Source organism: Streptomyces xylophagus (assembly GCF_000716435.1).
In the GTDB taxonomy this organism is placed as follows: domain Bacteria; phylum Actinomycetota; class Actinomycetes; order Streptomycetales; family Streptomycetaceae; genus Streptomyces; species Streptomyces xylophagus.
Map to the genome: position 1 here is coordinate 226,703 of NZ_JNWO01000004.1, position 188,490 is coordinate 415,192.

Genomic DNA, 188,490 nt, shown 5'->3' on the forward strand with positions numbered 1-188,490 from the left:
GCACCCCCCACCGGCACCATCGACAGCGCACATCCGGCCAGCTCCCGCTGCCGGTGCAACAGGGACACCGCACGCATCAGGGCCCGGTCGTCGCCCACCAGCACCGGCCGGCGCGAACCCCGCCGGGCCAGTACCCGGGCGAATTCCTCGGGCCCCTCCGGAAGGCACACCTTCGTCGCCGCACCCGCGCTGAGCACGTCTTTCGCGATGCGGACGGACTCCGCGTCGGCGCGCCGGGCGACCGGATCGATGACGACCAGCAGCTGATCGGAAGTCGCGAAAGTCGCCACCTCGGCCATGCCTCGCTTCCTCGGGTAGCATCTTTGTGCAAGAGCCCCTTGCGCTATTGCGCCAGGGGCTTCGTCTATTCCGGGGCATCCGGTCCGACGGGTCGCGACCGACGAGGGTCGCAGGTGTACGAGGCACACGCTGTGCCGCGTACGTCTCTGACCTTGGACATGCCCCGCCCGGAAGGGGTGTACGCGCGTGCCCGCACTTGTGCTGCTCGGTGCTCAGTGGGGTGACGAAGGCAAGGGAAAGGCGACGGACCTGCTAGGTGGGTCCGTCGACTATGTGGTGCGCTACCAGGGCGGCAACAACGCCGGCCACACGGTAGTCGTGGGCGATCAGAAGTACGCCCTTCACCTGCTCCCTTCCGGGATCCTCACACCGGAGTGCACTCCGGTCATCGGCAACGGTGTCGTCGTCGACCCGTCGGTCCTGTTCTCCGAGCTGAACGGGCTGAACGAGCGCGGCGTCGACACGTCCAAGCTCCTGATCAGCGGTAACGCTCACATCATCACGCCGTACAACGTGACGGTGGACAAGGTGACGGAACGCTTCCTCGGGAAGCGGAAGATCGGGACGACCGGCCGCGGCATCGGCCCGACCTACGCGGACAAGATCAACCGCGTCGGCATCCGGGTCCAGGACCTCTACGACGAGTCGATCCTGACCCAGAAGGTCGAGGCGGCCCTCGACGTCAAGAACCAGATGCTCACCAAGCTCTACAACCGCCGCGCGATCGCGATCGAGCAGGTCGTCGAGGAGCTGCTGTCCTACGCGGACCGCCTCAAGCCGTACGTCGCCGACACCGTCCTCCTCCTCAACAAGGCGCTGGACGAGGACAAGGTGGTCCTCTTCGAGGGCGGCCAGGGCACGCTCCTGGACATCGACCACGGCACGTATCCCTTCGTGACGTCGTCGAACCCGACCGCCGGCGGCGCCTGCACCGGCTCCGGTGTCGGCCCGACGAAGATCAGCCGGGTCATCGGCATCCTGAAGGCCTACACGACCCGTGTCGGCTCGGGCCCGTTCCCGACGGAGCTGTTCGACGCGGACGGCGAGGCGCTGCGCCGCATCGGCGGCGAACGGGGTGTCACCACCGGCCGTGACCGGCGCTGCGGCTGGTTCGACGCGGTCATCGCCCGCTATGCGACCCGCGTGAACGGCCTGACCGACTTCTTCCTCACCAAGCTCGACGTCCTCACCGGCTGGGAAGAGATCCCGGTCTGTGTGGCCTACGAGATCGACGGCAAGCGCGTCGAGGAACTCCCGTACTCGCAGACCGACTTCCACCACGCGAAGCCGATCTACGAGAACCTGCCCGGCTGGAGCGAGGACATCACGAAGGCCAAGACCTTCGCGGACCTCCCCAAGAACGCGCAGGCGTACGTGAAGGCGCTGGAGGAGATGTCGGGCGCCCCGATCTCGGCGATCGGTGTAGGCCCGGGTCGTACGGAGACGATCGAGATCAACTCGTTCATCTAGTACGTGCAGCAACAGCATCTAGTACGTGCAGCAACAGGAGGGGCGCCCGTCCGGGCGCCCCTCCCGCTGTATTGCTCTGCTGCTCAGCTGGTGAAGACGAAGTACTTCCACGCCCCGTGCGTCGTCGTGTTCACGTTGTCGCCGGACGCCCCGTCGACGTACGACGAGCGGATGCGGAAGCGGTAGCCGACGTCGTGGGCGCCGCCCAGCTCCACGCGGGAGACGCCGGACGCGTCCAGCGGGAAGTACGTGGAGCCGCCGTCGTACCAGGTGCCCTGGTAGTAGACCTGGATCTGGATCTGCTGCTCACGGCCCGGGTACGCGGTCATCGTCGTCGTGAACAGCGGGTTCGTGTTCTTGTGGAAGTAGGCGTACGTCTGGCCGTACACCTTCTTGTTCTTGTACTGGCGGCCGATCGACGTCGACACCTTGACCTGGGTGTAGACCGTGCTGGCGACCGTCTTGGGCGCGTAGCGCGCGTCGCCGGTGAAGCGGGCCGTCAGGCGGGTGTCGCGGGTGGGCTTGTATGTGACCGCGAAGTCGCCGTTCCTGTTCACCGTGCCGGACTTGACCAGCTTGTTCGGCTTGTCGGAGCCGTACGGGTCGGCCCAGATCTCGACCTTGCGGTTCTTGTAGGTGGCGCCGAGGTGGGCGGTGAACTTGACGCTCTGCCCGTAGCCGTAGGTCTTCTTGTTGTTGTTCAGCCGGAGCGTGGCCGCCGCGCGCGAGACGTCGACCGAGGCCGAACCGCTGCCCGCCGCGTGGTCCGCGTCGCCCGCGTACGACAGCGTGTACGTCACCTTGCCGCCGACGGGCGGGCTGTTGGTGAAGGAGAACGTGCCGTTCGCCGCGAGCGTCGCCGTGCCGATGTTCCGGCCCTTGGGGTTCTCCAGGTCCGTGCGGAGGATGGCGAGCTTGGTGCCGGCGGGCAGCGGCAGCTTGGAGGTGACCTTGCCCTTGACCGTGAGCTTCTTCGCCCGCGGGGCCTTGGAAGGGGCGGTGACGGAGACGGTGGTGACCGCCTTCGTCGGGTTGTTCAGGATGCGCAGCTCGTAGGTGCTGCCCGCGCGGAGGGCCGTCACCGCGAACAGGCGGGACCGGTCCGGCGCCCAGCCGAGGCCGGCCGGGGCGAGGGTGCCGGTGCTGTCCGCGTTGATGAGGTCGTAGTCCCGGACCGAGGTCGCGGCGCCCTGCTTGTAGACCGACAGGCCCTGGCCGTAGTTCGAGTCGTTGCCCGCCGCGACCGTGCCGTCGGGGGCGATGGCCACCGCGTTCGCGTAACCCGCCCCGGAACCGGGGTACTTGCCGTCCACCGTGAGGTCGGAGGTCTTGTACACCACGTGGTAGTACGGCGACCCGGCGGCGACGACGATGTGCGTGCCGTCCGGTGTGACCGCGAGGTCCTTCAGGTGGGCACCCGTGATCGTCGTGCGCGCGGTGGCGGTCGCGGTGCCCGACGAGACGTCGTACACGCCCAGTTCGGCCGTGTCGCGGTCCGGCAGGCCGGCGACCAGGGTGCCGGAGCCGGGCGCGGCGTCCAGCACGGGCGCGGCGGTCCACGGCGCGGCCGGGTCCGCGTCCAGGGTGACCTTGTGCTCGGGGCCGGCCAGGTCGACCGAGCCGATGTTGCCCGTGGAGCCGCCCGGGGCCCCGTATCCGAACCACAGCTTGCCGCCCGCGAGGGCCGGGTACTGCGGGTCCACGTCCCCCGTGGCGTACCGCGCCGACTCGGTCGCCGTGGCGGTGTCGATGGCGACGATCGCGTCGCCAGTGCCGTCCGAACCGCCGGGAACGGCCGCGTACACGGTCCCCGAGTCGGCCGACAGCTCGAGTCCCCGTACGCCGGGCAGGCCGGTCAACTGCCGGACGCCGTTGCCCTGGAAGTCCGTGACGGCGATCTTGCCGGTGTCCGGGTCGCTGACGAAGACCCGCTGATGGACACCGTCCACGACGATGTCACCGACCGAGAAGACGCCCAGGTCCCGCTGGTCGTCCGCCATGGCCGTACCCGCCACGCCGGTCGTGAGCGCGACGGAGCCGAAAGTGAGCGCGACCGCGAGCGCGGTCGACAGAGTGCGTCTGTGCACGGTGATTTCGAACCCCCCGGTACGAAATGGCCCCGGAACAGGGCCAGTTGACCCCTGAGTGGAGCCTGTGAAGGGAATCGTAGGTGGTGCCACTGACAGGAGGTACACAGGAGGTGAACGGGGCCGCAGGTACGGACGCCTTTCCCTTGAATTGACCGGAACTTGGCCTGTCATGGTCTGTTCTTGGTTCCTGGCTGGCCTGTTGTGCCGCCACGATCTACGCGTGTAGTCCCCGCACGGCCCACGTACCTGCTCGCGACACCGCAGCCACCCAGGAGCCCTGAATGCCCGTCAATCCCCTGAACCGCCGGGAGTTCGTGAAGAAGTCGGCCGTCACCGGTGCGGCCGTCGCCGTCGCGGGGACGGCCGCGACGACCCCGGCCCGGGCGGCCGACCAGCACAAGAAGCCCGCGCCCAAGCCGAAGACCTGGTCGTTCTCCATCCTGGGCACGACCGACCTGCACAGCCACGTCTTCAACTGGGACTACTACTCGGACAAGGCCTACTCCGACAGCAAGGGCAACACGTACGGCATCGCGCGCATCGCCACCCTCGTCAAGAACCTGCGCGCGGAGAAGGGCGAGGACCGGGTACTGCTCGTCGACGCGGGCGACATCATCCAGGGCACGTCCCTGGCGTCGTACTACGCGAGCGTCGACCCGATCACCGGCAAGAACGGCAAGCGCGGCCCCAAGCACCCCATGGCGATCGCCATGAACGAGATGCGCTACGACGCGGCGGCCCTCGGCAACCACGAGTTCAACTACGGCATCGAGGTCGTCCGCACCTTCGAGAAGCAGTGCCACTTCCCGCTGCTGGGCGCCAACGCCCTGGACGCGAAGACCCTGAAGCCGGCCTTCCAGCCCTACACGGTCAAGCGCATCAAGGTCCCCGGGGCGCCGGACATCAAGGTCGGCATCCTCGGCCTCACCAACCCGGGCATCGCCCTGTGGGACAAGGACAACGTCTCCGGGAAGATGACCTTCACCGGCCTGGTCGAGCAGGCGAAGAAGTACGTGCCGCGCCTGCGCGCGCTGGGCTGCGACGTCGTCTTCCTCACCGACCACTCGGGTCTCGACGGCTCGACGTCGTGGGGCGACGAACTCCCGTACGTGGAGAACGCGTCGAACCTGGTCGCCGAGCAGGTCCCCGGCATCGACGCGATCCTCGTCGGCCACACCCACACCGAGGTCTCCACGTACACGGTGAAGAACGAGGAGACCGGCAAGGACGTCGTCCTCTCCGAGCCCTACTGCTACGGCTACCGCCTCTCGGTCTTCGACTTCGAGCTGGAACTGGAGCACGGCTGCTGGAAGGTCACCAGCACCACGTCGACCACGCTGAACAGCAACACGGTCGCAGAGGACGCGCGGATCACCGAACTCCTCACCGCCGACCACGACTTGGTGGTCAAGTACGTCAACACCGCGATCGGCACGTGTACGGCGGCGATGTCGACGGCGGAGGCCTGCTGGAAGGACGTCCCCGCCATCGACTTCATCCACCAGGTCCAGATGGACGCGGTGAAGTCGGGCCTGTCGACGGCGGACGCCGCGCTCCCGCTGATCTCGGTGGCGGCGTGCTTCAGCCGCACGGCCGTCATCCCGGCCGGCGACGTGACGATCCGCGATGTCGCGGGCCTCTACATCTACGAGAACACCCTGTACGGCAAGAAGCTCACGGGCGCCCAACTCAAGGACTACCTGGAGTTCGCGGCGAAGTACTACCACCAGGTGCCGACCGGCACGACGGTCGACACCGCGACGCTCACGAACGCCAACAGCTTCTGGGACTACATGTACGACACGGCGGCCGGCGTCGACTACGAGATCGACATCGCGGCGGCTGAAGGCTCCCGCATCAAGAACCTCACCTACAACGGCACCGCGGTCGCCGACGACCAGGTCTTCGTCGTCGCGGTCAACAACTACCGCGCCAACGGCGGCAGCGGCTACCCGCACATCGCCGCCGCGGAGACGGCGTACAGCTCCACCAACCAGGTCCGCGACCTGATGATCGCCTACGCCACGGCGAAGGGCACGATCGACCCGACGGCATTCGCGGCGACGAACTGGAAGCTGACGCAGGGCGGGACGGCGGTCTTCTAGACTCCGGACACCTTTCGCGCCGCTTCCCGGGGACAGAGAGGTTCCCGGGAAGCGGCGTATCGAGCGAGCGTGAGGAGCGCGGATGACCACGCAACTCCTGGAGCCGGGCGAGGCCCGCGCCGCCCTCGTCCTGGAGTCCGTACTCAGCACGGTGGCCGTGGTGTGGTGGTCGTCCCTGCTGTGGGCGCACCGCGACGCTCTGTACGCCGTGCCCGACGCCGTGGCGCTGATCGGCACGGTCGTGCTGTCATTGCTGGTGACGTGGACCTTGTGGCTTCGGGCAGGCCGACTGCAGATTGCGAACCTGGCATTGATCGCGGTACGCGGCATCGCGGTGCTGGCGTTGTCCCTGTCGTTCTTCCAGGACCTGTAGGTCAGTCGGGGCAGGCGAGCGGTAGGCCGAGGCAGGCGTGAACAGCTTGGCTCAACCGCCGGTCTACAGCAGCACGTTCATCGCCGGTATCGGTCGACTCCGCCGATGGGATCAGCGCGTACGGGAGTGCTGTGGTGAGCACGGCGAGCGTGGCTGTGTCCTGCTCGGTGCCGCTGGGCAGATGCGCGGTCACATGCTTGCTCAGCCAGTGCCAGGCCGTGTTGTGCCACACGGTGTCCGGACGGAGAACGGCGGCGTACGTCAACGCCGGTTCGGTCCGTGCCATGGCCGCGACGACCGGATGCTCTCGCAGCAGCCGGGCGGCCCGCACCACCATGCATACCCCAAGACACTGCGGTGGCGGCAACGGGCTCGGTACTTCCCGGGCCTGATCCAGTAGACGTTTCAGTTCCTGCAACGTCGCATCGCGAAGCAGCACGCTGGGACTGGCCCAATTGCGGTAGAAGAATGGGCGGTTGGCTCCGGCCAACTGTGCGATGTGGGTGATGCCCACGCGCCGGGGCCCACGCACGGCCAGCGCGAGCAGAGTCGCGCGGTACACGGTGGCCATTCCGGGCGGCGCCTGGACATGCTGCGGGCTGCTCATGTGAGCAGCTTGGCGCGGGGGGAGGCAGGTGTCTCAGAAAAGTGTGTCAGTTTCCCCGAAAGTGTCACACTTTTTCGGGGAAGGGGGTGGGGGTGGCGAGGAAGGCGCTCCAGGCCACATCGGAGACAGTGACGACCGCACCGCCCGGGTTCTTGGAGTCGCGGATGTGGATGGTGTGGGGGCAGGTGGCGATCTCGACGCACTCGCCGCCGCTGTCGTTGCTGTAGCTCGACTTGAACCACTGCAGGGTGCTGGTCATGCGCGATCTTCTCCTGCCAACTTCCGGATGAGGCTCAGGGAGTCGTCCGGGCTCAGAGCCTGCGTACGGATCTTCGCATAGCGGTGCGAGAGTTGGGACACCTTCGAGGGATCGCTGATCAGGACGCTCTCGTCCTCGATCTCCAGGTAGACGACATGACGGTGCTCCTTCGTCACCACCAGGACCATGTCACCCCGCGTTCCCGCGTGCCCGCCGTGCAACCCCCGTTCCAGCGGGACCACTTGGACACTGACATTGTCCCGCTCGGCATCCTCCGCGAGCGAGCGCAGTTGCCCGCAGTGGATGTCCCAACTCGCGAACGGCCGCCTCAACACAGCCTCGTCAAGGATCACTTCGATCATGGCCGTCGGATCCCGGTCGAAGAGTTTCCGGCGGGCCACGCGCGCCTCGACCAACTCCTCCACCTTGGCGTCGGGCAGTTTGGGGAAACCGCCGCCGATCAGGGCGCGGGCATATTCCTTGGTCTGGAAGAGGCCGCCGACCACGTACGTCTGATACGACGACAGCGTCACCGCCTCCGCTTCCATCAGCGCGAAGTTCTTGAACTGGGGCGGGTACTTGTCGAGCAGGACATACGTGCGGGCCTCCTCGAAGACCCGCATCCCGCCCCCGATCGTCTCCTCCAGCTTGACGAGCATGTCGTCGCTCGCGGGCTGCGCGCAGGTCTCCATCGCACTGATGGCGGACCCGGTGTAGCCGGTCATCTTGCCCAACTCCACTTGCGTGAGTCCCTGTTGCTCGCGCAATGCCTTCGCGAGGAGGGCGACAAGACGCGCCACTCCACTCGCCTCCGCCTTGTTCTCCGCCCGCGCCATCGCGGTCACCCCCGAACTCAACCGAACTCAACCGGTCACCAGCACCCCGCACTCATATCCAACCGTTGCCGATGGTCGACGCAGAGTTATGGAAGACGGTAGCTGTGGCTGCCGAGACTGTCCGCATGGATACGCAAAGTGACCTGAAATGGATCCCCGCAACCGGCATCCAACTCCGCAAGGCGGGGGTCCAGTTCGATGCGGTACGGGTGGACGGCGACGAGGGCAGAGACCTCGCGGACAGGCTCGCCCGCATGACAGGAGGGGCGCCGGGCCCGGTCGTAGAGGAAGCGACGGGCAACCGCCCGGTCTACTTCCTGGTCCCGGCCGGCAGCGCGTCCCACCGCCCCTGGCCACCCGGAGTAACCCGCCTCACCGCCGGCCCGAACCACATCTCGTACATCCCGGTCCCGGCCCTCAACGGCCAGACCTGGCCCCTGACTTGGCGCTACCGCCCGACGTCACCGGACCACTTCGTCCACGCGCTGCTTCTGCGAACAGCCCTTCACCCTCAAGAGTGAAGAACGCGAACTCCCGCCCAGGAAAACCCAGTTCCGGCTTGCGTTCGTCTCTTTACGTGCACATAGAGTCACGCCGACAGAAACGCCCCCGCGGTGCTGGAACACCCGGGGGCTCGACACCAGGAGACGGACCTCCCAATGCCTTTGCACCGTACCGTGCCTGCGGACACGCTCACCACTTTCGCCACCGACCTACTCCACGACCGGGACATCTCCTGGTGCGCGGCGGGCATGTTGGCGTACCTTCTCAGCTTCCCGGACGGGGTCGACGTCACGGTCGCCACGCTGACCGTGCAGCGCAAAGAAGGACGCGCCGAAGTCGCGGCAGCCCTGCGTGAACTTGAGGTGGCCGGGTACCTGCGTCGAGTGCCGGGTGAGGGTGATGCGGTGTATGAGGTGTCTGACTTGCGACCCGATGCGTAGCGCACAGCACTCGCCGCGAAGCTGCTTGGCTCACTCCGCCGAACCGAACTCCGGCTCACTCTCGGTGCCGCCGAGGCGCTGAAACTCGCGCCGCTGGTCGAGGAGTGGTGGGACCGGGGCGCGACGAGCGTTCAGGTGCGCGCGGCTCTGATGGACGGTCTGCCGCGACGGATGTACTCGGCCGCCGCCATCGTCGAGAACCGCCTGCGCCGAAAGTGCCCGGCAGCCCCCGCCGCCATGCCGGTCACCACCGTCCACGTCGAACCCCGCAAGCCCGGTGCCTCCGGCTACCGCGAGGCCGCGCAGCGCGGAGGCGCACTCGCCCGCGCCTTGCTGCAGGGGCGCCCCGCGCTCGCGTAAGCGCCTCACAGACTCCCGGCCGCACGCCCGTGCAGAGCCGGGTCCTTCGAAAGAAACGGAGTGTCGATGACCGTCACACTCGTACGCCCGGAGACGGTATACCACCGGTATACTGTGCTCATGGCTGACACCACGATCAAGGTCGACCCCGCTGTCCGTGACCGTCTTCAGGAGCTTGCCCGGGAGCGTGGGATCACCATGCGGGACCTCGTCGCGGAGCTGGCCGGGGCCACGCCCACCAAGGAAGAGCTGCGGAAGCGGTACGAGGAGACCAGGGCGTATGTCGAGGAGCACTTCCTCGGGCGGCCTTACACGGAAGAGGACGAGAAGGCCGGCGAGAAGCTGTGGGCCGACCTCGAAGCCGGGCGTATCGGGGAGGTCCAGTGACGGGGGATGAGCGGTACCCGCTGCCGCGTGCCGTCATCTTCGACGACACCGCCGCACTGGCCCTCGGCGCGGGCAACATCATGGCCTCCCGACTCGTCGTCGAGGCCGAGAAGGACCCCGCGCTGCGCGTCTACATCCCGGCACTCAGCCTCGCCGCCGCCGAGCGCGAGCGGGCCGGGGTCGCCGAACACGTCGGCGCGTTGCCGTCCGTGGCCATCGAGGGGCTCGACTTCGCGGCGGCGACCGCCGTCGGCAAGCGACTGCGAGGCGTCGGTCGCACCGACGTCGAGGGTGAAGGCGACAAGGGCGAGGTCGACTGGAGCGGCGCCCATGTGCTGCACCTCGCCCTGCCCACCGTCGAGTGGCCGCGCGGTCGGCCCGTCCTGACCAGGACGCCGACTCGGTATCGCGGTACCGGCATCCGCACGATCCGGATCGTCGAGCAGAACTGATCGCAAAGGGGGACGCCCTCGTGGGGGCACCCCCCTTTGTCCGGGCATATCCTGAAGTAGTCCAACCCGCGCACGCCGATCAGAAGAAGGTGACTGCGATGCGCATGATGCTGAAAGCGTCCATGGACACCGAGAAGGGGAACGAGGCCATCCGCAACGGGACTCTTGGGAAGTTGATGGAGGAGTCCCTGGAGCAGATCAAGCCCGAGGCGGCCTACTTCACCGCCGACGGCGGCAAGCGGACCGCGTTCCTGTTCTTCGACCTGAAGGACCCCTCCGACATCCCGTCGATCAGTGAGCCGTTCTTCCTCAACCTGGGTGCCGAGCTGACCTATACCCCGGTGATGAACGCGGAGGACGTCCAGACGGGTCTCGGCAAGATCCGCTAGCTGAACACGATCATCGAACCCTGCGCCAGGCTGCGCGTCGCCGCCGCGTGCAGCCCGAGCCAGACGTGGCGTTCCCGGGCGAAGGGACTGGGGTCGTACGGTGCGGCGACGGCTGGTTCCTCCAACTCCGTTGGCGCGGCGGGGGGTTCCGGGGTCGCCGGTGGGTTCGCCGGGTCGATGCCGATCGTCGGGGCCACGAACTCCAGCTCGCGCAGGAGGGTTTGGGACGAGCCCAACGGGCCGCCGCCGGCGAGGAGTTCGTCGTTCGCGAGGGGGTGCGGGAAGTCGACCGGGACGTAGGCGCCCGCGTGGTCGTAGTGCCAGACCAGGTGGGACTGCTGTGCTGTGGTCTCGAACATCTCCAGGAGTTGTTCGTAGTCGCCGCCCAGTTCGTCGACCGGCGTCACCGGGAGACCGCAGACCTGGAGGAGGTAGGCCCGGCGCAGGAAGTGCAGCGCGTCGTAGTCGAAGCCCGCCACCGGGGCGACCTCCCCGGACAGTCCCGGCATGTACTGGTACACCGGCACCGGAGGGAGTCCGGCCTCGGCCAGCAACGCGTTGTAGAGCGCGAGTTCCTCGGCGAACGGATTGTCGGGGGTGTGGCACAACACGTCGACGAGCGGGACCAGCCACAGGTCACAGGCCAAAAGAGGGCTCCTCGGTTACTCGCTGCGCAGCGTGGATCTCGCATGGTGGTCAGGCAAGAGTAGGGGGAAGAGTAGTCGGTACGGCCCGGGTCAGCTCCCCTCGTGCAGGTCCCATACCCACACGCCGTCCACCCACTTACCGGGTTTGCCCACCAGCTTTTCCACAGCGGTGCGGAGCTTGTCGTCGTTGGGTTGTGGAGCGACCACCAACGCCCCCGCGTGCCAGAACGCGAAGTCGGCCTTCGCCTGCGCCTGCCAGTTCTTGCCGATGGTGGGGATGACGCCGGTGTAGCGCACGTCCCGCAGCATGTTCGAGGTGTAGCGGGGGGAGGCGCCGTAGATGCCGATGCGGTCCTCGCCGTAGGGGCCGTTGAAATAGCCGCCCGGCATCTTGAAGCCGAGGCCGGCCGCTGTCTGCCAGTGCATGGGCTCCGCCGCGCCGGGGTCGGCGAGCGGGATCGGGACCAGGGATTCGCCGTCGCGGACGTACGACTTGTAGGTGCCGTCCATGAAGAAGGCCGGTACCGCCGCCCGGTCCACAGCCTTGAGGGGTGCGGGGATGATCGGGATCAGGGCCATGCACACGGCCAGCAGGCCCACGTACTGCGTGCCGAGTTGGCGCGTCGCCGCCAGCTTCTCCACCGCGATCGCCAGCAGCATGCCGAGCGCCGGTGCGCAGATCATCGCCACCCGGCCCTCGATCACCGACTCGAAGAGCGGCTTGTGGGCGAGCAGGGCCCAGGGGCCGGGATAGATCGTGTCCGTGAGCGGGATGCGGATCTTGGGGCCCATCGACAGGATCGCCGCCGCGATCGCCGTGAACGCCAGCGCCTTGACGAGCGCGTGCTCCCACAGGCGTACGACGATCGCGAACGCGAGGGCGACGAGCGGCCAGCCGTAGAAGGCGTTCTGTTCGGTGGGGTTGAGGGAGAGGGAGTTGGCCCGGATCTCGTTGCCCGCGATCAGGGAGCGTTCGGCGAAGGAGAGCAGGGCGAGCGGGCTGTTGCCGGCGTTGTCGCCGTGCAGGACGCTCTTGTAGCTCTGCGGGCCCGCGAACTGGTAGTAGAGCGGGATCAGGATGATCGGCGCGCAGACCGCCGCCGCGATGCCGAGGCCCTTGAGCAGGGGGCGCCAAGAGGCCCTGACGACCTCCCTGTTGAGGACTCCGTAGGACGCGGCGAACAGGACCATGCCGATCGACGCGAGGAGTAACGGCTCCTCGCCGAGGAAGATCTGGTAGGCCGCCATCACGCCGAGCACGATGCCGTCGCGGACCACCCGCGTGCCCGCGCACAGGCGCAGGGCGCGGTCGATGATCAGCGGGATCATGAAGAGGATGACGAAGTTCGGGTGCGCGTTGGCGTGGCTGACCATCGGCGGGGCGAAGGCCGCGAGCGAGGCGCCGACGAAGGCCGCGGCCCGTTGCCGTACGACCCGCTTCACGATCAGCCAGTACCAGGCGGCGGCCGTGGCCGCGAGGCCCAGCGCCATGCAGACGCTGAGGGAGACCGCGGGGCCTGCCAGCAGGGTCAGGGGCGCGAAGGGGACCGACAGGCCCAGCATGACCGTGTTGGCCATGAGGTTCACGCCGTCGGGGAAGCCCTGGAGGTTCGAGAAGAACGGGTTGTGGAGATGGGCGACGTTGTCGGCCGTGACCGCGAAGAACCACTCCCACTGGTTCTGGTCCTGGAGGGAGTCCTCCAGGTAACGGTGGTTCGGGTCGAAGAAACGGCCCGAGTAGAGGGCCACCGACATGAGGAGGAAGAGAACGGTGACAAGGATGTCGGCCGGGCGCAGGGCGCGGGCGCGGAGGCGGGCGAGTTCGGTGAGGACCCGGGCGTAGTCCAGGGGCCGTACCTTCGAACCGGTCTGGTGGGCCCAGCGCACCGGTACCTCGGCGACCTCCCAGTCGGCGCGGCGGAAGTGCTGGAGGACTTCTACGTCGATGCCCCAGCCGTTGATGCGGGAGGCGGCGAAGGCCTCGCGGGCGCGGTCGCCCTCGAAGAGCTTGAAGCCGCACTGGGTGTCGCGTATGCCGGGCACCGCGGCCTGGCGTATGAGGAAGTTGCCCGCGCGGCCCAGGAGTTCACGGACCGGATGCTGGTGGCTCTCGATCGTCGCGCCCGGCACGGCCCGGGAGCCTATGGCCGCCGCGCGGCCCTCGCCCAGCTCCTTGTCGAGTTTCTCCAACTCCTCGATGGGCGCGGCCAGATCGGCGTCGGTGACCAGGACCCGGCGCCCGCGCGAGGCCGCGACGCCGAGGCGCAGGGCGTGGCCCTTGCCGCGGTTGCGCGGGCTGGTGACCAACCGCACACGGGGATTGTCGAGGGAGCGGGAGGTGACGAGCTCCCTCGTCCCGTCGTCGGAGCCGTCGTCGGCGACGAGGATCTCCCAGTCGCCGAAACGGCTCTCGTTGTCCCGCAGATACGTGGTGATCGCGTCGAGCGTCGGCCCGAGCCGCCGTTCCTCGTTGTAGGCGGGCACGACGACGCTGAGATCCACGACGACACTGTCCACGGCCGGAGCGGCCCTTTCCGGTCCGGTCACCGGGCGGCCAGCCGCTCGATGAGGTCGAGGGAGTGTTTGTTGTACGCGAGGACGATCGCGCGCGCGGCCGGGGTGTCGCGGCGCGCCAGGGCGTCGACCAGTTCGGTGTGTTCGGACCACAACTGCCCGCGCAGATCGGTCAGTCGGCGCAGATGCTGCACCGTGCACACCCAGGACTGGACGCGCAGCCGGTGCAGGAAGTCGCCGAGGTAGGGATTGCCGAACATGGTGCTCAACTCGCGCCAGTAGCGCAGGTCGTAGCCGATCAGGATGGTGAGGTCACCGGCGTCGGCGGCGCGCTGCGCCTCCTCGCCACGGCGGCGGACCCCGGCGAGCGCGGCGACCGTACGGGGGTCCTCGGTGCGGTCGAAGACGGGGTGGCCCTCGGCGAGGGCCAGGAACATGCCCTCGGTGACCAGGGCGCGGGCCTCGATCATGCCGCGGTGGTCGGCCACCGAGTACTCGTGGACGCGGAAGCCGCGGTGCTGGTCGGCTTCCAGGAGCCCCTGCGCGGAGAGATCGACGAGGGCTTCCCGGACCGGGGTCGCGGAGACGCCGTACTGCTCGGCGATCTCCTTCACCGTGAATTCCTGGCCCGGTTGGAGCCGGCCGGCCAGGACCTCGTCGCGAAGCGCGTCGGCGATCTGCTGCCGCAGGGTGCTGCGGGTCACGGCGCCGTTGCCGCTGCTTCCGGGCATCGTCGGAGCGTCTCCCTCATCGCGTTCGATGGCGTACTCGTATATGTCTACGAGCACGCCACCTTACGCGTTCGGGTTCCCGCCCTGCCCGAATGCGGGCACCAGTTGAACGGACCCGCCCATTCCGGGCGTTAAGAGGTGTATTCGGCGGCGTATTACGAGGTGAATTCGTCCGCCACCGAGAGCGCCGTGTCCAGGGCGGCGAGGCCCTCCTTCAGTTCGGCCTCGGTCACATTGAGCGGCGGGACGACGTGGGTGCGGTTCATGTTGATGAAGGGCCACAGCCCCTGCTGCTTCGCGGCGGCCCCGAACGCGGCCATCGCCGCGTTCGCCTCACCGGCCGCGTTGTACGGCACCAGCGGCTCGCGCGTCTCCCGGTCCTTCACCAGCTCCAGCGCCCAGAACATCCCGACACCCCGCACCTCGCCGACACTCGGGTGCCGCTCGGCCAGCGCGCGCAGGGCGGGCTCGACGACGGTCGGACCGAGGTGCTTCGCGTTCTCTACGACGCCCTCCTCGGCCATGACATTGATCGTCGCCACGGCGGCGGCACAGGCCAGCGGGTGGCCCGAGTACGTCAGTCCGCCCGGGTAGGGCCGCTTGCCGAAGGTCTCCGCGATCGCGCCGGAGATGGCGACCCCGCCGAGCGGCACGTATCCGCTGTTCACGCCCTTGGCGAAGGTCATCAGGTCCGGTACGACGTCGAACAGGTCGGCCGCGAACCACTCACCGGTCCGCCCGAACCCGGCCATCACCTCGTCGAGGATGAAGACGATCCCGTACTTGTCGCAGATCTCACGCACACCGGCGAGATAACCGGGCGGCGGCACCATGATCCCGGCGGTGCCCGGCACGGTCTCCAGGACGATCGCGGCGACCGTGGCCGGCCCCTCGAAGGTGATCGTCGTCTCCAGGTGTTCCAGCGCCCGCGCGCACTCCTGCTCCTCGGTCTCCGCGTAGAAGCGGGACCGGTAGAGGAAGGGCGCCCAGAAGTGCACGACCCCGGCCGAGGCGCTGTCGCTGGCCCAACGGCGGGGATCGCCGGTGAGGTTGATCGCCTGCTGCGTACCGCCGTGGTACGAGCGGTAGGCGGAGAGCACCTTGGCCCGCCCGGTGTGCAGCCGGGCCATGCGCGTCGCGTGCTCGATGGCGTCCGCGCCACCGTTGGTGAAGAAGATCTTGTCCAGGTCCCCGGGCGTCCGCTCGGCGATCAGCCGGGCCGCCTCGGACCGGGCCTCGATCGCGAACGCGGGCGCGAAGGTCGTCATCGTCGCGGCCTGCTCCTGGATCGCGGCGACGACCTTCGGGTGCTGGTAGCCGATGTTCGTGTAGACGAGCCCGCTGGTGAAGTCCAGGTAGCGCCTGCCGTCGTAGTCCCAGAAGTACGACCCCTCCGCGCCGGCCACGGCGAGCGGGTCGATGAGCTCCTGCGCGGACCAGGAGTGGAACACGTGCGCACGGTCCGCGGCCTTCACGGCGGCGCCGGCCTGGGGGTTGGGCTGAGGGGTCATGCGGGTGAGCGTAAATGTCCGCGATGCGGAAGCGATATCGGCGTCCTGTCTGTGGTCGGGGGGTTTCCGCGACAGGTTGTCCATCGAGTCGGCCCCATGGGACCGCCGTCGGATTGCCCGTCGAACAGAACGACAGTATGCTGTCATAAAAGCAGTATCCTGTCATAGTGGCTGGAGGAGTCATGAGCAGCAGCGACACCCGCAAGCCCGTGCACCTCGCCGTGTACGACACCCTCGCCGACTGGGAGACGGGTCACACGACCGCCCATCTCGCCCGCGCCGGGTACGAGATCCGGACGGTCGGCCCGTCCCGTGAGCCGGTGGTGAGCATCGGCGGGCTCCGTATCGCACCGGACCTGGCCCTGGACGACGTACGACCGGAGGACAGTTCGCTGCTGATCCTGCCGGGCGCCGACCTGTGGGACACGGGGGACGATCTCGCCCCCTTCGCCCGTACGGCACGGGAGTTCCTCGACGCCGGTGTCCCCGTCGCCGCGATCTGCGGGGCGACGGCCGGGCTCGCGCGCGAGGGGCTGCTCGACGACCGGGACCACACCGGCGCGGTCTCCTTCTATCTGGCGGCCACCGGGTACGGCGGCGGGGAGCGGTACGTCGACGCGGACGCCGTGACCGACGGGAAGCTGGTCACCGCCGGGCCCACCGAGCCCGTCGCCTTCGCCCGGGAGGTCTTCGGGCTGCTCGGGGTGTACGAGGGCGAGGTGCTCGACGCCTGGTACCGGCTGTTCCACGACTCGGACGCGGAGGCGTACGCCGTACTGCAGAAGGCCGACGCGCTGTGAGCCGTGAGCGTCAGGAGCTGCTCAGCCGCAGCGCCCTCGGGGTCTTCCGGCTGAACGGCCAATTCCTCGCCGTGGCGGAGGAGTTGGCGCGGCCCGCCGGGCTCACCGCCGCCTGGTGGCAGGTGCTCGGCGCGGTCCTGGGGGAGCCGTTGCCGGTCTCCGGGATCGCCCGGGCCATGGGCATCACCCGGCAGAGCGTGCAGCGGATCGCCGATCTGCTGGTGGAGCGGGGGCTGGCGGAGTACCGGGCCAACCCCGCGCACCGACGGGCCAAGCTGCTGGCACCGACGGGGGAGGGGCGGGCGGCCGTCGCGCGCATCGGTCCGGGGCACATGGCCTACGCGGACCGGCTGGCGGAGGCGTTCGGCCAGGCGCGGCTCGCGGAGGCGGTGGAGGTGCTGGAGCGGCTGTCGGCGGTGCTCGACGAACTCGGGCCGCCTGATCGTGACGCCCTCGGGGTGCGTGGTGACGAGCGGTGACGAGACCGGGGCGGCTTCGCCGTGCGGGGGCGGCGCGGTTCTGTGGTGTTCGGTGAACTCGGCCGGCCTGATCCCGAGGGTCTCCGCCCTCCGCCCGCCTGATCCGGATGCCCTCGGCCCTCCCGGTGACGGGCGATGACGAGGGGTGTGACGGGCACGGCTTGGCCGTTACGGAACCGTAGACACCTCTCCATCCGTCCCGTCGATTCCCCGCACTATTCTCGGGCTGTTCCCGTTCTGTCGCGGAGCACAGGGGTGCGACAGGGGTGTGACCGGGGCGTGACCGGGGATTTCAGGGGAGGCGGCGCGGTCGTGGAGAAACTGGGGGCGGCCGATCCGCAGCGGATCGGGGCGTACCGGCTGTTGGCCCGGCTGGGGGCCGGCGGCATGGGGCACGTGTATCTGGCCCGGTCGGACCGGGGGCGCACGGTCGCCGTGAAGCTGGTGCGGGAGGAACTGGCCGCGCAGGAGGAGTTCCGGGCGCGGTTCCGGCAGGAGGTGACGGCCGCGCGCCGGGTCGGCGGACACTGGACGGCGCCCGTGCTGGACGCGGACACCGAGGCCGAGGTGCCGTGGGTGGCCACGGGGTATGTCGCCGGACCCAGCCTGCAACAGGTCGTCGGGCGCGATCACGGGGCACTGCCCGAGCGGTCGGTACGGATTCTCGCGGCCGGTCTCGCGCACGCGCTCCAGGACATCCACGCCGCCGGCATCGTCCACCGCGACCTCAAGCCGTCCAACGTGCTGATCACCATCGACGGCCCCCGTGTCATCGACTTCGGCATAGCGCGGGCCCTGGAGACCCTGGCCGGCGACGGGCTCACCCGCACCGGTTCGCTGGTCGGCTCGCCCGGTTTCATGGCGCCGGAACAGGTGCGGGGGGATCGCATCACCCCGGCGTGCGACGTCTTCTGCCTCGGTTCCGTCCTCGCCTACGCGGCGACCGGCACCCTGCCCTTCGGCGCCGCCAACAGCGGTGTCCACGCCCTGATGTTCCGCATCGCCCAGGAGGAACCCGACCTCTCGGGCGTCCCCGAGGGCATCGCCGACCTCGTCCGCGACTGCCTGCGCAAGGACCCGGCCGCCCGCCCGACACTCCACAACATCCTCGACCGCACGGGCGCGGAGGACACCGTCTCCGGCGGCCGCTCCCGCGACCCGTGGCTCCCGGGCACCCTGGTCGCCCAACTCGGGCGCCACGCGGTGCGGTTGCTGGACACGGAGGATCCGGAGACCAGGGAGTTGGAACGGGTCGAGCCGGAGCGGGGTGGGTCGGGGCGGGCCGGAGTGGGTCGGGGTGCGCCGGAGTTGCGCGGGTCGGAGCGGGGCGAGCGGGAGATGCGCGGCTCGGAGACGCCTGGCCCGGTGACGCGCGGCCCGGAGGTGCCCGGCTTGGAGAGGGGCGGCCCGGAGACGCGCGGTCCAGATGTGCGCGGCCCAGAGGCACCCGGCCTGCAGAGAGGCGGCTCGGAGATGCCCGGCTCGGAGCGGGTCGGACCGGAGACGCGCGGGCCTGAGAAGCGCGAGTTGGAGAGGGCCGACCCGGAGAGGGTCGACCTGGCGAAGGCCGCTCCGGAGCCGGGGGCCCCGGCGGCGCCGAGCGCGGTGGCCGCTGCGGAGGCGGCGGGCCCGGAGGCTGCGGGCCCGGAGGCAGTCCCGGGTGCCGCTCCGCCTCCGGGCTTCGCTCCCGTCGCCGGGCAGACGCCCGCTGTCGCCGCAGGGCAGACGCCCGGCGCCGTTCCCGCGGTCGCCGCCGCGCAGACCCCCGGCGCCGTTCCCGCGAACCCACCCGTCGCCACCCCCGCGGAGCCACCCGTCCCCATAGAACATCCCACCGCCCCCGTCACCCCCGTCTCCGAAGCCTCCCCCGAGCACGCCCCTGCCTCCGACGACTCCTCTCCGATGCCGCCGCCGCCCGCGACGGCGGACGGCGGGGCACGGGTCACCCACCCCCCGACGGTGGTCGCGGACCCGGCCGGAGCCGCCCGGACACCGGCACCGCCCGCCCCGCACCCGGCCTACGGCTACCCGCAGCAGCACCCCCAGCCCGCCGCCGGGTACGGCTACCCGCAGCAGTCCGTCCTGCAGCCCGCTGCCGACTATCCGCAACCGCCGGCCCGGCAGCCCGTCGGCTGGGGCGGGCAGGTGCCGTACAACCCCTACCCGCACAACCCCGGCCTCGGCTCCACCCCGCCCTACGGCCCGGGGCCGTACCCGCAGCCCCAGGAGCCGCGCCGCAGCGGGCGGTCGACCGCGTTGCTGGTCGTGGTCGCGCTGGTCGTGGCGCTGGGCGCGGGCGGTTCGGTGTACGCGCTGATGAAGGGCGGTGGCAACGGCGGCCGTACGGCGGCCGGTTCGGGTGGCAAGGCCACCAGTGCCGCGCCTACAACCCCGGGCCCGACCGCGACCAGCGGGAAACCGTCGGCGTCCGCCTCGCCCTCCGCCACACCGACCGGCGCGGGCGCGGTACCGAGCGGTTATCTCGGCACCTGGAACGCGTCCATCGACAACGACACGGGGCACAACACCCGCCAACTCACCATCCGTCAGGGGAAGGTGGGGGACCCCGTCCTGACCCTGATCGCGGACGGGCCGAACTACCACTGCGAGTTCAGCGCCGACCTGGCCCAACAGCCGGGCGGCGAGAGCCCGTTGGTGATCGGCGCCTCCACTGTCACCTCCGGGAAGCCGCTGTCGTCCTGCAACCCGGGTTCCGCGACCGAGATCACCCTGCTGTCGGCCACCACGCTCCAGCGCGTCAACACCAGCAGCGGGGAGAAGCTGACGTACACGAAGGCGGGCTGAACTCCCTTTACCTCAGGGCCAGTTGAACGTCACGCGAACTTCCGCCAGAACCCCCTGTGTGTTTTCCGGTGCCGCTCGTACCGTGACCCCACGATCCGACTGGGGAGCGGGGGCCCGCAGTGGAGTGGCTGAGCGCGGAGAACGTCGTCGCCGTGGGTACCGCGCTGCTCGGTATCGTCGCGTCCGGCGTGATGGTCTGGTACGAACGCCGGGTGCCGCGCCGCAAGCGGATCGGGTACCGCGTCCAGATGGACAACCCCATTGGCGACGACGTGCGTTCGGGCCGCGCGAACAGACGCCTCGGCCTCTTCGACGAGGCCCCCGGCATGACCGACGCCACCCTCGTCCTGCTGCGCATCGAGAACGACGGTTCGCAGAGCATCGCCGACAACGACTACACCGGGCGCGAACTCCACGGCCTCACCGCGGTGTTCACCGACCGCACGATCCGCGGTGTCTCGGTCACCCAGCCCGACGGCACCGACCATCTGATGGACCACTTCACGCGAGCGGCCGGTCTCGGCTACGACGGCAACACCCTGCGCATCCCACGCGTCCCGCTCAACCGCGGCGACCACTTCAAACTGCTGGTGCTGCTCTCCGGCGGCGATGTCGGCTGCCCGATACGGCTCATCGGCGGCATCCGCGACGGCGAGGTCCACCCCAACCGCAGCGCCACCCCGGACGAGACGCTGCCCCTGTTCAGCCGCGCCTCCCGGCTGATCACCATCATGCTCACCGTGTGCGTGGTGACCCTGGCGACGATCGTCGTGGCCCGCGACGACACCCCGCCGCCGCTCGGCTGCGAGAAGGGCGTGCTGAAGATCACCGGCTCCACGGCCTTCGCGCCCGTGACCCAGGAGCTGGCCAAGCAGTACGAGAAGGACTGCGAGGGCTCCCGGATCACGGTGGACGCGCGGGGCAGCGCGGCCGGAGCTGCCGAACTCGCCGCGCTGGGCGCGCAGTCGGCGAAGAGCGCCCGGTCGGTGATCGCCTTCTCCGACGGCGCCGCGACCGACGTGGGCGGCGAACTCTTCGGGACCCGGGTCGCGTTGTCCGTGTTCACCCTCGTCGTCAACGACGACATCCGTCTCCCGCACGGCCTCTCCCTGGCCCAGGTACGCCGTGTCTACCGCGGCCAGGTCACCCGGTGGAAGCAGCTCGACGCCACCCTTCCCGACCTGCCCATCGTGCTGGTCAGCCGCAACGCCGACTCCGGTACGCGGCAGATCTTCCAGCAGCGGGTGCTGGGCAGTTGGGAACGGGTGCCGAGCACCTCACTGGACTGCGTCCGCAAGGACGACGCCTCCGCCCCTGTCACGCGCTGCGAACTCGACTCCACGGACAAGGTGTTGGACAAGGTCGCCGAACTCCCCGGCGCCCTCGGCTACAGCGAGGTCACCCTCGCGAAAGGACACAAGGGCCTGCGCCCGGTCCCCCTCGACGGCGCACCGGCCTCCGTCTCGGACATCGAGTACGGCAAGAGCGAGTACCCGTACCGGGGCGTCGAGTACGCCTACACCTACGGCCGCCCGTCGGCCGGCTCCCTCGCCGAGAGCTTCCTCGCCTACGTCTCCCAGGGCACCGGCGAGAACGTCATCCGCGCCCACGGCCACCTGCCGTGCTCGGCCACCCAGTCGACGGGGCTGTGCGAGGACGACTGAGACGCGGAGCCCGTCCGCGTCGCGAAAGACGTGCTCCCCTCCCCTCCCCTCCCCTCACCTCACCTCACCTCGGCTCCGGCGGCCGCTGCCGCGGCATGTTCGGCCGGCTGCCGCCCCCGCCCGACCCCGGCGGCTGCGGGAACCTGCCCTGGACGACCGCCCCCTCCGGCCGGACCCCGGACGCCCCCGCCGACTGGATGCCCAGCGGCGCCGACCCGGTCCGGAACTCCACCATCCAGTCGGACGTCTCCATCCGCACCAGCTCCGTCACGTCCTCCGAGAACCGTCGCAGCACCGCCAGACACCGGTCCGCGGCCTCGCTCGCCGTGCCCTCCGCCGGTCCCAGGAACTCCCGGACGCCCTCCGACGCCCAGTCGAACTGGAGCACCTGAAGACGCCGCTGCACGGCCTGCGCCGTAGCCACGTCCCTTATCCACCCGGACGTCATCCCGAAGAACCGGTCCCCGGCCACGCACGCGGCCCCCAGCAGCAGCGCCAGATAGCCCCAGGCGGCCAGCCCCGCCACCGCCCCGGTCAGGTCCAGCAGCGGCAGCGCGGCCCCCGCCACCCCGCCCAGCGCAGCGCCCGCGCGCAGCGCCCGCGCCCCGCGCCGCTTCCACACCCGGTCGGCGAGATACCAGGCCGCCGTCTCCAGCGCCCCGCGCTCCACCCACCGGTAGAGCTCGTCCAGCCGGGCCGCGGGCTCGCCCCAGTCCCCGAGCGGAAACGTCCGCCCGGCCAGATCGCCACCCTCGGGCTGAATCTCCGGCTGACCCACCCGGCACTCCCTTACGTCGTGTGACACCTGATGCTGATGTGCCGGACCCTTCCTACCGCCCAATGGGTGGCGAAGAAGCAGGATTCACCACTTTTCCGCCCGGAAGTGGGTCTTGATCAGGTATAGGACACGGTGACGACTCACTCGAAAGAGTGCTGAAGCGATGACTGCCCGGACCACGTAGGCTCGTGCCGAGCGGGGGAAACCGCGCCCATACAGCCGTATCGACGAAGCCGTATCCATGACTGACAGCCCGTACGAAACCAGGAGCTGATCGTGATTCCCGGTGGTGGCCAGCCCAATATGCAGCAGCTGCTCCAGCAGGCCCAGAAGATGCAGCAGGACCTGGCGAACGCGCAGGAGGAGCTGGCGCGGACCGAGGTCGACGGACAGGCGGGCGGCGGCCTGGTGAAGGCCACCGTCACCGGCGCCGGCGAGCTGCGCGCGCTGAAGATCGACCCGAAGGCGGTCGACCCGGACGACACCGAGACGCTCGCGGATCTGATCGTCGCGGCCGTCCAGGCGGCCAACGAGAACGCGCAGACCCTCCAGCAGCAGAAGCTCGGCCCGCTGGCCCAGGGACTGGGCGGCGGCAGCGGTATCCCCGGTCTGCCTTTCTAAGACGGCCCGCGGCCAACTACGGTACGTACGTACCTCCCGCACTTACTCCGAGGAAGGGCAGGCAGTCCGTTGTACGAAGGCGTGGTCCAGGACCTCATCGACGAGCTGGGGCGACTCCCCGGCGTCGGTCCCAAGAGCGCGCAGCGGATCGCCTTCCACATCCTGCAGGCGGAGCCGACGGACGTCCGCCGGCTCGCGCAGTGCCTGATGGAGGTCAAGGCGAAGGTCCGCTTCTGCGCGACCTGCGGAAATGTTGCGCAGGAAGAGCTGTGCGGTATCTGCCGCGACCCGCGCCGCGACCTCTCGGTCATCTGCGTGGTCGAGGAGCCGAAGGACGTCGTGGCCGTCGAGCGCACCCGCGAGTTCCGGGGCAAGTACCACGTCCTGGGCGGCGCGATCAGCCCGATCGAAGGTGTCGGACCCGACGACCTGCGTATACGAGAACTTCTCGCGCGGTTGGCCGACGGTACGGTCACGGAACTGATCCTTGCCACGGACCCGAATCTGGAAGGCGAGGCCACGGCCACGTACCTCGCCCGCATGATCAAGCCCATGGGCCTCAAGGTCACCCGCCTGGCCAGCGGCCTCCCGGTGGGCGGCGACCTGGAATACGCGGACGAGGTGACCCTCGGCCGCGCCTTCGAGGGGAGACGACTCCTAGATGTCTGACGCCACGCTGCATGCCACCGCACAGGACCCGGACGACTTCGCGGTCCAGATCGCGGACCAGGTCGAGAGCTTCCTGGTGGCCGTGTCGGAGGTAGCGAAGGGCGAGGACCCCGACTCGGCGGTCCCCTTCCTCCTCCTGGAGGTGTCCCAACTCCTCCTGGCGGGCGGCCGTTTGGGCGCGCACGAGGACATCGTCCCGGACGAGCGCTACGAGCCCGACCTGGGCCCGGAGCCGGACGTGGACGAGCTCCGCGAGCGCTTCGCGGTGATGCTGGAGCCGATCGACGTGTACTCGGAGGTCTTCGACCCCTACGAGCCGCGCAAGGCCCCGGTACCGGCGCGCATCTCCGACGACCTCGCCGACCTCATCACCGACCTCCGCCACGGCATGGCCCACTACCGCGCGGGCCGCACCACGGAGGCCCTGTGGTGGTGGCAGTTCTCCTACTTCTCCAACTGGGGCTCCACGGCGTCCGCCACCCTGCGCGCCCTCCAGTCGGTGGTCGCGCATGTGCGGCTGAACCAGCCCCTCGCCGAACTCGACGGCCTGGACACGGACCAGAGCGTCATGGGCGACGAGACCCTCGAGTTCGAGGCCGGCAAGGTGATGGTGGAGGAGATCGCGGGGCCGCTGGGGATCAGGCCGGTGAAGTAGGCCGGTCGTCGGCCCGGTCAGGTCGGCCTGCCTGTTGAACGGCTCGGCCCGCTGCGACGTACCAGTTGCTGCGGGCCGTATCGGGCCGTCAGGACGTGTCGCCGGTGCGCGGTATATCGGTGACCAGAGGGGGGCCGGACAATTTCAGTGGATGCGAGCCGTCCGGCCGGCAGTGCTCTCGACCTGGCCACTCCGCCCGGCCGCGAGGGGACGGAAAGCGGAGCGCCTGTCCGTCGGCAAGTGCTGGGCCTGGACGGTCTGCGCGGCCTGGCGGCGCTCTATGTAGTCCTGTTCCACTGCTGGTTGTACACCTTCCCTGGTTACCCGAACAGTTCGGCGCCTCCATGGCTGGACGGCTTGATGTTCGGGCGTCTTGCCGTCGTCTTCTTTCTGGTGCTGTCCGGGTTCTCCCTGGCGATCTCCCCGGCGCGGCACGGTTGGCGGTCGGGCGGTGTCGGCCAGTTCCTGCGGCGGCGCGCTTGGCGCATCCTGCCCCCGTATTGGGCGGCGCTTATCCTGAGCCTGCTCATTTCATGGTTCTTGGTGCCTGCTTCGCATTTCGGGCCACCGACCGGCATGACGGTACTGGTCTATGGCCTCGTCACCCAGGACATGATTACCGCTCCGACACCGAACGGTGCGTTCTGGTCGATCGGGGTGGAGTCCGAGCTCTATCTGCTCTTTCCCCTTTTTCTGTTTGTCCGCCGACGGTGGGGTGCCGCGGTACTGGCCCTGTGCGTGACGCTTCCGGTGGTCGCTCTTGGGCTGATGGCGGCCGGTGCGTCACCCGTGGAGGGCGACAACTGGCTCGCCCCGCATCTCGCCCCGGTGTTCGCCGCCGGTGTGATAGGCGCAGGGGTCATCAGTGCGTCGGACCGGGTCCGGCGGCTGCCCTGGGGCTGGCTCGCCGTCCTCGCCGCCCTGCCCGTCCTGGTTCTCGGTGTTGTCCAGGGCTCCGTCTGGACGGTGAACCACTATTTCTGGGTAGATCTCGCCATCGCGCCGGCCATGACGATGGTGCTGGCCGCGGTCGCCACGGGTAAACCCGCCTTCCTCGTACGGCTGTTGACCACGGGCCCTGTTCGGGGCCTCGGCAATTTCTCCTACAGCCTCTACCTGATTCATCTGCCGATCGTCCTGGTGGTCATTCGCCGAATAGCCCCGCACTTTGTGTCACCCGGGCTGCCCGCATTCGCGTTCACGCTCGCCCTGGGTCTTCCGGTTTCGCTGTGCGGGGCCTGGCTGTTTTCCAAGATCTTTGAGCTGCCGTTCAAAAAGCACAGGTCCTGGAAGTCTTTGATGGCGCGGGGAACCGACATCACCGTGTGATCAGGTGGTGGGTGCGGCCGTCGCGGTGGATTTCTGTCCGGCGGGAGTGACGGCGTACCACTCCTTGTCCTTCCCCTGGCCGTTCGCCTGTCCGGCCTCTGTGTCGCCGACGTACCGATAGAGCGGCCAGCCGGCAAGGGTCAGCTGCGTCTCGCCGTTCCGGTGGACCGTACCGAGGAGGCTCTGCTCAACTCCCGAAGTCTGCACGGATTCCGGGACGATGACAGGTATCCACGTCTTCGTGCACGCACCGGAGCACGTCCACTTCGAGGGATTCGGCTCGTCCTTGTCGTAGCGGTAGAGGACGAGACCCTTGTCGTCGGTGACCACGATGCCCATGCCGTTCACCGCCCTGGCCGTCACGGATGTGGTCGTGGCGGACTGTCCCGTCCCGGAGCTGCCGGTGTCTGCAGCGGCCGACGCGGAAGGCGCGGAAGGCGCGGGAGCCGACGAGGTCGGCGCCGGCGGGGCCGCGCTCGTGGCGCTCGTGCCGGTCGAGGAGCCGCATGCCCCCAGCAGGAACGCGGAAGCGAGCCCTAGGACCAGGTTCGGGACGATGCGTCGCGGCATCAAGAAATCGCCCTTCGTCGGGAGTCGCAGCTGCTTGCTCCTGCTAGTACGGCGGCAGACTCCCGCCCTCTCAGCCGCCGGTGTCCCATGACGCAGTCTTGACCATCGTCGTACCCGCTCCACCTCGGCACTCCGGCAACTCGCACGAACATCCACGGGAGTTGGGATCACAGCCCCCACACCCCTTTCCCCACCGCCGTCACCCCACCGGCCAACGCCAGCGACAACACCAGCACCCGGGCCCGCCGTTCGGGTATCCGCCCCGCGAGCCCCCGCCCGATCACCCCGCCCACACCCATCGCGGCGACGACCGCGACCCATCGCGCCCCGCTCAACGACGGCACCCCGTTCGCCGCGATCGAGAACGCGTTGACGACGACGCCGTAGAACTGCGCGTTGGGCACGAACTCCCGTACCGTCCAACCCGCGTTGACCGCGTAGAGGGAGATGGGCGGGCCGCCGACCCCCGCCGCCGCGTTCATGAAACCGCCCGCCGCTCCCGCCGCCACCGCGCCCCTCGTGCCGCGCAGGGCCGGGACGCGGGCGCCGCGCATCACCAGCAGGACGGCGACCGTCACCAAGCCGCCCATGACCAACAGGAGGACGGGTGGGGGGAGTTGGCGGGTCATCCACGCCCCCGCCGGTACTGTGCAGACCGCCGCCGCGCACAGGGGCACCATCGCGCGTGCCCGTACCTGCCGCCAGCCGCCTGCCAGGCCCACGACGCTGATCGCACCGGCGGCGCAGTTGGCGAGGACGACGCCCTCCGTCGGGCCCAGCAGCAGCACGAGGGCCGGTACGGCGACCAGGGCGAAGCCCATGCCCGTGAGCCACTGGACGGAGGAGCCCAGCAGGACGATTCCGCCGAGCAGCAGGTCGGTGGTCATGGGCCGACATCATTCAGTGGCCATGGTGTAGTCCGCTACACCCTCGCTTCGGGACCGTGCTCCCTCGTCGCGGACCTGCGGAAACGGGATCGTTGAACTCGTCAGCCGGTGAACGAGCCACCGGCCCCGATCCCGAAGGTGCCCGTCATGAAGAACTTCCTCTCCTCCAAGCCCGTCCTCTGGTTCCTCTTCCTGTTCAACCTGGCCGTCGCCGCGGTCGCACCCTTCGTGGTCGACGGAACGCAGGGCGTGATGACCGCCGTGGGGATGGGTGTCGTGTCGCTGGGAGCCGGGGTCAGTCTCGTCCGGGACCGTGGTCAGGCGGCCACAGCGCGTTAATTGGAGCCGTCCTTGCCGACCCCTGTACGTCCGCTGCACGGGCCCTAACCAGCGAAAAGCGAGTCTTGAGTCATCCCAAAGAGCACCAGTACAACTGGAGTTGAGATGACCCGCCGGTCCATGAGCAAGCGTGCAGCCGTCGTCACCGTCACCACCGTCCTGGCCCTCGGCACCCTCGGCACCGTCGCCGCGACCGCCGGGCCCCAGAAGGACGCCAAGCCCAGCAAGAAGCAGATAGCCGCCCTCTTCGACGGCTGGAACGCAGCGCTGCAGACCGGTGACCCGAAGAAGGTCGCGAACCGGTACGCGCCGGACGCCGTGCTGCTGCCCACCGTGTCCAACGAGATCCGCACCGACCGTGCCGAGATCGTCGACTACTTCGAGCACTTCCTGCCGAACAAGCCGGTCGCGAAGAAGGTCGAGACGTACATCAACGTCCTCGACAGCAACTCGGCCATCGACGCGGGTGCCTACGACATCACGCTCACCGACCCGAAGACCGGCAAGAAGCGTGTGGTGGAGGCCCGTTACACCTACGAGTACGAGAAGCGCGACGGCAAGTGGCTGATCGTCAACCACCACTCCTCGGTGATGCCCGAAGGGTGATGACCACCGACAGCCCGCTTCCGGGCGCGTCCCGCAGGGTCACCGTTCCGCCGTCGTCCGTCACCAACTGGCGTACGACGGCGAGGCCCAGGCCCGAACCGGAGCGCCCGGTGAGGCCCTGACCGCGCCAGAAGCGGTCGAAGGCGCGGGACTTCTCCGCGTCGGACATGCCGGGCCCCTCGTCCGCCACCGTCAACTCGACCTCGTCGCCCCGTGATTCCGACCGCACGGTGATCGTCGCGCCGTCCGGTGACACCTCCAGGGCGTTCGACAGCACGTTGTCCAGGACCTGTTCGAGATGACCGGGACTGGCCAGCACGAGCGGCCGGCCGTCGACAACACTCCCCCTGAGCGCGATGTGGACTCCGCGCTCGTCGGCGGCCGGTCTCCACACCGACAGGCGCTCGGCCACGATCTCCTTCAGCGCCAGCGGTTCCGCCGCCGTCACCTTCGCCTCGGCCCGCGCCAGCACCAGCAGGCCGTTGACGAGGCGGCTCATCCGGACCACCTCGGCCGTCGCCTGTTCCACGTCCTCGCGCACGAACTCGTCGTCCGTGCCGTCCGCGATGTTGTCCAGCGAGAGCCTCAACGCCGTGAGCGGGGTGCGGAGTTGGTGGGAGGCGTCGGCGACGAAGATGCGCTGCGAGGCGATCAGGGTGTCGAGGCGTTCGGCGCCCTGGTTCAGCGTGCGGGCGAGTGTCTGCGTCTCGTGCGGGCCGGTCACGGGGGAGCGGGCCGTGAGATCGCCGTCGCTGAACTTGCTCGCCATGTCGTTGAGTTGGCGCAGCGGACGGGTCAGGCGCCGGGCCACGAGCGCGCCCAGGCCGGCCGCCACCGCCAGGACCGCGAGGGCGAGGATCGCGCGGAAACCCCAGATCTGCACCAGGCGCCGGGTCAGGTCGGAGGTCGGGTACGAGATGCGTACGGCGCCGACGGTGCGGCCGTCGCGTTTCGCCGGCTCCGTCACCTCCAGGGCCCCGTCGCCCCAGTGCGTCGCGGTCTTCGCCTGCGCGGCGGGCAGTACCTCGGCGGTGCCGGGGGTCTCCTGCGCGTACGCCACCACCATGCGGTCCAGCGCGGCCCGCGAGGCGGCGTCGCCGCTCAGCAGCAGGGCCATCGTCCTGGCCTCGCGCTGCACGGACTGCTCGGTGTCGCCCCGGAGTTGGGCGGTCAGCGTGAAGGCGACGGGCACGGTGAACGCCGTCAGCGCCACGGCCACGAGCAGGACGTAGCTGACGATCAGTTGCCGGATCATGAGGGAGACGCGCCGTCCGTGATCTCCAGGCGGAAACCGACTCCCCGTACCGCCTCGATCGTGATCGCGCCCGCCAACTTCCGCCGCAGCGCCGCCACATGGACGTCGAGCGTCTTCGTCGGGCCGAACCAGTTCGCGTCCCAGACCGCTTCCATGATCTGCTCGCGCGACATCAGCGCGCCCGGCTCCTCGGTGAGGAACGACAGCAGGTCGTACTCCTTCGGAGCGAGCGGGACCTCCTCGCCGTCGAGGCGGACGCGGGCGGCCTTGCGGTCGATGGTGAGGCGGGTGCCGTAGGCGTCGGGGCCGGCCGCTTCCGAGACCCCGCGAGGCTGTGCGCGGCGCATCACCGCCCTTATGCGGGCGATGACCTCCCGTACCCCGAACGGTTTTGAGACGTAGTCGTCCGCGCCCAGCTCCAGGCCGACCACCCGGTCCGTCTCGTCGCTGCGCGCGCTGATCACGATGATCGGCACGTCGCCGCGGGCGCGCAGCGCCTTGCACACGTCGAGGCCGTCGGTGTCGGGCAGGCCGAGGTCGAGGAGGACGACGTCGTAGGGGTCCTTGTGGCTCAGCGCCGCGCCGCCCGTGGTGACCCAGTCGACCTCGAAGCCGTAGCGCAGCAGGCCGCGTCGTAGCGACTCGGCCACGGGTTCATCGTCTTCCACCAGGAGTACGCGCACACCGCGCACCTTAATGCTTGAAACTTAATTCACAGGCGTGACTTGTGACGCTCGGCACTTTTCCCGCACCCCGTAAGTGGGCATGCGCTGACCTGGGCGTCCGAAGCTTCCGAATCTCACGATGCGATACCGCGGAAGCGAATTTCGGGTGCTCGTTAAACTGAGCCGACACACCAGGACTGAGCGAGGAGCGCACGTGGGCCTTGTCGTGCAGAAGTACGGAGGCTCCTCCGTAGCCGATGCCGAGGGCATCAAGCGCGTCGCCAAGCGAATCGTCGAAGCGAAGAAGAACGGCCATCAAGTGGTCGTCGTCGTTTCCGCGATGGGCGACACGACGGACGAGTTGATCGATCTCGCCGAGCAGGTATCTCCGATGCCCGCCGGGCGTGAGTTCGACATGCTGCTGACCGCCGGAGAGCGGATCTCCATGGCACTGCTGGCCATGGCGATCAAAAACCTGGGCCACGAGGCCCAGTCGTTCACCGGCAGCCAGGCAGGCGTCATCACCGACTCTGTCCACAACAAAGCGCGGATCATCGACGTCACGCCGGGTCGGATCCGTACGGCGTTGGACGAGGGCAACATCGCCATCGTCGCCGGGTTCCAGGGTGTGAGCCAGGACAAGAAGGACATCACGACGCTGGGGCGGGGTGGCAGTGACACCACCGCCGTGGCGCTGGCCGCCGCGCTCGACGCCGAGGTGTGCGAGATCTACACCGACGTCGACGGGGTGTTCACCGCCGACCCGCGTGTGGTGCCGAAGGCGCGGAAGATCGACTGGATCGCCTTCGAGGACATGCTGGAGCTCGCCGCCTCCGGCTCCAAGGTGCTGCTCCACCGCTGTGTGGAGTACGCCCGCCGATACAACATCCCGATCCATGTGCGGTCCAGCTTCAGCGGACTTCAGGGCACGTGGGTCAGCAGTGAGCCGATTGGGGACCAGAAGGTGGAGCAGGCCATCATCTCCGGTGTCGCGCACGACACCTCCGAGGCCAAGATCACGGTCGTCGGTGTGCCCGACAAGCCGGGCGAGGCCGCGGTGATCTTCCGGACGATCTCCGACGCCCAGGTCAACATCGACATGATCGTGCAGAACGTGTCGGCGGCCTCGACGGGTCTCACGGACATCTCCTTCACCCTCCCCAAGGCGGAGGGCCGCAAGGCCATCGACGCCCTGGAGAAGAACAAGGGCGGCATCGGCTTCGAGTCGCTGCGCTACGACGACCAGATCGGGAAGATCTCGCTGGTGGGCGCCGGGATGAAGACGAACCCGGGCGTCACCGCCGACTTCTTCACCGCGCTGTCCGACGCGGGCGTCAACATCGAGCTGATCTCGACCTCCGAGATCCGCATCTCGGTGGTCACCCGCGCCGACGACGTCAACGAGGCCGTCCGCGCCGTGCACACGGCGTTCGGCCTGGACTCCGACAGCGACGAAGCCGTCGTCTACGGAGGCACCGGCCGCTGATGGCCACGACCGGAGCGACCGTGCGTCCGACGCTCGCCGTGGTGGGGGCGACCGGAGCCGTCGGCACGGTCATGCTCCAGATCCTGTCCCAGCATGCGGACATCTGGGGCGAGATCCGTCTGATCGCCTCTCCGCGCTCGGCCGGCCGCAAGCTGGCCCTGCGCGGGGAGCAGGTCGAGGTGGTGGCCCTTTCGGAGGAGGCCTTCGACGGGGTCGACGTCGCCATGTTCGACGTCCCCGACGAGGTCTCCGCCCAGTGGGCGCCGATCGCCGCCGCCAAGGGCGTGGTGGTCGTCGACAACTCGGGCGCCTTCCGGATGGACCCCGAGGTGCCCCTGGTGGTCCCCGAGGTCAACCCGCACAAGGTGCGCTGGCGTCCGCGCGGGATCATCGCCAACCCGAACTGCACGACCCTGTCGATGATCGTCGCCGTCGGCGCGCTGCACGCCGAGTTCGGGCTGCGCGAGCTGGTGGTGTCGTCGTACCAGGCGGTGAGCGGGGCGGGCCGGGCCGGGGTCGACACCCTGCGCCAGCAGCTCGCCCTCGTGGCCGGCACGGACCTGGGCACCAAGCCCGGTGACGTACGGCGGGCCGTCGGGGACAACACCGGGCCGTTCCCGGAGCCGGTCGCCCTGAACGTCGTACCGTGGGCCGGGTCCCTGCGCGAGGACGGCTGGTCCTCGGAGGAGATGAAGGTGCGGGACGAGTCCCGCAAGATCCTCGGGCTGCCCGCGCTGCCGGTCGCCGTGACCTGCGTCCGCGTCCCGGTGATCACCACGCACTCCCTCACCGTCCACGCCCGCTTCCAGGGCGAGGTCACCGTCGACGGGGCGCGCGAGATCCTCGCCACGGCCCCGGGGGTCGTCCTGTTCGACAATCCTGCCGCCGGAGAGTTCCCGACGCCCGCCGACGTGGTGGGCACCGACCCGACCTGGGTGGGGCGGCTGCGCCGGGCGCTGGACGATCCGACCGCGCTCGAACTCTTCGTCTGCGGCGACAATCTGCGCAAGGGAGCGGCCCTCAATACCGCGCAGATCGCCGAGCTGGTGGCGCGGGAGCTGGCGTGAGTGCAGGCCGCACGTATCCTGCCCGGCCGTAAATCCGCTGGCCAGTGGCGCCCAGGTTTGTAGGATCACTGTGCGCGATGTGGCCGGATTAATGGTTGGGATCACTTGAATCCGGCCACCTCCGCATCCGAAGATTTCACTCCCCGCTTCCCGCAACCGCGCGGCGAGCGGGGAGCGTCTTTGCGAACGCCCTTCAGGTGGGCGTGGGGATGCGGTGAGGGGCGTGGGGACGCCCCGGACATTCGTGACACAGGGGAAGAGCGGGTAGGCATGAGGGTGTTCGACGCACTGCCGGTTGTGCTGCCTGACACCAGACGGGTGGGTGATGACACCGGACGGGTGGGCGGTGACAGCAGACAGGTGGGTGGACTGTCTGTTTCGTCTGACGTAAATGTGACGGCCGACGCGTACAACCCCCAAGGGGGGAAGCGTGTCCAACTGGCGTGGCTCAGGTACTCGACTTCACTGCGGCACGCGGCACGGCCCTACGGCCTCCGCGTGGATCCCGTGCGCCCGGCGGCATGCCGGTGATCGCGCCGATGCCCGCAGCGCGGCCCGCCCGCATCCCGAACCAGCGCGACGGTGTCGACGACGCCGTCGCGGCCGGAACGACGGTCGACCACCTCACCGAGACCTATCGGGCGCACTACCGCTCGCTGCTCGGACTCGCGGCGCTCCTCCTCGACGACACGGCCTCCTGCGAGGACGTCGTCCAGGAGGCGTTCATCCGGGTCCACTCGGCGCGCAAACGTGTCCGTGACCCCGAGAAGACCCTGGCGTATCTGCGCCAGACCGTCGTCAACCTCTCCCGCTCGGCCCTGCGCCGCCGCATCCTCGGCCTCAAGCTCCTCTCGAAGCCGATGCCGGACATGGCCAGCGCGGAGGAGGGCGCCTACGACCTGCTGGAGCGCGACTCCCTCATCAAGGCGATGAAGGGTCTGCAGCGCCGCCAGCGCGAGGTCCTGGTCCTGCGCTACTTCGCGGACATGACCGAGGCGCAGGTCGCCGAGTCGCTCGGCATATCGCTGGGCTCGGTGAAGGCGTACGGCTCGCGCGGTATCGCCGCCCTCCGCATCGCGATGGAGGCGTCGGCATGAGCGACAACGTCGAGGGGCACGGCTCGGGTGAACGGCACGAGCCGGAGGTCCGGCGCGGGCCGACCTGGGCCCGCAAGGAACAGCCGAACGAATCGCACGCTGGGAACGGAACTGTGAACCACGGCCCCGACGAACCGAGCCCCACCGGGCCGAGCCTCGACGGGCAGCACCCCGAGAACGCGGAGGGGCAGGCACCCGAGGGGCGTACCCCCGACGGGGACAACCCCGAAGGGTTCGACCCGGACGAGCTGGCCCTGCGCCGGCTGCTCCACCAGGCCGTCCAGGAGGTCGAGCCGCGCGACGGCACACTCGACCACCTGCGCAAGGCGGTACCGGCCCGCCGGGCCCGCAAGCGCCAGGCCGTCGTCGGCATGGCCGCCGCCGCCCTCTTCTTCGGCACCGCCATCCCGGCCCTCGTCCACGTCTCGAACTCCACCGGCTCGAACGCGGACCCGTCCATCATGGGCAACAGCTCACAGGCCCAGGGCGGCACCAGCTCGGGCAAGAACCCGGACGGCGGCTCCAGCACCTCCGGCGGCTCCTCGGGCCAGGCCTCGCAGAACCCGGGCGGCCACAAGAACGACGGCTCGGGCAAGACCCCCGGCGCGGGCACAGTCAGCGCCAACCCCTCGGCCAGCACCGGGACGGCCGCGCCCCTCTGCACGGCCGAGCAGTTCGGCGCGTCCAACTCGACGGTGGACGCCCCCGACTCGGCCGGTATCGTCTACGGCACGTTCACCGTCACCAACACGTCCAGCACGAGCTGTACCGTCGGCGGCCCCGGCACCGTGGGGACCGCCGCGCAGGGGGCCGCCGACTCCACCAAGATCAGCGTGGCGCAGCACAGCTCCGGGGATGTGGCGTCGGGGCTGCCCGACCCGTCGACGGAGGCCTCCCAGCTCGTGCTGCTGCCGGGCTCCGCCTACCGGATCAAGTTCGCCTGGGTGCCCTCCGAGACCTGCCCCACCAGCAGCACGAGCACCGGCGGCACGAGCACCGGCGGTACGACGGCCAGCCCGTCGCCCAGCGAGGACACCAGCACCAGCACCGGGTCCACGACCGGCGACACCGGCACGTCCACCCAGCTGCTCGAGGACGGCACGCTCGACGGCAGTGTCGTGGTCTCCCACACGGCGGAGGGGGGCTCGCCGACGGTCTCGGCGACGGTGTCCAACGCGTGCGCGGGGACGGTCTACCGGACGGGTGTGCTGGCGGGATCGTAAGCCGGTCGTTCGCCGTCAGAGGGTCGTTGTCGGTCGTTCGTCGTCGGTCACGGGGGACCGGCACCGGTGTCAGACCACGGTGACGCGTACCGCTTCCTCCGTGTCCTCCTCGGACACCAGGCCCAGTTCCGCGTCGCGCGCGAACTCCACCTCGCGGCGCAGCAGCCGGAACCACATGAAGACGACGAAGCCCGCGAAGACGAACCACTCGCCGGTGTAGCCGAGGTTCTGGAACGCCTTCAGGTCGAGACCGGTGTTCGCGGGCGCGGTCGCCGGTACGGCCGTCATCCCGGAGTCGCCCTTGTCGAGCGTGATCCACGCGTCGTACAGCTGGTAGGGCACGAGGTTCACCAGCGAGGCCGCGCTGATCGCGGCGGTCTGGCCGGACGGCAGCCCGCCCTGGGCGCTGACGCCGTTGTCGCCCGGGGTCTCGGACGCCTGGAGCGAGCCGGTGACGGTGACCTCGCCGGTCGGCGCGGCCGGTGCCTTCGCGGCGTCGGGCTTTCCGGGCAGCCAGCCGCGGACGACGGGCAGGGCCTTGCCGCCGTCGGTGCGCAGCAGGGTCAGGACGTAGTAGCCGTTCTTCCCGTCCAACTGGCGGTCGGGGACGAGGAGTTGCTTGCCGTACCGGCCGGTCGCCGTGGTCTGTCGGCCCGAGGTGCTCTGGTCGACCGGCAGCAGTGAGGCGAGGGGGCGCGCGGCTTCCGTGCGGTCGGTCTCGACCTGCTTGGTGGCCTGGTGGCTGCTGTCCACGCGCGCCTGGAACCGGCTCAGCTGCCACGACCCCATGAAGACGCAGAAGGGGATGGCGAGCAGTACGAAGACGTTGATGCCCCACCAGCGCGATGTCAGCAGAAACCGGTACACGACTCCCACGGTACGGGGCTCCCGTAAGGCTCTCGGCCCGGGGGTCCGCCCGAAGGTTCACCCGGCGTCGGCAATGCTCCGGCCGGGTCTTGGTCGAAGTTATCCACAGGCTGAGGATCCGACCAGTGCAATGTCTGTGTGGGCGGGCAGTATGGGGCCATGACTGAGAGCAACGGGTCCGAGTACACACCGGACTGGGAGAAGCGCTTCCGGGCGCCCCGAGTGTCCCTGCCCGACTGGGCGGAGGACGCACCCGACCGTTCCCTGTTCGTGTCGAACGCGACAGGGACGTATGAGCTGTACGCCTGGGACCGGGCGACGGGCGAGCAACGCCAGGTCACGGACCGGCCGAACGGCACGACGGACGGTGTGCTCTCCCCGGACGGGGAGTGGATCTGGTGGTTCGACGACAAGGACGGCGACGAGTTCGGCGTCTGGCGCCGCCAGCCCTTCAAGGGAGGACCGGACGAACCGGCGGTCCCCGGCCTCGAACCGTCCTACCCGGCCGGGGTCGCCCTGGCCCGGGACGGCAGAACCGCCGTGGTCGGCCGCTCGACGGACGAGGACGGTACGACGATCCACCTCGCCCGCACCGGCGAGGAGACCACGCTGCTCTACCGGCACCGCGAGTCGGCGGGTGTCGGCGACCTCTCGCACGACGGTTCGCTGATCGCGATCGAGCACACGGAGCACGGCGACGCGATGCACTCGGCGCTGCGCGTCCTGCGCCCGGACGGCACGGCGGTCGCCGACCTGGACGACACCAAGGGCGGCACCGAGGAACTGGGCCTTGAGGTGCTGGGCTTCGCACCCGTCGAGGGCGACACCCGCCTGCTCATCGGCCATCAGCGGCGCGGCCGTTGGGAGCCCCTGGTGTGGGACGTCGTCAAGGGCGGCGAGACCGACCTGGCCCTGGACCTGCCCGGCGACGTGAGCGCCGAGTGGTACCCGGACGGCTCGGCCCTCCTCATCGCGCACAGCTTCGAGGCCCGCAGCGAGGTGTTCCGCTACGACCTCGCGTCGGGCGACCTGGAGAAGGTGCGGACGCCGCCCGGTTCGGTCTCGGGCGCGACGGCCCGCCCCGACGGCAGCGTCGAATACCTGTGGTCGTCGGCCGCCGAACCGTCCGCCGTGCGCTCGACCACGGGCGAGGTCGTCCTGGACCCGCCCGGCCTGAAGTCACCGGGATCGGTACCGGTGGAGGACGTGTGGGTGGAGGGCCCGGGAGGCCGCATCCACGCTCTGGTCCAGAAGCCGGCCGGCGCGACGGGCCCCCTCCCCACGGTCTTCGACATCCACGGCGGCCCGACCTGGCACGACAGCGACTCCTTCGCGGCCGGTCCGGCGGCCTGGGTCGACCACGGATACGCGGTGATCCGGGTCAACTACCGCGGCTCCACCGGCTACGGGCGCGCGTGGACCGACGCGTTGAAGGTCCGGGTCGGTCTCATCGAGCTGGAGGACATCGCGGCGGTGAGGGAGTGGGCGATCACCTCGGGCCTCGCCGACCCCGCCCGCCTGATCCTCACCGGCGGCTCCTGGGGCGGCTACCTCACCCTCCTCGGCATCGGCACCCAGCCCGACGCGTGGACACTGGGCATCGCCGCGGTGCCGGTCGCCGACTACGTCACGGCGTACCACGACGAGATGGAAGCCCTGAAGGCCATGGACCGCACGCTGCTGGGCGGCACCCCGGAAGAAGTCCCGGACCGCTTCGAGGCGTCCTCCCCGCTGACCTACGTCGACGAGGTCAAGGCCCCGGTCTACATCTCGGCCGGCGTCAACGACCCCCGCTGCCCGATCCGCCAGATCGACAACTATGTGAAGCGGCTGGAGAGCAGGGGGGCCGTGCACGAGGTGTACCGGTACGACGCGGGGCACGGGTCGTTGGTGGTGGACGAGCGGATCAAGCAGGTGAAGCTGGAACTGGACTTCGCGGAGCGGCACTTGGGGAAGTAGGCAGGGTTTCCTCAGGGTTTGTTCTTCTCGGGAGTGGCGTGCGGAGCGGGGATGCGAAGTCCCCGCTCCCTACGTCCCGGCACGATCCCGAGGTCGCCGCCCCAACAACTCCGCCAACCCCCGTCGAGTGGCAGCAAGCACAACCCGGTCCGAGTCCCGCAGGACATACGTGTCGGGTAGGTCCCACACCAACCCCGACCGCCGTACGTCCTCGGAGGCATCCCGCGTCGCCGTGTCCAGCGCGAGGACCCGCCACGACCCGGCGCGGAACGCCTCGGCGATGGTCTTGCCCTCCAGTTGGGGATGCCCGCCCACGGTCATCGCCGCGAACAACAGCACCCGCCGCTCGACTGGGATCGCGCCCAGGATCTGCCGCCCCATCATCGCCCCGGCGAACGCGGGCGCGGCCAGATGGGAGACGCTGCGGCTCCGGGTGAGGGCGTGCGGGTGGGCGGCGCGCAGCGTCCGGTACACGGCGGTGGCGAAGTCGTCGTCGTACAGGCGCAGTACGACCCGTAGATCAGGCCGTACGGACCGTGCGTACAGGACCGCTTCGAGGTTCGTGGTGTCGGAGCTGGTGACCGCGAGGAGGGCGTGGGCGCGGTGGATCTTGGCGGATTCCAGGACGCCTTCCTGGGTGACGTCACCGAGGATCACTGGCACCCGCAGCCGGCGTGCGACCGCGAGGCCGCGTGCCTCGGGGTCGGCCTCGACGCACACCACGGGGATGTGGAGTTCGCGCAGCCGGGTCAGCACCCGGGTGCCGATCTTGCCGAGCCCGAGCAGGACGACATGACCGCCGAGTCCGCGCGGCGGCTTGCGCAGCCCGGACGCCGTACGGAACGTGCCGAGGGCCTCGAGGACCGCGGCCAGCAGCACCGGCATGAGCAGCAACCCGACGAGACCGGAGAGGAGTTGAAGGATCTGCCGGCCCAGGGGCGCCCCGATCGCGGGGTCGTCGATCGCGAAGAGATCGAGCAGCGTCAGATAGAAGGCGGTCACGGGATGGACCTTGGTCACCACCCACAGCGCGATGGCGAGCGCGATCACGCATGCCACCATGCCCGCCAGCGACCAGCGCAGCCGCCGGGAGAAGAGCGAGGAGAAGGCGGGCACGACACCGCCCCCACGCCCACCCGGCAACTGCGGCCCGGCGTACGACACCTGTTCCAGGACGACGGTGCCGCGCCCGGTGGCCGAGGCGACGGCCGCCGCGTCGGGCAGCAGGCGCGGGCCCTGTTCGCCCATGCCCTCGGAGCCGTCCGCGCCGGCCGGGTCGCTGCTGGTCGCCGAGAGCAGGGCGAGCGTGGCCAGCCCCGGGTCGGCGACCTGCCCGGGTCCCGGCGGCGGCCGTTCCACCGCGCGCAGCAGCAGCCCGTCGGTCTGGACGACCTTGCTGGTACCGGCGAGAGCGGTGGCGGCCAGCGCGGGCGCGGCCGTGTCGGCGTCGGACAGGACGGTGGTGGAGGCGTCGAACCCGGTGCCGGTCCCGCCCTCCTCGCCGGTCGCCAACGCGGCTGCCTGGTCGAGGAGTTCCTCGATGTGCTGGCCGAGACGACGGTTGTAGAGGCGGAGCACGAGCCGGATACGGGGGTTGAGGCGGCGCGCGGTGAGGGCGGCGCGGATGTTCGTCTCGTCGTCGTCATAGACGAGGGCCAGTGCCGCCGCCCGCTCCACGCCCGCCTCCGCGAACACCGCCTCGGTCAGCTCGGCGACCTCCAACACCCGCTCCCCGCGCGGGGGTTCGGCGGCGACGGGTGCGCCGTTGGCGGTGCCGTTGGCTCGGGCCACCGCCGCGTTGACCCGGTCGCGCAGGGCCACCGAGGCGGCACGCGCGCGGCCGACCACGGGTGGGCGGGTGGTTTCGGAGAGCGGTACGACGAGGGTGATCTGCTCGCCGTAGACACTGCGCAGTTCGGCGGCGAGACGGTGCGCGAGCGCGTCGTCGCCGCACACCACCATGTGCGCACGGGCACTGCCCGGAGGACTCTGATGCGGAACGCTGCTCGCCACGAGGGAAAAGACTGCCCCAAGGAGGCGGGTGGTTCCAGTATTCCGCTGAACACCCTTGCTCCGACTGCCGTATGCATCGACAGGGAGCAAAACTCGCGAAACCATGCGCCTGCCGGAGGTACTTCACCCGTGGCCATCACCACCGAACCAGCCGCGCCGACCACGGAGACTCCGCCGATCGCGGAAACGCCCCAGCAGCCACCCGCACCGGCGAAGCCGGAGGCGCCCGCGCCCTCGAAAGAGCCGAAGGAGCCGAAGGAGCCCAAGGAGCCCAAGGAGCCCAAGGAAGGCTGGCAGCTCAACTCGCCGCTCGTGCTGACCATGGTGCTGCTCGTGGTGGTGCTGGTGCAGAGCCCGATCCGGCAGGCGCTGTCCGCGCCGGTGATGCAGAGCTGGATGACGGTGTTCGTGGCCGTGGTCGTGCAGGCGCTGCCGTTCCTGGTGCTGGGCGTGCTGCTGTCGGCGGCGATCGCGGTGTTCGTACCGCCGACGTTCTTCGCCCGCGCGCTCCCCGACAACCCTGTACTGGCCGTCCCGGTGGCCGGAATGGCGGGCGCGATCCTGCCGGGCTGCGAGTGCGCGTCCGTGCCGGTGGCCGGAGCGCTGGTGCGCCGGGGTGTGACACCGGCGGCGGCGATCGCGTTCCTGCTCTCCGCCCCGGCGATCAACCCGATCGTGCTGACCGCGACGGCCGTGGCGTTCCCGCGCAACCCCGAGATGGTCCTCGCCCGGTTCGTGGGCAGCCTGCTCGTGGCCTGTGTGATGGGCTGGCTGTGGCAGCGGGTCGGCCGCACCGACTGGCTGCGCCTGCCCGCCCACGAACCGCACGAGGGCGAGACCAAGGGTGCCGCGTTCTGGGGCTCGGTGCGCCACGACGTGATGCAGGCGGGCGGCTTCCTGGTGCTCGGCGCGATGTCCGCGGCCACGCTCAAGGCGGTGGCACCGGCGAGCTGGCTGCGTACGGCGGCCGACAACCCGGTGGTGGCGATCCTCGCCCTCTCGATCCTGGCCGTCCTGCTGTCGATCTGCTCGGAGGCGGACGCGTTCGTGGCCGCGTCGCTCACTCAGTTCTCCCTCACGGCAAAACTCGCGTTCCTGGTGGTGGGTCCGATGATCGACCTGAAGCTGTTCGCCATGCAGGCGGGCACGTTCGGCCGCGGCTTCGCGCTGCGCTTCGCGCCCACGACCTTCGTCCTCGCCATCGCGGGCGCGGTCGTCACCGGGGCGGTGCTCCTGTGAACCGGCAGGCACAGGCGGCGGTCCTGTTCCTCGTCGGCGCGGCCATGCTGCACGCGGGCTTCACCAACCTTTACCTGCGCTACGTCAAGGCCGGACTCCAGCCGTTGCTGCTGCTCTCCGGCGCGGTACTGATCGTCGCGGCGCTGGCGACGGCGTGGTACGAGTGGCGGCGGGCGAAGGTGACGAAGGCCCACGCGGAGGCTCACGGGGAGGCTCACACCGAGGCCAAGTCGGAGGCCCACGCCGAGGGCGACGGTCACGAGGGTGATGCCCACGAGGGTCACGTGCACCGCGAACCCCGTATCGCCTGGCTCCTGGTCCTCCCCCTCTTCGCCCTGATCCTGGTCGCCCCGCCGGCCCTCGGTTCCTACAGCGCGGTCCGCACGGGCACGGCCCTCATGAAGCCCTACGGCCTCTCGAAGCTGCCCGACAGCAACCCGCTCACCATCGGCCTGGTCGACTACGCGAGCCGGGCGGTCTACGACCACGGGCGTTCCCTCGGAACCCGCCAGCTCAAGGTCACCGGCTTCATAGCGCTGGACAAGTCCGGTGCCCCGTTCCTCGTCCGCATGGCCCTCAACTGCTGTGCCGCCGACGCCCAGCCGGTCAAGATCGCTCTAACGGGCAAGATCCCGCCGGTACTTCAGCCGGACACCTGGCTGGAGGTCACCGGCACGTACAGCGCCAAGCAGACCAAGGACCCCATCAACAACGGCCCGATCCCCTACTTCCAGGTCGCCCTGGCCAAACCGGTCCCGACGCCGAAGGACCCGTACGACGAGAGCTGGAACCAGTAACCCGCTCGGTCTCAGCCGAGGTTGGCCACGGCGGCGGCCATCATCGACTCGGCTGCCTCCTCTGCCAGGCCCGGCGGTACGACCAGGAGGTCCCAGCGGCCGCGGCCGGGAGTGAGCAGGGTGACGGTGTTCGGGGCGTGCACGGCGGTGGTCCGGTGCAGTCGTACGACCTGGTTGTGCACGAGCATCCGGCCGGGGGCGGCGGACCAGATCGTGCCGTTCACGGTGACGCTGACGATGTGACCCCAGGTCCGGGGGAGCCCGGCGAGCAGTTCCGGAACCTCGGTCAGCACGTCGTAGGAGCGCGGCCACCACGCCCCGTCGAGGCGGCGCGGCACCGGACTGTGGGGTGCGAGGCGCAGTCGTAGCAGGAGATCGACGGGGGACGGGGGCGACGGGGGTGACGTGGACGGCGGGGCGATGGTCATGACGTCTCCAGAGGAGTGTGGGCGGGAGCGAGGGGCCGGGGGCTGGGGACCGGAGCTCGGAAGGACCGTGCGGGACCTGGGACTTACCTGGCTCAGTCGAACGGCGCGGGGCGCGGCACGAGGAGTCCGGGCAGGGGCCGGTCGGTGTGCTCCGGGGCGGACCAACTACGGCTGTCGGTGGGCGCGTTCATGTCGCGATCCCTGTCCCCGGCCGTCGTACTGCGGTCCGGTGCCGTGGTGCACTGGGAACGACGTCGGCGGAGAGCCGAGGTGCGGAGAACTCCCGGTAGGTCCTTACCGTACTCCCGCACCGGTGATCAAGGGCCGGGCGAACGGGGTCCACGGGGCGACGGCGGTGCCTGTCAGCCCGGTTCGTCGGTGTGGGTGCGGTGCGCCTGCGACTCGCTGGTGAGCAGCCGGAGCGACTCGCTCTCGGGGGAGCCCGGACCCCTCAGCCCCCACCCCCATCACCGCCCGCCCCCTCCACCCCCGCGGGCGTACCGTGAAGAGACCGGGAATCTCTCGTGTGCCGGATCGCGCCGGTGCCGTTCCCGGCGAAGGACGACGCCGGGGTGGATGTGTCCGCGCCCGGGGCAGGGCTCAGCTCATGAGCGTGAATGTGCCCGGTCGGCCGGTGACCGCGGAGCTCGTCGGGCGCGGCGGTGCCGAGGGGGCGCGCTGGGAGCAGGCGTGGTCGTCCGGGCGCGAGCGTGGGCCGTCGCCCTGGGAGGGTGACCGGGTCCGGCCGCTCAGCCGGCGGCAGATCGAGGACCGGTTCCAGGAACTGGGCGATCTGTACGAGGAGACCGGCGGCAGCGGCGCCCGCACGGGGAACCGGTCCCGCGCGGCGTTCCTGCGGCGGCTGGCCGGTGACGTCCGGCGGCCGGGCTTCGCGCTGCTGATCGCCGAGAACACGACCCTGACCGCCTGCGCCTACGGCTTCCCGGTACGCGGCACCGATCCCTGGTGGCAGGGGTGCGACGCACAACTGCCCGGGCACCTGCGCGACCTCGCCGTCGGGGGCGGGCTCTTCGCGGTCTCCGGGATCGTCGTCCCGCCCCGCGTGCGCACCCACTACCAGGACCGGGACTGGAACCTCGCCCGGCGCCTGCAGCGCCGGCTGCTCGCCGATCACGCGCCGGCCCTCGGCATCGCCCTGGTGCCCCGCACCGACACCGAGACACTGACCGCCTACCGGGCCTGGGGCTGGCAGGACGTCGTACAGAACCTCGTACAGGACGTACAGGGCTTCGCATCAAGCCACGTACGGACCCCCGGACGAGCCCCCGAACGGGGCTCCTCAACCGGCCCGGAAGACCTTGATCCGCGGCCGTCCGACCCCTGCACCGTGCTCGTTCTGGAGTGCTGACCGCGTCAACCCGCGTCAGGACATCTGTGCTCGCCGCGACAGAGATTCCCCAGGGGGGACTAGAGTTCCCGTACGGGGTAACAAGCTCCCCTGCGGCGGGCCGTCCGACCTCCGGCGGTCCGCAGGAAAGGTGTACATGCCCTCGGAAAGCCAGCAGCCCGCGGCCGACCGGCTCGACGACGACGACTACCCGGCCTACACCATGGGCCGGGCCGCCGAGCTGATCGCCTCCACCCCCGGTTTCCTCCGGTCACTGGGTGAGGCCGGGCTGATCAACCCGAAGCGGTCGGACGGCGGTCACCGCCGCTACTCGCGCCGTCAGCTGCGTACGGCCTCCCGCGCCCGCGAGCTGGTCGACCAGGGGACCCCCATCGAGGCCGCCTGCCGCATCATCAGCCTGGAGGACCGGCTGGACGAGGCGCTGCGCCTCAACGAGGAGCTGCGCCACTCGTCCCATGGGCCATCGCACGGGCCATCTCATGGATCAAAAATCTGATGTCACCGAAACAGAAATTCACTGTTTCGGGCGGGGCTTTTCCCGCGCAATTCCACCGCCGCGTAAATGGGTTCCGTGCTAGGCTGACTTCAGTTGCAGTTGTGGTTGCCAATTTTGAACCGGTTCTCCGGGCAGGTGATCATCACGGCGATGGAGGAGATTCGTAAAGTGCGGATCTCGTGCACTGCCTAGGAGTTAAGACATGGCCACCGGTACCGTGAAGTGGTTCAACGCGGAAAAGGGCTTCGGCTTCATCGAGCAGGACGGCGGCGGCGCTGACGTCTTCGCCCACTACTCGAACATCGCCACCCAGGGCTTCCGCGAGCTGCAGGAAGGTCAGAAGGTGACCTTCGACATCACGCAGGGCCAGAAGGGCCCGCAGGCGGAGAACATCGTTCCCGCCTAAGCACGCGAAGCTGCGAAACAGGGGCCCGCACCTTGGGTGCGGGCTCCTTTTCGTATCTGCTCATTTACTTGCCGTTCTTCGGTCACCCACCGTTCTTCGGCCGTTCTTCCGCATTCCCCGCGGAGAAATCCTCCCCTCTCCGCCCGCTCGCACCCCTAGGTGAGGCACCATGCGCTGCGTGATCGCCCGTTACCCCTTCGATCTGACGAAGAGCGAGGTGGAGGAGATGCTCAAGGGCATCCGCCCGGAGCAGCCCGTCACCGGCCCCTGCGCCGTCATCAGTCGCAAGCTGTACCCGGTGAAGCAGGTCGGCGAGGTGATCACCAAGCAGGATCGCCGTGACTTCACCGCCTTCGAGGTGACAAGGGCCCTCACCCGGCTCGGCTTCACCTGCCACGAGACGCCGCCCGCGCCGCCGGCCCCCGCGCCCGCCGCTCCTTCTGCGGACTCCGCTGATTCCACGGACTCCGGCCCCGAGTCGACGTCGTACATCGGTACCACCCTGGGCTGACGCCTCCGCCCCCACACCTCCGCACAGCCCCAAGCGACCACGCCGCCGACGTTCATCCGGGCGCGGGGTCGCTTTTCTCTGTGCCGACCCCCGCTTTCCGTGCACGTTCTGTGCCGGCTTCGGTGCGCGTCACAGCTCCTTCTCGGGCCAGTCCAGCAAGCGGGCCCCGATCACCGCCGTCTGCAGCATGTACCGCTGGCCGGGATTCGCCGGGTCCGCGCCCGTCAACTGGTGGATGCGCTCCAGCCGGTAGGTCAGCGCGCGCACGCTCAACGAGAGCCGGCGGGCCGCCTCCGCGGCCACACAGCCGCAGTCGAAGTACGTCGAGAGGGTGTCCAGCAGCGGGCGCGGACCGCCGCGCGCCTTGGTGAGCGGGCCCAGCGCGTCGAGCACCAGATCGGCCATGGCCTGCCGGTCGCGCGTGAGCACCGGATAGACCAGCAGGTCGGCGGCGCGCAGGAGGGGGCCCTCCAGGTTGAGCCGCTCGGCCAGTTCGAGAGTGTTCAGGGCTTCCTCGTACGACTGGACGACCCCGCCCGCACCCGGCTGCGGCCGGCCGATCGCCGCGCGGGCACCCTCGGCGGCGGCGTACGACTGCTTGGCGAAGTGAGTGAGGACGTCGTCCTGGTCGCCGGGCGCGACGCACAGCATCCGGCCGGCCTTCGTGGTGAGCAGGATGTTGCGGTCACCGAAACGGCTGATCATCGCGCGCTCCACCTGACGCGGCACCGGCGCGCTCTCGTCGTACGGCGTCGGGCCCTGGACCACGGCGACGGCGTGCGTGTGGGAGAGGCGCAGCCCGAAGCGTTCGGCGCGTTCGGCGAGCCGGCCCAGGTCGCTGCGGCCGTAGAGGAGGTCGTCGATGAACTCCCGCCGGGCCGCCTCCTCCTGGCGTACGGCGAGGCGCTGCGCGCGTTCGTAGCCCTCGGCGAAGGCGTCGACGGCCTGTTGCACCGCGGCGAGTGTGCAGTCGGCGGATTTGGGGGTCTCCGGCCAGGCGGCGCGGGTGGCCGCGAGATGGGCGTTGACCAGGGCACGCAGTTCGTGCCCGGCCTCGGCCGCGTGTTCGCCGAGGGCGCGGCGGGTCTCCAACTCGGCCCGGGTCAGGCGCCGTCCGGTGACGGAGACCTCCGCCAGGAGCTGCGCGTACCCCGCCAGATACTGCTCAGGTATTCCGCGCTCCGGCAACGCCGCCCCCTGTTTTCTTGACGCCCTGGTGACGCTTTCTTAGCGCGTCACCGGCATCAAGACCCTAATGAACACTGCCGGGTTCCGGCAATGCGCGGGCGTGCACCCCGCGTGCACCATGGCGCCAGGGGAGCACCGCGGAAGGTTCCGGTGCCGGACACCGGCAGGTTTCCGGCACCAGGACCGCGAACCGCGCATCCCCGTCGGCTGGTTGGGGCGAGTGAGGGAACGGGGGGCCGGGATCATGGGGGCGTTCATCGCTGCCGCGACCGGTTTTCCCGCGATCGTCTTCACCGCGGCGCTCGTCGTGGTCGTCCTCTACTGGCTGCTGGTCGCGCTCGGCGCGGCCGACGCGCACGGACACGCCCACGTGCACCTCCACTCCCGTGCGCACGTCGACGGCCGGTGGCTCGGCGGGGTCCCGGTGACCTTCGCCTTCTCGCTGTTCGTCGCCGTCGGCTGGCTGATCAGCTTCTGCGCGAGCGTGCTGTTCGTGCCTTCGGGCCCGGTGGGCGTCCTGGTCGGGGTGGCCGTGCTGATCGGCACGGTGTACGTCTCCTGGCAGACGACCAAGCTGCTCGTACGACCCCTGCACCGCCTGTTCCCCGACGAACACGGGCCGTCCCGGCTGGACTTCGTCGGGCTGACCTGCACCATCCGCACCGGGCGGGTGGACGAGGGGTTCGGACAGGCCGAGGTCAGGGCGGCGGACGGCTCGGCCGCGGTGGTCCAGGTCCGGCAGACGGGCAACGAGGCCCTCGCCAGTGGCAGCACCGGACTGCTCTACGCCTACGACGAGACCGGCGAGTTCTTCTGGGTCGCGCCCTACGACAGCGCGCTGGACCCACGGACCGGCCCAGGCGGCAACCCGGGGTAGGCCGCCAACACTTGTTGGTCTACGGCCGTTGCCCACGCGTGTGGGCCCACGACTGTTGGCCTACGCCTGTCGGCCCACGCTCGTTGGCCCACGCCTGTTGGCCCGCACCCCGCTTCATCACCCTTCTCATCCTTCGAGGACCCATGTCATGAACGCCATCACCGTGGGCATCGGTGTGTTCGTCGCCGTTGTCCTGCTCATCGCGCTCACCCTGCTCCTGGTGGTCGGCCGGCTGTTCCGGAAGGTGGAGCAGGGGCGGGCACTGATCGTCTCCAAGACGAAGAAGGTCGACGTCACCTTCACCGGCGCCGTAGTCCTGCCGGTGCTGCACAAGGCCGAGTTCATGGACATCTCGGTGAAGACGATCGAGATCCGCCGCACCGGGCGCGAGGGCCTGATCTGCCAGGACAACATCCGCGCCGACATCCACATCAGCTTCTTCGTGCGGGTCAACAAGACCGTCGAGGACGTCATCAAGGTCGCGCAGGCCATCGGCACCCAGACCGCGAGCGACCCGGTGGCGATCCAGGACTTCTTCGCCGCGAAGTTCTCCGAGGCGCTCAAGACCGTGGGCAAGCAGCTGGACTTCGTCGATCTCTACACCAAGCGCGAGGAGTTCCGGGACCGGATCATCCAGGTCATCGGCACCGACCTCAACGGCTACCACCTCGACGACGCGGCCATCGACTTCCTCGAACAGACACCGATGACCCAGCTCGACAACCAGAACATCCTCGACGCGCAGGGCATCCGCAAGATCACCGAGTTGACGACCATCGAGCACGTCCGCACCAACGAGTTCCAGCGCACCGAGCAGAAGGAGATCACCCGGCAGAACGTCGACGCCCGGGAGACCATCCTGGAGCTGGAACGCCGGCAGGCCGAGGCGGAGATCAAGCAGCGCCGTGAGGTGGAGGTCCTGCGGGCGCGCGAGGAGGCCGCCACCGCGAAGGTGCAGGAGGAGGAACGGCTGGGCGCGCAGGCCGCGTTCCTCCGTACCGAGGAGCAACTCGGCGTCCAGCGCGAGAACCAGGCCCGCGAGATCGCCGTGGCGCAGAAGAACCGCGAGCGGGTCATCGCGGTCGAGAACGAGCGCATCGAGAAGGACCGCCTCCTCGAAGTCATCGCCAGGGAACGGGAGACGAGCCTGTCCGGGATCGCCCGCGACAAGGAGGTCGAGGCGGAGCGGCGCGAGGTCGCGGACGTGGTCCGGGAGCGGATCGCGGTGGACCGCACGGTCGCCGAACAGGAGGAGGCCATCAAGAAGCTGCGGGTGGTCGAGGAGGCCGAGCGCACCCGGCAGGCCGTGATCATCGCCGCAGAGGCGGAGGCGCAGGAGAAGCTGGTCAAGGACATCAAGGGGGCCGAGGCAGCGGAGGCCGCCGCCAAGCACCGCGCCGGTGAGCAACTCACCCTCGCCGAGGCCCGGTTGAAGTCCGCCGACCTCGACGCCCGCGCCAAGCTGCGACTCGCCGAGGGCATCCAGGCGGAGGCGGCGGCGGCCGGACTCGCCGAGGTCCAGGTCCGCGACAAGGAGGCCGAGGTCACCGTGAAGGCCGGCCGCGCAGAGGCCGAGGCCACGGGGGCGCGGCTGCGCGCGGAGGCGGAAGGCACCGAGGCCCGGCTGCGGGCGGAGGCCGAGGGCACCCGGGCGAAGGTGCTCGCGCAGGCGGAGGGCGTGCGGGCGAACGCGCTCGCGGAGGCCGAGGGCGCGCAGGCGAAGGTGCTCGCGCAGGCCGAGGGCGTACGGGCGAACGCGCTCGCGGAAGCCACCGGCATCGGCGAGAAGCTCAAGGCCGAGGCGGAGGGCCTCACCGAGAAGGCCGCCGCGATGGCCGCCCTCGACGACGCCTCGCGCGGCCACGAGGAGTACCGGCTGCGGTTGCAGGCCGAGAAGGAGATCCGGCTGGCCGGGCTCGACGTACAGCGGCAGGTCGCGGAGGCGCAGGCCACGGTCCTCGCGACCGGTCTGGAGAACGCCGACATCGACATCGTCGGCGGCGACTCGGTCTTCTTCGACCGGCTGATCTCGTCGATCTCGTTCGGCCGGAGCGTCGACGGCTTTGTCCAGAACTCCGAGACGGCCCAGGCGTTGGCGCGTCCCTGGCTGGACGGCACGTCGAACATCGCCGACGACCTCGGCCGCGTCCTCGGCTCGGTCTCCACGGCCGACGTGCAGAACCTCACCGTGTCCGCGCTGCTGATGAAGCTGATGCGCTCGGACACCGCGAACGCCGGTCAGATACGGCAACTGCTGGACAAGGCCGGTGAGTTGGGCCTGGCGGACACCCCGCTGGCCGCGCTCAACGGCCACCCGGCGAAGGCCTGACACCTGGCCGAGGCCCGGCCCCACAGACGGTCCGGAACTGCCGCACAGGGGACGGCAGTTCCGGACCCAACACCCCCCGAGATCTTGAGAGGGACCATGACGACCGGCCTGGACACCGGCACCTACGAGGTCCTGCGCGACCGCCTCGCCGCACAGGCCGCCGAACTCGCCCGCCGCGCGGAAGCACTCAACGCCCGCCGCACCGAGGAGTTCGGCTCGACCCGCCTCGAACTCACCGGCACCGAACGCCTGAACACCGAGCACCCGGCCGCGCCGAGGGACATCGTCGCCGTAGGAGACGCGCTGCTCTTCGGCCACCAGGTCTCCCTCGGCATCACCCGGGACACGACGGTGGCCGACGTCCTCACCCTGCACGACCGCCACGACCAGCACCGGCTGCCCGAGAACGCCGTACCTGGACTCCTCGACGACCCGGACTTCGTGCGGGAGTTCGCCGCCCTCCACCGCTACTACCGCCAGGCCACCCTGCTCCAACTCCGCCGCACCGACGGCAAGTTGCTGGCCGTCTTCCGGACCGGCGAGAAGGCCGACGACATCCGGGTCCTGCGCTGGGCACTCACGGACGACGGCCGGACGGCGACCTTCCTCGATGCGCACGGCGAACGCGACCACGTCCTCCCGCCGTCGTACGACATCGACTGGACGGAGACCACCCGCGAGGACCTCGTCCCCGGCCGGCATCCGCACCTCCGGATCCAGGACGGGCTGTACGTCGACACGGTCGGCGGCACCCTCACCGTCAAGGTGGAGGACAACACCGAGACAGCGGAGGGGATTTACTCCGAACCGGTGGACGAGCCGCTGCAGTCGCCGGCCGACGCGGAGATCGCGTACGCGCGGGTGGGTGCGCTGGTACTCGTCGACATTCGCCCTTACAAGGAGGAGGCCCACCGCTACCTGGTCTTCAACACGCTGACCAAGGGTGTCGTACGGCTCGACGGGATCGGGCTGTCGTGCCGGCGGCTGCCGGAGGAGCAGGGGATCGTGTTCCCGGGCGGGTACTGCCTGGCCACGGGGGTGTACAAGACCTTCGAAACGGACATCGCCGGGCTGGAGTTGGAGCGGGTGGTCCGCTCGCCCAACGGCGAGGACGTGCTGTTCGCGTACCGGGCGCGGGTGCCGGGGCGGAGCCTCCTGCTGCCGTACAACATGATCCGCAAGGAGGTCGCGAACCCGCTGTCCGGGCAGGGTTGGGCGCTCTTCGACGACGGCACGCTGATGGTGCTGCGCGCTCGTGGGGGCGATGGGGAGGCGGCCCGTGTCCATCCGGTGCAGCTCTGGCGTACTCCGTATGTCTCCGACACGCACGCCGCCGCACAACTCGTCGGCTCCGGGCCGCTGTTCCGCGTCGGGAACGCCGATCTCGTGCGCGGGATCTCCGACTGTCTGTCGCTCACGGGCGCGGTCGCGGGGATGGAACCCACGGCGGAGGTGTACGAGGCGCTGGTCGCCGCGTGTGTCCGGGCGGCGGATTCGTACCACTGGCTCGGGGACGCCGAACTCGGCGATCTGGGCGGCCCGTTGGAGGACGTGCGGGTCACGGCGGAACAGGTGTTGAGTGAGTTCGAGACCGTCCGGACCCTCACTGGCCGGGCCGCCGACGCCCTCGCCGATGCGACTGACCAACTCACCGGGCTCGTACGGCGGTTGCGGGGTGAGGTGCCGCCGGATGCCGCGGGCTGGGTGGCGGGGCTCAGCGAACTCCGGCGTGCGCAGGGGCATTTGCTGACGTTGAAGGAGATGCGGTACGCGGACACCGCGCGGATCGACGAGCTGGCGGCCGGGGCGGAGGCGGATCTCGGGGCGTTCGGGCAGCGGGCGGTGGCGTTCCTGGCGCGCGAGGACGCGTTCGCCGGGCATCACGAGCTGGTCGAGGACCTGGTGGGGGAGGCCGGGGCGCTGGGGACGGTCGCCGAGTCGGTGCCGGTGGCTGCCCGGCTCGACGAACTCACCGACGGGCTGCGGACGGTGACCGAGGTGGTCGCCGGTCTCGAGATCGGTGACGCCACGGTCCGTACGTCGATCCTGGAGCGGGTCGCCGAGGTGCTCGGCGGGATCAACCGGGCCCGCGCCACGCTGGACGCCCGGCGCAGGGAACTCCAGGACCGGGAGGGCAGGGCGGAGTTCGCGGCCGAGTTCGCGCTGCTGGGCCAGTCGGTGACGGGGGCGCTGGCGGACGCGGCGACACCGGAGGCCTGCGACACCCAACTCGCCCGACTGCTCGTGCAGTTGGAGAACCTGGAAGCCCGCTTCACGGACTTCGACGACTTCCTCGCCGAACTGACCGGCAAACGCGCCGAGATCTACGAGACCTTCTCGGCCCGCAAGCAGACCCTGGCCGACGAACGCGCGTGCAGGGCAGAGCAGTTGGCGGCCTCGGCGACCCGGGTCCTGGAGACCGTGGGGCGTCGGGCGGCCACGCTCGCCGACGCCGACGCGGTCAGTACGTATTTCGCCTCTGACCCGATGGTGACGAAGATCCGCCGCACGGTCGGCCAATTGCGGGACCTGGGCGACCAGGTGAGGGCGGAGGAGCTGACCGGCCGGCTCGCGTCGGCCCGTGAGGAGGCGGTCCGTGCCCTGCGCGACCGCACCGACCTCTACACCGACGGCGGCCGGACTCTCCGTCTCGGCCGGCACCGCTTCGCCGTGAACACCGAGCCCCTCGACCTCACCCTGGTCCCGTCCGGCGACGGCCTGGCCTTCGCCCTCACCGGCACGGACTACCGAACACCGGTCAGCGACCCGGAGTTCGCGGACACCCGCAGGTTCTGGGACCGTCCACTGCCCTCCGAGTCGCCACGGGTCTACCGCGCGGAACACCTCGCCGCCCGCCTCCTCGACGAACACGGCGCACAGGCCCTCGCCCAGGAACCCGACCTCGCGGCCCTGGTCCGCCGGGCCGCGCAGCAGTCGTACGACGAAGGCTACGAACGCGGCGTGCACGACCACGACGCGACCGCGATCCTCGCCGCCCTGCTCCGCCGGTACGAGAGCGCGGGCCTGCTGCGCCACGAACCGGGCGCCCGGGCAAGGGCGTTGCTGTTCTGGACGCACGGCACGAGCCCGGAGGAGCGGGCGAGTTGGACGCGCCGGGCGAGGTCGCTCGCGCGGGCCCGCGACACGTTCGGACCGACGTCGGCCGTCGCGGATTTCCGGGCGGAGTTGGCGGAGTCGGTGGAGTCGGTCGGGGAGACGGGCGAGTCCGCGGCCGTGTACCTCTTCGACGAGCTGACCACCGGCCCCGAGGGGTTTGTGATCAGTGCGGGCGCGCGCACTCTGCTCGACAAGTTCCGGCGGGCGGTGGGGAGTTCGGCGTACGACGAGGACGTCTCGGCTCTCGACGACCTGACCGCGCGCCGCCAGCTCGTGGAGGCGTGGCTGACGGCGTACACGGCGGCGTCCGGCACGGAGGTCGATCCGGGGGACCTCGCGGAGGCGGTGGCCGCCGAACTCTGCCCGGACGCACCGCGGTACGAGTCGGACGCGCGACTGACGGAGACGGTCGGGGGACTGCTGGGCACGCACCCGCGGATCGAGGCCGGGTCCCTGTCGCTCCGGGTCGACGAACTCCTCGCCCGTACCTGGGAGTTCAGGGCGGTGGACGTCCCCGGGCATCGCGCGTACCAGCGTCGTCGTACCGCCTTGGTCGCGGCGGAACGCGCACGCCTGCGCCTCGACGAGTACCGGCCGCGGGTGATGTCGTCCTTCGTGCGGGGGCGGCTGGTCGACGAGGTGTATCTGCCGTTGATCGGCGACAACTTGGCGCGGCAGATCGGTACGACGGGGGAGGGGGGACGCACCGACACGAGCGGCGGTCTGCTGCTGCTGATCTCGCCGCCGGGGTACGGCAAGACGACCCTCATGGAGTACGTCGCCGACCGGCTCGGGCTTGTGCTGGTCAAGGTGAGCGGTCCGGCCCTTGGGCAGGGGGTCACGTCCCTCGACCCCGCCGAGGCGCCGAACGCGACCGCCCGCCAGGAGGTGGAGAAGGTCAACTTCGCGCTCGCGGCGGGCAACAACGTGCTGCTCCACCTCGACGACATCCAGCACACCTCGCCCGAACTCCTCCAGAAATTCATCCCGTTGTGCGATGCCACCCGGCGCGTGGAGGGCGTGTGGGAAGGGGCGCCGCGCACATATGACCTACGGGGGAAGCGGTTCGCGGTCTGCATGACCGGCAACCCGTACACCGAGTCGGGCGGGCGTTTCCAGGTGCCCGACATGCTCGCGAACCGTGCCGACGTCTGGAACCTCGGCGATGTCCTGACCGGCAAGGAGGCGGTGTTCGCCCGGAGTTTCCTGGAGAACGCGCTGACCTCGAACCCCGTGCTGGCCCCGCTGGCCGGCCGCGACCGTGCCGACCTGGACCTGCTGATCCGGCTCGCGGAGGGCGACGCGAGCGCCCGCGCGGACCGGCTGTCGTACTCCTGCGCTCCCGCCGAACTGGCCCGGATCATAGGGGTGTTGAGGCACCTCATCACCGCCCGGGACACTGTGCTCGCGGTCAACGCCGCGTACATGGCGTCGGCCGCGATGCCGGAATCGGCCCGCACGGAACCGCCGTTCCGGCTCCAGGGGTCGTACCGCACCATGAACCGCGTCGCCCAGCGCATCGACCCGGTGATGAACTCCCGTGAACTGTCGGCGGTGTTGGACGACCACTACACCGCCGAGGCGCAGACGCTGGCGACCGGCGCCGAGGCCAACCTGCTGAAACTGGCGGAGCTGCGCGGCACCCTGACCGACGAACAGGCCGTGCGCTGGGACGAGTTGAAGGCGTCGTACGCGCGGTCGCGATCCCTGGAAGAGGGCGACCCGCTGACCCGCGCGGTGGCGGCCCTCGGGCTGCTGGCCGAGCGGGTCGGAGCGGTGGAGTCGGCGATCACCCGGGCGAGCGGCCAAGGTTGACGGCCGCCGACCTGCCCGTAAGCCGGGCCCGGGGTGACGACCGCCGACCTGCCGCAGGACCGGCTACAGCTGAAGCAGCCGTTGCGTGAGCTCGCGGTACTGCCGCAGCGCGTTCCGGAACTCGTCGGACTGGGACTCGGACGCGGACTCGGGGTCCTGGTCCGCCCACCCGGCGCGGAGGAGGTCCCGGCGGGCCGCGAGGGCGGTGACCAGCTGGGCGGTGGCCTCGTCGTAGGCGCTCTCCGCCTCCTCCAGGGCATCGCGCGGGGTGTCGGCGAAGGTGTTGAGGGCGTGCCGGAGGCGCTGGAGGACCTTGTCCCGTTCACTCGACGGGAGCAGCGGTTCCGGGCCCGGGGTGCGGCGTTCGGACGGGACCCGGTTCTGGCCCGCGGGTTGTTGGGCGCGCGTCTGGTCGTACATCATCGGGAGTCGCTTCCGTTCCGCCTGACGGCGTTTTGGGGATCGTCCGTGTACCGGCCACTGCCCTGCGCCGTGCTGCCAGTCAACGTCCGGCGACGGTTCGTGTCAACGCGGAGGCCGGGTGCTCCGGCCCGGTCCGTTCCGACGCGCGCGGGAGTACCGTGGACGTACCGAGGGCTCTTGACGTGCCGGTGTCCGGTCCGGCGTCCTGTCCTCGCGTTCCCTTCACAGGGGCAGCCCGTGACCCCGGCCGCGCCATTCGCAGCGAGGCTCAGGAGTCCGGCATGACGACCCTTTCCACCCCACCTCCACTCCCACCCCCTGCCCCGAAAAAGTGTGACACTTCTGAGGAATGTGACACACTTTTCCCGGACACCTACCCCCCACCCCCGTCCTACGACGGCACCTCCCCCTTCCCGCCCGACGAGGGTCTGCCGTCCGTGCGCGACGGCGCGGCGCGGATATACGTGAGCGTCACGGCGGCGATCGTCGTGCTGCCGTTCCTGGGGCTCGGCCTGGCCGGCTGGCTGCTGTGGGGGCGGCTCATCCACCCCCTCGACATCGTGCTCGCGGTCGTCTTCTACACGATCACCGGTCTCGGCGTCACGGTCGGCTTCCACCGCGGGCTCACCCACGGCTCGTACCGCGCCGTCCGCCCCGTCCGCGTCGCTCTCGCGGTGGCCGGGTCGATGAGTTTCCAGGGCGATGTCATCGGCTGGGTCGCCACGCACCGCCGCCACCACGCCTTCACCGACCGGCCCGGCGACCCGCACTCGCCGTACCGCTACGGCACCCATCTGTGGGGCCAGTTGCACGGACTGGTGGACGCCCACGTCGGCTGGCTGTTCCGCAACGAGGAGACACCGCCCGAGCGTTACGCCCCCGACCTCCTCGCCGACCCCGACATCCGGGCCGTCTCCCGCGCCTTCCCGTGGCTGTGCCTGCTCACCCTCGCGCTGCCGTTCGGGCTCGGCTGGGCGATCGGCGGCAGCTGGCTGTACGGCGTAACAGGCTTGCTGTGGGCGGGACTTGTGCGTATCGCGCTGCTCCACCACGTCACCTGGAGCGTCAACTCGCTGTGCCACATGATCGGTGAGCGCCCCTTCCGCACCCGCCGCCACGACCGCGCCACCAACCTGTGGCCGCTGGCCCTGCTCTCCTTCGGTGAGAGCTGGCACAACCTCCACCACGCCGACCCCACCAGCGCCCGCCACGGCGTCGACCGCGGCCAGATCGACCCGTCCGCCGCCGTCATCCGCCTCATGGAACGCGCCGGCTGGGTCTACGACGTCCACTGGCCGACCCCGGACCGGGTCGCGGCGCGGCGGGCGTGACGCAGACGCCGGCGAGAGTCAGGCGCGCCGCTCCTCCGGTCGCCCGCCCGTCGCCGACGGCGGTGGCGGGATCATCCGGGTGTCGAAGTCGCCGCCGATGATGCGGGCCGCGAGATCCGACAGCCGCAGCTGGCGGGAGCGGGCGTAGGACCGGAACGCGGCGAAGGCGTCGTCGACGGACGTGTTCCAGCGCTCGGCCAGCACGCCCTTGACCTGCTCGATGAGGATGCGGCTGGTCAGCGCGGTCTGCAGCTGGCTGTTCTCGACGTGCGACTGCTCCAGCGTGCGCTGCTGGAGTACGGCGATGGTCGCCACGTCGGCGAGGGCCTGGGCCAGCGCGATGTCGCCGTCGCCGAGACGGTGCGCGCCGGTCTGGAAGAGGTTGAGCGCGCCGACGACCCGGTTGCGCAGCCGCAGCGGGATCGCGTGCGTGATGACGTACCCCGTCTCGCGGGCCTGCGCCGCGAACCGCGGCCAGGCGGCGGTCGTCTCCGGCCGCGTCAGGTCGATGTTGGTGCGGGCGGCGCCGGAGCGGTAGCACTCGACGCACGGACCCTGGTCGTGCTGGAGCGCGAAGAGTTCCAGCAGCCGGGTGTGCTCGTCCGAGGCCGCGATGATCTGCAGCTCGCCGTGCGCGTCCACGAGCAGGATCCCGGCCGCCGACACGTCGAGCAGCTCCACACAGCGCGAGGACAGCCGCTGCAGCAGGTCGATGACGTCGAAGTCCTCGACCAGGGAGTCCGCGACCTCCACGAAGATTTCGGCCAGACGCTGTTCGCGGGCCATGGCGATCATCCCTTTCCACCTTCGGGCGAATACGGCCCGCTTATATCGTCGTCCAATTCGCCCCCGAAACGGAGCCTGCGGGCGACCACGTCCTCCGCGACCTCCCCGAGGGGGCGTTCACTGCCATAAGCGTGTGCCCGCAGACGCAGCAGGGCCTCCTGTATGGACACCCCCAGCTGCACACTGATCATCCCGGTGGCCTGGTGCACGACCGGCCGGTTCAGCCCGGTCGGCCACGCCGGCATCCTGTCCGGCCCGGGCGCGGTTCCGTTTACGTGCCCGTTTCCGTTGAGGAACGCGCCCGTCAGTACGGCCGCCAGAGCGGTGGCGTCCGTGAACTGCTGCTCGCTGATCCGCCGGTCCCCGTCGCACAGTACGGTCAGCACGCCGACCCGGATCGCGCCGATGCCCAGCGGGAACCCGCACACCCCCTGGACACCCATGTCCCGCGCGGCCGGCAGCAGTACGGGCCACCGCTCGGGGCGCACCCGCTCCAGGTCCGGTTCCAGCACCGGCGAACCGGTGCGGACTGCGTCCGGGCCAGGGCCCTCGCCCAGCGTGAACTGGAGTTCCTCGAAGCGGGCGCTCAGCTCGGGATGGCACCACAGCGGCTCCGCCGTACGGTCGGCGCCGACCAGCAGCGACAGCGCGACACCCTCGGCACCCAGCACCCGGGCACAGGCCTGCGCCGGATCGCCGCCCGCGTCCAGGCGCAGTGACCGCAGGACTTCGGCCATGCCGTCGCTGATCACCGAGCTCCGTTCCGCGGCGGCCGGGGCGCTTCGAGACGAGGCGCCGACCGGCTTCCGCCGTACACTACGTGGCCCGGCGCTCCACCGCGCGGTCGGCGGGCACACCCCGCCAGGCGTCCCGGGCACTCGCGTACCGCGGGAACCGCTCCTGCAGACCACTGGCCCGGAACACGAGCGCGGGCCCCGGGCGGACGTGGACGACCCGCAGCCAGCCGAGCCGCTCACGACACTCCTCCCACGCCGCGCACAGCGGGTCCAGCACACTGCCGTCCATGAAGGTCACGCCGAGCAGGTCGACGATGACGTAGAGCCGCCCCGTCCCGTGCCGGGCCGCCTTCAGCTCACGCGCGAAGGCGGGCGCGGTGGTCAGATCCAGCTCGCCGCCCGCCCGGACCACTCGTAGTTCGTCGAACAGGTCAGGATGTGGGCCCATGTGCCCCAACTCCCCGGTGAGTGGATGGCTTTCGCCTTGCGCAGAGCCTCAGTTGCGCGAACGGGGACTGCACGGAGAGGGCCGGGGGCTCGGGCTGCCGTACGGCCAGCGTATCGCCGGGAAGGGACGCGCCGGCAGCCCTTCCCGTCCACCCGGTGCCGATGTCGTCCCTTGCCCATACTTCAGTCGGACTGGGCCGTTACCCACTCACTCTTGTCCAGTGAATAGCCGAAGCGCGGACGTCCGGACATGCCGCTGGTGCGGAACGGCTTCCCCTGGTCATCGATGCGCAGCACGCCGTGCCGGCTGCCGCTGGTCCACGCCAGCTCCAGATACCAGCGCACATCGTGGGACGACGCGGCGGCCGTGATGTACAGGACCTCGGGATCGCTCTCGCTCACCTTGTACGGCAGCCCCGTCTGCCCGGACTTCGGCGTGGCCACCGGCCGGCTCGCGTCCAGCCCGACGTCGAAGGAGTGCGTGGGCACCCCGCCACCGCAGCCGACCCCCACGTACCCCATCGTGTACGCGTTCCAGGCGACCGGCGCCGCGCTCTCGACCACCCGCACATTCAGGCTGTTGAGCACCACGGTGTCCTGACCGCTGCCCTGCACGGTGAGCTCGAGATACTGACTGTCGGCGGACACGGCACCCAGCGCGCTCACCCAACTCGGCGCGTCCTGCTCGGTGGGCGGCGGCGGCACCTTCCCCGCGTCCTCGTCGACCAGGTAAGTCTGACTGCACGGACTCTCCCAGGCGTACGGCCGGGTGGTCACCGTCAGCGGAACGTCGGCCGCCACGTCCGCGGCACCTCCGCCGGCCTTCGCGCTCGCGGAGGCGGACGCCCCGTTCTTCGCCCTGGCGGACTCGGAGGGACTCGCGCTGCGGGAAGGTGAGGAGGAGGCCGAGGCGGACGACTTCGGCGATGCGGACGGTGATGTGGTCCCACGCCCGGTGGAGGTCACGGACCCGGCCTCCTGCTTCCGGTCGTCACCCCCGCCACCGGACACCAGCCGGGGCACGAGCACGGTGGCGGCGAGGACCACGGCGACGGCGGCGGCCGCGAAGAGTGCGGTACGGCGGCGGTTGCGTACGGCGGGCTTGGGGGCGGCGGGTTGGCTGACTTCGGGGGTGGGGGTGAGGGCCGCCTCCGGGCCGGGCGCGGGCGGTGTGACGGCGGGGGCGTTGTCCGTCACGTTGGCCGTCGTGGCGGACTTCCGCTCCCGCTGACGGGCGCCGTCGGCCAGGATCCACCGGCGGTGGGCCTCGACGAGTTCCTCCGGGGTGGCCTTGCAGAGCCGGGCGAACCGCTCCACGGGGGCGTACTCCGTGGGTACGGCGTCGCCGTTGCAGTAGCGGTGCAGCGTCGACGTACTCATGTGCAGCCGCTTCGCGAGTACGCCGTAGCTCAGCCCCGACCGGTCCTTCAACTCCCGGATCAGCGCCGCGAAATCGGCCGTCTCCTCAGGCGTCGCCACCCTGCCCCCATCCCAGTTCCGCGTTCCAGGGAGTCACTGTTCCCCCAGGTAAGAGCCGGTGCGAACGTTCCAGGTTCCCGTAGATCCCGGCTGTCGTAGCGGGTGGGACGGAAAGCGGCACAAGCTGCGGTCATCAAAGCACGCCACCCGCCGACGGGTCGGCGGCCGGCTACTTCCCACCTCTCCGAAAAGGATCACCACCATGTCCGCGTTCACGGCCCGTCCCCGCACCCGCCTCTTTGCCGCCGCCACCGTGGCGCTCGCCGCACTCTCGCTCACCGCCTGCAACGACAAGCTGGGAGTACAGGACGAGGGCGCGGCGACCCCGCAGTCCTCCTCTTCGTCGGTGACGACGCAGGCACCGTCCGGGACGAAGACCGGTGGGACGGGGACGGCGCAGACCGGCGGCTCGAAGTCGGGTGGTTCCACGACGGGCGGGAGCAAGACGAGCGGCGGTTCGGGCTCGGGCTCGGGCTCGGGTACAGGTTCTTCCGGTACGAGCTCCTCCGGCTCGGGCACCTCCGCGAGCAGGGTCCCGTGCAGCGGCGCCAACACCAAGACGACGGCACAGACGGTCACCCGCCCCATCAACCACATGCTGCTCACCGTCACCAACACCGGCTCCAAGACCTGCGACCTCTACTACTACCCGGCCGTCAACTTCGACGACGCCCAGTCCGTACCGCCGGTCATGGAGGACTCCCAGCCCCAGGCGGTGACCACCCTCGCCCCGGGCGAGTCCGGCTACGCCGGCGTGGCCCTCGCCGCCGGCGACGACGGCACCGGCACCAACGGCCGCACCGCCAAGTCCCTCTCCGTCTACTTCTTCGACCGCAACAACAACAGCATCAGCCCGGCGGCCACACCGAGCCTGCCGGCGAAGGGGGTGTATGTGGATGACTCGCTGCGGGTTACTTACTGGGTTTCGGATGTGCAGGATGCGTTGACGTACTGAGAGCCGGTGACGTTGAACGCCAGAGGGCCGGTACTGGATTCCAGTACCGGCCCTCTGAACTGCTATTTGGCTGTCGGGGTGGCGGGATTTGAACCCACGACCTCTTCGTCCCGAGGCAACTTGGGTGGGGGCTCTGCCTTGGGCTGGTCTGCCTCTCAACTGGGTTGACGGTCCGCTGGCGTCCGCGCTCGTCCGCCGGTGTTCGTCAGCGTTGTCACGCAGTTAGACACTCACCCGGCAAGCTGGCGAGAGCTTCAGTCGCCCGCGAACCACAAGTAGCTGCCTGGGGTAGCCGCGCACTCTTCCATCATCGTTGTGAGATCGCCCAGCGCAGCGAGCTGACGCTCATCAGCGCAACTCCGCCTCAAGCCGTGGATCTCCTTGAGGGCGGCCGCGGCCGCCTGCTCGTGCATCAACGTGTCCCCGTACGGATCTGGAAGACGAGACCGTTCAACAGAAAGCCATGGCTGAGTTAGACGCCGAAGAGAAGCGACTCCGCGAGCGGAGGACTGCTATTGCGAGCATCCTTGGGCAGCAGGCCACGGGAGTGGAAACTGTAAACGAGGCCGCTCCTGAAGCAAGTACCCAGAGCCGAGGCGAGCGTAGAAGCAAGCGAGGGAGCGAGTAGCCCTCTCACGCCACTCGTCGAAAACGATACCTGTCTCTGATGAAGCGAGCGTGGTAGCGGCCTTTGCTTGGAGCATTCATGAATGCGGTATATACCGACTGCGGAACACCGTAGTATTGATAAACGGTTCCACTGTGGAACCCAACTTCAAGAATCGAACCTTCAAGGGCATAGCCCACAGAAGCAACGTTACTTGAGGCGACGGACTGTCGCTGCAAGACCCCTCCCTCAGATATCCACCTGTCTGGCTTCAACTTGCCCTAGTCGATCGTGTGAATGTCCTCCCCCTTGTGGTTCTGCACCCACACGTCGCCGTCATCCCAAATCTTGACGGTAATAGTGCCGTTGTACCGGGTTGAGAGCACCTTGGCACCGTGGCCCTTGTACTCGTCGGAGGCATCGGTCCCGGGTTTCTTGCCGACCGAGCAGATCACGACCTCCGGCGACATGGCCTCGACGGCCTCCTCGTGATAGCCGGATTCCCGACCATGGTGCGATGCCTTGAGGATGTCGCACTTGATCGCGTCTTCCCCAGGGGTGTCCAAGATTGACTTCCAAGCTGCCGATTCGGCATCACCCGGCAGGATCACCGTACGGCCGGCGTGCGTGAGCTTCAGAACATAGGAACAGTCGTTGTAGCTGCCGCTTACAGAACAGCCGTCGATCAGCTCTTGCGTTGGCGACAGGATCTCGATGTTGTCGTCAGCCCAGTATTGAGCTGAAGCCCCTCGCAGGTTATTCAGCACCTTTTGCTTAGTGTCGTCCGGACCAACTCCGCCACGCAGACACTTGTACACCAGCCAGTCGACATACGCATACTTGCTCTTGTCGAATCCAGACTCCTCCAACTCCTTGTCGTGGTCTACATCCCAGAAATTTTCAACAGTAACTTTGTCTTGCCAGAAGAGGCGATGCAGGCCGCTCATGTGGTCCATGTCGGGATGTGTCTGGATGTAGCGAAAGAGGCTCTTGCCCGAGAAGTTGTCCTTAAAGTAGTCAGCTGGGTCGACCAGCAAGGACTTGTAGTAGTCCTCCCAGGAGCGAAACTCTCCTTTGACTAGCTGGGATCGGCGGTAGCGGAAATCATAAAGCGATACCCCGCTACTCTCGGCCAATGCCTCTTCATCCGCTTCGGGCAGGCTCTTAGAATTGTTTATGTCGATCATCATGATCCTGCCCGAGGGCAACTCCACGATCGTGCAGTCTCCGTGCCCCACATTTAGGAAATGAATCTTCATCACGGGTGTTCCACTACTCCGTTCAAGGTCATGCACACTTACGCGTTCGGATTCGACGCAGCCGCAGGAGCTTCACCCTTCAAAGTGACCGCAGACTGCAACAGTTGCTGGGCGTATTTGTTGGCGGCTTCTCGCACCCGCCCTGGAGACGGCCAAACACACCAGTAGACAAAGAATGCGAGGCACGAAGCCACGCCGAACAGGCTCTCGGCTGTAATGCCGTCCTGGTGCCGCCCAAGCGACACCCATGCCATGTAGGCGCCTACAACCATGACTCCGCCGAGGCTGATGCCACGACCAATCCAGCGAACTCCGTACAAGTTGCGTGCAAACCCGTAGTTACGGTTCTCGTTGAACAACAGCTTGAACTTCGCCGTGTCCCGCGTGCGATCCCGCACCTGGCCGACGGCGGTTGCAATCGCCTGGTCGGCTCGCGATGGATTCGCACGCTCAGCCCGTAGGCTCAGAAGCTCTACGCCAGACACTTCCGCAACTGCCTTGCGCCAGAGGTCCCGCTGCACCTCGTTGTCCGAGGAATCCCGCAGCCTCAACCAGGCCGTAGTTGGCGGGCCGCCCCAGCTGGCCCAAAGGGTCTTCTCGGTCTTCCGGCCACGCTGACGAACTATGTCGGCCACTACTACGGGCATACCGATGACGGCCGCCGCGCCCATGGCGTAAGAGACCGTGGGGAGTTGGCGCAAGCTCAGCACCGAGAGCAGGATCGCCAATGGAAAGATCGCCAACAGTCCCGGTATGAGTCTCGCCCGGCGTTCGTACTCGTCGAGCCACACCACGGTCAGGCACCCCCAGCGGCAATCTGCACACGGCGGCATCTGCACCCACTGCCACACCAAACAGTTGTGGCGTCGCTGCCCTTGAGCTCCTCCTCGATCGAGAGAAGGTCGATCTCGTATCGCACGTAGGTTCCTTGGCTTCCAGGCGCGTTGGCGCATCACACGAAGAGACGGCCTCTGCATCCCCGTGCTTTCGGCCAACTACCGCGCACACAGTAGCCGCACAGGCCGACAACTCCTCACGCTCCGTCAGACTCAGGGCAGACAAAAGGAGTAGACCACCCTCCTTCTTGACCGAACGTGATCACTTCTGTCGACCAGTGACCGCGCACATCTCCCGTTCCAACACCCACACGAAGGCCACGCCTCCCTTGGGAAACGTCCAGCCTGGATATGCCACCTGAACGCTTGGTGATGGGTCGGTTGCGGCCAGTTCGGCCACTCGCGACTGTCGCGGCCCAGACAGGTAGTCCAGAACGTTCATATGCCGGATACCGCAATCGCCGTACCAAAGTTCAGCCGTGAAGTCCTTGGTCGGTTGAGCGAGATCGAGGTGCAGTACGTGTCCGTGTTGCTGAACCAAGACGCGGTAGGTGTACGCCAGCGACACCTGCTCGCCTCGTTGCACCTCGTCACCGAGGCTCACGCTGAAGAGCTGGCCGTCCTTCCGACTACTCCGGCGGACTGGACGCGACTTGCCATCTACGGTGACGGAAACGAGCTCGAAGGCTTCAGGTGACCCGGCGTCAAGTCCGTTGTTTTCATGGGCGGTCAGTCGCCAGCGTGGAGACAGCTTCAGGTCTCGCCTGAACGGCCGTGAACGGTGCTGAACGAGACGGAAACTGAGTCGGCCCGCTGCGCGGAGTCTTACTCGATGATCTCGGCCCGCTCTCGTACCTGGTCGTCTAGCTTGCCGTGCTCCAGGTCGCTGAGGGCGGCTGCGTATCCGGCCATGACCGCCTGGTGTACGACGTCGTGGAGGGCTTCAGGGATCGCGTCGAAGATGCTGGAGCAGATGTTCGCGGCGGCGTCGTACGCGGACTGGTAGTGCGTGTCACGGATGCTGGCGCCCAAGGCGTTGACGAGACTGCGTAGGTCTTCCTTGTGGTCATCGCTCACGTCGACGTCATTACCCTTAGGCCTTGGCCGAGAACCGCACTTCCGGGGGCCCTAGCCGACGAAAGTCAGCCACGACGGCGGGTGCGCCGAATGATCAGGCGTGTGTGTGTCGCTGCACCCCTACCGGCCTCAGTCACGTTATCGGACTTGTCGTCGACCTGAGCAAGTCGCGACGGCCGGTCCGTGACGACGGCATGCAGCCATCAGCTTGGGAAGCTGTGGGCATTTGGGGGCGTTTCGCGGGCTGACCTGGGCGAACGGTCGGGCGGCGACCGCGCCGGGCTCTGCCGCTTCCACTGTGGTTCCCCGCTGTTCCCCGCTCGCTCTGGTGCGGTTGTGGTGCGGAGGCAGACTGCGCCCCTGCGCCTGTCAGTGGGCGTGTATGGTCCCCGTTCCGTACGGTGCGCCGCTGTCGGGGTGCTCTTGGGGGAGCGGGGCTCGCACGAACTGGGTGCGGCGCTCGTCGGACGCGCCGATCTCCTGGTAGTTGCGGCGGGCCTCTCGGAGGCTAAGACCGTGGTTGGGGTCTCCTCGGACCTCTTCCGCGCCGTGCTCGTCCTGGCCGTCGTCCTCCCAGAAACAGACCTGGCAGATCTCGTACGCTCCGCGCTCGGCGAGGGTGATGAAGCCGCAGCAAGGACAGCGATACGGTCCGTCCTTGGCGTCGCCTCGAACATTGTTGAAGGTCACAGTTGCATCCTCGGCCACCAACACCACAAGGGCTCACAGCTTTTAGCGGGGACTTGCCAGGCAGGAGCCGGCTCGCACGAGTCGTCGATCAAGCAGCCCGCTGCACATCATGCGTTGGGGTGCACGCTTTCCAACTATGGGGTGGGGTAACCGGGTGCGTGCAGGGGCGTTCACCTGGTTCATGGACGGCTGCTTGGCGGGTGGAACACGGCTCCTGGTCTTGCGTGAACGGCTGTGAACGGCGGTGAATGAGACGGAAATTGAGACGACGACGCCCTCCTCCTATGCTGGTGGGATGGCAAGTTCATGGACCCGCCTTCACCAGGAACTCGGCATCTCACCCGGCCCGCTGACCTATTCGCACATTCAGCAGGGCACGGACGAGATAGTCGGCGAACGAGACGACCTCGACTGGAAGCGTGATCTTCCGAAGAAGGCCGAGCCTGGCGAGTGGAACGAATTTTCGAAGGATGTCGCCGCCATGGCCAACGCCCGCGGTGGCCTGCTCATCTACGGCGTCCGCAACGACCGCAAGATCACGGGCGTTGACCCCAACGCCGTCCACACGGAGCATCTCTTTAAGTGGCTCCGTGCGAACACGCAGCCGTATGTTGCTGGCGTCGACGCCTACACGCTCACCTCAGAGGACGGCAGCTTGAGCGTGCTGGTGGTCGACGTTCCGGCGAGCGCGATGGCACCGCACTTCATTCTGGGTGCCACACCACGTGAGAAGGAGCTCCGGGCATTTGCAGTGCCCTTTCGGTACTCGGACCACACTGGATGGCTCGCTGAGCACGAAATCGATCGTGCGTATCGTGACCGCTTCGCCAGGCAAGCTGTGGCTGACCAAGCCCTGGAACGGCACCTAGACCGCATCCGCGAGGTGGTCCTGACCGATGGGTTCCCACCGATCGCGTGGTTCATCGCCGTGTCGCGTCCTTCCCGGCCACTGCCACCCCTGGTGCCGCCCACTGGCCGGCAGGAAGCCCGGGACGTTCTCAACGCGACGCTGGCAACGGCGGTCAGCATGCAAGGAGAATTCGATGTCACGCAGTTGATGCGCAATACACTTAGCGGTAGTCCACAGATCGGCCTGCGCTGTTGGATCGAGGGGAACTTTCTACACCCCTTTGTGGGGTCGCACCCGAGAGGTCGGCTCATGCTGGTGGAACTCCACCACGATGGCACAGTGGTGTATGCCGTCGACGTTTCACGCCTGGCGAGGCAGAAGAACGTCATTCCCACGGAGCCTCCCCAGGGCGCCTACACTCCGGTAGAAAGTAGGGTGATACAGGTCGCCGCGTGTGAGGCGGTCGCACTCGCGCACGAATTTCGGCGCGCGCGACGTATCGACAGCAGCACCGATTTGGCGGCCGCGCTTGTCTCGATGGAGAAGTCACCTGCGCCCGGCTTGCCCTTCCCTGGATACGCGCCGGTCATCGAGAATCACAGCTTCCTTGATGTTCCCTCAACTGCCCGGTGTCCTAAGAGGATCCTTCCCGTGGGCTCGGAGTTGCCTCCCGCTGCCGATCGAACGGCATTGCGTGACTGCGCTCAATCTCTTGCTTCCGGGTTGCTGAACCAGTTCGGCCTTGAGTCGATTTTTCCGTAACGCTGCGGAGCACGTGCTGCCGGACTTCAATGTCCGCCGTCGTCTGAGATGTCAGACGACGTGTCGCTGGTCGCTGGTACAACACCCCAGCCACTTGGAGGTGTTGCACATGGTGTGGCACGGTTGTCTAGACCCGATCGATGATTGTAGCCATGAGCTTGGGAAGCTCGGGTTTCCCGGCGGCGATTGCTGTGCTGACCTGCTGCGGGGTGGTGCTAGAGCCCTGGGTGCGTCCCGGGCCCCTCCCCGCTGTTCACCGTGGTTCCCCGCAGGATCTGGCACGCGAATGGCACGACCCGTTCGCCACTGAGAACCCTGGGCGACAACTCGGTCTTGGGGCTTGAGCCTCAGCCGACGACAGTCAGCCACGATGGCGGGTGCGCCAACCGATCAGGTGCGCGTGCGTCTCGCTGCACCCCCACCGGGCTCAGCCACGCTGCTGATCCGTCGACCAGAGCAAGCCGCGACGGCCATCCCGTGACAACGGCTCTGGGGCCCTCAGTGGGAATCCCTGAGGTAGCGGCACCTCCTACAGAGCGGTCTGCGCCCGTGGCTCCGGGCATGGCCAGGGGCCCGGTCCTGGCCGGTGGGACAAATCTTTATGCACCCATGCGACAGACCTGCCATAGTTGTCGAATGGTAATCAGGATCAACAAGAAGAGTCGAGCGCTAATCGTAGACGGGGTAGAGGTATCCCCCTGCGGCCTCACCTACATGTACGAATATGAAGAATGCGCGGAAATTAGCCTGCTGGCACTTCGGCGTGCGATTGCCGAGCTGGAAGGCAAAAAAGCACCTCCTGTGAAGTCTGCGCCTAAGCGAGACGGACCTGTTGACATGTCGGAATTGGGTGAGACCTCATTACTTGAGGGCGTGTCGAATAATGTCTCATTTTGCCTGCGTGACGGAATTGGGCCGGAGTTTATTACGGTAGATGTGAGCGATGAAGGGGACTTAATTTCCTCTTTCTTCATTCCCTGTGAAGTGGATGACGATCGCTCCATGGTTGAGACTGTATCTCCTCATTTGAAGTTCCGGGGGGCTCACCTTCTCCGATATAAGTATGAGGAAAATCCAGGCGAAAAGATCCCGCCGGGGTGGGATTTTGACATCCTGCTGCCACTCCGGAAATTATCCCTTTCTGGAGTTCGTCAGTTGGCGACAGTGATAGCTGAGACAATCAGGCGTCCTCCCGAGCCTATGGGGCCCGTGGTGGCCCAGGAACTTTGCCATGGTGCACCGGAATCCCTCATTGGATCGGAGGAATCAGATTGGCTGGAAGTTAAGTCCCAGGGGTATAATCTCGATATTTTCAGAGATCGGATTGAACTCGCTCAGGATGTCTCGCGATTCGCCAATAGTGAGGGTGGTGGGCTTCTCGTTGTCGGGTACAGGACCAAGAAAACTCGACACGGTGAAGTGATCTCTAAGTTTACGCCCGAAAAAGAGGCATTGGTGCGAGCTAATCGCTACCGGTCGATTATTGACGCTCGCGTCTTCCCTCCCGTTGACGGTCTAAGGGTACGAGCATCTCAGCAGGAGGGCGGGTGGGTGCTATCGATTCTCGTTCCACCGCAAGCGGAGGAGAACAAGCCGTTTCTTGTCCATGGGGCTATCGTGGATGGGAAAATGGAGGGAGCTTTCATTTCGGTCGTGAGGCGGAGAGGTGAGGCATCTATTCCCATCACAGGGCCCGCTATTCACAGCATGTTGGCTGCAGGCCGAGGCTTGTTGCGCGGCGGGTTCCATCAGAGGTGACCCCATTGCGACGCAAGCCAAGGTTCGTGGAGCCGACCGCCCCAGCCGCGGCGTACCCGTTCTCTGACATTAGGCGGCTGATTGCCATGAGCGCGGCACGGCCCCTGGCCGGGCTGGAGCGGGGCGGAGACAGGAGCGCAGGCCCGGCCGGGGGCCGTGCCGCGCCCGGGGAGCGGAGCGAGCCGCCTTGAACCAGTAGAGAAGGTTGTTACTCAGTCGGCGCTTGGGGCGGCTGTGATGCTGCGGGACTGTGTTGCGGCTCGGCGAAGAGCGTCGGCTACCTGGTCGGCGGCGTCGGCGGACAAGAGGATCTCTTGGGTCCACAGGATCGAGAGCCTGATGTCACCGTTGAGTAGGTTGGTGGCGACGTCGAGTTCCGTGCCGTTGCCGGTGATGTCGTGCACGTTGAGGTCCTGATCGCTGCTGTAGGCGCTCATGGTGTCCGGCTCGGCCCCTGGGGGCCATCGGCCGTAATGCTCCACAACGGGGCTGCGTACTGCTCCGGGTGGCTGTTGAGGAGCAGTCGGCGCAGGTCATCGCGCTGTGAGCCGTCGAGGTGCAAGACCTCGGTGAGGTGGCGGAACGTCGTGTGGGTGACTCCACGGCTTCGTGCTTCGGCCTCGAACTGGGCGAGCTGTGGCAGTACTGAGTCGGCGTCGAGCCTCGCCGGCTGTTGCTCCTTGAGCCAAAGAGCCTTGTTGCGCTCGTAGTCGATTTCCGAGAAGCCGCAGACCTCGCGGCTCAAGGCCTCTGCCTCGTCCAGGGTGGTTGTCGCCATGATGGCGCGGGCCAACTCGTTGCGGCTCAGGGCCTCGTCCAGGTCGACTTCGTGGACGGTCGGGCTCTCGTCGGTGAGAGGGATGGGAAGTCCCGCGTCCCGGACCTCGCACGTGCCGCGTACACCTCGGGCTGTTGCAGCGAGCATCCCGGTTGCCTCGGAGGGGTGCCACTCCAGGACCGAGCCGATCGGTTCGACGTCCTTCGCCGTGAACGTGTGGACCACTGGACCGAGCAGGCCGCGCAAATCCTCGTGTGACAGTTCGCCGTCCAGGCCGGGGCCTGCGACCAACAGCCGTATTGGCGCGTTCACTTGGCCGCATGCTGCCAGCGTCAAGGAGTCGGCGAGAGGGCTCCTCAGCGTCGGTTCGCCGCCGCGGGCCAGCACGTCGCCGCCTACGTCCAGGAGGTCGATTGTGGTCGGTTGCAAGTGGGTGAGCAGTTCTTCGACCTGGCGCGTCACACCCTCAGCGCCGTGCCTCGGGTCGATCAACGCGATTGTGTGCGGGAGTTCTGCGGCGAGTCGGGGGAGCGTCGAACCTGCCGGAGCGATGGGGCGAGCCTCCGCCGGCACCTTCCGGACGGCCGGGGTGATCACTTCGAGGCCGGTGAAGTCGTCGGCGCTTCTTGGGCCCGGTATCGGGTCGATCAGCAGGCGGTCCCACGCGTAAGTGAGGATCACCGCATGGTCCCCGTCGCCGTAGAGGGCGGCGTCAAGCATTGCGGCGGCGACTGCGTCGCCCCCTCCTCCTGCTGCGACGATCAACCGCGTCATGGGCCCAAGCGTACGGGGTCGCCCCTTGACCACTCGCTCTATAGTGGCTAGAGGCTATAGCCACTTGGACGAGGAGGGGACATGCCTCAGATTGAGGAGGCTCAGCCGAAGTATCTCCAGATCGCGCACTTCATCCGTGATCAGATCCTTCGGGGTGACCTGCGGCCGGGGGACGAGGTTCCTTCGGAGCGACAGTTGGCGGTGAGTTGGAAGGTGTCCCGGCCGACGGCGGCGCGGTCGTTGGAGGCGCTGAGCCATCAGGGACTCGTAGAGAAGCGGCAGGGGTCCGGCACGTACGTGCGGAGCCTTGAAGTGAACCGTCGTGCGCGGGAGTTGTACGGGCGAGCCCGGCAGACCGGAAAGATCTACACGTCCGGTGAGTACGCGGTGATCACGTCGGCCGGGTGGCTGGAGGCGCCGGACCACGTCGCTGAGGCGTTGGGCCTGGTGAAGGATCGGCGGGCCGTGCATCGCCGGCGTGTCACCAACAACCAGGACGGGCCCCTCTCGCTGTCCACTTCGTGGTTCGCGCCGGACGTCGGGCAACGGGCGCTCAAGCTGCTGGAGCCGGAGCGAATCCAGGAAGGCACCCTGATGTACGTCGAGAACTCGACGGGCCGGCAGGGGAGTTACGCCGAGGATCGCATGTGTGCCAGGCCCGGGACCGAGGAGGAGGTGGCTGACCTTCAACTTGAGCCTGGCTCTGCGGTGTTGGTCGTGCATCACGTCGTCTTCGACCTCCAGGACCGGCCGTTGGAGTTCGCCGAGGCCACCTATCCGCCGCACCGCTGGGCGTTCGAGCAGGGGTATCCGCTCACCTGATGGTTCGTCACTTCGTCGAACCGCTTGCGCGTTGCAAGTGGCTAATGCCACTATCCAGTAAGTGGCTAAGGCTACTTGATCGGAAGGGGGCACGGAGTGACGAGTCAGCGGCCGGACCAGGGAGCGCGCTTACCTTGCCGGAGTTGTCGGGGACGTGGCTGGAAGCGCGTCGGTTCGCGCACGTCCCTGACGCTCGCCGCTGCTGCTGACCGCACCCGTGCCACATCGAAGCGGCGCTGCCTCGACTGCGACGGCAGCGGCAAGGAGTAGACGCGGATGACTTACGCGATCGACCACCACCCCTCTGAGGGCTCACCGCGACTCGGCGCGATGAGCCTGCATCCTGCTCCGGAGTCCGTCCCCAGGGCCCGGCGCTGGTTCCGGAAGTTCATCGCCCCGTACAACCCGGCCTGTTCGATCGACGACTGCGCGCTGATGATCTCGGAATTGGTGACCAACGCCATCCGCTACGGGCGGGCCGACGACCCGTGGCTTGTGCGGGTGGAATGGTTCCGGGATGGCGCCTCGCTCCGGGTCGAGGTCCACAACCCTGGATTCCCGGCGAACGTACGGTTGCGGCACCCGGATGCCAACGATGCGCATGGGCGCGGGCTGCTGCTGGTCGACTCGATCGCCGAGTCGTGGCACTCCGGGCCCAGTCGCTTCGGCGGCACGGTCGTCTCCTTCGTAGTGGCCGATGCCTGGCCGGCCTGAAGGGGCGCCTGGGTTCTTTTCTATATGCACTGCCGCTAGTCTGGTTGACCAGTTGACTTGGCCAATATTGACAGGCGGCGGCGTTGATGGCGTATGACGTGGAGGCACCGAAGTACGTTCGCCTCGCGCAGACCCTTCAGGGGCGCATCGAGGATGGCACATACGCCCCCGGAACCCGCGTGCCCAGTGAAAACCAACTGGTGCAGGCTTTCGGGATGTCCCGCCCGACCGTCGTCCGGGCCCTGGAGCTGCTGAAGCGTGATGGCTGGCTGGAGTCGCGGCAGGGGTACGGCACGATCGTGCGCGGGCGTCCTGCTGCGGTCGAGAAGAGGGATCGCCGGGGGACTGAAGCGCTCACGCGCGATGAGTCTCGGGCTTCGGGGCGCCTGGTCGAGGTCGGCCGTGTCCCCGTTCCGGCGCGCGTCGCCAGTGTGCTCGGGCTGCCGAAGCGCGCCAAGGTTCTCGTACGCCGGTTCCTGGTCGAGGAGGATGGCGAACCCGTCGAGCTGGTCTCGTCGTACTTCCCCGCCGGCCTGATCGAGGGCACCGACCTGGAGAGTGCCACCCCCTTGAGCGGTGGTACCCGTGCGCACCTGGAAGCACGGAAGAAGCTCCGCTTCGACCATGTGACGGAACGGGTCTCGGCTCGGTTGCCCGAGCGCGACGAGGTCGAGCTTCTGGAGGTCCCGGACGGCGTGCCCGTCCTCAGTGTCCTGGTGGTCGCGTGCGATGCCTCCGGGCAAGCGCTACAGGTCTCTGACGTCCTACTTCCTGCCGATCGGCAGGAGTTGGAAGACACCTATCGTCTGAACTGAGCCCTGTCCGGGGCCAGTTGCCTGAGATTTCCGCGCTTCATTGACTTGACAAGTCAACTTGTCATCCCTAACTTCGAACTTGCTAAGTCAACTTGTCAGGTGGCAAGTTGATCGAACCTGAAGGAGAACTCTCTGTGCGTGTAATCCGAGTTGACGCCGCGTCCGCCACGATCCTTCTCACCGAAGCCCCGGCACCGAAGGTGCGCGACCGGCAGACCGGTGAGATCGCGAAGGACACCGTGAGTGGCGAGGCGCTCATGACCGTCGGCGTCGTCTTCATCGACGAGGGGGACTCGTCGATCATCCAGGTCACCATTCCTGAAAGCGGTGTAACGGAGGGCCTGACCGTTGGCGCTCCGGTGTCCCTGCCGGGCCTCATCGCCCGGCCGTGGGAGAGCGTGTTCAACGGCCAGCAGCGGCACGGCATCGCCTACCGCGCGACTGCGATCGCACCGGGTGCCTTCCCGGTTCCGGTCGCTCAGGCGGGTTGATCACCGTGACGGATCTGACCACGTTCGCCGAGCTGGGTGGGTCGCTCGCCGCGATAGGCGGCGCGGCCTACGCCCGGCACGCCCACCCGGCGGCGTATTGGTCCACGGTCGGGCTGCCGCTCTCGGTGGCCCGGCTACTGGCCTCGTACTCCTCGACCATGGACGCCTGTGGGCTGACGGTCGAGCCGTCTCGCTGGCGGGCCTTGGCCGTCCGGGCCACTACCAGGCGGGAGGTGCGACCGGTTCCCCCGCGTCGGGGAATGATCCGGCCGACTTCGACGGGGCTCCGGGTTCGGCTGCGGCTGGCCCCGGGGCAGGAACCGGCGGATGTGGCAGCGTCAGTCGAACGGCTGCGGCACGCATGGGGAGTTCACGCCGTGCACGTACGGGACATCAAGCCTGGAGTCGTCGAACTTCGGCTGATCGGCTTCGACGTGCTGCGCACGGTGCGGAGGCCGCGCCGCGTCGAGAGCGGGCTTCTCCGGGTGCCGGTGGCGCTACGGGAGGACGCGACCGCGTTCGTCCGTGACTACCGCGCCGTACCGCACGAACTCGTCCTCGGCGCAACGCTATCGGGCAAGTCCATGTACCTGCGCCACCTGGTCGCCGGACTCGCGGCCCAGTCCGTCGCCCTGGTCGGCATCGACTGCAAGCGCGGCGTCGAACTGGCGCCCTTCGCCTCGCGGCTCTCCGCACTGGCCACCGACCCTGACGAAGCAGCCGAGTTGCTGCCGCTCCTGGTCAAGGAGATGGAGGACCGCTATGACCTGATCAAGTCCCGGCAGGGCATCGCCCCCAACACCCCCGACGAGGAGATCACTTCAGACATCTGGGGCCTGCCCGAGAGCGAACGCCCGGCTCCCATCGTGCTGTTCGTCGACGAGGTGGCCGAACTCTTCCTCGTCGCCACGCGCAAGGACGAGGAACGGCGGGATGAGATGGTCACCCACCTCATCCGGCTTGCCCAGCTCGGCCGCGCGGCCGGCATGTACCTGGAGGTGTGTGGCCAGCGCTTCGGCGCCGAACTCGGCAAGGGCGCCACCATGCTCCGCGCCCAGCTCACCGGCCGCGTCTGCCACCGCGTCAACGACGAAGCCTCCGCGAAAATGGCACTCGGCGACATCGCGCCCGAAGCGGTCTACGCGGCCTGTTCCATCGCCCCCGAGTTGCCTGGCCTCGCCGTCGTCGGTGACACCTCCGGCGGCTGGTCACGCATCCGTACCCCCTACCTGTCCCTCGCCAGCGCTGCGGCTCTCTGCCGTGAGTCGGCGCACCTCGCCCCGGACGTTCCTGCGCTTGCGCCCTTCAAGCCGTACGTCCCGCCCGTGTCTGTAGCGGCCTCCGGAACGGCTGTCGCTCCCCGCCCGGTCGCCGAGTAGCTCCCTCCGAACCATCGGCCGGCGCGGCCGTCCCGCGCCAAGTCCCTACCCCTGCCATGCCTGGAACCGGAAGGAGTGCCGCCGTGCGTACCTTGCCCGTCCGCCCTGACGCCGTACTCGTCCAAGCTCTGATCGCCGCTGCACTGTCCTTCGCTCACCTTCACGACCTGGCCGCCGCTGCTGGACAGAACGGCTGGAAAGCCTGGGCCTACCCGGTCTCCGTCGACCTGTTGTTGGTCGCGGCCTGGCGGCGACTGCGCTCCGGTGGTTCGAAAGCGGCTGGCTGGTGCTGGTTCCTGGTCGCACTGACCACGTCGCTCGGCGCCAACATCGCCACGGCCGGGCTGCTCGACCTGGACGCCGTACCGGCTTGGTTGCGCATCCTCGTCGCCGGATGGCCTGCCGTTGCCTTCCTCGGCGGAACGCTCCTCGCCCACGGCTCGAACGACGTACCCGAGCCGCAAGCACCTCCGGCCGAACTGCCGACCGCGGAACTCGAAACCGCTCCGCCGCCGACAACTCCCGTTCCGCCCGCCCTCGTTGCCCACGCCCGCAAGGTCGCCGACGAACACCGGGCCCGGACGGGAGCACCGATCGACATCCCGACCCTTCGTGCCCGGCTCGGCGTCCCGCTGCCGCTCGCCGAAGCCATCGCCGCCCAACTCACCTGAACCCAGGAGCACTTCCACTCATGCGTCCGTCCACGCTCCGCGCGCTGAACCGCGCTGCCGAGCTGACCCGCCAGAACCGCCTCACCGAAGCAATGCTCATCGCCGAACCCGTGATCCTCATCGCCGACGACGTCGAGGGCGAGGAGATCCGGCGGTGGCTGCTCGACCACGTCGCCGACTTCACCGGCGAGAACCACGACGGCCCGAAGGAGCTGCCCTGATGACCGCCAACCCTCGTTTCCGCCGAGTCGTCCGGATCGGCCCCGTCCAGGTCGCCACGTACAACGACGACCGTGGCCGCGAAAAGCACATCGCCGCCTGCACCGCCCCGCGTTGCGGTGCCTCCGTCGACTACGACAGCCGCGCCGCCGCCGAACTAGCTGCCCGCACCCACCGCTTTCGCGTCCGCTGAGGAGATCCCGTGACTGTCTCTCTCCCCCTTGTCTTCGTCCTGGGCGTCATCGCCTGGACCGCGATCAAGTTCCTCGGCGTGCGCATGTGGGTCGCCGTCGTGATCGCTCTGTTCGGCTTCTGGCTCTCGCACACCTTCCTCGCCCCCGCGATCGAAACCGGCACCCGCACTGGGGTCGGCGTCGTCGACGGCACTGGCAAGTGACAAGGAGGCACACCGTGTTGTTCCGCCCGCAGCTCCCCGAAACCCTGCACCCGCCTACGACGATCACCGCGCACCACCAGGCGCAGAGCCCGGCCCCTGTACCGCCCACCGGTCGCCCGCTCACCCCCTACGTGGGCGCGGTCGTTGCCGTGGTCGTCGTCGGCATCGTCCTCACCGCGCTCCTGGCGGCCGTCGCCGTCACGGCCGTGTCCGTGGCCATAGCAGCCGTGGTCCTGCGCTCCCTCGTCAGCAACGCCAACAGGCGCTGACCGGCCGCCGGGGTGGCAAACGCCGCCAAGCATCCCGCCACCCCGGGGACCGTCCCTCCCAACCACCGAAACAGCCGAAAGGGACTCCCATCCTTACGCACTCGACCCCGCCCCCGCTGGCGGAGCTGAGCACCCTCGCCGCCCTGGGCAACATGCCCGGACTCGCCCGACAACTCGCGGGCCTGGGCGGCTGCACCCACCCCGTACGCCTCGACGGTCACCGCACCGAATACGACGTCGACACCGCGACCGGCGAGATCGGCAATCTCCTCCGCAGACTGGACTCGGCGGCCCTCCCGGCCGGTCACCTCCTGGTCCGCTGCAACAACCGCCGAGCAACCCGCTGCCCGGCCTGCGCCGAGACCTACCGTCGTGACACCTTCCACCTGATCACTGCCGGACTTCGCGGCGGCAAGGGCACAACTGACCGGGTAGCCACGCACCCCCGCGTCTTCGCGACCTTCACCGCCCCGGGCTTCGGCCCGGTCCACAACCGCCGGACCGATGGACGCCCTTGCCGCTGCGGCATCTCCCACGACCAGGACGACACCGAACTCGGTACCCCGCTCAACCCCGACACCTACGACTACGAAGCTGCCGTCCTCTGGAACGCGCACGCAGGTGCCCTTTGGCGGCGCTTCTCGATCTACCTCCGCCGTGAGGTCGCCAAGCTCGCCGGCCTCACCCAACGCACGTTCCGCAATCACGCCCGGATTTCCTTCGCCAAGGTCGCCGAGTACCAGAAGCGCGGCGCCGTCCACTTCCATGCGGTCATCCGCCTCGACGGCCCGGAAGGCGGCGACACTCCGCCTCCGGCCTGGGCCACGGCCGAACTGCTGGCGGATGCCATTCGTTCCGCTGCCTCCGCAGCCCGCGTAGAGGGCCCAGTGATCGAGGCGCGCTCGCACGCCTTCGCGTTCGGCCGTCAGCTCGACGTCCGTCCGATCCGTTCCGCCGACTTCGACGGTGGCCAGGAACTCACCGATCGGGCCGTAGCCGCGTACATCGCGAAATACGCCACCAAGGGCGCCGAAACGACAACGGGCGCCCTGGACCGACCGATTCGGTTCCTCGCCGAACTGGCCCACGCCCGTATCAGCGACCACGCGCGCCGCATGATCCGAACCGCCTGGACCCTCGGCGCCCGCAAGAGCCTTGAACACCTCCGCCTCCGAGCCTGGGCCCACATGCTCGGCTTCCGCGGCCACTTCTCCACCAAGTCCCGCCGCTACTCCACCACCCTCGGCGCTCTGCGCGACGCCCGAGCCGACTGGCGTCGCGCCCAAGCCGCAGCGCTCAACGGGCGAGAGAACGACACGACATACGTCCTCGCCCACTGGGTCTTCGCCGGAACCGGCCTCTCTGACACCGAAGCCTGGCTCGCCGCGTCCCTCGAACCCGCCCCCGGAACGGAAGGAGAACCAACACATGCGTGACGACGAGCTGTTGACCGTGGTCGACGTCATGGCTCGCCTCAAGGTCGGGCGGTCCACGGTCTACGACCTGATCCGCACCCGGCGTCTGCGTTCCGTCGCCATCGGTAGGTGCCGACGTATCCCCGCTTCCGCTCTCCACGACTTCATCTCCGGGCAGTCGGAGCGTGCTGCCTGATGACCAAGCGTCGTAGTCGCGGTGACGGCGGTCTTCACTGGGACGAGAAGAGACAGCGTTGGATCGCCACGGCGAACCTCGGTTTCGACCCGAGCGGGAAGCGGATCGTGAAGCGGGGGAGTGGCAGGACCAAGACGGAGGCGAAGAACAAGCTCAAAGAGGTGCTGCGGGACCACGAGGACGGCCTCGCCATCGCGCCCACCAACTACACGGTCAAGAACGCAGTCACGGACTGGCTCGCCTACGGCCTGGCCGGCCTCGACCCCAGCACCGTCGAAACGGCCACGCTCATGAGCGAGAAGCACGTCATTCCGTCGCTCGGTGCTCGCAAGCTCCGTGACCTCAGTGCGGAAGACGTGGACCGTTGGTTGGCTACCAAGGCGAAGACACTCAGCACGCGTACCCTCCAGGGCCTCCACTCCTGCCTGAACCGTGCGGTCAAGCGGGCCATGGCGCGGGACAAGGTGAAGCGCAACGTCGTCGAGCTGTGCTCGGTGCCGCAGGGACAGGCGGGGCGGCCGTCAAAGGCACTCACCTTCGTCCAGGCCGAGGCCGTACTGAAGGGGGCTGCTGGAACCTCCATGCACGCGTACATCGTCGTCGCCCTGCTGACCGGGGCCCGCACGGAGGAGCTGCGGGCACTCACTTGGGACCACGTCTTTCTGAAGGGGCGGCAGGACTTCGACCCGCCGCAGCCTCCGCACATCGCCGTCTGGCGGTCGGTCCGGCGGAGTGGAGACACCAAGACGCGGAAGTCCCGGCGCACCCTCGCCCTGCCGGCGCGCTGTGTGGAAGCGCTGTGGCAGCAGTTCGAGGAACAGGGGTGGGACCGGCTCGCCGCTGACGAGGAGTGGGAGGAACACGGGCTCGTCTTCTCCTCGGCCGTGGGCAAGCCGCTCGATGCAGCCAACGTCCGCCGCGCCTTCCGTCAGGCGCTCAAGGATGTCGACGGAGTCAACGCCGTCGAGTGGACGCCCCGGGAGCTCCGGCACAGCTTCGTCTCGCTGCTCTCCGACCGGGCCGTCCCCCTGGAGGAGATCTCCCGGCTTGTCGGGCACTCGGGTACCGCCGTGACCGAGGAGGTCTACCGGAAGCAGATCCGGCCCGTGATCCAAACCGGTGCCGTCGTCATGGATGGCATCTTCGGAGCCGATCCGCGGAAGCCGTAGACGCTAAGGCACTCAGGAAGCGATAGTCACGCAGTTAGACACGCAGCAACGCCAGAGGGCCCTCACCGATCCGGTGAGGGCCCTCTGAACTGCTATCTGGCTGTCGGGGTGGCGGGATTTGAACCCACGACCTCTTCGTCCCGAACGAAGCGCGCTGCCAAGCTGCGCTACACCCCGATGTCGCCACTCATCTCGCGGTGCTGCTGCTCATCGCGGCGACGTCGTTTACTTTAGCCCACCGGTGGCTGGAGACGAAATCCGGTTTTGGCGCGGTGGCGGATCGGGTTGGGGCGGGCGTGGTCGAGGGCTACGAGGAGGACGGAGAGGGCGTAGAAGGCGAGGCCTAGGAGGAGGGCGTTGCCCAGGACGCTCTTGTAGCCGTGGTGTTCGACGTCCAGGAAGGTGTAGAGGTAGCGGCCCGGCGTGCCGGGGAGGATCAGTTCGCCGCGGGCCAGATACACCGCCAGGTACGTCAGCGGGTACAGCAGCCACGTCGCCGCCATCCGCAGGTGCAGCCGGCCGGGGGCGGTCAGGAGCAGCCAGTCGATCACCGCCGCGATCGGGGTGACCGTGTGCAGGATCTGGTTCGTCACCGCCTGCCAGCCGGTGGGCGACGTCGTACCGCCCGTCATCGCGAACGGGCTCGACGCGTGCGTCAGGATCAGGTGGTACACCAGGCCGGTGATCGTGATGTAGAGCAGCGCTGCGCCTGTGACCAGCGGGGAGAGGGGGCGGCGGGCCGTCCACGCTCGGCGGGACGCGACGATCATGACCAGGGCCAGCAGGATGTTGCTCTGGATCGTGAAGTAGGTCAGCACCCGGATCGGGCTGCCGAGGAGCAGGTCGACGGTCACCGCCGATGCCGCCGACAGCGCGACCAGCAGTCGGTACACCGCTGCCAGCGGGCGGCGGTACGGGGCCACCACCGCGGTGGCGGGAACGGGTGAGGCGAGCAGCGCGGGCATACCGGGTACCGCGGGGAGGTCCGGAATGTCCCTGGGTATCGGAGCGGTCATGCCCTCACGCTAGACAGCGAGGGCAAAGGGGGCGATACGGGTGGGCTGGACGAGGTACCCGGTCCGGAGCACGGAGCCCACCCGGTACCCGATACCTCCTACTCCCGGCCCACCAGCGTCAGCAACGTCGCCTCCGGCGGACAGGCGAACCGCACCGGCGTGTACCGGTTCGTCCCGCACCCCGCCGACACGTGCAGGTACGACGTCCGGCCCTCCGCCGTATGCCGGGACAGGCCCTTCACCCGGTCCGTGTCCAGGTCGCAGTTGGTCACCAGGGCGCCGTAGAACGGGATGCAGAGCTGGCCGCCGTGCGTGTGGCCGCCGAGGATCAGGGGATAGCCGTCCGCCGTGAACGCGTCCAGTGCCCGCAGGTACGGCGCGTGCACCACGCCCATCGAGAAGTCGGCGTCGTCCGACGGGCCGCCGGCCACGCGCGCGTAGCGGTCGCGTTTGATGTGCGGGTCGTCCAGGCCCGTCAGTTCCACCGACGCGCCCTCGAGCTTCAGCGTGCCGCGCGTGTTCGTCAGGTTGAGCCAGCCCGCCGCGTCGAAGCCGTCCCGCAGGTCCTCCCACGGGTTGTGGATGGCTCCTACGACGGGCGGGTTGCCGTTCAGCCCGTGGCGGCCCGCGGTCTTCTCGAACAAGTACCGGGCGGGATTACGGGGTTTGGGGCCGTAGTAGTCGTTGGAGCCGAAGACGTACGCCCCCGGGAACTCCATCAGCGGACCCAGCGCGTCCAGGACCTCGGGGACGCCCTCCGGGTCGGAGAGGTTGTCGCCGGTGTTGATCACGAAGTCGGGACGCAGGCCCGCGAGCGAGCGCAGCCAGCGCTGTTTCTTGCGCTGGCCGCCGACCATGTGGATGTCGGAGACCTGGAGGACTCTGAGCGGTCGCATGCCCGCCGGCAGCACCGGGACCGTCACCCGGCGCAGGCGGAAGGAGCGGACCTCGAAGCCCGCCGCGTAGACCACACCGGCGGCACCGGCCGCCGCAATTCCCAGAGGTACTCCATATCGCGCGCGCATTCCTCCATCGTGTCAGACCCCACTGACACCCCGTCGGCCGCAGCCCCTTAAAGCCGCGGCCCGGTAAATCGGCGGGCGGAGCCGGTTGCGCACCTGCGAGAATCACACCCATGACCACGACGCTCAAGGCGAAGCTCCAGGAAGACCTCAACACCGCGATCAAGGCGCAGGACAAGCTGCGTTCCTCCACGCTCCGGCTGACGCTCGCCGCGATCACCAAGGAGGAGGTCGCGGGCAAGGAGAAGCGCGAGCTCTCCGACGACGAGGTCCTCAAGGTGATCACCAAGGAGGCGAAGAAGCGCCGCGAGGCCGCGGACGCCTTCGAACAGGGTGGTCGCCCGGAGCAGGCCGCGCAGGAGAAGGCGGAGGGCGAGGTCCTCGCCGAGTACCTGCCCAAGCAGCTCGGCGACGAGGAGCTGACCGCGATCGTCTCCCAGGCCGTCGAGGAGGCGAAGGCGGCCGGCGCCGAGGGGCCGCGCGCCATGGGCGCCGTCATGAAGATCGTGAACCCGAAGGTGGCCGGACTGGCCGAGGGCGGCCGCGTCGCCGCCGTGGTGAAGAAGCTGCTCGCCGGCTGACCCACCCGCCGAACACAGACATGTGGCTACGACGCCGTACACACATGTGGCTACGACGACGGGGGCGCCCCTTCCACAAGGGGCGCCCCCGTCGTCGTAGACGAAGAAGCAGAAGAACTACCGGCAGCCGGGGTGCTATCCCCTGTTGCCGCCGTTCCCGTTGCCGTTGTTGCCGCCGTTCGTCGTGCCCTGGATGAAGCCGTCCGGCAAGGAGATCGTCGGGGTCGGGGTGGTGCCGCCGTCGGTCGTGCCGGTGGTGCCGCCGTCGGTGGTCGTGCCCCCGTTGTCGTTGTTCTTGCCGCCGTCGTTGCCCTTGTCCTTCTTGACGGGGTCCGGGATGTTGACGAGCTGGAAGGACTCGGCCTGCTTGCCCTCCAGGGCGCCGGTCATGGCGTCCTTCCAGATCGGGCCGGGGGTGTCGGCGCCGTAGACCTGGTCGTGCCAGACGCCGCCGATGCGGATGCTGGTCATCTCGACGTTCTGCTTGGCGCTGCCGACCCAGACCGCGCCCGCGAGCTGCGGCGTGTAGCCGACGAACCAGGCGTTCTTGCGGGAGTCCGTCGTACCCGTCTTACCGGCGCTCTCGCGGTCGGTGAGGCCGGCCTCCTGGCCGGTGCCGGAGTCGACCACGCCGCGCAGCACGGTGTTGATCGTGTCGGCGGTCTTCTTGCTCATCGCCCGCGAGCAGGTGGACTTGGGGACGGCGAGCGACTTCTGTTCGTTGCCCACCTTCTGGGTGATGGACTCGATGGCGATCGGCGTGCAGTACGTGCCCTCGTTGGCGAAGGCCGCGTACGCGGAGGCCATCGTCAGCGGCGAGAGGCCCTTGGAACCGAGCGCGATGGCCGGGACCTCGGGGATCTTGTCGCCGTTGCCCTGCACGACGCCGAGCTTGCTGGTCATGCTCACCACGGGGCACAGACCGATGTCGGAGATCATCTGCACGAAGTAGGTGTTGACCGACTTGGCCATCGCCTCCTTCAGCGCGTACGGACCCTTCTCCGACTCGCTCTCGTTCTCCACCGTCGCGCCGTCCGTGTTGACCCAGTTCTTGCCGCTGCAGGTCGAGACGGGGCTCGGGTAGTCCATCGAGTACGGCGCCGGGTACTGCTGGGTGGCCGGCAGGCCCTGCTCCAGCGCGGCCGCCGCCACGAACGGCTTGAACGTCGAACCGGTCGGGAAGCCGAAGTTCGAGCCGCCCATGTCGGCGTTGACCGAGTAGTTGTACTCGGTCTCGTTCTTGCCGTAGCCGTACGGCTTCGACTGGCCCATGCCGAGGATCTTGCCGGTGCCGGGCTCGACGAGGGTGGCCGCCGCGGCGACCTTGTCCGACTTGTAGATGTGCTCCTTGAGCGAGGCCTGCACCGAGTCCTGGGCCTGCGGGTCCAGGGTCGTACGGATCGTCAGGCCGCCCTGGTTCCAGATCTTCGCCCGGGCCTCCTTGGTCTTGCCGAAGACCGGGTCGCTCAGGAAGACCTTCTCGACGTACTTGCAGAAGAAGCTGGCGCCCTTGACCGCGGTGATGCAGCCGTTCTTCGGCTGGCTGACCTTCAGGCCGAGGTCGGACTGCTCGGCCTTGAGGGCCTCCGCCTTGGAGATGTCGCCGACCTCGGCCATGCGGGCCAGCACGGTGTTGCGGCGCTTCTTGGCCTCGGCCTCGTCGTTGATCGGGTCGTAGCGCGTGGGCGACTGCACGATGCCCGCGAGGAGCGCCGACTGCTGGAGGTTCAGGTCCTTGGCGTGCTTGGAGAAGTAGCGCTCGGACGCGGCCTCGACGCCGTAGGCCTGCTCGCCGAAGAAGGTGATGTTCAGGTAGTTCTCGAGGATCTTCTTCTTGCCGAGCTTCTCCTCGATCTGGATCGCGTACTTCAGCTCGCGGACCTTGCGGCCCAGCGTCTGCTGAGTGGCCTGCGCGACCTTCGTCGGGTCGTCGCCGGCCTCCTCGATGAAGTAGTTCTTCACCAGCTGCTGGGTGAGCGTCGAGGCGCCCTCGGAGACCCCGCCGCTCTGCGCGTTCTTGTTGAGGGCGCGCAGGACGCCCTTCAGGTCGATCGCGCCGTGCTGGTAGAAGCGCGAGTCCTCGATCGCGACGATCGCCTTCTGCATGTACGGCGAGATGTCCTTGAGCTCCACCACCGTGCGGTCACGGGAGTAGACCGAGGCCAGCTGGTTGCCCTTGCTGTCCAGGATCGTGGTGCGCTGGCTCAGCTGAGGGCTCTTCAGATTGTCCGGGATGTCGTCGAATCCCTGGACCGAGCCCTTGGCAGCGAGTCCCAGCGCGCCGGCCGCGGGCAACGCGATTCCGGCCATGACGGCACCGGCGAGCACACTGACACCGAGGAACTTGGTGGCCTGCTGCAGAGGGGACAGACCACCACCCGAGCGCTTTTTTGGCATGGGGGCAGCCTACGTTCTCATTCGCCGGACACGTGTCTAGGCCTTGGCCTAAGCTGCTCTCAACTGTCACAGCAGAGCGGTCACGTATCAATACGTCCGGCGACCCCGAATCGTTCCGGTCGTTCCCAAGTTTTTTGTGGGGGGCGTGTCCGAATCCGCCTCCTGTGTCACCTGGTGCCCGTTGTGGCGCATGACAACTGTCCCGGTTCGCCGGGAAAGTCACGCATGTCGCCCCCTCACTCCCCCGGGTGATCTGCCGCTTACCCATAGTCCGTTCGGGCCATTCAAGATTGGGCCCGAAGGGGGTGTTGCGCTGTGCCCACCTTCCGTAACGTCCTCAACTGGCGGCGGTGAATATGCCGCTGCCGCCGTGGGGGAGCCTCGATTCGGGAGAGGACGGCGCCGGTATGGGCTGGGTTACCGACTGGAGTGCGCAGGCGGCCTGCCGCACTACCGATCCGGATGAACTGTTCGTTCAAGGAGCAGCGCAGAACAGGGCGAAGGCAGTGTGCACCGGATGTCCGGTACGCACGGAGTGCCTCGCCGATGCGCTCGACAACCGCGTCGAATTCGGCGTGTGGGGAGGAATGACGGAGCGGGAGCGCCGCGCACTGCTGCGCAGGCGGCCCACTGTCACTTCATGGCGCCGGCTACTGGAGACCGCGCGCATCGAGTACGAACGAGGGGTCGGCATCATCCCCCTCGACGACGACGAGATCTACGAGAACTACGCGGCGGTGGGCTGAGGCCCACCGGTCCCTTCGGCGCCGACCTCGGGCGATCCCCGGGGCACGCGCCCGGAGGTCCGCGTCAGACCGTTGTCTCGGGCAGCTCCGGCCGACCGGCCGCGAGCCGGTTCCCGATGTCCCGCAGCCCCGCGAGGTCATGCACGTCGCCGGGCAGCGCGGCCACTTCGGCCACGGCCACCTCGGGGTGGCGTGCGGTGAAGCGGTCACGTGTGCGCTGCTCGCGGGAGAGCAGCCGCATCCGGTCGGCATGCAGCCTGAGCAGGCCTGCGGTGAGTTGTTCTACGGATCGCTCGTCGTCGGAGGGCTTGTCGTCCGTGGCGGCGGACCGCTCCTGGTCGGTGTCGGCGGGGGAGCCTTCGTCAGGAGCTGCGGCACGAGCCGATGTCCCGGAAGCGGGAGATTCTGAACTGCCGTACGTGTCGGGAGAGTTACGAAGTCCAGCTTTCCCGCCCACCTGATCGACAATGCGGGGCTCTTCAAGATTTTCCGCGGCGGCGAGTGCCCGCTCGGCCGACAGCCGGGCGGCTCCGCTGCCGTGGACCCGGTTGAGCACCAGACCGGCCAGCGGCATGTCCTCGGCCGCCAGCCGCTCCACGAAGTACGCGGCCTCGCGCAACGCGTCCCGCTCCGGGGCCGCGACCACCAGGAACGCGGTGCCGGGCGCCTGAAGCAGTTTGTACGTCGCGTCCGCGCGCGTGCGGAACCCGCCGAAGGTGGTGTCCATCGCGGCCACGAACGTCTGGACGTCCTTGAGGAGTTGACCGCCGAGCAGCTTGCCGATCGTGCCGGTCATCATCGACATGCCGACATTGAGGAACTTCATCCCGGCCCGTCCGCCCAGCTTCGCCGGGGCGGTCAGCAGCCGGATCAGCTTGCCGTCCAGGAACGAGCCGAGACGTTTCGGCGCGTCCAGGAAGTCGAGGGCCGAGCGCGACGGCGGGGTGTCCACGACGATCAGGTCCCAGTCGTGCTGGGCGCGCAGCTGGCCCAGCTTCTCCATCGCCATGTACTCCTGCGTGCCCGCGAAGCCCGCCGAGAGCGACTGGTAGAAGGGGTTGCTCAGGATCGCGGCCGCCCGCTCGCGGTCCGCGTGCGCCTCGACGATCTCGTCGAAGGTGCGCTTCATGTCCAGCATCATGGCGTGCAGTTCGCCGTCCCCGTCGACGCCCTTCACCCGCCGCGGAGTGTTGTCCAGCGAGTCGATGCCCATGGACTGGGCGAGCCTGCGGGCCGGGTCGATGGTCAGGACGACGACCCGGCGCCCCCGCTCGGCGGCCCGCAGCCCGAGCGCCGCCGCGGTGGTCGTCTTGCCGACCCCGCCCGAGCCGCAGCACACCACGATCCGGGTCTCCGGGTCGTCGAGCAGCGGGTCGACGTCGAGCACGCGCGCGTGGGAGATCTGATGGGAGCGGGCGGGGTCCTGCGCCTGGGCCGGGTCCGGACTCATGACATCCCCTGCTTCCGCAGCTCGGTGGCGAGTTCGTACAGGCCCGCGAGGTCCATGCCCTCGGCGAGCAACGGCAGTTCGTGCAACGGCAGGCCCTGCTCGGCGAGTACGGCCCGCTGGTCGTGCTCCAGGGCGTACCGCTCGGCGTACTCCTCGGCCTGCGCGAGCAGCGGATCCACCAGCTTCTCGGCATTGCCACCGCGCCGCGCCCCGCCGAGCCCGGCGGCGGACAGCGACTGGGCGACGGCGGTGCGCGGCACGGCCCGTACGAGATCCAGGTCGGCCGCGTCCAGCACCTCGGGCCGCACCATGTTCACGATGATCCGGCCCACCGGCAGCCGCGCCGCCCGCAGTTCGGCGATGCCGTCCGCGGTCTCCTGGACGGGCATCTCCTCGAGGAGCGTCACCAGGTGCACGGCCGTCTCCGGCGACTTCAGCACCCGCATCACGGCCTGCGCCTGATTGTGTATCGGGCCGATCTTGGCGAGCCCGGCGACCTCGTCGTTGACGTTGAGGAAGCGGGTGATGCGCCCGGTGGGCGGCGCGTCCATCACGACGTAGTCGTAGGCGAACCGCCCGCTCTTCTCCTTGCGCCGGACGGCCTCGCAGGCCTTGCCGGTCAGGAGGACGTCCCTGAGGCCGGGCGCGACCGTGGTGGCGAAGTCGATCGCGCCGAGTTTCTTCAGGGCGCGGCCGGCGCTGCCGAGCTTGTAGAACATCTGGAGGTAGTCCAGAAGGGCCAGTTCGGGGTCGATGGCCAGCGCGTACACCTCCCCGCCCCCGGGAGCGACGGCGATCTTCCGCTCCTCATAAGGCAGCGTCTCCGTCTCGAAGAGCTGCGCGATGCCCTGGCGACCCTCGACCTCGACGAGAAGCGTCCGCTTCCCCTCGGTGGCCAGGGCCAGCGCGAGGGCCGCGGCCACCGTGGTCTTGCCGGTACCGCCCTTGCCACTGACGACCTGGAGCCTGCTCACGTCTTCGAGCCTAACCAGTCCGCGCCCGAACCAAGCGGGAGGCTGTGGACAACGCGACGGCGGAGGGCCGGTGGGCAGCCGCTAAAGTCGGCCGCATGACCAAGTGGGAATACTCGACTGTGCCGCTGCTCGTCCACGCCACGAAGCAGATTCTGGACACCTGGGGCGAGGACGGCTGGGAGCTCGTCCAGGTCGTGCCCGGGCCGAACAACCCCGAGCAGTTGGTGGCCTACCTCAAGCGGGAGAAGGCATGAGTGCCGTCGAGGCCCGGCTGGCCGAACTCGGCCTGACCCTGCCGGCCGTCGTCCCGCCGCTCGCCGCGTACCAGCCCGCCGTACAGAGCGGTGTCTACGTCTACACCTCGGGCCAACTGCCCATGGTGGACGGCAAGCTTCCGGTCACCGGCAAGGTGGGCGCCGAGGTCACCGCCGAGGAGGCCAAGGAACTGGCCCGCACCTGCGCGCTGAACGCCCTCGCGGCGGTCAAGTCCGTCACCGGTGACCTGGACCGCATCGCGCGCGTGGTGAAGGTCGTCGGCTTCGTCGCCTCGGCCTCCGACTTCACCGGCCAGCCCGGTGTCGTCAACGGCGCCAGCGAGCTGCTCGGCGAGGTCCTCGGCGACAAGGGCGTGCACGCGCGGAGCGCGGTCGGCGTGGCGGTGCTGCCGCTGGACTCGCCGGTCGAGGTCGAGATCCAGGTCGAGCTGACGCAGGCGTAATCGCTGTCCCGGAGTGTGCGATCGGGCCTGATCGTGGTCCTGGGGTGCACGTTGTTGCCTCTCGAACATCCGCGCACTACGGGATAGCCTCCGCCCATGGCGAACGGTCAGTGGTATCCGGCGGAGTGGCCCGAGCGCATCCGCGCGCTCGCGGAGGGCGCGCTCACGCCGGTCGCGCCCAGGCGGGCGGCCACCGTGATGCTCCTCAGGGACACCGACACCGGCCCCGCCGTCCACATGCTGCGCAGACGCGCCTCCATGGCCTTCGCCGGGGGCGCGTACGCGTATCCGGGCGGCGGTGTCGACCCGCGCGACGACGAGCTTCACGTCCGCTGGGCGGGCCCCACGCGCGCGTGGTGGGCGAACAGGCTGGGCGTCGACGAGACGGCGGCCCAGGCGATCGTGTGCGCGGCGGTCCGCGAGACCTACGAGGAGGCGGGCGTCCTGCTCGCCGGCCCGACCCCCGACACCGTGGTCGGCGACACCACGGGCGCCGACTGGGAGACGGACCGGGCCGCCCTGGTCGCCCGTGACCTGTCCTTCGCGGAGTTCCTCGACCGCCGGGGCCTGGTCCTGCGCTCCGACCTGCTGGGCGCGTGGGCCCGCTGGATCACCCCGGAGTTCGAGACCCGCCGCTACGACACCTGGTTCTTCGTGGCCGTCCTCCCGGAGGGCCAGCGCACCCGCAACGCCTCCACGGAGGCCGACCGCACGGTGTGGATCACCCCGGCCGAGGCGGCCACCGGCTACGACAAGGGCGACCTGACGATGATGCCGCCGACGATCGCGACCCTGCGCGGGCTTATCCCGTACGGCAGCGCGGCCGAGGCGTTGTCGTCGGCACCGGAGCGCGATCTGACGCCGGTCATTGCCCGGGCGCGCTTGGAGGACGGCGAGATCGTCCTGGCGTGGCCGGGGCACGAGGAGTTCACGAAGCACATCCCGACCGACCTCTCGACCGGTGGAGCCCCCGCATGACCGACGCAGCCGCCCTCCCCGGCCAGCCACGCGGCGGGGTCCTCACCGGCCCCGCCACCGCGCGTGCCGTCAACGTCCTCGCGCCCAACGCGTCCGCGATGACCCTGGACGGGACGAACACGTGGATCGTGTCGGAGCCGGACTCGGAACTGGCCGTGGTGATCGACCCGGGGCCGTTGGACGAGGGGCATCTGCGCAATGTCGTCGACACGGCGGAGAAGGCGGGCAAACGGGTCGCGCTGACCCTGCTGACGCACGGACACCCCGACCACGCCGAAGGCGCCGTCCGCTTCGCCGAGCTGACGGACACGAAGGTCCGCGCGCTGGACCCGGCGCTGCGCCTCGGGGACGAGGGGCTCGCCGCCGGGAACGTGATCCGGGTCGACGGCCTGGAGCTGGTCGTCGTGTCGACGCCCGGGCACACCGGGGACTCCCTGTGCTTCCATCTCCCGGCCGATCAGGCCGTCCTGACCGGGGACACCGTCCTGGGGCGCGGTACGACCGTCGTGGCGCATCCTGACGGCCGCCTGGGCGACTACCTGGACTCGCTGCGGCGGCTGCGGTCCCTCACGGTCGACGACGGCGTCCACACCGTCCTGCCGGGGCACGGGCCGGTCCTGGAGGACGCGCAGGGTGCGGTGGAGTTCTATCTCGCGCACCGCGCCCACCGGCTCGCCCAGATCGAGACGGCCGTCGAGAACGGCCACCGGAGCCCGGCCGAGGTCGTCGCCCACGTGTACGCGGACGTCGACCGTTCGCTGTGGCCGGCGGCGGAACTGTCCGTACGGGCCCAGTTGGACTACCTCAAGGAACACGGCCTGATCTAGTCAGCGGGGCGTGTTGCCTTCACGCCGTGCACGCGCGCGTACTCGTCAGCGAGCCACGGGCCCAGATCGTCGACGTACGACCGCAGAACGCTCGCGTCGCCCGTCGGTTCGTAGCCGAACACCGCCGCCCTGCGCAGCTCCTCCGCCCGCTCCGGGTAGTACGCGCCGAACGCCTCGGCCATCTCCCGCAGATCGCTGGTCCAGCCGTTCCAGCGGGGCATCACGAGGGTGAAGGCGGTGCGGACGAGGTGCCGGGACATGAAGCGCACCAGGGGGCGTCGGGCCTCGTCCGTGTCCTCGGCGCCCGCGATGCGCTCGCGCCAGCGGGGGAGCAGCAGCGCCAGGTCGCCGTTGGTCTCCCGGGCGAGCAGCGGGTCGGGGCGGTAGCGGGGCAGGTACTCGGCGAGGTCCTCCCCGAGCAGAGGTGTGCACAGGCAGGCCACGAACCACCCCATGTCGTACGTCTCCGGCTCGCTCAGCAGCCGTGCCCGGCCGTACAGCAGGATGCCGGTCCCGTCGATCTCCGGGAACTCCTTGTCGAGCGCCTCGCCGAGGCTCCGTGCCGCGTCCCGGTCCTCCTCGGTCGGCTCCTGCCGGGTCACCACGAGCAGGTCCAGATCGCTGCGCCCCACGCGCGCGGTGCCGCGCGGGATCGACCCGTAGAGGTACGCGCTGTTGAGGCGTCCCCCGTAGACGTCGATCAGCCGGTCACGCGCGGTGGCGACGACCGGCCGGAAGGCGTGCGGGACACGCCCCAGGGAGCCCTCGCGCTCGATGTACCCCTGGGCGTCGAGTCCTCTTCGGTGAACCGTTTCGGGCATGGGATCACTGTGCCGGGGGACGGGTCCCGGGGCAGTGCATTTACGCTCGCCGGACGGGGTCATCTCCAGCGGAACACCCGCAGCCCGTGGCTGTAGTCGCCGGCTTCGCAGCCCACGGCGACCAGGTCGCCGGACGCGGCGACGAGCGAGTCGAAGGCGGTGCCGCGCAGCCTGCGCCGGGCCACCACCCGGCCGTTGGCGGGGTCGAGCACGCTGAGCCGGCCGCCGTACTCGTGCACGACCGCCAGCCGGCCGCCGTGGGCGAGGGGAGTGTCCTGGTACGTCTCCTTGCCGTGCCACTCCCACAGGAGCTCGCCGGTCGAGACGGAGTACGCCCCGAGGCGGTTGCCGCTGTCGCGCTCCGCCCTGTCCTGGGGGACCAGGCCCACCAGCAGGACGTCGCCGCTCACGGCGACCCGCTCGCCGAACCTCTCACAGCCGTCCGGCGGCGTCAGCGTCACGCCGTCCGTCCCGCCGTCGCCGAGGAAGAGGAGCCGGTGCCTGCCGCGTGCGCCGCGTGTCCTCAGGACCGCCACGAAGGGGTGCGCGCTGAGGACGGACACGCTCTCCACGCCCGGGTCGGTGACGTCGTACTTCCACCGGACCTCGCCCGTGTCCACGTCGAGGGCGCGCATCACGGGCCGCGCCTCCCAGTCCTTCCAGGACTCGCCGGTCGTCGCGATGAGGCCGCCGCCGAGGGCGACCTTGGCCGGAAGGTGCCCCAGCGGGGCCGCGTCCTGTTTCCGGCGGCGTACGACCTCGCCGGTGCCGACCGCCAGCGAGGTGAGGCCGACGCGTTTGGCGTCCCGGCGCCCGTCGTCGTAGTGCATCACCACCCCGACGCCGTCCACGGTGTCGGCGGACACCAGGCCGACGACCTGCTCGGCGGGCGGTCGCCAGGTCCACAGGGGCTCGCCCGTGGCCGCCCGGAACGCCCGTACCCGGTCGGCGTGGGCGATGACGACGGTGTCGTCCGTCAGCCAGAGGCCCAGCGGGTGTCCGCCGCCGTCGCCCTTCTCGTCGGGGGTTCTCCACAGGCGGCGCGCCGATCTCCGCCACCGGGAGTGCTTCCAGACCGACTCCGGTGCGCTGTCCTCGTACATCCCCACCCCTGGCGATACGCGATACGCGAAGGGCCCCGCCGTACGAGCGGGGCCCTTCGAAGACGTATGAAGAATTCGATCGTACGAAGAATTCATACGGAGAAGTCGTACGAAATGATCAGCGTGAGCGCTTCGCGAGCCGCTCCACGTCCAGCAGGATCACCGCGCGTGCCTCCAGGCGCAGCCAGCCGCGGCCCGCGAAGTCCGCCAGGGCCTTGTTGACCGTCTCGCGGGACGCGCCGACCAACTGGGCCAGCTCCTCCTGCGTCAGGTCGTGCACCACGTGGATGCCCTCCTCGGACTGCACGCCGAAGCGGCGGGAGAGGTCCAGCAGGGCGCGGGCCACGCGGCCGGGGACGTCCGAGAAGACCAGGTCGGACATCGCGTCGTTGGTCTTGCGCAGCCGGCGGGCGACCGCGCGCAGCAGCGCGGAGGCCACCTCGGGGCGGGCGCTCAGCCAGGGCTGGAGGTCGCCGTGGCCCAGACCGAGGAGCTTGACCTCGGTCAGCGCGCTGGCGGTGGCCGTACGCGGGCCCGGGTCGAACAGCGACAGCTCGCCGATCAGCTCGCCGGGGCCGAGGACGGCCAGCATGTTCTCGCGGCCGTCCGGGGAGGTGCGGTGAAGCTTCACCTTGCCCTCGGTGACCACATAGAGCCGGTCGCCGGGGTCGCCCTCGTGAAAGAGGGAGTCCCCGCGCGCGAGGGTCACCTCACTCATGGAGGCGCGCAGCTCCGCGGCCTGATCGTCATCGAGCGCCGCGAAGAGCGGGGCGCGCCGCAGAACGTCGTCCACGAGTTCTCTCCTTGTCGACCTGCTCAGGGGATGGTGCTCCCCCTTGGTACCAGGGGACCGTGCTCCCCATTTTGCCGGACCGTCCAAACAGTGTGATCTGTCACAAGGATGCCGCACAGGTGTCCCGAGGTAAGCGGCAGGGGTCCAATTGGGGGCTGATCTTCGGGGTCCGGGGCGGATGTCAGTGGTGGGCTCTAGGCTGGCCGGGTGTCCAAATCGCCGGTGAGAGCACAGGCCAAGGGGGCTGGGCGGATGGTTGTACCTCGTGATTCCGCTGTGGGCGAACAGGGCCCTGACGGCGGTAGGAAAGCGGCAAAGGTGACAAAAAGCTCGACGGTCGGCAAGGGCGAGTCGCACACCGCTCTGGTGCGCCGTGCCCGCCGTATCAATCGCGAACTGGCCGAGATCTATCCGTACGCCCACCCGGAGCTCGACTTCGAGAACCCCTTCCAGCTCGTCGTCGCCACGGTCCTGTCCGCCCAGACGACCGACCTCCGGGTCAACCAGACGACTCCGGCCCTGTTCGCCAAGTACCCGACCCCCGAGGACCTGGCCGCCGCCGACCCGGAGCAGGTCGAGGAGATCCTCCGCCCGACCGGGTTCTTCCGGGCCAAGACCAAGTCGGTCATAGGGCTCTCCAAGGCCCTGGTGGCCGACTTCGGCGGCGAGGTGCCCGGCCGGCTCGAGGACCTCGTCAAGCTGCCCGGCGTGGGCCGCAAGACCGCCTTCGTGGTGCTCGGCAACGCCTTCGGGCGGCCCGGCATCACCGTGGACACGCATTTCCAGCGGCTCGTACGGCGCTGGAAGTGGACCGAGGCGACCGAGCCCGACAAGATCGAGGCCGCCGTGGGAGCGCTCTTCCCGAAGAGCGACTGGACGATGCTGTCCCATCACGTGATCTTCCACGGCCGCCGGATCTGCCACGCCCGCAAACCCGCCTGCGGCGCCTGCCCCATCGCCCCGCTCTGCCCGGCGTACGGCGAGGGCGAGACCGACCCGGAGAAGGCGAAGAAGCTGCTCAAGTACGAGAAGGGCGGCTATCCGGGTCAGCGCCTGAACCCTCCGCAGTCCTATCTGGACGCGGGCGGGAAACCGGCGCCGCCGCTGGGGTCGGCGTGAGGCCGAAGTCGGGGGCCGGATGACGGAACGATCTCGGAGGTATCGGGCGTTGATCAGTGGGAACGGGGGTGGGGGATGACACGCGCGAGCAATACCCAGGGTGTGGTGCTCAGCAAGGAGGGGCTGCCGGACTGGCTGGACCCGGTGGTGCACGCCGTGGAGACGGTCGAGCCGCTGCAGCTGAGCCGGTTCCTGCCGCCGGAGGACGGGGCGGGGCGGCAGTCGGCGGTCCTGATCCTGTTCGGCGAGGGCGACGGGGAGCGCGGGCCCGAACTGCTGCTCATGGAGCGGTCGACCTCGCTCAGGTCGCATGCCGGGCAGCCGTCCTTCCCGGGCGGTGCCCTCGACCCCGAGGACGGCGACCCGACGGGCGACGGGCCCTTGCGCGCCGCCCTGCGCGAGGCCGAGGAGGAGACCGGGCTCGACCCGGCCGGAGTGCAGCTCTTCGGGGTGCTGCCCAAGCTGTACATCCCGGTGAGCGGCTTCGTGGTGACACCGGTGCTGGGCTGGTGGCGGGAGCCGACACCGGTCGGCGTGGTCGACCCGAACGAGACGGCGCGCGTGTTCACGGTCCCCGTGGCGGATCTCACGGACCCGGCCAACAGAGTCACGGTCACGCACCCCAGCGGCTTCCTGGGTCCGGCATTTCTGGTCGAATCGGCCCTTGTCTGGGGCTTCACGGCCGGAGTCATTGACCGCCTGCTGCACTACTCGGGCTGGGAGCGCCCCTGGGACCGCGACAAGCAGGTCCCGCTCGACTGGCGGTCATGACAGGGTGTCCGTCGTGAATGTGCTGGACATCCTGTTGCTGGTCGCCGCCGTGTGGTTCGCGATCGTGGGCTATCGCCAGGGGTTCGTCGTCGGCATCTTGTCGGTGATCGGGTTCCTGGGCGGCGGTCTCGTCGCCGTCTACACACTGCCCGTCATCTGGGACGCGCTGACCGATAAGTCGGAGGTCAGCACCACCGCGGCCGTCGTCGCGGTCATCATCGTCATCGTCTGCGCCTCCGTCGGCCAGGCCCTGACCACCCACCTGGGCAACAAGCTGCGCCGGTACATCACCTGGTCCCCGGCCCGCGCCCTGGACGCGACCGGCGGCGCCCTCGTCAACGTCCTCGCGATGCTCCTGGTCGCCTGGCTGATCGGCTCGGCGCTGGCCGGCACCACCCTGCCGACGCTCGGCAAGGAGGTCCGCAACTCCAAGGTCCTGCTGGGGGTTTCCCGGGCGCTGCCCTCGCAGGCCGACACCTGGTTCGCGGACTTCTCCTCGGTCCTCGCGCAGAACGGCTTCCCGCAGGTCTTCAGCCCGTTCGCGAACGAGCCGATCAACGACGTCCAGCCGCCCGACCCGGCCCTCGCCTCCAGCGCGGTAGCCACCCGCGCCCAGCAGTCCATCGTCAAGGTCATGGGCACCGCCCAGAGCTGCGGCAAGGTCCTGGAGGGCTCCGGCTTCGTCTTCGGCGACCGCCGCGTCATGACCAACGCGCACGTCGTGGGCGGCGTCGACGAACCCACCGTCCAGATAGGCGGCCAGGGCCGGAAGTACGACGCCAAGGTCGTTCTCTACGACTGGCACCGCGACATCGCCGTACTCGACGTACCGGACCTGAAGGCGCGCTCCCTGCAGTTCGCGACCAAGGACGCCACGAGCGGCAACAGCGCGATCGTCGCCGGCTACCCGGAGAACGGGTCGTACGACGTCCGTGCCGCACGCGTGCGGGGACGTATCACGGCCAACGGCCCGGACATCTACCACCGCGGCACGGTCCGCCGCGATGTGTACTCGCTCTACGCGACCGTCCGCCAGGGCAACTCCGGCGGCCCGCTGCTCACGCCCGAGGGCAAGGTGTACGGCGTGGTCTTCGCGAAGTCCCTCGACGACCCCGACACCGGCTACGCGCTCACCGCGGACGAGATCCAGGAGGACATCGTCAAGGGGCGCACTGCCAACGAGCAGGTGGACAGCGACAGTTGCGCGCTGTGAGCCCGGCTTGTGACGCCCGGTTGCTTCAAAAAAAGGGGGGTGCGTCAGCCTCGTGGGTGACGCAGCCGTACCGAGACCCAGCGGGCCCGGCGGCGCAGAATGCGCGGGATCCCCACCCTGAGGTCTGTGCCCTGGAGTTGCGGGGCGCCCCGTTGGTGGGAGCTCAGACCATGGTCCGAGCGGCGATTGCGTGCTGCGTCACTGTAGTCGTGCGTCCAGCCCATACCCCGACCTCTGCCCCTGCCCCAAGGTCCATAACCGCCCCTCGGGGCTCCAATTGGCCTATGCGCGGGGCAAGTAGCCGTTCGTAGTACAGGTGTTCATATCCGGATACCGGGCGCAGCGGGACGGTCACCGATCGGGTTCGGGGTCTTTGAGCCAGTTGACCAGTTCCGTCGAGAAGACGACCGGGTCCTCCTCGTGCGGGAAGTGCCCGAGACCGTCGAACAGCCGCCAGCGGTACGGCGCTTCGACGTACTCCCCGGAACCGGCCGCGCTGCGGGTGCGCAGCACCGGGTCGAGCGAGCCGTGCAGATGCAGCGTCGGCACCCGCACCGGTCGCTTCATGCGCCGGTTGAACTGGATGCCGTCCGGGCGCGCCATCGACCGCACCATCCAGCGATACGGCTCGATCGAGCAGTGCGCGGTCGACGGGATCAGCATGGCCCGTCGGTACGCCTCGACCGTCTCGTCGTCCGGGAGGTTCGGGCCCGACCAGTCGCGGATCAGCTCGCCCACCAACTCGGCGTCGTCGGCGATCAGTTGCCGCTCGGGGAGCCAGGGGCGCTGGAACCCCCAGATGTAGGAACTCGCGGTCGACTGCCTGACGTCGGAGAGCATCGCGTTGCGCCAGCGCCGGGGGTGCGGCATCGAGGAGACGGCGAGCCGGCGCACCAGCTTGGGGCGCATCGCGGCGGCCGTCCACGCCAGATAGCCGCCCAGGTCGTGGCCGACCAGCGCGGCGTCCGGCTCGCCGAGGGAGCGGATCACACCGGTGATGTCGAGGGCGAGGTTGGCCGGGTCGTAGCCGCGCGGGGTGCGGTCGCTGCCGCCGACGCCCCGCAGGTCCATGGCGACGGCCCGGAACCCGGCGTCGGCCAGCGCGCCCAACTGGTGCCGCCAGGTCCACCAGAACTGGGGGAAGCCGTGCAGCAGCAGCACCAGGGGCCCGTCGCCCACCTCCGCGATGTGGAAGCGCGCGCCGTTGGCCGCGACATCCCGGTGGGTCACCTCGCGCCCGCCGGGAATGTCGAGCCGTACGACCGAAGCAGGTTGTGCCCAAGGATGGGCGGGGTCCGTCATGAGGACGAGCGTGCCACAGCCTCGATGGCTTCGGGGACACGGTCCTCGATCGCCGCGCGGGGATGCGGCTTCGCGTTGCCGAGAACGCCCGCGGTCTCCTTGACCGACGCGGCCACCTTCTGCGGGCCCTTGCTCTTGGCGGCCTTCTTGAAGAAGAGCACGCCGATCACCACGAGGAAGGCCGCGAGGAGCGCGTTCACGCCGAAGGAGATCAGGAAGCACCACGCGAGGCCCAGGCCGGTCCAGGCGTGAAAGCCGTACGCCAGCGCGAAGTTGAGCATCGGCAGGGAGAACAACAGCACCACCACGGCGACCGTGATCGCGCCGCCGCCCACCGCCCCGCGCTTGACGTCCTGCTTGAGCTGCGCCTTGGCCAGCGCGATCTCGTCGTGCACCAGCGCGGACATCTCGGTCGTCGCCGAGGCGAACAGCTGGCCGATGCTGCGTTCGGCGCCGACCGGGCTGCCGTCGGGTGCGCTCATCGCGTACTCCTCTTCCGCATGTGTGTACCGGCATGTGTGTGTACCGTCTGGTCAGATCATGCCGGACCGTCGTCGTCCTCGCCTGCCCCGCCCGGCACTTCGGCAAGCCCGCGCCGCTGCTCGGCGGCCTTCACCTCGGCGAGCCTGCGGTGCTCGGCGGCCTTGCGGTCGTGCAGTTCGGCCATGCGCAGGTGGTACGCCGGGTCGTCCTGCTCGTAGATGTCGGGGATGCCGTCGAGGTCCTCGTCACGCTCCTCGTCCTCGTACATCCTGCGGTACCTGGCGTTGCGCAGCTTGAGCAACACGGTCGCGCACAGGGCCGCGATGAGGGAGCCCACGAGGACGGCCGCCTTCACCTCATCGGTGAGCACCTGGTCGCCGTCGAACGCGAGTTCCCCGATGAGCAGCGACACGGTGAAGCCGATGCCGGCCAACGAGGCGACCGCGAACACGTCCGGCCAGGCGAGGTCGTCGCTGAGCGAGGCCCGGGTGAAACGGGCCGTCAGCCAGGTCCCGCCGAAGATGCCGAACGCCTTGCCCACGACCAGTCCGAGGACCACGCCCAAGGTCTCGGGCTTCGTGAATACGTCACCCAGTGCGCCGCCGGAGATGGCGACCCCGGCGCTGAACAGGGCGAACAGCGGCACCGCGAGGCCCGCCGACAGGGGTCGTACGAGATGTTCGACGTGCTCGCCGGGGGAGTGCTTCTCGTCCTCGCGGGTGGTGCAGCGCAGCATCAGGCCCATGGCGACACCGGCGATGGTGGCGTGGACGCCGCTGTTGTACATCAGCCCCCAGATCACCAGCGCGAGCGGGACGTAGACGTACCAGCCGCGCACGCCCTTGCGCAGCAGCAGCCAGAAGACGGCCAGGCCCACGGCCGCCCCGGCGAGCGCCACGAAGTCGATCCGGGCGGTGAAGAAGACCGCGATGATCAGGATCGCGAAGAGGTCGTCGACGACGGCGAGGGTGAGCAGGAAGGCGCGCAGGGCGCTCGGCAGGGCGGTGCCGATGACCGCGAGGACGGCGAGCGCGAAGGCGATGTCGGTGGCGGTCGGCACGGCCCAGCCCTGGAGGGAGCCGCCGCCGGTGAGGTTCGTGAGGGTGTACACGAGTGCCGGTACGGCCATCCCGCACAGGGCCGCCACGACGGGCAGGGCGGCGGCCTTGGGGTCGCGCAGGTCGCCGGCGACGAGTTCGCGCTTGAGCTCGATGCCGGCGACGAAGAAGAAGACGGCGAGGAGGCCGTCGGCGGCCCAGTGGGCGATCGAGAGGTTCAGGCCGAGGGCGCTCGGGCCGAGGTGGAAGTGGCTGACACTCTCGTAGCTGTCGTGCAGGGCGGGGACGTTCGCCCAGATCAGCGCGGTGACCGCGGCGATCAGCAGGAGGACACCGCCGACGGTCTCGGTGCGCAGCGCGTCCGCGACGAAGTTCCGCTCGGGCAGGGAGAGCCGTCCCAGCACTTTGCGGGAGTCGGTGGGGCGGGGCGCGGTCACGGGAGACCTCCGGTGGGTGGGCAGCACAGAGCACTCGCCGACCAGACTTCCCGGCACACCTTGTCGCGTCTTTGACGCTTTGCTTAGTTTACCTAAGATGCGGCGGGGCGGGTCCTACGGATCTCACGGCTACGGGTCCTACGGATCTCACGTTATGCGCGAAAGGGGCGCCCGGCGCGTTCGCTGCCGGGCGCCCCTCACGGACGTATGGGCTGGTCAGTCCTCGCTCGGCGCCGCCGGGAGCTTCTCCTGGATCAACGTCATGACCGTGGAGTCGGTGAACCCCGTCCGTCTACGTCTCCAAGTTCTCCGTTTGCTACATCACCCGTCTGACCTGCGGAAACCTTGCCCTGACGCGAGTCGACGGTGCCCGTGATCCGCATCGGCGGGAGCGAGAACTGCGGTGCCGCCGGCACCTTCCGGTACTGCGACAGCGCCTTCAGTGCCTGCCGGTATTCACCGCTCTCATCCCAGCGTCGGATCGTCCGCATCATCGTTGAGTACGACCGGCCACCCAGCCGCTCGCACTTGTCGTAGTCCATCCACGGGCTCCCGGTGCGGACCTTCTCCAGCAGCACATCGAAGCCGCCGCGTACGTCCTTCCACTTCTGCGAGTAGGAGAGGATCGCCGAGACCTTCTCCCACATCTCATCCGTCAGCTCCGTAGGCACCTCCGCGCCCACCTGAACGGCGAGCGCTACATCGACGGATACGACGACCTAAACGAGGAGGGCGAACAGTGAGCGACGGAGCACCGGCCGAGATGGCTGACTACATGCGCGAGTACTGGGATGACACGGCGCTCATGTACTACTGGCGCAACCTCGACGACGGGCTGGTCTACTCGCGCCCCTTCGACGAGGAGGAGCTGGCCGGCATCGCCAAACGGCAGATGCTCGACAAGCTCGGCGAGGAGGCCAAGGAGGCGATCGTCCTCAACGACGAGTGGATACACGCGAACGCGGCCTTCCTCGCGATCGAGGCGCCGACGTCCGACGAGTTGCTGAAGCAGATCCGCTCGCTCACTGAGCAGGCGAGCTACCAGGGCGGCACCGCCAAGCGCGTCATCAAGGTATTGGCCGAGCTCACCGGCCGAGAGGTCTGAAAGTGTCGCATCGGCGGCCATCGGGCGGCCGATGCGGCAGTTCACGCTACAGGCTCCCCCGGCTGGTTCGGGGGCGCCTGCTACTCCGCGTTTCCGCCCTGATTCAGGGGCTGGGGCGGAGTCGATGGGCGAGTGTCGGTGAAGTCAAAGAGGCCGATCACCGCGACGGAAGCCACGAGCGTTGCCAAGAACGCGCCACCGCCAACGGACAGGCAGGCCCAACTTGTCGCGGTCTTGACCATGGAGTTGAAGCAGATCGAGGCCGAAAGACCGACGATGGCGGAGATCAAACTGGCGATGAGTAGAGCCACGGCTCTTTTCGTGTTTGGACTCACCGACTTTTTTCCTTCCCTCGCGGGAGGTGACCGGTGAGCGTGCAACAGCCTCGACCGGCCACTCTGCCGGCTGACAGATGGCACGACCTCGCCAGCTGGACGGCCTGCTGCACTGCACAGGCACGCTGGTGAGGGGTCGAGGTCTGCCGCTCAGCCCTGACGGCGAATCCTCGGGGGCACTGGCCCCAGACAAAGCATCTTTCGATCGATCAGCGCGCATCTTTCGGCGTGCATGTCCCGAAGAGGCGATGAGCACGTGGGCTGTTCCGTGTCATCGACGGCTCATCCGTCCGTCACCTCCGTGGCGGACGGAACAGCCGTCATACAAAAAGCGTAAGCACGACGAATGCAGATGTAAAGATTCGGGCGGTCGGGCACTCGGGAGAGGCGATGGCAAGGCAGAGCCCCCGGTGCCTGCGAATGAGGGGCTTTCGCGGACGAGCTCGGGTCGCTCGTCTCTTCATGCCTTCCGCAACGGCTTCTAGGCCGGCCAAGCTGGTCTTCTTCTGCCAATCCGGCAGATCATGCCAGTTGTCACGTACCCCGGCCCTGGTCCTCGCATTGGTGGAATGCCTACGTCATCCCACTTGTTGCGGCGACCTCACCCTTCCGTTCCGCGGTAGGCGGAAAGCGCGAGGAGCAGGCCAACAGGGCTACCCCTCGCGGCACTTCGGGCGCACTGCACTGATTCAGGGAGTGGGTGCTCCTTGCTGAGGCGGGGTGGGGGGTGTCTCGGTTTTGCTGGCTGTGAACTCGAAGGGGCCGATGACCTTCACCCCTAGCCCCAACAGCGCAATGAGGCTGCCTCCACCCGCGCCGGCGATGCCGAGCCCGGATGCGCCGAGGATGCTGGCCGAGAGTGTCACACCGCCCGCGATGAACAGCGAGCACAGCGTCCAGATGAGGTACGCGACCAGCCTCTTCAGATTGACCTCGCTCACCGATCTTTCCTTCCTGTGACCGGTGAGCGACAACCTCGACCGGCCACCTACATGAGTAAGTGAACGCCCCTCAGTTCTCGCGTCCCAGCGGGAACGCAAGCTCCTGAGGAGTCGGTCGAGTTAGCGCGTGAGTCCACACCTCACAAACCCGAGTGGTGCTGGCCTTGCGGTTGAGCCAGAGAGCCTTCTTTCCTCGACCGTTGGGTGCGAGGAGAGCCCTTCCTCATGCACCGGTGGACTACGTCCGGCACACAAAACCCCGCCTGTTGTCGGGGGTTGAACCTCTTGCGGCCAGGCTACTCGTCGAAATTCATGATCACAAAGCAAGCCCCCTGGCTCATGTGACCAGGGGGCTCAGTGGTGTTGGGGGAATTCGCAGAGCGTTAGCCGATGGTGCCTCGCCATTGGCCACGGGACAGGTGGCACACCCCGTCTGGCGTAATACGGACGTACGCACCAAGTAGCGGCAACGCACCTTCCGCGTTGACTCGGTTGCGGATGCGCTCCAGGGTTTTCCACAGGCGCTGCGGGCCACTCTCATGAACTTCTGGCGGGTCGATCCACTCGGCAGATGCGCGGGCCCATGATCCGTCCGGGTGCACCAAGAGGGCGGTTCTTCTTCGTCCGCTGCTCTCGTAACTGAGTTCGACGCCCGGCGACGTGACCTCCAACATCGATCGGAGCTCCCACGCGTTCGCCACATCCACCACGGGGTAGCGCCCAGTGCTAGTCACCTCTCCGTCCGCAGCGCGGGCGACGGCGAGGAGTTCGGCAAGGGCGGGTGGGTAGTCGTCGCCGGAGCGCGTGAGCATGAAACCCGCCATGTCCCGCTCGACGCGCCCGATCACGTCACCACTCCGATCTTTCCAGCCGGTGACGATCAGGGAAGTGCGCGCGATCGTCGTTGCGATCCGGCCGCCGGTCTCCAGCGCGCCGAGTATCGCCCGGAGCCCCGAGCCGGGGGCGAGCGCGACCGTGGACACGATGCGGTCGTACGAGCCCGGCACGCTCTCGGCGGCATCCGCCGTGATCATCTTCGGGTGGTAGCCCATGTCCGCGAGCCGTACCCCGGCGGCACTGACCAGGTAGGGGTCGACGTCCAGACTCGTCACGCAGTGATCCCCGAGCCGGTAGCACGCATACGCGGTGAGTCCGCCGGCCCCGGTGCCCAAATCGAGTAGGGACAGCCCGTCGCCAAGTCGGCCATGCCTCAACATCCGTACGACCAGACTCGGCAGCGTGGCGGACGACGTGGGCAACCCCTCGGGACGGTCGTCGGGACCGGCGTGGTCCGCGTGCAACGGACCCACCCGAGTGATCACCGAGCGGTCGGCGTAGGCAACTTTCGCCCACGTTTCAGGCTCGCTGGGTCCGTCATGCAGAATCCACTGACCCGAGTCATCCGCCTCCCACCAGCGTGGGACCAACTTGTGCCGGGCAACGTGCGCCACGGGGGCGAGCCAACGCGAATCCGGATCCGTCACCCGGTATGCGAGGGCACTTGCCTTGTCTTCCCAATCCATACGGCCGAGCCTTTCTGCGTCTAGTACGCAGGTTCACACGCTTCCGTGCCCGCCGGATCGCAGTCGCCCGAGTCGTTGGGGGTGCACGCCGCCCGAGGGGTGGGCACGCTCGCCGAGAGTTCGGCCCATCCCGGCCCCCTGAGCAACTCGGCGAGCCGGGTTCCTCGGACGTTGCCCACCGGGAAGTCACGCGAAAGCACGCAGCCCACCAGGTCGCCGTTCGGAAGAACGGCGGCGCGGCCTCGGGTGCACCTGCCGCACATCTCGTCCAGGGTTGGTTTCGTTCCGGGCAATGCGGCTCGGCCAACAGCCCGCACGCGGTCTGTGTTGATGTTGGTCACGCCCATGGACTTCAGCTCGCTGCGCGCTTCTGCGACGCGCTGTCCCGGCAGGATGTCCACGATTCCGGCGCGGACCGGGATTCCGCGGTTCACGGCTTCCCGGATGTTGCACCGGGTCCGTACGTAACTGCCCTCTCGCTGCGTGATCTTGTCGTGTTCGGCGGGGTCGTCGCTGTAGTAGCTCGTCCCCAGCGTCACACCTTCGCGTGCGAACAGGTCCCACCACTCGGGCAGGACGTGGAACAGGTTCGAGTACACCTCCACGTGCAGCCCGAGCGAGAGCCCCAGCTCCGTGAACTCCCGCCAGTACGGATGAACGGTCGGTTCGCCACCGATGAGCTGAACCGTCTGCACTCCGAGCGAGACAGCGTCGACAATGACCGCCTTCCAGTCCGCAGGCGTCATCGTGCCGTGAGTGGCCTGCGGGCTGGACTCGGACAGGCATTGCACACAGCGGAGTTGGCACTTCCCGGTGATCTCTAGCTCAAGGGACCTGATACCGGCCGCCGGCGACACGGGGGGCGGTTCAAGGAGAGTGGTCACGGCTCAACTTCCTTTCGTCGTGTGGTGCTCGGCACTTCGCGAATCCCCCGACGAGGGCAGTGGGGCAGAAGACGGAAAGGCCCCGCCCGAGCGCACGGGGGATGGCGCTTGGGCGGGGCCGGTTCAGGGGGTGGGCATGAAGGTGCGCCACGGCCGGGTGATGATCTCGCTGTACGAGTGGTGAGACGGGTTCCGCCCGGAGTGGCTCAGGGCCCAGGACTGAGGCGGTTCCCATGATCCGTCCTCGCCGGATTCGTCGCCGCACACGTCGCACCGCATCTTGTGCGTCAGGGGCTTGGCGTCCGGCTCACGGTCGGGCGTGATTGTCCACGTTTCGCTTCTGATGATCGCCTTGGGCCCGCTCAAAGCGCCCGCCTCGTCAGCTCGTTGCGAGCGGCGTTGCGAACGCTCAGCTCCTCGCGAGGCGTCAGGGACCGTACCTTGAAGGCGTCCCACTCCAGTCCGCCGCCGACCGGGCGTAACTGCACTCGATCCCCGCCCACGTGGCCCATCACCACGCCAACCTTGTCCCGCTCGATGTCCTTGATCAGCGTGCCGAGCGGGCAAGTTCCGGGCGGCACGGCGACCTCTCCTGCATCCGTGGTAGCCATGCTTCGAAGTTACGGTCACCTACACGTGCCACCCCAGACACGCAGCGTGGTAGTTCTCTGACTGATCGCCAAAAAGTGCCACGGACCGTGGTAGTTACCCCGCGATGCCGAGGTGAACGGCCATTTCGCGCATGTCCTGAGTCAGCGTTCGCTTCCGCTTCGAAAGAATGTCCTTCATGACATGCCGAGCCATCGACTGATGCTTCAGCCACTCGGAAGCTTCCGACTTCACGCCCGTCAGCTCGTCCATGGCGTCCTGATGTGAGCCGAGCAGCGTGTGAGCCCTCGCGACGTCCAGCCGGTGCCTGGCCCAGTTGTTGGCGCTGGGCCGACCAAGCTTCTTCAGCCCCTTTGCCCCCACGGGCCCTTCGTCGGCCCGGTTGAGCACCCCGCGGGCGTCACCGATGAGCGACAAGTCTTCGATCCGCTTCGTCTCGGCCGTCACAGGCCCGAACGTCGACCAGTGCTCACGGAAGTCGACGTGCTCGACGTCCAGCCCGCTGGCAGCCTGCGCAGCCATACGCCGGGCCTCCCTGGCGATGTCGGGCCGGTTGTTCCGGATGGCGGCGGAGGCTACGCGCTGATGCAGCTCACCCCACACGGCCAATTGGCCCGGTGTGGCGCTGGACATACGTGGCTCGACTTCCTGGGCCGTGGTGGCGGCCAGTTGCTCCGCCTCGTCGAAACGGTCCTGGCGCAGGAGCAGCCACCCCATGCCGACGATCCCGGTCGCGGCGAGCTGCACCTGTCCGACCTCCCGTGCGTCCAGGATGGCCCGAGAGAGGGCGTGGTAGGCCATGTCGTAGCGTCGGACCTGCGTCAGGTACTTTCCGGCCAGCAGGAAGGCGCCAGCGCGCGTGATGATGGCGCGCTGACGGGGCTCACCCTGGTCGCTGAGGGCCACGGCCGTCTCGGCGGCGCGCAGGATGCCGGGCAAGGCCCTTGCCACCGAGTCGTAACGGTCTGCTTGGTACAGGCTGTGCGAGTCGTCGATGTCCCGCTGAATCGAGGCAAGGTCTCGTACGTCGGTAGGTTCCGTGAGCACCGAGGACAGACCAACCGGAGGCATGAGCGCACGCCGCAACTCGGTCAGCTTAGGGCCGTCGCCCTCGGCCTCGCGCACGGGGGCCGGCGCCTCGGACGCGAACAGGCTGGATGTTGTCGTGGAGAGCGCTCGGGCAAGCTGATGGATCGTCTCCACCGAGACGGTTCCGCCCTGCTCAACTTTGCGGACGGTGCCAATCGAGAGATCTGACTCTTCGGCGAGTTGTTCCTGGGTCCACCCTGCTCGACGCCGAAGGGTGCGGACGTTCTCCTGGAGCGACATCGAATCACCTCACGTTCAGCGTACGCCGCATGGCCTACTGGGGAGGGTTCCTCCAAACGGGGGCACCCGAACATGGCAAAGGGCCAGGACCGTTTCCGGTCCTGGCCCTTCAACATGAGCCCCTACTCGTCGTCGGTGGTCGTCGACTGCGACTTCATACTGTCAACGATGCGACGCACGCTATCTGTATCCGTCAGGGTCGTGACATCGCCCAGCTGGCGGTTCTCCGCCACGTCACGCAGCAGACGGCGCATGATCTTGCCGGAGCGGGTCTTCGGCAGCTCCGCCACCGGGAGGATCCGCTTGGGCTTGGCGATCGGGCCGAGGACGGTGCCGACGTGGTTGCGCAGGTCGTTGACGAGGTTCTCGTCGTCCGCGTTCGCCGTGCCGCGCAGGATGACGAAGGCGACGATCGCCTGCCCGGTCGTCTCGTCGGCCGCGCCGACCACGGCCGCCTCGGCGACGGAGGGGTGCGAGACGAGCGCCGACTCGACCTCGGTGGTGGAGATGTTGTGCCCGGAGACGAGCATCACGTCGTCCACCCGGCCGAGCAGCCAGATGTCGCCGTCGTCGTCCTTCTTCGCCCCGTCACCGGCGAAGTACTTGCCCGGGAAACGCGACCAGTACGTGTCGAGGAACCGCTGGTCGTCGCCCCAGATCGTGCGCAGCATCGACGGCCACGGCTCGGTGAGGACCAGGTAGCCGCCACCGCCGTTCGGCACCTCGTTGGCCTCGTCGTCGACGACTGTCGCCGAGATGCCGGGCAGCGGGGTCTGCGCCGAACCGGGCTTCGTCGCGGTCACGCCCGGCAGCGGCGAGATCATCATCGCGCCGGTCTCGGTCTGCCACCAGGTGTCCACGATCGGCGTCCTGTCGGCGCCGATGTGCTTGCGGTACCAGATCCACGCCTCGGGGTTGATGGGCTCGCCGACCGATCCCAGGATGCGCAGGGAGCTGAGATCGAACTTCGCGGGGATGTCGTCGCCCCACTTCATGAACGTACGGATCGCGGTTGGCGCCGTGTAGAGGATGGTCACCCCGTACTTCTGGATGATCTCCCAGAAGCGGCCCTGGTGCGGGGTGTCGGGAGTGCCCTCGTACATGACCTGGGTCGCGCCGTTCGCCAGCGGGCCGTAGACGATGTACGAGTGCCCGGTGACCCAGCCGACGTCGGCCGTGCACCAGTAGACGTCGGTCTCCGGCTTGAGGTCGAAGACCGCGTGGTGCGTGTACGCGGCCTGGGTGAGGTAGCCGCCGGAGGTGTGCAGGATGCCCTTGGGCTTACCCGTAGTACCGGAGGTGTAGAGGATGAACAGCGGCTGCTCGGCCTCGAACGCCTCGGGCGTGTGCTCCGCCGACTGCCGGTCGACGATCTCGTGCCACCACACGTCCCGCTCGTCGTTCCACGCCACGTCCTGGCCCGTACGGCGGACCACGAGGACGTGCTCGACGCCGCTGTCCGGGCGGTCGACCGCGTCGTCGACGGCGGGCTTGAGCGCGGACGGCTTGCCGCGCCGCCAGCCGCCGTCCGTGGTGATGACGACCTTGGCGTCCGCGTCCTGGATACGGGTCGCGAGCGCGTCCGCCGAGAAACCGCCGAACACCACCGAGTGCGCGGCGCCGATGCGCGCGCACGCCAGCATCGCGACCGCGGTCTCCGGGATCATCGGCATGTAGACGGCGACCCGGTCGCCCTTCTGAACTCCCAGCTCCAGCAGGGCGTTCGCGGCCTTGGAGACCTCGTCCTTCAGCTCGGCGTAGGTGATCGCGCGGCTGTCGCCGGGCTCGCCCTCGAAGTGGATGGCGACCCGGTCGCCGTTGCCCGCCTCGACATGCCGGTCCACGCAGTTGTACGCCACGTTGAGCGAGCCGTCCTTGAACCACTTGGCGAACGGCGGGTTCGACCAGTCCAGCGTCTCGCTCGGCTCCTTGGCCCAGCTCAGGCGGCGGGCCTGCGCGGCCCAGAAGCCGAGCCGGTCAGCCTTGGCCTGCTCATACGCCTCCGCCGTGACATTGGCGTGCGCCGCCAGGTCCGCGGGGGGTGCGAACCTGCGCTCCTCGCGCAACAGGTTGGCCAGGCTTTCGTTGCTCACGGCATCTGCCTTTCCCAGGGTGTCCGTTGTGTCCCGGGCCAGCTCATCAGACCCGGGGGTCCGATGACAAGGGTCGTCGAAATATTGGTTTAGACCTGTCATCGGACCTGCGGGCCGACGCGCGTGACGGGGGTCTTTCGTACCCACGGACGCCGGGTGAACGAGGTTCAGGCCGACATGTCCGCCATCCCCACTCCATCGAACAACTGGTCCCCGTCCTCGTCGGTCAGCAAGTACGCCTGCGCCTCACCGACATGGAAGTACATCCCGTGCAGCTCCAACGCTCCCTCCCGCAGGGCCCGAGCCACCGACTCGTGCCCCCGCAGATGCTCCAACTGCTGCACCACATTGGTCAGACACAACTGCTCCACGGCGTCGGCGGGCGCCCTTCCGGCCAACCGCGCCCAGGGCCTGCCGTCGTCGGCCATCCGCTCCAGGCTCGGCCGCCCGTGCCGCAGCCACCGCTGGAGCGGCGTACGGACGCCTCCGGGCTCGGAGTTGACGGAATCGGGCGCGGAGTTGAGCAGCGCCTGCATGGCCCCGCACCCCGAGTGCCCGCACACCGTGATCGATCTCACGCGCAGCACGTCCACCGCGTACTCGATCGCGGCGGCCACCGAGTCGTCCCCGCTCTCCTCGCCGGGCGGCGGCACGAGGTTGCCCACGTTCCGCACGACGAACAGGTCGCCGGGACCACTGGAGGTGATCATCGACGTCACCAGCCGCGAGTCGGCACAGGTCAGGAAGAGCTGCGACGGCTGCTGCCCTTCCCTGGCCAGCCGGGCCAGCTCGCCCCGCACGAGTGGTGCGGTGTCGCGCTGGAACGCGCTGATGCCACGGGCGAGTTGACGGCCACCGGGGCCGGTGCCGGGGCTGGTGCTGCTTCCCGTTCCGGGGTGGGTGCCGGTGCCGGACCCGAGGTGGGGTGCGGTGCCGGTGTTGCCCGGTGTGGCGGTGCCGGGTGCGGAACGGTCCGTGGGCTCGCCCGGGTGTCCGCTCGGCGGGGCGGACCGCGGGTGGTCGCACTGGTGGTTGCGCCAGGGCGTCCAGGGGTGGCAGCGGCAGGCGGTCGACGTCGTCGGCTCGCCGGTCGGAGCCTTGGCCGTGGTGCGGGCCGGAGCCTCGGTCGTCGTGCCGCTCGTCGTGCCGGTCGCGGTGTCGGCCGGTGTCGCTTCGCCCCCGGTGTGTCCCGGATCGGTGACACGAACTCCCGTGCGCCGTCCGGTCAGTTCGGCGGAGCCTCCCCGCGCGAGGTGCGCGTTCTGCCAGTCCTGCAGTGACTCGTACGCCGCGTGGTCCATGAACGAACCGTCCAACTCCACGACGACGTGGGCGCCTTGGGGTACGAGATGCAGGGTGCGGCTGAGCCGCGGCACCGCGAGGAACGTCAACTGCCCTCGGACGTGTACGTGATGGACTCCTTCCTGCTCGTCGTGCGTGATGCGGGTGTGGGTGAGGCGGTGCAGAGCTACGGCGACCGCCACGGCGACCCCGAGGAGCACGCCCTCCAGGACACCGAGGCAGACCACGCCGAGGGTGGTGACGGCGTAGACCAGTACTTCGCGGTGGCGGGTCACCGTGCGGATGTGGTGCAGGGACACCATCTGGATACCGACGGCCATTACCAGTGCGGCGAGCGAAGCGAGGGGAATCAGCTCCAGCACCGGGACCATCAGCAGCGCGGCGATCACTACGAGAACGCCGTGCAGCATCGTGGAGTTCCGGCTCACGGCACCGGCTTGCACATTCGCCGAACTCCGTACGGCCACGCCTGCGACCGGCAGTCCGCCGAGGGCTCCGGAGACGATGTTGGCGGCGCCCTGGCCCAGCAGTTCGCGGTTCAGGTCGGAGCGGCCGACGCGGGCGGAGAGCCCGGGTTGCCCGGCGACCAGCTTGTCCACGGCGACCGCGCCGAGCAGCGACTGCACGCTGCACACCAGCGTGGTGGTGAGGACGGCGGCGGCGATGCCGAGCACCGGGCCCTCGGGAAGTCCGGCCAGCGCGTGGCTGCTCCAGGACGGCAGGTCGACCTTGGCCAGGCTCAGCCCGGCGAGGGAGGCGGTGAGGGTGGCTCCGGCGACGGCGACGAGCGCGGCCGGGATCTTGCGCATCAGGTGCCCGAGCCGGCCGGGGACGCGCGGCCACAGCAGCAGAAGGGCCAGCGTCAGCACGCTCATCGCCACATCGGCGGGGTGCAGGTGCGCCAACTGGGCGGGCAGCGCGCGGAGGTTGGCGAGGACCGAGCTCTGCGGGGTGCCGCCGAGCACGATGTGCAGCTGGGCGACGGCGATGGTGACGCCGATGCCGGCGAGCATGCCGTGCACGATCGCGGGGCTGACGGCGAGCGCGGTGCGGGCCACGCGCACGCAGCCCAGGGCGAGTTGGGCAAGGCCCGCGAGGACGGTGACCGCGCACGTCGTACGCCATCCGTAACGGTGGATCAGGTCGGCGGTGACCACGGTGAGTCCGGCGGCCGGGCCGCTGACCTGGAGCGGGCAGCCGCCGAGCAGTCCGGCGACGAGTCCGCCCGCGGCGGCGGCGACCAGGCCGGCCTGGAGGGGCGCGCCGGTGGCGAGGGCGATGCCGAGGGACAGGGGCAGGGCGATCAGGAAGACCGCGATGGAGGCCGACACATCGGCGCCCGCGATGCGGAAGCGGCGGGGCGGGGGCGGCGGCGGGCTGTGGGGCGGGTGGACGCGCTTCGTCCGATTCGGGTTCGCATTCGAGTCGGTGGCGCGAGTGGGTACGCAGGCTGACATGTCTTCCCGTCTCCTCCGGGGCAGCGCGGTCGCGGAACTGGTGGTCCCCGTCGATGGCGGGGGTCGGTCGCGGCCGTGGGTCACGGCGTGCAGCGGCGGGATATCTCAACGCTCGGTAAATGGATCGTAATGCAGAGTAAAGGTCAAGCATAGACTTTGCGGGCAAATGGGCGAATAAGTCACCTCGAAGAGTGAAGTGGAAATTTCATCGGCTTGTCGTACTAATCCCACCTTCGGCCCATGCGACCTTGGCGGCGCTGCCGGGACTCCCGGCACAACGTCAGAGAACGCCCTGATCGGCGTCGGTCCGAACGAAGGAAGAAGGTGGGCGGACATGGCCGCCACCCAGAGGATCACCGCGGGCGCCGTGATCGCCGCGGCCTGTGCCGCGTCGCTCGCCGGTTGCGCGATCGGCAACGGTTCCCCGCACGGAGCGCACGGTCCGCGGAAGGCGGCGCCCGCCCCGGCACCCAAGAGCGGAGTCCGCCTGATCGGGGACGGCTCCACGTCGTACACCGGGGCGCAGCCGCACCTGCCCAGACCCGAGCGGCTCAAGCCCGGTCAGAAGCCCCCGCAGTTCGTGGTCTTCTCCTTCGACGGTGCCGGTGAGGACAGCCAGAAGCTGTTCTCCCACTTCCGCAAGGTCTCCAAGGCCAACCACGCGAACATGACGTACTTCCTCAGCGGCGTGTACATGCTGCCGGAGGACAAGCGCGATCTCTACAAGCCCCCGGAGCACTCGCCCGGCAGCTCCGACATCGGCTTCAACGACGAGCAGGGCATCGCCGACACCGTGAAGCAGCTGCGCCTGGCGTGGCTGGAGGGCAACGAGATCGGCACCCACTTCAACGGCCACTTCTGCGGCAAGAACGGCGGGGTCGGCGAGTGGTCGGTCGCCGAGTGGAAGAGCGAGATCGCCCAGGCGAAGCAGTTCGTGAAGACCTGGAAGACCAACTCCGGGATGACGAAGGCGTCTTCGCTGCCCTTCGACTACGACAAGGAGCTCGTCGGCGCCCGCACGCCCTGCCTGGAGGGCCAGGCCAACTTCATGAAGGCGGCGAGCCAGTTGGGCTTCCGCTACGACACCAGCGGGGTCAACGACCAGATCTGGCCCAAGAAGAAGGAGGGGCTGTGGGACCTGTCCATGCAGCTCGTCCCCTTCCCCGGGCACTCCTACGAGCAGTTGACCATGGACTACAACTTCATGGTCAACCAGTCCGGCACCCAGACCCAGGGCGACCCCGACAAGTACGAGCAGTGGGGCGACGAGATGCGTGACGGCCTGCTCAAGGGCTTCGACCGCGCCTACGACGGCAACCGCGCGCCCCTGGTCATCGGCAACCACTTCGAGTCCTGGAACGGCGGCACCTACATGCGTGCCCTCGACGAGGTCATCGAGAAGGTCTGCAACAAGCCCGAGACGCGCTGTGTCTCCTTCCGGCAACTGGCCGACTGGCTGGACGCCCAGGACCCGGGGACCCTGGCCAAGCTGCGCACCCTGAACGTCGGCGAGGCACCCAAGCCGGGCTGGACGTCCTTCCTGACCGGCCGCCCCGCCCCGGCCCCGAAGGGCGTCCCCGGGGCGCCGGCGGTCAAGCGGTAAGCGGGAGTCGGGAGAGGGCTCACCGCACGCGTCGCTTCACACGGATGCGGTGACGCTCTCGTCGAGCACGAACCCGGGGTCGACCTGCGCGGCCAGGTCGGCCCCGGTGCGCGCGTCGCCCCAACTCCGCGCGTTCTTCAGGTGGAAGTGCACCATCTGCTGCGTGTAGCGCTCCCAGTCACGCAGTTCGTACGTCGCGTCGGCGGCGATCTCCAGCAGGCGCAGGGCGCGGCGGTTGACGTCCTCCAGGAGCTCGAACCGGGGCGGCCGGCCCTTCTCCATGGCACGCACCCAGTCCGAGTGCCCCACCGTCACCAGCAGGTCGTCCCCGACCTCGGCGCGGAGGAAGTCGAGGTCGTCCTGACCCTGCACCTTGTTGCCGACGACCTTCAGGACGACCCCGAAGTCGCGGGCGTACTCCTTGTACTGGCGATAGACGGAGACCCCCTTCTGGGTCGGCTCGGCCACCAGGAACGTGATGTCGAAGCGGGTGAACATGCCGGATGCGAAGGAGTCCGAGCCCGCCGTCATGTCCACCACGACGAACTCGTCGCGCCCGTCCACCAGGTGATTCAGGCACAGCTCCACCGCTCCCGTCTTGGAGTGGTAGCAGGAGACCCCCAGGTCGGCGTCGGTGAAGGGGCCCGTGACCATCAAACGGGCGGCGCCGCCGTCGAGTTCCACCGGCCGCGCGCAGGCGTCGTAGACCGGATTGTCCCCGCGCACCCGCAGCAGCCGGGAGCCCTCGCCGGGCGGGGTGGTCTTGATCATCGTGTCGGCGGAGGCGATGCGCGGGTTGGTGCCGCGCAGGTAGTCCTTGATGAGGGGGAGGTGTTCGCCCAGTGCGGGCAGTGCGGCGGCCTCCGCCTCGTCCAGGCCGAGGGCGGCGCCCAGGTGCTGGTTGATGTCCGCGTCGACGGCGACGACCGGTTGGGCGGTGGCCGCGAGGTGGCGGATGAACAGGGAGGACAGCGTGGTCTTGCCGCTGCCGCCCTTCCCGACGAAAGCAATTTTCATGTTCACGAAGCGTAGTAGGGATGTAGCTGTACGTGGCAGGTGTGCGTGAAGAAGACCACTCAATCGTGGGGCGCGCCGCCGGGATGGCTACTGTCGTACTCATGAGTACGACAGGTGCGACCGCCGATCCGCTCGCGGCCCTGGGCACGCTGCCCACAGTGGCCGAGTCCGTCGAGTCCATGCGCAAGGCCGTGGACCGGGTCTACGGGCACCGGGTCATGCGGCGCCGCAGCAACGAGATCACCGCCGAGGCTGCACTGCGCGGAGCCCGCGGTTCCGCCGCGCTGTCCGGGGCGGACTGGGCACTCGAAGAGGTGCGCCGGCGTACCGACTTCAGCGGCGACGCGGAGGCCCGCACGATGGGCGCGGCCCTGAGGCTGTCCGCCGAGGCGGGCCAACTGCTGTCCATCTGGCGGCAGTCGCCCCTCAGGGTGCTCGCCCGACTGCACCTGGTGGCCGCCGCGACCGACGACGACGAGGTCGGACGGCCGCGACAGCAGGGGGAGCCGGTCGACGAGCCGCTCGTCGAACTGCCGCTGCCGGGCGCCGCCGAGGTGTCGGGGCGCCTGGAGGGGCTCTCGGAGCTGATCATCGCGGGCGGTTCGGCACCGGCGCTGGTGACGGCCGCCGTCGTGCACGGCGAACTGCTCGCGCTGCGCCCCTTCGCCTCCCACAACGGCCTGGTCGCGCGGACGGCCGAGCGGATCGTCCTCATCGGCAGCGGCCTCGACCCGAAGTCCGTCTGCCCGGCGGAGGTCGGTCACGCCGATCTGGGGCGCGCGGCCTATCTGGCGGCGCTGGACGGTTATGTCTCCGGCACCCCGGAGGGCATGGCCGCCTGGATCGCGCACTGCGGCAGGGCGGTCGAGCTGGGGGCGCGCGAGTCGACGGCGGTGTGCGAGGCGCTGCAACGCGGGGCCGCCTGACGTTGCCCGACATGAAAACGGCCCTCTACGGAGGGCCTTGTTACAGGGATGCGGCGGTACGAGGATTCGTACCGCCGCTGGCATGTTCCACCGGGTTACCAAGCGTCCTCGAAATATTGCCCATCAGGTCGGGAACGTTGCCCGTCACCTGGTGCGGCTGGCCCGTAATCGACGGGTCGACGTCGCGTGGGTGCTCGGTGTTCATGCGCGGTCCGTGGGGCCAAATGCGTTATTAAGGTGATCCTTTCGGATGTCCTTGGTCTCGCGGGCCGTTGAATCCTTTGTACTCCAGCCCTGGAGGAAGCGGAACCCCTGGCCGCGGTTCTTTACTTTTACGTTCAAAGGGTCACCAACCGGCCTAAACGGTCGTCGTCCTGCGTCGGCTCGCGTACCAGACGAGCCCCGCCGTGGCCGCCGCCGCACCCACGGCCGCGGCCACGACCAGCGCCGGGCGGGGCGGTACGGAGAGCACGGGCAGCCGCTGCTTGAGCCGGACCGGGCGGTTGAAGTCCAGAATCGGCCACCCGCGCGCGAGTGCGTCGCGGCGCAGCGCGCGGTCCGGGTTCACGGCGTAGGGATGGCCCACGGACTCGAGCATCGGCACATCGGTCGCCGAGTCGCTGTAGGCGTAGCAGCGGTCGAGGTCGTACCCCTCGGACTGGGCCAGCTCCTTGACGGCCTCGGCCTTCGTCGGGCCGTACGCGTAGTACTCCACCTCGCCCGTGAAGCAGCCGTCGTCGCCCACGACCATGCGGGTCGCCACCACCCGGTCCGCGCCCAGGAGTTCACCGATCGGCTCGACCACCTCGGCACCGGACGTGGACACGATCACGACGTCGCGGCCGGCTGAGTGGTGCTCCTCGATGAGGGAGGCGGCCTCGTCGTAGATGATCGGGTCGATCAGGTCGTGCAGCGTCTCGGCGACGATCTCCTTGACCTGTTGGACGTTCCAGCCGCGGCAGAGTGCGGACAGGTACTTGCGCATCCGCTCCATCTGGTCGTGGTCGGCGCCGCCGGTGAGGAAGACGAACTGCGCATAGGCGGTCCGCAGGGCGGCCCTGCGGTTGATCAGTCCGCCTTGGTAGAAGGACTTGCCGAAGGTGAGCGTGCTCGACTTCGCAATGACCGTCTTGTCCAGGTCAAAGAAGGCTGCTGTGCGGGGCAAGGAGTGGCTTTCCACAACCCAGAGCATAGGCGCAGCCCATTCGGCGTAAGGTGGGGCGCGTGGGTTTGCCTGAGAGGCCTCTCGGGTACACCATGGAAGTCACGGATCGTTCGCGACCGTGCTAACGCGGTCCGGCTCCTCCCCCCCCCCGAGTCGGCCGTGAAGGCGACCCCCACTCTCCCCCCCGGTGGGGGTCGTCGCATGTCCGGACGCTTTTTTCCTTCCTGTACGTGGTCGTGAGGCCATCCCGAGGCGGCTGGTGCCGCCTCTTTTTCATGCCCAGGACTCGTCACCGTGTGTAGTTGACGGACTGCGCTGCGGAACTCGCACAGAGGCCTGTACAGGGGGCGCCGGTATGGGTGACGGCGATATTCACAGCCCCCGAGTTGTCCACAGTTTTCGACCAAGATCCACACGATTTCCGTGATGCCCGCACCGTGATTCCCACGCGTCCTCGATCGCGGCGAGTTCATGGCCGGCTCCGTTTCTCGGACGCGTTTGGCCGGTTTCTGTCGGCCGTGCATATGGAGGGCCGCTCGCCGGTTCGCCACACCTTTGGGAATCGCGGGGCCGCAGGGGTCACGCGAGAAACGCAGCGATGGGGGATGGAAAACATGGCCGGAACTGTCACACACGATCCACCGCCTGCCGCCGGAGGGCGACAGGGCGGACCGCTGATCGTCACCGAGGACGTCGAACTCCTCGACGACCTGCTGAGGCTGTGCGCGGCGGCCGGGGCGACACCCGAGGTCCACCACGGGGTGCCGGAGCGCCGGGGCGGCTGGGAGACGGCGCCGCTCGTCCTGGTCGGCGACGACGCGGCCCGACGGGTGCGCGGGGCCGCCCGCCGGCGCGGGGTGGTGCTGGTCGGCCGGGACCAGGACGACTCCGGGGTCTGGCGGCGAGCCGTGGAGATCGGCGCCGACCACGTCCTGATGCTGCCCGACGGCGAACAGTGGCTGGTCGACCGCATCGCCGACGTCGCCGAGGGCGTCGGCCGCCCCGCGCTCACCGTGGGCGTCATCGGCGGCCGCGGCGGAGCCGGAGCGTCCACGCTCGCGTGCGCCCTCGCCGTCACCTCCGCGCGTGAGGGACTGCGCACGCTCCTCGTGGACGCCGATCCGCTGGGCGGCGGACTCGACGTACTCCTCGGCGGAGAGACGGCCGAAGGCCTGCGCTGGCCCGCGTTCGCCGCCTCGCGCGGCCGGGTCGGCGGCGGCGCCCTGGAGGAGTCCCTCCCGGAACTCCACTCGCTCCGGGTGCTCAGCTGGGACCGCGGCGACTGCGTCGCCATCCCGCCCCAGGCGGTGCGGGCGGTGCTCGCGGCGGCCCGCAGGCGCGGCGGCACGGTCGTCGTCGACCTGCCCCGCCGTATCGACGACGGGGTCGCCGAGGCCCTCGCCCAGCTCGACGTGGGTCTGCTCGTGGTCCCCGCCGAACTGCGCGCCGTGGCGGCGGCCGGACGGGTGGCGTCGGCCGTCGGCATGGTCCTGCGGGATCTGCGGGTGGCCGTACGGGGTCCCTACGCCCCCGGTCTCGACGACCGCGAGGTGTCCCGCCTGCTCGGCCTGCCACTGGTCGGTGAAGTGCCGGTCGAATCGGGGCTGTTGCGGCCGCACGAGGGCAAGTCGCCGCCGGGGGCGGCGGGGAGGGGGCCGTTGGCGCGGTTCTGCCGGGAGTTCCTGGAGCGGGCGTTGGTCGAGGTGGGTGGCGTATGAGGGGGTTGGCGGGGAGTTCCGAGCGGGGCGGTGCGGTGAGGGCTCCGCGGGGCGAGGTGCCTGGGCTTGCCGGGACGGGCGGTTCGGCCGGTGCCCCCGTGCAGCGGGCGGGCGGTTCGGGGCGTTGGACTTCAGGTGGGGCCGGGGTGAGTGGCGAGCCGGGGTTGCTCGACGGTGTGCGGCGGTGGCTGGCCGAGAGCGGGGGTGAGCCGACGCCCGCGCGGGTGGCACAGGCGCTGCGGGAGCAGGGGCGGGTGCTGGGGGACGCCGAAGTGCTGGGCGCGGCCGAGCAGTTGCGGTCCGAGCTCGTGGGCAGCGGTCCCCTGGAGTCCCTGCTCGCCGACCCTTCGGTCACCGACGTCCTCGTGTCGGCCCCGGACCGGGTGTGGGTCGACCGGGGCGGCGGCCTGGAACTGACCGACGTCTCCTTCCCGGACGCGGCAGCCGTACGACGCCTCGCGCAACGCCTGGCCGCGGTGGCCGGACGCCGACTGGACGACGCCCGCCCCTGGGCCGACGCCCGGCTGCCCGACGGGACACGCCTGCACGCCGTACTGCCTCCGGTCGCCGTCGGCTGCACCTGCCTGTCGCTCCGGGTCGTACGACCGCGCGCGTTCACGCTCAACGAGTTGGTCACGGCGGGCACGGTGCCGCCGGGCGGGGACCGCATCCTGCGGGCCCTGATCGAGGCACGGCTCTCCTTCCTGATCAGCGGCGGCACGGGCAGCGGAAAGACGACGCTGCTCAGCGCACTGCTCGGGTTGGTGGGACCCGGTGAGCGGATCGTGCTTGCCGAGGACTCGGCGGAGCTGAAACCGGACCACCCCCACGTCGTACGGCTGGAGAGCAGACCCGCCAACCAGGAGGGCGCCGGACTCGTCACGCTCCAGGACCTGGTCCGCCAGGCCCTGCGGATGCGGCCGGACCGGCTGGTCGTCGGCGAGGTGCGCGGCCCCGAGGTCGTTCACTTGCTCGCCGCGCTGAACACGGGCCACGAGGGCGGCTGCGGGACCGTCCACGCGAACGCGGCGGCCGATGTCCCGGCCCGCCTGGAGGCCCTGGGTACGGCCGCGGGCCTCGATCGGGCCGCGCTGCACAGCCAGTTGGCGGCCGCGCTGTCGGTGGTGCTGCATCTAGTACGGGACCGGGTCGGGCGGCGACGGATCGCCGAGGTGCATGTCCTGGAGCGGGACCCGTCGGGGTTGGTGCGGACGGTGCCGGCGCTGCGGTGGGGCGTGGAGGCGTTCGCGTACGAGCGGGGGTGGGAGCGGTTGCGGGAGTTGATTCGGGGTGGGGGTGACGGGGGTTAGGGGGCGTGCAGGAGTCGTTGGGGGCGTGGTGAGGGGCCTGTGCGACGGGCGGCGGCGAGTAGGAGGGGTGGTGACGGGGGTGCGTGCGGGATCGGCATCGGAGAGCGGGAGTCGTGATGGGCGTGTGTGAGGGCTGGCTGGCCGTGAGCGGGAGTGGTGATGGGTGTGGGAACGGGTGAGATGTCGGTCGGGGTGGCTGCCGTGTGTGTCGGGGCCCTGGTCTGGCTGATGGGCGGGCGGCAATCCGGGGCCCGGCGGGCGCAGTTGCTGTTCGCGGGCGAGGGGGTGGTGGGCGTCGGGCCGCCCTCGTGGGAGCGGGCGGTCGGTGAACTGCGGCGGATCCGGGGCCGGTTGCGGGCCGAGTGGTGGTCGCTGGGCGCTGGAGTGGTGCTGGCGGTCCTGGGCGCCTCGGTGGTTCCGGTCGTCGCGGGGGCGGTCGGGGTGCCGTTGCTGCGTCGGGTGCGGCTGGCCGGGGAGGCTCGGCGGGCGGGGGAGTCGCGGGGCGACGCGGTGATCGCGTTGTGCTCGACGCTCGCCGGGGAGGTGCGTGCGGGGCGGCAGCCGGGGGAGGCGTTGTTGCGGGCGGCGCTCGACTCCGGCGGGCTCGGTGAGGCGCAGGCCGCGGTGTTGGCGGCGGCGCGGTTCGGCGGGGATGTGCCGGGTGCGCTCACCTCGGCGGCACGGCAGCCGGGCGCGGACGGGCTGTTGGGGCTCGCCGCGTGCTGGCGGGTGGCCGTGGATCAGGGCGCCGGGCTCGCGGCGGGACTCGACCGGCTCGAGGGGGCGTTGCGTGCCGACCGGGACCAACGGGCCGACCTCCGAGCCCAGTTGGCGGGGGCGCGGGCCACCGCGGTGATGCTCGCCGGGTTGCCGGTGCTCGGGCTGCTGCTCGGCGCGGCGATGGGCGCCGATCCGCTGCGGGTGCTGCTGCACAGCGGGGCGGGGTTCGGGTGCCTGGTGGTCGGGGCGTTGCTGGAGGGTCTGGGGTTGTGGTGGGCGCTGCGGATCGTGCGAGGGGTGGAGGCGGTGTGAGCGGGGGTGGCGTGACCGCGGAAGTGGCTGTCGGTGTCCGGGCCGGTGAGGGACTCGGGGTGGGTGCGAGGGGAGGGATTCGCGACGTGCCGGGCCGGAGCGGACCAGGGCGAGGTCGCGAGGGGACGACGGCCGGATACGAGGTCGGCGGGGTTGAGGCGAGGGGCCGCTCGGTGAGGGCCGGGAGCGGTGTGCGTACGGAAGCGGAAACCGGCCTGGGCTGGAGAAGGGAGGCGGCATGAGCGCGGAAGTTGTCCACAGGCTGGGGGTGGTCTTGGGGGCGGTGCTGATCGTGGGGTGGCTCGCGCGGTGGCTGGACGGGCTGAGGCGAGAGCGGAGGGCTCGGCGGCGGCTGGCGGAGCTGCTGCTTCGGGAAGTTCGTGAAGTGCCGCCTGCCGGGCCCGGGTTCGAGGCTCGGGAAGCTGCGCGGCGGTGGCTGCCCGTGGTGGGTGTCGTGGGTGCCGGGTGGGTGGTGGTCGGTGGGGTCGCCGGAGTCGTGGTGGGCGGGGTTGTCGCCGTCGGGCTGTGGCAGTGGCGGCGACGGCAGGTTGCCGGCGACACCGTCGCCGAGCGCGACGCCGCGACCGCCGCACGTCAACTCCCCCTCGCCGCCGATCTGCTGGCCGCCTGCATCGCCGCCGGAGCCTCGCCGGTGATCGCCTCCCAGGCCGTGGGAGAGGCCCTCGCGGGGCCCGTGGGGGAACGGCTGGCCCGTGCGGCGGCGGAGGTACGGCTCGGTGGTGAACCGGCCGACGCCTGGCGGAGGTTGGCCGCGCTCCCGGGTGCCGGCCCGCTGGCTCGGCTGCTCGAACGGGCCGACGAGTCGGGGCTCCCCGCCGCCGGACCGGTTGCCCGGCTCGCGGCGGAGGCCCGCGCCGACTGGACCCGCACCGCGACGGCACGGGCCCGACGGGCGGCCGTCCTGATCACCGCACCGGTGGGGCTGTGCTTCCTGCCCGCGTTCATCGCGGTCGGCGTACTGCCCGTGGTGATCGGGCTCGCGGGCGGGGCGGCGGGAGGGGGTGGCGGCTGACGGGAGGAGCGAGCGCGAGCGGTGACGGACGTATGACCGACAACGACTGATCGAGCGATCGAGCCATCGAGTAACTGAACCAACAGGAACCTCACGGGGGTTGAGATGAACAAGGCAGTGCAGGGAGTGCGGGCGGCAGCGGTACGGGTGCTGCGAGCGGTACGGGTACGGGCGCTAGTGGGCGCCGGGGCGCGCGGGGACGCGGGGATGGCCACCGCCGAATACGCGATGGGGTTGGTCGCGGCGGTGGCGTTCGCCGTGGTGCTCTACAAGGTGGTGACCAGCGGCGCGGTCAGCGCGGAGCTGCAGAGCATCGTGAAGCGGGCCCTCGATGCGAAGGTGTGAACGCCGGGGCGGGGACGCGGGGTTCGTGACGGCGGAGGCGGCCGTGGTCCTGCCCGTGCTGGTGATGTTCGCGATGGCGCTGGTGTGGGGGCTGTTGGTGGTGGCCGCGCAGATCCAGTGCGTGGACGCGGCCCGCATGGGCGCCCGTGCGGCGGCTCGGCAGGACCCGGCCGACGCGGTCGTCCAGGTGACCAGGGACACGGCACCGCGCGGTGCGCGGGTCACGGTGGGCCGGGAGGGCGACCAGGTCCATGTGGTCGTGGTCGCGAAGCCACCGGTGCTGAGTGGGCTGCCCTTCGAGGTGCGGGAGGAAGCCGTGGCCGCGGCCGAGGAGACGGTGGGAGAGGGGAGGGCGGGGCCGTGAGGTGCCGTGTCCAGGCCGCTGTGAGGGGCCTTACGGCGGTTCTGGGGCGTATGAGAGCCCGTCACTCGGGTGGTGACTCGGACCGGGGGTCCGCGACCGTGTGGAGCCTCGGTGCGATGGCCGTGCTGTGTGTCGTGTTCGGCGTGGTGCTCGCCCTGGGACAGACCGTCGTGGCCCGGCACCGTGCGGCCGGCGGTGCGGATCTCGCGGCGCTCGCGGCGGCCGATCACTGGGCGGAGGGCGGTGCGGGCGCCTGTGCCCGGGCGGAGCGGGTGGCGCGGGCACAGGGGACGCGGATCGTGCGGTGTGCGGTCGTGGGCGAGACGTCGGACGTGACGGCGGCGGCGGGCCTGGGACCGTTCGCGGCGGAGGTCAGGGCACGGGCGGGGCCTGCGGGGCCGGTACCGGCGCCTCCAACGGGCCCCGCAGCACCGGCGCCTCCACCGGTTCCTGCACCACCAGCTCCTGCTCCTCCACCGGTCCCCGCACCACCGGCACCCTGAGCCGGCTGCCGCCGCCCGTCAAACCTCGCCCACCTTCTCCCCCGGCACCTCTCGCACGTCCTCCGGCGCTTCCCGCAGCAGTTCCGTCAGCAACCGCACCGCCCCCCGCTTGTGCAACGGCTCGTTGCCGTTGCCGCACTTGGGGGACTGGATGCAGGACGGGCAGCCGGCGTCGCATTCGCAGGAGGCGATCGCCTGGAGGGTGGCGGTGAGCCAGGCGCGGGCGGTGTGGAAGGCGCGCTCGGCGAAGCCCGCGCCGCCCGGGTGGCCGTCGTAGACGAAGACCGTGGGGAGCAGGGTGTCCGGGTGCAGGGGGACGGACACTCCGCCGATGTCCCAGCGGTCGCAGGTGGCGAAGAGGGGGAGCATGCCGATCGAGGCGTGTTCGGCGGCGTGGAGGGCGCCGCCGAGGATCTCCGGGTTGATGCGGGCGGCGTCGAGTTGGTCCTCGGTGACCGTCCACCACACGGCGCGGGTGCGGAGCGTACGAGGAGGGAGGTCGAGTTTCGACTCGCCGAGGACTTCGCCGGTGATGACACGTCTGCGGAGGAAGGAGACGACCTGGTTGGTGACTTCGACGGAGCCGTAGCACAACCGGCCCTGCCCCCAAGGGAGTTCGATGTCCGTCTCCAGGACGGAGATCGCCGTGGTGTCGCGGGCGACCGTCGAGTACGGGGGGTTGGCCTCCTCGACGAGGGCCACCGAGTCCTCCAGGTCCAGTGAGCGCACCAGGTACGTGCGGCCCTGGTGGAGGTGGACCGCGCCCTCGTGGACGGTCGCGTGGGAGGCGGACTCGTCCACGGTGCCCAGCAGGCGGCCCGTGCCGTTCTCGACGATCTGGACCGGCCTGCCGCCCCCGCCGCGGATGTCGGTGAGGTCGGCGGCGCGTTCGCGGCGCGTCCAGTGCCAGGCCTTCGCCCGGCGGCGGAGCAGTTTCGCGGCCTCCAGTTGCGGAAGCAGGTCCGCTGTCGCCGGGCCGAAGAGGTCCAAGTCCTCTTCGGTGAGCGGGAGTTCGGCCGCTGCCGCGCACAGGTGGGGGGCCAGGACGTACGGGTTGTCGGGGTCCAGGACCGTGGACTCCACCGGCTGGTCGAACAGGGCCTCGGGGTGGTGGACGAGGAAGGTGTCCAGGGGGTCGTCGCGGGCCACCAGGATGGCCAGTGCTCCTTGCCCGGTCCGTCCGGCGCGGCCCGCCTGTTGCCACAGAGAGGCGCGGGTGCCCGGGTAGCCGGCGATCAGGACCGCGTCCAACCCAGAGACGTCGATGCCGAGTTCGAGGGCGGTGGTGGCGGCGAGGCCGAGCAACTCGCCGGAGTGGAGGGCGCGTTCGAGGGCGCGGCGTTCCTCGGGGAGGTAGCCGCCGCGGTAGGCGGCGACACGGCGGGCCAGCGAGCGGTCGACCTCGGCGAGGCGTTCCTGGGCGATCAGCGCGATCAACTCGGCGCCGCGCCGGGACCGTACGAAGGCCACCGAGCGGACGCCCTGGACGGCGAGGTCGGTCAGCAGGTCGGCCGTCTCGGCGGTGGCGGTACGGCGGACCGGGGCGCCCTTCTCGCCGTGGAGTTCGGTGAGCGGGGGCTCCCAGAGGGCAAACACCAATTCGCCGCGCGGTGAGGCGTCGTCGGCGACCTCGACCACGGGGAGGCCGGTGAGGCGGCGGGCGGCGACCGAGGGTTCGGCGGCGGTGGCGGAGGCGAGGAGGAAGACGGGGGAGGAGCCGTAGCGGGCGCAGAGGCGGCGCAGGCGGCGCAGTACCTGGGCGACGTGGGAGCCGAACACGCCCCGGTAGGTGTGGCACTCGTCGATGACGACGTATTTCAGGGACTTCAGGAAGGAGGACCAGCGCGGGTGCGAGGGCAATATGCCCCGGTGGAGCATGTCGGGGTTGGTCAGGACGTAGTTGGCGTACTGGCGTACCCACTCGCGCTCTTCGAACGGAGTGTCGCCGTCGTACACGGCCGGGCGAACCGCATTGCCCAGCGGTTGTGAAAGTTCCTTCACAGAGCGGAGCTGGTCGGCAGCCAGGGCTTTTGTGGGGGCCAGGTAGAGGGCGGTGGTGCCGCGGCCGTTCGGCGCCTCGGAGCCGTCCAGGAGCGTCGAGAGGACCGGTACCAGATAAGCCAGCGACTTGCCCGAGGCGGTGCCTGTGGCAACGATCACTGACTCGCCGTCGAGGGCGTGCTCGGCGGCCTGTGCCTGGTGGGCCCAGGGGTGTTCGATACCGGCTTCCTGGACGGTGGCGATCACCTCGGCGCGAATCCGGTCAGGCCAGACGGCATGGCGGCCCTCACGTGGGGGCAAGTGCTCCGTATGAGTGATGCGCGAAGCCCGGCTCGGTCCGGACGCGAGCCGGTCCAGAACCGTGCCCGGCGAGAGCCCGGACATGGGGTTCGCCGAGGGTCGATCGGATCGCTGATTCTTGGCCATCGGCACCGAGTGTGTCACTGGCGTGACGGACAATGGAGCCAAGGCGTCGTGCACGCCCTGCGGTAAGTGATTGAATGCCATCGCGGCTGGCGAACCGTCCTGGGGGCTCTGCCGAGGTGTCCCATGGGATGACCGCTCGATAGCAAGGTGCTGGAGGATCCGTGGACCTGTCCCTGTCGACCCGTACCGTCGGCGATCGTACGGTCGTCGAGGTCGGTGGCGAAATCGACGTATATACCGCGCCCAAGTTGCGCGAACAGCTGGTCGAGCTGGTGAACGACGGGAGTTTCCACCTCGTCGTGGACATGGAGGGTGTCGACTTCCTCGACTCCACCGGGCTCGGCGTGCTGGTCGGCGGCCTGAAGCGGGTGCGTGCCCACGAGGGCTCGCTGCGCCTGGTCTGCAACCAGGAGCGCATTCTGAAGATCTTCCGTATCACCGGCCTCACCAAGGTGTTCCCGATTCACACCTCGGTCGAGGAAGCGGTGGCGGCCACCGACTGACCGACCGTTCCGGGAGCGGTGAACGACCGCTCCCCGATCGGCCGTATAGACGACCGGTGGACCGGGCTTTCGGCAGCCCGGCCCTCCGACAGCACGCCCGTAGTCCCGAGGGGGATGCATGGCCACCGTTGAACTCCGCTTCAGCGCGCTGCCCGAGCACGTCAGGACCGCCCGACTGGTGGCGGCAGCGGTGGCGCGCAGGGCCGGAGTGGACGAGGCCGTACTCGACGAGGTGAGACTCGCCGTCGGCGAGGCCTGCACCCGTGCCGTCGGGCTGCATCAGAGCAGCGGGATCACCGCTCCGGTGAAGGTGCTGCTGATCGAGGAGGAGAAGCAGTTCTCCATCGAGGTCGGCGACGAGGCACCACGCTCGGCTCCCGGCGACAAGGCGCCCGGGTCCCTGGGCGACGATCCGGACGCAGACACCGAGGAGGACGAGATGGGCCTCGCTGTCATCAGCGGGCTCGTCGACGATGTCGAGGTCACCGCCGGGGAGCACGGCGGATCGATCCGGATGACCTGGCCGACCACACCGCCGGCCACGCCGCTCTCCTGACAACACCGCACACCACAGCCGAAGGGCCCTGCTGAGCAGGGCCCTTCGGCATTTCCGGAAGAGTTCCGCGATCGTGTACCGATGCGTACCGGCGGTGCGAAAGAATTCGTGAATCAATTCACGATCAATGCCTGATCGGCGCCCCGATAATTTGATCAAGCGCCAATGCTTTTAAGGCATTACTATGCGAAGGCCAATTCCGTTTGCCGCGCACTGTTTTGATCAGGTTCCGGTACCTACAATCCGTCCACATCTTGAGCTCAGCACAGGCGTCAAGGAGGACGAATGGCGGGGCTTTCTACCCCTCAGCAGTTTGACCACCCCACAACCTTCGCAGCCGCAGTCCTGACCGACGACAACCGCGTCCTCGTGATGGTGATCGCCGTCGTGGCACTGGCGGCGCTCGTGGTCGCTGGCATCCTGGTCCGCCAGGTACTCGCGGCCGGCGAGGGCACCGACAGCATGAAGAAGATCGCGACGGCGATCCAGGAAGGCGCGAACGCCTATCTGGGACGGCAGTTGCGCACGGTCGGCGTATTCGCCGTGATCGTTTTCTTCCTGCTTCTGCTGCTGCCCGCGGACGACTGGAATCAGCGCGCCGGACGATCGATCTTCTTCCTGATCGGCGCGGTGTTCTCGGCGACCACCGGCTATATCGGCATGTGGCTCGCCGTACGCAGTAATGTCCGTGTCGCCGCGGCGGCCCGGGAAGCGACCCCGGCGGAAGGTGAGCCCGAAAAGGATCTCACCGCCGTCTCGCACAAAGCCATGAAGATCGCTTTCCGCACGGGCGGCGTCGTCGGCATGTTCACGGTGGGGCTCGGTCTGCTCGGCGCCTCCTGCGTGGTGCTGGTGTACGCGGCCGACGCGCCGAAGGTGCTGGAGGGATTCGGCCTCGGCGCCGCCCTGATCGCCATGTTCATGCGTGTCGGCGGCGGCATCTTCACCAAGGCGGCCGACGTCGGCGCCGACCTGGTCGGCAAGGTCGAGAAGGGCATTCCGGAGGACGACCCGCGCAACGCCGCGACCATCGCCGACAACGTGGGCGACAACGTCGGCGACTGCGCGGGCATGGCGGCCGACCTCTTCGAGTCGTACGCTGTGACGCTGGTCGCCGCGCTGATCCTCGGCAAGGCGGCCTTCGGCGACTCCGGGCTCGCGTTCCCGCTGCTCGTGCCGGCGATCGGCGTGATCACCGCCATGATCGGCATCTTCGCGGTGGCGCCCCGCCGGACCGACCGCAGCGGCATGTCCGCGATCAACCGGGGTTTCTTCATCTCCGCGGCGATCTCGCTCGTGCTGGTGGCGGTCGCGGTCTTCGTCTACCTGCCGTCGTCCTACGGCGACCTCGACGGCGTCACCGACGCGGCGATCAAGGTCAAGGACGGCGACCCGCGGATCCTCGCGCTCGTCGCCGTGGCCATCGGCATCGTGCTCGCCGCACTGATCCAGCAGCTGACCGGCTACTTCACGGAGACGAACCGCCGTCCCGTGATGGACATCGGCAAGACCTCGCTCACCGGCCCGGCCACCGTCATCCTCGCCGGCATCTCGCTGGGCCTCGAATCGGCCGTCTACACCGCCCTGTTGATCGGCCTCGCCGTCTACGGGGCGTTCCTGCTCGGCGGCGCCTCGATCATGCTGGCGCTGTTCGCGGTGGCGCTGGCCGGCACCGGTCTGCTCACCACGGTCGGTGTGATCGTCGCCATGGACACCTTCGGGCCGGTCTCCGACAACGCGCAGGGCATCGCCGAGATGTCCGGCGACGTCGAGGGCGCGGGCGCCCAGGTGCTCACCAACCTGGACGCGGTCGGCAACACCACCAAGGCCATCACGAAGGGCATCGCCATCGCCACCGCCGTCCTGGCGGCGTCGGCGCTCTTCGGGTCGTACCGCGACGCGATCCTCACCGCCGCCAACGACGTCGGCGAGAAGGTCTCGGGACCGGGCGCGCCGCTCAACCTGATGATGGACATCTCCCAGCCCAACAACCTGGTGGGGCTCATCGTCGGCGCCGCGGTCGTCTTCCTCTTCTCGGGACTCGCGATCAACGCGGTCTCCCGGTCCGCCGGGGCCGTGGTCTACGAGGTGCGGCGGCAGTTCCGCGAGCACCCCGGGATCATGGACTACACCGAGACACCGGAGTACGGCCGCGTCGTCGACATCTGCACCAAGGACGCGCTGCGCGAACTGGCCACGCCAGGACTGCTCGCCGTGCTCACGCCGATCGCGGTCGGGTTCACGCTCGGCGTCGGCGCGCTCGGCTCGTTCCTCGCGGGCGCGATCGGCACCGGCACGCTGATGGCGGTCTTCCTCGCGAACTCGGGCGGTGCCTGGGACAACGCGAAGAAACTCGTCGAGGACGGCAACCACGGCGGCAAGGGCAGCGAGGCCCATGCCGCCACGGTGATCGGCGACACGGTCGGCGACCCGTTCAAGGACACCGCGGGACCGGCCATCAACCCGCTGCTGAAGGTGATGAACCTCGTCGCGCTGCTCATCGCGCCCGCGGTCATCAAGTTCAGCTACGGCGACGACAAGAACATCGGGGTGCGCATCGCGATCTCGGTGCTCGCGTTCCTGGTGATCGTCGTCGCGGTGTACATCTCCAAGCGGCGCGGGATCGCCGTGGGGGACGAGGGCGATGCCGAACGGACGACCAAGTCGGCGGATCCCGCGGTGGTTTCGTAGGCCTTCTTACGAGGCTCCGCTCAACGGGCGGGCGGGTGGCGCGAGTTGTGCGCGCCGCCCGCCCGTTCCGCATGTGTTCAGGCCCTCGCCGTGAGCCTTCTCTCGCTTGGTGCAAATGGCCCCAAAGACTCTTCTATCGGACCTTGGGCCCGGGGGTGTCGGCCGTCCGGCGTGTATGTTCCGGGGCCGAGAGCCATGGAAGGGACCAATCCGGTGAACAAGAAGCTCGCGGCCGCACTGTCCGGCGGTGCGGTACTGGTACTGGCGCTGTCGGGATGCGGCGGCAGCGGCGACGACAGCGACGCCAAGCTGGACTCCTGGGCCAAGCAGGTCTGCCTCGCCGTGCAGCCGCAGGCGAAGAAGATCGAGGCCGCCAACACGGCGATCCAGAAGGAGACCTCGGACAACAGCACCCCGGAAGAGGTCCAGAAGACCGACTCGCAGGCCTTCCAGGACATGTCCGACGCCTACAAGGCGATCGGGGCCGCCGTGAACAGCGCCGGGGCACCGGACGTCGAGAACGGCGCGACGAAGCAGCAGAACGCCGTCAAGGAGCTCAACGGCATCTCCACGTCGTACGCCACCCTGAAGGGGCAGGTGGACGCGCTGAACACCAAGGACCAGGCGAAGTTCGCGGACGGTCTCAAGGGCATCGCGACCTCGCTGGACAAGCTCAGCACGAGCGGGAACGACGCCCTGAAGACCCTCGAAGGGGGCGATGTCGGCAAGGCGATGACCAAGCAGGCGGCCTGCAAGTCGGCGTCCGCGTCGGCCTCGTCGTCGGCCTGACCCCACCCGGGGAACGGCATCTCCTGGAGGCGTCCCCTGATAAGTCGTCTCCCGTAGGCAGCGATCTTTCAGTTGCTGAAAGATGCCCCGGTACGCGTGCGTGCCGGGGCCTTCGCATGGGCGGGCGCGTTGTCGGTCCGAGCGGCCACAATGGAGGTGTGAGTAACTCCAGCCTGCCCACTCTGCCCGCATCCGACCGCCCGGAGGTCGCCGCCCGGCTCCGGGACGCCCTGCTCGGCGCCGCCTTCACCGCCGACGGACTGCTCGAACTGCTCGGCGCCCCCGCATACGCGGCGCTGGCCCGCAGCGAGACCGTGCCGGCACTCCGGGCGACCCGGGGCGACACCCCGCTGGAGACGCTGATCCGGCTGTTCCTGCTCCAGCAGCCCGTGCCGCACGCACGCGTGGCGGACGTGCTGCCCGTCGCCGAGTGCGTGGCGAGCGGATGGCTGGTGTCCGTGGGCGGCGACGAGATCGCCGCGACCGTGGACGTACGGCCGTACGGCGGGCCCGACGGCGAGGACTGGTTCATCGTGTCGGACCTGGGGTGCGCGGTCGGCGGAGCCGGCGGCATCGGCAGCCGGGAGGAAGGCGTCGTCCTCGGGGTGGGCGGCGCGTCCACGACCCTCGCGGGCATCACCGTACGGACGCCGGTCTCCGCCGCACTCGACCTCGGCACCGGCTCCGGCATCCAGGCACTGCACGCGGCACAGCACGCCACGCGCGTGACGGCCACCGACGTCAACCCGCGCGCCCTGCACATCACCGCGCTCACCCTGGCGCTCTCCGGCGCACCGGCCGCCGACCTGCGCGAGGGCTCGCTGTTCGAGCCGGTCAGGGACGACGAGACGTACGACCTGATCGTGTCGAACCCGCCGTTCGTGATCTCGCCGGGTGCCCGGCTCACCTACCGCGACGGCGGGATGGGCGGGGACGATCTGTGCCGGTCGCTCGTTCAGGAGGCGGGGGAGCGGCTGCGCGAGGGCGGATTCGCGCAGTTCCTCGCCAACTGGCAGCACGTGGAGGGGGAGGACTGGCAGGACAGGCTCAGGTCGTGGGTGCCGCGCGGATGCGACGCGTGGATCGTGCAGCGCGAGGTCCAGGACGTCACGCAGTACGCCGAGTTGTGGCTCAGGGACGCCGGCGACCACCGGGGTGACACGGCCGCGTACGAGGCGCTCTACGACGCGTGGCTCGACGAGTTCGAGGCGCGCAAGGTCAAGGCCGTGGGCTTCGGCTGGATCACCCTGCGCAGGACGGGATCCGACACGCCCTCGATCACCGTCGAGGAGTGGCCGCACTCGGTCGAACAGCCCCTCGGTGACACCGTGCGCGTGCACTTCGACCGCGTCGACTATCTGCGCGCCCACGACGACGCGTCCCTGCTCGCCGCCCACTTCAAGCTGGCCGACGAAGTCATCCAGGAACAGGTCGGCCTGCCCGGCGCCGAGGACCCCGAGCACGTCGTGCTCCGTCAGCACCGCGGCATGCGCCGGGCGACCAAGGTCGACACGGTCGGCGCGGGCTTCGCCGGCGTGTGTGACGGCACGTTGAGCGCGGGCCGCATCCTGGACGCCATCGCCCAACTCGTCGGCGAGGACCCGGTCCTGCTCCGCGACCGGACGCCGGCGCAGATCCGGTTGCTGGTGGAGCAGGGGTTCCTGGAGCCGGTGGGGTGAGTGGTGCTGGTGGAGTGAGTGGTGCTGGTGGAGTGAGTGGTGTCGGCGGCTGACCGGCGCCGGGTGGCGGCCAGTTGCGGGTGGCTGACCGTTTCCCGGGGGCGGAGCGGGCCCCTCGCTCTTGGCCGACTGGCTGTTCCCGGGCGGGCGTTGCTCTCGATCTCGGCCGGCGCCTGCCTCTGCTGACCGGCTGATCGTGGTTCGGGGGTCGGCCTATCTCGCCGTCGATCGTTCCTACGGCCGGCCCGTCCCTCGCGCCTCCGCCCACCCGCCGTACGGCACCCCGGATTCCCCTCCCGCCCCTGTCACGCCTGAGGCCTCCCCGTACCACTGAGCCGCGTGTGTCCACATCAACCGGGATTGTTCGGATCGGTGCGGAAAAGCCCTCCTGTCAGTGGCGGGTGCGAGGCTACCTTCGAAGACAGGTTCCACGCGTCCTCGGGGGAGGCGCGCCGTCTCGGGGGAGGCGTGATGGCTGGGGATACGCCGGAGCAGGGCGAAGGCAGGGTCATCAACGGGCGCTACCGGCTGCTGCGCACGCTCGGCGCGGGCGGCATGGGGCGCGTATGGCTCGCGTACGACGAGGAGTTGGCCTGCGAGGTCGCCGTCAAGGAGATCTCGCTGCCGGACGTGCCGGGGGACGTCGGCGAGCGCGCGCAGCGCATCGCGCGGGCCCGCAGCGAGGCCCGGCACGCGGCCCGGCTGCGCGGCCATCCGCATGTGGCGACCGTGCACGACGTGGTGATCCACGAGGGCCTGCCCTGGATCGTCATGGAGTACGTCCCGGACGGCGTCGACCTCCAGGTGGTCGTACGGCGTTCCGGACCGCTGCCGCCCGCGCGGGTGGCCCGTATCGGACTCGCCGTCCTCGACGCGCTCACCGCAGGGCACCGCATCGGCATCCTGCACCGCGATGTGAAACCGGCCAACATCCTTCTGGCGCCGAACGCTTCGGGCGATCCGTACGCGCGCGTGCTGCTCACCGACTACGGCATCGCCCTCCAGCCCGAGTCCCGCGAACCCCGGCTCACCGCCACCGCGGGCATCCTCGGCACACCCGGCTACCTCGCCCCGGAGCGGGCCCGCGGCGAGCCGCCGACCCCGGCCGCCGACCTGTTCTCCCTGGGCGCCACGCTGTACGCCGCCGTCGAGGGCCGCGGCCCCTTCGACCGCCACGGCGACTACGCGACCCTCACCGCCCTGCTCGGCGAGGAGCCCACGCCCGCCGTCCGCGCGGGTGAACTGGCGCCCGTACTTCAGGGGTTGCTGGTCAAGGACCCGGTGCTGAGGTCGACACCGGAGACGGCGGCACACGGGTTGGAGCGGGTGGCGCGGCCGGTCGGTCACACACCGGGGAGCCCGCCTGCGCCGGAGGGCTTCGGCCCGACGCCGGACGGTTTCGGTCCGGCGGGCGGTAGTTGGCCCACGCCCGATCAACCGCAGGGCCCCGCTGCCGACGGTCCGCCCGGCTACGTCACCAGCGGGCCGAGGGGGCAAGCCGCAGGTGGTCCGCCCGGATACGCGGCGGCCGGTCCCTATGTGGGCGGCCCCTACGCCCCGCAGACACCGGGAGGGTCCGGGGCCACCCCTCAGGGCCCGGCGCCCTACGGTGACCGGCCCGCGGCCCTCCTCGGGGGCTCCACGCCGCCGGGCCGACCCACCCCGCAGACACCCGGCGCCCCACCGACCCCCAACACACCGAACACCCCGGCCGGCGCCGTGTCGCCGTACGACCCCCAGGGGCAGGCCGGTTCGGGCGGCGCGTACGGCCAGTGGAACCCGTACGCGAACAGCCCCACGATGTCCTACCAGGGCGCCTATCAGAGCAGCGCGCCTGCGCCGCCCTACGCGGGCGGCCAGGGTCCGACGTATCCGGGCGGTCCGGGGTCTGTCGGGGGCGGTCCGCCGGGCGGTGGGCGGCGGCGTCGGATGCCGGTCGGGGCGGTGCTCGCGCTAGTGGTGGCCGTCGCGCTGGTGATCGCCGGCGGGGTGTGGGCGGCGAACTCGCTGACCGGCGGCAAGGACACGGCGGCGACGAAGAAGGCGTCCCCGTCCGCGTCGTCGTCGCCGACGGGCTCCGCGTATCCGTACGGCGAGGATGTGGGGCTCAAGAAGGCGCTGCAGACCGGCGATTGCGTGCACGCGGTGTGGACCGGGACGGCGTTCGCGTCGCGGCCCAACCTGGGGGTCGTGAGCTGCGCGCACGACGATCCGGACGGCCAGGTGATGGCGGTCGACACGGCGAGCGACTTCGCCGACGCCCGCGACCACGGTGCCGAGCGGTGCGCGGGCAAGGCGAAGGCGGCCGCCGACTCCCTGGCCGACGCGGACGTCTACGCCCTCACACCGACGGAAGCGGGCTTCGGGGCGGCCGGGGGCGGTACGGCGTGTCTCGTACTCGGCCGTCATGTGCCGATCGGCGGCGAGATAGGGCGCTTCCGCAACACCGAGTCGAACGTGTGGACCACCGAGATGAGCGTCGGCGACTGCTGGTTGTACGTCGACCACAAGACCTACTTCACCGCGACCCTGACCGACTGTGCCGATCAGCACACCGACCAGGTGATCGGTTTCGCGACGGCCCCGCGGACGATGACGTTCGAGGAGGCGCTGCAGCAGGGGAACAAGCTGTGCAGCAACAAGTTCGAGTCGACTTGGGCGCCCGGATCCGACCGTTCCGTCTTCGGGTATCTGTCCGACGAGAACAACTGGAAGGCCGGATTCAACTCGGTCGTCTGCACCGTGGGGCAGGCCGATCGCTCCCGGACGACCGGGGCGATATCGTCCTCCGGTACGGCCGCCTGACGGCTGTCCGCCGCGAATTCACCGGGGGTTGGCCTGCCCGTCGCCCACGGGTGCCAGCCTCCCGGACCGGGGTACCGGGTCGGGAGGGGACACGCATGGAGAGCGGGCCGGCGATCTTCGCGGGGTTGGTGTTCGCCCTGTTCGGAGGCGCGCTGCTGCTGTGGACCGCGGTCAGGGCGCGGCACCGCGAACCCGTGGCCCAGGGTGTGAACCCGGTCGCATCGGCGACCCTCGCGAGCGTCGTCGCGGTCATCGCCCTGCTCCTCGGAACCTGGTGCTTCCTGCACGTCTGAGCACCGCGCCCGGGGTGCGGCGCAGGTAACCGGGGGATCACCCTCCGGATGGCTCCGAAAAGGCCGGTGGGGACTCCGGGCGGCAGGAATGGCGGTAGTCGGGTTACCGTTCGAGTGGCCGTTGCGGGCTTTTCCCGTTTGACACGGGGGCGGGATGTACCGTCACACTCCGCAGCGTCACCATGACCCGACCCCGGGACCAAGCAGCTCCGGGGGAGGCCCCCAGCGTCGACCGGAGAGAAGAGCGAAGTTGTCCCCGACCAGCGAGACCGCACACGGCGGCCGCCGACTCGTCATCGTCGAGTCCCCTGCCAAGGCGAAGACGATCAAGGGCTACCTCGGCCCCGGATATGTCGTCGAGGCGAGCGTCGGGCACATCCGCGACCTTCCCAACGGCGCCGCGGAGGTGCCCGAGAAGTACACCGGCGAGGTCCGCCGCCTTGGTGTGGACGTCGACCACGACTTCGCGCCGATCTATGTGGTCAACGCCGACAAGCGGGCCCAGGTCAAGAAGCTCAAGGACCTGCTCAAGGACTCCGACGAACTCTTCCTCGCCACCGATGAGGACCGCGAGGGCGAGGCCATCGCGTGGCACCTCCTCGAGGTTCTGAAGCCCAAGGTCCCGGTCAAGCGCATGGTGTTCCACGAGATCACCAAGGACGCGATCCGCGCCGCCGTCGCCAACCCGCGCGACCTCAACCAGCCCCTGGTCGACGCCCAGGAGACCCGCCGTATCCTCGACCGCCTCTACGGCTACGAGGTCTCGCCGGTCCTGTGGAAGAAGGTCATGCCGCGCCTGTCGGCCGGCCGTGTCCAGTCCGTCGCCACCCGGCTCGTCGTCGAGCGTGAGCGTGAGCGCATCGCGTTCCGGTCCGCCGAGTACTGGGACCTGACCGGCACCTTCGGTACCGGCCGGGCGGGCGACGCGAGCGACCCGTCGACCCTTGTGGCACGCCTCCAGGCCGTCGACGGCAAGCGGGTCGCCCAGGGCCGCGACTTCGACTCCCTGGGGCAGATCAAGAGCGCGAACACCCTCCACCTCGACGAGGCCAACGCCCGCGCGCTGGCCGCCGCCCTGGAGGACACGCGGTTCGCCGTCCGGTCCGTCGAGTCGAAGCCGTATCGACGTTCGCCGTACGCCCCGTTCCGTACGACGACCCTCCAGCAGGAGGCCAGCCGCAAGCTCGGCTTCGGCGCGAAGGCCACCATGCAGGTCGCGCAGAAGCTGTACGAGAACGGCTACATCACCTACATGCGTACGGACTCCACGACCCTGAGCGAGACGGCGATCACCGCCGCCCGCGCCCAGGTGACGCAGCTGTACGGCGCCGACTACCTGCCGGCCCAGCCGCGCGTGTACGCCGGGAAGGTGAAGAACGCCCAGGAGGCGCACGAGGCGATCCGCCCCTCGGGTGATCGTTTCCGCACCCCCGCCGAGACCGGTCTGACCGGCGACCAGTTCAAGCTCTACGAGCTGATCTGGAAGCGGACCGTCGCCTCGCAGATGAAGGACGCGGTCGGCAACTCCGTCACCGTGAAGATCGCGGGCACCTCGTCCGACGGCCGGGACGTCGAGTTCAGCGCCTCCGGCAAGACGATCACCTTCCACGGGTTTTTGAAGGCCTACGTAGAGGGTGCCGACGACCCGAACGCCGAGTTGGACGACCGCGAGCGCCGGCTGCCGCAGGTCGCCGAGGGCGACGCGCTCAGCGCCGAGGAGATCACGGTCGACGGGCACGCCACCAAGCCCCCGGCCCGCTACACCGAGGCCAGCCTCGTCAAGGAGCTCGAAGAGCGCGAGATCGGCCGCCCGTCGACGTACGCGTCGATCATCGGCACGATCCTCGACCGCGGCTACGTCTTCAAGAAGGGCACGGCCCTGGTGCCGTCCTTCCTGTCCTTCGCCGTGGTCAACCTCCTGGAGAAGCACTTCGGTCGACTGGTCGACTACAGCTTCACCGCCAAGATGGAGGACGACCTCGACCGCATCGCCAGCGGCGAGGCACAGGCCGTGCCGTGGCTGCGCCGCTTCTACTTCGGTGAGGGCGAGGCGACGGGTGCCGCCGAGGCAGGCAACGGCGACGGCGACCACCTGGGCGGACTCAAGGAACTCGTCACCGACCTGGGCGCGATCGACGCCCGCGAGGTGTCGTCCTTCCCGGTCGGCAACGACATCATGCTGCGGGTGGGCCGCTACGGCCCCTACGTGGAGCGCGGCGAGAAGGACTCCGAGAACCACCAGCGCGCCGACGTGCCCGAGGACCTGGCGCCGGACGAGCTCAGCGTCGAGCACGCGGAGGAACTGCTCGCCAAGCCGAGCGGCGACTTCGAGCTGGGCGCCGACCCCGAGTCGGGACACCAGATCATCGCCCGCGACGGCCGCTACGGCCCGTACGTCACCGAGGTGCTCCCCGAGGGCACCCCGAAGACCGGCAAGAACGCCGTCAAGCCGCGTACGGCCTCGCTGTTCAAGTCGATGTCCCTCGACACGGTGACGCTCGCCGACGCCCTCAAGCTGATGTCGCTGCCGCGTGTCGTCGGCAAGGACGCCGAGGGTGTGGAGATCACCGCGCAGAACGGGCGCTACGGGCCGTACCTGAAGAAGGGCACGGACTCCCGCTCGCTGACGGCCGAGGACCAGCTCTTCACGATCACCCTCGAAGAGGCGATGGAGATCTACTCCCAGCCCAAGCAGCGCGGCCGGGCCGCGGCCAAGCCGCCGCTGAAGGAACTCGGCACCGACCCGGTCAGCGAGAAGCCCGTCGTCGTCAAGGACGGCCGTTTCGGGCCGTACGTCACCGACGGCGAGACCAACGCGACCCTGCGCTCCGGCGACAGCGTCGAGGAGATCACCCCGGAGCGCGGCTACGAGCTGCTCGCCGAGAAGCGGGCCAAGTCGCCCGCCAAGAAGACGGCGAAGAAGGCCCCGGCGAAGAAGGCGGCGGCCAAGAAGGCGCCCGCCAAGAAGACGACGACGGCGAAGAAGACCGTCGCGAAGACGACGACGGCCGCCAAGAAGACGACCACGGCCGCGAAGACGGCGACGGCCAAGAAGACGGCCACCTCCAAGGTGGCGTCCGAGGACTGACGCCTGTTGCCCGCGGGGTGAGGAGCGCACGCTTCCTGCACCGCGGGTTCGCGAAACGAACGCCCCGGCATCACTTTGGTGTCGGGGCGTGCGCAGGTCCGGGCGGGCGCGGCTTGTTGTCGGTGGCTGCCGATAGGCTGAAAGCATGACGCCAGCCGAGCAGCCAACGGCCCACCAGCCGGCCCCCGACGACGCCCTTGTCGCGGACTCCCGCGAGCGTGCCGTCCGCGCCCTGCTGCGCCAACCGCAGCTCAAGCGGCTGTGGAGCGCACAGTTCGTGACGAGTGTCGGTGACACTCTCGCCCTGCTGGTCCTGGTCGTGCTCGCCTTCCAGGCGGCGATCCTCCAGGGCTCCTTCGGCGGCGGCTACCGGGGCGTGGCGTTGGCGGTGGCGACCGTCTTCGGGGCGCGCATCCTCGCGACACTGCTCTTCGGGGCGGTGCTCCTCGGCCCGCTCAGCTCGCTCACCTCCCAGGACGGCCCCCTCGACCGGCGCTGGACCATGGTCGGCGCGGACGGTCTGCGGGCCGCGCTGCTGATCGTCGCCCCGCTGTGGATCGACTGGACCCCGGACAACGCACTGGCCGTGCTCCTGGTGACCGCCTTCGTGACCGGAGTCGCCGAGCGCTTCTGGACGGTGTGCCGCGAGAGCGCGGCGCCCGCCCTGCTGCCCGCCCCGCCGCTGGAGGGCGCCACGGTCAGGCCGCTGCCCGACCACATGGACGCGCTGCGCCGGCTGTCGCTGCGCACCAGCTTCGTGGCGATCCCCCTCGCCGCCGCGGCCCTCGTCGTGGCCGCGCTGCTCAACAACCTGCTGGGCACCGGCGTCGCCTGGTTCGACCAGCACCAGGCAGCGCTCGGTTCGTACGTCGCCGCCGGGCTGTTCGCCGCGTCCCTCTCCGTGCTGACAGCCCTGGAACTGCCCGCCGCCCGCACCCCGCGCGCGCGGTCGCCGCTCGAAGGGCTGCGCCGCCCCAGGACGGGCACCGGCATCGACAAGGGCCGTACGGGGGCCATCGCGCTGCTCGTGGTCGCCTGCGCGGCCGTCGCCGGAGCGATCTCCGCCGCCGTCGCCGTGTCCGTGCTCCAGGCCAAGGACCTGCACGGCGGCCCGGTGACCTTCGGACTGCTGGTGCTCGGACTGACCGGCGGGGTCGTGGTCGGCATCCGTACGGCGCCCTCCCTGCTGCCGACGCTGTCCCGTCGCCGCCTGCTGACGCTGGCGATCGCCTTCACCGGCATCGCGCTGCTCGCCGCCGGCCTGGTCCCGGACGTCACCACCGTGCTGCTGATCGTCGCGCTGGCAGGCATCGGCGCGGGCGTGGCCGCCAACACCGGGCACACCCTGCTCGACCAGGAGGCCGAGGACTACCGCCGGGCCCGTACGACCGAGCATCTGCACGCGGTCGTCAAGGTCTCGGTGGCGCTCGGCGCGCTGATCGCCCCCCTGGTGGCGGCGCTCATCGGCCCGCACCGCCTGGAGAACGGCAAGTTCGTGTTCGCGCACGGCGGCGCCGCGTTCACGCTGATGCTGGTCGGCGCGCTGCTGCTGCCGGTCGCCGCGCTGGTGCTGGCCAAGGTCGACGACCGCGCGGGAGTGCCGTTGCGGCACGATCTGCGGGACGCGCTGCTCGGCGGCGACGACCCCGACACGGTGCCCGCGAGCACCGGTTTCTTCATCGCCCTGGAGGGCGGCGACGGCGCCGGGAAGTCCACCCAGGCCGAGGCCCTCGCCGAGTGGATAAGGGGCAAGGGACACGAGGTCGTGCTGACCCGCGAGCCCGGCGCGACACCGGTCGGCAAGCGGCTGCGGTCGATCCTGCTCGACGTGTCGTCGGCGGGACTGTCCCACCGCGCGGAGGCCCTGCTGTACGCCGCCGACCGCGCGGAGCACGTCGACACCGTCGTACGACCCGCCCTGGAGCGCGGCGCGGTCGTCATCTCGGACCGCTACATCGACTCGTCCGTCGCCTACCAGGGCGCGGGCCGTGACCTGTCCCCGACCGAGATCGCCCGCATCAACCGCTGGGCGACCGACGGACTCGTCCCGCACATGACCGTCCTGCTGGACGTGGACCCGGAGACCGCCCGCGAACGGTTCACGGAGGCGCCGGACCGACTGGAGTCGGAGCCCGCCGAGTTCCACGCGCGCGTACGGTCCGGTTTCCTCACCCTGGCCGCCGCCGACCCCGGCCGCTACCTGGTGGTGGACGCCGGCCAGGAGCCCGAGGCCGTCACCACGGTGATCAGGCACCGCCTCGACACCGTCCTGCCGCTCTCCGAGGCCGAGATCAAGGCCCAGGAGGAAGCGCGGAAGGCCGCCGAGGAGGAGGCCCGCCGCAAGGCCGAGGAAGAGGCCGCCCGCAAGGCCGAGGAGGAGCGCCTGGAGCGCGAGCGCCAGGAGCAGCTCGCCCAGCTGCGCGCCGAGGAGGAGGAGCGCAAGCGGCGCGAGCTGGAGGAGGCCCAGCGCCGCGAGGCCGAGCGCCAGGCCGAAGAGGCCAGGCAGCGCGCCGAGGACGCACGCAGGCGTGCCGAGGAGGAGAAGGCCCGCCTCCTCGCCGAGGAAGAGGCCCGTGTCGCCGAGGAGGCCCGCCGCAGGGCCGAGGCGGACCGGCTGCGCAAGCAGGCTGAGGATGAGGCCCGGCTGCGCGCCGAGGCCGAGGCACGGCGACTGGAGAAGCAGCGCAAGGCCGAGGCGGCGCTGCTGGCGGCCGAGGAGGCACGCCGGTTGGCGGCGGAAGCGGCGGCCGCGGCGGAGGTGGCCGCTCGACAACCGACGGCTCCTGTGGTCCCTGTGGTTCCGTCCGCTCCGGAGGCCAGGGCCGAGGCGTCGACTGTGCAGACGCCTCTGGTGAAGCCGGCGGGTGGAAGCGCGGGTTCGGGTGGGCGTTCGGCGGAGGACACGGCTGTGCTGCGGCCGGTGGGCTCCGGTGCCGCCGACGAGACGACTGTGTTGCGATCGGTGTCCGGGGACTCCGCGGCGAGTGACTCCGAGGTGCGCGATTCCGAGGTGACTGCCGAGCTTCCGCAGCCGCCCGCTCCTGCGGGGGCCGCCGAGGAGACTGCGGTGCTGCCGCCGGTGTCCGCCGCCGAGGAGACGGCGGTCCTGCCGCCCGTACGGTCCGGGGCGGCCGACGAGACGGCCGTACTGCCGCCGGTCGGTGCCGCGGACGAGACCGCGGTGCTGCCGCCGGTGCGCGGGCAGGATCCGGCGGACCGGGTGCCCGAAGGCTTCTTCCGGGACGAGCGTCCGGCCGACCGGGGGCCCGAGGACCGTACGCGCGAACTGCCCCAGGTCGACGAGCAGGGGGCGCCGCGACGCCGGCCGCGACCCGACTGGGCCGAGGAGACTCCGCTGGACGACCTGCCGTCGTTGGCCGACGAACTGCTCGGTCCGCGCGAGGCCGGTGACTTCGACCACGACGACGACACGGGTCGTGGACGGGGCCGTGGTCGGGGGCGCAGGGGCTGACGGGCTCGGGCCCACCGCCCATCGGACTTGTGCGCGGGCCCGCGCACAAGGTCCACCCCTTGGGCCGGCGCACCGTAACCCCCTGCCCGGCACCCGTTGTCAGTGGTGGGCCGCACAATGGATCGCGTAACCCGAAGCGTGACGAAAGGGCCGGTGACCCATGAGTGTGTGGGACGACCTGGTGGGCCAGGAGAAGGTGAGCGAGCAGCTCGATGCCGCCGCCCGGGACGCCGACGCCTTCGTCACCGCGGCGACCACCGGCACGGCCCCGCCGGAGGCGTCGAAGATGACGCACGCCTGGCTGTTCACGGGACCGCCCGGCGCGGGACGCAACCAGGCGGCGCGGGCCTTCGCCGCCGCGCTGCAGTGCGTGAGCCCCGACCGCGCGCTCGGCGGCAGCCCCGGCTGCGGCTTCTGCGACGGCTGTCATACGGCGCTGATCGGCACCCACGCCGACGTCACCACGGTCGCCGCGGTGGGCACGCAGATCCTCGCCGACGACATGCGGGACACGGTCCGCAAGTCCTTCACCTCGCCGGCGACCGGCCGCTGGCAGATCATCCTCGTCGAGGACGCCGAGCGGCTGAACGAGAAGTCCGCCAACGCCGTCCTCAAGGCCGTCGAGGAGCCCGCCCCCCGCACGGTCTGGATCCTCTGCGCCCCCTCGATCGAGGACGTCCTGCCCACGATCCGCTCCCGCTGCCGCCACCTGAACCTGAGCACGCCCTCGGTCGACGCCATCGCCGACATGCTCGTCCGGCGGGAGGGCATCGAGCCCGGTGTGGCCGCGGCCGCCGCGCGTGCCACGCAGGGCCATGTCGACCGGGCCCGCCGCCTCGCCACCGACCCGGCCGCGCGTGAACGCCGGGCCGCCGTACTGAAGTTGCCGTTGCGCGTCGAGGACGTCGGCGGTTGTCTCAAGGCCGCTCAGGAACTCGTCGACGCCGCCGCGGAGGACGCCAAGCACCTGGCCGAGGAGGTGGACGGCAAGGAGACCGAGGAGATGAAGGCGGCGATGGGCGGAGGGCAGGGCAGCCGGATGCCGCGCGGTACGGCGGGTGTGATGAAGGACCTCGAGGACAAGCAGAAGCGCCGGAGAACGCGTACGCAGCGCGACAGTCTCGACCTCGCGCTGACCGACCTCACCGCCTTCTACCGCGATGTCCTCGCGCTCCAGTTCGGTTCCCGGGTGGCGATCGCCAACGCGGACGCGGAGGACGCCTTGGAGCGGCTGGCCCGCGCCGGTTCACCGGAGTCCACGTTGCGCCGTATCGAGGCGATCGGCGCGTGCAGAGTGGCGCTTGACCGCAATGTGGCGCCGCTGCTCGCGGTGGAGGCGATGACGTTGGCGCTCAGAGCGGGGTGATCTTTTGAGTGTGAGGTTGACGATGTAACTCGTCCGAGGTGGATTGTGCACACAGGGCGTTCAATTGGTTGCGCAACGTTACGATCGTCTGATGCACATCAGGCGCTCCCTCCGCCAACCCAGTCGGCCCGGTCGGGCCCGCCGAAGCCGTCGGACCGGTGGCACGCTGCTCGCCGTCGCCGCGCTGCTCGTGTCCGCGTGTTCCCCGGGGAGTTCGACGACGGCGGCGAGTCCGGCCGCGGACGTGGCGCTGGCCGCGCTGCCGAGGTCGACGCCGTCCACCCTCGCGTCGTACTACGGACAGAAGCTCAGCTGGCACACCTGCGGTGTCCCCGGTTTCGAGTGCGCCACGATGAAGGCGCCGCTGGACTACGCCAAGCCCACGGCCGGGGACATCCGGCTCGCGGTCGCCCGCAAGAAGGCCACCGGCAAGGGCAAGCCGCTCGGTTCGCTGATGGTGAACCCGGGCGGGCCGGGCGGTTCGGCGGTCGGCTATCTCCAGCAGTACGCCGGGATCGGCTACCCGGCGGAGGTCCGCGCCCGCTACGACATGGTTGCGATGGACCCCCGCGGCGTCGCCCGCAGCGAGCCCGTCGAGTGCCTCGGCGGCCGGGCCATGGACACGTTCACGCAGACCGACACGACCCCCGACGACAAGCGGGAAACCACTCAACTCGTCGACGAATACAAGAAGTTCGCGGAGGGCTGCGGCGCCCACTCGCCTGACGTGCTGCGCCATGTCTCCACGATCGAGGCCGCGCGGGACATGGACGTCCTGCGGGCGGCGCTGGGGGACCAGAAGCTGACGTATGTGGGGGCGTCGTACGGGACGTTCCTCGGGGCGACGTACGCCGGGCTGTTCCCCGACCGGGTCGGCCGTGTCGTCCTGGACGGCGCGATGGACCCGTCCCTCCCCGCGCGCCGGATGAACCTCGACCAGACGGCGGGCTTCGAGACGGCGTTCCAGTCCTTCGCGAAGGACTGCGTACGGCAGACCGACTGCCCGCTCGGCGGCAAGGGGACGGCGCCCGCCAAGGTCGGGACGAACCTGAAGGCCTTCTTCCGCAAGCTCGACGCGCACCCGATCCCCACCGGCGACGCGGACGGCCGCAAACTCGGCGAGGCGCTCGCCACCACCGGCGTGATCGCGGCGATGTACGACGAGGCGGCCTGGCCGCAGTTGCGCGAGGCGCTCACCTCGGCGATGAAGGAGAAGGACGGCGCGGGGCTGCTCGTCCTCTCCGACAGTTACTACGAGCGTGACGCCGACGGACGTTACTCGAACCTGATGTTCGCCAACGCCGCCGTGAACTGCCTCGACCTTCCCGCCGCGTTCTCCACCACCGACCAGGTCGAGAAGGCGCTCCCCGCCTTCGAGAAGGCGTCCCCGGTCTTCGGCGACGGCCTCGCCTGGGCCTCCCTGAACTGCGCGTACTGGCCGGTCAAGGCGACGGGCGAACCCCACCGCATCGAGGCGAAGGGCGCCGCCCCGATCGTGGTCGTCGGCACGACCCGCGACCCGGCGACCCCGTACCGCTGGGCCCAGTCCCTGGCCCGCCAACTCTCCTCGGCCCGCCTCCTCACGTACGTCGGCGACGGCCACACGGCGTACGGCCGCGGCAGCAGGTGCATCGACACGGCGATCGACACGTATCTGCTCCGCGGGACCCCGCCCGGGGAGGGAAAGCGCTGCTCGTAGCCTCGGCGCGGCTGCGTTCCGGGGGTGCTCCGGGGGGTGTACGGAGCACCCCCAGAAACTGTGTAGACTTTCCGACGTTGCTGATCGCACCATGGTGTGGACAGCGCGCCGCCTTAGCTCAGATGGCCAGAGCAACGCACTCGTAATGCGTAGGTCTCGGGTTCGAATCCCGAAGGCGGCTCTGTGGAAGCCTCAGGACTCACTCGCCGTGACCTGGGGCTTTTGCTTATTTCGGATACTTTGCGGGGGCGGAACTCGATGATCTTCGCACCCTCGTGTGTGGCCATGGTGTGGCCATCCTGTCCGGCGATCGTCTCGCCGGTCCGTCCGGCGAGGTGATCGAGCACCAACTGCTCGACCGTGCGGCCGTCCTGCTCGGCGACTGCGGCGAGCTGCGCGACGAGGTGATCGAGGGCGAGCTGCGCGACCTGCTCGACGCGCGGATCGGCAGCCGACGCGGCGGGCGCCTCATCAGGGAGGCGGGCCGCGCCGCGCGGGACGATGGCGGCCGTCGCCTCGGCAGCGTCGCGAGCAGCCTTCGGCATGACCGACTGATAGATGTCCCGGGTGATCCGGGTGTCGCTGTGGCCGAGGGTCTCGGACACGATCTTGATGTCGACGCCGGCGGCGAGCATGAGCGAGGCGGCGACGTGCCGCAGGTCGTGCAGCCGGATCGGGGGCAGGCCGGAGAGTTCGACGAGCCGCTCGAAGTAGTCCGTCAGCCATCCGGGGTGGATGAACGACCCGTCAGGCATGGTGAACATGCGCCCCGATTCGACCCATGCCTCGCCGTATTCGAGGCGCTCGGCCTCTTGCCGCAGTTCCTGCTCGTCGAGAACCTGCCCGCTGTACTCGTCGAGGTCGACGATGCGCTCGCCGCTGTCGGTCTTCGGTGCGTTCTCGATGACCTCCCAACCATCCTGTACGAGCTGTGTCGCGATGGTGAGCGTTCCCGCCGCGCGGCTTCGGTCGGTACGGCGCAGGCCGACTGATTCGCCCCGGCGCAGTCCGCGGAAGGTGATCAGGTGGAACAGGCCGTACAGGCGCTCGCCGGTGTCGGCGAGGAAGTCGAGGAACTGTCCGGCGTGCTCTGGGGTCCACACCATGCAGGCGGACGGCTTGATGCCGGTTCGCAGCCACTCGGCGATTCGCTCGTCGGTCCAGACAAGTGCCTTGGGCCGCTTGGCGGCTTCGAGTTCGACGTGCGCGGCTGCGTTGAAGATGATCAGTCCGCGCCCGATAGCGACGTTCAGGGCGGCCCGTAGCGTCGCCTTGATGTGGTGCTGCGTCGCTACTCCCGTGATCCGCCGGAACGGGTCCATCGCGTCGATGGTCTCTTTCAGTGCCTTGCGGCGGCGCCGGTTCTCAACTCCCTTCCAGGCGATGAGCTTCAGCTCGTCCAGCGCGGTGCGGCGCAGGATGTTCGCGTCGTTGATCTCGATGTTCGTCTCGGCGATGCCGGCGAACATCTCGTCGAGGTGCGCCACGGTGAGTCGGTCGAGCCGGATGTGTCCGATCCGCGGTATGAGGTGCACCCGAATATCGATGTCGTACCGGTTCTTGCCGCTGGTGCGCAGCCCCTTCTTTCCGGCGAGCCACTGTTCGAGCCACTCGCCGACGGTCATGTGCTGCGTGAGCGACTGGCCGGTCGCGAACTTGCGGCGGGTCTCCTCGTGGTCGGGAATCGGGTCCTTGCTCGCCCCCACCGTTTCGAGCATGTCGGCCAGACGCGCGCGGCCCTCGACGTCGTTCTCGTCGGCGATGTTGAGGAGCGCGCGCACCTTGTCGAGGTCGGCCTGCGCCTTGGTCTTGGTGTCGTAGCCGCTGCGCCGGAAGCGGCGACGCGCGTTGCCCTTCTTGGGCGGCAGTTCCTGATTGAGGCTGAACAGGCCGTGGCTGCGCTGACTCAGCTTGGTGCACGAGCCGTTGAGCTGCTTGCCGTCGGCGTCGCGGCAGCCGCAACGCTTGGTGATGGTGCCGTTCACTCAGTCCCTCTCGGGTTGACGATGTCGGGGTCGTCGAGCATGTCGAGCCCCTGCATGTCCTCGATCAAGTCAGGTCGTAGATCGGGGATCGTGAGCCCCGCGCGGTTCATGTCGTTGATGTGGCGCGCGAGTTCTTCGAGTCGGTGCAGGTAGTCGGTCTGTGCTGTGGTGCGTCCCTCCTTGTCGGTGCGGCGCGTTGCCTGCGCGGTCTCGGTGCGCAGATACGCCCTGTGGACTGCCTCGCGCCGCCGCTCGAACTCGGGGTACAGCGACGCGGGATAGGCGGCCGTGCCCCATGCGGCGGACCATTTGGGGCCGTCGCCGGCGATGGGTCGGGGGTTGACGTAGTGGCGTCCGTCGAGGGGGCCGGCGAGCGTCGGCGCCTCCTCGCCGGTGAACCACTTCCACACGGTGTAGGGGTCTCGCGGATTGGCCGCGGGCACAGTGGGCACGGTCTGCTCGTCCCCCAGGGGAAGCACCAGAAGGAGCGGGGGCACTGCGAGGGCGAGGCCGAGCACGAGCAGCTCGTCGACGGTCACCTCGCGGCGTCGCTTGCCCTCCTTGTTCCTGCGCCCGGTCTCAATGTTCGTGATCGCTGCGTATGTGAGGTCGGTGGCTCCCAACCGGGCGCACTCGTCTGCGAGTTGCTGCCGGTTGAGGCCGAGCCGGGCTCGGTGCTTGCGGACCTGCTCGGCGATGGTGTCGCTTGCCGTTTGGTGACTGTGCATATCGACACGCTAGCAGTGCATATTGCGTAGTCACAAGCGTTATCGATACGTTATGTTCGATGAACGCCCCAGCTAGGAGGGCGTGTTGACCACCCTGGAGGGGAGTTCGTGACCAGCGACGAGCGAGCGATGACGCATGACGAGTTGATCAATCTGCCGGTGACCGTCGACCTTGAAACGGCCAACCGGGCACTGGGCCTCGGGCGTACGACGGGGTACAGCCTGGCCAGGGGAGGGCGGTACCCGGTGCGACTGCTGCCGGCCAACCGCGGTTACCGGATCTCGCGGTACGACCTGCTTCGGCACCTCGGGGTCGGTCCGGACGGGTGCGGAGTCGAGGCGGAAGTCGCGTAGGGGGCGAGCGGTGTGCCCGCCGGACCGAGAGCCGGCGGGCACAGGGGTGTGCACGTGCTGACCTTGCCGACCGCCCCACCTGCTTTCGGCCCTTCAGTTCCTGAGTAGGTGGGGCGGAACCTGTGACCCGTTACGCTCGAACCTCAGCGGGTCGACCCGGGGTCCAATCCACCTCGGGGCGGCCCGTCCTTCTGCGTTTGGGCTGCTCACGCGTGGTAGGTCGTGCCCCAGCGCATCGCGCCTCGCGCGTGGCAAACGCGTACGTGTTCGGCGATTGCTGTTTGGCCGGCGCCGGCGGCGAGGGGGGCGAACAGGACCAGGATTCGGACCGGTCCCCCGACCTCGACCACGTTCACCCACGACCGCGCGGCAGGCAGGCCGAGCCGTTTCTCGCCGTCGCCGTAATCGAGCCACGGCGTGCCCTGCCGTATGCGGATGCGGTGCCCGATGTGCGGCGGGGGGCCGTCGTGTGGGCCGAGGTACAGCGCTTCGGCGAACGCCCGCATGCCCTCGCTGATGCTGTTGACGCTCTCGTTGTCGAGGCGCGGCGGCGCGTGGTAAGCGAGCAGTTGGGCGACGGGGAACAGGAACTGCTGATGCACGCCGGTCGCCAGGCGGATACCGGCGACGAACCCGGGGCCGGGTGGCGCCTTCGCTTCGGGCGCAGTCACGATGCCTTCACCTCCGCCCACACGAACTTTCCGAACGGGCGGTCGCGGACGCCCCAACTGCCGGGGCATAGGGCGTCGAGGATGATCAAGCCTCTCCCGCGGTCGCGTCGGTCAGATGCTGGGCGGGGGTGGGGGCGCCGTCGTACAGGGTCGTGTACCTCGACGCGTGTTCGGGTGTCGTCGGTGTCTAGTTCGATACGTAGAGAGTCGCCAGGCCGGGTGCCGTATCGAATCGAGTTGGTGACCAGCTCGCAGGCCACCAAGACGACCGTCTCGACGTGGTCCTCGGACGCGTCCGGAAAGTTGTGCTTGACGTATTGACGTACGAAGTCACGTGCAAATTTTGCTGACTTGGCTTCGCCCTTCAGTAACAGAACTGGTGGTGGGCCGACTTGGGCTGCATGGGTGGCGGGGATCGCTTCCCGCCGTCGTTCAGTCATGGTGTCCCCTCACGGGCAAGTCCCAACACGAGCATGGCATTTCGTCCCACGCGTGTGGGCGGAATCGCATTTCTCTCCCACAGAGTGCTCCTCCAACCATGTGCATCGCAAGAGAACGCATACTCGTGTAGAAAATTGCATATGACGCCAGGAGGAGGGGGCGGGATGGCAAGTCGGCAGGTGACAGGCGATGAGGGGGCACGGCAGACTGATGGACCAGACACTGAACAGGAGGGGGGAACCGTGAGTGCGCCAACAGTGCGCCGGCGGCGACTCGGTGCGAAATTGCGCGCCCTGCGCGGCGACCTCACCCTCGATGAGGTCGCGGACAGCTCCGAGGGGGCGTTCATCTCCTCGAAGCTGTCACGGATGGAAACGGCCAAGAGCGCGGCCAAGGCAAAGGATGTCGAGGACCTGCTCGACCTGTACGTACGGCTTGACCGCGAGGTCAGCGACGAACTGCGCGCGGCCCTGGTCAAGCTCACCAAAGAGGGCGGACAGCGCGGTTGGTGGCACTCGTACCGGGGCGTCCTCACGCCGGTGTACGAGGACCTGATCAGCCTTGAGGCCGAGGCCGAATCAGTCTCGACGTGGCAACTGGGCCTGATTCCTGGCCTTCTCCAGACCGCCGAGTACGCGCGCGAGATCATCCGCGCGACGGCGATGTCTGAAGCGATCGAGGCCCGGGTCGATGCGCTGGTCGAGGTACGCCTCGCACGGCAGGCCGTGCTCACGCGCGAGGAACCGCTCGCACTGTGGGCGATCATCGCGGAGCAGGCCCTACGTTCGACCTCCGACGACGCGAGCCTGATGCATGAGCAGTTGGGACGACTGCTCTCCATGGGGAAGCGTCCGAACGTCAACATTCAGGTACTGCGGTCGGACGCACCATTGCACGTCGGACTGACGGGAACGTTCACCATCTTGGGGTTTGGTCCACACCCTGACCTCGACGTCGTCCACGCCGAGTCGCTGACGTCGGCCCTCTACATCGAGGACCGCGACAAGGTCGCCACACACCGCGATGCGTGGCAACGCCTCACGTCTGCCGCTGAGTCGGTCGAGACATCGGCGGAACTGATCACCGAGATAAGGAAGAGCACATGAGCCATGTTGGCGACGCTTCGACTCTGCCAGTGACGTGGTGGAAGTCTTCGGCGTCTGCGGCACAGTCTGACTGTGTCGAGTGCGGAATAGTCGACGACGAGACGATCGCCGTTCGGGACAGCAAGAACCCGCACGGGCCTGCACTGCTGCTCACCCGCGAGCAGATGACTACCTTCGTCACTGCTGCGGCCTCGGGCCGGTTCGGCGGTCTTGAGTAGGGAGTCGTACCAGGAGCGACGGCCCGCCCCCGCGCGATTCGGGGGCGGGCCGTCTGCGTGCGGGCTGGCGTGAGCCTACGGCGAACAGGCGGCGCGGGAAACAACACAACGCCCCCATACGGCCGTTCGTGGCCGTATGGGGGCGTGTGGCTGGTGCCTAAGGTTCGAGGGTGGCGCGGATACGGGTGGCGATTCTCACCGGTGGGCGAGTTGCCACAGGGACACGGCGAGGCCGAGAACGGCGACCAGGGCGGCGAGGGACGGCAGGGGCCACCGCGCGCGTTCGAGGGCGTCGAGGCGCTGGTCGAGGTCGGTGAGCTGTCGGTCGGTCTGGTCGCCGCGCTGGACGAGCAGGGCGAGGGAACCGTCGACCCGGGCGAATCCCTCGGCCATGGTGCCGCGTAGCTTTTCCAGCTCGACGGCGACGGACTGCTCGGGCGGGGTCGGCAGGGTCACGCGCTACCGCCCTGGTCGTCGTCGACGAGGCCGAGGCCGACGCGGTCGAGTAGCTGCTCGACGGAGGGCAGGGCCATGACGCGGGCGAGGCCGGCGGCGACGGCGAGGGCGCCGGCGACCCACGGCAGGGACTCGGGGATGCCGGACGCGCTGACGACGGCAGGGAGGGCGACGGCGAACATGACGACGCCCTGAATGACGGTGCGGACGGTGCGCTTGGTGGCGGGGTTCATGAGGGGTTCCTCGTTTCTGAGAGTGCGGGTACAGGGGCCCGGCGCGGTGTCGGGGCGGGCGAGGGGTGGCTACTTGTCGTAGGCGAGGCGGAACAGGGCGGCCCAACCCTTCGGGCCGATGGCTGGGTCGGATGTCTTGCCCTTGGCGCGGTAGGTCGGGTGGGCGTTGTGGAACTTGACGACGCCGGCCTGAGTCTTGGGTCCGTAATTCGGCGACTCGGCAACGGACTTGGCCATGTAGCCGGCGGCCTTGAGCGCGCGCTGAAGCGTGACGGCCGACGGCTTGGCCTTGCCCGGGGCGAGGCCGGTCGGGAACTTCGGCGGGGTGTACGACGGCTCGTCGTCGTTGCCGGTGTCGCCCTTCGCCCACTCGCGCAGCGCGGAGGGGGACATGTAGGCGATGTTCCGGTCGAGGGGGGTCGACGTGAACTGCCAGAACGTCACAGTGCGGTTGGACGGCTTGGGCCGAGTAGCAGCCTCTGCTCGGGCGTAGGTTGCGGCACCCCACGGGTAAGCGGGGTACCACAGGGGAACGCCCGACGGGACGTGCCCGGCGGCGATGTCCGAGGCCGACGTGTAGACGCCGACGACCTGCCCTGGGAACGCCTTCTTCACCGCGGCAATCCACGCCGAGGCGTACGCCTTGATCTGCGCGGCCGAGCGCCCGCGGTAGTTGCGGCCGTCGCTGTAGCGCTCAAGGTCGAGCCAGTGCAGGAACCCGGCGCCGGCGTACGGCTTCACGGCGGCGATGTAGTTCGCGGCCTCCTTCGCCGCAGACTGGTTCGGCCACGCGAAGTGATACGCGCCGGCGACCAGGCCGGCGCCCTTGATGCCCTTGATGTGTGTCGCGAACCGGGCGTCGCGGCTCTTCTCTCCCTCGCTCGCCTTGGCGAACGCGAAGGTGAGGCCGTCGGCCTTGAGCGCGGTCCAGTTCTGTGCGGACTGGTACGCGGACACGTCGAGGCCGCGCGAGGTGCTGGTCATACGGGGTGCCTCCTGGGCATGAAAAAACGCCCGGCGCGGTGCGCTCGGGCGTGCGGGGTGAACGGGGCGGCCTAGTAGACGGCGGCCCAAATGGCGTTCGCGTCGGGCACGATGGCGCTCGACGGCGTGAAAGAAGTAGGGAGCGCGGTAAGCGCGGTGGTCGACAGCCGGCCGTGCCGGATGAACGTCACCGTGGACGCGCGGGCCTGCCCGGACGGATTCGTGCCGGCGGCGGCGCCGCGGGCGAAACCGGGGCCGTTGGTCGAGGCCGTCGGCCCGTTGATGAGCAGGGCGACCCAATACAGGCCGGCCGCGGCCGAGTAGTTCGCGGACAGGCCGCACTCGACGGTCGCGCCCTCGTTCGTCGTGAACCAGTTGTTGAGACTGGTCGTGAGGGCAACGCGCGTTCCCGCTGCGTTGTAGAGCCCGGCGAACGACTGCGTATTCGGCTGCGTGGCGCCGTTGCCGGCGGTGTAGAAGCAGATTTTCGACAGGGTCGCCGCCGCGCGCAGCGCGATCCCCATCAGGTAGACGTAACCGATCTGGCAGTACTGGGCGGTTGCGTCCGTGAGGGCCGGGTCGAACGTCCACGCCTGAAAGCCGAGGTCGGACGGGATGAACACGTTCGGGATCGCGGCCGGGGGGATATTGGCGAGGGGTACGTCGCTGCTGGCGTCGAGCGGTGCGACGCCGGATGCCGCGCCCCGCGCAGTGGTGGCGAGGGCGCCCACCTGCGCAGCGGTGTAGGTGGGGCGCTGCGCACTGGCGAGGATGCCGTCGGTGCCCAGGGCTGCGACGCCGGACGCTGCGCCTACCGCGGCGGTCGCGACGGCGCCCACGGTGGCGGCGGTGAGGGCGACGTTCCCGGAGGCGTCCGGCGTGATGCTGTTGACGGACAGCACGCCCGCGGCGCTGCTCGCGGGAAGCTGCGCGGCGGGTACCTTCCCGGACGCGTCGAGCTGCGCGACGCCGTTCGCTGCGCCGGCGGCGCTGGTGGCTATCGCTCCCACGGTGGCGGCCGTGAGGGTGATCGCGGCGGCCGACATGCCGTTGACGGACTGGACGACGCCCGGTGCTCCGGTCGCACCCTGCGTTCCTTGTACTCCCTGCGCGCCGGTCGCGCCGGTCGCGCCGGTGGCACCTGTCGCGCCGGTGGCGCCTCGGGCTCCGGTCGGGCCGATCAGGGAGGCGAGCCACTGGGCGGCGGTGCCCACGAACCCGTTCTCGACGGCGACCTCGTACGCGCTGTCGCCGCGTACGGCAACGTAGTTGGGCGTCGAGGGGTCGGTCGGCGCGATGTCGGCGAGGTCGACCTCGGGTGCCTCGCCGGGCAAGAGGACCTGATAGACGCGATTCACCGCGACGCCGGCGAGCTGCTCGGCGACCGAGTACGACCAGCCGCTCGGGTTCATGCCGGGGGCGTCGGTGGCCGGTAGCTCGACCTCGAACGCGCCCGTGGCGTCGAGCGGGACCGTGACGGGCCCGCCGAGGATTACGTCGTACTCGGCGAACGTGAGCAAGTTCGGTGCGCGGAAGACGACTTGACCGGACAGGGGTCGGCCGTCGGGGAACAGGAAGCGTCCGGTTACGCGGACGGTGGGGATGCCCTCGGGCAGCACATCACACCCCCTCGGCAGACACGGCGGGGGCGGCGGTCGCTGCGTTGGCGACGGCCGTTACCGGTACGTCGGGCGCCTCGTCCTCGGTGAAGGTGTTGCGGGTGTAGGCGCTGTAGAGGCGGGTTTCGCAGTTCTGGCTCGCCGACTTGGCGCGGTGGTCGATCCGCAGCGTGAAGTACGAGAGGAATTGCAGACCGTCGAGCGGGTGCTCGATGGTGCGGCCGGTCCATGCGCCGGCCGCGCAATCCCACTGGTCGAGTTGGGTCTCGACGCCGTCGTGCGTGAGGACAACCCGAACTTGCGCCCCGCCGGTGTTGGCGTAGGTGGTCAGGTTCAGGTACAGGACGGCGTTATGGGCGGCGGTGGTCCCGACCCATGCCGGTTCGTACGTGGTGCCGGTGTACGACTGCCGTTCGGTGGGGTGCAGTTGAACCGGTATCCACGGCCGGCCGAGGAACTCGTCGGAGTAGTAGTCATCCATCACGACGACGTTCCGGTTCCGGTCCCAGATGCGGACCATCTGTCGAGGGGCGTCGTCGTCCGGGTAGCTGTTGGCGCCGATGGCGAACGCGATGTCGCCGGTGTCGCGGCGCATCGCGGTGAAGTAGTCGCCGACGGTGGGTGACTGGCCTGTCTCGAACACGGGCGTGCCGTCGGGGTCGCGGACGAACAGGCGCCCGCCCTCGCCGATCACCACATCGCCGTTCAACACCTGATTGAGGGCGGGTCGCATCTGCGCCCGCCCCCGCAACTGCCGTACCTCGCGTTCAAGGGCGGCGATCCGGTCGAGGACGTCTTGCGGGACGTACGGCACTGTTTAGGGGACCTCCAGGTACAGGCGGGCCGTCTCGGGGCGGCCTCGCTCGGGTGGGGTGATGGACAGGCCGACGACGCGGTACCGGGCGTCGAGGGTGTCGGGATGCCACAGGTCGCGGATGCGGAGCCGCACCGTGGCGCCGAGCAGGGCCGGCGTGATGTTCCCGCTGAGCAACACCTCGACCTCGGGTATCTGCACGGGATTCCGGGCGGCGGCCTGGTCGGCGCGGGCGTGCGCGTCAAGGGTGGTCTGCTCTTCAACGGTTGTGTAGTCGCTGGAGCCGTCGAGGCGCGGCCAGCCGGCGGCGATATCGGCGTCGTCGACCAGCACGGGCGAGGTGAGCGGGTAACTGTCCTGCGCCTGGTTGCTGTTGACGCTGGCGCCGCGGGACTGCCACGCGTTCGCCTTGGCCGTGGCGTCGACCGGCCATGTGTAGGACAGGACCGGGCCGGGGTGGTCGAGCACGATCTCGGTGGCGCCCGCGCGGATGATCGGGTGGCCGAGCTGAAGCTGCTTCACCCGGCGGCCGTCGGCGTCGCGGAACGACGCGATGCGCCACTCGAACCCGTCCTCGACAGCGGCGAGGTCGTCGAGCAGGTCGCCGACCGTCGGGAGGTCATAGCGCAGGTACGTGCGGTCGCGCAGCACGCCGGACACGGCGGTGCCGTACGTGACCCCGATGTTCCCGCCGGGGGTGTTCTGCACGTAGTTGACCAGGCCGCGGGCAATGTCGAGTTGGTCGACCTGCTCGGCGACTTGGGTGTCGAACAACAGCCGGCGGTACAGGTATGACTCCCACCCGCCGGCCTGAATCTGCGCGCCGAGGAACCCGCGGGCATCCGAGGCGAGGGCGAGCGTCCACAGGATGCCGCCCCACCAGATGTCACGCCCACGCTCGACCCACACGGCCGTGCGTCCGGGCACGATCGCCCGCCGAGCCCGCTCGGCAATGGCGCGGTTGGGAATCGGCACGGTGCCGGTCAACCGCCCTGTCTTGCCTATGTAGTCGTCGAGGGCGACGCCCTGTACGGGCAATGCGTCGAGCAACTGGTCGGTACGCAAATCACAGAAAAGCAAACGGTACGGGGGTGGCAATGGTTCACCCCCCTCGTTGAATACGTGTTCGAAAAACGCGTGTAGGGCCGGGGGAACCGTGCACGATAGCTGTAAGTGAGCGATTGCGACGCGAGGTTGTCGACCTACTAGGTTCGCGACAACGGGGGAACAGAGAACGGTGGAGTGCTGAGGATGGAAAATGCGCGGGCGTTGCGCTTACTGGCTGTTGGTCTTGTAGTGGTCTTTTCCGCCCTGGTCGGGGTGGTCTCAGCGTGGGCAGCGCGCTCGACCGGACAGAGCTGGCCCGATGTACTGCGGAGTGCTGGAGTTGCGTTTGGAGGCACTGTGGGCGTGTGTGCCGCCCTGGTGGCTCTGTACCGTGCGATGGCGGGCGGCGGACAATAGCGACTACGGCACGAACTCCACCGTCAACTGTCCGTCCTGCACGAAGACGTCTGTGCCGCCGTTGCTGCTGATGTTCCACCCGGGGATGAGCGTGATCTGTCCGCCGGGGGTGAGACCGTCGCGGTAGACGCGCCGCGAGCCGATCACACGACCTGCCTGTGCCGACAAGCCGTTCAACGCCCCGTGTGCCTCGGTGTAGGCGCCGGTCGCCCGCCACGTCATCCACGCTGTCGAGGCCGCGGTCGAGCGGTTGCTCACCTGCCCGCCGACCGTGACGAACACGGTTCCGGACGGGGGCACAGTGAACGTGATCCGGGGCCAGGCGGCCGCGGTGAAGTCGACGAACGCGCCGGTCGTGGTGAGCGGCGCGGCCGTGACCTGCTTCGTACTGATGGGCCGGGTCGGGGTCGGCGGGTACGCCTCCCACGCGCCGGCCGTGGCGTCCCAGCGTTCGAGGCCGGCGCCGTTGTCGCGGTACTGGCCGTCGTACGCGCCGTTGAAGGCAAGGCCGTACCCACGCGGGATGATCCCGCCGTAGGCAGAGGTGAAGCGGCGCCGGTCGCCGAGGGCAGACGACCAGTCGATACCGCCCACGCCGGCCGAGGCGCCGGCGGGGACGGTCACGTCCCACAGGCGCAAACAGGCCGGGGGCATACTCGGCGCGATCGGAGTCGCCGACGCCGTGCCGCGGATGATCTCGACCGTGGCGAGGTTCTGGCCTGCCTGGTCGAACAGTTGGTCATACACGCGCACGGCGACGGAATCGATACGGGCGAACTGTGCGTCACCTTCACCAACCGGGACGACCACAGGCTCATCGACCGCTACCGGGTAGGCGCCCTGAGCGTCGGTGCCTTGCACCAGGGCTCGGCCGACGCCGATCTGTAGGGACATCGCGCCTGCGCCCGCGGCGGCGAACGGGTTCCCGCCGGCGATTACACCGTCGCGAGTGCGAATCTCCGACTCGGGCGCGTAGGTGCCGACCGGCGTTAGGCGGGTGTCCTCGCGAGTCTGCGTGAGCGGCAGCAGCCATGCGGAACGCACGGTCACGGTGGGGTTCTCCTTACCAATAGGCCGAGCGGTAGCGCACGGTCGCCGACGCCGTCGGGTCGTTGCTGCCGGGCGCGGCGCGGAAGATCAAGGATGAGATGCCGGGCGCGAGCGTGAACGTCTGCTCGGGCACCGAGCGCGAGGTCGCGGTGTAGAGCCGGCTCGCGGTGCTGTTGAGGATGACCGTCCCGGCGAGGGTGTCGACGGTGAGCACGTCGCCGGCGGCGAGCGGCATGTCGTACTCGATCGCGTCGCCGGTCGCGAGGTTCGTCAACGACGGGCGAGTCACCGGGCCCCGGAACTCCACCGCGGGGTGTGTCTCGCAGTCGCCGACGTTCACCGCCGACAGGGCGCCGGTACTGCCCGGGGTGCCGAACGGGAGCGGCCACGACAACGGCCACGACAGGCCGGCCTCGGACATGGGCAGCGTCGCCGACGCGGTGCGCTCGGCGAATTCGTACCGGCGCGGGTCGGTCGCCTGCCACTCGATCGCCCCGCCCGTGATGGTGCCGAGGCGGTACCCGAGACCGGCGGGGACTGCCCGCCGGGTGGCGCGCGCGTAGGCGAGCAGGGGCCCGCGTTCGTCGAGCCACACGACGAGCGGACGCTCGTCCTCGACCGGCACCGTGCCGGCGTTGAGGGCGGCGACTACCGCGCCGATCGTGGCGCGGGGGGCGCGGACGAGCAGGCCGTCGAGGGTGATCGTTCGGGCTTGGGCGAGCAGCCGGCCGGGGAACGCGCCGTGCGCGTCGGACCGCGCCACGGTGCCGGAGTCGAGGGCGGGAAGGTCTTCCCACCCTCCGATGGAACGCCACCCGTAGGGAGTGCCGGGGCCGAGCAGCAGCTCGCCGTACTGCACGTGCCCCGGTCGGGTCACCTGATCACCAGCGGCCACGGACGATCACCCCCTCGCCTTGGCCAGCCACGCGAGCGCGCGGGCGTTGTCGTCGGGGGTGCCGTTCTCGGCTGCGTGCCAGTGCTCGACGTGCACCGTCGCCCCCGCCGCGGTGGCGGCGAACGGCGAGCCGTACGTGCCCGTTCCCGCGTAGGCGGGGGTGAGGGAGGGAACAGCGGGTGCGGCAACCAGGTTCCGCATGGTCCGCTCTACTGCTCCGGCGCCACCTTGAATTCCCTTGACCAGACCGGCGGGAATCCAACGGCCAATATCACGCGCCATGACACGTGACGGGCTTGAGATTCCGAGTGCTTTTGCGATGGGTCCCGGAATCATATTCTTGGCGAAAGAGATTAGCTGGCTCTTGAGCCAAGATCCCATGCTCTTGACGCCGTTATACAAACCTCGGATCAGATCGCGGCCCTTTTCCGTGAGCATCGATCCGAAATTGCCGAAGTATCCGGCGATCGTGCGGGGCAGTCCGCGCACAAAGGCGAGCATCTCGCCCGCCTTTGTCTTCGTTCCATCCTTGATTGACTGCCAATGCTTGATGACCAGTCCGACCAAGGTGAAGTTAAGAAAGAAGCTGACGAGCTTCTGTGGCAGGCTCTTTACGAACTCGACCGTGGCATTCCAGACGCGTACGGTCCCGTCCTTGATTGACTGCCAATGCTTGATAATGAGGCCGACCAAAGTGAAGTTGAGGAAAAGCTCGACGAGCTTTTCGCCAACCCACTTGATCTTTTCCCACACCCAATTCCAGGCGGCGAGCGTGGCCTGCTTGATGGTGTCCCAATTGGCGATGACCAGAGCGACGAGGCCGATTACAGCGGCGATCACGAGCGCTACGGGACCCATGGCGATCAGCCAGGCCGCAGCCATCCGGCCGGCCTGAATGAGCGACTGAGTGCCCATCAGCACCCAACCGGCGACCACTCGCAGCGCAGTACCGGCCGCAGCCGCTCCCTGGGCGATCCAGCCGGCGAGGATCGTCGCGTTTGTGGCTACGAACCGTGCCGCGGCGGTGACGCCGGCGGCGGTCTGCGTCGCCCAGCTCGTGACCGTCGCGGTTGCGGTGGTGTACGCCTGCGCTGCCAGGGTGACCAGCGCGGGCAGCATGACCAGCGTGACGACGCCGGCTGCGATGCCAAAGGCGGTGCTGTTGTCGGCGACGAACCCGGCGGCCGACAGGAACGCGGCTCCGAAGTCGTCGAGGTAGTCGGCCCCCGCCGTCAGAGCAGGGATCACGTACGTGCCGAGGACGGTTACGAAGCCCTGTTGCAGGGAGCGCGTGAACGCCGTGACCTTGGTCGAGGCGTTGTCGCGCATCGTGTCGCCGGCCCGCTTGGCGGCGCCGTCGACCTTGCCGAGTGCGTCAACGGCCGAGGACGGATCGAGCGCGAACAGCGCGCCGGCGAGGTCCTCGGCCTGACTGCCCAGCAATTGAACGGCCAGGCGTGAACGCTCGGTCGGGTCCTTTACCGCCCGTAGGCGGTCCATGATCTGATCGAGCGCAGCATTTGCGGCCGGTCCACCCTTGGTGAACGCGGCGGCCATCTGATCGGCGTTCAGCCCAAGGGACTTGAGCCCCTCGGCCGCGCTGCCGTCCTTGACCCTGATATTCAGTTCTTTGAAGGCGTCGGCGACGATATCGGCGTCGCGTGCGCCTGCGTTGAGCCCCTGCTGAATGAGGCCCATCGCTTGCTTTCCGTCGACCCCCAGGTCGCGGAATTGTGTTCCGTATTCGCCGAAGACGTCGAGCAGGTCCTCGGCTTTGTTCGCGCCGTTCTGTGTTCCCTTGACGAGAATGTCGAACGCTTCCTCGGCGTTCGCGGCCATTCCCGTTTTGAGCATCTGGCCGACCGCGGCCGAGGTGGGGCCGACTTCCTCGCCCATGATCTGTGCGACCTGAGAGAGGCGCCCGCCTACCTTTTCGAGCTCTTTCTGTGTGGCGTCCGCGGGTACGAGACCCTGCTGCCACAGTGCTTTCAACGCCTCGTTGGCGTCGGCGACCGAGTCTGTGTACCCCTGGCTGTAGAGGTTGCCCGCGGCCTTGCCGAGCCGCTTTGCCTGATCGGGGCTCGCGCCGAGCTGGGCAGCAAGAAGGCTGTTGTCCTTCTGCTGCTCCATGGCCTCGCCGATACCGGCGACGACCGCGGCGCCGAGGCCGGCACCGACCGCGGCCCACCCGAACGAGGTGAGCGTGTCCCGGAGTCGGCCGCCGGCTTCCTGCGCTCCGTCCTCGGCTCCGTCGGCGACGCCGTCGCCGAGCTGCTGCCCGGCGGCCTCGCCGGCACGTGCGGCCTCGGCGGTGATCTGCTCCGCGGCGGCGACGACGTTCGCCTGCATCCGGGCGAGGCCGGCCTCGCCGGGGGCGTCGTCGAATTCGAGGGTGGCGAGCAGCTCGGCGACGGTGAGCGGCACAGGCGATCACCCCCCGGCGGTGCTCTAACCGGCAGGCAGACCGGTGATGGCGGCGATCTCTGCGGGGGTGGTGACCTCGCGCGGTGTGCGCGACCACGCGCGGGTGAACCGAGCCTCGGCCGACAGGCCGGCGACGAGTGCGAGAAACCGGCGGGTGGAGAGGGCGGCGAGCTGCTCGGCGGTGAGGTGGTACTCGCGGGAGAGGTCGGCCTCAAGGGCGTTCCAGTGGGTCAGGACCGCGCGCCAGAACGCGCCTGCGTCTTGCCCTTCCTCTTCTTCGGGTTCTTCGGGCTCGCCCTGCGCTCCGCCCGGTTGGCCGGGGCTTTTCCCGCCCTGCCGGCCTCGCCCTGGTCGTAGAGCTCGGCCGCGCGCTGCATGGAAACGGCGCCGGGGTTACGGATGTTGGCGGCCGACCAGATCAGCACGACGCCGAGCTGCCGGTCGGTCATACCGTGCTCGGCCCACTCGTCGAGGGTGCCCTCGCCGAACAGGGTGGCGAGCATCCGGCGGACGTCCTCGGGGTCCGAGCTGTGCTGTACGCGCTCCATTTGGAGGGTGAACAGCAGCGGCAGGGAGTCGGGCAGCACGTGCTCGCGCCCGTACAGAGTGAGCGCGGCGCGCGGCCGGTCGGGGATCTGCTCGGCGAAGAACGCGTCAAAGTCGGCGGTCTCGACGAGCGGCTGCTCGGGGGTCTCTGGCGTCTCGGTCACGCGTCACCCCCCGACTTGCTCGCCGCGGCGGCGAGCGTGGTTGCGCCGGCGACCGGGGCCGCGGTGGGCGCCCCGCACCTCGTGATCGTCGCCGACCAACTCGTCTTGTCGTTGGTTTCGCCGCCCTGCTCGCCCGGGGTGACGGTGGAATCCCAAAGGACCCATGCCGTCTGCGACTTGTGGCGCCACCGCACAGCGTTGCGCGACTCGATGCCGAGCCGGTACGCCCATACGGTGTCGACGTACGCCTGCCCGGGGTCCTGATTGCCGGTGGACTTGTCGATGCGGTACTGCCCCTCAATTGCCAGGGTCGCGCCCCGCTGCATGACGTCCTGCTCGAAATACCCGTCGCTGTCGAACGCGACGGTCTCGGCCGTCTCTTCGTTCTCGCCGGGGTTGTGCGTGAACGAGGTCAGGCCGGCAATCGGCAGCCATGTCTCGGTAGTTGCGGTGGCGTCGAGGACCTCGAACAGCCACCCGCGGGCATCAATCGGCCTACTGGTCGCGGCCAAGGGTGATCCCTCCTATTCGGGTCGGTGAGGGGTGGGGTTGGCCACGTCGAGCCGGAAATTCACCGTGTGCTCGTGCCGGCCCGAGGCATCCGTGCCGAGGGGCGCGGGAGTCTGCTGCGCGACGGCGAGCACCAGCCATGTGCCGTCAGGCAGTTCGAGGCCGGCGAGTCCGTGCAGGGCGCCGTACAGGGCCTCGGCGCGGCGCCGGGAAACCCGCGGGTCGGCGGTGCCGCGCACGCGCACTTGCAGCGAGCGGACGTCGTAGCCGTTGCGCGAGTCCTGCTCGCCGGCGCCGTACAGCCACACCGCGACCGCCTCGGCCGGCTCGGGTGGCAGGGTCTCGATGAAGGTGTCGCCGGTCGTGCCGGTGGGGTCGTAGGTGAACAGGTCGAGGTCGTCGAGGTAGCGGGCGATGCCGTCGAGGAGATCAGCCACGCAGCGCTCGCCGGACCTGCGCGGCGATCAACTCGCCGATGACCGCGGCCTCGCGGTTGGCCGGGTCCTCAAGGAACTTCGCCTTCCGACCGGGGGAGTGCCGGGCCGTGAGGTCCTCGTGCACGCGCGCGGCGTACGGGGTGTCGTAGGTGACGCCGGCGACGAGGTCCTGCTCGTCGACGGTGGCCGCGCCGGAGCGTTCGAGGGTGCCCTCGGCGATCGGTACCTCTTTGCGGGACTCGGCGAGCAGGTGCTCGGCGCCGAGCAGCAGTCCGCGCACGGCGCCGGCCCGAGCTCGGCCGAGGACCTGGTCGCCATTCCACCGGATGCGGGAGCGGGGGCGGCGGCTCATTCGCAACTCACCTCCGAATACGTCCTGTTATTCCATGTGAGACCTGCGAGACCTGTAGGATCTGTGGCGCCTGCCCATTTCTCGCACGTATACGTCCGACTGCGATCTTCGGTCGGATTCCTCGCAGCGCGAGGTGCCTTTTAGAGAAAGGAGCAGGCACGTGGAAGGCGAAGAGGGAGAGAAGCCCGAAGATCTACCGCGCTGGGTCCGCTCAGCGGTTGCGATCTTGGGTGCGCTTGCCCCACTCGCAACGTGTGTGGTGATGCTGCGGCGCTAGATCGCGGCAGGTCAGGGCGGGAAGCGGCTGAACGGACCTTAAGATAGGTCCGGCTGGCTGACAGTCAGCCGGACCCACCCAACCCCGCACACGTGCCGGGTCCCCGGGTCCAGCCGGGGCTCCGGCTCTTCACGTGTGTGAGCTTCAGATGCAGTCCAACTTGCAGTTGAACTGCATCTTGTGTAGCTACACCATAGCAACCGCGCCAAGTCTTAAGCGTCGTTTGGGGACGATCCAAGTCTAACTAAGCCGGTTAGCGTCTTCAGTTAGCTTGCCATCTCGTCTTAGTACGTCTCTCTTTAGCCTTAGATCGCGATTAGTCAAAGTCTTTGGTGTGGAGTGACTCGTTGAGTTATTACTCGCAACTGACTTCGGTGCAGGCGGGCACCGGGAGGCCAGGCGCCGTGTGGCGGGAGACGGTGATCGCGGTCGCGGTGCGGCCGGCGGGCAGCGTGACGCGCGAGCCGAGCGGACAGTCGAGATCGGGGGCGGCGATGAACGTCGCCGTGGCGGTGACCTTGCGCCCGTCCGGGGCGCGCACCAGGCGCGGGGAGGCGTCCACCAAGGCGGGGACGTCCTCGGCCGCGGGCCCGTACTGCGGGCCGTACGCGGAGTCGGCGAGGTAGGGCTCGATGCGGATGCGGTGGCGCAGCAGGACCGCGGGAACGCGGGTCACCATGGCATCACGCACCCGGGTGTGAGGCCGGCGCGGCGCAGGGCGCGGTCGGCGCGCGGGGCGAGGTCGACGCCGCCGGTAGTCGAGGTGCGCGAGCTGCGGCCGGACAGGGAGACGGGGCCGATCGAGACCGAGTCCCACTGTCCGGCCGCGCCGGTTCCGTCGTCGCCGGCGACGAGTTGGTACTCGACCTGTGCACAGGTCGCGTCGGCGAGCGCGGCCCGTATCTGCGGGTCGAGCGGGTCGCCGTTGTCGTTCACGGGATAGACCGCGGTGAGCAGGGCCGAGTCGATGTCTTCGCCGGCCCGCGCGAGCAGTCGCTCGGCGTCCGCGGGGGCAGGCTGGCCGGTCCATGCGGTGAACTGCTCGGGGGTGGCGTAGGGCTGGCGAGCCACGATCACCCCGTCGACTTGCCGCGGGCAGCAGAGCGGGCCGTCGGCTTCTTCGCCGGCGGCCCGTTCGTCTGCTCGTCTTCCGTTGTCTGCTCGTCTCCGTCCTCGTCGGGGGAATCGTCCTCTCTCGGGTGGTAGCGACGGAGCAACATCACGCCGCCCCCCGGGTCTTGAGAACGACGATCCCCTCGTCGTCGAGTCGGTGCGTGGCGTAGTGCACGTTCGTGGTGACCACGGTCGTGCGGGCGAGGATGTCGCGGTCGGTCTCGACGAGCGGCCGGCGCTTGTAGAGCAGCCCGAGGGAGCCTCGGCGCACCATCAGCGCGTTGTACGTGGCCGGGTTGGTGCCGTCGGCCGCGGTGGTGGTGACGCGGTCGGACACGAACACACTGACGCCGCCAATCTGGCCGATCACGCCACGCGGGATCACTGCGCCCGTGCCGAACTTGTCGGCGCTGATGAAGTTCGGGTCCTTGTAGATGCTCGCCCGCTGGAGCGAGTGAATGATGATGCCGGCCATGTTCTCCGGCTCCCACTCGTCCCCGAACTTGGCGATGCCGTCCACCATCACATCCCACGACAGAGGGTCGGTCGCGGCGTTGACCATGATGACGCCGGCGGCCTCGGCCGCGGCCGTCAGATCCTTGTCGATCTTCCGGGCGATCAGTACACCGAGCTGTCGCTGCGTCTCGGCGAACGGGTCGCCGAACGCGACAAGGCGAGCCTTGTCGGTGATCTCGACCGCCTTACCGGCCTCCTTGATCGTGGCCGTGTTGCCCGGGTCGGTGCCGAGCTGCTCGGGGGTCATCGGGGTTCCCTCGGTGAGGTCCTCCGCCTCCGTGAGTCCCTTCCACTTGGGGAAGTTCACGGAGTCGCCGGGCTTGCCTTCGAGGGTGGAGTCGTTCAGCGCCATCGAGCCGATGACCAACTTGCCCTTGAACTTGCTTTGCACCATGTCGGCCCAGACGTCCGGGACGATCATCTGTGCCGCGGTCGTCTTCGCCATGCGGCAGCCTCCTTACTCGCTCGCGGCAGAAAGCTGCCGGTACAGGTCGGGGTCGGACTGGTGGAGCTCGACGCGGTCGGCATAGCTCAGGCGCGCGAACTGCTCGGGCGTGACCGTCTGCGGGGTGCCCGGGGTGAAGTCGGCGCCCCCTTTGGGCGGTCCGGCCGACAGGGTGCCGCCGGCGCGCAGCAGCGGGTTTGCCTCGACCGCCGCGGCGATCACGGCGTCGAGCTGCTCGCCGAACTTCGCGTCGGTCGGGTCGAGCGCTTCGAGCTGCGCAGCTACCGAGCGGGAGTCGAGCAGCCGGGCCGGGTCGGCGTCGTTCTTGTGCGCGGCCTGGTGGGCGGCGAGCTCGACGCGCAACCGGCGAGCCTCGGCGAGCGCGGTGTCGCGCTCGGTGGTCGCCTGCTCGGCGAGCTTGGCCGGGTCCTGCTCGCCGGCCGCGCCGTTCGGATCGAGAACCTTGCGCAGTGTGCCGAGCAGGTCGTCGCGCTCGGTCTTGGCCTGCTGCGCTGCCTGCTCGGCCGCGGTCGCGCGCTGCTCGGCCACCGGGTCGACGACGGGCGAGGCCGGCGTCGTCGGCAGTGTGGTCGGTGCCGGCGATATATCCGTGCCGGGGTCGGTACCAGTGGTCGGGGTGGGTTCTGTCATGTGTGATCAGCCTTCGGGGGCGGTGCGCGGGCATGAGTAAGGGCCCGCCGGATGGCGAGCCCTACTTGCAGAAGATTTCGAATAGCGATTGTCAAGTCTGCGTCTTAGTCTCGGTCAATCCGAGCCCTCTAGTCGTTCCGCCGCCGGCGCCAACTTGGAACCACGATTGAGAATACTGCATCGATCACGGCGCCAAATGGTAGAGCGGAAACGAGCGCGACGGTAAGTGCCTCTGTAGCGATTCCTTGTGTGTATTCTGAATCGATTTCCCGAGGATGTACGTTGACGATCGGGATTTCACACTCAAGGGTCGGGTGCGCCCCGTCTACCAGGAGCGCATAGGTGATGGACTGCCTGCTACGGATGAGGGTGGGACCCATCTCGATGGCGGTGTCCTTGATTGCCGGTGTCGGTGCTTTGAGCGATTCAGGGACGCATGTGCTGTTAAGGTGAGCAATGATTCGGACCCCGAGGTCGCATCGGATGCTCTTAGCGTCATCGAAATCGGTACTCGGGATATCTTTTCGTCCCCTGTTGATTAGGGTTACCTGAAGCACATGCGGATCGGTCAGAACTTCTCCGCGATGCCGCAACTCTAGGTCTTGACGTACGCCTTCTGGAGCGCTCAGGAGAGGAGTCGGATTAGACATTCCGTAGAGGAATTGGCGCTTGGGATCCTTGAATCGCCATGTGTAAATCCCCCAACTGAGTGCGAGGAGGGCGATGACTGCCGTAGCAGCCTTCCAAAAAGCATCGGAGTTGTACCACTCTCCAGCGAGCAACATGCGCAGTATCAAAGCACGCTGTTAGGGACAGGCGCATGCTTTTCGCCCAATGGACGAGCCTTTGCGTATCCGCGCACCCATGCCGAGCGCAGCAGGTCGCCGGCAGGGAACGGGCATGAGGTCACGGGGTCGCCGTTGCGGCCGGCCTCAGCGCCGGCGTTGATGGCGCGGACGAGGTCGCCTCGACTGCCCACTGCTGCCCCCCCATGTTCAGAGTCGGTTCTGCTGATCGCCGCGGTTCTTGCGGGCGGTGTCAGCGGCGGCGTTGCGCACGCCCGTGATCTGCTCTGTGTACTCGGTCAGCGTAAGGCGCGGGTGATCCTGCCACCACCTGATCAGGTCCTCGGATGCGCGCGCGTAGGCGATGTGCGCGGGACCGGAAAACAGGGTGACTGGGTCGACGCCGGCGGCCTGCGCTTTGCGGTTGAGGAGATAGCCGTTCGTGGCGTCCTCGGCCGCGAGCAACTGCGCGTAGACGTGCTCTCGATACATCTCGCGTATCTGCTCGCGGGTGTAGGCGGTGCGCTGCTGCTCGGCGTCGTACTCCCGCTCGGCGATCCATCGTTCGGTTGCGGTCATGCCGGCGTACGGGTCCTCGTCCAACGCGAGCGATCCCCACTCGTCGGGACTCTCGGCCGGCGCGAGCGCCTCGTCGATCGCGGCGCGGTCGGCGAGTTGCCCCTCGACGGTGTGCGCGCCGGCGGCCTCGGGCAACGGGGTTGGCGGGTACCGGCGGTCGAACTCGTCGGCGATCCGCTCGGCGTCCTCGGGACGCGCGTACCGGATCGCCCACCCGAGGACGTCGTCGCCGAGTGGCGAGAGGTCCTCGGCGAGCCGGCCGTCGGGGAACACCTCGGCGAGCAGCCGGCGCCGGTTGGCCTCGGCGGCGATCTCGGCTCGCTCGGTGTCGTCGACGTGCCGGGCCCGTTCGACGAGTTCGCGCTCGGACAGGCCGATCAGGTCGCGGCGCGCGGCTGGCAGGGCGGCGTCGACGTCGCGCCGATCGAGCTCGGCCATGACGCGCAGCACCTCGTCGTCGCCCAAATGCGAGAACACGGCGGCGAGTTCGTCGTCGCTGAACTGTGTTAGCTGCTCGGTGAGTTGACCGTCGGGGCGCAGTCGGGCGAGCAGCTCGGCCTCGTCGCGGCGGTCGGACTCGGCGTGGATGCGGTCGAGGTCGCTTTGATCGAGCACACCGGGCCGGATCGCGGCGCCGAGCTGCTCGTCGCCCATCTCCGGCAGGGTGCGCTCGTCGCCCGCGCGGACGCGCGCGGCCTCGATCGCGTCCTGCGACGGGCGCGGCGCGGTCGAGGGGAGATTGCCGGCGCCGGGCTGCTCGCGCTCGCGCCGGCGGATGAGTTCGGGGTGGTCGGCGAGATGGCCGCGCATCCGGCCCTGCCACGCGCGCCCGCGTGCCTCGGCCGCGCGCTTTGCCTCGGGTGTGGTCGCCGAGGCGGCGCGGTTCTTCCACTTGCGAATGCCGCGCTCGATGGCGCGCTGCTTCTGCGTCGCCTCGTACCCGTCGGGGTCCTCGGACGCGTCCTCGGGAGCGCGGGTCACGCCGGCAAGGTAAGCGGCAACGGAGTGCCGGCAGTTGGGATGCTGAAACCCGCGGGCCCGAGCTGCGTTGAGCGAGCCGGCGACGTCCACGCGCACGGTGCGGCCGTCGTCGAGGGCGTGCTCGACGTCGACCTCGTGCGGCCCGTCGGGGCCGTCGATCGACAGCACCTTGCCCTCGAACGGACGGCACACGGGGCACTCGTGCGGGGCGTTGCTGACGATGACGAGGTCGAGGCCGGCGGCGCGCAGGCGGTCGGTGTGCCCCTCGACCGCGGCTCGACCGACCGCGGTACGGGTCGCCATCTCCGCGTAAGAGGTCATCTGCCACGCGCGCCCGCTCTTGTCGACGAACGTGCGCAGCCCACGGTCGGAGAACCGTTCCATGGCGCGTTGCGTAGCTTGCCGGCGGGTGTCGATGCCGAGCAGCGGCGTTGCCGACACTTCGGCGATTACCTGCCGGTACCCGTCCTCAACTCCCCGGAGAATCCCGCGGTGCGTCTCGGTGACGAGGTCGACCGTTTCCTGTGTGAGCCGATCCACGGCGCGTGTCGCCGGCGTTGTCTCGGCGATCCGGCGCACCTCGTTGTCGCCCAGGGCGCCGAGCTCGGCGAGGCCGGCGCGCGCACCGACGTTGTACGCCTCGGCGACCACATCCCACACCTCAAGGTCAACCGCAGTCGAGAGCGCGTCGACGACCTGCTGCGCCGAGCGTCGTAGCGGCTGGATATCGGCGAGTTTGGCCACCGCCCACCCCGGAGCCTCGAACCCGTCGACGAGTTGGCGCGCGACGATCCCCAACAGCCGTGCTTCGGCGTCCGCGTACAGATCACGCACGCTTGCCGAGAGGTCTTCGACCATGCCCGGGTGGATCGACACCAGGCACCCCCTTGACACTATGCAGTCTCGGCGTAACGCTGGGTGCGGCCGCAAAGGCCCTGTGGAGGCGGCATTCGTCGCTGGTGAAGCAGTTCACTTGGGATCACGGGGGACCCGCACTTATTGGAGTGTGTGCGTGCCCACCTCTTACCTCTCCTTGTGGCCACTTCTCGTCATCGTTTTCGTGGCTGCCGCTCTGGTGTTTGCCGTGTTCGTCTTGACACTGCGCGGCGCGAGCGCGGCAGAGCGACCCGAGATCATCCGTGCTTTGGCGATGTTTGCCGCAGCCTGTCGGACTGGAGACACTCAGCAGTCGAAACCCGAGGAGTCCACGACAGATTCGCCCCAGTAGCGCGGCCGGCGCAGGTTGGCCACAGCTTGCTCGGTACCCCGTTGTCAGTGGTGCTCGGTACGGTCGAGTGCATGACCTCTGCGCAGATCAAGCCCGGCGACGTCTTCACGCGCGCGCAACTGAAAGCGAAGTTCGGCGGCGGCCCCCAGGGTGGCATCATCCCGTCCGCCACGACCGACAACGTCCTGATCTACTCGGATCACGACAGCGGTAAGGACTACGGCTATCAAGACGGTTGGCTCGCCGAGAAGGACGAGACGGGCCCGATCTTCGAGTACACCGGTCAGGGTGTCGAGGGCGACCAGACGCTGAAGGGCAACAACGGGTCCGTCCTGAACCACGCCGACGACGGGCGCACGTTGCGCGTGTTCATCTGCGTCGGATACGTCAAGGGCAACAGCGGGCCCAAACTGCACCGCTACGTCGGCGAGTTCAAGGTCGACGAGGGCGAGCCGTTCGTGAGGCGACGAGCCCTCGACCAGAACCACGACATGCGATGGGTCTACGTCTTCCGACTGCGTCCGGTGGCCGAGACCGAGCAACTGCCCGAGGACTTCGTGTCCGCGGCGGTCGACGACGTCACCGAGACCCTGTCGGCCGTCCCGATCGGTGTTGACCCGTACTTCGAACTCAAGCCGGCCGAGTCCACCAGCGGACAGGCCACCGAGCCGGAGAAGAACAGTAAGAAGAAGGTCACCCGCAAGGCGAGTGACGCCGTCGAGGTCACGCGACGCGAGGCGGAGCTGAGCGACCGATTCCTCGCCTTCCTCAAGGGCGAAGGGCACACGGTCGACCGCTTCAAGATCCGCATTAAGGGGCTGACGTCAACGTTCTGGACGGACCTCTACGACGCGACCGACAACGCGCTCTACGAGCTCAAGGGCAGCAGCAGTCGTAACGCCGTCCGCATGGCCATCGGCCAACTCCAGGACTACCACCGACACATCCCCCCGAAGGATGCGCAGCTCGTCGTACTGCTCCCCGAACGTCCCGTCGACGACTTGGCCGAGCTCGTCGAGTCCGCCGGAATGACGCTCGTGTACGAGGACGGCGACAAGTTCGTTGGCTGGCCTGTGGCCTAGGCAGGAATTTCTACCCGCCTAGGTGCGGCATGGATCTCGGAGTGCGCCTATAGCGCATAACTGCGAAGAAGTCTAGGGGGACGAAGGCACCTAAAGCCATTTCTCAGTGAAGTCACAGAGAGGTGAAAGCACGTTCTCAGAGCGGATCGATTTCCTATGGGTGTGAAGACCGATCAGGACTTAGTCCTACGATTGCCGCGCCCTTCTATCCGTTGGAGTGCGATTAGTGGCGGTGGCATCACGACTGCCATCGCCACAGGGCACGTTCAGGACCCAACCGCGATTTGGGCTCTCGTAGTCTTGGGCGCCATCGGTCAGGGCTGTGACCTGGCCGTATCGCTTGCATACGCTCGCACCTCTACCAAGGGTTCATAACTGGTGGGCCATCAAGAGAGAGCTCCGAACTGCATTGGGTCAGGGACGGCTTGTCCGGTCTCGATGAGGATGCGGTCGACCTCGGCTTGCACGGCGGTGCCGTCCCAATCGGGGTGCAGGATGCGCACCTTCGTGTCGACGCTCACGGCTTGCGCCTGCGCGAGTAGGGACAGGGTTTGCGCGACGCTGGTCGGGTCCTCGCTCACGGAGTCGCCGAATGCCACACGGGGCCGTTCGACGGCGAGTGACGGTGTGAAGAGGCGGCGGTCGAGCATGAGTGCCACGTGCAGGATGTCGGTGACCCCCGGGGCCCAATACCGGGCTTTCTTCTCGCGGGTGGTCATGGACTTGCGCTCGCGTGCTTTGACCTCGGTCGCGGTGACCGCGGTCGAGTCGTCCATGCCGAAGGTCTGCGCGGAGTAGCCAGCGGAGCGGACGGCTTGGCGGACGATCGAGTCGGCGGTCGACTGGTGCTCGGCGACCCTGATCGCGAACTGCGACAGGGTGATGCCGGCGCCGTTCTCGGTGGGCGGGATGGACAGGGCGGCCCAGATTTCCCGGTCGTCGTCGAACGAGGCGCCGCGGCCGGGGCCGTGGTCGCGCAGGTAGGAGTCGGGGACGATCAGCCGCGCGCGGGCGAGGCGGATGTCGCGCATCCAGCTCGACCATGTCTCGTCGAGCGCGTCCATGAGGTCGTGCAGCGGGGCGTCGTAGTCGCTGCGCCCGTACGGACTGCCGCGATGGCGGCGGTTGGGCAGCATGTTCGGGACGTACGAGGCGGTGAGCGCATCTACGCCGGTGGTGATGCTGTCGCCTTCGGCGTCGAGGGAGTCGACCAGGCCGGCTGTGTCGGGGTGCTCGGTGAGCGGCACGCGGGTGCCGATCCGGTCCTCGGTGCCCTCGTACAGGGCGTGCAGGATGCGGCCTCGCTCGTGCCGTTCGAGGTGGCGCCATATGGTCGAGCGGTCGCTGCCAGGCAACTCCCGCCAGAACGTGACTGCTTGGAGCAGTCCGTACGAGAACTCTGGCACGGCCTTGTCGGGGTGAATGACCGTGAGCAGGGGGCGGGCGGCGAGCTCGGCATTCCAGGTGACGCGGAGGAATGATCCGCCGAGAGAGGCGCCGACTTCGGCCGCTTCGAGGAGAGTGTTCGCCAGTCCGCCGGCCTCGGCGAACGCGTCGAGGCGGTCCTGCGTCGTGGTGTTGTCGACGGTGAGCGCGAGCGGCTCGGCGAACAGCAGCTCGGCCGAGGAGCTCGCGATGTCGCCAGCGAGCGGGATGTGCAGCCGGCCGTCGTCCTTGTCGTGCTGGGGGTTTCGGTGGCGTGCCCAGAGCCGACGCCGGCCGTCGTGGCGGCGCTGCCGTTCGGAGCGGTAGACGTCGGCGAGCCGCTTACGGTCACCCGAGTACCAAGCGTCGTTGACCGCGATTTCGTGGTAGAGGCCGGCGATGTGGGGTGGTGGCCACGGGGCGTTGTTGTCTGGCAGCGTCATATCCGCCCCCGAATCTCCCTATGCTGCAAATTATTGGATACAGTGTTCTTTATGGCCGGATCATCGCAATTACCCTCACCGCCTCCTGAGGGGCCTGAGGTAGTGGCGGTGCCAGGGGTGCGGTTGTGGCTGGAGGATCTAGAAGACCTTCACGCTCTTCTATCCAGGAGCTCTCATGGTGTGACAATTATCAGGGGCGTAACGGTTGTTAATGCCGTGGTGGATCTCCAGGGAACGCGCAAGTCGGATCTGAAGTGGGTAAAATTTCAGACAGTAAATCCAGATATTTCAATAGACTTCGGTGAGGGGTTGATAAACTATTCAGTGGGCGTTGATCCATATCTGAAGGATTGCGTTAACTATATTCTGGACAATGCGAGGGTGAAGAAGAATCTCGCGGGCGTGCTGGACAATATCTTAACGTTATTGCTTATCGCAGGGGTGGTCGCTGGAATCCTGTACTTGCCGGCGCCGTGGTATACGATTTCGCTCCCCGCGTACCTCGTGTATCTACTGAGTGAGCACGTGTGGTGGATACCGCGGCCTACCCGTGAATTTATCTTTTGGTGTTACTTGCTCAGTGGGCTCATTTTCTTTGAGGAGGATGAGGGTTCGGTTACCGAAGTGAAGATAGTGCCGTATAGGCGTGCGGATCTTCGGCAGATCGTCATTCAGGGGCATGTGGCGTGGGCGACGAATTTGATAGGTGCGATTATTCTTCTGATTCTTACGGTCCCTGTTACGCTGCTTATAGCCTGGCTTAGCAAGTTGTTGGGGCTGTCGAATTAATTTGGGTGGTCGGGGTGTCGGCAGGTGGGGTGGCTGGCAGTGGCCGGTGATGCAGCACCAGATGGCGCCACTCGTGCGCGGTGGAGTGCACGGCGTAGCGCAGCGCGTCGACGCTGTGATCGTTCGCCTTGACGGGCTGGTCTTCACCGCGGGCGGCGGCCTCTTCCGACCATGCGTAGCCGGGCAGTTCGTCGAGCAGCCCCTCGCACGAGCGATGGATGCGTAGCAGGCCGGCGTCGAGCACGTTCGAGATGCTGCGGATGCCGTCAAGCACCGTGTTGTTGGCGTGCGCGACGCCGGGGTGCCCATCGGCCCAGAGCTGTGCGGAGTACGAGGCGGCGCTCGGGTCAACGAACGTCCACTCGGGCTCGACACCGAGCCCGGCGAGCCACTTCCGCACGGCGGCGCTGTACTGCGCGTCGGTCATCTGCCGATGCCGGGCGCGGGAGTCGTAGCGCCACTCGGCCACCGCGTACAGGCGATCGTCGTCGCCGAGGCCGAGCAGGATGGCCGAGAACGGGTTCGTGGTGCCGTAGTCGAGGCCGACCCAGTGCCGGCGCATCGTGGGCAGTTCGTCGACGACGTGCACGGCCTCGTCGTACATGTCGAAAATCGCGCCCTCGGCGACCACCCATGCGCCGTCGATCATCCGCCGGCGCCAAAGCCCGGTGTACTCCGCAGACAGGGCGGCGACGTAGGCCGGCGAAAGCGAGGGGTTGTCGGCGAGGCGGAAGTGCCATGCAGCGAGGTCGAGTTCGCCGGCGCGGTTGAGATAGCCGACCCGCAGCCAGTGCCGCGGACTGTCCGGGTTGGTGGTGCACAGCAGCCGCGCGCCGGGCACGGACAGCCGGGCGAGCAACTGCACGAAGAACGCTTCAGGGACGAGCGTTGCCTCGTCGACGTAGGCCAGGCAGGCAGTCGCACCGCGCAGTCGGCCCTCGGCCCGTGCGTCCGAGGCGCCGATCAAGTGGACCGTACGACCGAGGATGCTCGCGACGGTGGCGCCGCGGGTGTGGCGAACCTCGGCGGCGACGTCCGAGCCGAACAGCGCAGGATCTTGCAGGGGCTCGATGATGTTGCGCTCGATCGTCTGCAACGACCGACCGCACAGCAGGATCAACCCGGTTGCCGGGGCGCGGCGGATCGACAGCAGGAACGCGAGCAGGCTCGCAATCGTCTTGCCCGACCGGACACTGCCGTGCCAGATCGAAATGCGGGACGTGAACGACTCGCGCACCGACCGCAGTTGCTTGTCGGACAGCGGGAGGGGCGCAGCCATCACACCCCCTCGCGGTCACCTCCGGCCGGCCCGAGCAGGGCGTCGGCTAGGCGGTCGAGCATCGAGCCGCCGGCACTTCCAGTACCGGTCTGGCGGGCGAGCTCGGAGACTCGGGCGTGTACCTCGGTGAGCGCGCGGGCGGCGGTGGCATGGTCGCGGGCATCCCGCGCGGATTCCGCGCCGGCAGTCTTGCTGACCTGCCCGAGCGCGCCGTCGAGGGCCTCGTTGGCGAGTAATTCGCGCCGTGCGGCGGCGTCCGCGGTCCGTGCCTCCGTGGCTGCGGCGACGCGGGCGCCTCCGGAAAACGCGAGCCCTTCCTCGCGGGCGATCTTGCTTACGGTGGCGGCGCTGCGCCCGATAGTCCGGGCGATCTCGTTACGCGACTTGCCCTCGGCGTGCAGGGTGCGCACGGCCTCGCGGTCGCGCACAGTGATCGGCTCGGCCACGCATTCACCTCCGCAAGTTCCGCTATGCGGGCGGGAGTTGGCCCGAACAAGATCGTCTCGTTATCAGATCGAGACCGCTTGACTCTGATGGATTTTTGGCGCCGCTCCCTGCGGTACGCCGAATCCCACCTAGGTGGGATTCGCACTTTCGTAGGTAGGAAGGGTCTGCGACTTAGCTCCCGGAGGCTGGGTCGCGGTCGCAGGTTTGTGTTTTTCCAGCAAAAGCGGTGGACTGCTTTTCAATCTAAGGGCACCCAATATCCGGGTTCTGTCCGAAAGTCCTGCTTGTGACGAATGGGGCACAGTCATGTCTGACCGTGGATCTGTAGTTCGCTGCGGCACCTCGCTCGTCCGTACGCGACGTAGGGGTCGACCCGTGCTTGAGGTCATCGTGGCTGTGATCGCGCTCGCCGTTTTGGCCCCCTGGATGGCTCCGGGGGCTCTCTCCGTGCTCGTGGCGGGTCTCGCGGTGCTTGTGCACTGCTGTCTGGTGCGCGCATCGGTCCGAGCGCGAGCCTGACGCAAGTGCGCCCCGCCAGGAGGAATGCGGCGGGGTGTGCGAGTGAAGAGGGTGACGTTTCCGGGCACGCTGGAGGCGTCACCAACAATAGGTCACGGAAAGGTAACGGCGCAAGCGTCTTCGTGTGGGACTCCTGCATCCTTTACCTAGAGGCACTGACACGGTGACGCCGACGCCTACCCGCTGTTGGGGCCTACCCCTGTTCCTGAGGGGCGAAGTGAGCTACCGCTCTCGCACTCCCTCTCCACGCCCCCGTGGAGCATCGAGATTCAGCGCGTGTCGGGCGGTGTTCTCGGACTGATCACCAGTGTTCTTGGTGGTCGACCCGAGGCTGCCCGCTTCCGTGTCGGCTGCCCCGAGAAGGAAGGCGAGCCGCTCGGATGGAAGCGGTTGGATGGTCAACGGCGGCGGTGGCTGCGCTCGTTGGGTTCGTCATGTTTGTTCTTGATCAAGTGCCCCCGATTTCCGACAAGGCGATCGCGGCACTTGCCGCGCTGCGCAGGCTGCGCGATGCATGGCGGGGACAGGGTGAGGGGGGCGAGCAACCACAGAGCCGAGACGACTTGGAGAGTCGTTAAGGTGGGCGCAGCCCGGGCGGGGGTTGCTCCCGCTCCATGGTCAGGGCCCTCGCCGTGTGGAGCGGCGGGGGTCTGCTCACTCCTCCGCGGCGGGCTTGCGCTCACGCAGGATGCGCGAGGCGTACGAGGGGGAGCAGCCGAGGATGCTCGCGATTTCCGTCGCGCCCATGTCGTCGCGCTCGTTGGCCTCGATGATCAGGCGCGGAGTCGCTTCCTCGACGAGCTTGTACGCCCGACGGATGCGACCAGCCTCGGCGAGCGTGACATCGGCAGCCGTTCGCGCGGGGTCGTACTGCGCGGCGACGTCGTGCACCAGGGCGGCGCGTTCTGCGGCCTCCCGCTCGCGCTCGTCTGCTGCCTCGGCCGCGAACGTGTCAACGAGCGCGGCGACGCCAGCCAGCAGGCGCCCCCGAGGCGAGTCGGCGTCCATTTGCTGCTCGTCGGTGGTCATCGGGTTTATGTCTCCAGTTGCGACGGGGTCCGCCCTGGCGCTGCCGGGGCGGACCGATGGTGTCAGACGAACAAGGCGCCTTGCTCGTCGAGCAGTCCCTCGATGGTCTGCTGCCCCTCGGTGAGCCACTCCTCGCGCCACGTGGCGACAACGTCCTCGACGACGAGCTGCTGCTCGACATCGGCGGCGGACGCCGGGCACGTCTCCTCGTGCGCGGCCCACTCCTGCCGCGCCGGCGCCGTGCCCTGCGCGTACCGCCCGACCCACTCACACGCGTCGCAGTCGTACGGGGCGTCGGCCTCGACGTCGTACCCGAACAAGCTGCTCGTCCAAGCGAGGTCGAACTCGGCCACCTTCACGCGCAGCGCCTCGCACACCTTGCACGCGCGGTCGCCCGCGGGGGTGCCCTCGCCGACGGTCACGCCGCAGTACGCGCCCGACGTGCCCTCGATCAGGTAGTGCCCCACCGCCTTGGTGCTGCGCGCGGTAGCGAGCAGCCGTACCTCGGGGCGCAGCACGTGCGAGCGCAGGACGGCCGCGCCCCGCTCGCAGGACTGGCACAGGCGCCCGCCGGCCGCGGCCACCACGACGAGACCCTGCGCGACGGTGTTGCAGATGGTGCGCGGGGCGCCGTCGACGAGCCCACCAAGGTGGGGGGTGGAGGTACGGCCGGCGGTGAAGGTGATCAGCTCCATGGGGGTTGCTCCCTTGGTGGTGAGTGGGTGCCGGGTGGAGGCCGGCAGAACGAGGTTCACGCTACCTTGGGTGAATCCAGTTCACAAGAACTTCAGTGAACTTGGTTCATCCGAGGGGCGGAATGCGACATCGAATGGTGTGAAATTCGCTTAATCGGATCAACCCGCCTCGATGTTCGGGCAAGTTCGGTCAACTGGGTGCATCGGCAACCCTGCCCTGATGCGGTGTAGTTGCGACCGCCACCCACCTTGGGCCTTGTGCCCATTCCCCTTTGACGCGGCGCAGAGAGGGCTGACCTATGCCTAAGCGGTACCCGTATGAGCTGCGGGAGCACAAAGTCGATTACGGTGTCGTGATCCCGGTCGACCAGCTCAAGACAGACGACAAGGCCCAGCGCACCCTGAACAAGAAGCGTGCGATGGGGATCGCTGCAAACCTCGTGCCCGAGGCGATCGGAACGATCGTCGTCTCTCAGCGCGCGAACGGGGATCGATACATCGTCGACGGCATGCACCGTTGGTACGTGTGCGAGATCTCCGACATCCCCACGATGGTGGCTGAGGTGCATCACGGCCTCAACCAACAGGAAGAAGCCATCCTGTTCTTGATCAAGAACAGGGAATCGAACAAGCCCAATCCGCTGGACGAGTACAGGATCGGCCTGACGGCCGAGCTCCCTCTCTTCGCGGCTACGGAATCAGCGCTCAAGCGTCGGGGCCTGTCCATGGGTTCTGCCTCCCCTAACACCGTGGGGGCGGTAGCGGGCGTTCTGCGCATCACAGACGAGTACGGTCCGGAGATCCTTGAGCGCACGCTCGCGGTCGCCGAGGAGGCGTGGGGTCGCACAAAGGAAACGTGGGACGGCATGTTGTTGGGAGGCATTGGGACGTTCCTCGGCCGCCATGGTGACGATGTTGTCGACGCTCAGCTCGCCGAGAAGCTGGGCAAGAAGGGCACGGCATTCGTCTGGCGCACGAGGGTCAGTAACCTGACGACCGACGGCGGGCTGCACCACAGCGGCACCGGGTCCCGCGTGAGCATGTGTTACCAGCTCATCGTGACCGAGTGGAACAAGAACAAGAAGAAGAACCGCATCGCTGCCTGAAGTCCGAGGGCGTCGAAGGCACCGGCGAACCTCGCCGGTGCCTTCGTTCTGTCTGGCGGGTACGACTACGCCGAGTGGAGCGCGCTAACCAGCAGGACCAGATTGCTCCACCCCCACGAGCGCCGGCCATCTTCGTCCACGGGTACAGGCGCATTGCACTCAGGCCCGGTCGAGCACGTAACGGTCGGGGCCTGCTCGGGGCCGGTGTGCAGGGTGAGCTCGCCGGCGCAGTACGGGCATGGGTGGTCGGGTAGCGGAGTGGTGCGCTGGTCGAGGCCGAGGGCGCGCAGCAGCCGGCCCTCGGCGATGCGCGCGGTACGCCGTGCCTCGTGCAGCAGGTGCGGGGGCAGGGGCTCGAACGGCGGAGCGGTCGGGGTGCTGTCGAGCTGCTGCTCGGGCTCGGTGTCCTCGTCGAGCACGCGCCCCTCGATCCACACGGAAGCGAAGTGTAGCCCGTGCGCCCGCGATCCGGCCGCGCGTCGAGCGTTCGCTGCGCCGGGGTGCTGGAACTCCCAACGGCGGGGGTCGTCCTGCTTGGTGTGCTGGACCGCGGCGGCGAGAGTGTCGGCGAGGTCGAACACCATGCGCTCGATGGCGAGGCCGGTGTCGAGGGCGTCGAGGTTGAGTGGGGCGGGGTGCTCGCGCAGCACCAGGGGTGCGCGGTCCTCGACGACGAGGGGCTCGTCGTCGCCGGCGCGCAGGGTGTGCGCGAGCTGCCGCGGTGGCCAGACGTCCGCGGGTGGCGTCTCGATGGCGAGCAGCAGCTCGGCCCACTGCTCCCGGACGCAGCGCAGAGCGGCGACGGTCTCGTGTACGGCGGGGGCGTAGCTCATCGGCACTGCTCCTGTTCGGTGGGTTCGTGTGTGGCATGTCGGTGGCTGCGGACGTGCCGCACACGAACTCCCTTGGCTCATCAGCCGGTTGTCGGTGTTCGCGGTGGCCCGGAAGTGGATGAATGCGGGTTTCATCGTGTTGACGGAGAACCACTGCACGTGTGCGTGCCGGCGAGCTGCTCTCGGACCTCGTCGCGCTCGGCCTCGATCTCGCGAATGGCGTCCTCGGCGGCCTCGATCCGCTGGTGCAGCCGCATCGCTGCTGCCTGTTGCCCGCCGGCACTGCGCCGGTGGGTGTCGGACTCGGCGACCTCGGCCTCGACGTCAGCGCGGAGCTGCGCGCAGTCCTCGGGCGCGAGCACGCCTCGGTCGGCGCGGGCGAGCAGCAGCCGGAAGCGGTCGCGACGGGCGTCGCGCTCGGCCTCGCGGGCGATCGTCCGGCCTCGGCGAGAGTCGATACGGGTACGGGTGTTCATCGGGCGGTGTCTCCGTTCGGGCGTGCGCGGTGAGGAAGCAGGCGAGCGGCGAGGCGCCGAGCGCGCGAGGTCTCCCGCGCGCGAGGCGCGACCGGTCGCGCGGCCGGGGTGGTGTTGATCTCCCATCCCTCGGCGGTGAGGCGGTCGAGCAGCTCGGAGGCGGTGATCGTGGCGCGGTGTGGCGGCAGTTCGAGCGTGTCCGTGAGGTGCGCGGCGAGGGCGGCTCGGGCGGCGTTCGGGGTCATCGGCGGAGTCCTCCGGCGGTGTGTCGGGCGCGGACTTCGCGCGGGGCGGGCGGGGTGGCCATGAGGCGGGCGAGGTAGTGCTGCTCGTCCTCGGTGTGCTCGTCGAGGACGCGCTCGCAGAACGCGGCGGTCTCCTCGGCTAGTTGGGACTCGACGCGGTCGTACCGTTCGGCCGCTTCTTGCTCGACCGCGGCTCGGCGCAGGGCCGGCCCGTCGAGGGTGTCGAGGTGGCGCCACTGGCCGCGGCGGCGGCGCTCGACGAGGACGTGCGCTCCCTGGTCGGCCCACTCGACGGCGCGGCGACGAACGCGGGCCTTGTCGGAGTTCCGGCAGATCGCCGGCGGCCCGTTGTGTGACCACGTGGCCGTTGCCCGGTACTCCTCGGTGTTCTGGGTGGTCTCGCGGGCGTGGTGGCGGCGACGGCTCATGCGGCCTCGACCTCCCGTACGGCACGGATACGGGCGGGGTGCGGCTCGGCCGAGGTGCACGGCTCGCTGGGTCCGGAGCCGCACTCCGGGCACGTGGCGTAGGTGGTCGCGTAGGCGTCCCGCCGGGCACCGTGAACGCCGGTACGCAGTTCGACGTCGCGCGAGGACTTGCACAGGCGGCGGACGGCGGCGCGGCACTGCTCATTGGGGCAGGCGACGGCGAGCTCGACGAGCGCGGCCCGGCGGCCGGGCAGCGTCTTGCGGATGGCGGCGCGGGTCTCCGGCGCGACGTACGGGCGCGGCTCGTCGTGGACGCTGCGCCCGATGCTGGCGGCGAGGGCGAGCACTGCCCGCGGCGGGGCGGCGTCGAGGGCCTGCCCGATCGTGCGCGAGGGCAGGGTGCCGTCGGCCGCGGCGGTGAGCTGGGCGCGGCGGCGCTCGGTGAACTCGACCGAGGATTCGTCGGGGTGGCCGTCGTAGACCGGGTGGGCGGTCTCGATGCGCTGCGTACGCAGGCCGGTGCGGATCTTCCGCACATGGGCGGGGGTGATCCATGCCTCGGTGCGGCCGTAGTGGTCGGCGACGGCGTCTCGGGTGTCGTCGTCGAGCGGGATGTCGCGCAGGGCGTAGGCCCATGCGCGGGCGTCGGATTCGCCGATGGTGCGGCGGTCGAACGCGGCGCACAGGGTGAGCAGTTCGGCGGCGTCGGCCGGGGTCATGGGGTGGCCTCCTGTTCACGGAGTCGGGCGGCGAGGTCGAGGCCGTCGCGCACGCGCTGATCGGTGGTCGAGGGGCGCGAGCCGTGCAGGGCAACGACGTTGGGGCCGCGGCCGGCGTCCGGCGTGTGGGCGGGCATCGAGGGCAGGGAGCGCCAGCCGGCGAGGAAGTACCGGGCGCTGCGCACGCGGGAGCGGGCGGCCTGCCAGGCTCCGCCGGCGTGGTCGACGAGGACCTGTACACCGCAGCGTTCGATCAGGGCTTGCAGCAGGACCCACTCGGCGGGGGTGAGCTCCCACGAGACGACCATGCCGGCGGCGGTCATGGCGTCGACGAGCGGCCGTACGGGCTCGGCGATCCGCGGACCGTCGGGGCTGGCTTGTTGTCCTCCACTTCCGAAGGAAGTGGAGGGGGAAGGCTTGGTGTTGGCTTGGGGGGTTGTGACAGCCTCGACGGCGTCACGCTGTGACCCGGTGCCGTGACCTGCGCTTCCCTTCGGAAACGGGGGTGCGTTTCGATCGGCATTCGGCGTCGGTCCGTGTGCGTTTCGCTCACGATCCGCGGACGATTCCTCGACGATTCGCGTCTGATTCGCACGGCTCTTGGCCTTGCGCTCCGCGGCGGCCGAACGGGCGGCCTCGACCTGCGCCCGGGTGGCGTTGCGCCCGCCCTCGAAGAAGTCGTGCACGACGTAGTCGCCCGCGGCCGGCTGCGGGCAGCGCTCACAGCCGTGCCCGCGTGCGTGCCACAACCCGACGGTCACGAGCTTTCGAGCCTGCGGGGCAGTCCCGTACTGCTTGGCCACCATGCCCGGCACGCGGCCCTCGGTGAGGTGCTGCGCGGAGTAGGCGCCGCAACGCAGCCACAGCCCAAGAGCGGCGTTGCCGGCCGCGACGAACTTCGGGTGCATGTGCGAGTTGTCATCGATCTTGAACCACGACATGACGTGCCGGCTCCTCTCACCTGATATCGACTGTGGTTGAGGAACCGACCCCTAACCCCTAGAAAAATTAGGGGTAGTTGGGGCCGTTCCCGGGTGGTGGTGTGCCGGGTTCGGGGCGGCCGGCGAGGGCCGCGGGAGTGTGGAGGGGGCAGCGGTAGCCGGTCAGATAGCGGCGGGCGCCCGGGGTGCCGCAGTAGCGGCGCCCGCTCCCGTCCCAATGCCGGCATCGGTAAGCGATGGCCGGCCGGCGGATCACTGCGAGGCAGCCTCGGCGGCGGCCGGCTCGGCGGCCTCGGGCCAGCCGGCGAACTCCTCGGGCACGTCCTCGACCGAGGACTGCTCGGCACCCTGCGCGGCAGGCGGCCGGACGACCTCGCCCTCGATGTAGTCGCCGGGGGTGTCGAGTCCCTCGGGCGAGGGATCGCGACGCACGGTCTCGTCGTGCGCCACGGCCCGCGCGAGCTCGGCGGACTTCGGCAGCAGCTTGAACAACTGCCGTACGCAGGTCTTGCGGGCCATGGCGTCGTAGTCCGTCGACCACGGACCGAAGTCCTTGGCCTTGCTGCGCTTGCGGATCGCCTCGACGTCGTCGACATCCAGCACGACGAACGCGTTCCCGCCGTTCGCGAGGCGGGCTACGGCGTAGTAGTGCGAGGGCGCTCCCTTGGCGCTGCCGCTGGCCGGCTTGTGCTTGAGGACCGGGGCGAGGCCGTACTCGTAGTCGAACTGGTCGCCCTCGAACACGGTGTGCGTGTCGAGGCCGGCGGCGAGCGGGTGCTGCCAAAACAGCTTGATCATGCCCTGATAGCCGATGACGAGCTGTACCTCGTACGCCCGGACCTTCTTGTTCCAGAACGGCAGCAGGTACGCCTCGCCGGACACTCCGCCGGGTTCGAGGCCGAGGGCCGAGCAGGTCATCAGGGCGCCGGCGAACGACTCTTGAGTGCACTCGGCGAGGTGCTCGACGCGCCGCAGCTCGGTCAGCGCGATGCGGGCGATACGGTCGGCGCCCCCGACGTGGGCGGGCAGCGCGCGCTCGATCTCGGGGCGCATCTGCTGCACGAACTGCACGAGGGTGGGCTGTTGGGCGGGACGGTGGGCAGGGGCGGCGGCGGTACGGCCGGTGCGCTTGGTGGCGACGCGCTCGGCAAGGTTGGTGCTCACGCTGCGGCAGGCTCCTTGGGCACAACGAGGCGTCGGGCACGGTGGGCCCGGTACTCGTCGGGGTGCTCGGCGGCGAGGCTCTTTGTATCGAGCGCGTCGACGCGGTGCGTGTACTTCGTGGCGAGGCCGGGGTGCGCGGCGGTGAACCGCTTCGTGGCTAGTGGGCCGTTCTGTTTCCAGGTGAACGCGACCGTGCCCTGCGTCTTGACGATCTCGGCCTCGCCGGCAATCGCCTTCAACCGGTTGTCGACGTCGCGCAGTTCGTCGGCGACGCGTTCCTCGCGTGCCTTGAGTTTGCGCCGGCGTTCCAGCAGCGGCAGGACCTCGGCCGGGTCGGTGACCGTCACGGCGTCGGCCTTGACGTCGTAGAGGTGGCCGAGCAGTTCCTCGGTCGCCTCGGAGCCGTCGACCGCGGGCGGCCGGTGGTCGAGCACGCCCTGCCAGAACTCCCCGAGCAGTGCGACGAGGTGCTCGACGAGTCCCTCGTCGCGCTCGACACGGTGAATCAGCAGCCGGTTGCCACCGAGCAGGGCGGCGACGTGCGCGTGCTGGTAGCCGGTCACGGCGAGGTACCAGTGCGTTTGCAGCGCCGGACCGTCCGGCACACCGAGCAGCCACTCGTCGAGCTGGAACGCGGACCGGGTCTTGATCTCCAACAGGCTGGACGGTGCCGATTCGCCCTCGGCGAGCACAAATCGGTCGACGTTCGCGAGCATCCAACGACGCTCGATGTGGGCGAGGGTGCCGGGGCCCTCGACGACGCGCAGGCCGGACCGCTCGGCGAAGACGCCGGCGATCGTGGGCTCGTGCGCCAGTCCCCAGAACGCGGCCTCGTCGAGGTCCGGGTTCCGCGGGCGGTCGAGCGGCAGCTCGCCGGCCTTGTCGAGGTAGACCTCAAGCGGCGAGGTGTGCTTGTCCATCCCGAGGACGGCGGCGACTTCCGAGCCACCGATGCCGGTACGGCGGACCGTGAGCCATTGCTCCCGGTCGAGGCCGGGCGGCGCGACGACAACGCCCGTGGGCGTCACGGCGGTTGGCGGGGCGGCAGTCACTGCTCGCCCCCGACATAACGCGCGTAGACGCGGTGTTCGACGTCTCCGTTCTTCTCGACGACCGTCCGGGCGACCGCCTCGAAGGAACCGGCCGGCTCGTACGCCGGCAGGCGCGCGCTCCGGATGGCCTGTGCGGCGGACGCTGCACGTACGGACGTGGCCGGTGTACGGACGACTCCCCACTCTTTGGGGTGCAGGCGCAGGCTGTTCGCGATCCGGGTGTGCTTGGTGTTGCGCTGCTTGGGCGGCGGACCGACGAACTCGACAGGGCTCACGTGCTTGTCTCTCCTCACGCTGTGGCTTGGCGCGCTTGGCGCGCTCCGTAGCTGTGGGGCGAGGGCGTATCGAACGGCGCCGGGGCGCCCGGAAACCTTCGATCCTGTGATTTCGCTGTGCGCGATCACTCTTCCCCCGTTGTCCCACATTTCGAACAGTCGGGGCCCTAGAGTGCCTGTGGCGCTTGACCCCTGCTGTTGCAGAATTCGAACACTGCAACCGTAAGAGTCTGGTGAGACGCACGTCAACGAACTTTGGCTGCCGCGATTCCGGGTGATGGCTGCTTAGATGAGAAGTGTTCGAATTCTGCAACGGAGTGGGAGTGAGAGCGTGTCGCTGACCGACACGGACGAGCGTTGGCCTTACGGCACCCCCTTCGGGGACCTCTTGCGCGCAGCGAAGGAAGAGACGGGACTCTCATACCGCAAGCTCGCTGAGCGTGCCGTCGACCCGGCGACGCAGACGAGGGTCGGATACACGACCCTGCACCGGATTGCTCATGATCAGCCGATACACATGCTGCCGGGGATTGCCGGCGCCGTCTCAAGAGCCATAGGGGGTGACGAGCGCAGAGTGCGCCTTGCTGCGGCGATGCAGTACTGCGGGGCCGTGGCTGGCGATCCGCTCGGCGCGAGCGGTGACGAGGCGACCGTCGTTGTCGTCCATGCGCCGGGCATGGGGGCTCGGGACATGCCCCGGGTTGAGGCTCTGCTCAAGAAGTACGCGGCCGGCGATCTCCCGCCGGAACTAACCGATGATGCCTAGGCGTTGACAATTGTGCGGGAGGTCTGGTCACTCCGTGGAGTTCGCGCGTGACCTCGCGTGTACTGCGGAGTAGGCTGATCCGGGCTCTTGACTCGGGCATATGTTCGAGTCATGGGCCTAGTGATGCCATGAGGGGGGCACCAGTTGATCCGCGTAACCCGCACTCAACTCGACACAGGGGCGATTGCAGTCGTTCGTGCGACCGGCGACGAGCTGACCATCGACATGGACCGGCGCCACATCACCCCTGCGGGTGCGGCCGGTCTCGAACAGGCTTTGAACGGGCTTGCTGCCCCCCGTGCCGACGGTGACAACTCCGAGGATTAGAGCCAAAGCTGAGCAGCGACGAGGGCCGCGCGGTGGATGCCGCGCGGCCCTCTCTGTCAGTCAGCGGCCTCGCGGCCCTGACCACCCGGCACCCGGGCTGGTCTCCCTCGGTCAGCCGTAAACGGGCTGGCCGAGGGGCTGTTCGGTGTGGCCGATGTGTGGCCGGATTGCCTTGGACCGGCTGTCAGCGCCTGTACCTCGATGGAACGCTGTACGCCTCTGACCTGTATGTATCGGCATTCCGTGACAGTTAATGAACCCCCCTGTCAGGGCTGCTCTCGGTCTCGTAATGCGTAGGTCTCGGGTTCGAATCCCGAAGGCGGCTCTGTGGAAGCCTCAGGACTCACTCGCCGTGACCTGGGGCTTTTGCTTTTGTCCGATGCGGTGGCGGTGGGCTAGTCCTGGTCAGTGGTCGGTGTCGTGCGCGAGGCCGCCGGGTGTCGGGACGCGGTCGGTCGCGTCATCGCAGGCGACAAACCCGGCGACGTCGGCGATCATCCCCGGGATACTGGGCGCCCATGGATGAGGTCGAAGTCGTTGTCGCCCATTCCGAGCGCGCGACTCTGCGCGTCGGTGACGTGTTCCTGAAGGTGGACGTCGATCAGGCGCGCGTCGACATTGAGGTCGACGCGATGTCCCTCGTGCCGGTCCCGACCCCGAAGATCTTGTGGCGCAAGCCGCCCGTGCTCGCGCTCGCCGCGCTCCCGGGGGCGACGCTCGGGCGCCTGGGCGGGCCGGCGACCGGGTCGCCGGCGGCCTGGGCCGCGGCGGGTGCCGCCATCCGGAAGCTGCACGAGGCGCCGTTGCCGCCCCGGGTCGGTGGGGCGGGGCGGAGCGTTGTCGCACTGGTGGCGGAACTCGACGACGAGTGCGAGTTGCTCGTGGCGAACGGGCTCCTGCCCGCCGACCTGGTCACCCGCAACCGGCAGGTCGCCGAGGCCGCGTTCCGGCCGTGGACCCCGGCGTTCACGCACGGCGACCTGCAGATCGCGCACGTCTTCGTCGACGGCGACGAGGTCACGGGCATCATCGACTGGTCCGAGGCGGGCCAGGGTGATGCCCTGTACGACCTCGCCACCTTCACGCTCGGACACGAGGAGCACCTCGACGACGTCATCGTCGGCTACGGCACCGACGTCGACCTCGACGTGATCCGCGCGTGGTGGTCGTTGCGAAGCCTGCTGATCGTTCGCTGGCTGAGCGAGCACGGCTTCGACCCGTTCGCGCCGGGCTGTGAGGTCGACGTGCTGAGATCCCGGATGTGAGGCTGCGCGGGCCCGACTGCCAGGGATGCGTTCCGACGCATCGAGCAGGTCATCCCCCGGGGCGCATCGCATCGCCTGCCCTTAGGCGCGGGGTGATCGGGAACAGGCGGACCTCGTCCCGGCAGATCCCGAGCGGTGTGAGCCTGGCCTGCCGCACCAACGACCTGGTCCAGCAAGAAGCCACCAGCACCAGCAAGCAGACCTCGACACTCGACGCGGCGCACCGTCTCGCCGCCCGGACCACGCAGACCAGCGCCGCCTGCGGAGGACACCAGCGGCACCGACACCCGGGATGTCCCGGGCGTTGGCAGGCACCCTGGACTGCGGTAACACCACGAGTACGTCCGTGACTTGGGGCCCCTGCCTGTTAGCGGATGCGGTTGCGCCGCCCCTGGTTCCAGCCGGTGATCTGGATGGTGAGGCCGCCGTCGGGGTTGGCCGTTGCGGTGACGTCGGCGCCGTGGGCGTCCAGGCCGTGCGCGGCCTGATCCCGCGCACCGCCAACCCGCAGAACCCTGAGGTCGTGACGGTCACCGACCCCTCCTCTGGGCTCAAGGCGCAGGCCGCCGCCAAGGGCGCCTTCACCAGCCTGCTCCTGGGGCTCGGCGCGGTGGCGCTGCTGGTCGGCGGGGTCGGCGTCGCCAACACCATGATCATCTCGGTGCTGGAACGGCGCTACGAGATCGGCCTGCGCCGCTCGTTCGGCGCCACCAAGGGCCAGATCCGCATCCAGTTCGTCATGGAATCGCTGGTGCTGTCCGGCCTCGGCGGCCTCGCGGGCATCGCCCTGGGCTCCCTCGCGACCTTCGGCTACGCCTTCCACGGCGGCCTGCCCTGGGTGGTACCGCTGTGGGCCGTCTCCGGCGGCTTCGGCGCCACGCTGCTGATCGGTACGGTCGCGGGTCTGTACCCCGCGGTGCGCGCCGCGCGGCTCTCTCCCACTCTCGCGTTGCACGCCGCGTAGAGGGCGGGGGTTCGTCGGCGTCGGGCGGGTGGTTCATGGAGACCTCAACTGCCCCTGCGAGGTGGGCGGGAGTGCCTTCGCCGGGTCAGTCCGGCCGTGGCCCCGCCCCCCTCACCACCTCGCGCAGCAACGGCCTGCTCGCCGCGCTCGCACCCGCCAGGCCCACGAAACCCAGGGTCAGACAGGCCGCGAGGAGTGCGACACCGGGGCCGTCCACGTGGGGCGTGCCGCCGGCGAAGGTCAGTGGGGCCGCGCAGAAGAGGCCGGTCAGCAGGGCGCCGGTCGTCAGGACCGTGCCGGGGAGCACCGACTCCGTGCGCCTGGCCGTGTCAAGGACGCGGAGGGGCGTGCCCGCCAGGTGGAGGAGGCCGTAGGTGCGGCGGCGGTCCAGGACCGAGGAGGCCGCGGTGATGCCGGTCGAGGCGATGGCGACGGTGAAGCTCGCGCCGAGTACCGCCAGGGTGGAGAGGTGGAAGTCGTGGTCGAACCGGCGTGACTGCCAGTCGATGTCCGTGCCGGTGATCGGGAACTGGCCGGGGGCGAGGCCGGTCAGTGCGGTGCGGGCCCTGTCGAGCTGGCGGGGGTTCGCGATCGTCGCCGTGATCTGGCGCTCGTCGCCCGTGCCCGTGCCCGTGGCGACCCAGGTGGTGGTCGTGCCGACCGTGGCCTTGATGTGCGCCTGCTTCAAGCGGACGCCGAACTGCTGTCGTACGGCGGCGACTTGGGCCTTCGGTACGGAGAGCGAGAGTTGGTCGGGGCTGCTCCAGGGCGTGCCGCCCGCGATGCTGAACAGGGCGAAGAAACCGGCCACGAACCCCGCCAGGGTCAGGCCCGACACCGCGCGCCAGACCGACTTGGGGTCGTCCAGGAGGCGCCGGCCGGCCAGGAGGGTCGTAGGGCGGCGGGCCAGGGTGGTCAACAGCGCGCCGAGCGTGCCGACCGCCCACGGGCCGATGACCGACAGGGCGGCGAAGACCGCCGCGCAGCAGTACACCACCGCGTCGATGTCCATCGGCCTGCCTGCGGAGAGTTGCCAGTAGCCGACGAGTACGGCGACGAACAACAGGGCGCGTACGGCGTTGAGTCGGGCGGCGCGGGAACGGCGTACGACTCCCAACGGGCCTACGACCACCTGCCGTAGGCCCGCCAGCGCGCTGATCGTCACCATCAGCACCACGCCGGCGAGTACGGCGAGCAGGACAGGTGTGCCGACCCAGAGGTCGGAGACGTACCAACTACCGCCCGCCACAGGGACTTTGGACGCCAGGGGCAGCAACGCCGCGTAGCCCACGGCGCCTGCCGCCGCACCTGCCGCGGACGTCAGTGCCGCCTCGGCCGCCGCCATTCCCGCGATCCGGCGCGGTGCCGCGCCCAGCAGGCGCAGCAGCGCCAGGCGGGTGTCCCGGCGGGAGACGGAGAGGCGGGCGGAGGAGGCGCCCAGGACGAGCAACGGGATGATCACCAGGACCGTCGCCAGCTTGGCCAGGGCCTGGTACTGGGAGGCGATTCCGTCCGTTGTCCGCGTTCCCGTGAAGTCCGCTACGGGGGTGGGGGTCACGATGTCGCCCGGGCGGCGGGGGTCGGTGCCGCGTTTCGTCGTCATGGTGGGGTCGTTGGCCCTGTAGCCGACCACCGCCACCTTTTCGCCGGGGCGTGCCAGTGCGGCTCGGCCCAGTGTTCCTGTCGTGGTTGTCGACCCCGGCAGCTTGCCCAGCGCGGGTGACGTCCATACCTCGCCCGGCCTGGGGAAACGGGGCATGCCGGGTGGGGGTGCGGGGGGCTTGGTCTGCTTGGTCGGATTGCTTGGCAGGGCGGCGATGTCGATGACCGTCACCGGTTCGCCGTTGATGAACGTGGTGGCTACGGCCTGTACGGCGACCGCGTGCGCGGGGTCGGTCTTGGCGGGGGTGCGCCAGTCGGTGTGGGCGGCGCGTGCGGCGAAGCCCAAGTTGGCGCCCACGCACAGGAAGAGGAGGGTGGTGCAGAGTGCCGACGCGGCGACGGACAGGCCCACGGCGAGACTGCCGTGCCTGCCGCCGCCGCGCAGCAGGCGCCAAGTCAGGGTCCAGGTGGTGCGGTTGAGGGTCCTCATCGCCGGACTCCGGTGCCCGCGGCGGGGATTCGCGTGGCCGGCTCTTCTCCTACGATCCGGCCGTCCCGTACTCGTACCGTACGGTCGCACCAGCGGGCGACCGACTCGTCGTGGGTGACCACCACCAGCGCGGCGTTCTGCGCCTTGGTGACCTTCACCAGCATGGCGATCATGTCCTGGCCCGTCGTCCGGTCCAGGGCGCCGGTCGGTTCGTCGGCGAAGACGACCTGAGCGCCGGCGACCAACGCCCTTGCCAGAGCGACCCGTTGGGCCTGGCCGCCGGAGAGTTCGCCGGGGCGGCTGTCCTCCTTGCCGTCCAGGCCAAGGGGTGCGAACCACTCGCGTGCGTGACGCTCGGCCTCGCGGCGGGGCATGCCGCCGAGCATCAGGGGGAGCGCCACGTTCTCCACCGCCGGGAGTTCGGGCAGCAACTGGCCGAACTGGAACACGAATCCGAAGCGGACGCGGCGCAACTCGCTGCGGTGCGGTTCGCGCAGCTGGTCTATGCGTTCGCCGTCCAGCAGGACCTGTCCGCTGTCCGGGCGCTCGATGTTCGCGAGGCAGTGCAGCAGCGTCGACTTGCCCGAGCCCGAGGGACCCATCACGGCCACGGACTCGCCGGCGCGCACGGCGAGATCCACGGCGTCGAGCGCGTGCGTGGAGCCGAAGGACTTCGACAGCGCGATGCCCTGCAGCACCGGTGGATCGGGGGAGTTGGGGTTCATGTGCTCCAACATGCTTGTCCGCTACGGCACTTCGCCTCGGCCGGGCGGCCGGTTCGGCTTCGTCGCGTCGTCCTTTCGGCCGAGGCCGTTCGGCAAGAGCCGCCCCTACGCTGCGAGTTGTGCGAGACGTAGACGATCAGACTCCCCTTTCCCGGCTGTCCCGCCGTACCGCCCTCACCGCGTTGGCGGTGGTCATGGCGCTGTTGTGGGTGCTCGACGTGGCCGGTATCGCGACCGTCGCTGGGCTGGAGGGGAACGGGGTGTGGTGGCGGCTGCTGCCGGGTGTCGTGGCCGCCGTGGCGTTGCTGTTGCCGGGCAGGTCAAGGGTGCTGACCTGGGGTGCTGGGGTCGCGGTGGTCGTGTCCTGGGCGGTCACGTTGGGCCTGCTCGGGGCCGTGACGCCGACGTTCGCCGGCTGGGGGCTGTTGGAGACGCTGTGCTTGCTCCTTCTGCTGGTGCGTACGACGCAGGATGTGGCCCCGCCCTGGCCGGCCGCCGCGTTGGGTGCCGCGCTCGCCGTCGCCGTGATCGCGGCACCGATGCGACTGGAAGGGGGCGGAGTCGGCTACTCCTTCCTCCTGACCTTCCCCACGGGCGGGGCGGTCGGCCTCGGCTGTTATCTGCGCAGTCTCGACGACCGTAGAAGGCGCGCGGTCGCCGATGTGCGGCAGAGCGAGCGGCTCGAACTCGCCCGGGAACTCCACGACTTCGTCGCCCACCACGTCACGGGCATCGTCGTGCAGGCGCAGGCCGCCCGGGCGATCCGGGAGAGCGCGCCCGAGCAGGTGGACCCGTTGCTGCGGCACATCGAGCAGGCCGGGTCCGAAACCCTGCAGTCCATGCGGAAGTTGGTGCGGGTGCTGCGCGAGGACGACGGACGGGCGGTGCGGCCGGGGGATCTCTTCGCCGAACTGGGCGAACTGGTCGCCGCGTTCGCCGAACGCGACGCCCCCGCCACCCTCCAGGTCGCGGCCGAGGCGAGGCAGGCGCGGCCCGATCCCGAGGTGGAGACGTCCGTGCGGAACGTGGTGCGGGAGGGGCTGACGAATGTACGCCGTCATGCGGCGGGATCGCCGTCCGTGTCGGTGCGGGTCGGGCTGTCGGGGGAGGGGGCGGGGGC

At 69.2% G+C, this 188,490-nt stretch carries 186 protein-coding genes, 2 tRNA genes and 2 pseudogenes (1 of these 190 running past the window's edge); 92 read left to right on the top strand and 98 right to left on the bottom strand.

Features of this window, described 5'->3' with window-relative positions; all coding sequences use genetic code 11:
* Window positions 1–299, bottom strand: the 5' end (the start) of a protein-coding gene (locus OO70_RS10485; RefSeq protein WP_043667346.1) for a diacylglycerol kinase family protein. It extends 565 nt beyond the left edge of the window; the window shows 299 of its 864 coding nt (coding positions 1–299); it begins with the start codon at window positions 297–299; its stop codon lies beyond the left edge, outside the window.
* A 187-nt stretch (window positions 300–486) separates the two neighbouring features.
* Here OO70_RS10485 and OO70_RS10490 point away from each other — a divergent pair, with 187 nt between their 5' ends.
* Window positions 487–1,770, top strand: coding sequence for an adenylosuccinate synthase (locus OO70_RS10490; RefSeq protein ID WP_043667347.1), 1,284 nt, complete (start codon window positions 487–489; stop codon window positions 1,768–1,770).
* An 83-nt stretch (window positions 1,771–1,853) separates the two neighbouring features.
* On the opposite strand, the gene OO70_RS10495 is transcribed toward OO70_RS10490, so the two are convergent.
* The gene (locus OO70_RS10495; protein WP_043667350.1) at window positions 1,854–3,857 is read right to left on the bottom strand and encodes an Ig-like domain repeat protein; all 2,004 of its coding nucleotides are present in this window, start codon (window positions 3,855–3,857) and stop codon (window positions 1,854–1,856) included.
* 284 nt (window positions 3,858–4,141) lie between these two features.
* On the opposite strand from OO70_RS10495, the gene OO70_RS10500 reads away from it, so the two are divergent.
* On the top strand, window positions 4,142–5,965 hold the full coding sequence (locus tag OO70_RS10500; protein WP_043667353.1) for a bifunctional metallophosphatase/5'-nucleotidase: 1,824 nt from the start codon (window positions 4,142–4,144) through the stop codon (window positions 5,963–5,965).
* Window positions 5,966–6,047: 82 nt separating this feature from the next.
* Window positions 6,048–6,338: a hypothetical protein gene (locus tag OO70_RS10505; protein WP_051741047.1), complete on the top strand. Its 291-nt coding sequence runs from the start codon at window positions 6,048–6,050 to the stop codon at window positions 6,336–6,338.
* A 1-nt stretch (window position 6,339) separates the two neighbouring features.
* On the opposite strand, the gene OO70_RS54465 is transcribed toward OO70_RS10505, so the two are convergent.
* The 3 genes from OO70_RS54465 to OO70_RS10520 form a co-directional block, all read right to left on the bottom strand.
* Complete coding sequence (locus OO70_RS54465) at window positions 6,340–6,945, bottom strand: TetR/AcrR family transcriptional regulator (RefSeq protein WP_158711436.1); 606 nt, start codon at window positions 6,943–6,945, stop codon at window positions 6,340–6,342.
* A gap of 64 nt (window positions 6,946–7,009) precedes the next feature.
* Window positions 7,010–7,204, bottom strand: coding sequence for a DUF397 domain-containing protein (locus OO70_RS10515; protein WP_043667359.1), 195 nt, complete (start codon window positions 7,202–7,204; stop codon window positions 7,010–7,012).
* Window positions 7,201–8,049, bottom strand: coding sequence for a helix-turn-helix domain-containing protein (locus OO70_RS10520; RefSeq protein WP_043667361.1), 849 nt, complete (start codon window positions 8,047–8,049; stop codon window positions 7,201–7,203). Before OO70_RS10520 ends, OO70_RS10515 begins: the two co-directional genes overlap by 4 nt.
* A gap of 116 nt (window positions 8,050–8,165) precedes the next feature.
* On the opposite strand from OO70_RS10520, the gene OO70_RS10525 reads away from it, so the two are divergent.
* From OO70_RS10525 to OO70_RS10550, 6 genes are all read left to right on the top strand, one after another.
* Window positions 8,166–8,561 carry a hypothetical protein gene (locus OO70_RS10525; protein WP_043667364.1) on the top strand — a complete coding sequence of 132 codons (396 nt, stop codon included), beginning with the start codon at window positions 8,166–8,168 and terminating at the stop codon, window positions 8,559–8,561.
* 156 nt (window positions 8,562–8,717) lie between these two features.
* Window positions 8,718–8,984 (top strand): hypothetical protein, encoded by a 267-nt coding sequence (locus tag OO70_RS10530; RefSeq protein ID WP_158711437.1) that lies wholly within the window; start codon window positions 8,718–8,720, stop codon window positions 8,982–8,984.
* A 150-nt stretch (window positions 8,985–9,134) separates the two neighbouring features.
* Window positions 9,135–9,344 carry a hypothetical protein gene (locus tag OO70_RS10535; protein WP_234336813.1) on the top strand — a complete coding sequence of 70 codons (210 nt, stop codon included), beginning with the start codon at window positions 9,135–9,137 and terminating at the stop codon, window positions 9,342–9,344.
* A 120-nt stretch (window positions 9,345–9,464) separates the two neighbouring features.
* The gene (locus OO70_RS10540; protein WP_234336814.1) at window positions 9,465–9,731 is read left to right on the top strand and encodes a cupin domain-containing protein; all 267 of its coding nucleotides are present in this window, start codon (window positions 9,465–9,467) and stop codon (window positions 9,729–9,731) included.
* A complete protein-coding gene (locus OO70_RS10545; protein ID WP_051741049.1) occupies window positions 9,728–10,183 on the top strand; it encodes a PIN domain-containing protein in 456 nt (151 codons plus the stop codon). Before OO70_RS10540 ends, OO70_RS10545 begins: the two co-directional genes overlap by 4 nt.
* A 98-nt stretch (window positions 10,184–10,281) precedes the next feature.
* Window positions 10,282–10,572 carry a hypothetical protein gene (locus OO70_RS10550; RefSeq protein ID WP_043667376.1) on the top strand — a complete coding sequence of 97 codons (291 nt, stop codon included), beginning with the start codon at window positions 10,282–10,284 and terminating at the stop codon, window positions 10,570–10,572.
* Here OO70_RS10550 and OO70_RS10555 read toward each other — a convergent pair.
* The 4 genes from OO70_RS10555 to OO70_RS10570 form a co-directional block, all read right to left on the bottom strand.
* Window positions 10,569–11,219 carry a hypothetical protein gene (locus OO70_RS10555; protein ID WP_043667380.1) on the bottom strand — a complete coding sequence of 217 codons (651 nt, stop codon included), beginning with the start codon at window positions 11,217–11,219 and terminating at the stop codon, window positions 10,569–10,571. The two genes, OO70_RS10550 and OO70_RS10555, sit on opposite strands and share 4 nt — an antisense overlap.
* A gap of 90 nt (window positions 11,220–11,309) precedes the next feature.
* On the bottom strand, window positions 11,310–13,721 hold the full coding sequence (locus tag OO70_RS10560) for a dolichyl-phosphate beta-glucosyltransferase (protein ID WP_324604846.1): 2,412 nt from the start codon (window positions 13,719–13,721) through the stop codon (window positions 11,310–11,312).
* 41 nt (window positions 13,722–13,762) lie between these two features.
* Window positions 13,763–14,464, bottom strand: coding sequence for a GntR family transcriptional regulator (locus tag OO70_RS10565; protein WP_043667787.1), 702 nt, complete (start codon window positions 14,462–14,464; stop codon window positions 13,763–13,765).
* Between the two features lie 155 nt (window positions 14,465–14,619).
* Window positions 14,620–15,975 (bottom strand): aspartate aminotransferase family protein, encoded by a 1,356-nt coding sequence (locus OO70_RS10570; protein ID WP_043667387.1) that lies wholly within the window; start codon window positions 15,973–15,975, stop codon window positions 14,620–14,622.
* Between the two features lie 182 nt (window positions 15,976–16,157).
* On the opposite strand from OO70_RS10570, the gene OO70_RS10575 reads away from it, so the two are divergent.
* The 4 genes from OO70_RS10575 to OO70_RS10590 all read left to right on the top strand — a co-directional run bounded on the left by OO70_RS10575 (window position 16,158) and on the right by OO70_RS10590 (window position 21,723).
* Window positions 16,158–16,775 carry a type 1 glutamine amidotransferase family protein gene (locus OO70_RS10575; RefSeq protein WP_043667390.1) on the top strand — a complete coding sequence of 206 codons (618 nt, stop codon included), beginning with the start codon at window positions 16,158–16,160 and terminating at the stop codon, window positions 16,773–16,775.
* Window positions 16,772–17,254, top strand: coding sequence for a MarR family winged helix-turn-helix transcriptional regulator (locus OO70_RS10580; RefSeq protein ID WP_043667393.1), 483 nt, complete (start codon window positions 16,772–16,774; stop codon window positions 17,252–17,254). Before OO70_RS10575 ends, OO70_RS10580 begins: the two co-directional genes overlap by 4 nt.
* Window positions 17,255–17,566: 312 nt before the next feature.
* Window positions 17,567–20,059 (top strand): serine/threonine-protein kinase, encoded by a 2,493-nt coding sequence (locus OO70_RS10585; protein WP_043667397.1) that lies wholly within the window; start codon window positions 17,567–17,569, stop codon window positions 20,057–20,059.
* A 119-nt stretch (window positions 20,060–20,178) separates the two neighbouring features.
* The gene (locus OO70_RS10590; protein WP_043667398.1) at window positions 20,179–21,723 is read left to right on the top strand and encodes a PstS family phosphate ABC transporter substrate-binding protein; all 1,545 of its coding nucleotides are present in this window, start codon (window positions 20,179–20,181) and stop codon (window positions 21,721–21,723) included.
* 64 nt (window positions 21,724–21,787) lie between these two features.
* On the opposite strand, the gene OO70_RS10595 is transcribed toward OO70_RS10590, so the two are convergent.
* A complete protein-coding gene (locus OO70_RS10595; RefSeq protein ID WP_043667399.1) occupies window positions 21,788–22,501 on the bottom strand; it encodes an SLATT domain-containing protein in 714 nt (237 codons plus the stop codon).
* 276 nt (window positions 22,502–22,777) lie between these two features.
* Between OO70_RS10595 and OO70_RS10600 the strand changes: the two genes are divergently transcribed.
* From OO70_RS10600 to OO70_RS10615, 4 genes are all read left to right on the top strand, one after another.
* A complete protein-coding gene (locus OO70_RS10600) occupies window positions 22,778–23,122 on the top strand; it encodes a YbaB/EbfC family nucleoid-associated protein (protein WP_026178802.1) in 345 nt (114 codons plus the stop codon).
* A gap of 69 nt (window positions 23,123–23,191) precedes the next feature.
* Entirely contained in the window at window positions 23,192–23,791 is a 600-nt protein-coding gene (gene recR / locus OO70_RS10605; protein ID WP_019070339.1) for a recombination mediator RecR, read from the top strand.
* Window positions 23,784–24,446: a DUF5063 domain-containing protein gene (locus OO70_RS10610; protein WP_043667402.1), complete on the top strand. Its 663-nt coding sequence runs from the start codon at window positions 23,784–23,786 to the stop codon at window positions 24,444–24,446. The genes recR and OO70_RS10610 overlap by 8 nt, the downstream gene beginning before the upstream one ends.
* Window positions 24,447–24,686: 240 nt before the next feature.
* Window positions 24,687–25,775, top strand: a complete 1,089-nt coding sequence (locus OO70_RS10615; RefSeq protein WP_234336815.1) for an acyltransferase family protein — start codon at window positions 24,687–24,689, stop codon at window positions 25,773–25,775.
* On the opposite strand, the gene OO70_RS52250 is transcribed toward OO70_RS10615, so the two are convergent.
* Together OO70_RS52250 and OO70_RS10630 are read right to left on the bottom strand one after the other, a co-directional pair.
* Complete coding sequence (locus OO70_RS52250; protein ID WP_078651338.1) at window positions 25,776–26,345, bottom strand: hypothetical protein; 570 nt, start codon at window positions 26,343–26,345, stop codon at window positions 25,776–25,778. It abuts the gene before it with no gap.
* Between the two features lie 167 nt (window positions 26,346–26,512).
* Window positions 26,513–27,232 (bottom strand): sulfite exporter TauE/SafE family protein, encoded by a 720-nt coding sequence (locus tag OO70_RS10630; protein ID WP_106971652.1) that lies wholly within the window; start codon window positions 27,230–27,232, stop codon window positions 26,513–26,515.
* 147 nt (window positions 27,233–27,379) lie between these two features.
* Between OO70_RS10630 and OO70_RS10635 the strand changes: the two genes are divergently transcribed.
* Together OO70_RS10635 and OO70_RS10640 are read left to right on the top strand one after the other, a co-directional pair.
* Window positions 27,380–27,571, top strand: coding sequence for a hypothetical protein (locus tag OO70_RS10635; protein ID WP_043667796.1), 192 nt, complete (start codon window positions 27,380–27,382; stop codon window positions 27,569–27,571).
* A gap of 105 nt (window positions 27,572–27,676) precedes the next feature.
* Window positions 27,677–28,177, top strand: a complete 501-nt coding sequence (locus OO70_RS10640) for an SgcJ/EcaC family oxidoreductase (protein WP_043667406.1) — start codon at window positions 27,677–27,679, stop codon at window positions 28,175–28,177.
* Here the strand turns inward: OO70_RS10640 and OO70_RS10645 are convergent.
* Both OO70_RS10645 and OO70_RS10650 read right to left on the bottom strand, forming a co-directional pair.
* A complete protein-coding gene (locus tag OO70_RS10645; protein ID WP_043667407.1) occupies window positions 28,143–29,432 on the bottom strand; it encodes a HAMP domain-containing sensor histidine kinase in 1,290 nt (429 codons plus the stop codon). The two genes, OO70_RS10640 and OO70_RS10645, sit on opposite strands and share 35 nt — an antisense overlap.
* Window positions 29,429–30,115 (bottom strand): response regulator transcription factor, encoded by a 687-nt coding sequence (locus OO70_RS10650; protein ID WP_043667408.1) that lies wholly within the window; start codon window positions 30,113–30,115, stop codon window positions 29,429–29,431. Before OO70_RS10650 ends, OO70_RS10645 begins: the two co-directional genes overlap by 4 nt.
* Window positions 30,116–30,311: 196 nt before the next feature.
* Here OO70_RS10650 and OO70_RS10655 point away from each other — a divergent pair, with 196 nt between their 5' ends.
* The 4 genes from OO70_RS10655 (at window position 30,312) to OO70_RS10670 (ending at window position 34,970) form a co-directional block, all read left to right on the top strand.
* The gene (locus OO70_RS10655; RefSeq protein WP_043667409.1) at window positions 30,312–31,583 is read left to right on the top strand and encodes an aspartate kinase; all 1,272 of its coding nucleotides are present in this window, start codon (window positions 30,312–30,314) and stop codon (window positions 31,581–31,583) included.
* Complete coding sequence (locus tag OO70_RS10660) at window positions 31,583–32,650, top strand: aspartate-semialdehyde dehydrogenase (protein WP_043667411.1); 1,068 nt, start codon at window positions 31,583–31,585, stop codon at window positions 32,648–32,650. The genes OO70_RS10655 and OO70_RS10660 overlap by 1 nt, the downstream gene beginning before the upstream one ends.
* Before the next feature lie 521 nt (window positions 32,651–33,171).
* The gene (locus tag OO70_RS10665; RefSeq protein ID WP_043667413.1) at window positions 33,172–33,747 is read left to right on the top strand and encodes a SigE family RNA polymerase sigma factor; all 576 of its coding nucleotides are present in this window, start codon (window positions 33,172–33,174) and stop codon (window positions 33,745–33,747) included.
* A complete protein-coding gene (locus OO70_RS10670; RefSeq protein ID WP_043667415.1) occupies window positions 33,744–34,970 on the top strand; it encodes a hypothetical protein in 1,227 nt (408 codons plus the stop codon). The genes OO70_RS10665 and OO70_RS10670 overlap by 4 nt, the downstream gene beginning before the upstream one ends.
* Window positions 34,971–35,039: 69 nt before the next feature.
* Here the strand turns inward: OO70_RS10670 and OO70_RS10675 are convergent, their stop codons facing one another.
* Window positions 35,040–35,837: an SURF1 family protein gene (locus OO70_RS10675; RefSeq protein ID WP_043667799.1), complete on the bottom strand. Its 798-nt coding sequence runs from the start codon at window positions 35,835–35,837 to the stop codon at window positions 35,040–35,042.
* 159 nt (window positions 35,838–35,996) lie between these two features.
* Here OO70_RS10675 and OO70_RS10680 point away from each other — a divergent pair, with 159 nt between their 5' ends.
* On the top strand, window positions 35,997–37,796 hold the full coding sequence (locus OO70_RS10680; protein WP_043667417.1) for a S9 family peptidase: 1,800 nt from the start codon (window positions 35,997–35,999) through the stop codon (window positions 37,794–37,796).
* Window positions 37,797–37,865: 69 nt separating this feature from the next.
* On the opposite strand, the gene OO70_RS10685 is transcribed toward OO70_RS10680, so the two are convergent.
* Window positions 37,866–39,758, bottom strand: coding sequence for an NAD-binding protein (locus OO70_RS10685; protein WP_199827291.1), 1,893 nt, complete (start codon window positions 39,756–39,758; stop codon window positions 37,866–37,868).
* Window positions 39,759–39,938: 180 nt separating this feature from the next.
* Here OO70_RS10685 and OO70_RS10690 point away from each other — a divergent pair, with 180 nt between their 5' ends.
* The gene (locus OO70_RS10690) at window positions 39,939–41,048 is read left to right on the top strand and encodes a permease (RefSeq protein WP_043667422.1); all 1,110 of its coding nucleotides are present in this window, start codon (window positions 39,939–39,941) and stop codon (window positions 41,046–41,048) included.
* Window positions 41,045–41,845 (top strand): TIGR03943 family putative permease subunit, encoded by an 801-nt coding sequence (locus OO70_RS10695; protein ID WP_043667423.1) that lies wholly within the window; start codon window positions 41,045–41,047, stop codon window positions 41,843–41,845. The genes OO70_RS10690 and OO70_RS10695 overlap by 4 nt, the downstream gene beginning before the upstream one ends.
* Before the next feature lie 11 nt (window positions 41,846–41,856).
* Here the strand turns inward: OO70_RS10695 and OO70_RS10700 are convergent, their stop codons facing one another.
* Window positions 41,857–42,273, bottom strand: a complete 417-nt coding sequence (locus tag OO70_RS10700) for a DUF5994 family protein (protein WP_043667426.1) — start codon at window positions 42,271–42,273, stop codon at window positions 41,857–41,859.
* Window positions 42,274–42,880: 607 nt separating this feature from the next.
* Here OO70_RS10700 and OO70_RS10705 point away from each other — a divergent pair.
* The 4 genes from OO70_RS10705 to OO70_RS10720 all read left to right on the top strand — a co-directional run bounded on the left by OO70_RS10705 (window position 42,881) and on the right by OO70_RS10720 (window position 45,055).
* Window positions 42,881–43,642, top strand: a complete 762-nt coding sequence (locus tag OO70_RS10705; RefSeq protein WP_199827292.1) for a hypothetical protein — start codon at window positions 42,881–42,883, stop codon at window positions 43,640–43,642.
* A gap of 136 nt (window positions 43,643–43,778) precedes the next feature.
* Window positions 43,779–44,138, top strand: coding sequence for a MerR family transcriptional regulator (locus OO70_RS10710; RefSeq protein ID WP_043667428.1), 360 nt, complete (start codon window positions 43,779–43,781; stop codon window positions 44,136–44,138).
* A gap of 202 nt (window positions 44,139–44,340) precedes the next feature.
* Window positions 44,341–44,544 (top strand): cold-shock protein, encoded by a 204-nt coding sequence (locus OO70_RS10715; RefSeq protein WP_019063123.1) that lies wholly within the window; start codon window positions 44,341–44,343, stop codon window positions 44,542–44,544.
* Between the two features lie 169 nt (window positions 44,545–44,713).
* Entirely contained in the window at window positions 44,714–45,055 is a 342-nt protein-coding gene (locus OO70_RS10720) for an SCO5918 family protein (protein ID WP_043667433.1), read from the top strand.
* A 129-nt stretch (window positions 45,056–45,184) separates the two neighbouring features.
* Here OO70_RS10720 and OO70_RS10725 read toward each other — a convergent pair whose 3' ends face one another.
* Window positions 45,185–46,243: a PucR family transcriptional regulator gene (locus OO70_RS10725; RefSeq protein WP_043667436.1), complete on the bottom strand. Its 1,059-nt coding sequence runs from the start codon at window positions 46,241–46,243 to the stop codon at window positions 45,185–45,187.
* Between the two features lie 244 nt (window positions 46,244–46,487).
* Between OO70_RS10725 and OO70_RS10730 the strand changes: the two genes are divergently transcribed.
* From OO70_RS10730 to OO70_RS10740, 3 genes are all read left to right on the top strand, one after another.
* On the top strand, window positions 46,488–47,120 hold the full coding sequence (locus OO70_RS10730; RefSeq protein WP_043667438.1) for a hypothetical protein: 633 nt from the start codon (window positions 46,488–46,490) through the stop codon (window positions 47,118–47,120).
* A 148-nt stretch (window positions 47,121–47,268) separates the two neighbouring features.
* Entirely contained in the window at window positions 47,269–49,449 is a 2,181-nt protein-coding gene (locus OO70_RS10735) for a flotillin family protein (protein WP_043667441.1), read from the top strand.
* Window positions 49,450–49,545: 96 nt separating this feature from the next.
* A complete protein-coding gene (locus OO70_RS10740) occupies window positions 49,546–54,381 on the top strand; it encodes a DNA repair ATPase (RefSeq protein WP_043667444.1) in 4,836 nt (1,611 codons plus the stop codon).
* A 63-nt stretch (window positions 54,382–54,444) separates the two neighbouring features.
* On the opposite strand, the gene OO70_RS10745 is transcribed toward OO70_RS10740, so the two are convergent.
* Window positions 54,445–54,804 (bottom strand): hypothetical protein, encoded by a 360-nt coding sequence (locus OO70_RS10745; RefSeq protein ID WP_043667447.1) that lies wholly within the window; start codon window positions 54,802–54,804, stop codon window positions 54,445–54,447.
* Window positions 54,805–55,085: 281 nt separating this feature from the next.
* On the opposite strand from OO70_RS10745, the gene OO70_RS10750 reads away from it, so the two are divergent.
* The gene (locus OO70_RS10750; RefSeq protein ID WP_407702761.1) at window positions 55,086–56,135 is read left to right on the top strand and encodes an acyl-CoA desaturase; all 1,050 of its coding nucleotides are present in this window, start codon (window positions 55,086–55,088) and stop codon (window positions 56,133–56,135) included.
* Between the two features lie 18 nt (window positions 56,136–56,153).
* Here OO70_RS10750 and OO70_RS10755 read toward each other — a convergent pair whose 3' ends face one another.
* From OO70_RS10755 to OO70_RS10770, 4 genes are all read right to left on the bottom strand, one after another.
* The gene (locus OO70_RS10755; RefSeq protein ID WP_043667450.1) at window positions 56,154–56,930 is read right to left on the bottom strand and encodes a GAF and ANTAR domain-containing protein; all 777 of its coding nucleotides are present in this window, start codon (window positions 56,928–56,930) and stop codon (window positions 56,154–56,156) included.
* Window positions 56,927–57,673: a GAF and ANTAR domain-containing protein gene (locus tag OO70_RS10760; protein WP_043667454.1), complete on the bottom strand. Its 747-nt coding sequence runs from the start codon at window positions 57,671–57,673 to the stop codon at window positions 56,927–56,929. The genes OO70_RS10755 and OO70_RS10760 overlap by 4 nt, the downstream gene beginning before the upstream one ends.
* A gap of 64 nt (window positions 57,674–57,737) precedes the next feature.
* Complete coding sequence (locus tag OO70_RS10765) at window positions 57,738–58,106, bottom strand: STAS domain-containing protein (protein WP_043667456.1); 369 nt, start codon at window positions 58,104–58,106, stop codon at window positions 57,738–57,740.
* A gap of 182 nt (window positions 58,107–58,288) precedes the next feature.
* Window positions 58,289–59,584, bottom strand: coding sequence for a helix-turn-helix domain-containing protein (locus OO70_RS10770; protein WP_043667458.1), 1,296 nt, complete (start codon window positions 59,582–59,584; stop codon window positions 58,289–58,291).
* Window positions 59,585–59,786: 202 nt separating this feature from the next.
* On the opposite strand from OO70_RS10770, the gene OO70_RS10775 reads away from it, so the two are divergent.
* A complete protein-coding gene (locus tag OO70_RS10775; RefSeq protein ID WP_043667459.1) occupies window positions 59,787–60,539 on the top strand; it encodes a DUF4232 domain-containing protein in 753 nt (250 codons plus the stop codon).
* Between the two features lie 633 nt (window positions 60,540–61,172).
* Here OO70_RS10775 and OO70_RS52255 read toward each other — a convergent pair.
* The 6 genes from OO70_RS52255 to OO70_RS10805 form a co-directional block, all read right to left on the bottom strand.
* Window positions 61,173–61,421, bottom strand: coding sequence for a KTSC domain-containing protein (locus tag OO70_RS52255; protein ID WP_324604847.1), 249 nt, complete (start codon window positions 61,419–61,421; stop codon window positions 61,173–61,175).
* A 6-nt stretch (window positions 61,422–61,427) separates the two neighbouring features.
* On the bottom strand, window positions 61,428–62,405 hold the full coding sequence (locus OO70_RS10785; protein ID WP_051741057.1) for a ComEC/Rec2 family competence protein: 978 nt from the start codon (window positions 62,403–62,405) through the stop codon (window positions 61,428–61,430).
* A gap of 38 nt (window positions 62,406–62,443) precedes the next feature.
* On the bottom strand, window positions 62,444–63,199 hold the full coding sequence (locus tag OO70_RS10790; RefSeq protein ID WP_158711438.1) for a hypothetical protein: 756 nt from the start codon (window positions 63,197–63,199) through the stop codon (window positions 62,444–62,446).
* A gap of 304 nt (window positions 63,200–63,503) precedes the next feature.
* On the bottom strand, window positions 63,504–63,845 hold the full coding sequence (locus tag OO70_RS52260; protein ID WP_199827293.1) for a hypothetical protein: 342 nt from the start codon (window positions 63,843–63,845) through the stop codon (window positions 63,504–63,506).
* A 221-nt stretch (window positions 63,846–64,066) separates the two neighbouring features.
* Window positions 64,067–64,318: a hypothetical protein gene (locus OO70_RS10800; RefSeq protein ID WP_043667469.1), complete on the bottom strand. Its 252-nt coding sequence runs from the start codon at window positions 64,316–64,318 to the stop codon at window positions 64,067–64,069.
* A gap of 369 nt (window positions 64,319–64,687) precedes the next feature.
* Window positions 64,688–65,008 carry a CPCC family cysteine-rich protein gene (locus OO70_RS10805; RefSeq protein ID WP_078651340.1) on the bottom strand — a complete coding sequence of 107 codons (321 nt, stop codon included), beginning with the start codon at window positions 65,006–65,008 and terminating at the stop codon, window positions 64,688–64,690.
* Window positions 65,009–65,303: 295 nt separating this feature from the next.
* Between OO70_RS10805 and OO70_RS10810 the strand changes: the two genes are divergently transcribed.
* Window positions 65,304–66,620, top strand: coding sequence for an AlbA family DNA-binding domain-containing protein (locus tag OO70_RS10810; RefSeq protein WP_043667471.1), 1,317 nt, complete (start codon window positions 65,304–65,306; stop codon window positions 66,618–66,620).
* Window positions 66,621–67,334: 714 nt separating this feature from the next.
* Complete coding sequence (locus OO70_RS54470) at window positions 67,335–68,378, top strand: AlbA family DNA-binding domain-containing protein (RefSeq protein ID WP_158711439.1); 1,044 nt, start codon at window positions 67,335–67,337, stop codon at window positions 68,376–68,378.
* 212 nt (window positions 68,379–68,590) lie between these two features.
* On the opposite strand, the gene OO70_RS10815 is transcribed toward OO70_RS54470, so the two are convergent.
* Window positions 68,591–68,815: a hypothetical protein gene (locus OO70_RS10815; protein ID WP_043667473.1), complete on the bottom strand. Its 225-nt coding sequence runs from the start codon at window positions 68,813–68,815 to the stop codon at window positions 68,591–68,593.
* Window positions 68,812–69,930, bottom strand: coding sequence for a DUF1152 domain-containing protein (locus OO70_RS10820; protein WP_078651341.1), 1,119 nt, complete (start codon window positions 69,928–69,930; stop codon window positions 68,812–68,814). The genes OO70_RS10815 and OO70_RS10820 overlap by 4 nt, the downstream gene beginning before the upstream one ends.
* A gap of 81 nt (window positions 69,931–70,011) precedes the next feature.
* On the opposite strand from OO70_RS10820, the gene OO70_RS10825 reads away from it, so the two are divergent.
* The 13 genes from OO70_RS10825 to OO70_RS10885 all read left to right on the top strand — a co-directional run bounded on the left by OO70_RS10825 (window position 70,012) and on the right by OO70_RS10885 (window position 78,487).
* Window positions 70,012–70,752 (top strand): GntR family transcriptional regulator, encoded by a 741-nt coding sequence (locus OO70_RS10825; protein ID WP_043667477.1) that lies wholly within the window; start codon window positions 70,012–70,014, stop codon window positions 70,750–70,752.
* Between the two features lie 276 nt (window positions 70,753–71,028).
* Entirely contained in the window at window positions 71,029–71,466 is a 438-nt protein-coding gene (locus OO70_RS10830; protein WP_043667479.1) for an ATP-binding protein, read from the top strand.
* 86 nt (window positions 71,467–71,552) lie between these two features.
* Window positions 71,553–72,281, top strand: a complete 729-nt coding sequence (locus OO70_RS10835) for a GntR family transcriptional regulator (protein ID WP_043667481.1) — start codon at window positions 71,553–71,555, stop codon at window positions 72,279–72,281.
* Between the two features lie 134 nt (window positions 72,282–72,415).
* Window positions 72,416–72,772, top strand: coding sequence for an SCO3933 family regulatory protein (locus OO70_RS10840; RefSeq protein ID WP_033284757.1), 357 nt, complete (start codon window positions 72,416–72,418; stop codon window positions 72,770–72,772).
* Between the two features lie 5 nt (window positions 72,773–72,777).
* The gene (locus OO70_RS10845) at window positions 72,778–74,151 is read left to right on the top strand and encodes an FtsK/SpoIIIE domain-containing protein (RefSeq protein WP_043667815.1); all 1,374 of its coding nucleotides are present in this window, start codon (window positions 72,778–72,780) and stop codon (window positions 74,149–74,151) included.
* Between the two features lie 83 nt (window positions 74,152–74,234).
* Window positions 74,235–74,822: a DUF2637 domain-containing protein gene (locus tag OO70_RS10850; RefSeq protein ID WP_043667484.1), complete on the top strand. Its 588-nt coding sequence runs from the start codon at window positions 74,235–74,237 to the stop codon at window positions 74,820–74,822.
* Between the two features lie 20 nt (window positions 74,823–74,842).
* Window positions 74,843–75,043 (top strand): hypothetical protein, encoded by a 201-nt coding sequence (locus OO70_RS10855; RefSeq protein WP_043667485.1) that lies wholly within the window; start codon window positions 74,843–74,845, stop codon window positions 75,041–75,043.
* Window positions 75,043–75,234: a mobile element transfer protein gene (locus OO70_RS10860; protein WP_043667486.1), complete on the top strand. Its 192-nt coding sequence runs from the start codon at window positions 75,043–75,045 to the stop codon at window positions 75,232–75,234. Before OO70_RS10855 ends, OO70_RS10860 begins: the two co-directional genes overlap by 1 nt.
* Before the next feature lie 9 nt (window positions 75,235–75,243).
* Window positions 75,244–75,438 (top strand): hypothetical protein, encoded by a 195-nt coding sequence (locus OO70_RS10865; protein ID WP_043667488.1) that lies wholly within the window; start codon window positions 75,244–75,246, stop codon window positions 75,436–75,438.
* Window positions 75,439–75,455: 17 nt separating this feature from the next.
* A complete protein-coding gene (locus tag OO70_RS10870) occupies window positions 75,456–75,707 on the top strand; it encodes a hypothetical protein (RefSeq protein ID WP_043667818.1) in 252 nt (83 codons plus the stop codon).
* A gap of 152 nt (window positions 75,708–75,859) precedes the next feature.
* Window positions 75,860–77,143: a replication initiator gene (locus OO70_RS10875; protein WP_043667490.1), complete on the top strand. Its 1,284-nt coding sequence runs from the start codon at window positions 75,860–75,862 to the stop codon at window positions 77,141–77,143.
* Window positions 77,136–77,318, top strand: coding sequence for a helix-turn-helix domain-containing protein (locus tag OO70_RS10880; protein WP_043667491.1), 183 nt, complete (start codon window positions 77,136–77,138; stop codon window positions 77,316–77,318). Before OO70_RS10875 ends, OO70_RS10880 begins: the two co-directional genes overlap by 8 nt.
* On the top strand, window positions 77,318–78,487 hold the full coding sequence (locus OO70_RS10885) for a site-specific integrase (protein ID WP_043667493.1): 1,170 nt from the start codon (window positions 77,318–77,320) through the stop codon (window positions 78,485–78,487). Before OO70_RS10880 ends, OO70_RS10885 begins: the two co-directional genes overlap by 1 nt.
* 103 nt (window positions 78,488–78,590) lie before the next feature.
* Here the strand turns inward: OO70_RS10885 and OO70_RS10890 are convergent.
* The 3 genes from OO70_RS10890 to OO70_RS10900 all read right to left on the bottom strand — a co-directional run bounded on the left by OO70_RS10890 (window position 78,591) and on the right by OO70_RS10900 (window position 80,528).
* A tRNA-Pro gene (locus tag OO70_RS10890) sits at window positions 78,591–78,664 on the bottom strand.
* A 53-nt stretch (window positions 78,665–78,717) separates the two neighbouring features.
* A complete protein-coding gene (locus tag OO70_RS10895; RefSeq protein ID WP_043667495.1) occupies window positions 78,718–79,503 on the bottom strand; it encodes a Pr6Pr family membrane protein in 786 nt (261 codons plus the stop codon).
* Between the two features lie 98 nt (window positions 79,504–79,601).
* Window positions 79,602–80,528 (bottom strand): metallophosphoesterase, encoded by a 927-nt coding sequence (locus OO70_RS10900; RefSeq protein WP_043667497.1) that lies wholly within the window; start codon window positions 80,526–80,528, stop codon window positions 79,602–79,604.
* A gap of 110 nt (window positions 80,529–80,638) precedes the next feature.
* Here OO70_RS10900 and OO70_RS10905 point away from each other — a divergent pair, with 110 nt between their 5' ends.
* Window positions 80,639–81,106, top strand: coding sequence for a GatB/YqeY domain-containing protein (locus OO70_RS10905; RefSeq protein WP_043667499.1), 468 nt, complete (start codon window positions 80,639–80,641; stop codon window positions 81,104–81,106).
* A gap of 135 nt (window positions 81,107–81,241) precedes the next feature.
* Here OO70_RS10905 and OO70_RS10910 read toward each other — a convergent pair whose 3' ends face one another.
* Window positions 81,242–83,503, bottom strand: coding sequence for a transglycosylase domain-containing protein (locus OO70_RS10910; RefSeq protein ID WP_043667501.1), 2,262 nt, complete (start codon window positions 83,501–83,503; stop codon window positions 81,242–81,244).
* A gap of 407 nt (window positions 83,504–83,910) precedes the next feature.
* On the opposite strand from OO70_RS10910, the gene wblA reads away from it, so the two are divergent.
* Complete coding sequence (gene wblA / locus OO70_RS10915; protein WP_019063745.1) at window positions 83,911–84,249, top strand: transcriptional regulator WblA; 339 nt, start codon at window positions 83,911–83,913, stop codon at window positions 84,247–84,249.
* A gap of 64 nt (window positions 84,250–84,313) precedes the next feature.
* Here the strand turns inward: wblA and OO70_RS10920 are convergent, their stop codons facing one another.
* The gene (locus OO70_RS10920) at window positions 84,314–85,699 is read right to left on the bottom strand and encodes an ArsA family ATPase (RefSeq protein WP_043667503.1); all 1,386 of its coding nucleotides are present in this window, start codon (window positions 85,697–85,699) and stop codon (window positions 84,314–84,316) included.
* Entirely contained in the window at window positions 85,696–86,673 is a 978-nt protein-coding gene (locus tag OO70_RS10925) for an ArsA family ATPase (protein ID WP_043667505.1), read from the bottom strand. The genes OO70_RS10920 and OO70_RS10925 overlap by 4 nt, the downstream gene beginning before the upstream one ends.
* Window positions 86,674–86,768: 95 nt before the next feature.
* Here OO70_RS10925 and OO70_RS53675 point away from each other — a divergent pair, with 95 nt between their 5' ends.
* The 4 genes from OO70_RS53675 to OO70_RS10940 all read left to right on the top strand — a co-directional run bounded on the left by OO70_RS53675 (window position 86,769) and on the right by OO70_RS10940 (window position 89,196).
* Window positions 86,769–86,927 (top strand): DUF4177 domain-containing protein, encoded by a 159-nt coding sequence (locus OO70_RS53675; protein WP_019063748.1) that lies wholly within the window; start codon window positions 86,769–86,771, stop codon window positions 86,925–86,927.
* Entirely contained in the window at window positions 86,924–87,391 is a 468-nt protein-coding gene (locus OO70_RS10930) for a RidA family protein (RefSeq protein ID WP_043667507.1), read from the top strand. Before OO70_RS53675 ends, OO70_RS10930 begins: the two co-directional genes overlap by 4 nt.
* A 96-nt stretch (window positions 87,392–87,487) precedes the next feature.
* Window positions 87,488–88,369, top strand: coding sequence for an NUDIX hydrolase (locus tag OO70_RS10935; RefSeq protein ID WP_043667510.1), 882 nt, complete (start codon window positions 87,488–87,490; stop codon window positions 88,367–88,369).
* The gene (locus OO70_RS10940; RefSeq protein ID WP_043667512.1) at window positions 88,366–89,196 is read left to right on the top strand and encodes an MBL fold metallo-hydrolase; all 831 of its coding nucleotides are present in this window, start codon (window positions 88,366–88,368) and stop codon (window positions 89,194–89,196) included. The genes OO70_RS10935 and OO70_RS10940 overlap by 4 nt, the downstream gene beginning before the upstream one ends.
* On the opposite strand, the gene OO70_RS10945 is transcribed toward OO70_RS10940, so the two are convergent.
* The 3 genes from OO70_RS10945 to OO70_RS10955 form a co-directional block, all read right to left on the bottom strand.
* Window positions 89,193–90,017, bottom strand: coding sequence for a nucleotidyltransferase domain-containing protein (locus OO70_RS10945; RefSeq protein ID WP_043667514.1), 825 nt, complete (start codon window positions 90,015–90,017; stop codon window positions 89,193–89,195). The two genes, OO70_RS10940 and OO70_RS10945, sit on opposite strands and share 4 nt — an antisense overlap.
* A gap of 59 nt (window positions 90,018–90,076) precedes the next feature.
* Window positions 90,077–91,120: an outer membrane protein assembly factor BamB family protein gene (locus OO70_RS10950; protein WP_043667516.1), complete on the bottom strand. Its 1,044-nt coding sequence runs from the start codon at window positions 91,118–91,120 to the stop codon at window positions 90,077–90,079.
* 118 nt (window positions 91,121–91,238) lie between these two features.
* Entirely contained in the window at window positions 91,239–91,913 is a 675-nt protein-coding gene (locus OO70_RS10955) for a Crp/Fnr family transcriptional regulator (RefSeq protein ID WP_019063754.1), read from the bottom strand.
* Window positions 91,914–92,165: 252 nt separating this feature from the next.
* Here OO70_RS10955 and nth point away from each other — a divergent pair, with 252 nt between their 5' ends.
* The 3 genes from nth to OO70_RS10970 all read left to right on the top strand — a co-directional run bounded on the left by nth (window position 92,166) and on the right by OO70_RS10970 (window position 95,016).
* Window positions 92,166–93,032, top strand: coding sequence for an endonuclease III (gene nth / locus OO70_RS10960; protein ID WP_063749702.1), 867 nt, complete (start codon window positions 92,166–92,168; stop codon window positions 93,030–93,032).
* Window positions 93,033–93,107: 75 nt separating this feature from the next.
* Window positions 93,108–93,803: an NUDIX hydrolase gene (locus OO70_RS10965; RefSeq protein ID WP_043667520.1), complete on the top strand. Its 696-nt coding sequence runs from the start codon at window positions 93,108–93,110 to the stop codon at window positions 93,801–93,803.
* 13 nt (window positions 93,804–93,816) lie between these two features.
* Window positions 93,817–95,016, top strand: coding sequence for a MarP family serine protease (locus OO70_RS10970; protein ID WP_043667821.1), 1,200 nt, complete (start codon window positions 93,817–93,819; stop codon window positions 95,014–95,016).
* Window positions 95,017–95,060: 44 nt separating this feature from the next.
* On the opposite strand, the gene OO70_RS55910 is transcribed toward OO70_RS10970, so the two are convergent.
* From OO70_RS55910 to OO70_RS10990, 5 genes are all read right to left on the bottom strand, one after another.
* Window positions 95,061–95,240: a hypothetical protein gene (locus OO70_RS55910; RefSeq protein WP_078623198.1), complete on the bottom strand. Its 180-nt coding sequence runs from the start codon at window positions 95,238–95,240 to the stop codon at window positions 95,061–95,063.
* 127 nt (window positions 95,241–95,367) lie between these two features.
* Window positions 95,368–96,318: an alpha/beta fold hydrolase gene (locus OO70_RS10975; RefSeq protein ID WP_043667522.1), complete on the bottom strand. Its 951-nt coding sequence runs from the start codon at window positions 96,316–96,318 to the stop codon at window positions 95,368–95,370.
* Complete coding sequence (locus tag OO70_RS10980; protein WP_043667524.1) at window positions 96,315–96,800, bottom strand: phage holin family protein; 486 nt, start codon at window positions 96,798–96,800, stop codon at window positions 96,315–96,317. Before OO70_RS10980 ends, OO70_RS10975 begins: the two co-directional genes overlap by 4 nt.
* Window positions 96,801–96,856: 56 nt before the next feature.
* Window positions 96,857–98,296 carry a Na+/H+ antiporter NhaA gene (gene nhaA / locus OO70_RS10985; RefSeq protein WP_043667527.1) on the bottom strand — a complete coding sequence of 480 codons (1,440 nt, stop codon included), beginning with the start codon at window positions 98,294–98,296 and terminating at the stop codon, window positions 96,857–96,859.
* A gap of 260 nt (window positions 98,297–98,556) precedes the next feature.
* On the bottom strand, window positions 98,557–98,967 hold the full coding sequence (locus tag OO70_RS10990) for a hypothetical protein (protein WP_199827295.1): 411 nt from the start codon (window positions 98,965–98,967) through the stop codon (window positions 98,557–98,559).
* 68 nt (window positions 98,968–99,035) lie between these two features.
* Between OO70_RS10990 and OO70_RS10995 the strand changes: the two genes are divergently transcribed.
* Window positions 99,036–99,401, top strand: coding sequence for a hypothetical protein (locus OO70_RS10995; RefSeq protein WP_078651344.1), 366 nt, complete (start codon window positions 99,036–99,038; stop codon window positions 99,399–99,401).
* Window positions 99,402–99,481: 80 nt separating this feature from the next.
* On the opposite strand, the gene OO70_RS11000 is transcribed toward OO70_RS10995, so the two are convergent.
* From OO70_RS11000 to OO70_RS11040, 9 genes are all read right to left on the bottom strand, one after another.
* Window positions 99,482–99,712, bottom strand: coding sequence for a hypothetical protein (locus tag OO70_RS11000; protein ID WP_043667531.1), 231 nt, complete (start codon window positions 99,710–99,712; stop codon window positions 99,482–99,484).
* A gap of 713 nt (window positions 99,713–100,425) precedes the next feature.
* Entirely contained in the window at window positions 100,426–100,677 is a 252-nt protein-coding gene (locus OO70_RS11005) for a hypothetical protein (RefSeq protein WP_043667533.1), read from the bottom strand.
* A gap of 383 nt (window positions 100,678–101,060) precedes the next feature.
* Window positions 101,061–102,200 carry a methyltransferase domain-containing protein gene (locus OO70_RS11010; protein ID WP_043667535.1) on the bottom strand — a complete coding sequence of 380 codons (1,140 nt, stop codon included), beginning with the start codon at window positions 102,198–102,200 and terminating at the stop codon, window positions 101,061–101,063.
* Between the two features lie 20 nt (window positions 102,201–102,220).
* A complete protein-coding gene (locus tag OO70_RS11015) occupies window positions 102,221–103,084 on the bottom strand; it encodes a radical SAM protein (RefSeq protein WP_051741059.1) in 864 nt (287 codons plus the stop codon).
* Between the two features lie 123 nt (window positions 103,085–103,207).
* The gene (locus tag OO70_RS57215; protein WP_456113475.1) at window positions 103,208–103,540 is read right to left on the bottom strand and encodes a DUF7848 domain-containing protein; all 333 of its coding nucleotides are present in this window, start codon (window positions 103,538–103,540) and stop codon (window positions 103,208–103,210) included.
* On the bottom strand, window positions 103,447–103,695 hold the full coding sequence (locus OO70_RS11025) for a hypothetical protein (RefSeq protein WP_051741061.1): 249 nt from the start codon (window positions 103,693–103,695) through the stop codon (window positions 103,447–103,449). Before OO70_RS11025 ends, OO70_RS57215 begins: the two co-directional genes overlap by 94 nt.
* A 94-nt stretch (window positions 103,696–103,789) precedes the next feature.
* Window positions 103,790–105,022 carry a helix-turn-helix domain-containing protein gene (locus OO70_RS11030; RefSeq protein ID WP_043667541.1) on the bottom strand — a complete coding sequence of 411 codons (1,233 nt, stop codon included), beginning with the start codon at window positions 105,020–105,022 and terminating at the stop codon, window positions 103,790–103,792.
* A gap of 122 nt (window positions 105,023–105,144) precedes the next feature.
* Window positions 105,145–107,115 (bottom strand): acetate--CoA ligase, encoded by a 1,971-nt coding sequence (gene acs, locus OO70_RS11035; protein ID WP_043667542.1) that lies wholly within the window; start codon window positions 107,113–107,115, stop codon window positions 105,145–105,147.
* A 167-nt stretch (window positions 107,116–107,282) separates the two neighbouring features.
* The gene (locus OO70_RS11040) at window positions 107,283–109,874 is read right to left on the bottom strand and encodes a bifunctional SulP family inorganic anion transporter/carbonic anhydrase (protein WP_043667543.1); all 2,592 of its coding nucleotides are present in this window, start codon (window positions 109,872–109,874) and stop codon (window positions 107,283–107,285) included.
* 334 nt (window positions 109,875–110,208) lie between these two features.
* Between OO70_RS11040 and OO70_RS11045 the strand changes: the two genes are divergently transcribed.
* A complete protein-coding gene (locus OO70_RS11045) occupies window positions 110,209–111,477 on the top strand; it encodes a polysaccharide deacetylase family protein (protein WP_043667545.1) in 1,269 nt (422 codons plus the stop codon).
* Window positions 111,478–111,513: 36 nt separating this feature from the next.
* Here the strand turns inward: OO70_RS11045 and OO70_RS11050 are convergent, their stop codons facing one another.
* Window positions 111,514–112,494: an ATP-binding protein gene (locus OO70_RS11050; protein ID WP_043667547.1), complete on the bottom strand. Its 981-nt coding sequence runs from the start codon at window positions 112,492–112,494 to the stop codon at window positions 111,514–111,516.
* Window positions 112,495–112,595: 101 nt separating this feature from the next.
* On the opposite strand from OO70_RS11050, the gene OO70_RS11055 reads away from it, so the two are divergent.
* Window positions 112,596–113,420 carry a Fic family protein gene (locus tag OO70_RS11055; RefSeq protein WP_043667552.1) on the top strand — a complete coding sequence of 275 codons (825 nt, stop codon included), beginning with the start codon at window positions 112,596–112,598 and terminating at the stop codon, window positions 113,418–113,420.
* Window positions 113,421–113,460: 40 nt separating this feature from the next.
* Here OO70_RS11055 and OO70_RS54475 read toward each other — a convergent pair whose 3' ends face one another.
* Together OO70_RS54475 and OO70_RS11060 are read right to left on the bottom strand one after the other, a co-directional pair.
* Window positions 113,461–113,625, bottom strand: coding sequence for a hypothetical protein (locus OO70_RS54475; protein ID WP_158697987.1), 165 nt, complete (start codon window positions 113,623–113,625; stop codon window positions 113,461–113,463).
* Window positions 113,626–113,778: 153 nt separating this feature from the next.
* Window positions 113,779–114,612 (bottom strand): HAD family hydrolase, encoded by an 834-nt coding sequence (locus OO70_RS11060; protein WP_043667555.1) that lies wholly within the window; start codon window positions 114,610–114,612, stop codon window positions 113,779–113,781.
* 587 nt (window positions 114,613–115,199) lie between these two features.
* Between OO70_RS11060 and ssd the strand changes: the two genes are divergently transcribed.
* The 7 genes from ssd to OO70_RS52280 all read left to right on the top strand — a co-directional run bounded on the left by ssd (window position 115,200) and on the right by OO70_RS52280 (window position 120,890).
* Window positions 115,200–116,303, top strand: coding sequence for a septum site-determining protein Ssd (ssd, locus tag OO70_RS11065; protein ID WP_043667557.1), 1,104 nt, complete (start codon window positions 115,200–115,202; stop codon window positions 116,301–116,303).
* Between the two features lie 146 nt (window positions 116,304–116,449).
* Complete coding sequence (locus OO70_RS11070; RefSeq protein ID WP_043667559.1) at window positions 116,450–117,613, top strand: TadA family conjugal transfer-associated ATPase; 1,164 nt, start codon at window positions 116,450–116,452, stop codon at window positions 117,611–117,613.
* 159 nt (window positions 117,614–117,772) lie between these two features.
* Entirely contained in the window at window positions 117,773–118,645 is an 873-nt protein-coding gene (locus OO70_RS11075; protein ID WP_043667561.1) for a type II secretion system F family protein, read from the top strand.
* A gap of 238 nt (window positions 118,646–118,883) precedes the next feature.
* Window positions 118,884–119,678 carry a type II secretion system F family protein gene (locus OO70_RS11080; protein ID WP_043667562.1) on the top strand — a complete coding sequence of 265 codons (795 nt, stop codon included), beginning with the start codon at window positions 118,884–118,886 and terminating at the stop codon, window positions 119,676–119,678.
* A gap of 105 nt (window positions 119,679–119,783) precedes the next feature.
* Window positions 119,784–120,023 carry a DUF4244 domain-containing protein gene (locus OO70_RS52275; protein ID WP_078651345.1) on the top strand — a complete coding sequence of 80 codons (240 nt, stop codon included), beginning with the start codon at window positions 119,784–119,786 and terminating at the stop codon, window positions 120,021–120,023.
* Window positions 120,010–120,387 carry a TadE family type IV pilus minor pilin gene (locus OO70_RS11090; protein ID WP_078651346.1) on the top strand — a complete coding sequence of 126 codons (378 nt, stop codon included), beginning with the start codon at window positions 120,010–120,012 and terminating at the stop codon, window positions 120,385–120,387. The genes OO70_RS52275 and OO70_RS11090 overlap by 14 nt, the downstream gene beginning before the upstream one ends.
* A 50-nt stretch (window positions 120,388–120,437) precedes the next feature.
* Entirely contained in the window at window positions 120,438–120,890 is a 453-nt protein-coding gene (locus OO70_RS52280; protein ID WP_078651357.1) for an Rv3654c family TadE-like protein, read from the top strand.
* 18 nt (window positions 120,891–120,908) lie between these two features.
* On the opposite strand, the gene OO70_RS11095 is transcribed toward OO70_RS52280, so the two are convergent.
* Window positions 120,909–123,398, bottom strand: coding sequence for a DEAD/DEAH box helicase (locus OO70_RS11095; protein ID WP_078651347.1), 2,490 nt, complete (start codon window positions 123,396–123,398; stop codon window positions 120,909–120,911).
* 80 nt (window positions 123,399–123,478) lie between these two features.
* On the opposite strand from OO70_RS11095, the gene bldG reads away from it, so the two are divergent.
* The 12 genes from bldG to OO70_RS11155 all read left to right on the top strand — a co-directional run bounded on the left by bldG (window position 123,479) and on the right by OO70_RS11155 (window position 142,439).
* On the top strand, window positions 123,479–123,820 hold the full coding sequence (gene bldG / locus OO70_RS11100) for an anti-sigma factor antagonist BldG (RefSeq protein WP_003975386.1): 342 nt from the start codon (window positions 123,479–123,481) through the stop codon (window positions 123,818–123,820).
* A gap of 118 nt (window positions 123,821–123,938) precedes the next feature.
* On the top strand, window positions 123,939–124,376 hold the full coding sequence (locus tag OO70_RS11105; RefSeq protein ID WP_043667565.1) for an ATP-binding protein: 438 nt from the start codon (window positions 123,939–123,941) through the stop codon (window positions 124,374–124,376).
* A 285-nt stretch (window positions 124,377–124,661) separates the two neighbouring features.
* Window positions 124,662–127,067 (top strand): sodium-translocating pyrophosphatase, encoded by a 2,406-nt coding sequence (locus OO70_RS11110; protein WP_043667567.1) that lies wholly within the window; start codon window positions 124,662–124,664, stop codon window positions 127,065–127,067.
* A 195-nt stretch (window positions 127,068–127,262) separates the two neighbouring features.
* Window positions 127,263–127,856, top strand: a complete 594-nt coding sequence (locus OO70_RS11115) for a small secreted protein (RefSeq protein WP_078651348.1) — start codon at window positions 127,263–127,265, stop codon at window positions 127,854–127,856.
* Window positions 127,857–128,014: 158 nt separating this feature from the next.
* Window positions 128,015–129,535, top strand: a complete 1,521-nt coding sequence (locus OO70_RS11120; protein ID WP_043667571.1) for a N5-glutamine methyltransferase family protein — start codon at window positions 128,015–128,017, stop codon at window positions 129,533–129,535.
* 471 nt (window positions 129,536–130,006) lie between these two features.
* Complete coding sequence (locus OO70_RS11125; protein ID WP_043667572.1) at window positions 130,007–132,340, top strand: serine/threonine-protein kinase; 2,334 nt, start codon at window positions 130,007–130,009, stop codon at window positions 132,338–132,340.
* Window positions 132,341–132,435: 95 nt separating this feature from the next.
* Entirely contained in the window at window positions 132,436–132,633 is a 198-nt protein-coding gene (locus OO70_RS11130) for a hypothetical protein (RefSeq protein WP_043667573.1), read from the top strand.
* Window positions 132,634–132,883: 250 nt separating this feature from the next.
* Window positions 132,884–135,721, top strand: coding sequence for a type I DNA topoisomerase (gene topA, locus OO70_RS11135; RefSeq protein ID WP_043667574.1), 2,838 nt, complete (start codon window positions 132,884–132,886; stop codon window positions 135,719–135,721).
* 145 nt (window positions 135,722–135,866) lie between these two features.
* Window positions 135,867–139,193 (top strand): dTMP kinase, encoded by a 3,327-nt coding sequence (tmk, locus tag OO70_RS11140; RefSeq protein WP_043667575.1) that lies wholly within the window; start codon window positions 135,867–135,869, stop codon window positions 139,191–139,193.
* A 160-nt stretch (window positions 139,194–139,353) separates the two neighbouring features.
* Window positions 139,354–140,559 carry a DNA polymerase III subunit delta' gene (locus OO70_RS11145; protein WP_043667576.1) on the top strand — a complete coding sequence of 402 codons (1,206 nt, stop codon included), beginning with the start codon at window positions 139,354–139,356 and terminating at the stop codon, window positions 140,557–140,559.
* Window positions 140,560–140,650: 91 nt separating this feature from the next.
* Complete coding sequence (locus OO70_RS11150; protein WP_043667577.1) at window positions 140,651–142,258, top strand: alpha/beta hydrolase; 1,608 nt, start codon at window positions 140,651–140,653, stop codon at window positions 142,256–142,258.
* 107 nt (window positions 142,259–142,365) lie between these two features.
* A tRNA-Thr gene (locus OO70_RS11155) sits at window positions 142,366–142,439 on the top strand.
* Between the two features lie 424 nt (window positions 142,440–142,863).
* On the opposite strand, the pseudogene OO70_RS55915 reads toward OO70_RS11155, so the two are convergent.
* Window positions 142,864–143,364 (bottom strand): annotated as a pseudogene (locus OO70_RS55915) (tyrosine-type recombinase/integrase); the annotation flags it as partial.
* Here OO70_RS55915 and OO70_RS55920 point away from each other — a divergent pair.
* A complete protein-coding gene (locus OO70_RS55920) occupies window positions 143,284–143,523 on the top strand; it encodes a hypothetical protein (RefSeq protein ID WP_234336816.1) in 240 nt (79 codons plus the stop codon). The pseudogene OO70_RS55915 and the gene OO70_RS55920 overlap by 81 nt on opposite strands.
* Window positions 143,524–144,239: 716 nt before the next feature.
* On the opposite strand, the gene OO70_RS51180 is transcribed toward OO70_RS55920, so the two are convergent.
* Window positions 144,240–144,971, bottom strand: coding sequence for a helix-turn-helix domain-containing protein (locus tag OO70_RS51180; RefSeq protein WP_051741063.1), 732 nt, complete (start codon window positions 144,969–144,971; stop codon window positions 144,240–144,242).
* Between the two features lie 108 nt (window positions 144,972–145,079).
* Between OO70_RS51180 and OO70_RS11175 the strand changes: the two genes are divergently transcribed.
* Window positions 145,080–145,325 carry an integrase gene (locus OO70_RS11175; RefSeq protein ID WP_234336817.1) on the top strand — a complete coding sequence of 82 codons (246 nt, stop codon included), beginning with the start codon at window positions 145,080–145,082 and terminating at the stop codon, window positions 145,323–145,325.
* Between the two features lie 206 nt (window positions 145,326–145,531).
* Here OO70_RS11175 and OO70_RS11180 read toward each other — a convergent pair whose 3' ends face one another.
* Both OO70_RS11180 and OO70_RS52285 read right to left on the bottom strand, forming a co-directional pair.
* Entirely contained in the window at window positions 145,532–145,996 is a 465-nt protein-coding gene (locus OO70_RS11180; protein ID WP_043667835.1) for a hypothetical protein, read from the bottom strand.
* The gene (locus OO70_RS52285; protein ID WP_078651349.1) at window positions 145,993–146,436 is read right to left on the bottom strand and encodes an ATP-binding protein; all 444 of its coding nucleotides are present in this window, start codon (window positions 146,434–146,436) and stop codon (window positions 145,993–145,995) included. Before OO70_RS52285 ends, OO70_RS11180 begins: the two co-directional genes overlap by 4 nt.
* A gap of 243 nt (window positions 146,437–146,679) precedes the next feature.
* Here OO70_RS52285 and OO70_RS11185 point away from each other — a divergent pair, with 243 nt between their 5' ends.
* Window positions 146,680–147,543 carry a DUF5753 domain-containing protein gene (locus OO70_RS11185; protein ID WP_043667585.1) on the top strand — a complete coding sequence of 288 codons (864 nt, stop codon included), beginning with the start codon at window positions 146,680–146,682 and terminating at the stop codon, window positions 147,541–147,543.
* Entirely contained in the window at window positions 147,540–147,761 is a 222-nt protein-coding gene (locus OO70_RS11190) for a DUF397 domain-containing protein (RefSeq protein ID WP_043667588.1), read from the top strand. Before OO70_RS11185 ends, OO70_RS11190 begins: the two co-directional genes overlap by 4 nt.
* Before the next feature lie 195 nt (window positions 147,762–147,956).
* On the opposite strand, the gene OO70_RS11195 is transcribed toward OO70_RS11190, so the two are convergent.
* The 20 genes from OO70_RS11195 to OO70_RS11280 all read right to left on the bottom strand — a co-directional run bounded on the left by OO70_RS11195 (window position 147,957) and on the right by OO70_RS11280 (window position 165,932).
* Window positions 147,957–148,217, bottom strand: coding sequence for a hypothetical protein (locus OO70_RS11195; protein WP_043667590.1), 261 nt, complete (start codon window positions 148,215–148,217; stop codon window positions 147,957–147,959).
* Entirely contained in the window at window positions 148,214–148,450 is a 237-nt protein-coding gene (locus OO70_RS11200) for a hypothetical protein (RefSeq protein ID WP_043667591.1), read from the bottom strand. Before OO70_RS11200 ends, OO70_RS11195 begins: the two co-directional genes overlap by 4 nt.
* A gap of 69 nt (window positions 148,451–148,519) precedes the next feature.
* On the bottom strand, window positions 148,520–149,434 hold the full coding sequence (locus OO70_RS11205; protein WP_043667592.1) for a glycoside hydrolase family 25 protein: 915 nt from the start codon (window positions 149,432–149,434) through the stop codon (window positions 148,520–148,522).
* Between the two features lie 71 nt (window positions 149,435–149,505).
* Window positions 149,506–151,053 (bottom strand): hypothetical protein, encoded by a 1,548-nt coding sequence (locus OO70_RS11210; RefSeq protein ID WP_043667593.1) that lies wholly within the window; start codon window positions 151,051–151,053, stop codon window positions 149,506–149,508.
* Between the two features lies 1 nt (window position 151,054).
* The gene (locus tag OO70_RS51185; RefSeq protein WP_051741066.1) at window positions 151,055–151,867 is read right to left on the bottom strand and encodes a hypothetical protein; all 813 of its coding nucleotides are present in this window, start codon (window positions 151,865–151,867) and stop codon (window positions 151,055–151,057) included.
* 3 nt (window positions 151,868–151,870) lie between these two features.
* A complete protein-coding gene (locus OO70_RS11220) occupies window positions 151,871–152,932 on the bottom strand; it encodes a hypothetical protein (protein ID WP_234336819.1) in 1,062 nt (353 codons plus the stop codon).
* Between the two features lie 402 nt (window positions 152,933–153,334).
* Window positions 153,335–154,381: a hypothetical protein gene (locus tag OO70_RS51190; RefSeq protein WP_051741069.1), complete on the bottom strand. Its 1,047-nt coding sequence runs from the start codon at window positions 154,379–154,381 to the stop codon at window positions 153,335–153,337.
* Between the two features lie 13 nt (window positions 154,382–154,394).
* Entirely contained in the window at window positions 154,395–155,276 is an 882-nt protein-coding gene (locus OO70_RS11230; protein WP_043667596.1) for a phage distal tail protein, read from the bottom strand.
* 6 nt (window positions 155,277–155,282) lie between these two features.
* On the bottom strand, window positions 155,283–157,700 hold the full coding sequence (locus OO70_RS11235) for a phage tail tape measure protein (protein ID WP_043667598.1): 2,418 nt from the start codon (window positions 157,698–157,700) through the stop codon (window positions 155,283–155,285).
* Window positions 157,701–157,930: 230 nt separating this feature from the next.
* Entirely contained in the window at window positions 157,931–158,410 is a 480-nt protein-coding gene (locus OO70_RS11240) for a hypothetical protein (RefSeq protein WP_043667600.1), read from the bottom strand.
* A complete protein-coding gene (locus tag OO70_RS11245) occupies window positions 158,407–158,922 on the bottom strand; it encodes a phage tail tube protein (protein WP_051741071.1) in 516 nt (171 codons plus the stop codon). Before OO70_RS11245 ends, OO70_RS11240 begins: the two co-directional genes overlap by 4 nt.
* Window positions 158,923–158,934: 12 nt before the next feature.
* Window positions 158,935–159,357: a minor capsid protein gene (locus OO70_RS11250; protein WP_043667602.1), complete on the bottom strand. Its 423-nt coding sequence runs from the start codon at window positions 159,355–159,357 to the stop codon at window positions 158,935–158,937.
* The gene (locus tag OO70_RS11255) at window positions 159,350–159,709 is read right to left on the bottom strand and encodes a hypothetical protein (RefSeq protein WP_043667606.1); all 360 of its coding nucleotides are present in this window, start codon (window positions 159,707–159,709) and stop codon (window positions 159,350–159,352) included. Before OO70_RS11255 ends, OO70_RS11250 begins: the two co-directional genes overlap by 8 nt.
* A gap of 632 nt (window positions 159,710–160,341) precedes the next feature.
* On the bottom strand, window positions 160,342–160,665 hold the full coding sequence (locus tag OO70_RS11260) for a hypothetical protein (RefSeq protein ID WP_051741073.1): 324 nt from the start codon (window positions 160,663–160,665) through the stop codon (window positions 160,342–160,344).
* Entirely contained in the window at window positions 160,659–161,057 is a 399-nt protein-coding gene (locus OO70_RS11265; protein ID WP_043667848.1) for a head-tail connector protein, read from the bottom strand. The genes OO70_RS11260 and OO70_RS11265 overlap by 7 nt, the downstream gene beginning before the upstream one ends.
* A 148-nt stretch (window positions 161,058–161,205) precedes the next feature.
* The gene (locus OO70_RS11270; RefSeq protein ID WP_043667608.1) at window positions 161,206–162,060 is read right to left on the bottom strand and encodes a N4-gp56 family major capsid protein; all 855 of its coding nucleotides are present in this window, start codon (window positions 162,058–162,060) and stop codon (window positions 161,206–161,208) included.
* Between the two features lie 12 nt (window positions 162,061–162,072).
* Window positions 162,073–162,711 (bottom strand): hypothetical protein, encoded by a 639-nt coding sequence (locus tag OO70_RS51195; RefSeq protein ID WP_051741075.1) that lies wholly within the window; start codon window positions 162,709–162,711, stop codon window positions 162,073–162,075.
* A 128-nt stretch (window positions 162,712–162,839) separates the two neighbouring features.
* Window positions 162,840–163,496: a hypothetical protein gene (locus OO70_RS54480; protein WP_158711440.1), complete on the bottom strand. Its 657-nt coding sequence runs from the start codon at window positions 163,494–163,496 to the stop codon at window positions 162,840–162,842.
* An 8-nt stretch (window positions 163,497–163,504) separates the two neighbouring features.
* Window positions 163,505–163,690 (bottom strand): Rmf/CrpP fold protein, encoded by a 186-nt coding sequence (locus tag OO70_RS56835; RefSeq protein WP_078651350.1) that lies wholly within the window; start codon window positions 163,688–163,690, stop codon window positions 163,505–163,507.
* Between the two features lie 16 nt (window positions 163,691–163,706).
* Complete coding sequence (locus tag OO70_RS11280) at window positions 163,707–165,932, bottom strand: phage minor capsid protein (protein WP_043667611.1); 2,226 nt, start codon at window positions 165,930–165,932, stop codon at window positions 163,707–163,709.
* A gap of 423 nt (window positions 165,933–166,355) precedes the next feature.
* On the opposite strand from OO70_RS11280, the gene OO70_RS11285 reads away from it, so the two are divergent.
* Window positions 166,356–167,366, top strand: coding sequence for a hypothetical protein (locus OO70_RS11285; protein WP_158711441.1), 1,011 nt, complete (start codon window positions 166,356–166,358; stop codon window positions 167,364–167,366).
* A gap of 386 nt (window positions 167,367–167,752) precedes the next feature.
* Here the strand turns inward: OO70_RS11285 and OO70_RS11290 are convergent, their stop codons facing one another.
* The gene (locus OO70_RS11290) at window positions 167,753–169,234 is read right to left on the bottom strand and encodes a phage portal protein (RefSeq protein ID WP_043667614.1); all 1,482 of its coding nucleotides are present in this window, start codon (window positions 169,232–169,234) and stop codon (window positions 167,753–167,755) included.
* A 51-nt stretch (window positions 169,235–169,285) separates the two neighbouring features.
* On the opposite strand from OO70_RS11290, the gene OO70_RS54485 reads away from it, so the two are divergent.
* Entirely contained in the window at window positions 169,286–170,023 is a 738-nt protein-coding gene (locus OO70_RS54485) for a hypothetical protein (protein ID WP_158711442.1), read from the top strand.
* On the opposite strand, the gene OO70_RS11295 is transcribed toward OO70_RS54485, so the two are convergent.
* The 4 genes from OO70_RS11295 to OO70_RS11310 all read right to left on the bottom strand — a co-directional run bounded on the left by OO70_RS11295 (window position 169,995) and on the right by OO70_RS11310 (window position 173,992).
* The gene (locus OO70_RS11295; protein WP_051741077.1) at window positions 169,995–171,302 is read right to left on the bottom strand and encodes a PBSX family phage terminase large subunit; all 1,308 of its coding nucleotides are present in this window, start codon (window positions 171,300–171,302) and stop codon (window positions 169,995–169,997) included. The genes OO70_RS54485 and OO70_RS11295 overlap by 29 nt on opposite strands.
* Window positions 171,302–171,748, bottom strand: coding sequence for a helix-turn-helix domain-containing protein (locus OO70_RS51200; RefSeq protein ID WP_051741079.1), 447 nt, complete (start codon window positions 171,746–171,748; stop codon window positions 171,302–171,304). Before OO70_RS51200 ends, OO70_RS11295 begins: the two co-directional genes overlap by 1 nt.
* 1,174 nt (window positions 171,749–172,922) lie before the next feature.
* Window positions 172,923–173,297: a hypothetical protein gene (locus OO70_RS11305; protein ID WP_043667617.1), complete on the bottom strand. Its 375-nt coding sequence runs from the start codon at window positions 173,295–173,297 to the stop codon at window positions 172,923–172,925.
* A 62-nt stretch (window positions 173,298–173,359) separates the two neighbouring features.
* Complete coding sequence (locus OO70_RS11310; protein WP_043667620.1) at window positions 173,360–173,992, bottom strand: hypothetical protein; 633 nt, start codon at window positions 173,990–173,992, stop codon at window positions 173,360–173,362.
* Window positions 173,993–174,345: 353 nt separating this feature from the next.
* Here OO70_RS11310 and OO70_RS11315 point away from each other — a divergent pair, with 353 nt between their 5' ends.
* A complete protein-coding gene (locus tag OO70_RS11315; protein WP_234336820.1) occupies window positions 174,346–175,098 on the top strand; it encodes a DUF6551 family protein in 753 nt (250 codons plus the stop codon).
* 65 nt (window positions 175,099–175,163) lie between these two features.
* Here OO70_RS11315 and OO70_RS11320 read toward each other — a convergent pair whose 3' ends face one another.
* From OO70_RS11320 to OO70_RS54500, 9 genes are all read right to left on the bottom strand, one after another.
* Complete coding sequence (locus OO70_RS11320; RefSeq protein WP_043667624.1) at window positions 175,164–175,931, bottom strand: hypothetical protein; 768 nt, start codon at window positions 175,929–175,931, stop codon at window positions 175,164–175,166.
* 131 nt (window positions 175,932–176,062) lie between these two features.
* The gene (locus OO70_RS11325) at window positions 176,063–176,407 is read right to left on the bottom strand and encodes a hypothetical protein (protein WP_043667626.1); all 345 of its coding nucleotides are present in this window, start codon (window positions 176,405–176,407) and stop codon (window positions 176,063–176,065) included.
* Window positions 176,404–176,652 (bottom strand): hypothetical protein, encoded by a 249-nt coding sequence (locus OO70_RS11330; RefSeq protein ID WP_043667628.1) that lies wholly within the window; start codon window positions 176,650–176,652, stop codon window positions 176,404–176,406. Before OO70_RS11330 ends, OO70_RS11325 begins: the two co-directional genes overlap by 4 nt.
* Window positions 176,649–177,080, bottom strand: coding sequence for a hypothetical protein (locus tag OO70_RS11335; RefSeq protein WP_051741081.1), 432 nt, complete (start codon window positions 177,078–177,080; stop codon window positions 176,649–176,651). The genes OO70_RS11330 and OO70_RS11335 overlap by 4 nt, the downstream gene beginning before the upstream one ends.
* On the bottom strand, window positions 177,077–177,799 hold the full coding sequence (locus OO70_RS11340; RefSeq protein ID WP_043667630.1) for a hypothetical protein: 723 nt from the start codon (window positions 177,797–177,799) through the stop codon (window positions 177,077–177,079). The genes OO70_RS11335 and OO70_RS11340 overlap by 4 nt, the downstream gene beginning before the upstream one ends.
* Window positions 177,796–178,740: a hypothetical protein gene (locus OO70_RS51205; RefSeq protein WP_051741084.1), complete on the bottom strand. Its 945-nt coding sequence runs from the start codon at window positions 178,738–178,740 to the stop codon at window positions 177,796–177,798. Before OO70_RS51205 ends, OO70_RS11340 begins: the two co-directional genes overlap by 4 nt.
* Window positions 178,741–178,992: 252 nt before the next feature.
* Window positions 178,993–179,904, bottom strand: coding sequence for a recombinase RecT (locus OO70_RS54490; RefSeq protein WP_051741086.1), 912 nt, complete (start codon window positions 179,902–179,904; stop codon window positions 178,993–178,995).
* Window positions 179,901–180,956 (bottom strand): YqaJ viral recombinase family nuclease, encoded by a 1,056-nt coding sequence (locus OO70_RS54495; protein ID WP_158711443.1) that lies wholly within the window; start codon window positions 180,954–180,956, stop codon window positions 179,901–179,903. Before OO70_RS54495 ends, OO70_RS54490 begins: the two co-directional genes overlap by 4 nt.
* Window positions 180,953–181,231: a hypothetical protein gene (locus OO70_RS54500; RefSeq protein WP_043667637.1), complete on the bottom strand. Its 279-nt coding sequence runs from the start codon at window positions 181,229–181,231 to the stop codon at window positions 180,953–180,955. The genes OO70_RS54495 and OO70_RS54500 overlap by 4 nt, the downstream gene beginning before the upstream one ends.
* Before the next feature lie 331 nt (window positions 181,232–181,562).
* Between OO70_RS54500 and OO70_RS11365 the strand changes: the two genes are divergently transcribed.
* From OO70_RS11365 to OO70_RS11375, 3 genes and pseudogenes are all read left to right on the top strand, one after another.
* Complete coding sequence (locus OO70_RS11365) at window positions 181,563–181,997, top strand: hypothetical protein (RefSeq protein ID WP_043667640.1); 435 nt, start codon at window positions 181,563–181,565, stop codon at window positions 181,995–181,997.
* A gap of 845 nt (window positions 181,998–182,842) precedes the next feature.
* On the top strand, window positions 182,843–183,589 hold the full coding sequence (locus OO70_RS11370; RefSeq protein WP_043667646.1) for a phosphotransferase family protein: 747 nt from the start codon (window positions 182,843–182,845) through the stop codon (window positions 183,587–183,589).
* Between the two features lie 466 nt (window positions 183,590–184,055).
* Window positions 184,056–184,553 (top strand): annotated as a pseudogene (locus tag OO70_RS11375) (ABC transporter permease); the annotation flags it as partial.
* Window positions 184,554–184,638: 85 nt separating this feature from the next.
* Here OO70_RS11375 and OO70_RS11380 read toward each other — a convergent pair.
* Both OO70_RS11380 and OO70_RS11385 read right to left on the bottom strand, forming a co-directional pair.
* Complete coding sequence (locus OO70_RS11380) at window positions 184,639–186,645, bottom strand: FtsX-like permease family protein (protein ID WP_043667650.1); 2,007 nt, start codon at window positions 186,643–186,645, stop codon at window positions 184,639–184,641.
* The gene (locus OO70_RS11385) at window positions 186,642–187,370 is read right to left on the bottom strand and encodes an ABC transporter ATP-binding protein (RefSeq protein WP_043667653.1); all 729 of its coding nucleotides are present in this window, start codon (window positions 187,368–187,370) and stop codon (window positions 186,642–186,644) included. The genes OO70_RS11380 and OO70_RS11385 overlap by 4 nt, the downstream gene beginning before the upstream one ends.
* A gap of 119 nt (window positions 187,371–187,489) precedes the next feature.
* Here OO70_RS11385 and OO70_RS11390 point away from each other — a divergent pair.
* On the top strand, window positions 187,490–188,490 hold a 1,001-nt coding region (locus OO70_RS11390), incomplete at its 3' end, for a sensor histidine kinase (RefSeq protein ID WP_158711444.1).

Excerpts from the sequence above, each read along its gene's own strand:
- OO70_RS10500 (WP_043667353.1), top strand. The coding sequence starts at position 4,142 with ATGCCCGTCAATCCCCTGAACCGCCGGGAGTTCGTGAAGAAGTCGGCC.
- OO70_RS10505 (WP_051741047.1), top strand. The coding sequence starts at position 6,048 with ATGACCACGCAACTCCTGGAGCCGGGCGAGGCCCGCGCCGCCCTCGTC.
- OO70_RS54465 (WP_158711436.1), bottom strand. The coding sequence starts at position 6,945 with ATGAGCAGCCCGCAGCATGTCCAGGCGCCGCCCGGAATGGCCACCGTG.
- OO70_RS10515 (WP_043667359.1), bottom strand. The coding sequence starts at position 7,204 with ATGACCAGCACCCTGCAGTGGTTCAAGTCGAGCTACAGCAACGACAGC.
- OO70_RS10525 (WP_043667364.1), top strand. The coding sequence starts at position 8,166 with ATGGATACGCAAAGTGACCTGAAATGGATCCCCGCAACCGGCATCCAA.
- OO70_RS10535 (WP_234336813.1), top strand. The coding sequence starts at position 9,135 with ATGGACGGTCTGCCGCGACGGATGTACTCGGCCGCCGCCATCGTCGAG.
- OO70_RS10540 (WP_234336814.1), top strand. The coding sequence starts at position 9,465 with ATGGCTGACACCACGATCAAGGTCGACCCCGCTGTCCGTGACCGTCTT.
- OO70_RS10550 (WP_043667376.1), top strand. The coding sequence starts at position 10,282 with ATGCGCATGATGCTGAAAGCGTCCATGGACACCGAGAAGGGGAACGAG.
- OO70_RS10565 (WP_043667787.1), bottom strand. The coding sequence starts at position 14,464 with ATGCCCGGAAGCAGCGGCAACGGCGCCGTGACCCGCAGCACCCTGCGG.
- OO70_RS10570 (WP_043667387.1), bottom strand. The coding sequence starts at position 15,975 with ATGACCCCTCAGCCCAACCCCCAGGCCGGCGCCGCCGTGAAGGCCGCG.
- OO70_RS10575 (WP_043667390.1), top strand. The coding sequence starts at position 16,158 with ATGAGCAGCAGCGACACCCGCAAGCCCGTGCACCTCGCCGTGTACGAC.
- OO70_RS10610 (WP_043667402.1), top strand. The coding sequence starts at position 23,784 with ATGTCTGACGCCACGCTGCATGCCACCGCACAGGACCCGGACGACTTC.
- OO70_RS52250 (WP_078651338.1), bottom strand. The coding sequence starts at position 26,345 with ATGCCGCGACGCATCGTCCCGAACCTGGTCCTAGGGCTCGCTTCCGCG.
- OO70_RS10630 (WP_106971652.1), bottom strand. The coding sequence starts at position 27,232 with ATGACCACCGACCTGCTGCTCGGCGGAATCGTCCTGCTGGGCTCCTCC.
- OO70_RS10635 (WP_043667796.1), top strand. The coding sequence starts at position 27,380 with ATGAAGAACTTCCTCTCCTCCAAGCCCGTCCTCTGGTTCCTCTTCCTG.
- OO70_RS10640 (WP_043667406.1), top strand. The coding sequence starts at position 27,677 with ATGACCCGCCGGTCCATGAGCAAGCGTGCAGCCGTCGTCACCGTCACC.
- OO70_RS10645 (WP_043667407.1), bottom strand. The coding sequence starts at position 29,432 with ATGATCCGGCAACTGATCGTCAGCTACGTCCTGCTCGTGGCCGTGGCG.
- OO70_RS10660 (WP_043667411.1), top strand. The coding sequence starts at position 31,583 with ATGGCCACGACCGGAGCGACCGTGCGTCCGACGCTCGCCGTGGTGGGG.
- OO70_RS10665 (WP_043667413.1), top strand. The coding sequence starts at position 33,172 with ATGCCGGTGATCGCGCCGATGCCCGCAGCGCGGCCCGCCCGCATCCCG.
- OO70_RS10670 (WP_043667415.1), top strand. The coding sequence starts at position 33,744 with ATGAGCGACAACGTCGAGGGGCACGGCTCGGGTGAACGGCACGAGCCG.
- OO70_RS10680 (WP_043667417.1), top strand. The coding sequence starts at position 35,997 with ATGACTGAGAGCAACGGGTCCGAGTACACACCGGACTGGGAGAAGCGC.
- OO70_RS10685 (WP_199827291.1), bottom strand. The coding sequence starts at position 39,758 with ATGGTGGTGTGCGGCGACGACGCGCTCGCGCACCGTCTCGCCGCCGAA.
- OO70_RS10700 (WP_043667426.1), bottom strand. The coding sequence starts at position 42,273 with ATGACCATCGCCCCGCCGTCCACGTCACCCCCGTCGCCCCCGTCCCCC.
- OO70_RS10705 (WP_199827292.1), top strand. The coding sequence starts at position 42,881 with ATGAGCGTGAATGTGCCCGGTCGGCCGGTGACCGCGGAGCTCGTCGGG.
- OO70_RS10710 (WP_043667428.1), top strand. The coding sequence starts at position 43,779 with ATGCCCTCGGAAAGCCAGCAGCCCGCGGCCGACCGGCTCGACGACGAC.
- OO70_RS10715 (WP_019063123.1), top strand. The coding sequence starts at position 44,341 with ATGGCCACCGGTACCGTGAAGTGGTTCAACGCGGAAAAGGGCTTCGGC.
- OO70_RS10720 (WP_043667433.1), top strand. The coding sequence starts at position 44,714 with ATGCGCTGCGTGATCGCCCGTTACCCCTTCGATCTGACGAAGAGCGAG.
- OO70_RS10730 (WP_043667438.1), top strand. The coding sequence starts at position 46,488 with ATGGGGGCGTTCATCGCTGCCGCGACCGGTTTTCCCGCGATCGTCTTC.
- OO70_RS10735 (WP_043667441.1), top strand. The coding sequence starts at position 47,269 with ATGAACGCCATCACCGTGGGCATCGGTGTGTTCGTCGCCGTTGTCCTG.
- OO70_RS10740 (WP_043667444.1), top strand. The coding sequence starts at position 49,546 with ATGACGACCGGCCTGGACACCGGCACCTACGAGGTCCTGCGCGACCGC.
- OO70_RS10745 (WP_043667447.1), bottom strand. The coding sequence starts at position 54,804 with ATGATGTACGACCAGACGCGCGCCCAACAACCCGCGGGCCAGAACCGG.
- OO70_RS10750 (WP_407702761.1), top strand. The coding sequence starts at position 55,086 with ATGACGACCCTTTCCACCCCACCTCCACTCCCACCCCCTGCCCCGAAA.
- OO70_RS10755 (WP_043667450.1), bottom strand. The coding sequence starts at position 56,930 with ATGATCGCCATGGCCCGCGAACAGCGTCTGGCCGAAATCTTCGTGGAG.
- OO70_RS10765 (WP_043667456.1), bottom strand. The coding sequence starts at position 58,106 with ATGGGCCCACATCCTGACCTGTTCGACGAACTACGAGTGGTCCGGGCG.
- OO70_RS10775 (WP_043667459.1), top strand. The coding sequence starts at position 59,787 with ATGTCCGCGTTCACGGCCCGTCCCCGCACCCGCCTCTTTGCCGCCGCC.
- OO70_RS10785 (WP_051741057.1), bottom strand. The coding sequence starts at position 62,405 with ATGAAGATTCATTTCCTAAATGTGGGGCACGGAGACTGCACGATCGTG.
- OO70_RS10810 (WP_043667471.1), top strand. The coding sequence starts at position 65,304 with ATGGCAAGTTCATGGACCCGCCTTCACCAGGAACTCGGCATCTCACCC.
- OO70_RS54470 (WP_158711439.1), top strand. The coding sequence starts at position 67,335 with ATGTACGAATATGAAGAATGCGCGGAAATTAGCCTGCTGGCACTTCGG.
- OO70_RS10815 (WP_043667473.1), bottom strand. The coding sequence starts at position 68,815 with ATGAGCGCCTACAGCAGCGATCAGGACCTCAACGTGCACGACATCACC.
- OO70_RS10820 (WP_078651341.1), bottom strand. The coding sequence starts at position 69,930 with ATGACGCGGTTGATCGTCGCAGCAGGAGGAGGGGGCGACGCAGTCGCC.
- OO70_RS10825 (WP_043667477.1), top strand. The coding sequence starts at position 70,012 with ATGCCTCAGATTGAGGAGGCTCAGCCGAAGTATCTCCAGATCGCGCAC.
- OO70_RS10830 (WP_043667479.1), top strand. The coding sequence starts at position 71,029 with ATGACTTACGCGATCGACCACCACCCCTCTGAGGGCTCACCGCGACTC.
- OO70_RS10835 (WP_043667481.1), top strand. The coding sequence starts at position 71,553 with ATGGCGTATGACGTGGAGGCACCGAAGTACGTTCGCCTCGCGCAGACC.
- OO70_RS10855 (WP_043667485.1), top strand. The coding sequence starts at position 74,843 with ATGCGTCCGTCCACGCTCCGCGCGCTGAACCGCGCTGCCGAGCTGACC.
- OO70_RS10860 (WP_043667486.1), top strand. The coding sequence starts at position 75,043 with ATGACCGCCAACCCTCGTTTCCGCCGAGTCGTCCGGATCGGCCCCGTC.
- OO70_RS10875 (WP_043667490.1), top strand. The coding sequence starts at position 75,860 with ATGCCCGGACTCGCCCGACAACTCGCGGGCCTGGGCGGCTGCACCCAC.
- OO70_RS10880 (WP_043667491.1), top strand. The coding sequence starts at position 77,136 with ATGCGTGACGACGAGCTGTTGACCGTGGTCGACGTCATGGCTCGCCTC.
- OO70_RS10885 (WP_043667493.1), top strand. The coding sequence starts at position 77,318 with ATGACCAAGCGTCGTAGTCGCGGTGACGGCGGTCTTCACTGGGACGAG.
- OO70_RS10895 (WP_043667495.1), bottom strand. The coding sequence starts at position 79,503 with ATGACCGCTCCGATACCCAGGGACATTCCGGACCTCCCCGCGGTACCC.
- OO70_RS10900 (WP_043667497.1), bottom strand. The coding sequence starts at position 80,528 with ATGCGCGCGCGATATGGAGTACCTCTGGGAATTGCGGCGGCCGGTGCC.
- OO70_RS10905 (WP_043667499.1), top strand. The coding sequence starts at position 80,639 with ATGACCACGACGCTCAAGGCGAAGCTCCAGGAAGACCTCAACACCGCG.
- OO70_RS10910 (WP_043667501.1), bottom strand. The coding sequence starts at position 83,503 with ATGCCAAAAAAGCGCTCGGGTGGTGGTCTGTCCCCTCTGCAGCAGGCC.
- wblA (WP_019063745.1), top strand. The coding sequence starts at position 83,911 with ATGGGCTGGGTTACCGACTGGAGTGCGCAGGCGGCCTGCCGCACTACC.
- OO70_RS10920 (WP_043667503.1), bottom strand. The coding sequence starts at position 85,699 with ATGAGTCCGGACCCGGCCCAGGCGCAGGACCCCGCCCGCTCCCATCAG.
- OO70_RS53675 (WP_019063748.1), top strand. The coding sequence starts at position 86,769 with ATGACCAAGTGGGAATACTCGACTGTGCCGCTGCTCGTCCACGCCACG.
- OO70_RS10930 (WP_043667507.1), top strand. The coding sequence starts at position 86,924 with ATGAGTGCCGTCGAGGCCCGGCTGGCCGAACTCGGCCTGACCCTGCCG.
- OO70_RS10935 (WP_043667510.1), top strand. The coding sequence starts at position 87,488 with ATGGCGAACGGTCAGTGGTATCCGGCGGAGTGGCCCGAGCGCATCCGC.
- OO70_RS10940 (WP_043667512.1), top strand. The coding sequence starts at position 88,366 with ATGACCGACGCAGCCGCCCTCCCCGGCCAGCCACGCGGCGGGGTCCTC.
- OO70_RS10945 (WP_043667514.1), bottom strand. The coding sequence starts at position 90,017 with ATGCCCGAAACGGTTCACCGAAGAGGACTCGACGCCCAGGGGTACATC.
- OO70_RS10950 (WP_043667516.1), bottom strand. The coding sequence starts at position 91,120 with ATGTACGAGGACAGCGCACCGGAGTCGGTCTGGAAGCACTCCCGGTGG.
- nth (WP_063749702.1), top strand. The coding sequence starts at position 92,166 with ATGGTTGTACCTCGTGATTCCGCTGTGGGCGAACAGGGCCCTGACGGC.
- OO70_RS10965 (WP_043667520.1), top strand. The coding sequence starts at position 93,108 with ATGACACGCGCGAGCAATACCCAGGGTGTGGTGCTCAGCAAGGAGGGG.
- OO70_RS55910 (WP_078623198.1), bottom strand. The coding sequence starts at position 95,240 with ATGGGCTGGACGCACGACTACAGTGACGCAGCACGCAATCGCCGCTCG.
- OO70_RS10975 (WP_043667522.1), bottom strand. The coding sequence starts at position 96,318 with ATGACGGACCCCGCCCATCCTTGGGCACAACCTGCTTCGGTCGTACGG.
- OO70_RS10980 (WP_043667524.1), bottom strand. The coding sequence starts at position 96,800 with ATGAGCGCACCCGACGGCAGCCCGGTCGGCGCCGAACGCAGCATCGGC.
- OO70_RS11010 (WP_043667535.1), bottom strand. The coding sequence starts at position 102,200 with ATGGATTGGGAAGACAAGGCAAGTGCCCTCGCATACCGGGTGACGGAT.
- OO70_RS11025 (WP_051741061.1), bottom strand. The coding sequence starts at position 103,695 with ATGGCTACCACGGATGCAGGAGAGGTCGCCGTGCCGCCCGGAACTTGC.
- OO70_RS11030 (WP_043667541.1), bottom strand. The coding sequence starts at position 105,022 with ATGTCGCTCCAGGAGAACGTCCGCACCCTTCGGCGTCGAGCAGGGTGG.
- OO70_RS11040 (WP_043667543.1), bottom strand. The coding sequence starts at position 109,874 with ATGTCAGCCTGCGTACCCACTCGCGCCACCGACTCGAATGCGAACCCG.
- OO70_RS11045 (WP_043667545.1), top strand. The coding sequence starts at position 110,209 with ATGGCCGCCACCCAGAGGATCACCGCGGGCGCCGTGATCGCCGCGGCC.
- OO70_RS11050 (WP_043667547.1), bottom strand. The coding sequence starts at position 112,494 with ATGAAAATTGCTTTCGTCGGGAAGGGCGGCAGCGGCAAGACCACGCTG.
- OO70_RS11055 (WP_043667552.1), top strand. The coding sequence starts at position 112,596 with ATGAGTACGACAGGTGCGACCGCCGATCCGCTCGCGGCCCTGGGCACG.
- OO70_RS54475 (WP_158697987.1), bottom strand. The coding sequence starts at position 113,625 with ATGAACACCGAGCACCCACGCGACGTCGACCCGTCGATTACGGGCCAG.
- OO70_RS11060 (WP_043667555.1), bottom strand. The coding sequence starts at position 114,612 with ATGCTCTGGGTTGTGGAAAGCCACTCCTTGCCCCGCACAGCAGCCTTC.
- ssd (WP_043667557.1), top strand. The coding sequence starts at position 115,200 with ATGGCCGGAACTGTCACACACGATCCACCGCCTGCCGCCGGAGGGCGA.
- OO70_RS11075 (WP_043667561.1), top strand. The coding sequence starts at position 117,773 with ATGGGTGTGGGAACGGGTGAGATGTCGGTCGGGGTGGCTGCCGTGTGT.
- OO70_RS11080 (WP_043667562.1), top strand. The coding sequence starts at position 118,884 with ATGAGCGCGGAAGTTGTCCACAGGCTGGGGGTGGTCTTGGGGGCGGTG.
- OO70_RS52275 (WP_078651345.1), top strand. The coding sequence starts at position 119,784 with ATGAACAAGGCAGTGCAGGGAGTGCGGGCGGCAGCGGTACGGGTGCTG.
- OO70_RS11090 (WP_078651346.1), top strand. The coding sequence starts at position 120,010 with ATGCGAAGGTGTGAACGCCGGGGCGGGGACGCGGGGTTCGTGACGGCG.
- OO70_RS52280 (WP_078651357.1), top strand. The coding sequence starts at position 120,438 with ATGAGAGCCCGTCACTCGGGTGGTGACTCGGACCGGGGGTCCGCGACC.
- OO70_RS11095 (WP_078651347.1), bottom strand. The coding sequence starts at position 123,398 with ATGGCATTCAATCACTTACCGCAGGGCGTGCACGACGCCTTGGCTCCA.
- OO70_RS11105 (WP_043667565.1), top strand. The coding sequence starts at position 123,939 with ATGGCCACCGTTGAACTCCGCTTCAGCGCGCTGCCCGAGCACGTCAGG.
- OO70_RS11110 (WP_043667567.1), top strand. The coding sequence starts at position 124,662 with ATGGCGGGGCTTTCTACCCCTCAGCAGTTTGACCACCCCACAACCTTC.
- OO70_RS11115 (WP_078651348.1), top strand. The coding sequence starts at position 127,263 with ATGGAAGGGACCAATCCGGTGAACAAGAAGCTCGCGGCCGCACTGTCC.
- OO70_RS11125 (WP_043667572.1), top strand. The coding sequence starts at position 130,007 with ATGGCTGGGGATACGCCGGAGCAGGGCGAAGGCAGGGTCATCAACGGG.
- OO70_RS11130 (WP_043667573.1), top strand. The coding sequence starts at position 132,436 with ATGGAGAGCGGGCCGGCGATCTTCGCGGGGTTGGTGTTCGCCCTGTTC.
- tmk (WP_043667575.1), top strand. The coding sequence starts at position 135,867 with ATGACGCCAGCCGAGCAGCCAACGGCCCACCAGCCGGCCCCCGACGAC.
- OO70_RS11145 (WP_043667576.1), top strand. The coding sequence starts at position 139,354 with ATGAGTGTGTGGGACGACCTGGTGGGCCAGGAGAAGGTGAGCGAGCAG.
- OO70_RS11150 (WP_043667577.1), top strand. The coding sequence starts at position 140,651 with ATGCACATCAGGCGCTCCCTCCGCCAACCCAGTCGGCCCGGTCGGGCC.
- OO70_RS51180 (WP_051741063.1), bottom strand. The coding sequence starts at position 144,971 with ATGCACAGTCACCAAACGGCAAGCGACACCATCGCCGAGCAGGTCCGC.
- OO70_RS52285 (WP_078651349.1), bottom strand. The coding sequence starts at position 146,436 with ATGACTGAACGACGGCGGGAAGCGATCCCCGCCACCCATGCAGCCCAA.
- OO70_RS11190 (WP_043667588.1), top strand. The coding sequence starts at position 147,540 with ATGAGCCATGTTGGCGACGCTTCGACTCTGCCAGTGACGTGGTGGAAG.
- OO70_RS11200 (WP_043667591.1), bottom strand. The coding sequence starts at position 148,450 with ATGAACCCCGCCACCAAGCGCACCGTCCGCACCGTCATTCAGGGCGTC.
- OO70_RS11205 (WP_043667592.1), bottom strand. The coding sequence starts at position 149,434 with ATGACCAGCACCTCGCGCGGCCTCGACGTGTCCGCGTACCAGTCCGCA.
- OO70_RS11255 (WP_043667606.1), bottom strand. The coding sequence starts at position 159,709 with ATGAGCCGCCGCCCCCGCTCCCGCATCCGGTGGAATGGCGACCAGGTC.
- OO70_RS11260 (WP_051741073.1), bottom strand. The coding sequence starts at position 160,665 with ATGGTGACCCGCGTTCCCGCGGTCCTGCTGCGCCACCGCATCCGCATC.
- OO70_RS11270 (WP_043667608.1), bottom strand. The coding sequence starts at position 162,060 with ATGGCGAAGACGACCGCGGCACAGATGATCGTCCCGGACGTCTGGGCC.
- OO70_RS51195 (WP_051741075.1), bottom strand. The coding sequence starts at position 162,711 with ATGACAGAACCCACCCCGACCACTGGTACCGACCCCGGCACGGATATA.
- OO70_RS54480 (WP_158711440.1), bottom strand. The coding sequence starts at position 163,496 with ATGTTGCTCGCTGGAGAGTGGTACAACTCCGATGCTTTTTGGAAGGCT.
- OO70_RS11285 (WP_158711441.1), top strand. The coding sequence starts at position 166,356 with ATGACCTCTGCGCAGATCAAGCCCGGCGACGTCTTCACGCGCGCGCAA.
- OO70_RS11290 (WP_043667614.1), bottom strand. The coding sequence starts at position 169,234 with ATGACGCTGCCAGACAACAACGCCCCGTGGCCACCACCCCACATCGCC.
- OO70_RS54485 (WP_158711442.1), top strand. The coding sequence starts at position 169,286 with ATGGCCGGATCATCGCAATTACCCTCACCGCCTCCTGAGGGGCCTGAG.
- OO70_RS11295 (WP_051741077.1), bottom strand. The coding sequence starts at position 171,302 with ATGGCTGCGCCCCTCCCGCTGTCCGACAAGCAACTGCGGTCGGTGCGC.
- OO70_RS11305 (WP_043667617.1), bottom strand. The coding sequence starts at position 173,297 with ATGACCACCGACGAGCAGCAAATGGACGCCGACTCGCCTCGGGGGCGC.
- OO70_RS11310 (WP_043667620.1), bottom strand. The coding sequence starts at position 173,992 with ATGGAGCTGATCACCTTCACCGCCGGCCGTACCTCCACCCCCCACCTT.
- OO70_RS11320 (WP_043667624.1), bottom strand. The coding sequence starts at position 175,931 with ATGAGCTACGCCCCCGCCGTACACGAGACCGTCGCCGCTCTGCGCTGC.
- OO70_RS11325 (WP_043667626.1), bottom strand. The coding sequence starts at position 176,407 with ATGAACACCCGTACCCGTATCGACTCTCGCCGAGGCCGGACGATCGCC.
- OO70_RS11330 (WP_043667628.1), bottom strand. The coding sequence starts at position 176,652 with ATGACCCCGAACGCCGCCCGAGCCGCCCTCGCCGCGCACCTCACGGAC.
- OO70_RS11335 (WP_051741081.1), bottom strand. The coding sequence starts at position 177,080 with ATGAGCCGTCGCCGCCACCACGCCCGCGAGACCACCCAGAACACCGAG.
- OO70_RS11340 (WP_043667630.1), bottom strand. The coding sequence starts at position 177,799 with ATGACCCCGGCCGACGCCGCCGAACTGCTCACCCTGTGCGCCGCGTTC.
- OO70_RS51205 (WP_051741084.1), bottom strand. The coding sequence starts at position 178,740 with ATGTCGTGGTTCAAGATCGATGACAACTCGCACATGCACCCGAAGTTC.
- OO70_RS11370 (WP_043667646.1), top strand. The coding sequence starts at position 182,843 with ATGGATGAGGTCGAAGTCGTTGTCGCCCATTCCGAGCGCGCGACTCTG.
- OO70_RS11380 (WP_043667650.1), bottom strand. The coding sequence starts at position 186,645 with ATGAGGACCCTCAACCGCACCACCTGGACCCTGACTTGGCGCCTGCTG.
- OO70_RS11385 (WP_043667653.1), bottom strand. The coding sequence starts at position 187,370 with ATGAACCCCAACTCCCCCGATCCACCGGTGCTGCAGGGCATCGCGCTG.